This is a genomic window from Escherichia sp. TC-EC600-tetX4, assembly GCF_019356055.1.
Classification (GTDB): domain Bacteria; phylum Pseudomonadota; class Gammaproteobacteria; order Enterobacterales; family Enterobacteriaceae.
Window position 1 is genome coordinate 2241498 of the sequence record NZ_CP079924.1, and the last position, 230686, is coordinate 2472183.

The following is a 230686-nucleotide window of genomic DNA, read 5'->3' on the forward strand; positions in this document are numbered from 1 at the left end:
TCTTGAAAGCTATGATGTCAAGATTAATTTAATCTGATGTATTCAATAATAAAATTTATCCATAAACCTCGTTTTTACGGGGTTTTGTTATATTTGAATGGTTCCGAATATCTAAATCACAATTGTTGATGGTTTTTATTAAACCAATGCAGTCCGGCTCAGGAGTGAGAGAAGCCGGACGTTATGGTTTAGCGTGGTAAGATCTGTGTAGTTTTCTGGATGCTTTCAGTAAATAGTAATGAATTATCAAAGGTATAGTAATATCTTTTTTGTTCGTGGATATTTGTAACCCACCGAAAAACTCCTGCTTTAGCAAGGTTTCTTCTGTATTCCTGAAATGTGATCTCTCTGGATTTCAGCTTATTAGAGGTCGTTTCTATAAGATGCCTATCCTTTGAAAATTTGACAGACACAATGTTTTTTAGGCCCTTTAATAACACTGTATTATCATTTTTTAATACAATATGAACATTCTCTGTGGCTAAATAGTAAATGTAATGTGAGACATTGTGACGTTTTAGCTCAGAATAAAACCATTGATAGTTTAAATCGTTTCGAACTTTATCAAATATTTGTTTAAAAATGACTACCTGATCCATAGATAAACCTTCCATGTGATATGAGGGGGCGTAGTCTGCACGATTATCTAAATTGCTTCAATCTGGTCTGACCTGTTTTCTGAGCAATTCAGTAATGTCACTCTTTTCTTTGTTTGCTTCAGAAGAAACTCTTTTTTCTGAGCACAGTCTCCGGCGGCAGGCTTCAATGACCCAGGCTGAGAAATTCCCGGACCCTTTTTGCTCAAGAGCGATGTTAATTTGTTCAATCATTTGGTTAGGAAAGCGGATGTTGCGGGTTGTTGTTCTGCGGGTTCTGTTCTTCGTTGACATGAGGTTGCCCCGTATTCAGTGTCGCTGATTTGTATTGTCTGAAGTTGTTTTTACGTTAAGTTGATGCAGATCAATTAATACGATACCTGCGTCATAATTGATTATTTGACGTGGTTTGATGGCCTCCACGCACGTTGTGATATGTAGATGATAATCATTATCACTTTACGGGTCCTTTCCGGTGATCCGACAGGTTACGGGGCGGCGACCTCGCGGGTTTTCGCTATTTATGAAAATTTTCCGGTTTAAGGCATTTCCGTTCTTCTTCGTCGTAACTTAATGTTTTTATTTAAAATACCCCCTGAAAAGAAAGGAAACGACAGGTGCTGAAAACGAGCTTTTGGGCCTCTGTCGTTTCCTTTCTCTGTTTTTGGCCGTGGAATGAACAATGGAAGTCAACAAAAAGCAGCTGGCTGACATTTTCGGTGCGAGTATCCGTACCATTCAGAACTGGCAGGAACAGGGAATGCCCGTTCTGCGAGGCGGTGGCAAGGGTAATGAGGTGCTTTATGACTCTGCCGCCGTTATAAGATGGTATGCCGAAAGGGATGCTGAAATTGAGAACGAAAAGCTGCGCCGGGAAGTTGAAGAACTGCGGCAGGCCAGCGAGACAGATCTCCAGCCAGGGACTATTGAGTACGAACGCCATCGACTTACGCGTGCGCAGGCCGACGCACAGGAGCTGAAAAATGCCAGAGACTCCGCTGAAGTGGTGGAAACCGCATTCTGTACTTTCGTGCTGTCGCGGATCGCAGGTGAAATTGCCAGTATTCTCGACGGGATCCCCCTGTCGGTGCAGCGGCGTTTTCCGGAACTGGAAAACCGACATGTTGATTTCCTGAAACGGGATATCATCAAAGCCATGAACAAAGCAGCCGCGCTGGATGAACTGATACCGGGGTTGCTGAGTGAATATAACCGCGCTGACAGACAATACGCAGGGGGCAGCAGGTCTTGAGTTATACGAGGTGTATAACAACGGATATCCAACAGCGTATGGAAATATCATTCACCTGAAAGGGATGACAGCCGTTGGCGAAGGTGAGTTACTCATCGGCTGGAGTGGTACAAGCGGTGCTCATGCTCCGGCATTTATTCGTTCACGACGGGATACGACCGACGCAAACTGGTCGCCGTGGGCGCAGCTTTACACCTCGGCTCATCCTCCTGCAGAGTTTTATCCAGTCGGTGCACCAATCCCGTGGCCATCAGATACCGTTCCGTCTGGTTATGCCCTGATGCAGGGGCAGACTTTTGACAAATCTGCATACCCGAAACTTGCAGTTGCTTATCCGTCAGGCGTGATCCCTGATATGCGTGGCTGGACGATTAAGGGCAAGCCCGCCAGTGGTCGGGCCGTATTATCTCAGGAACAGGACGGCATTAAATCGCACACCCACAGCGCCAGCGCATCCAGTACGGATTTGGGGACGGAAACCACATCGTCGTTTGATTACGGAACCAAATCCACGAATAACACCGGGGCGCATACCCATAGTATTAGCGGGACCGCAAATAGTGCCGGTGCGCACCAACACAAGAGTTCCGGTGCATTTGGTGGCACGAACACGAGCATTTTCCCTAATGGTTATACCGCGATTTCAAATCTAAGCGCGGGGATTATGAGCACAACAAGCGGTAGTGGCCAGACTCGTAATGCAGGGAAGACATCATCAGATGGTGCTCATACCCACTCGCTGTCCGGCACTGCTGCAAGCGCAGGCGCGCATGCACATACTGTCGGTATTGGTGCTCATACGCACTCCGTTGCGATTGGTTCACATGGACACACCATCACCGTTAACGCTGCTGGTAACGCGGAAAACACCGTCAAAAACATCGCATTTAACTATATTGTGAGGCTTGCATAATGGCATTCAGAATGAGTGAACAACCACGGACCATAAAAATTTATAATCTGCTGGCCGGAACTAATGAATTTATTGGTGAAGGTGATGCATATATTCCGCCTCATACAGGTCTGCCAGCAAACAGTACCGATATTGCACCGCCAGATATTCCGGCTGGCTTCGTGGCTGTTTTCAACAGTGATGAGTCATCGTGGCATCTCGTTGAAGATCATCGGGGTAAAACGGTTTATGACGTGGCTTCCGGCAACGCGTTATTTATTTCTGAACTCGGTCCGTTACCGGAAAATGTTACCTGGTTATCGCCGGAAGGGGAGTTTCAGAAGTGGAACGGCACAGCCTGGGTGAAGGATACGGAAGCAGAAAAACTGTTCCGGATCCGGGAGGCGGAAGAAACAAAAAACAACCTGATGCAGGTAGCCAGTGAGCATATTGCGCCGCTTCAGGATGCTGCAGATCTGGAAATTGCAACGGAGGAAGAAATCTCGTTGCTGGAAGCATGGAAAAAGTATCGGGTATTGCTGAACCGTGTTGATACGTCAACTGCACAGGATATTGAATGGCCAGCACTGCCGTAGGGTAAAACATATAAATTCTATAATTAGATGTATCTTTCCATTTACGGCAAGGAAGGGGGCTTGGAAGACGTAAAGCATCTCACACCGAGATTATTTTTTATATGTCAGGTGTCTGAAGTTTTGCTTTGGCTCTTAAAATGGTTTGCCGCGAGGTTTTGAATTCCCGGGCAATGGCACTTATACTTACACCTGACTTAATTCGTTCGAATACCACCTGTTTCTGTTCTTCATTTAACACAGGAGGTCGACCAAAACGTTTCCCTGCGCCGCGGGCTCTTACTATCCCGGAATGAGTGCGTTCAAGTAAAAGGTCTCGTTCAAATTCAGCGACTGCTGAAATTACTTGCATCATCATTTTTCCTGTTGGACTGGTCAGGTCAATGCCCCCCAATGCTAAGCAATGCACTCTGATACCTGTTTCGGTCAGTTGTTCCACTGTTTTCCTGATATCCATTGCATTACAACCAAGGCGATCCAGTTTTGTCACAATCAATTGATCACCACATTTCAGGCGAGCAAGCAACCGGTTAAAACCAGGACGCTCACTGGTTGCTGCTGAGCCGCTAATGTGTTCTTCGATTATTTGCTGAGGTTTGATTTTAAAACCTGCACTTTCGATTTCCCGGCGTTGATTTTCGGTGGTCTGATCCAGCGTTGATATCCGACAGTAAGCAAAAATTTGAGACATAGTGAGACTCTATACGAAATTGGTGTTCATATCATAATGCATCTCAGAAAATAATTATGATTATTTTTGTGCATATTTGTATGTACACGTTCGAAAATAAACGAATGCGTATGCAACCCCGTAATTTTGGTGAGACCCAAAATCGATTTTGTGAAAAATGGCTTTAACTCGGTTTGTTTTTCGAGTTCCGGGCGGACTCAAGGAAGAAGAATAGTGTTGCGTGTTATTTTAACCAGATTTCAAGTTGTTTGGTCGTGGAAAAGTGGAGCAAAATGTTGTTAAAGTGGAAAAATGATAAAAAAGTAAGTTTATTATATTACATTTTACCATTTAAATTTTGGTTGTCTTTAAGAACTGATATCGCTGTTTGTAATAATTCTTTGTTATCCAGCCATGATGTTTTCTTTATGTTTCCTTCAATGTAATCAAGCAATGTTCTGGTATTGATAGGTCTTCCCTGTTTTGCTACTTCCACTACAGCATCCCCTAGGATAATTCTTACTTCAGGAAGCTGCGCAGGGAACCACTTTAGGGTGTCTTTTGATTTCATGAAGATATTCCTTAAAATATTATTGATTTTCATTGCGATATTGTATGTCTGATTCAGGATATGTTGACTTATACATCGGTTTTGTCTGGGTTATTGGATATGCCAATCCCTAATTTTATTAGGGCATGACTAAAAATGCTGAATATGATAAGGAGAGATGTGATTATCAGTATGCTGTTCATATAGCCTCGAATTAGTAATGTGTTATATATGATATAGTTGACAATTTTTATCTTGGGTGTTCTTAAAGTTCGTAGATAAACATTGTCGTTTCAGGTATACAGGAATGCTAACAGGTGGCAGCAAAAATCAGGCGGTTTATGGCGCAAGCTGAAGCGGCAACTGCAAACTATCTTATGTAGAGACTCTACACGGATTGGGTTTAAAAGTATACATAGATAACAGTTTTTATCTGAAAAAGAAAAATATCAAGGTGATATAGCCTATATGCCTTTGATGCGGAGGAATGAATGTGATGGGAGTGATGTATCTGAATAGTTGAAAAACCGCAGACACACCTTATGCAAGAACGTGCTGCGATTGGCTGGTAAATTTTTCGATAGTGTGAGTATTGAATGATTTCCAGCCGTTCTTGATTTTACGCATAAATCCATGAAAAAACTACTTATCTGTTGGGGAGTTTTTTTGGGGCATATATGGGACAGAAATAGGCCCCAGATAGACACTGAGATCGAACTTAGGATGCTTTTTAAAAAAATGCAACTATCTGAAAAAACCTAGAAAACGCCAAGGAAACCACAGGATGGGAAAAAACACCTGTGAATTATGGATTTCCAGTTATATTCGCTCGGCGCAGCGTTAGTGTTTCATGAAATATTTTTTCCTGAATCATCAACGGCAATGGCGTTAATTCTGGCAATGGGAACCTACGGTGCAGGTTATGTGGCGCGTATTGTCGGAGCATTTATTTTCGGCAAAATGGGCGACAGAATAGGGCGTAAAAAAGTGCTCTTTATTACCATCACCATGATGGGGATCTGTACCACCTTAATTGGTGTGTTACCGACCTATGCACAGATTGGTGTTTTTGCACCCATCTTGCTGGTGACGTTGCGTATTATTCAGGGGTTGGGTGCAGGTGCGGAAATTTCCGGTGCCGGTACGATGCTGGCGGAATATGCGCCAAAAGGTAAGCGCGGAATTATCTCCTCATTTGTGGCTATGGGAACTAACTGCGGAACCTTGAGCGCAACGGCAATCTGGGCCTTTATGTTCTTCATTCTCAGTAAAGAGGAACTGCTGGCGTGGGGATGGCGTATACCGTTCCTGGCGAGTGTTGTCGTGATGGTCTTTGCTATCTGGTTGCGTATGAATCTGAAAGAAAGCCCGGTCTTTGAGAAGGTTAACGACAGTAACCAACCGACAGCAAAACCTGCACCTGCTGGTAGCATGTTCCAGAGCAAATCCTTCTGGCTGGCAACAGGGCTGCGTTTTGGTCAGGCGGGTAACTCCGGGTTAATTCAGACTTTCCTTGCAGGCTATTTAGTGCAGACGTTATTGTTTAACAAAGCAATTCCAACAGATGCATTGATGATCAGTTCGATTCTCGGCTTTATGACCATTCCGTTCCTTGGTTGGTTATCCGATAAAATTGGTCGCCGGATCCCGTATATTATTATGAATACCTCCGCGATTGTGCTGGCATGGCCAATGCTTTCTATCATTGTAGATAAAAGCTATGCCCCGAGCACCATTATGGTTGCACTGATTGTGATTCATAACTGTGCGGTGCTGGGATTATTTGCTCTGGAAAACATTACCATGGCAGAAATGTTCGGCTGTAAAAACCGCTTTACCCGGATGGCTATTTCTAAAGAAATTGGTGGTCTTATCGCTTCCGGTTTTGGTCCTATCCTGGCGGGTATTTTCTGCACCATGACGGAATCCTGGTATCCGATCGTCATTATGATCATGGCATATTCAGTGATTGGTTTAATCTCTGCGCTGAAAATGCCAGAGGTGAAAGACCGTGATTTAAGTGCGCTGGAAGACGCTGCGGAAGATCAACCGCGTGTTGTAAGAGCTGCGCAACCTTCCAGAAGTCTGTAAACCCTTAATCCCTTCTCTTACCGGAGAGGGGATTTTTATTCATATAACAAAACATATAGCTTGCCATATTTATATTTAAGGAATTGTTATGGGAAATAATTTGTTATCAGCAAAAGCGACACTCCCTGTTTATGATCTTAATAACCTGGCTCCAAGAATTGTTCATTTAGGCTTTGGTGCATTTCACCGTGCGCATCAGGGTGTGTATGCCGATATTCTTGCTACGGAACATTTCAGTGACTGGGGATATTATGAGGTCAACTTAATCGGCGGCGAACAGCAAATTGCCGATTTACAACAGCAAGATAATCTTTATACCGTTGCGGAAATGTCGGCCGATGTGTGGACGGCTCGCGTCGTTGGCGTCGTTAAAAAAGCCTTGCACGTACAGATAGATGGCTTAGAAACCGTGTTGGCAGCGATGTGTGAACCGCAAATCGCGATTGTCTCTCTGACAATCACCGAAAAAGGGTATTTCCACTCTCCGGCGACCGGACAGTTAATGCTCGATCACCCGATGGTAGCTGCCGACGTGCAAAATCCCCACCAGCCGAAAACAGCAACAGGGGTGATTGTTGAGGCGCTGGCTCGCCGTAAAGCGGCAGGACTTCCCGCATTTACCGTCATGTCATGTGACAACATGCCAGAAAACGGTCATGTTATGCGTGACGTTGTCACTTCCTACGCACAAGCCGTTGATGTAAAACTGGCACAATGGATCGAAGATAACGTGACTTTCCCATCAACAATGGTGGACCGTATTGTGCCCGCAGTGACAGAGGATACGCTGGCGAAAATCGAACAACTTACCGGTGTGCGCGATCCTGCGGGCGTTGCCTGTGAACCTTTCCGCCAGTGGGTAATAGAAGATAACTTTGTTGCCGGACGTCCGGAATGGGAAAAAGCGGGAGCCGAACTGGTTAGCGATGTGCTGCCTTATGAAGAGATGAAGTTGCGCATGCTCAACGGCAGTCATTCATTCCTGGCGTATCTGGGGTATCTTGCAGGATATCAGCACATTAATGACTGTATGGAAGATGAACATTATCGTTATGCGGCGTATGGCTTGATGTTGCAGGAACAAGCGCCGACGTTGAAAGTGCAGGGCGTTGATTTGCAAGATTACGCTAACCGATTAATTGCACGCTATAGCAACCCGGCGTTACGTCATCGAACCTGGCAGATTGCGATGGATGGTAGCCAGAAATTGCCACAGCGGATGTTGGATTCTGTTCGCTGGCATCTGGCGCATGACAGCAAGTTCGATCTGCTGGCGCTGGGCGTCGCGGGTTGGATGCGTTATGTCGGTGGTGTTGATGAACAGGGAAATCCGATAGAAATCAGTGACCCACTGTTACCTGTTATTCAGAAGGCTGTACAAAGTAGTGCCGAAGGGAAAGCGCGCGTCCAGTCATTGCTGGCGATTAAGGCGATCTTTGGTGATGATTTGCCAGACAATAGTTTGTTTACTGCAAGAGTGACGGAAACGTACTTGTCTTTATTAGCGCATGGCGCGAAAGCGACCGTGGCAAAATATTCCGTGAAGTAAAAAAGCAATGCCGCCATCGGCGGCATTCACACGCTTAGTTCATGCCGAGACGAATCAGGTCCAGTGGTGCCAGTTTCTCTTCACAACCTTCAACAACTACGGTTTTTCCGCGGCGGATTTGCTCAGCGGTCAGACCTTCAGTATCAATCGACAGGATCTTGCCAGTGTGACCGGTGCCGCTAACCATAACACGGCTGCCAGTGGTGATTGCGTTACGGTTACGATCGTAGGTCGTCATAGGTGTTTTCTCCTTTCTGATTTACAGTCGAAGCCCACGTAACGGGCGCAATATAAATACTCCTGTCGAGTGAAATATTTTTTGTTTTTGATCAAGCTCACATCTTTTTTGATGCATGCATGAGCCATAAGGCGGGGGAAAAGACTCTCACCCCGGATGGGATGAGAGGAAATGAATTACTCTTCGCTAAACCAGTCGCTGTTTTCCTGGCGGATCTGGCGCACGGATTCGCTGATTTCCTGCAAATGTTGCGTCATTGCACGTTCTACCGCATCGCCATCACGTTTTTGCAGGGCAGAGAAAATATCAAGATGCTGGCGTAACAGCATTTCTGGTGGAGAAACGTGGTCGAAACTCATATAGCGCACGCGATCAACGGTCGCTTTCAGGTTCTCAATGGTATCCCACGCCAGTTGACAGTCGGCAATCTGCGTCAGGAGTTGATGGAAGTTGTCATCAAGTTCAAAAAAATCATCCAGTTGCTTGCGCTCAATGGCAATGCGTTGCTGGTGAAGATTTTGTTCCAGTTGATAGCACTGGCTTTCGGTAATCATGCTCGCCGCCCGACGCGCCACCGCGCACTCAATGGCCTGACGGATAAAACTGCCGTTGCGCACCTGGGCCATGGAAATTTTGTTGACGTAGCTGCCACGTTGCGGACGAATTTGAATCAGGCCGTTTTCCGCCAGTTTAATAAAGGCTTCACGAACCGGCTGGCGTGACACATTGAAACGAACAGAAACTTCTTTTTCCGACAACGGTGTGCCTGGAGCAATCAGGCAATGGACAATGTCGCGACGAAGAATACGATAAATCTGCTGATTGACAGGCTGTGTGGGATTAAGTTGCGTTTCGACGGTCATTCGTTCTTGCTTGTGAGTGAGTTAACTGCATGAGTCTACCACTTTTTTGTGACAAGCAATAACCCGGCAGTTACGCCGGGTATAAAAATTACTGACGGTGGACATTCAGTCCGGCATAGCTTTGGGTAACCGGCATCATTTCCAGGGTATTGATATTGACGTGAGCAGGCAGCGTTGACACCCACCAGACGGCTTCGCTGACATCTTCTGGCGTCAATGCAACGGTATTTTGATAGGTTTTTTCTGCTTTACCGTCATCGCCTTTAAAGCGGACATTGGAAAACTCGGTACCACCCACCAGACCCGGTTCGATGTCGGTGACGCGCACCGCCGTACCATGCAGATCCGTACGCAGATTCAGGCTAAACTGACGAACAAACGCTTTCGTCGCACCGTAAACGTTACCACCGGCATACGGCCAGCTACCTGCCGTTGAGCCAATGTTAATAATATGACCATGATTACGTTCAACCATACCCGGTAAGACGGCGCGCGTCATATATACCAGGCCTTTGTTGTTGGTATCAATCATCGTTTCCCAGTCTTCAACGCTGGCTTTATGCGCAGGCTCCATGCCCAACGCCAGGCCGGCATTATTTACCAGGATATCAATATTGCACCACTCGGCAGGAAGCGATGCCAGCATCTCTTCAATAGCGGCGCGGTTGCGAACGTCCAGTTGGGCGATATACAGATTATCTCCCAGTTCGTCTTTTAACTCCTGCAACCGTTCCTGGCGACGGCCAGTGGCGATAACTTTATGCCCTTGTTGAATAAAACGACGAGTAATGCATTCACCAAAACCTGCCGTTGCTCCAGTTACTAAAACGATCATCTCACTGTTCCTCAACGCTTTTGTGTGTCAATAACATAGCACGGGATGCTTAAGAGCGGGTAATACTGGATTGCAAGATTGCACTCCGTTATCAGTAAGCCTACGCTATGGAACACCTCGCGTTCAGGAGAAGAAAATGACAACAATGAATCCTTTCCTTGTGCAAAGCACACTGCCGTATCTGGCTCCCCATTTTGATCAAATTGCCAATCATCACTATCGCCCGGCATTCGATGAGGGAATGCAGCAAAAGCGGGCAGAAATTGCTGCCATCGCGCTTAACCCGCAAATGCCTGATTTCAACAATACTATTCTGGCACTGGAACAAAGCGGAGAATTACTTACCCGCGTTACCAGCGTCTTTTTTGCGATGACTGCGGCGCATACCAATGATGAATTACAGCGTCTTGACGAGCAGTTTTCCGCTGAACTGGCGGAACTGGCTAATGATATCTATCTGAACGGTGAATTATTCGCGCGGGTAGATGCTGTCTGGCAGCGCCGTGAATCCCTGGGGCTTGATAGTGAATCCATCCGCCTGGTGGAGGTGATTCATCAACGTTTTGTCCTTGCCGGAGCCAAACTTGCGCAAGCTGATAAAGCAAAATTAAAAGTACTGAATACAGAAGCTGCGACCCTGACCAGCCAGTTTAACCAGCGATTACTGGCAGCAAATAAATCCGGCGGTCTGGTTGTGAACGATATCGCGCAGCTGGCAGGAATGAGTGAGCAAGAGATTGCGCTGGCGGCAGAGGCGGCTCGCGAGAAAGGTCTGGATAACAAATGGCTGATTCCGCTGCTGAATACCACCCAACAACCGGCGCTTGCCGAAATGCGCGATCGTGCGACGCGTGAAAAACTGTTTATTGCGGGCTGGACGCGAGCGGAAAAAAATGATGCCAATGATACCCGCGCTATCATTCAACGTCTGGTGGAGATCCGTGCACAACAGGCAACACTACTTGGTTTTCCTCATTATGCCGCATGGAAAATCGCCGATCAGATGGCAAAAACACCTGAAGCAGCACTTAACTTTATGCGGGAAATTGTTCCAGCGGCGCGTCAACGTGCGAGCGATGAATTAGCCTCCATACAGGCGGTTATCGATAAGCAGCAGGGCGGGTTTAGCGCGCAGCCGTGGGACTGGGCATTTTATGCGGAACAGGTACGGCGGGAGAAATTTGATCTTGATGAGGCGCAGCTCAAGCCATATTTTGAATTAAACACGGTGTTAAATGAAGGTGTATTCTGGACCGCGAATCAGCTCTTCGGTATTAAGTTTGTCGAACGTTTTGATATTCCTGTCTACCATCCTGACGTTCGTGTGTGGGAAATTTTTGATCATAATGGCGTGGGGCTGGCGTTATTTTACGGTGATTTCTTCGCCCGTGATTCAAAAAGCGGCGGTGCATGGATGGGCAATTTTGTTGAGCAATCAACGCTTAATAAAACACATCCGGTAATTTATAACGTCTGCAATTATCAGAAACCCGCTGCCGGTGAGCCTGCGTTGTTACTCTGGGATGATGTCATAACCTTATTCCATGAATTTGGTCATACGCTGCACGGCCTTTTTGCCCGCCAGCGTTATGCCACGCTTTCCGGCACCAACACGCCGCGTGATTTTGTCGAATTTCCGTCGCAAATCAACGAACACTGGGCAACGCATCCGCAGGTATTCGCTCGCTACGCCCGGCATTATCAGAGCGGGGCAGCAATGCCTGACGAACTGCAACAGAAAATGCGTAATGCCAGCCTGTTCAACAAAGGGTATGAGATGAGCGAACTGCTTAGCGCCGCACTTCTCGATATGCGCTGGCATTGCCTGGAAGAAAACGAAGCAATGCAGGATGTCGATGATTTTGAATTGCGGGCGCTGGTGGCGGAAAATATGGATCTTCCTGCTATACCGCCACGCTATCGCAGCAGTTATTTCGCCCATATTTTTGGTGGCGGATATGCTGCAGGTTATTACGCTTATCTGTGGACGCAAATGTTGGCCGATGATGGTTATCAGTGGTTTGTTGAGCAGGGCGGATTAACGCGTGAAAATGGGCTGCGTTTTCGCGAGGCGATCCTTTCCAGAGGTAACAGCGAAGATCTGGAACGCCTGTATCGACAATGGCGCGGTAAGGCACCTAAGATTATGCCGATGCTGCAACATCGTGGCTTGAACATATAAACACCACCAATGGCTGGCCTGAGATATCGCCAGGCCAGCCTGGTTATAGCAGTAATTGCAGCAGCTGGGCGAGGGCAAACCTCACCGCTAAAGCTAATACCGTTTCGCAGTCGCCAGCAAAATGCATAACCGCAGTGTAGTTCTGGCCTTTAATATGCCACGCAAACCAGACGGTACCCGCTGGCGTACCATCTTCACCGCCCTCCGGTCCGCCGTAGCCGGTAATGGCAATACTGACATCAGCATCCGCACGCTCTATGGCACCGGTTGCCATTTCTGCTGCCACTTTCTCACTCACCGCAGAATATCGTTCAAGAGATTGCTGGCTTACGCTGAGGATTTTCATCTTTGCCTGATCGGTGAAAGTAACAAAGCCTGCACCGTAAAATTTGGGTGTATCTTCAGCTGCACACAGGGCGCTAGCCAACTTACCGCCGGTGCATGATTCGGCGGTAGTTAAGCGTAATTGATCCGCGATAAGTCTTTGACTCAACGCGGATGTCAGGTTTTCAATAGTATCGGTATCTACAAGTTGTACAATTTTATCTCTATTAATGTTCACTGTTTTTTGTCCACGCTTTTATATGTAAAGGTGATTTGCTTTTTCTGTATGCTCGTCCAATATAATAATTTTCAAACATATAAATCCGATTATTCTGAAAATATGTTTAAGACTTTTCAATCTTCTTAACTTTAGTGAGTTAAATTCTCTGTATATTTGACAGCTAGTTGGCTGATTTTAAATGCCTTATAACAATTGGCAATATTCTTATTTGGCAATTATAAAAATAGCAACCAGACTTAATAAGTCAAACCAAACGCAATTAAGGAGTTAGTATGAAATTTCAGGCCATTGTATTAGCAAGTTTTCTTGTCATGCCTTATGCGTTGGCAGATGACCAGGGCGGTTTAAAACAGGATGCAGCGCCACCGCCGCCTCATGCAATAGAAGATGGCTATCGCGGAACCGATGATGCAAAAAAAATGACCGTTGATTTCGCAAAAACCATGCACGATGGCGCTTCGGTTTCACTACGCGGTAATTTGATTTCTCACAAAGGAGAGGACCGTTACGTTTTTCGCGATAAGAGCGGTGAAATTAATGTCGTTATTCCTGCGGCCGTCTTTGATGGACGAGAAGTTCAGCCGGACCAGATGATCAACATTAGTGGCAGTCTGGATAAGAAAAGCGCGCCGGCCGTCGTTCGGGTCACTCATTTGCAGAAATAAAAATAAATTAGCCTGATGGCCTGAACTACTGGGCCATTAGGGTATTGGGTTATGCTATTTGTCATCCTTTTATTTACGATAATGCAGAGGTAATTTACAGAATTAAACACTTTTTTATCCGCTGATTTTGTTTTAAATCACAATGTTATCTCAGAGATGACTCATAACTTCGGATTTCTATGAAAATATTGACGTAATTTTGCTTTTCTCTCGTTAGAATAGCGCGCACAAGGAACTGTGAAAAAGGAGTGGCAATGATCAAGAAGACAACGGAAATTGATGCCATCTTGTTAAATCTCAATAAGGCTATCGATGCCCACTACCAGTGGCTGGTGAGTATGTTTCACAGCGTGGTCGCGAGAGATGCCAGTAAGCCAGAAATAACGGATAACCATTCTTATGGACTGTGCCAGTTTGGTCGGTGGATTGATCATCTGGGGCCACTCGATAACGATGAATTACCTTACGTTCGGCTAATGGATTCTGCCCATCAACATATGCATAACTGTGGTCGGGAATTAATGCTGGCTATTGTTGAAAATCACTGGCAGGACGCGCATTTCGACGCCTTTCAGGAGGGGTTGCTTTCTTTTACTGCGGCATTAACCGATTACAAAATTTATTTGCTGACGATCCGTAGCAATATGGATGTTTTGACGGGATTGCCGGGTCGTCGGGTTCTTGATGAATCCTTTGATCATCAGTTACGCAACGCTGAGCCTCTGAATCTTTATTTAATGTTGTTGGATATTGACCGATTTAAATTGGTTAATGATACCTACGGGCATTTAATCGGCGATGTAGTATTACGCACCCTGGCAACTTACTTAGCCAGTTGGACGCGTGATTACGAAACGGTTTATCGCTACGGGGGCGAAGAATTTATCATTATTGTCAAAGCGGCTAATGATGAAGAAGCATGTCGTGCAGGTGTCAGAATTTGCCAGTTAGTCGATAACCATGCCATCACACATTCTGAAGGGCATATCAACATTACCGTGACAGCAGGTGTGAGTCGCGCATTTCCTGAAGAGCCTCTGGATGTGGTCATTGGAAGAGCGGACCGGGCAATGTATGAGGGTAAGCAAACCGGAAGAAATCGCTGCATGTTTATTGACGAACAAAATGTGATTAACCGAGTTTAAGCTCCGTTTAACATTCATTGAGAAAACTGATGCTACTGTGTCAACGATTCGTTATCAGTGCAGGAAAATGCCTGTTAGCGTAAAAGCAAAACACAAATCTATCCATGCAAGCATTCACCGCCGGTTTACTGGCGGTTTTTTTTCGCCGTCATAAAAATCAGGCCCCTTGTACACAACTGTAACAAGGGGCCGGTTAGGTGAGGGATTATCTCCGTTCATTAGTCATCCCATTTGTGGCTGAAATACGCGGCCAGAAAACCAGAAAATAAAATTATTCCCAGTACGGCCATAAAAACATTCATATTACCCAGCATTATTTGCCTCCGTTTATGGTGTGGTGTGTTTCCTCGCTTACCTTAATTTTCATCTCAATGAGAAAGATATTAGCAGAGGTAACCTAAACGAAGGCTGAATTAAATCTTTATTGTGTTCGACTTAAATCAACAAAGCGCGGGCTGCCCCCACGGTCTTGCTCGAATCCCTTTTAACATCAGCACCCACGCAGCAATGATCACCAACGCTAAGATGACAAACAGCGAGGAAGGCGGCAGGCTGGTTAGCACTACGCCACTCACTAATGGGTTAATCGCGGCACCAAGCCAGCCTAAAGACTGGGCGGAAAAATAGCTGGCTTTCATTTCTGGCGGCGCAATATGGTCAATCAACATATACTCGCCCGGCGCATAAATGATTTCACCGACAGTAAATACCGCAGCTGACATACCCCACAATAGCAGGCTGTTGCCGGAAAAAATAAAACCGACCAGACCGATGACGAAACAGAGGGTGCCTGCTGTCATCAGCGCGCGGATGTTAGCCGGGTTAAGTCGGCGGCCCACGGAATATTGCAACGTAACCACCATGGCAGCATTCACCGGAAGAACAACCGCGACCACCTTTTCGGCAAAATCCCCATCAGCAATCACCATCACATATTGTGAAATGCATGAAGCAAATGCGCCGCTTACAAAAGAAGCCAGAAAACCAGAGCAGGTAAACCACAACAGTGCTTTATCTTGTAATAAAACTTTCGGCGACCAGACACTGCCTGTTTCCGTGGCGATGATTTTCTCGCTGCGCTTTACCCAAATTTGAATGAAAAGCATGGGAAACGCGGAACAGATAGCTGCCAGCCAGAAGGGCAGATTGATGCTCTGCATTACCAACAGCGTGCCGAGCGGCGGACCGATGGTCCAGCCAATGTTTAGCATGGTGTAGTTGATTGAGAAGATTTTCGTTTTGCTGGTGGACGAAAGATTGTCGGCAAACCAGGCTTTCAGCACGGTAGCAAAAACAGAATAGGCGCAGTTAATGAGGGCAAAAAAGAGCACAACCAGCGTCACGTTATTCACTAAAGTAATGGCAATAAAACCGCTGGCGAAGGCGGTAATTGCCAGTAACATATAGCGTTTCTTGTCGAACTTATCCGCCAGGATACCAAAACCGAGGCTAAAAACGACGCCAATAGTGAGCGCAATTGTCATCGCATAACCGATTAGATCGACACTCAGGCTGTACTGGCGACTCAAGTAAATGGTCATAAATGGCAGCGTAGCGCCGCGTCCGATGGTTAATAACAACGACGAGGCAAGAAGGGCGCTGGTAGAGCGTCGTAGGGATAAGTTCATTTGTCTGTCCGGCAGTGCGTTTCGTTATGTTTTGTTTTAGAGATGTAAAGAAATAGCATGGCAAAAATCCGAAGTATAGCGACTTATTTGCGCATTAATGCCGTCGTAACCGGCGACTAACGAATCAACTGTTAAAGAAAAGTAAATTCAGCTAAGTTGATTGCTTACAAAAGATGAAATTCAGAGGCGGTAGAATGTCGCGAAAAGATGGGGTGTTGGCGCTACTGGTAGTGGTCGTATGGGGGCTAAATTTTGTGGTCATCAAAGTGGGGCTTCATAACATGCCACCGCTGATGCTGGCCGGTTTGCGCTTTATGCTGGTCGCTTTTCCGGCTATCTTTTTTGTCGCACGACCGAAAGTACCACTGAATTTGCTGCTGGGGTATGGATTAACCATCAGTTTTGCGCAGTTTGCTTTTCTTTTTTGTGCCATTAACTTCGGTATGCCTGCTGGACTGGCTTCGCTGGTGTTACAGGCACAGGCGTTTTTTACTATCATGCTTGGCGCGTTTACTTTCGGGGAGCGACTGCATGGCAAACAATTGGCGGGGATCGCCTTAGCGATTTTTGGCGTACTGGTGTTAATCGAAGATAGTCTGAACGGTCAGCATGTGGCGATGCTCGGCTTTATGTTGACCCTGGCGGCAGCATTTAGTTGGGCGTGTGGCAACATCTTCAATAAAAAGATCATGTCGCACTCAACGCGTCCGGCGGTGATGTCGCTGGTAATCTGGAGCGCTTTAATCCCAATCATTCCCTTCTTTGTTGCCTCGCTGATTCTCGATGGTTCCGCAACCATGATTCACAGTCTGGTTACTATCGATATGACCACCATCTTGTCTCTGATGTATCTGGCGTTTGTGGCGACAATTGTTGGTTATGGGATCTGGGGGACGTTACTGGGACGCTATGAAACCTGGCGGGTTGCACCGTTATCGTTACTGGTGCCCGTAGTAGGACTGGCAAGTGCGGCACTATTGTTGGATGAACGCTTAACGGGTCTGCAATTTTTAGGTGCGGTGCTCATTATGACCGGGCTGTATATCAATGTATTTGGCTTGCGGTGGCGTAAAGCGGTAAAGGTGGGAAGTTAATAAGCCCCGAGATGTCGGGGCCAGAACAAACTACATAGCGTGTTGATTATAATAGGGCACGCCGAGCGCATCCGACTTATCACTGCCAGTACCCATGTGATTTAAATCAAACGGTGGGTGTTCCTGCGATGGGGGAACAACCACGACATTGGCACAAGAAGTAACAACTGGCTGCGTGGTTTGTTCCGCAACGCCCTGCGCGGAAAAGAGAATAAGCGCAGCTGCTATTGCGGATGAAAGTGGTTTCATGATTGCCTCAGTGACGTTGTCACGTTTTCAACTAGCTGTTGTAATGATTTAATGGATGTAAAAAGCGCGATTCGCCCTGCATATTGGTCATCCGGTATTTATGCGGCGGAACATCAAAGTAATTTTTGAAGGTTCGGGTCAGAGTTTGTTGCGACTCGAAGCCATATCGTTCTGCCAGATAGAGTATCGGCTCGTTACTTTCCTTCAGCTTTTGCGCGATTTCCGTCATCTTACGGCTGCGGATGTATTGGCCTAATGAATGACCGGTTTCTTTTTTAAACATCCGTTGCAGGTGCCATTTGGAGTAACCCGAACGCTCTGACACTTTCTCCAGTGACAGTGGCGATTCCAGGTTGTCCTCGATCCAGTCCAAAATGCTATGAATGGTAATAGCGTCAGTATTGCGTCTGGACATCGTCATACCTCTTTTTTGTTTACGGCAGGACTTTCTTAAGCAAATACTCAAGTGTTGCCACTTCGTCCGCCGTCAGGTTTTTTGTTAATTCTTGGTGCAGGTCCTGGCCAACTAATTGATGGCATTGTTCACATATTGCCGCGCCGCCGGTGGTAAGTTTTACCAGTACGCCGCGCTTGTCATTCGGGTTCGGCAACCTTTCCACCCAGCCTTTACAGACCAGGCGATCCAGCATACGGGTCAGTGCTCCCAGGTCGACCGACAATACCTTTTTCAGTTCAACCGGAGTAATACACGCCGCGCAGCGGATAGAGCAGAGCACCTTAAACTGTGCCGCGGTAATATCCAGCGGAGACAGATACTCGTTAAGCAGGCGATCTTTCTTCTGATTAACCATATGGATTAAGCGACCCAATGGAATAATTTCATTGAACAGATCGCTGGTACTTTTCACATTAGTTGCCCTGGCAAGTAATTAGTTGCAGGGGATAATATTGCCCAGGCAAGTATAAGTCAAATGAATGAATTGACCGATGCCACGTTTTGCTAAATCGGTTCAAGTTTTGTTCAATGCGATGCAAGGCTAGCTAAAGAGTGACACTTTATCCTTGTTTACCCCTTATACTTTTCGCTGATAACCCAGATACACAGGATAACAACCACCAATGTTAGATTTGTTTAAAGCAATTGGCCTGGGGCTGGTGGTGTTGCTGCCGTTAGCTAACCCATTAACAACTGTCGCGTTATTTCTTGGCCTGGCAGGCAACATGAACAGTGCCGAACGTAATCGTCAGTCGTTGATGGCCTCGGTGTACGTATTTGCCATCATGATGGTGGCGTATTACGCCGGGCAACTGGTGATGGATACATTTGGCATTTCGATTCCCGGTCTGCGAATTGCAGGCGGCTTAATCGTCGCGTTTATCGGTTTTCGGATGCTCTTTCCGCAACAGAAAGCGATTGATTCACCGGAGGCGAAAAGCAAGTCGGAAGAGCTGGAAGATGAACCCAGTGCCAATATTGCCTTTGTGCCGCTGGCAATGCCAAGTACTGCCGGTCCGGGAACCATAGCGATGATTATTAGCTCGGCGTCCACAGTGCGTCAGAGTTCAACCTTCGCTGATTGGGTACTGATGGTTGCGCCGCCGCTGATCTTTTTCCTGGTGGCGGTTATTTTGTGGGGAAGCCTACGCAGCTCCGGCGCAATTATGCGGCTGGTGGGCAAGGGTGGCATTGAAGCGATCTCCCGTCTGATGGGATTCCTGCTGGTATGTATGGGTGTGCAGTTTATTATTAACGGCATCCTGGAAATCATTAAAACGTACCATTAAAAAAGGCCCGAATGGGCCTTTCAACTATTGCGTCTGTTCTTCGAGTGTCACTGGCCAGCGGCGAAATATAATGATTGACCAAATTAACGCGGCAAAAGCAGGCACCGCGCCCACATAACCAATCATCGACATTGACCAGTGCAAACTCACCTGATTACCTACCAACGCACCCGCCCCGATTCCAATATTAAATATGCCGGAGAATAGCGCCATCGCGACGTCGGTAGCATCTGGTGCCAGCGCCAGCACTTTAACCTGCATACCAAGCCCGATGATCATCATCGCGATCCCCCAGAAAATACTCAGCACCCCGAGGTGTATTTCACTGTTCGCCGCAGGTAACAGCAATGCCAGGCACACCAGCAACAGCGCAATCGCCGTACTCACCAACGCAGACGCATACTGATTACCCAGTTTACCGAAAATCACGCTGCCAATAATGCCCGCACCACCGAGTAATAACAGTAATGCCGTGGCAAAGTTGGCGCTGAATCCCGCAATGTTTTGTACAAAAGGCTCGATATAGCTGTATGCCGTGTAATGGGCGGTGACAACCACCACAGTTAACAAATAAATGCTCATCAATGCCGGGCGGCGGAACAATAGCGGGAGGCTTTTCAGTGAACCGGAATGCTCACTGGGCAGTAAGGGAAGTAACTTAATCAGGCACAAAAGGGTGATAAGCGCCCCAATACCAATCGCGAAGAAGGTCATTCGCCAACCGAAATACTGGCCCACAATGCGCCCGAGAGGTAAACCTAAGACCATCGCCAGTGCTGTACCGGTGGCAATTAAACTCAATGCCTGTGCTCGCTTCCCGGCCGGAGCCATACGGATCGCCAGAGACGCCGTAATCGACCAGAAAATCGCATGTGCAAAAGCCACACCAATGCGACTGATCACCAGAACGGTAAAGCTCCACGACAAAAACGACAGTACGTGGCTGGCAATAAACACCACAAACAGGCAGATCAGTAATTTGCGCCGTTCAACCTGACTGGTCATTAACATAAAAGGCAATGACATTAGCGCTACTACCCATGCGTAAATGGTCAACATGATGCCGACCTGAGCGGTTTGCATGTGAAAACTTTGCGCAATGTCAGAGAGCAGGCCAACAGGGACAAATTCGGTGGTGTTGAAGATGAAGGCGGCGACTGCCAGCGTAACGACCCGTAGCCACGCCACTTTGCGGGAAACAGTGTTTGTTGTCATAACAGATTATCGGGTGAGTTGCGAAAAAGTGATGAAATGATCTTAAAACGGTTAATGATGTGAATACAATGCATTTGTGATCTGGATCGCGTTTTCCGTTTCTCTGACGCTGATTCTTTCACGCGTCAGAGAGTCGGTAACATCACGGTTTAATGACGTTCAGGGAGGTCTGGCGTTTTGGCGGTTGCGGGTATAGGTGGTCTGACAGGGGAGCGAGGCCTGTTTTTCACCAGGTCTTCGTGAGTAACTTTTGGCGGTGTTTCATTTTTTACAAACAGTTTGAGGGTCCTGCGCGCCATATGTTTGATAATTTTATCATCACTTAATGATGCTGGCATCAACACGTCATTCAAATCACTTTCATTGGGATTCATAAATTGGTGATAGTGCAATAACATATTGGCGAAAAATAAAAACAAGTTCTGAAAATGAGGAGATTCTTGTTCTGCTAAAAGGGATAAAAAGCAGATGCAGACTTCGGGTAGTACATGTTTGTTAGAACCTAATGAATCCATCAGGCTTTGCAACAAATCCTCTTTTAATTCGCTGTCCGTTATGTCGAGAATGGCGGTGATCAAGTTAGGATCTTTATTGACGAACCATCTGTGAACCTCAGAGTTATTCCATAATCGGGGGAGTATGACAAAATTACCGCGAGAGATAAAATTCAGGACAAGCAAATCAAACTGGCGTAAGTAATCTGCAGCGGTATGGTGATCCGAAGGCAGGGGTTCAATATGTGGTGTATGCGCTCTTTTGATGGGAACACCAGGGTTGATCATTGGAAATTGTTCAATAAAATCATTCAGAAACAGAAAGAGTACACGCTCGACGCCGGTCTGAAATACGCGCCCCATAGTGACAGGCTTTGGGTTGGGAGCGCAAAAAATATTAATTTCTCCATCATGGCGAAAATTATCTAAATAAATAGGGCTTAAATTTATTACTACCTGAAATTCAATATTTTCTTTGTGTCTTCCATTCCTGGCGGGATAAGTGAGTTTAAACTGAACCTTTTCATTGTATAGCGTGTCGTTACCCCGAAAAGAAGTCCTCTGAATATATGATAAGTTGTCAAGGTTATTAAATATCTTTTTTGTGGCTGAGTTGATGTTTAAAGACGTGCGCCACTCTTCATTACATATTATTGTACTAAGTGCATCAATAAAATCCTTTAAAACTTCTTTTACCTGCGGTGCAATATTACGTACGGGAAAATCATCAGGAAGAGATATGTAATTGCTGATGCTTACTGGCGTAACCATATTTGCCCCATATAGTCATAAGTCATCGGAACATCACTATATAGAGCATATTAACCGCAAGAACTATCAAAAATAGCTCATTGATATCCCTGTCTTGCCGAGTCAGGCACATCCAGCAGTTGAATAAATGCCTCGAGCGGACGTGTTTTCGCACCACGACGCCAGACCAGCCAGGTTGTTAACCAACGCCATTGCTCAGCTAACGGCCACGCTTCAACCTGGTGATGCCCCGGCATACTTTCCAGCATAGAGCGCGGAATAAGCGCAATGCCTGCTCCTGCGATCACACAGGCCAACATTCCGTGATAAGACTCCATCTCATGGATAGTTCCCGGAGCGGCACCGTCAGCATGAAACCAGCTCTCGAAGTGGCGACGATACGAACAATTGGCGCGGAAGGCATAAATGTTACTGCCATTAACCTGACTGGCACGGGTTACTGGCGCATATCCTTGTGGCGTGACGATCATCAGTTCCTCGCGGTATACCGGTATCCCGTCGATGGCAGTATGGTTAATGGGTCCATCAATAAACGCCGCATTCAGTTTTCCCTCCAGTACACCATCCAGCATAGTGCCGGAAGGGCCGGTGGAAAGTGAAAACTGAATTTTGGGATAACGACGGTTGAATTCCGCCAGCGTGGCTGGAATGCGCACTGCAGCGGTGCTTTCCAGCGAACCAAGAGAAAATAAACCTTGCGGCTCATCGCCAGCGACAACGCTCCGCGCTTCATCCACTAACGCGAGAATTTGTTGGCTATAGCGTAAAAAGTTATGCCCGGCAGGAGAGAGACGTAAACGCTGATTCTCGCGAATAAACAGATCAACCCCCAGTTCTGTTTCCAGCTGGCGCAGACGGGTAGTGAGATTCGACGGCACGCGATGCACTTTTGCTGCAGCCTGGGTTATGCTGCCAGCTTCGGCAACCGCGTTGAACATCTCCAGTTGGGTCAGATCCATAGCATTCTCGATTCGTGAATAAGTGGCTTAATATTATTCATTTTAAAGCAAGAGTAAATCTGCGTATCTTCATACCATGACTCATAAAGGAGATACCCCGATGACCATTACTCCGGCAACTCATGCAATTTCGATAAATCCTGCCACGGGTGAACAACTTTCTGTGCTGCCGTGGGCTGGCGCTGACGATATCGAAAACGCACTTCAGCTGGCGGCAGCAGGCTTTCGCGACTGGCGCGAGACAAATATAGATTATCGTGCTGAAAAACTGCGTGATATCGGTAAGGCTCTGCGCGCTCGTAGCGAAGAAATGGCGCAAATGATCACCCGCGAAATGGGCAAACCAATCAACCAGGCGCGCGCTGAAGTGGCGAAATCGGCGAATTTGTGTGACTGGTATGCAGAACATGGTCCGGCAATGCTGAAGGCGGAACCTACGCTGGTGGAAAATCAGCAGGCGGTTATTGAGTATCGACCGTTGGGGACGATTCTGGCGATTATGCCGTGGAATTTTCCGTTATGGCAGGTGATGCGTGGCGCTGTTCCCATCATTCTTGCAGGTAACGGCTACTTACTTAAACATGCGCCGAATGTGATGGGCTGTGCACAGCTCATTGCCCAGGTGTTTAAAGATGCGGGTATCCCACAAGGCGTATATGGCTGGCTGAATGCCGACAACGACGGTGTCAGTCAGATGATTAAAGACTCGCGCATTGCTGCTGTCACGGTGACCGGAAGTGTTCGTGCGGGAGCGGCTATTGGCGCACAGGCTGGAGCGGCACTGAAAAAATGCGTACTGGAACTGGGCGGTTCGGATCCGTTTATTGTGCTTAACGATGCCGATCTGGAACTGGCGGTGAAAGCGGCGGTAGCCGGACGTTATCAGAATACCGGACAGGTATGTGCAGCGGCAAAACGCTTTATTATCGAAGAGGGAATTGCTTCGGCATTTACCGAACGTTTTGTGGCAGCTGCGGCAGCCTTGAAAATGGGCGATCCCCGTGACGAAGAGAACGCTCTCGGACCAATGGCTCGTTTTGATTTACGTGATGAGCTGCATCATCAGGTGGAGAAAACCCTGGCGCAGGGTGCGCGTTTGTTACTGGGCGGGGAAAAGATGGCTGGGGCAGGTAACTACTATCCGCCAACGGTTCTGGCGAATGTTACCCCAGAAATGACCGCGTTTCGGGAAGAAATGTTTGGCCCCGTTGCGGCAATCACCATTGCGAAAGATGCAGAACATGCACTGGAACTGGCTAATGATAGTGAGTTCGGCCTTTCAGCGACCATTTTTACCACTGACGAAACACAGGCCAGACAGATGGCGGCACGTCTGGAATGCGGTGGGGTGTTTATCAATGGTTATTGTGCCAGCGACGCGCGAGTGGCCTTTGGTGGCGTGAAAAAGAGTGGCTTTGGTCGTGAGCTTTCCCATTTCGGCTTACACGAATTCTGTAATATCCAGACGGTGTGGAAAGACCGGATCTGACGCGACATATTCAGCTCTGATATACTCGCAGGTCTTTTCAGACCTGCGGTCCAGGAGTAGAAAGTGGCAGTCGCCATGGATAATGCAATTTTAGAAAACATCTTGCGGCAAGTGCGGCCGCTCATTGGTCAGGGTAAAGTCGCGGATTATATTCCGGCGCTGGCTACAGTAGACGGTTCCCGATTGGGGATTGCTATCTGTACCGTTGACGGACAGCTTTTTCAGGCCGGAGACGCGCAAGAACGTTTTTCCATTCAGTCTATTTCCAAAGTGCTGAGTCTCGTTGTCGCCATGCGTCATTACTCCGAAGAGGAAATCTGGCAACGCGTCGGCAAAGATCCGTCTGGATCACCGTTCAATTCCTTAGTGCAACTGGAAATGGAGCAGGGTATACCGCGTAATCCGTTCATTAATGCCGGTGCGCTGGTGGTCTGCGATATGTTGCAAGGGCGATTAAGCGCACCACGGCAACGTATGCTGGAAGTCGTGCGCGGCTTAAGCGGTGTGTCTGATATTTCCTACGATACGGTGGTAGCGCGTTCCGAATTTGAACATTCCGCGCGAAATGCGGCTATCGCCTGGCTGATGAAGTCGTTTGGCAATTTCCATCATGACGTGACAACCGTTCTGCAAAACTACTTTCATTACTGCGCTCTGAAAATGAGCTGTGTAGAGCTGGCCCGGACGTTTGTCTTTCTGGCTAATCAGGGGAAAGCTATTCATATTGATGAACCAGTGGTGACGCCAATGCAGGCGCGGCAAATTAACGCGCTGATGGCGACCAGTGGTATGTACCAGAACGCGGGGGAGTTTGCCTGGCGGGTGGGGCTACCGGCGAAATCTGGCGTTGGTGGCGGTATTGTGGCGATTGTTCCGCATGAAATGGCCATCGCTGTCTGGAGTCCGGAACTGGATGATGCAGGTAACTCGCTTGCGGGTATTGCCGTTCTTGAACAATTGACGAAACAGTTAGGGCGTTCGGTTTATTAATGCAGTCTCTCGATCCACTCTTCGCGCGTTTATCCCGTTCAAAATTTCGCTCTCGCTTTCGTCTGGGCATGAAAGAGCGTCAGTATTGCCTGGAGAAAGGCGCGCCAGTCATCGAACAACATGCGGCGGATTTTGTCGCTAAACGTCTTGCTCCGGCATTACCGGCTAATGACGGTAAGCAAACCCCCATGCGCGGGCATCCGGTGTTTATCGCTCAGCACGCCACCGCGACCTGCTGTCGCGGTTGTCTGGCTAAGTGGCATAACATTCCGCAGGGTGTTTCGTTAAGCGAAGAACAACAACGTTATATCGTGGCGGTAATCTATCACTGGCTGGTTGTACAGATGAATCAGCCATGAGAATTGCGGAAAACGACAAAATAGCATTCCCAGGGTACCTTTATTTGCCGCCGCTGTCAGCGAACATGCTATCTTGGTTCGGTCAGTATTGATAGTCTGGATTTCTGGCCTTTGCTTGCGGACTGGTTCAGTGAGCAATTCTCAACGGGCGTGTTGATCGTGCCTTGTATGCTGACGTTGGCTATTCCTGGAGTGCTGCCGCGCTTTAAAGCAGAACAGATGATGCCCGCCATCGCGCTTATTGTGTCGGTTATTGCCTCGGTAGTCATTGGCGGAGCGGGGAGTCTGGCGTTCCCGCTGCCTGCATTAATCTGGTGTGCAGTGCGCTATACGCCGCAGGTAACATGTCTGTTGACCTTTGTCACCGGTGCGGTGGAAATCGTACTGGTGGCAAATTCGGTGATTGATATCTCGGTCGGTTCGCCGTTCTCCATTCCGCAAATGTTCTCCGCACGTCTCGGTATTGCCACGATGGCGATATGCCCAATTATGGTTTCTTTTAGCGTGGCAGCGATCAATTCGCTAATGAAGCAAGTTGCGCTGCGAGCCGACTTTGATTTTCTGACTCAGGTTTACTCACGGTCCGGTCTTTATGAGGCGCTGAAAAGTCCATCGCTGAAACAGACACAACATCTGACTGTCATGCTGCTTGATATCGACTATTTCAAAAGCATTAACGATAACTATGGACATGAATGTGGCGATAAAGTGTTAAGCGTGTTTGCCCGGCATATTCAGAAGATTGTCGGTGATAAGGGGCTGGTGGCGCGAATGGGCGGCGAAGAATTTGCTGTTGCAGTGCCGTCGGTGAATCCTGTCGATGGTCTGCTAATGGCGGAAAAAATCCGTAAAGGCGTTGAACTGCAACCATTCACCTGGCAACAAAAAACGCTTTATCTCACGGTAAGTATTGGCGTCGGTAGTGGTCGCGCATCGTACCTAACGCTGACCGATGACTTTAATAAATTGATGGTCGAAGCCGATACGTGTCTGTATCGCTCGAAGAAAGATGGGCGCAACCGTACCAGCACTATGCGTTACGGTGAGGAAGTTGTCTGACATCTTTATTCATTACGCGCGATTTGAATGCAATGTGTTCTACCACTTTATGATCCAGGAAAAGGCGTTTTTCCTCGATTAAACCATGATCCGCGCCACACTTTTCTCATAAAACTGCTCATTAATCATCAGGAGTTGATCAAAACAGGGGTTCGGCGTATTAAAGTTTGCTAACCTGTCGTACCAATTCAAACAGGTTGTATGACTAATCAGAAGGGAACCCATTGTGAAAACACTAAATCGTCGCGATTTTCCCGGTGCACAGTATCCAGAACGTATCATTCAGTTTGGTGAAGGTAACTTCCTGCGCGCCTTTGTTGACTGGCAAATCGATCTCCTGAATGAGCACACCGATCTGAATTCTGGCGTGGTCGTTGTTCGTCCGATTGAAACTTCATTCCCGCCGTCACTGAGCACGCAGGATGGTCTGTACACCACCATTATCCGTGGCCTGAATGAGAAGGGGGAAGCGGTCAGCGACGCGCGTCTGATTCGCTCGGTTAATCGTGAAATCAGCGTCTACAGTGAATACGATGAATTCCTGAAACTGGCGCACAACCCGGAAATGCGCTTTGTTTTCTCTAACACCACCGAAGCGGGTATCAGCTACCATGCGGGCGATAAATTCGATGACGCGCCAGCGGTAAGCTATCCGGCAAAACTGACCCGTCTGCTGTTCGAACGCTTTAGCCATTTCAACGGTGCGCTGGATAAAGGTTGGATCATCATTCCGTGTGAGTTGATTGACTACAATGGCGACGCGTTGCGTGAACTGGTGCTGCGCTATGCGCAAGAGTGGGCACTGCCAGAAGCATTTATTCAATGGCTGGATCAGGCTAACAGCTTCTGTTCTACGCTGGTGGACCGTATCGTTACCGGTTATCCGCGCGATGAAGTGGCTAAACTGGAAGAAGAACTGGGTTATCACGATGGTTTTCTCGACACCGCTGAACACTTTTACCTGTTTGTGATTCAGGGACCGAAATCCTTAGCGACTGAACTGCGTCTGGACAAATATCCGCTCAACGTGCTGATTGTTGACGATATTAAACCGTACAAAGAACGCAAAGTGGCAATCCTCAACGGTGCGCACACCGCGCTGGTGCCGGTGGCGTTCCAGGCAGGGCTGGATACCGTAGGTGAAGCGATGAACGATGCTGAAATTTGCGCATTCGTTGAAAAAGCTATCTACGAAGAAATTATTCCGGTACTGGATTTGCCTCGTGATGAACTGGAATCTTTCGCCAGTGCAGTCACCGGGCGTTTCCGTAACCCGTACATTAAGCATCAGCTGCTGTCTATCGCGCTCAACGGTATGACCAAGTTCCGCACCCGCATCCTGCCACAGCTGCTGGCAGGGCAGAAGGCAAACGGCACACTTCCGGCGCGCCTTACTTTCGCATTAGCGGCATTGATTGCGTTCTATCGTGGTGAGCGTAACGGCGAAACATATCCGGTACAGGACGATGCACACTGGCTGGAACGTTATCAGCAACTCTGGAGCCAGCATCGTGACCGTGTTATCGGCACCCAGGAACTGGTAGCGATTGTTTTGGCAGAAAAAGACCACTGGGAGCAGGACCTGACGCAAGTGCCTGGTCTGGTCGAGCAGGTTGCTAATGACCTGGATGCGATTCTCGAAAAAGGGATGCGCGAAGCTGTACGTCCGTTGTGCTAATAACACCGTTACTTCTGAACCCGGTTTCGACCGGGTTTCTTATTTCACCATATTAGTTACAACATCCTATATGCCTTTATCATTAACAGGTGCCACATGCAGCGCCTGCTAATGTTGTAAGCTTGTAGGTAATTTGTAAGTAGCGTCTTGAGAATGTGATCGTAATCACGTTTAATAGGGCGACTTTTCCACGCCTGAAGATAACCATGATTGTTCGTCCACAACAACACTGGCTGCGCCGTATTTTTGTCTGGCACGGCTCAGTATTATCCAAGATATCCTCGCGCTTACTACTCAATTTTCTCTTTTCTATCGCTGTTATTTTCATGCTGCCCTGGTACACGCATCTGGGCATCAAATTCACCCTCGCACCGTTCAGCATTCTCGGTGTCGCCATCGCCATTTTTCTTGGTTTTCGTAATAATGCCGGGTACGCCCGTTACGTTGAAGCGCGAAAACTTTGGGGGCAGTTGATGATTGCCTCACGGTCGTTACTGCGCGAGGTAAAAACGACATTGCCGGATTCGGCAAGTGTAAGGGAGTTTGCCCGGCTGCAAATCGCTTTCGCCCACTGTTTACGCATGACATTACGCAAACAGCCACAGGCGGAAGTGCTGGCTCATTATCTCAAGACTGAAGATCTTCAGCGTGTACTGGCTTCGAACTCTCCAGCTAACCGTATCTTGTTAATAATGGGAGAATGGTTGGCGGTTCAGCGCCGCAATGGACAGCTTTCAGATATCCTGTTTATTAGCCTCAACGATCGGCTTAATGATATTTCAGCGGTCCTGGCAGGATGCGAGCGCATTGCCTATACGCCAATTCCCTTTGCCTACACCCTGATTTTGCATCGTACCGTTTATCTGTTTTGTATCATGCTGCCGTTCGCGCTGGTCGTGGACCTGCATTACATGACGCCTTTTATCTCTGTGCTGATTTCCTACACTTTTATTTCGCTGGATTGTCTGGCGGAAGAACTGGAAGATCCGTTCGGTACTGAAAACAATGATTTACCACTGGATGCCATCTGCAACGCTATTGAAATTGACCTGTTACAGATGAACGATGAAGCCGAAATTCCAGCAAAAATTCTTCCCGATCGTCATTACCAGCTGACGTGATATTTACTCCATACGCCGGGCAACAATAAACAGACGCGGAAATGCCAGCAGTATCTGTCCGTTCTCTTGCAGTGGATACTGCTCTTCCAGCATCTGATGGTAGCGCTTAAGAAAAAGCTGCTGTTCGCTCTCGGTCAGATCCTGTAACCACGGACGTAATCCAGTGGCAGTCACCCAATCGATAATCGCCTGGTGTGACGGCATCTGGTGATAGTAGGTGGTTCGCCAGATATCGACCTCACATCCGGCTTCGCTCAAAATATCGTAGTAAGCATGAACGCCAGCCAACGGCTCACGCCCGCGATCCGGGTAGTTTTGTTCCCAGGCAACTTCGCGCATGAGCACATGGGTCGGCTCCAGCCAGTTATCTGGCATCTGTACTGCCAGCACGCCCTGCGGATTAAGTAAAGAAACCAGATGAGGAAACAATTCGTAGTGGTCGGGCAGCCATTGCAGTGAGGCATTAGCAAAAATCAGATCGAGTGCCTGTACCGGTTGCCAGTTGCGGATGTCTGCTTCCACGAACTGGCAGTCTGGCAAAGCACTGCGCGCTTCAGCAATCATCGCCGGAGACGAGTCGATGCCTGTTATCCTGGCCGCAGGCCAACGTTGTTGTAGAAGGGCGGTGCTGTTACCTGGGCCACAGCCAAGATCGGCAACATATTCGACATTTTCCAGCGGCACTCTGGCAAGCAGCTCCACCGCCGGACGCGATCGTTCAGCGGAAAAGTGTAGATATAAAGAGGGGTTCCAGTCAGACATTTTTTTACTCCCGTCAGCGCGTTACCCCAATTGTAGATAAAATTGATAAATTCGCCTCACGGCATCAAACCATTGAACAGACGTTTTTTACGCGGCCCGGTCATTAAAGATTCCAGTTTCGCGACACAGGTTTTGTAGTGGGGCGTGGTTTTATGGAACGCCACTGCGTCTTCATCTTTATAGGCTTCGTAGATATAAAAGCGCGAATTCACTTCCGGGTCCTGTAAGACATCGAAGCGCAAATTGCCTTCTTCCTGTACAGAGCCCAGGTGGTTCTGGCGAAAAACTTCGATAAACTCGTCAACCTTGTCTTCATGAACGTTAATTTCAACCAGTGTGACGTGCATAATTCTTCTCCTTAGATCCGCAGTTACTGTTTTTCACTCAGATAGAGTTCATATGCCCGATCAGCCGTTTCGTTATGGTGAACCACCGCCTGTACGGCTTTCATCATCGCCACCGGATGGTCAGACTGGAAAATATTACGCCCCATATCCACACCAGAAGCGCCCTGATCGATAGCCTGCCAGCACATTTCCAGCGCCTCGCGCTCCGGTAATTTTTTACCGCCAGCAATAACAATGGGTACCGGACATCCGGCAACAATCCGTTCAAAACCTTTTTCGACATAATAGGTTTTGATAATTTGCGCCCCCATTTCAGCGGCGATTCGAGTCGCGAGCGAGAAATAACGCTGATCGCGCACCATATCTTTGCCCACGCCAGTCACGGCCATGGTCGGCATTCCCACTTTCATTCCGGCATCAACCAGCTGAATAATATTTTTGATCGACTGATGTTCATATTCGCTGCCGATATAAACCTGCGCCGCCACCGCGCAACTGTTCAGGCGCACGGCGTCATCCATCGATAACGCCACGGCTTCATTACTTAATTCCGCCAGAATAGAGTTCGCACCTGACGCCCGCAGTACCACCGGCCTATTGGTCGCAGGGGGAACTACGCTGCGCAAAATGCCGCGCGTACACATTAATACATCGGCATGTTCAAACAGCGGGGCGATATTTATATCAATGCGTTCAAGTCCGGTAGTCGGTCCCTGAAAATAACCATGGTCAAAAGCCAGCATCACGGTTTTACCCGTTTTCGGATTAAATATCCGCGATAAGCGTGACTGCATTCCCCAATCCAGCGCACCGCAACCTTTCAGGGTAAAAGGGATATTTTTTTGCGGTTGATCGGTACGAAAATCTTTACCATCTTTAATATCGTCTAAATCTGCCATAACTTACTCCGGTTAAGTAATGCACATCAGAAATCGTATTTGCCGATATTCTCTTTGTTGAATATCACGCGCTCCGGTAACAGTACGATGCCATTACCATCCGCTTCGTAGTCATAGCCCTGAACGCTGTTTGGCGAGACTTCAACCTGACCTACGCCCTTGATATCCAGCTTGTCGCCCGTTTTCATTGATCCTTTTTTCAATAATGCATCCGCGACATACACTGAAATTTTGCCTTGCTGAACCACATCCCACAGGCCAAATTCTTTCACCGTGCCGCGCTCTACATACGGGCGCATCACATTTGGCGTACTGAATCCGACAATCGCTACTTTGTCATTTTTCAAGTTTTCTGCGGCTTGTGCGGCAGCGGGCAGGGCGTTGGCATCGGGGGCGATAATGGCGTCGAGATCGCTATACGCTTTTAATATTCCTTCTGCGGTTTGTAACGATTTAGTGGCATCGTTATAGCCAAACTGCGTAGTGACAATTTCCCAGCCTGGATGCTCTTTGGCGATTTTCGCTTTCGCTTCTTTCACCCACTGGTTTTGGTCCGTAACGGTGGGGCTTGAGTAGAAAAACGCGACTTTGGCTTTGTCTTTATTCACCTGACGCGCCGCCATATCCACCAACATACCTCCTAACTGGGCGGGCGTTCCCTGATTAATGTAGTAAGAGCGGCACTCCGGTTTAGTATCAGAGTCCCAGGTCAGCACTCTCACACCACGTTGCATGGCGCGTTTCAGTGCCGGACACAAGCCATCAGGCGAAACCGCAGAAACGATAATGGCGTTATAACCTTGATTGACGAAGTTATTAATCAACTGTACCTGACCAGAAACACTGGGTTCTGTCGGCCCGTCGTAGGTCACATCAACGCCCAGCTCTTTACCCGCTTGTTGTGCGCCGTTGCCACCGCTGGTAAAAAATCCCACGCCAACCAGTTTGGGAATAAATGCAATACGCTCTGCGGCCTGCACATTCATAGAGATTGCGGCAATGCCAAGAGCGCTAAGTAAGGCGATTTTCTTAAAGCGATGAAGTGTCATGAAGATATCCTTTATGGCAATGGGTTATTGGCCCGACGCGCCAGCCACTCTTTAATTTGCTGGCGATGCAGGCTAACGGAACGACCTACGACAACGACGATAAGTAGCGCACCGGAAAGGGCGCTGGACACCTGATTTGGCACTCCTGCCATTTGCAAACCTTGTTGCAAATATCCCACTAATAAAACCGCAATGGCGGTGCCGATAATGGAACCGGAACCACCATAAATATTGGCCCCGCCAAGCACCACGGCGGTGATGGCGGGCATCAGAAACGACGCACCGAGATCGGAACGTGCTGAACCAAAATACGATACCAGCAGCACAGCGGCGACCGCAGACGCCAGCCCCGTCATGGCATAGAGCGCACATAAGGTACGGTTAACTGGAATCGCGCTATAAAGCGCCACGCGCGGGCTTTGCCCAATCAAAAACACATTACGTCCGGCATGGGTTTTATGCAGCCAGAGCCAGAAAACGAGGAGACATATCAGGAAGATAATCAGCGGAACGGGGAGTCCCAGCACATCCAGGTTAGCGAAATCTGTAAACGCCATCGGGAATCCACCAATACCTTCGTACCCCGTCGCTCCGGCCATACCGGAAAGCAGCAGAGCGCTTCCGGCAAACAGATACAGCGTGCCAAGCGTAATCACCAGCGGGTTAACTTTGGTATAGATAATTAATCCGGCGTTGATCAGCCCGCACAATGCGCCGAGCAGTAAGGTCAGGAGTATCGCCAGCGGCATCGGCACACCACTTTGAAACAGTACGCCCAATGCAATGGCGCAGAGGCCGATGGTCGAACCAAACGAAATATCGATCCCGCCACTGACAATCACCATCGTTAGCGGTAGGGCGACAATGCCAATGCAGATAAAGTCACTGGTGCTGAACAGCAACATATTGAGATCTAACATTCGCGGGTTAATTGCACCAAATGCGACAATCTCAATAACGAGCAGTGCGGCAAGAGCCAGTTCCCAACCGTAGCGAATACGCATTATGCGGCCTCCCGTTTTTTACCTGACGAAGCGGGTTTAACGGATGGCGGTGGCGTCATAAAGCGGGCATATTTTTGCCGCCGTAGATTACGTTCCAGCGCACAACGCAGGCGTCCATCAAACACCAGCACCGCCAGCAGAACCAGACCCGCGATAAAATCATTCCACCATGCCGGAATGCGCAACAGCACCAGTACGCTATCGATCTGCGTCAGGAACCATGCGCCGAGTACCGCACCAATGATCGCACCGGAACCACCGAGCAAACTAATGCCGCCCAGCACGCAGGCTGCAATTGCTTTCATCTCCAGCCCGGTACCGGTCTGGTTGGGGATAAAACCAATCTGCGAAGCAAACACAATTCCCGCCAGTGCCGCCATGCAGCCGTTCAACGAAAATGCCACAATGCGAATGGCTTCAGTACGAACGCCCAGTTGACGAGCGCCCTGTAAATTATCGCCCGTGGCATAAAAACTGCGTCCAAACGCCGTCTTTGCCAGCAGCCAGGCCATAAATGCCACCAGAATTATCGTCAACCAACCAATTGCTGAAACGCCAAGCAGCAGCGGGGCGGAGAGCTGTTTCAGTTCGGCGGGTAACCCTTCAATCCATTTGCCGCCAGTCCACAGCAACATGATGCCTCTGTACAACCCTAACGTGCCAAGGGTGGCAACAATGGCAGGGATCTTTAGCCACGCGACCAGGACACCGTTGAAAAATCCCGCGAGCAAACCAAGCAGTAAAGTCGCGACACAAGCAACAGGTAGTGAATATCCTGCGTTCAGTAACATCCCCAACAGCACCGCGCACATTCCGGTAATCGAACCCACTGAAACATCAATATTGCGCGTAAGCATTACCAGCGTCGCGCCCATTGCCAGCAGGATCAGGATTTGCGCGCTGCTATAAACCATGGTCAGCGTTTGCACACTTAAATACTGGCGGTCGAGAAAACCGGGTAATACAAACAGCAGCACCACCGCCAGCAGTGCCGTGATTTCACGGTTGTTCTGAATAAACTTCAGCATGACGCCTCCTGACGCTGACTATCGCCGAAGGCAACGCGCATAATAGTCTCGACATTAATATCGCGCTCGGTCAGTGCAGAGTGGGTAATTTCGCCCTGATGCATCACATACACACGATCTGCCATCAGTTCGATCTCTTCCAGGTCGGAGGAGATAAGCAGCACAGCCACATTTTGTGCGGCGATGCTGCGCAACAGCTGGTAGATATCATTACGGGCCGAGACATCCACGCCGCGCGTCGGCTCATCGACAATCAATACTTGCGGCGAAGCTTCCAAGCATTTGGCAATGAGGATTTTTTGCTGGTTGCCACCGGATAATGTCCGTGCAGCTTGTTCCGGTTGGTTGAATTTAATATTCAGCGCCCGACGATAACGTTCCAGGGTGGCATTATCTTTCGCGGTTTTCGCCCAGAATCCACGAAGGTTATGAGTAAGGGCGCAGACGTTCCAGGCCAGCGAAGCATCGAGATTCAGTCCGGATGACTGGCGATCTTCCGGCAGATAAACCAGACCGCGCAGTAAACGTTCTCCAGTGGATAATTTATTGATCTCTTTACCATTCAGCATAATGCGTCCGCCACGCAAAGTACGCAGACCATAGAGCGTCTCGGCCAGTTCTGTGCGTCCGGCCCCCACCAGCCCAGCCAGGCCCAGAATTTCTCCGGCATTGAGCGTCAGGCTGACATTCCTGAAACCTTCGCCGGTCAGATTTTCCAGTGTCAGCACCGGCGTTCCGGCGGCATGTTGTGGGCGGTTACCAGGTAACTCCAGCCATAATTTTTGGCTGGCAGAGAGCGATTTTTCCCGTACCGCTGGGGTGATGGCCTGAATAATGTCGTCGGTAGACAGTTCGCTGGTTTTGCCGCTTAAGGCGATGGTTCCGTCGCGCATCACGCTAATTCGATCGGCAATCTGGCGAATTTCCGGCAGCTTATGCGAGATAAAAACAATACCCACGCCAGTAGCAAGCAGCTCTTGCAAGCGACTAAACAAGCGTTCGGTTTCCGCAGGGGTAAGCGAGGCGGTAGGTTCATCGAGGATCAGAATCCGCGAGTCGCGCATCAGCCCGCGGAGGATTTCCACCATTTGGCGATCGGCGACATCCAGCGATCCTGCCAGACTATGCAGATCAAACTGGCAGCCCAGCGCCGCCAGCAAGTTCTTCATTTTCTGCATGGAGAGCTGTTTTTTTGCCAGCCCAAACAGGATGTTTTCTTTTATCGACAGGCTTGGGAAAAGCAGCGGTTCCTGGGGAACGAGATAAATACCCAGCTGATGAGCATGAACTGGCGTTAATCTGACGTAGTTGTTGCCCTCAATCTCCAGCGTACCGCTATCAGCAGGGGTAATACCGGCAATAATCTTCATTAACGTCGATTTACCGGCACCATTGCCGCCGAGCAGGGCGTGGACCTCCCCCTGATGCAACGTAAAATCGATGCCTTTCAGGACATTGACCCCTGAATACTGTTTATAAACCGAGCGGGCGCAAAGTAGCGGTAACGCGCGGGTATCACTCGTTTGCATATTTCCCCCGTTCAGTTTTGCAGGTGAGTTTTGAACAAATGTATTTCTGCTTTTAATTTGTTCATAACCTTAGGTGGACATTGCACATATTTCCGACGAATAGATCACAATTTATGCTATTTTGATTTTCACGGTTGCGTTTGTTCATGCTCGTAGAGTCAAACTGTGGTTGCCATCACAGATATAAATGAGCAAGAACTGAACAATTGCATTAAAGATTTAAATATGTTCAAAGTGAAGAATGAATTATGACAATCAACGATTCGGCAATTTCAGAACAGGGAATGTGTGAAGAAGAACAGGTCGCGCGGATCGCGTGGTTTTACTATCACGACGGGCTGACCCAGAGCGAGATCAGCGATCGTCTCGGCCTGACACGTTTGAAAGTGTCGCGATTGCTGGAGAAAGGGCATCAGTCCGGCATTATTCGCGTACAGATTAATTCTCGCTTTGAAGGCTGTCTGGAATATGAAACTCAATTACGTCGTCAGTTTTCGCTGCAACATGTCCGGGTGATCCCTGGGCTTGCGGATGCTGATGTCGGTGGGCGACTGGGGATAGGCGCGGCGCATATGTTGATGAGTTTACTTCAACCACAACAGATGCTGGCGATTGGTTTTGGCGAGGCAACCATGAATACGCTGCAACGCTTAAGTGGTTTTATTTCGTCACAGCAAATTCGCCTGGTCACGCTCTCCGGTGGCGTCGGTTCTTATATGACGGGAATCGGGCAGCTTAACGCGGCGTGCAGTGTGAATATTATTCCGGCTCCGTTGCGGGCATCCTCCGCTGACATTGCCCGTACGCTAAAAAATGAAAATTGCGTCAAAGATGTTCTGTTAGCCGCGCAAGCAGCGGATGTGGCGATTGTCGGCATTGGTGCTGTGAGTCAACAGGACGATGCGACAATCATTCGCTCCGGTTATATCAGCCAGGGCGAACAGTTAATGATTGGCCGAAAAGGGGCGGTTGGCGACATTTTAGGCTACTTTTTTGATTCAAAAGGTGACGTTGTCACGAATATCAAAATACATAACGAACTGATTGGCTTACCTTTAAGCGCGCTGAAGACCATACCCGTCCGGGTTGGCGTGGCAGGGGGAGAAAATAAAGCCGAAGCAATTGCCGCTGCAATGAAAGGCGGTTATATCAACGCACTGGTTACCGATCAGGACACAGCAGCGGCGATTTTACGTAGTTAAATTTGCATGACCTTATTACCGGGAATGATGGAGAACGTATAGAGGAACAGACAGAACGCATAAGCCGAGGATAATCTAATGGCTCGACTCTTTACCCTTTCAGAATCAAAGTACTACCTGATGGCGCTGGATGCAGGCACCGGAAGTATTCGGGCTGTGATATTCGACCTGGAAGGCAATCAAATAGCAGTGGGACAGGCGGAGTGGCGGCATCTGGCAGTACCGGACGTTCCTGGTTCTATGGAATTTGATCTCAACAAAAACTGGCAACTGGCGTGTGAGTGTATGCGCCAGGCGCTGCACAACGCCGGCATAGCCCCGGAGTATATCGCTGCCGTTTCGGCATGTTCGATGCGTGAAGGCATTGTTTTATATAATAATGAAGGAGCCCCGATCTGGGCCTGCGCCAATGTGGATGCCAGAGCGGCACGCGAAGTTAGCGAACTTAAAGAACTGCACAACAATACCTTTGAAAACGAAGTTTATCGCGCGACCGGACAAACACTGGCTTTAAGTGCCATCCCCAGATTACTTTGGCTGGCGCACCATCGTTCCGATATTTACCGTCAGGCATCAACCATCACCATGATCAGCGACTGGCTGGCCTATATGCTCAGCGGCGAACTGGCGGTGGATCCCTCTAACGCTGGCACCACGGGACTTCTTGATCTAACCACCCGTGACTGGAAACCTGCATTGCTGGATATGGCTGGCCTACGTGCCGATATTCTTTCTCCTGTCAAAGAAACCGGCACATTGCTGGGCGTGGTAAGTTCACAAGCGGCGGAACTCTGCGGTCTGAAGGCGGGCACTCCGGTGGTCGTTGGAGGAGGCGACGTGCAGCTTGGTTGCCTTGGGTTAGGCGTTGTGCGTCCGGCACAAACCGCGGTTCTTGGCGGCACATTCTGGCAGCAAGTTGTAAATTTAGCCGCGCCGGTGACAGACCCAGAAATGAACGTGCGCGTTAATCCTCATGTTATTCCTGGCATGGTACAAGCTGAATCTATAAGCTTTTTTACCGGACTCACCATGCGCTGGTTCCGCGATGCTTTCTGTGCCGAAGAAAAACTGATTGCCGAACGTTTAGGCATCGACACCTATACGCTGCTGGAAGAGATGGCCAGTCGGGTGCCGCCTGGGTCGTGGGGCGTAATGCCGATCTTCTCCGACAGAATGCGCTTTAAAACCTGGTATCACGCTGCGCCTTCCTTTATTAACTTGTCCATTGACCCGGATAAATGTAACAAAGCGACATTGTTCCGTGCGCTGGAAGAAAATGCGGCGATTGTATCAGCGTGTAACTTGCAGCAAATTGCTGATTTCTCGAATATTCATCCTTCATCGTTAGTCTTTGCAGGCGGAGGTTCAAAAGGGAAATTATGGAGTCAAATTCTCGCTGATGTCTCGGGATTACCCGTCAATATTCCGGTGGTCAAAGAAGCCACTGCATTAGGATGTGCCATTGCAGCTGGCGTCGGTGCCGGAATTTTTTCATCAATGGCAGAAACCGGAGAACGCCTGGTTCGCTGGGAACGGACGCACACACCAGACCCGGAAAAGCATGAACTTTATCAGGATTCACGCGATAAGTGGCAGGCAGTTTATCAGGATCAGCTGGGGCTGGTTGATCATGGACTGACGACGTCGTTATGGAAAGCGCCTGGGTTATAGTTTCATTGACAGCCACATCATGATGACCGTGGCTGTTAGTTTTTGAGTATAGTTATTCTTATTTCCCTTCTTTTAGAGCTGGCTTGTTAAAAGCCAGCTTGCAGATTCATCGTTCCATCACCAGTACGATATTCAAGGGAAAATTGCTATTTTTCTTAAAGCATTAAGCACAACCCTTATTTTATAGCGAATATTCCTAAAGACACTAATGGATGCAAAAGGGGTTTAATAAACTTCGATTTTTAGCAATTAGTGCTATTCTTTGTTAAATATGATGATGATAATTTTCCTATTGAAAGAAACAGTTTTCTTATTAAGCAACAATAACTCATAGTTCATATTTAAATAAAATAAGAACTATGCAATTTTTAATCTATCAATTCGAAAGCATTAGCAAATTAGCCAAATTGACACCTTCCCACCTCCAACTAACACTCAATACAGACCTCTGACAATTTAATAAGTTTCATTTTTAATGTCTGACGACTCATCTCTTTCGTGGCTGTATTGTTTGTATATGGAGCGTTTATATGAATAGAATCTATCGCGTGATATGGAATTGCACTCTACAGGTATTTCAGGCCTGCTCGGAATTAACTCGCAGGGCAGGTAAAACATCGACGGTTAATTTGCGTAAATCCTCTGGACTGACAACGAAATTCAGTAGATTGACGCTGGGTGTTTTGCTGGCACTAAGCGGTTCAGCGTCTGGTGCAAGTCTGGAAGTTGATAATGATCAGATTACCAATATTGATACTGATGTTGCTTATGATGCCTACCTGGTTGGCTGGTATGGCACTGGAGTGCTTAATATTTTGGCTGGCGGTAATGCCTCCTTAACCACTATTACTACCAGCGTCATTGGCGCTAATGAGGACTCAGAGGGCACCGTTAATGTTTTGGGTGGCACCTGGCGATTGTATGATAGCGGAAATAATGCAAGGCCTTTAAATGTGGGTCAATCCGGAACGGGGACGCTGAATATTAAACAGAAGGGTCACGTCGATGGAGGCTATTTAAGATTAGGTTCTTCGACAGGAGGCGTCGGGACGGTCAATGTTGAGGGAGAGGACTCTGTTCTGACGACCGAATTATTCGAAATAGGTAGCTATGGCACAGGTTCATTAAATATTACGGATAAGGGTTACGTCACGAGTTCAATCGTCGCCATTTTAGGCTATCAGGCGGGCAGTAATGGCCAGGTTGTCGTTGAAAAGGGTGGCGAGTGGCTAATAAAAAATAATGATTCCTCAATTGAATTTCAAATTGGTAATCAAGGAACTGGGGAGGCGACTATTCGCGAGGGGGGGTTGGTTACGGCTGAAAATACGATTATCGGTGGCAATGCCACCGGTATCGGAACCCTGAATGTGCAGGATCAAGACTCTGTCATCACGGTACGCAGACTCTATAATGGATATTTCGGTAATGGCACAGTCAATATTTCCAATAATGGACTGATTAATAACAAAGAATATTCATTGGTGGGCGTTCAGGACGGTTCCCACGGTGTCGTCAACGTGACCGATAAAGGGCATTGGAATTTCCTCGGAACGGGCGAAGCTTTCCGCTATATCTATATCGGTGATGCTGGCGACGGTGAACTTAATGTCTCGAGTGAAGGCAAAGTAGATTCGGGAATTATCACTGCGGGGATGAAAGAAACAGGCACAGGCAACATTACTGTTAAGGATAAGAACTCCGTTATCACTAATCTCGGAACTAATCTTGGTTATGACGGCCACGGCGAAATGAATATCAGTAATCAGGGGCTTGTTGTCAGCAACGGAGGAAGTTCACTCGGTTATGGAGAAACCGGCGTCGGGAATGTCAGCATCACCACGGGGGGAATGTGGGAGGTCAATAAGAATGTCTATACCACCATTGGTGTTGCGGGCGTCGGAAACCTCAATATTAGCGATGGCGGTAAGTTCGTATCGCAAAATATTACTTTTTTGGGCGATAAAGCAAGCGGTATCGGCACACTGAACCTGATGGATGCGACATCATCGTTCGATACTGTGGGTATCAATGTCGGTAATTTTGGTAGCGGTATCGTAAATGTCAGTAATGGTGCCACCCTTAATTCAACGGGCTATGGATTTATCGGAGGAAATGCCTCCGGTAAGGGGATAGTTAATATTTCAACGGACAGTCTCTGGAATTTAAAGACATCATCTACTAACGCACAATTGCTACAGGTCGGTGTATTAGGCACGGGTGAACTGAATATTACCACCGGAGGTATAGTTAAAGCGCGTGATACACAGATAGCTCTCAATGACAAAAGTAAGGGCGACGTGAGGGTGGATGGGCAGAACTCTCTTCTTGAAACATTCAATATGTACGTAGGGACATCTGGTACGGGTACGTTAACCCTGACGAATAACGGTACGCTGAATGTCGAAGGTGGAGAAGTTTACTTAGGTGTTTTTGAGCCTGCTGTAGGAACGCTAAACATTGGTGCTGCTCACGGTGAGGCGGCGGCAGATGCCGGATTTATCACCAATGCGACGAAAGTGGAGTTTGGTCTTGGCGAAGGCGTTTTTGTCTTTAATCATACCAATAACAGTGATGCCGGCTACCAGGTCGATATGCTGATTACAGGTGACGATAAAGACGGAAAAGTGATCCATGATGCAGGCCATACGGTGTTCAATGCAGGGAATACTTATAGCGGTAAAACGCTGGTCAATGACGGCCTCCTGACCATTGCGTCTCATACGGCAGATGGGGTAACGGGCATGGGGTCGAGTGAAGTAACCATTGCAAACCCCGGTACGCTCGACATTCTCGCATCAACGAACAGTGCAGGAGATTACACGCTGACCAATGCGCTCAAAGGCGATGGCTTGATGCGAGTGCAGCTGTCATCCTCCGACAAGATGTTTGGCTTTACCCATGCAACAGGGACTGAATTCGCCGGTGTTGCCCAACTGAAAGACAGTACCTTCACTCTGGAACGCGACAACACCGCTGCGCTTACTCACGCGATGTTGCAGTCTGACAGTGAAAATACCACATCGGTAAAAGTTGGAGAGCAATCCATTGGTGGACTGGCCATGAATGGAGGTACCATCATTTTCGATACGGATATTCCTGCTGCGACGCTCGCGGAGGGATATATCAGCGTCGATACGCTGGTTGTCGGCGCGGGTGACTACACCTGGAAAGGCCGTAACTATCAGGTAAACGGGACGGGCGACGTGCTTATCGACGTGCCTAAACCGTGGAATGATCCCATGGCGAATAACCCTCTGACGACGCTCAATTTGCTGGAACACGACGATAGCCATGTCGGCGTTCAACTGGTGAAGGCGCAAACGGTTATTGGGTCGGGTGGCTCATTAACGTTACGTGATTTACAGGGCGACGAGGTGGAAGCGGACAAAACGTTACACATTGCGCAAAACGGAACGGTGGTCGCCGAGGGTGATTATGGATTCCGCCTCACGACCGCACCAGGTAATGGTTTGTACGTTAACTATGGGCTGAAAGCGCTGAACATCCATGGTGGGCAAAAGCTGACGTTAGCCGAACATGGCGGAGCCTATGGCGCAACGGCCGATATGTCGGCAAAAATCGGTGGTGAAGGGGATCTGGCAATCAATACGGTGCGACAGGTTTCGCTTTCCAACGGTCAGAACGACTATCAGGGGGCAACCTACGTTCAGATGGGGACATTACGTACCGATGCGGATGGTGCACTTGGCAACACCCGGGAACTGAACATCAGCAACGCGGCCATCGTCGATCTTAATGGATCGACGCAGACGGTAGAGACATTCACCGGGCAGATGGGTTCGACTGTTTTGTTCAAAGAGGGGGCGCTGACGGTAAATAAAGGTGGGATCAGTCAGGGTGAACTGACAGGTGGCGGAAACCTGAATGTTACAGGGGGAACGCTGGCTATCGAGGGGCTTAATGCACGCTACAATGCGTTAACCAGCATTAGCCCAAATGCGGAAGTCAGCCTCGATAATACTCAGGGGTTAGGCAGAGGAAATATTGCCAATGACGGTCTGTTAACGCTAAAAAACGTGACTGGCGAACTGCGTAATAGCATAAGCGGGAAGGGTATCGTGAGCGCAACCGCCAGGACAGATGTAGAGTTGGATGGCGATAATAGCCGCTTTGTGGGGCAATTCAACATTGATACAGGCAGCGCGCTCAGCGTCAACGAGCAGAAAAACCTGGGTGATGCTTCCGTTATCAATAATGGCCTGCTCACCATCTCCACTGAGCGTAGCTGGGCGATGACGCACAGTATCAGCGGTAGCGGTGATGTGACAAAACTGGGTACCGGGATCCTGACTCTTAACAACGATTCCGCGGCGTATCAGGGTACGACGGATATCGTGGGGGGGGAAATTGCTTTCGGTTCCGACTCTGCCATTAATATGGCAAGTCAACACATTAATATCCATAACAGCGGTGTGATGTCGGGAAATGTCACCACTGCAGGTGATATGAACGTTATGCCTGGGGGGGGCACTGCGTGTCGCTAAAACCACTATCGGCGGCAACCTGGAGAATGGCGGCACGGTTCAAATGAATAGCGAAGGGGGGAAACCGGGGAATGTACTGACCGTTAACGGCAACTATACCGGAAACAATGGCCTGATGACGTTCAACGCGACGCTGGGCGGCGATAATTCGCCCACCGATAAGATGAACGTGAAAGGCGATACCCAAGGGAACACTCGCGTTCGGGTTGATAACATTGGCGGCGTCGGTGCACAAACGGTCAACGGTATTGAACTCATTGAGGTTGGCGGTAATTCTGCAGGTAACTTCGCGCTGACCACCGGAACTGTCGAAGCTGGGGCTTACGTCTACACGCTGGCTAAAGGGAAGGGGAATGACGAGAAAAACTGGTATCTGACCAGTAAATGGGACGGCGTAACGCCAGCGGATACACCCGATCCCATCAATAATCCCCCTGTTGTGGATCCGGAAGGCCCATCAGTTTATCGCCCGGAGGCCGGAAGCTATATCAGCAACATTGCCGCAGCCAACTCGCTGTTTAGCCATCGTTTACACGACCGTCTGGGTGAGCCGCAGTATACAGATTCACTGCATTCTCAGGGGTCGGCAAGCAGTATGTGGATGCGTCATGTCGGAGGGCACGAACGTTCAAGGGCCGGTGACGGTCAGCTAAATACTCAGGCTAACCGCTATGTATTGCAGCTAGGCGGCGATTTGGCGCAGTGGAGTAGCAACGCGCAGGATCGCTGGCATCTTGGCGTGATGGCAGGCTACGCCAATCAGCACAGTAATACTCAGAGTAATCGTGTGGGTTATAAATCGGATGGGCGCATCAGCGGTTACAGCGCTGGGCTGTACGCGACCTGGTATCAGAACGATGCGAATAAGACCGGCGCTTATGTTGACAGCTGGGCGCTGTATAACTGGTTTGATAACAGCGTCAGTTCCGATAACCGTTCTGCTGACGACTATGATTCTCGCGGTGTGACGGCCTCTGTTGAGGGTGGGTATACCTTTGAAGCGGGAACATTTAGCGGCAGCGAAGGGACGCTGAATACCTGGTACGTCCAGCCACAGGCGCAAATCACCTGGATGGGTGTGAAAGATTCCGACCATACCCGGAAAGACGGAACGCGCATTGAAACGGAAGGCGACGGAAATGTGCAAACGCGACTTGGGGTGAAAACCTACCTGAACAGCCATCACCAGCGTGACGATGGTAAACAGCGTGAGTTCCAGCCTTACATTGAAGCGAACTGGATCAACAATAGCAAAGTCTACGCCGTGAAGATGAATGGTCAAACCGTAGGCCGTGAAGGTGCGCGTAATCTCGGTGAAGTACGTACCGGGGTTGAGGCGAAAGTAAATAACAACCTTAGCCTGTGGGGGAATGTCGGTGTGCAACTAGGTGATAAAGGCTATAGCGATACTCAGGGCATGCTGGGAGTGAAATATAGCTGGTAAACCGTATAAGCCGCATGTCGAGATGGCATGCGGCTTAATATTGCCGACTTCAAACGGCGCATCAACGCCTTATTTAAATCCTCCTTTTTATCCGCGATCGCGGATATCGCAGCGTTTATCCCGTAGAGCGGATAAGATGTGTTTCCAGATTGACTTATCCTCACTAAAGGATAAAACTTATAATATCCCCTTAAGCGGATAAACTTGCTGTGGACGTATGACATGATGAGCTTTCAGAAGATCTATAGCCCAACGCAATTGGCGAATGCAATGAAACTGGTTCGCCAGCAAAATGGCTGGACGCAGAGCGAGCTGGCGAAAAAAATTGGTATTAAGCAGGCGACGATTTCCAATTTCGAAAACAACCCTGACAATACCACGCTCACGACATTTTTTAAGATTTTACAGTCGCTTGAACTCTCAATGACGCTATGCGACGCGAAAAATGCCTCGCCAGAATCAACAGAACAGCAAAATCTGGAGTGGTAATGCCTAAACTTGTCACTTGGATGAACAACCAGCGGGTAGGCGAGTTAACGAAGTTAGCCAACGGCGCGCACACCTTTAAGTATGCACCGGAGTGGTTAGCAAGCCGTTATGCCAGACCGTTGTCACTTTCGCTGCCATTGCAGAGGGGGAATATCACCTCTGATGCCGTATTTAACTTCTTCGATAACCTGTTACCCGATAGCCCGATTGTACGTGACCGGATCGTTAAACGTTATCATGCCAAATCCAGACAACCGTTTGATTTATTGTCAGAAATAGGGCGAGACAGCGTTGGTGCCGTGACGTTAATACCCGAAGACGAAACCGTAACGCATCCGATAATGGCATGGGAAAAGCTTACTGAAGCCAGACTTGAAGAAGTATTAACGGCTTATAAAGCAGATATCCCGCTAGGCATGATTAGAGAAGAAAATGACTTTCGCATCTCGGTTGCTGGCGCACAGGAGAAGACAGCACTGCTCAGAATAGGCAATGACTGGTGCATTCCGAAAGGAATAACGCCGACGACGCACATCATTAAATTACCGATTGGCGAAATCAGGCAGCCCAATGCGACGCTCGATCTCAGCCAAAGCGTTGATAATGAGTATTACTGTCTGCTGCTGGCGAAAGAACTTGGGTTGAATGTTCCGGACGCAGAAATCATTAAAGCGGGAAATGTGCGCGCGTTAGCGGTCGAACGTTTTGACAGGCGTTGGAATGCTGAGCGAACGGTTTTACTTCGCTTGCCACAGGAGGATATGTGTCAGACATTCGGTTTACCTTCATCGGTGAAATATGAATCAGATGGAGGCCCAGGCATCGCGCGGATCATGGCTTTTTTGATGGGGTCCAGCGAGGCGCTGAAAGATCGCTATGATTTTATGAAATTCCAGGTCTTCCAGTGGTTGATTGGCGCAACGGACGGTCATGCAAAAAACTTCTCCGTATTTATTCAGGCTGGCGGCAGTTATCGACTCACGCCATTTTACGACATCATTTCAGCATTTCCGGTCCTTGGCGGTACGGGAATACACATCAGCGATCTCAAACTGGCAATGGGGCTTAACGCATCCAAAGGCAAAAAAACGGCAATCGATAAAATTTATCCGCGACATTTTTTGGCGACAGCAAAGGTGCTGAGATTCCCGGAAGTGCAGATGCATGAAATCCTGAGTGACTTTGCCAGAATGATTCCAGCAGCACTGGATAACGTGAAGACTTCATTACCGACAGATTTTCCGGAGAACGTGGTGACGGCAGTTGAAAGCAATGTGTTGAGGTTGCATGGACGGTTAAGCCGAGAATACGGTAGTAAGTGAGATATGGGGTTTGGTCATTGTTAATGAGCATGACAATCATGACCGCCAACGACTGGATTCTTCCTTGGTTTATATTGGTGCGCATAATGTATATTATGTTAAATCATGTCTGAGTGATGCGAAGTGCTTTTCTGGTAGTCGTTATTCGTTCAGGGTTCAAGAACTTAAGCCTCTCCTCTTTCATAATTGGCCTGTGCATGGAGAAATAGCCTGGTTATTCCCTGCCCCATGCTAAGAGCGCAGTGTCTGTCGCATAGACACTGCATACGAAAACACCAGAGGGTGCTGTTACTTATTTAAGGACGGATCAAGCGGGAATGAGTCCACTCCGGTATCAGAAATGGCTACGTCTCAATGAAGTCAGGCGACAGATGCTGAATGAACATTACGATGTCACCACAGCAGCCTATGCTGTCGGTTACGAAAGCTATCCCATTTCAGTCGGGAATATTCGCGGATGTTTGGAGAGTCACCCAAGAGAGATATTACCAGGTTAAGAAAGTCTGTCGGACAGCTTTAATAAACCCTGCACTTATCTGTTTAGAGCAATTCGGTGTTAGTTTCAGCAAGCAAACATTAACCATAGCTAATGATTTATAGCCATATTAACCATTGGTAGCTCTTGACCTTTCCTGACACTTCCCTTGTTCGCAATAATATTCTGTTTAGTCACGGTTTATAAATAACATGCATAATGAAATCGTCATGTTATTTAGCGACATAAAATGTTTTTGCAAATACTCTCTTCAACAAGTGCAGCAATAAACTTGTTGTGGAACCAATATCCAGGTCGCAGGATATCGCTATTCTACGCAAGGTTTTTATAACTTATCCGACAGTGCCTACAGTCGAATGAGTGGTTACACCGTCAAGCCTCCTACCGGAGACACCAATGAGCAGACACAATTTATTGATTATTTTAATCTGTTCTACAGTAAGCGTGGTCAGGAACAAATAAGCATCTCTCAGCAGCTTGGAAATTACGGTACGACATTTTTCAGTGCCAGTCGCCAAAGTTACTGGAACACGTCACGCAGCGACCAGCAAATATCATTTGGATTAAATGTGCCGTTTGGTGATATTACGACTTCGCTGAATTACAGCTATTCCAATAATATATGGCAAAACGATCGGGATCATTTACTCGCTTTTACGCTTAATGTTCCCTTCAGTCATTGGATGCGTACAGACAGTCAGTCGGCATTTCGTAATTCAAACGCCAGTTACAGTATGTCAAACGATTTGAAAGGCGGCATGACCAATCTATCGGGGGTTTATGGCACTCTGCTGCCGGATAATAACCTGAATTATAGCGTTCAGGTCGGTAACACCCACGGAGGTAATACATCGTCTGGCACCAGTGGTTACAGTTCTCTTAATTATCGTGGAGCTTATGGTAATACTAATGTCGGTTACAGTCGGAGTGGTGACAGCAGCCAGATTTATTACGGAATGAGTGGTGGGATTATTGCTCATGCTGATGGCATCACCTTTGGACAGCCGCTGGGCGACACAATGGTTCTGGTTAAGGCTCCTGGTGCTGATAATGTCAAAATAGAGAACCAGACCGGAATTCATACCGACTGGCGTGGCTATGCCATATTACCATTTGCGACAGAATATAGAGAAAACCGTGTTGCTCTTAACGCGAATTCCCTTGCAGATAATGTTGAACTGGATGAAACCGTGGTCACTGTCATCCCAACTCACGGTGCTATTGCCAGAGCAACATTTAATGCACAAATCGGCGGGAAAGTATTAATGACGTTGAAGTACGGTAATAAGAGCGTTCCATTCGGTGCAATTGTCACACACGGAGAGAATAAAAATGGCAGCATTGTCGCGGAAAATGGTCAGGTTTATCTGACTGGACTTCCACAGTCAGGGCAATTACAGGTTTCATGGGGCAAAGATAAAAACTCAAACTGTATTGTCGAGTACAAGCTTCCTGAAGTTTCTCCTGGTACCTTACTGAACCAGCAGACAGCAATCTGTCGCTAAGGAACAATAGATTATGAAATACAATAACATTATTTTCCTCGGTTTATGTCTGGGGTTAACCACCTATTCTGCTTTATCCGCAGATAGCGTTATTAAAATTAGCGGGCGCGTCCTCGATTATGGCTGCACAGTCTCATCGGATTCGCTTAATTTTACCGTAGATCTCCAAAAAAACAGTGCCAGACAATTTCCAACGACCGGTAGCACAAGTCCAGCCGTCCCTTTTCAGATTACGTTAAGTGAATGCAGCAAAGGGACAACGGGGGTTCGGGTTGCATTTAACGGTATTGAGGATGCAGAAAATAATACTTTGTTGAAACTGGATGAAGGAAGCAATACGGCCTCCGGTTTGGGTATAGAAATATTGGACGCAAATATGCGTCCGGTGAAACTGAATGATCTTCATGCCGGGATGCAGTGGATCCCACTGGTACCAGAACAGAACAATATTTTGCCTTACTCCGCTCGTCTGAAGTCAACTCAGAAGTCCGTCAATCCGGGACTGGTGAGGGCTTCGGCAACCTTTACCCTTGAATTTCAATAATCAGAGTCAGATATGAAAAGACTTCACAAGAGGTTCCTGTTAGCTACGTTTTGCGCGTTATTCACAGCAACTCTCCAGGCCGCCGATGTCACTATCACTGTTAATGGTCGGGTAGTCGCTAAACCCTGCACTATTCAAACCAAAGAAGCTAACGTTAATCTCGGGGATCTTTATACGCGCAATCTGCAACAACCTGGTTCTGCATCTGGCTGGCACAATATTACTTTGTCATTAACCGATTGTCCGGTTGAAACAAGTGCAGTGACGGCAATCGTGACAGGTTCAACTGACAATACGGGTTATTACAAAAATGAAGGTACTGCCGAAAATATTCAGATAGAGCTGAGGGATGACCAGGATGCTGCGTTAAAAAATGGCGATAGCAAAACGGTTATTGTTGATGAGATCACTCGTAATGCACAGTTTCCACTTAAGGCAAGAGCTATCACGGTGAATGGAAACGCAAGCCAGGGAACGATCGAGGCGCTAATCAATGTGATCTACACCTGGCAATAACGTCGATTCGATTTTCTTAGCCTTCTTTTTAAATCAATTTTTAACCTTAGGATATATCATGGGTAAAACAATCAGTATAAAGGTCCTGTTCGGTATTTATCTTCTATTAATGGCAGGCAAAGTTTTTGCCTTCAGTTGTAATGTCGATGGCGGGTCAAGTATTGGAGCAGGTACAACCTCTGTTTATGTTAATCTCGACCCTGTAATACAGCCGGGCCAGAATCTGGTTGTAGACTTGTCTCAGCATATAAGTTGCTGGAATGATTACGGCGGCTGGTACGACACTGATCATATAAACCTGGTACAAGGCTCAGCTTTCGCAGGCTCCCTACAGTCATATAAAGGATCGCTGTACTGGAATAATGTGACCTACCCCTTCCCGTTGACGACAAATACCAACGTATTGGATATTGGTGATAAGACACCGATGCCATTACCGTTAAAACTCTATATTACCCCAGTTGGGGCGGCCGGTGGAGTTGTCATAAAAGCGGGGGAAGTCATTGCCCGTATTCATATGTATAAAATTGCAACATTAGGAAGCGGAAATCCGCGTAATTTTACGTGGAATATTATTTCAAATAACAATGTTGTTATGCCAACAGGCGGCTGCACCGTTGATAGTCGAAATGTCACCGTGGATCTCCCGGACTTTCCTGGAAGCGCAGAAATACCCCTTGGCGTATATTGCTCAAGCGAACAAAAGCTCTCATTTTATCTTTCGGGTGCCACCACTGACAGTAGCCGACAAGTGTTTGCTAACACAGCACCTGATGCAACAAAAGCATCGGGAGTGGGTGTCACTCTAATGCGTAATGGAAAAATACTGGCTACGGGAGAAAATGTCTCCCTGGGGACAGTAAATAAAAGCAAAGTACCTCTGGGTTTAAGCGCAACCTATGGACAAACAGGAAACAAGGTTTCAGCCGGAACCGTCCAGTCAGTCATTGGTGTCACTTTTATCTATGAATAATTGTGATTTTGACCTTAGTCTATGCGCTCCATTCACGAAAATTGCGCGGATAATTATTTTGTGAAGGCTATTAGCCTACACCTGTAAGAAAATCCGCGCACAATTGAAGCCAGAGTCTTATTTTTTATATTGAAAAATATGTTAATTTAAACACTATGAGAGATGATGCTTAACTTATCGTATTTAATCTATTGTTTAACGATAATAGATTAAAAATAGAAAGAGAGTAGTCCCCTACTCTTATATATCCATGTTGGCGATAATCCCTTTGTATGTACTGTGCATCATCGCTATTACAAATCCTAATAATTCATTTCCACACAGGATAAGTAGATGAAGAAAAAAATTGAATCCTACCAGGGTGCTGCAGGTGGTTGGGGTGCTGTTAAATCCGTAGCGAATGCAGTACGTAAGCAGATGGATATACGCCAGGATGTTATTGCCATGTTTGACATGAATAAGCCAGAGGGCTTTGACTGTCCGGGTTGTGCATGGCCAGATCCTAAGCACAGTGCGTCATTCGACATTTGTGAAAACGGCGCAAAAGCAATCGCCTGGGAAGTCACGGATAAGCAGGTAAACGCCTCTTTCTTTGCTGAGAATACGGTTCAATCATTACTTACCTGGGGAGACCACGAGCTTGAGGCTGCGGGGCGACTCACTCAGCCTTTGAAATATGATGCCGTCAGCGACTGTTACAAGCCATTAAGCTGGCAACAAGCTTTCGACGAAATTGGCGCACGCCTTCAAAGCTATAGTGATCCCAATCAGGTTGAATTCTATACTTCGGGCCGCACTTCCAATGAAGCTGCCTTTCTTTATCAGCTTTTTGCCCGTGAATACGGGAGCAATAACTTTCCCGACTGCTCCAACATGTGCCATGAACCGACAAGCGTGGGTTTGGCAGCGAGTATCGGTGTAGGTAAAGGGACCGTGTTGCTGGAAGACTTTGAGAAGTGCGATTTAGTCATTTGCATTGGGCATAACCCTGGTACAAACCACCCTCGCATGCTGACTTCGTTGCGCGCTTTAGTGAAACGGGGAGCGAAAATGATCGCCATCAATCCTCTACAGGAACGTGGCCTGGAGCGATTTACCGCACCGCAAAACCCGTTTGAAATGCTGACGAACTCTGAGACTCAGTTGGCCAGTGCCTACTATAACGTGCGCATTGGTGGCGATATGGCGTTGCTCAAGGGGATGATGCGCCTGTTAATTGAGCGCGATGATGCTGCAAGCGCCGCAGGTCGGCCTTCATTGCTTGATGACGAGTTTATTCAAACGCATACCGTCGGCTTTGACGAGCTACGCCGTGACGTTCTCAATTCCGAGTGGAAAGATATCGAACGTATTTCTGGACTAAGTCAGACACAAATCGCCGAACTGGCTGACGCATATGCCGCTGCCGAACGCACCATTATCTGTTACGGAATGGGGATCACTCAGCACGAACATGGTACCCAGAACGTACAGCAACTGGTCAATCTGCTGTTGATGAAAGGTAACATTGGCAAGCCTGGTGCGGGTATCTGCCCACTACGTGGACACTCTAATGTACAGGGCGACCGAACCGTCGGTATCACCGAGAAACCGTCTGCAGAGTTTCTGGCTCGTCTGGGTGAGCGCTATGGCTTCACCCCACCTCATGCACCTGGACATGCTGCAATTGCCAGCATGCAAGCAATATGTACGGGGCAGGCTCGAGCATTGATCTGCATGGGGGGCAATTTTGCGCTGGCAATGCCAGATCGGGAAGCGAGCGCTGTACCGTTAACGCAATTAGATTTGGCGGTACACGTAGCCACTAAGCTTAACCGCTCTCATCTGTTGACCGCACGGCATAGCTATATTCTGCCGGTCCTGGGACGTAGCGAGATTGACATGCAAAAAAACGGTGCGCAGGCGGTAACCGTTGAGGATTCAATGTCGATGATTCATGCCTCGCGTGGCGTGTTAAAACCCGCCGGTGTAATGCTGAAATCAGAGTGTGCAGTGGTCGCGGGAATCGCGCAGGCAGCACTACCCCAGAGCGTGGTAGCCTGGGAGTATCTGGTGGAAGATTATGATCGCATTCGCAATGACATTGAAGCTGTGCTGCCAGAGTTCGCCGACTATAACCAGCGCATCCGTCATCCCGGTGGTTTTCACCTGATAAATGCAGCTGCTGAAAGGCGCTGGATGACGCCGTCAGGTAAGGCTAATTTCATTACCAGCAAAGGGCTGTTAGAAGATCCCTCTTCAGCGTTTAACAGTAAGCTGGTCATGGCGACAGTACGCAGCCACGATCAGTACAACACGACGATTTATGGTATGGATGATCGCTATCGAGGGGTATTCGGTCAACGAGATGTGGTCTTTATGAGTGCTAAACAAGCTAAAATTTGCCGTGTAAAAAACGGCGAAAGAGTTAATCTTATTGCGCTTACGCCAGACGGTAAGCGCAGCTCACGCCGCATGGATAGATTAAAAGTGGTCATTTACCCTATGGCTGACCGCTCACTGGTGACCTATTTTCCAGAATCGAATCACATGCTAACACTTGATAACCACGATCCATTAAGTGGCATTCCTGGCTATAAAAGTATTCCGGTTGAATTAGAACCATCAAATTAATGCCTCTTCTCATTTCTTCTGCTGTCATCCGCACAGCAGAAGAATTCCTCATTGACTATTATTTCGCAATTTGCTCACATGGATTAAATTAAACTACATACTATAAGATATAAACTTCTGCCTACAGCTGTAAGAAACTCCGCTCAGTACTGAAGCACCAGTCCTATTTCCTCTTTTCTCCAGCCTGTTATATTAAGCATACTGATTAACGATTTTTAACGTTATCCGCTAAATAAACATATTTGAAATGCATGCGACCACAGTGAAAAACAAAATCACGCAAAGAGACAACTATAAAGAAATCATGTCTGCAATTGTGGTTGTCTTATTACTGACACTTACGTTGATAGCCATTTTTTCGGCAATTGATCAGCTGAGTATTTCAGAAATGGGTCGCATTGCAAGAGATCTTACACATTTCATTATCAATAGTTTGCAAGGCTGAAAACAAACAGCAAATTATAAATATGAAATGTTAAAAAAGTATCGATAAAAACTTTATTGTTTTAAGGAGATAAAATGTCGCTCGTTTGTTCTGTTATATTTATTCATCATGCCTTCAACGCTAACATTTTAGATAAAGATTACGCCTTCTCTGACGGCGAGATCCTGATGGTAGATAACGCTGTTCGTACGCATTTTGAACCTTATGAGCGGCATTTTAAAGAGATCGGATTTACTGAAAATACCATTAAAAAATATCTACAATGCACTAACATCCAGACAGTGACGGTGCCTGTTCCTGCGAAGTTTTTACGTGCTTCAAATGTACCGACTGGATTGCTTAATGAAATGATTGCTTATCTCAACTCGGAAGAACGCAATCATCATAATTTTTCAGAACTTTTGCTTTTTTCTTGCCTGTCTATTTTTGCCGCATGCAAAGGTTTCATTACACTATTAACTAACGGTGTGCTATCCGTTTCTGGGAAAGTGAGAAATATTGTCAACATGAAGCCGGCGCACCCATGGAAGCTGAAAGATATTTGTGACTGCCTGTACATCAGTGAAAGCCTGTTGAAGAAAAAACTTAAGCAAGAGCAAACGACATTCTCACAGATTCTTTTAGATGCAAGAATGCAGCACGCAAAAAATTTGATACGCGTAGAAGGTTCAGTCAATAAAATTGCCGAACAATGTGGTTATGCCAGTACATCTTATTTTATTTATGCGTTCCGCAAACATTTCGGCAACAGTCCGAAGAGAGTTTCTAAGGAGTACCGTTGTCAAAGTCACACGGGTATGAATACGGGCAACACGATGAATGCTTTAGCTATTTGATTATTTGCTAACGAGTAGTCAACCACACACGCTGCGTAAGAATTAAATGGGGCAGCCATTCCCTGCCCCGCGTTGTTTTTAGGCGATATATTTATTGAAATAAATAAGTGACATCCATCACATATTTATGCACTTGCATAACCTGTTGCATGATTATTTATGATCTCAATTCTGCATTTTGTCAGTAAAATGCAATAATTTATTAAATATCAATAAATTAGTTGTTTATCGGCGAGAAATTACTTAATAGAACAGAAAGTAATGTCAACGCTTTATGGACTGTTTTTTCCCTTTTTTTAGCTAAATCTGCTATCTCTTTATGTGACTAACTTCACTTACATCCACTTATTTCTCTTCGTAAAATTACTTTGGAATTAAGTACAATAAGAAGAGGAACATTTATGAAGTCTGCATTAAAGAAAAGTGTCGTAAGTACCTCGATATCTTTGATACTGGCATCTGGTATGGCTGCATTTGCTGCTCATGCGGCAGATGATGTAAAGCTGAAAGCAACCAAAACAAACGTTGCTTTCTCAGACTTTACGCCGACAGAATACAGTACCAAAGGAAAGCCAAATATTATCGTACTGACCATGGATGATCTTGGTTATGGACAACTTCCTTTTGATAAGGGATCTTTTGACCCAAAAACAATGGAAAATCGTGAAGTTGTCGATACCTACAAAATAGGGATAGATAAAGCCATTGAAGCTGCACAAAAATCAACGCCGACGCTCCTTTCATTAATGGATGAAGGCGTACGTTTTACTAACGGCTATGTGGCACACGGTGTTTCCGGCCCCTCCCGCGCCGCAATAATGACCGGTCGAGCTCCCGCCCGCTTTGGTGTCTATTCCAATACCGATGCTCAGGATGGTATTCCGCTAACAGAAACTTTCTTGCCTGAATTATTCCAGAATCATGGTTATTACACTGCAGCAGTAGGTAAATGGCACTTGTCAAAAATCAGTAATGTGCCGGTACCGGAAGATAAACAAACGCGTGACTATCATGACAACTTCACCACATTTTCTGCGGAAGAATGGCAACCTCAAAACCGTGGCTTTGATTACTTTATGGGATTCCACGCTGCAGGAACGGCATATTACAACTCCCCTTCACTGTTCAAAAATCGTGAACGTGTCCCCGCAAAAGGTTATATCAGCGATCAGTTAACCGATGAGGCAATTGGCGTTGTTGATCGTGCCAAAACACTTGACCAGCCTTTTATGCTTTACCTGGCTTATAATGCTCCGCACCTGCCAAATGATAATCCTGCACCGGATCAATATCAGAAGCAATTTAATACCGGTAGTCAAACAGCAGATAACTACTACGCTTCCGTTTATTCTGTTGATCAGGGTGTAAAACGCATTCTCGAACAACTGAAGAAAAACGGACAGTATGACAATACAATTATTCTCTTTACCTCCGATAATGGTGCGGTTATCGATGGTCCTCTGCCGCTGAACGGGGCGCAAAAAGGCTATAAGAGTCAGACCTATCCTGGCGGTACTCACACCCCAATGTTTATGTGGTGGAAAGGAAAACTTCAACCCGGTAATTATGACAAGCTGATTTCCGCAATGGATTTCTACCCGACAGCTCTTGATGCAGCCGATATCAGCATTCCAAAAGACCTTAAGCTGGATGGCGTTTCCTTGCTGCCCTGGTTGCAAGATAAGAAACAAGGCGAGCCACATAAAAATCTGACCTGGATAACCTCTTATTCTCACTGGTTTGACGAGGAAAATATTCCATTCTGGGATAATTACCACAAATTTGTTCGCCATCAGTCAGACGATTACCCGCATAACCCCAACACTGAGGACTTAAGCCAATTCTCTTATACGGTGAGAAATAACGATTATTCGCTTGTCTATACAGTAGAAAACAATCAGTTAGGTCTCTACAAACTGACGGATCTACAGCAAAAAGATAACCTTGCCGCCGCCAATCCGCAGGTCGTTAAAGAGATGCAAGGCGTGGTAAGAGAGTTTATCGACAGCAGCCAGCCACCGCTTAGCGAGGTAAATCAGGAGAAGTTTAACAATATCAAGAAAGCACTAAGCGAAGCGAAATAACTAAACCTTCATGCGGCGGATTTTTCCGCCGCCTTATTGAGCGAGATAGCGATGCACGTTACAGCCAAGCCCTCCAGTTTTCAATGTAATCTCAAATGTGATTACTGTTTTTACCTTGAAAAAGAGTCGCAGTTTACTCATGAAAAATGGATGGATGACAGCACTCTGAAAGAGTTCATCAAACAATATATCGCAGCGTCTGGCAATCAGGTCTATTTTACCTGGCAAGGCGGTGAACCCACTCTGGCTGGCCTGGATTTTTTCCGTAAAGTTATTCACTATCAACAACGCTATGCAGGCCAAAAACGTATTTTTAATGCATTACAAACGAATGGCATTTTATTGAATAATGAATGGTGTGCCTTTCTCAAAGAACATGAATTTCTGGTTGGTATCTCGATCGATGGCCCCCAGGAGTTACATGACCGTTACAGACGCAGTAATTCAGGTAACGGTACTTTTGCAAAAGTGATAGCAGCCATCGAGCGTCTGAAATCATATCAAGTAGAGTTTAATACGTTAACCGTCATTAATAACGTTAATGTCCATTACCCTCTTGAGGTTTATCATTTTTTAAAATCTATCGGCAGTAAACATATGCAATTTATCGAATTGCTAGAAACCGGGACGCCGAATATTGATTTCAGTGGTCATAGTGAGAACACATTCCGTATCATTGATTTTTCTGTGCCTCCCACGGCTTATGGCAAGTTTATGTCAACCATTTTTATGCAATGGGTTAAAAACGATGTGGGTGAAATTTTCATCCGTCAGTTTGAAAGCTTTGTCAGCCGTTTTTTGGGGAATGGGCATACCAGTTGTATTTTCCAGGAGTCCTGCAAGGATAATCTGGTTGTTGAAAGTAATGGAGACATTTACGAATGCGACCATTTTGTCTATCCACAGTACAAAATTGGAAACATTAATAAATCTGAACTCAAAACGATGAACAGTGTACAACTGACAGCGCAAAAAAAACGGATTCCAGCGAAATGTCAGCAATGTGCATATAAACCTATCTGCAATGGCGGTTGTCCTAAGCATCGTATTACTAAAGTAAACAATGAGACTGTTTCTTATTTTTGCGAAGGTTATAAAATCCTTTTTTCAACCATGGTACCTTATATGAACGCCATGGTAGAGTTAGCTAAGAACAGAGTACCGCTTTACCACATTATGGATGTTGCAAAACAAATGGAGAATAATTAATAACGCTCTCTTTTAACTCCATTCTTAGCCTCCTTCTTATGACCTTAACAAGGCACCCGACATAAATTCCTGTCGGGTGTTTCGTCATCATCATCTTCCCTTGCGAAAATCCTGGCTTACGTGGTATGCATCAGGGCATTAGCAATATCCTTGATTATCAATAGCATAACCATAACCACTGAAAATGAAATATTCCTTTATATTTCATATTGTTAAATGATACTTAAATAAATTTCATCAGTAAATCATTGCCATAGATAATCATTGGATGGCACAATCAATTTTCGCTAATGATAACCATTCCCATTACGCTTCGTATGTTGATAGCAAAGTATCTCTGTCTGTTGAAGCCCTTTTGGCTGCGTAAGAATAATAAAACTTCAGTGTTGTTAATCATTATTATCCTCGCCATGATCCTTGGCGTGGTTAAAATTCAGGTCTGGTTAAACGACTGGAATAATGATTTTTTCAATGCGCTAAGCCAGAAAGAAACCGATAAGCTTTGGCAGCTTGTCCTTTGGTTCCCTGCCCTGCTGGGGATCTTTGTATTAATATCCGTAAACAAAACATGGTTAATTAAACTACTGACTATTCGCTGGCGCGAATGGTTAACAGATTACTACCTTAATCGGTGGTTTGCAGATAAAAACTACTACTTCACGCAGATCTACGGCGAGCATAAAAATACAGATAACCCTGACCAACGTATCGCTGAAGACATTCTCTTACTGATCAGCAAAACGCTCAGTCTTTCATTTGGCTTCATCCAGTCACTTAGCATGCTGATCACCTTTACCGTTATTCTTTGGGAAAGCGCGGGTACGCTCTCATTCACTGTTGGTGGAACAGAATGGAATATCCAGGGGTATATGGTCTATACCGTCGTGCTCATTGTGATCGGTGGAACTTTATTTACCCATAAGGTGGGTAAACGTATTCGTCCGCTTAATGTGGAAAAACAACGTAGCGAAGCGACATTTCGAACAAATCTTGTGCAGCATAATAAGCAGGCAGAACTGATTGCGCTAAGCAATGCTGAGTCTCTACAACGCCAGGAGTTGAGCGACAATTTTCATACCATTAAAGAGAACTGGCATCGTTTAATGAATCGTCAGCGGTGGCTTGATTACTGGCAGAATATTTATTCGCGCTCGCTTAGCGTTCTTCCCTACTTTCTGTTATTGCCGCAGTTTATTAGCGGGCAGATCAATCTGGGCGGACTGATGAAATCGCGCCAGGCATTTATGCTGGTATCGAACAATTTAAGCTGGTTTATTTATAAATATGACGAACTTGCTGAACTGGCTGCGGTTATCGATCGCTTGTATGAGTTCCATCAACTCACTGAACAGCGCCCTACGAATAAGCCTAAAAATTGCCAACATGCGGTACAAGTGGCTGATGCGAGTATTCGTACGCCTGATAATAAGATCATATTAGAGAACCTGAACTTTCATGTTTCGCCAGGCAAATGGCTATTACTGAAAGGCTACTCTGGCGCGGGAAAAACCACACTGCTTAAAACATTATCCCACTGCTGGCCGTGGTTTAAAGGTGATATTTCTTCTCCTGCTGACAGTTGGTATGTGTCACAAACACCGTTAATCAAAACCGGCTTACTGAAAGAGATTATTTGTAAAGCACTTCCCCTGCCCGTAGACGATAAATCGTTGAGCGAAGTACTGCATCAGGTTGGTCTTGGGAAATTGGTTGCGCGTATTCATGACCACGATCGCTGGGGAGATATTCTTTCCAGCGGCGAAAAACAACGTATCGCCCTGGCACGATTAATTTTACGACGTCCGAAATGGATATTTCTTGACGAAACTACCTCTCATCTTGAGGAACAAGAGGCTATCCGCTTACTGCGTTTAGTGCGTGAAAAACTACCCACAAGCGGCGTCATTATGGTTACACATCAACCCGGTGTCTGGAACCTGGCCGATGATATTTGTGACATTAGCGCGGTTTTATAAAAACAATAAAAGCCCTGCTGTACGGAGATATAAATAAATGAAGCGAGTTCTTATTCCTGGCGTCATTTTATGTGGCGCTGATGTGGCGCAGGCCGTCGATGACAAAAACATGTACATGCATTTTTTTGAAGAGATGACGGTCTATGCTCCTGTCCCTGTACCCGTAAACGGCAACACGCATTACACCAGTGAAAGCATCGAGCGTTTACCGACCGGGAATGGCAATATCAGCGATCTGCTGAGAACCAACCCTGCGGTACGCATGGATTCAACGCAAAGTACCTCGTTGAACCAGGGAGATATTCGCCCTGAGAAAATCTCTATTCACGGTGCGTCGCCCTACCAGAATGCCTATTTGATTGACGGTATTAGTGCAACTAATAACCTGAACCCAGCGAATGAGTCCGATGCCAGTAGTGCAACCAATATTAGCGGGATGTCACAGGGGTATTATCTTGATGTCAGCTTACTGGACAATGTGACGCTTTATGACAGTTTTGTGCCGGTTGAATTTGGTCGCTTCAATGGCGGGGTAATTGATGCAAAGATCAAACGCTTCAACGCTGATGATAGCAAGGTGAAATTGGGTTATCGCACTACGCGTTCGGACTGGTTAACATCGCATATCGATGAGAATAACAAGAGCGCATTTAATCAAGGCTCTTCAGGAAGTACTTATTACTCCCCAGATTTTAAAAAGAACTTTTATACCTTGTCGTTTAATCAGGAACTCGCTGATAACTTCGGCGTTACCGCCGGTTTATCGCGCCGCCAGTCTGATATCACCCGCGCGGATTATGTTTCGAATGACGGCATTGTCGCCGGTCGGGCACAGTATAAAAACGTTATCGATACTGCATTAAGCAAATTTACCTGGTTTGCCAGCGACCGCTTTACCCACGATTTAACCTTAAAATATACCGGCTCCAGCCGTGATTATAATACCAGCACCTTCCCGCAGTCTGATCGCGAAATGGGTAATAAATCCTATGGTCTGGCATGGGATATGGATACGCAGCTCGCATGGGCCAAACTGCGTACCACCGTTGGTTGGGATCATATTAGTGATTATACCCGTCACGATCATGACATCTGGTACACCGAACTTTCATGTACATATGGTGATATTACAGGGCGTTGCACCCGTGGCGGATTAGGACACATTTCCCAGGCTGTAGATAATTACACCTTCAAAACACGCCTGGACTGGCAAAAATTCGCCGTGGGTAATGTTTCGCATCAACCCTACTTCGGCGCGGAATACATCTATTCCGATGCGTGGACTGAACGCCATAACCAGTCTGAATCCTATGTGATTAATGCTGCCGGAAAGAAAACTAACCATACCATTTACCATAAAGGTAAAGGCCGCCTGGGAATTGACAACTACACGCTGTATATGGCGGATCGCATTAGCTGGCGTAATGTGTCATTAATGCCCGGCGTGCGGTATGACTATGACAACTATCTGTCAAACCACAATATCTCCCCGCGCTTTATGACGGAATGGGATATTTTTGCTAATCAAACCTCAATGATTACAGCAGGTTATAACCGTTACTATGGCGGGAATATTCTTGATATGGGATTACGTGATATCCGCAATAGCTGGACGGAATCGGTATCAGGTAATAAAACTCTGACGCGTTATCAGGATTTGAAAACGCCTTATAACGATGAACTGGCAATGGGATTGCAGCAGAAAATCGGTAAGAACGTTATTGCGCGTGCAAACTATGTTTACCGTGAAGCGCATGATCAAATCAGCAAAAGCAGTCGTACCGACAGCGCGACTAAAACCACCATTACTGAATATAACAACGATGGCAAAACCAAAACGCATTCGTTCAGCCTCAGTTTTGAACTGGCCGAACCCCTGCATATCCGCCAGGTAGATATTAACCCACAAATTGTCTTTAGCTATATCAAGAGCAAGGGCAACTTGTCGTTAAACAATGGTTATGAGGAGAGCAATACCGGTGATAACCAGGTGGTTTATAACGGTAATCTGGTCTCTTACGATAGCGTTCCAGTGGCAGATTTTAATAACCCATTAAAGATCTCCTTAAACATGGATTTCACGCATCAACCGAGCGGGTTAGTGTGGGCGAATACGCTGGCCTGGCAAGAAGCGCGTAAAGCTCGCATTATCCTTGGTAAGACAAATGCGCAATACATCAGCGAATATTCAGATTACAAGCAGTATGTTGACGAAAAACTGGATAGCAGCCTGACCTGGGACACCCGCTTGTCCTGGACGCCACAATTTCTGCAACAACAAAACCTGACGATCAGTGCCGATATTCTCAATGTACTGGATAGCAAAACCGCTGTTGATACAACGAACACCGGTGTGGCGACCTACGCCAGTGGCCGTACTTTCTGGCTTGATGTCAGCATGAAATTTTAATAGTTCGGATTTTACTTAACCGGGTAAATTCGCCCGGTTTTCGCATGGAGATAATTATGAGAAACCTCTGTTTCTTACTGACGTTAGTGGCAACTCTGTTGCTCCCCGGGCGGCTGATTGCCGCCGCCTTACCGCAGGATGAAAAGTTAATTACCGGGCAACTGGACAATGGCTTGCGATATATGATTTATCCGCATGCTCATCCAAAGGATCAGGTAAATTTATGGCTGCAAATTCATACCGGTTCATTGCAGGAAGAAGACAATGAGCTCGGCGTGGCTCATTTTGTAGAACATATGATGTTTAACGGCACAAAAACATGGCCGGGTAATAAAGTCATCGAAACATTTGAGTCAATGGGCCTGCGTTTTGGTCGCGATGTTAATGCCTATACCAGCTATGACGAAACGGTGTATCAGGTGAGTTTGCCGACTACGCAGAAACAAAATCTGCAACAAGTGATGGCAATCTTCAGTGAATGGAGTAATGCCGCAACCTTTGAAAAACTCGAAGTAGACGCTGAACGTGGCGTAATTACTGAGGAATGGCGTGCCCATCAGGATGCGAAATGGCGCACCTCTCAGGCGCGCCGCCCTTTCCTGCTGGCAAATACCCGTAATTTAGACCGTGAACCTATCGGCCTGATGGATACTGTCGCCACGGTCACACCGGCACAATTGCGCCAATTTTATCAACGCTGGTATCAACCAAATAATATGACCTTTATCGTGGTCGGCGATATCGACAGTAAAGAAGCGCTGGCGCTGATAAAGGATAATTTAAGTAAGCTTCCGGCTAACAAAGCAGCTGAAAATCGCGTCTGGCCGACAAAAGCCGAAAACCACCTGCGCTTTAATATCATTAATGATAAAGAAAACCGGGTGAACGGCATCGCACTCTATTATCGCCTGCCAATGGTACAAGTGAACGATGAGCAAAGCTTTATCGAACAAGCTGAATGGAGCATGTTAGTTCAGCTGTTCAATCAACGTCTGCAGGAACGCATACAGTCGGGCGAGTTGAAGACTATTTCTGGCGGCACTGCGCGCAGCGTTAAAATTGCACCCGATTATCAGTCGCTGTTTTTCCGTGTAAATGCACGAGACGATAATATGCAGGATGCTGCGAATGCATTAATGGCAGAGTTGGCAACCATTGATCAGCATGGTTTTTCTGCTGAAGAACTCGATGATGTCAAATCTACCCGCCTCACCTGGCTGAAAAATGCGGTTGATCAGCAAGCTGAACGTGATTTACGTATGCTGACCAGTCGCCTGGCATCCAGCTCATTAAATAATACGCCGTTCTTGTCGCCGGAAGAGACATATCAACTTTCGAAACGTCTGTGGCAGCAAATTACCGTGCAAAGTCTGGCGGAAAAATGGCAGCAGTTAAGAAAGAACCAGGACGCATTTTGGGAGCAAATGGTAAACAATGAGGTTGCCGCCAAAAAAGCATTGTCTCCTGCGGCTATCCTGGCGCTGGAAAAGGAGTACGCCAACAAAAAGCTGGCGGCTTACGTCTTCCCAGGCAGAAATTTATCGTTAACAGTAGACGCAGACCCACAGGCGGAAATTAGCAGCAAAGAAACGCTGGCGGAGAATCTGACATCATTAACACTTTCCAATGGTGCCAGGGTTATTCTGGCAAAATCCGCGGGTGAAGAGCAAAAGCTACAAATTATTGCCGTATCGAATAAAGGCGATTTAAGTTTCCCTGCGCAGCAAAAATCACTTATCGCGCTGGCAAATAAAGCAGTTAGCGGAAGCGGCGTTGGCGAACTCTCCTCTTCCAGCCTGAAACGCTGGAGTGCGGAAAATTCGGTAACCATGAGCAGTAAAGTCAGTGGCATGAATACGTTGCTCTCCGTTAGCGCGCGGACTAATAACCCTGAACCTGGTTTTCAGTTGATTAACCAGCGAATCACCCACAGCACGATTAACGATAATATTTGGGCATCGCTACAAAATGCTCAAATTCAGGCGTTGAAAACGCTCGACCAGCGTCCAGCGGAGAAATTCGCCCAGCAGATGTATGAGACGCGCTATGCTGATGACCGCACGAAATTACTGCAAGAAAATCAGATTGCACAGTTTACTGCCGCAGATGCGCTGGCTGCCGATCGCCAATTGTTTTCATCTCCAGCGGATATCACGTTTGTCATTGTCGGTAATGTCGCAGAAGACAAACTCGTGGCGTTAATTACGCGTTACTTAGGATCAATCAAACACTCTGATTCGCCATTAGCCGCAGGTAAACCATTAACTCGCGCGACGGACAACGCATCGGTTACTGTAAAAGAACAAAATGAACCTGTGGCACAGGTTTCACAGTGGAAGCGTTATGATTCCCGGACACCTGTTAATCTGCCGACGCGTATGGCGCTCGATGCTTTTAACGTCGCACTGGCAAAAGATCTACGTGTTAATATTCGTGAACAGGCATCTGGAGCATACAGCGTTTCTTCTCGCCTCTCGGTTGATCCTCAGGCCAAAGATATCAGTCATTTGCTGGCTTTTACTTGTCAACCAGAACGACATGATGAACTGTTAACGTTAGCGAATGAAGTGATGGTTAAGCGTCTGGCTAAAGGGATCAGTGAGCAAGAACTGAATGAATACCAGCAAAACGTTCAGCGCAGCCTCGATATCCAACAGCGTAGCGTTCAACAATTAGCGAACACTATTGTAAATAGTCTTATTCAATATGACGATCCTGCAGCATGGACTGAGCAGGAGCAATTGTTGAAACAAATGACGGTAGAGAATGTTAACACTGCCGTTAAACAATATCTTTCTCATCCGGTAAATACTTATACCGGAGTATTATTGCCAAAATAATAACAGCCCCGTCAACACATCGTTGGCGGGGATTTTAGCAATATTCGCTATTTTTATGTAATAATTTTATAAATGCGTTCAAAATAATAATCAAGTACTAATAGTGATATTTTAAGGTCTGATTTTTACGTGATAATTCAGGAGACACAGAATGCGCATAAAAATAACAGCATAAAACACCTTACCACCACCCAAGAATTTCATATTGTATTGTTTTTCAATGAAAAAATATTATTCGCGTAATATCTCACGATAAATAACATTAGGATTTTGTTATTTAAACACGAGTCCTTTGCACTTGCTTACTTTATCGATAAATCCTACTTTTTTAATGCGATCCAATCATTTTAAGGAGTTTAAAATGGATAAGAAGCAAGTAACGGATTTAAGGTCGGAACTACTCGATTCACGTTTTGGTGCGAAGTCTATTTCCACTATCGCAGAATCAAAACGTTTTCCGCTGCACGAAATGCGCGACGATGTCGCATTCCAGATTATCAATGACGAATTATATCTTGATGGCAACGCTCGTCAGAACCTGGCCACTTTCTGCCAGACCTGGGACGACGAAAATGTCCACAAATTGATGGATTTATCCATTAACAAAAACTGGATCGACAAAGAAGAATATCCGCAATCCGCAGCCATCGACCTGCGTTGCGTAAATATGGTTGCCGATCTGTGGCATGCGCCTGCGCCGAAAAATGGTCAGGCCGTTGGCACCAACACCATTGGTTCTTCCGAGGCCTGTATGCTCGGCGGGATGGCGATGAAATGGCGTTGGCGCAAGCGTATGGAAGCTGCAGGCAAACCAACGGATAAACCAAACCTGGTGTGCGGTCCGGTACAAATCTGCTGGCATAAATTCGCCCGCTACTGGGATGTGGAGCTGCGTGAGATCCCTATGCGCCCCGGTCAGTTGTTTATGGACCCGAAACGCATGATTGAAGCCTGTGACGAAAACACCATCGGCGTGGTGCCGACTTTCGGCGTGACCTACACCGGTAACTATGAGTTCCCACAACCGCTGCACGATGCGCTGGATAAATTCCAGGCCGACACCGGTATCGACATCGACATGCACATCGACGCTGCCAGCGGTGGCTTCCTGGCACCGTTCGTCGCCCCGGATATCGTCTGGGACTTCCGCCTGCCGCGTGTGAAATCGATCAGTGCTTCAGGCCATAAATTCGGTCTGGCTCCGCTGGGCTGCGGCTGGGTTATCTGGCGTGACGAAGAAGCGCTGCCGCAGGAACTGGTGTTCAACGTTGACTACCTGGGTGGTCAAATTGGTACTTTTGCCATCAACTTCTCCCGCCCGGCGGGTCAGGTAATTGCACAGTACTATGAATTCCTGCGCCTCGGTCGTGAAGGCTATACCAAAGTACAGAACGCCTCTTACCAGGTTGCCGCTTATCTGGCGGATGAAATCGCCAAACTGGGGCCGTATGAGTTCATCTGTACGGGTCGCCCGGACGAAGGCATCCCGGCGGTTTGCTTCAAACTGAAAGATGGTGAAGATCCGGGATACACCCTGTATGACCTCTCTGAACGTCTGCGTCTGCGCGGCTGGCAGGTTCCGGCCTTCACTCTCGGCGGTGAAGCCACCGACATCGTGGTGATGCGCATTATGTGTCGTCGCGGCTTCGAAATGGACTTTGCTGAACTGTTGCTGGAAGACTACAAAGCCTCCCTGAAATATCTCAGCGATCACCCGAAACTGCAGGGTATTGCCCAACAGAACAGCTTTAAACATACCTGATAACGTTTAACGGTAACGGTGTCCCGAAACGAACCCGTTTCGGGACAATTTCCAAAGTCTGTTCACTGGCATTAGCAACGGAAAATATTGTTCTGAATACGCTTCAGAACAAAACAGGTGCGGTTCCGACAGGAATACCGTTTTAGGGGGATAATATGGCTACATCAGTACAGACAGGTAAAGCTAAGCAGCTCACATTACTTGGATTCTTTGCCATAACGGCATCGATGGTAATGGCTGTTTATGAATACCCTACCTTCGCAACATCGGGCTTTTCATTAGTCTTCTTCCTGCTATTAGGCGGGATTTTATGGTTTATTCCCGTGGGACTTTGTGCTGCGGAAATGGCCACCGTCGACGGCTGGGAAGAAGGTGGTGTCTTCGCCTGGGTATCAAATACTCTGGGGCCGAGATGGGGATTTGCAGCGATCTCATTTGGCTATCTGCAAATCGCCATTGGTTTTATTCCGATGCTCTATTTCGTGTTAGGGGCACTCTCCTACATCCTGAAATGGCCAGCGCTGAATGAAGACCCCATTACCAAAACTATTGCAGCACTCATCATTCTTTGGGCGCTGGCATTAACGCAGTTTGGTGGCACGAAATACACGGCGCGAATTGCTAAAGTTGGCTTCTTCGCCGGTATCCTGTTACCTGCATTTATTTTGATCGCATTAGCGGCTATTTATCTGCACTCCGGTGCCCCCGTTGCTATCGAAATGGATTCGAAGACCTTCTTCCCTGACTTCTCTAAAGTGGGCACCCTGGTAGTATTTGTTGCCTTCATTTTGAGTTATATGGGCGTAGAAGCATCCGCAACCCACGTCAATGAAATGAGCAACCCAGGGCGCGACTATCCGTTGGCTATGTTACTGCTGATGGTGGCGGCAATCTGCTTAAGCTCTGTTGGTGGTTTGTCTATTGCGATGGTCATTCCGGGTAATGAAATCAACCTCTCCGCAGGGGTAATGCAAACCTTTACCGTTCTGATGTCCCATGTGGCACCAGAAATTGAGTGGACGGTTCGCGTGATCTCCGCACTGCTGTTGCTGGGTGTTCTGGCGGAAATCGCCTCCTGGATTGTTGGTCCTTCTCGCGGGATGTATGTAACAGCGCAGAAAAACCTGCTGCCAGCGGCATTCGCTAAAATGAACAAAAATGGCGTACCGGTAACGCTGGTCATTTCGCAGCTGGTGATTACGTCTATCGCGTTGATCATCCTCACCAATACCGGTGGCGGTAACAACATGTCCTTCCTGATCGCACTGGCGCTGACGGTGGTGATTTATCTGTGTGCTTATTTCATGCTGTTTATTGGCTACATTGTGTTGGTTCTTAAACATCCTGACTTAAAACGCACATTTAATATCCCTGGTGGTAAAGGGGTGAAACTGGTCGTGGCAATTGTCGGTCTGCTGACTTCAATTATGGCGTTTATTGTTTCCTTCCTGCCGCCGGATAACATCCAGGGTGATTCTACCGATATGTATGTTGAATTACTGGTTGTTAGTTTCCTGGTGGTACTTGCCCTGCCCTTTATTCTCTATGCTGTTCATGATCGTAAAGGCAAAGCAAATACCGGCGTCACTCTGGAGCCAATCAACAGTCAGAACGCACCAAAAGGTCACTTCTTCCTGCACCCGCGTGCACGTTCACCACACTATATTGTGATGAATGACAAGAAACACTAACCATGTCTGAATGGTTATAAGACAAGGGAGCGATAATTCATCGCTCCCTTTTTCGTGCTTGCTGTCGTATTGACTTAACGGGGATAAGTACGAGAATGAGCGCACATCTGTTTACCGGAAACCAGCACATATGGATATCTGCTCCCGAAACAAGAAATTAACGATTAGAAGACCAGCGATACTAGTTGCACTGGCACTTTTACTGTGTAGTTGTAAAAGCACGCCTCCAGAGTCCATGGTGACACCACCAGCAGGTTCAAAGCCACCAGCCACGACGCAACAATCGTCACAACCGATGCGTGGCATCTGGCTGGCCACGGTTTCTCGGCTCGACTGGCCACCGGTTTCCTCGGTTAACATTAGTAACCCCACCAGCCGGGCCCGTGTACAACAACAGGCGATGATCGACAAACTGGATCATCTGCAACGTCTCGGCATAAACACGGTCTTTTTCCAGGTCAAGCCGGACGGTACCGCCCTGTGGCCATCGAAAATTTTGCCGTGGTCCGATCTTATGACCGGTAAGATTGGTGAAAATCCGGGTTACGATCCGCTGCAATTTATGCTCGACGAAGCCCACAAGCGTGGGATGAAAGTACACGCCTGGTTTAACCCCTATCGCGTATCGGTTAATACGAAGCCCGGTACTATCAGGGAACTGAATAGCACTCTGTCTCAACAACCGGCGAGCGTCTATGTGCAACACCGCGACTGGATCAGAACGTCTGGCGATCGCTTTGTCCTCGACCCGGGCATCCCTGAGGTTCAGGACTGGATCACATCAATAGTCGCAGAAGTGGTTTCCCGCTATCCCGTAGATGGCGTGCAGTTTGACGACTATTTCTATACGGAGTCACCGGGTTCACGGCTAAATGATAACGAAACGTACCGTAAATACGGAGGCGCATTTGCGTCAAAAGCAGACTGGCGGCGCAACAATACTCAGCAGTTAATTGCAAAGGTATCGCACACCATTAAAAGCATTAAGCCGGGAGTCGAATTTGGTGTTAGCCCGGCAGGCGTGTGGCGTAACCGATCACACGATCCGCTCGGTTCCGATACCCGAGGCGCGGCAGCCTATGACGAATCCTACGCTGACACCCGTCGATGGGTGGAACAAGGATTGCTGGATTACATTGCTCCCCAAATTTACTGGCCGTTCTCACGGAGTGCCGCGCGTTATGACGTGTTGGCAAAATGGTGGGCGGATGTCGTTAAACCGACCAGGACCCGCCTGTATATCGGTATCGCCTTCTATAAAGTGGGTGAACCTTCAAAGATAGAGCCAGACTGGATGATTAACGGCGGCGTACCGGAACTGAAAAAGCAGCTCGATCTTAACGATGCTGTGCCCGAAATTAGCGGCACCATCTTGTTCCGTGAGGACTATCTGAATAAACCGCAGACTCAACAAGCGGTCAGCTATCTGCAAAGTCGCTGGGGCAGTTAAACTCCCATTCTTACTTTGTAACAAGCCGGTGCTTTACCCACCGGCTTGTTACCCTCTTAAACTATCCCACTAATAATCATGCTTACTTAAGTCAAATTAACCACACTTAGTTAAACAGCCATAAATCCCTAATAAAAATGTATGAATATGAAAAACCATACGATATTCGCTGTCACCGAAAAATAATTACGATGGGCTATACTCTTCTGAAGAACAGTAGCGTAGATTGAAACTGTCCTAAATCGCTTATTTCTTTTCAGTATATCTTCATATTTCAGGAGAATATGGTGCAGTTAGTCGATCTCGCACGTTGCGTTTCATTTTGATTCCGTCTGATTTCCCAGCCTTATAAGGGTGTGAATTATGGAGATGTATTTTAAAAGAATGAAAGATGAGTGGACCGGACTTGTCGAACAGGCAGATCCGCCCATTCGTGCTAAAGCCGCGGAAATTGCCGTTGCGCATGCTCATTATCTGAGTATCGAGTTTTATCGAATTGTCCGCATCGACCCGCATGCCGAAGAATTCTTGAGTAATGAACAAGTTGAGCGGCAGTTGAAGAGTGCGATGGAACGCTGGATTATTAACGTGCTTTCTGCCCAGGTTGACGATGTCGAAAGGCTAATACAAATCCAGCATACCGTCGCGGAAGTGCATGCCCGCATAGGAATTCCGGTAGAAATTGTCGAGATGGGGTTTCGGGTGCTGAAAAAAATCCTCTATCCGGTGATCTTCTCTTCGGATTATTCCGCCGCAGAAAAACTTCAGGTCTACCATTTCTCGATTAACAGTATTGATATCGCGATGGAAGTGATGACTCGCGCGTTTACCTTTAGTGACAGTAGTGCCTCAAAGGAAGATGAAAACTATCGTATCTTCTCGTTACTGGAAAACGCCGAAGAAGAAAAAGAACGGCAAATAGCCTCAATACTTTCATGGGAAATAGATATTATCTATAAAATCCTGCTGGATTCTGATTTAGGCAGTAGTTTGCCTTTAAGCCAGGCTGATTTTGGCCTGTGGTTTAACCATAAAGGTCGACATTATTTTAGTGGTATTGCCGAAGTAGGCCATATCTCCCGTCTGATTCAGGATTTCGACGGTATTTTCAATCAAACCATGCGTAACACCAGAAATTTGAATAACAGAAGTCTGCGGGTGAAATTTTTATTACAGATAAGAAATACCGTATCGCAAATTATTACCTTGCTGCGTGAATTGTTTGAAGAAGTATCGCGCCACGAAGTCGGTATGGATGTACTGACGAAATTACTTAACCGCCGTTTCCTACCGACTATCTTCAAACGCGAAATTGCCCATGCCAACCGGACCGGTACACCGCTGTCAGTGCTGATTATTGACGTTGATAAATTCAAAGAGATCAACGATACGTGGGGCCATAACACTGGTGATGAAATTCTGCGTAAAGTCTCTCAGGCCTTTTATGACAACGTCCGCAGTAGTGATTATGTTTTCCGCTACGGGGGCGATGAATTTATCATTGTTTTGACTGAAGCTTCTGAAAACGAAACGTTACGTACCGCAGAACGTATTCGCAGTCGGGTGGAGAAAACCAAACTGAAAGCCGCAAACGGCGAAGATATTGCCCTCTCACTTTCCATCGGTGCCGCCATGTTTAATGGTCATCCTGACTATGAGCGCCTCATTCAAATAGCCGATGAAGCTCTGTATATCGCCAAAAGACGAGGTAGAAACCGTGTTGAACTCTGGAAAGCCAGTCTTTAGATGCGCCAGGATGCAGAGGTAATCATGAAGCTAACCGATGCGGATAATGCCGCCGATGGCATTTTTTTCCCCGCCCTTGAGCAAAATATGATGGGTGCGGTGTTAATTAACGAAAATGATGAAGTGATGTTTTTCAACCCCGCCGCAGAGAAGCTCTGGGGATACAAACGTGAAGAAGTCATTGGCAATAACATTGATATGCTGATTCCGCGGGATTTGCGTCCTGCGCATCCTGAATACATTCGTCACAACCGTGAAGGCGGTAAAGCGCGTGTTGAGGGGATGAGTCGGGAGCTGCAGCTGGAGAAAAAAGACGGCAGTAAAATCTGGACCCGTTTTGCGCTATCGAAAGTGAGCGCCGAGGGGAAAGTTTATTACCTGGCGCTGGTACGGGATGCCAGCGTAGAAATGGCGCAAAAAGAACAGACCCGACAATTGATTATTGCCGTTGACCATCTCGACCGACCGGTGATTGTCCTCGATCCGGAACGCCATATTGTGCAGTGCAATCGCGCATTTACCGAAATGTTTGGTTACTGCATTAGCGAAGCCAGCGGTATGCAGCCCGATACACTCCTGAACATTCCTGAATTCCCTGCCGATAACCGCATTCGTTTACAACAGTTGCTATGGAAAACCGCCCGCGATCAGGACGAATTTCTGCTGTTGACGCGCACCGGTGAAAAAATCTGGATTAAAGCCTCTATCAGCCCGGTTTATGACGTGCTCGCGCATCTGCAGAACCTGGTAATGACTTTCTCGGATATCACCGAAGAACGGCAGATTCGCCAGCTTGAAGGCAATATTCTCGCCGCCATGTGCAGCAGCCCGCCATTTCATGAAATGGGGGAAATCATTTGTCGTAACATCGAATCTGTACTCAACGAATCGCATGTTTCGCTGTTCGCACTGCGCAACGGGATGCCGATACACTGGGCGTCATCTTCCCACGGTGCAGAAATTCAAAATGCGCAAAGCTGGTCAGCGACCATTCGTCAGCGTGATGGCGCGCCTGCGGGGATCCTGCAAATTAAAACCTCGTCAGGAGCAGAAACCAGCGCCTTTATCGAACGCGTGGCAGATATCAGCCAGCATATGGCCGCGCTGGCGCTGGAACAGGAAAAAAGCCGTCAGCATATTGAACAACTCATCCAATTTGATCCGATGACCGGTCTGCCAAATCGCAATAACCTGCACAATTACCTCGATGACCTGGTCGACAAAGCCGTCTCTCCCGTGGTGTATCTCATCGGTGTTGACCATATTCAGGATGTGATTGATAGCCTTGGCTATGCGTGGGCCGATCAGGCATTGCTGGAAGTGGTCAATCGCTTTCGTGAAAAACTCAAACCGGATCAGTATCTCTGTCGTATCGAAGGTACGCAGTTTGTCCTCGTGAGCCTCGAAAACGACGTCAGTAACATTACCCAAATCGCCGATGAGCTACGGAATGTGGTCAGCAAGCCGATAATGATTGACGATAAACCCTTCCCGCTTACCTTGAGTATTGGCATCAGCTACGACCTGGGTAAAAACCGCGATTACTTGCTCTCCACTGCTCACAATGCAATGGATTATATTCGCAAGAATGGCGGTAACGGCTGGCAGTTCTTCAGCCCGGCGATGAACGAAATGGTAAAAGAGCGTTTGGTTTTAGGCGCAGCGCTGAAAGAAGCGATTAGCAATAACCAACTGAAACTGGTTTACCAGCCGCAAATCTTCGCAGAAACGGGTGAACTGTACGGCATCGAAGCCCTTGCTCGCTGGCACGATCCCCTGCATGGTCATGTGCCCCCTTCACGGTTTATTCCTCTCGCAGAAGAGATTGGTGAAATCGAAAATATTGGGCGCTGGGTCATCGCGGAAGCTTGCCGTCAGTTAGCAGAATGGCGTAGCCAGAATATTCATATCCCGGCGTTATCCGTGAACTTGTCGGCGCTGCACTTTCGCAGTAATCAACTGCCTAATCAGGTGTCTGATGCAATGCACGCCTGGGGTATTGACGGCCACCAGCTGACGGTAGAAATCACGGAAAGCATGATGATGGAACACGATACCGAAATCTTTAAGCGCATTCAGATCCTGCGTGATATGGGCGTGGGCTTATCGGTAGATGATTTTGGTACGGGCTTTTCCGGATTATCCCGCTTAGTCAGTCTTCCGGTAACGGAAATCAAAATTGACAAAAGTTTTGTCGATCGTTGTCTGACCGAAAAACGCATCCTTGCCTTACTTGAAGCCATTACCAGCATTGGGCAAAGCCTCAATTTAACCGTCGTGGCGGAAGGCGTCGAAACCAAAGAGCAATTTGAGATGCTACGCAAGATCCACTGTCGCGTTATTCAGGGATATTTCTTTTCCCGCCCCCTACCCGCCGAAGAAATTCCAGGCTGGATGAGCAGCGTGTTACCGCTGAAAATCTGACAAATTCCTCTCGCCCGCACTCGCGGGTTTTCATTTAACGTGACACTGTCACTTAAATACTGTGATTTCAGCTACGATTCCGGGAGATTCCTTCCTTAACTTCCCCTCTTGCACCAAAACTGCACTACGCTGCACAAATGTTGATCAAAAGTTAAAAAATATAACTTTAAGCCAGCATTCTGGCGCTTATCCCGGCATGGCATGAGATCTGCATAAGCGGAAAGCGCAGCAATTTTTGTCTTATACAGGAACCGTTTATGTCGGATACCACCGAACTGGTTGATTTAGCCGTAATCTTCCCTGATCTGGAGATCGAATTGAAATACGCCTGCGCTGATAACATCACAGGTAAAGCTATTTATCAGCAAGCGCGTTGTCTGTTACACAAGGATGCGATTACCGCGCTGGCGAAAAGTATCAGCATCGCCCAGCTGTCAGGGTTACAACTGGTGATTTACGATGCGTATCGCCCACAACAAGCACAGGCGATGTTGTGGCAAGCCTGCCCAGACCCGCAATATGTTGTTGATGTGACGGTCGGTTCTAATCACAGCCGTGGCACGGCGATCGACCTGACGCTTCGTGATGAGCACGGGAACATCCTCGATATGGGCGCAGGGTTCGATGAAATGCACGAGCGCTCCCATGCCTATCACCCTTCCGTCCCGCCCGCCGCTCAGCGCAATCGGCTGTTGCTGAATGCGATAATGACTGGTGGCGGTTTTGTCGGTATCTCCAGCGAATGGTGGCACTTCGAATTACCCCAGGCAGCGAGTTACCCTCTGCTCGCTGATCAATTCTCTTGTTTTATATCCCCTGGCACACAGCACGTCAGTTAATCAGGAAACTGTCATGAAGAGATCGATATCGTTTCGTCCCACATTGCTCGCGCTCGTCCTTGCCACAAATTTCCCGGTTGCGCACGCCGCCGTACCAAAAGATATGCTGGTGATTGGTAAGGCCGCCGATCCACAAACCCTCGACCCGGCGGTAACAATAGATAATAACGACTGGACAGTGACCTACCCGTCTTATCAGCGGCTGGTTCAGTACAAAACGGACGGTGATAAAGGCTCAACCGACGTTGAAGGCGATCTGGCAAGTAGCTGGAAAGCGTCTGACGATCAAAAAGAGTGGACGTTCACCCTGAAAGATAATGCTAAATTTGCCGATGGCACACCTGTCACTGCCGAAGCAGTAAAACTTTCTTTTGAGCGGCTACTAAAAATCGGCCAGGGGCCAGCAGAAGCATTTCCCAAAGATTTAAAGATTGATGCTCCCGACGAACATACGGTGAAGTTTACCCTTAGCCAACCATTCGCACCGTTCCTCTACACGCTGGCGAATGACGGTGCATCCATTATCAATCCGGCGGTCTTAAAGGAACATGCAGCGGATGATGCTCGCGGCTTCCTCGCGCAAAATACCGCCGGTTCCGGACCATTTATGCTGAAAAGCTGGCAAAAAGGTCAGCAATTAGTTCTGGTGCCAAATCCGCATTACCCAGGCAATAAACCGAACTTCAAACGGGTATCGGTAAAAATTATTGGTGAAAGTGCCTCCCGTCGCCTGCAGCTCTCCCGTGGCGACATTGACATTGCCGATGCGCTGCCGGTGGATCAACTCAACGCCCTGAAGCAGGAAAATAAAGTCAATGTGGCAGAGTATCCGTCACTGCGCGTTACCTATCTGTATCTGAATAACAGCAAAGCGCCTCTTAATCAGGCGGATCTGCGTCGGGCCATTTCCTGGTCTACCGATTATCAGGGCATGGTTAACGGCATTCTGAGTGGTAACGGAAAACAGATGCGCGGCCCGATTCCGGAAGGCATGTGGGGCTACGATGCGACGGCAATGCAATACAACCATGACGAAACGAAAGCCAAAGCCGAATGGGATAAAGTGACGAGCAAACCCACCAGCCTGACGTTTCTCTACTCCGATAACGATCCGAACTGGGAGCCTATTGCTCTGGCGACACAATCCAGTCTCAACAAGCTGGGCATCATTGTGAAGCTGGAAAAGCTGGCGAACGCCACCATGCGCGACAGAGTGGGTAAAGGTGATTACGACATTGCGATTGGCAACTGGAGTCCGGATTTTGCCGACCCGTATATGTTTATGAATTACTGGTTTGAGTCAGACAAAAAAGGTCTGCCGGGTAACCGCTCGTTCTATGAAAACAGTGAGGTCGATAAGTTACTGCGCAATGCGCTTGCGACCACCGACCAGACGCAGCGTACCCGGGACTACCAGCAGGCACAGAAAATCGTCATTGATGACGCTGCTTATGTGTACCTGTTCCAGAAAAACTACCAACTGGCGATGAACAAAGAGGTGAAAGGCTTTGTGTTCAATCCCATGCTGGAACAGGTCTTCAATATCAATACCATGAGTAAATAACGTGACCTTCTGGAGTATTTTACGCCAACGCTGCTGGGGGCTGGTGCTCGTGGTGGCGGGCGTCTGCGTGATTACGTTTATTATCTCGCATCTGATCCCTGGTGATCCGGCGCGGTTACTGGCGGGTGACCGCGCCAGCGATGCTATCGTGGAAAATATTCGCCAGCAACTGGGACTGGACCAGCCACTGTATGTACAGTTTTACCGCTACGTCAGCGACCTGTTTCATGGTGACCTGGGAACATCCATTCGTACCGGGCGTCCGGTGCTGGAAGAGTTGCGTATATTTTTCCCGGCGACGCTGGAGCTGGCTTTTGGTGCCCTGCTGCTGGCACTCCTGATTGGCATCCCGCTGGGCATACTCTCTGCAGTCTGGCGAAATCGCTGGCTGGATCATCTGGTGCGAATAATGGCCATTACCGGAATCTCCACACCTGCGTTCTGGCTTGGGCTGGGCGTCATTGTGCTGTTTTATGGTCATCTGCAAATTCTTCCCGGCGGCGGAAGGCTTGATGACTGGCTGGATCCACCAACGCACGTTACCGGCTTTTATCTGCTCGATGCGCTGCTTGAAGGCAACGGTGAAGTCTTCTTCAATGCGTTGCAACATCTCATCTTACCGGCATTAACGCTGGCGTTCGTTCACCTGGGAATTGTCGCTCGCCAGATCCGCTCAGCGATGCTGGAACAATTGAGTGAAGACTACATTCGTACCGCCCGGGCCAGCGGCTTGCCCGGCTGGTATATCGTTTTATGTTATGCGCTACCCAATGCGTTGATCCCATCGATTACCGTATTGGGTTTGGCGCTGGGCGATTTGTTGTATGGCGCAGTGCTCACCGAAACCGTTTTTGCCTGGCCCGGAATGGGTGCATGGGTAGTAACATCAATACAGGCGCTCGACTTCCCGGCAGTGATGGGCTTTGCCGTCGTGGTTTCATTTGCTTATGTGCTGGTCAACCTGGTGGTGGATTTGCTCTATTTGTGGATTGATCCGCGTATCGGACGTGGAGGTGGTGAATGATGCTAAGCGAGGAAACGTCCGCCGTACGCCCACAAAAACAAACGCGATTTAACGGTGCAAAACTGGTATGGATGCTGAAAGGCAGTCCGCTCACCGTGACCAGCGCAGTCATCATTGTATTAATGCTATTGATGATGATTTTTTCACCGTGGCTGGCGACGCATGATCCCAACGCCATTGATTTAACCGCCCGCCTTTTGCCGCCTTCTGCGGCGCACTGGTTTGGCACCGATGAAGTGGGACGCGATCTGTTTAGCCGCGTACTGGTCGGCAGTCAGCAATCAATTCTCGCCGGATTAGTCGTGGTTGCCATTGCGGGTATGATTGGTTCGCTACTCGGATGTCTATCCGGTGTGCTTGGTGGACGCGCAGACGCCATCATCATGCGCATCATGGACATTATGCTGTCGATTCCTTCGTTGGTACTGACAATGGCACTGGCTGCCGCTCTCGGGCCGAGTTTGTTTAACGCCATGCTGGCTATTGCTATTGTGCGAATTCCCTTTTATGTGCGCCTGGCGCGGGGGCAAGCATTAGTTGTACGCCAGTATACCTATGTTCAGGCGGCGAAAACCTTTGGCGCGTCTCGTTGGCATCTGATCAACTGGCATATTTTACGTAACTCCCTACCGCCGCTGATCGTGCAGGCATCGCTGGATATCGGTAGCGCGATTTTAATGGCCGCCACGTTGGGATTTATTGGCCTGGGTGCTCAACAACCGAGTGCTGAATGGGGCGCGATGGTAGCAAATGGTCGCAACTATGTACTCGATCAGTGGTGGTATTGCGCATTTCCGGGGGCAGCGATTTTGCTTACCGCCGTCGGGTTTAATCTCTTTGGTGATGGTATTCGCGATCTGCTTGACCCGAAAGCAGGAGGAAAGCAGTCATGACCCAACCCGTTCTGGACATTCAACAACTGCATTTGAGTTTCCCCGGTTTTAACGGTGATGTTCACGCGCTCAACAATGTGTCCTTGCAGATTAACCGCGGTGAAATTGTCGGTCTGGTGGGAGAATCCGGCTCAGGTAAATCAGTCACCGCAATGCTGATTATGCGTCTGCTACCGACGGGCAGTTATTGCGTACATCGGGGGCAGATTTCCCTGCTGGGAGAAGATGTTCTTAACGCGCGGGAAAAACAGCTTCGTCAGTGGCGCGGCGCACGAGTGGCGATGATCTTTCAGGAACCGATGACCGCCCTCAATCCGACACGTCGAATAGGTCTTCAGATGATGGACGTGATCCGCCATCATCAACCAATAAGTCGTCGGGAAGCCAGAGCTAAAGCGATTGACCTGCTGGAAGAGATGCAAATCCCGGATGCCGTGGAAGTTATGTCGCGCTATCCGTTTGAGCTTTCAGGTGGTATGCGCCAGCGGGTAATGATTGCGCTGGCATTCTCCTGCGAGCCGCAATTGATTATTGCCGACGAACCGACTACGGCGCTGGACGTCACGGTGCAGTTGCAGGTACTGCGTTTGCTTAAACATAAAGCCCGCGCCAGTGGAACTGCGGTTCTGTTCATCAGCCATGATATGGCCGTGGTGTCGCAACTGTGCGATAGCGTTTACGTGATGTATGCCGGAAGCGTAATTGAAAGCGGCGTGACGGCAGACGTTATCCATCATCCCCGGCATCCGTATACCATTGGTTTGCTGCAATGCGCACCAGAACATGGAGTACCACGCCAGCTATTACCCGCCATTCCAGGGACGGTACCAAACCTCACCCATTTGCCTGACGGCTGCGCTTTTCGCGATCGTTGCTATGCGGCAGGTGCACAGTGTGAAAACGTCCCGGCGCTGACAGCGTGTGGTGACAACAACCAGCGCTGTGCCTGTTGGTATCCGCAGCAGGAGGTTATAAGTGTCTGACACGTTATTAACGTTACGCGACGTCCATATCAATTTCCCGGCCCGTAAAAACTGGCTTGGTAAAACTACGGAACATGTTCATGCCATTAATGGTATTGATTTACAGATCCGCCGTGGTGAAACCTTAGGGATCGTCGGCGAGTCAGGCTGCGGCAAAAGCACCCTCGCACAGCTTTTAATGGGTATGCTGCAACCGAGCCACGGGCAGTACATCCGTTCTGGCTCACAACGCATTATGCAGATGGTGTTTCAGGACCCGCTCTCTTCGCTTAATCCGCGCTTACCGGTGTGGCGCATCATCACAGAACCGCTCTGGATAGCTAAGCGTAGTAGTGAACAACAGCGGCGAGCGTTGGCAGAGGAGTTGGCTGTGCAGGTGGGTATTCGTCCGGAGTATCTCGACCGCCTGCCTCATGCGTTCTCCGGCGGGCAGCGGCAACGTATCGCCATTGCCAGAGCACTCTCTTCGCAGCCTGACGTGATTGTGCTTGATGAGCCAACCTCTGCGCTGGATATCTCCGTTCAGGCGCAGATCCTCAATTTACTGGTAACGCTACAGGAAAATCACGGGCTGACCTATGTGCTGATTTCACACAATGTCTCGGTGATACGTCATATGAGCGATCGGGTGGCGGTGATGTATCTCGGGCAGATTGTAGAACTGGGCGACGCGCAGCAGGTGCTGACGGCACCTGCACATCCATACACCCGATTATTGCTGGATTCCCTCCCCGCCATTGATAAACCGCTGGAGGAAGAATGGGCATTACGTAAAACGGATCTGCCGGGAAACCGCACGTTGCCGCAAGGCTGTTTTTTCTACGAACGTTGCCCGCTGGCAACCCACGGATGTGAAGTCCGGCAATCATTAGCAATAAGGGAGGACGGACGTGAGCTCCGGTGCTGGCGGGCGCTGTAGAGATGCTAACAACGCATCAGGCATTCACGCGCCTGACGCGTCATCCGGCAATGCTTTACGATTTCAACTGGTAATCCAGCGTAATTTCCGCTTTCAGTACCTGAGAGACCGGGCATCCTGCTTTTGCTTTCTGGATTATGCCGTCAAAGGTAGAGGCATCAATACCCGGCACCGCAACTTCACTCTTCAGTGCGATTTTCGTAATCGCAAAACCGGCATCCACTTTATCCAGCGACACATCGGCGGTGGTATCAATCGATGTTGGCGTGAATCCCGCTTCCCCCAGCATTAATGAAAGCGCCATTGAGAAACATGCGGCATGCGCTGCGCCAATCAGTTCTTCAGGGTTGGTTCCTTTTTCGCCTTCAAAACGCGTGTTAAATCCATACGGCTGTTGGTTCAGCACGCCACTCTCGGTGGATACTGTTCCCTTCCCGCGTTTGATATCGCCTTCCCAGTGTGCCTGACCTTTCTTATGGATTGTCATTGTTGCTCTCCTGTGGGCTTAAAAAGGAAATTATAGACTACGTGAGAAACAGCACGAGGATAAGCAGGATATTCCGAATAAAATCCGGCGAAAATATTACTTCTGCACTTAAATTAAATTCCCACAATAGATTACCGGGAATATATAACCCAAAAGATATTGTATCAATATTAATCGGATCATACCAATCACAATCCCTATGAATATCATGGTGTTAAAATATAAAAATCATCAACCAGGACTAATCTTAACAACGAAGCGGCAAATATTTGCCATGCTGAATGTGCTTTATAAATCTGCGATCCGTAGCAGACACCATAAATACACAGACACGGAGAATCACTATGTTTACTTATTATCAGGCAGAAAATTCAACAGCAGAACCCGCTCTGGTTAATGCCATTGAGCAAGGCCTTCGGGCACAGCATGGTGTTGTCACTGAAGATGACATTCTCATGGAGCTGACCAAATGGGTTGAAGCTTCTGATAACGACATCCTCAGTGATATCTACCAGCAAACGATCAATTATGTGGTCAGTGGCCAGCACCCTACGCTTTAAGGTGCTATGCTTGATCGGCAACCTAATTTAGGGGTTTAGCACGTGTTTCTTCGCTACGGCGATGTTGTCCTTAAAACTAGCTACAGGATTGAGGAGTTAAAATGAAATCGAACCGTCAGGCACGTCATATTCTTGGACTGGACCATAAAATTTCTAACCAGCGCAAAATAGTTACCGAAGGTGACAAATCCAGCGTAGTAAATAACCCAACCGGCAGAAAACGCCCCGCTGAAAAGTAATTCATAACCATCAGTCCTCAATGACGATTAAACACCATTGCCTGCGCAATGGTGTTTTTGTTTTTATCTGCTTTATACTTGAGGCCGACGCCCTGGCGGTAAAGCAAAGACGATAAAAGCCCCCCAGGGATGGATATTCAAAAAAGAGTGAGTGACATGGAACCAAAAACAAAAAAACAGCGTTCGCTTTATATCCCTTACGCTGGCCCTGTACTGCTGGAATTTCCGTTGTTGAATAAAGGCAGTGCCTTCAGCATGGAAGAACGCCGTAACTTCAACCTGCTGGGGTTACTGCCGGAAGTGGTCGAAACCATCGAAGAACAAGCGGAACGAGCATGGATCCAGTATCAGGGATTCAAAACCGAAATCGACAAACACATCTACCTGCGTAACATCCAGGACACTAACGAAACCCTCTTCTACCGTCTGGTAAACAATCATCTTGATGAGATGATGCCTGTTATTTATACCCCAACCGTCGGCGCAGCCTGTGAGCGTTTTTCTGAGATCTACCGCCGTTCACGCGGCGTGTTTATCTCTTACCAGAACCGGCACAATATGGACGATATTCTGCAAAACGTGCCGAACCATAATATTAAAGTGATTGTGGTGACTGACGGTGAACGCATTCTGGGGCTTGGTGACCAGGGCATCGGCGGGATGGGCATTCCGATCGGTAAACTGTCGCTCTATACCGCCTGTGGCGGCATCAGCCCGGCGTATACCCTTCCGGTGGTGCTGGATGTCGGAACGAACAACCAACAGCTGCTTAACGATCCGCTGTATATGGGCTGGCGTAATCCGCGTATCACTGACGACGAATACTATGAATTCGTTGATGAATTTATCCAGGCTGTGAAACAACGCTGGCCAGACGTGCTGTTGCAGTTTGAAGACTTTGCTCAAAAAAATGCGATGCCGTTACTTAACCGCTATCGCAATGAAATTTGTTCTTTTAACGATGACATTCAGGGCACTGCGGCGGTAACAGTCGGCACACTGATCGCAGCAAGCCGCGCGGCAGGTGGTCAGTTAAGCGAGAAAAAAATCGTCTTCCTTGGCGCAGGTTCAGCGGGATGCGGCATTGCCGAAATGATCATCTCCCAGACCCAGCGCGAAGGATTAAGCGAGGAAGCGGCGCGGCAGAAAGTCTTTATGGTCGATCGCTTTGGCTTGCTGACTGACAAGATGCCGAACCTGCTGCCTTTCCAGACCAAACTGGTGCAGAAGCGCGAAAACCTCAGTGACTGGGATACCGACAGCGATGTGCTGTCACTGCTGGATGTGGTGCGCAATGTAAAACCAGATATTCTGATTGGCGTCTCAGGACAGACCGGGCTGTTTACGGAAGAGATCATCCGTGAGATGCATAAACACTGTCCGCGTCCGATCGTGATGCCGCTGTCTAACCCGACGTCACGCGTGGAAGCCACACCGCAGGACATTATCGCCTGGACCGAAGGTAACGCGCTGGTCGCCACGGGCAGCCCGTTTAATCCAGTGGTATGGAAAGATAAAATCTACCCTATCGCCCAGTGTAACAACGCCTTTATTTTCCCGGGCATCGGCCTGGGTGTTATTGCTTCCGGCGCGTCACGTATCACCGATGAGATGCTGATGTCGGCAAGTGAAACGCTGGCGCAGTATTCACCATTGGTGCTGAACGGCGAAGGTATGGTACTGCCGGAACTGAAAGATATTCAGAAAGTCTCCCGCGCAATTGCGTTTGCGGTTGGCAAAATGGCGCAGCAGCAAGGCGTGGCGGTGAAAACCTCTGCCGAAGCCCTGCAACAGGCCATTGACGATAATTTCTGGCAAGCCGAATACCGCGACTACCGCCGTACCTCCATCTAAGCCTGCGCCCGGTAGTGAAGGCTACCGGGCTATTTCCCTCTCCCTTTTTCAGATCTCATCCATACTGGGTAGTGGCGAATAAATCTCATTTGCCTCACCTGCTATGCAGAACATCATCCGAAAAGGAGGAACTATGAAGGCTGCAGTTGTTACGAAGGATCATCATGTTGACGTTACGTATAAAACACTGCGCTCACTGAAACATGGCGAAGCCCTGCTGAAAATGGAGTGTTGTGGTGTATGTCATACCGATCTTCATGTTAAGAATGGCGATTTTGGTGACAAAACCGGCGTAATTCTGGGCCATGAAGGCATCGGTGTGGTGGCAGAAGTGGGTCCAGGTGTCACCTCATTAAAACCAGGCGATCGTGCCAGCGTGGCGTGGTTCTACGAAGGATGCGGTCATTGCGAATACTGTAACAGTGGTAACGAAACGCTCTGCCGTTCAGTTAAAAATGCCGGATACAGCGTTGATGGCGGGATGGCGGAAGAGTGCATCGTGGTCGCCGATTACGCGGTAAAAGTGCCAGATGGTCTGGACTCGGCGGCGGCCAGCAGCATTACCTGTGCGGGAGTCACCACCTACAAAGCCGTTAAGCTGTCAAAAATTCGTCCAGGGCAGTGGATTGCTATCTACGGTCTTGGCGGTCTGGGTAACCTCGCCCTGCAATACGCGAAGAATGTCTTTAACGCCAAAGTGATCGCCATTGATGTCAATGATGAGCAGTTAAAACTGGCAACCGAAATGGGCGCAGATTTAGCGATTAACTCACACACCGAAGACGCCGCCAAAATTGTGCAGGAGAAAACTGGTGGCGCTCACGCTGCGGTGGTAACAGCGGTAGCTAAAGCTGCGTTTAACTCGGCAGTTGATGCTGTCCGTGCAGGCGGTCGTGTTGTGGCTGTCGGTCTACCGCCGGAGTCTATGAGCCTGGATATCCCACGTCTTGTGCTGGATGGTATTGAAGTGGTCGGTTCGCTGGTCGGCACGCGCCAGGATTTAACTGAAGCCTTCCAGTTTGCCGCCGAAGGTAAAGTGGTGCCGAAAGTCGCCCTGCGTCCGTTAGCGGACATCAACACCATCTTTACTGAGATGGAAGAAGGCAAAATCCGTGGCCGCATGGTGATTGATTTCCGTCACTAAGAGGCCTTTGCTGCGACTGCCATGTTCGGGTCGCAGCATCGCACACTCTCCAACATGAAATGGCTAAATGGATTATTGTTGCGTAGGAAGGAACAATAATGATAGTGTTCCCAGTGAAGGAACGCTACTGAGAGTAAAGACACTAATGAAAATGGCCAATCATCCCCGCCCGGGGGACATTATTCAGGAATCACTGGACGAACTTAATGTCAGCCTGCGCGAGTTTGCCAGAGCAATGGAAATTGCTCCCTCAACGGCAAGCCGATTGCTGACAGGAAAAGCAGCTTTGACGCCAGAAATGGCGATTAAACTTTCCGTGGTGATCGGCAGTTCGCCGCAAATGTGGCTGAATCTGCAAAACGCCTGGAGTCTGGCAGAGGCAGAAAAAACAGTGGATGTGTCGCGATTACGCCGTCTGGTTACGCAATAAAAAAATGGCACTTTATAAAGCGCCATTTAGAACTGATGACAAACGCAACATTGCCTGATGCGCTACGCTTATCAGGCCTACACGTTCACTGCAATCTATTGGATTTGAAGGGTTTTCATGCCGGATAAGGCGTTCACGCCGCATCCGGCATGAACAAAGCCTACGTTGTCTACAATATGAAAATGACGCCTTTTACAGCGCCATTTGAAACTGATGACAAACGCAACATTGCCTGATGCGCTACGCTTATCAGGCCTACACGTTCACTGCAATCTATTGGATTTGAAGGGTTTTCATGCCGGATAAGGCGTTCACGCCGCATCCGGCATGAACAAAGCCTACGTTGTCTACAATATGAAAATGGCGCCTTTTACAGCGCCATTTTCAGCTTAAAGTTCAAAAGAGATTATATCCCTTCTTCACTCTCTTTTTTCGCTTCTGCCTTCTCGATTTCACGATACCAGCGCGGATGGTGTTTCTTCGCCCAGCGACGACTTACCTTCCCTTCGATCATCCCTTTAATCGATCCTTTCACCCAAAATGCCATATACATATGGATCAGGATGGCGTGGATCAGGATGATACCCGCAGCCGCGTGGATCAGCAGGCTGTAGCGAACAACCTGCATCGGGAAGTACTGCGCAAAGTACGGACGCCAGATAATCACCCCGGTCACCAGCAGCACGAAAATCATGCTCATGATCGACCAGAACATCATCTTTTGCCCGGCGTTGTACTTACCGACATCCGCCACTTTATGCTCATTGCCTTTCAATACTTCGACAATGTTCAACAGCCACGGAATATCTTTCTTATCCGGGATGTTGTGATGCACAAAACGCACAAACATAAACATCAGTGCGACGAAAATCGCAATGCCGAAGAACGGGTGCAAAATGCGTCCCATCTGCGGCGTACCGAAGGTTTGCGTCAGCCATTGCAGCGTCGGGAAGAAGAACGAAATCCCGGACAGCGCCACCAGGAAGAAGCAAATCACCACGGTCCAGTGACAGGCGCGATCAATAAATTTGGTGCGCACAATCATTTTCGACTTACTCATGATGATCCTCCTCGTCATCGTCCACTTCCTTATTCGGGCCAATACCGATGTAGTGGAAAATCAACCCGGCAAAAGTGGCAATAAAGCCAGCCGCTGCCAGCGGTTTCAACGCGCCTTTCCACAGGCTTACCGAGGTGTCGATCTTCGGATCTTTCGGCAGACCGTGATACAGCTCCGGCTGATCGGCGTGATGCAGCACGTACATAACGTGCGTACCACCGACCCCTTCCGGGTTGTAGACGCCAGCATGTTCGTAACCACGCGCTTTCAGTTTCGCCACGCGCTGTTCCGCCAGCTCCAGCATCTCCTTCTTGGTGCCGAAGTGGATAGCCCCGGTCGGACAGGTTTTCACACAAGCCGGTTCCTGGCCGACGCTGACGCGATCGACGCAGAGCGTGCATTTATATACCCGGTTATCCTCTTTGTTGAGGCGCGGAATATTAAACGGACACCCGGCAATGCAGTAACCACAGCCGATGCAGTTTTCCGACTGGAAATCGACAATCCCGTTAGCGTACTGAATGATTGCACCAGCAGACGGGCACGCCTTCAGGCAGCCGGGATCTTCACAGTGCATACAGCCGTCTTTACGGATCAGCCACTCCAGCTTGCCGTTCTGTTCGGTTTCGCTAAAGCGCATCACCGTCCAGGACTTGGCGCTCAGATCGGCGGGGTTATCGTAAACCCCGACGCAGTGCCCCACTTCATCACGGATGTCGTTCCACTCCGAACACGCCACCTGACAGGCTTTACAGCCGATACAGGTGGAAACGTCGATAAGTTTTGCGACTTCTGCTTTGTAATCACGCACCTGAGAAGGCGGCGTGATGGAGTTAGTTGCGGACCTTTTGATAATGTCCTGCGTTTCCATAGCCATCTGTTCGCCCCCTTACGCCTTCTCGATGTTGACTAAGAACGCTTTATATTCCGGCGTTTGCGAGTTTGCATCACCGACATTCGGCGTCAGAGTGTTAGCGATATAACCTTTACGCGCGACACCCTCAAAGCCCCAGTGGATTGGAATACCCACCGTTTCAACCTGCTGACCATTTACATTCAGCGGTTTCAGACGACGCGTTACCACAGCCACCGCGCGGATAAAGCCACGCTTGCTGGAGACAGTGACACGATCGCCATTATTAATGCCTTTCGCCGCCGCCAGCGTTTCGCTGATTTCCACAAACTGTTCCGGCTGAGCAATTGCGTTGAGCAATGCGTGCTTGGTCCAGGTGTGGAAGTGCTCGGTCAGACGATAGGTCGTACCCACATACGGGAACTGCTCTTTTTTACCCATCCGCAGCGCGTCTTGTTCATACAGACGAACAACCGGGTTAGACACCACGTTCGGATGCAGCGGGTTAGTGCCCAGCGGCGTTTCAATCGGCTCGTAGTGTTCCGGGAACGGACCTTCCGCCATTTTGTTGATGGCAAACAGGCGTCCCATCCCTTCCGGCTGCATGATAAACGGCCCGGTTGGCGTACCCGGTGCGGCATTGCCGAAGTCAGGAATATCGTTACCCGTCCACTTGCTGCCGTTCCACTGGATCAGCATCCGTTTCGGATCCCACGGTTTACCGTTGATATCCGCCGAAGCACGGTTGTACAGCACGCGACGGTTGAGCGGCCACGCCCAGGCCCATCCCAGCGTATTCCCCAGACCGGACGGGTCGGAGTTATCGCGGTTAGCCATCTGGTTGCCCTGCTCTGTCCAGCTACCGGTGTAGATCCAGCAAGAAGATGCGGTTGTACCGTCATCACGCAGATGCGCAAAGCTACTCAGCAACTGACCTTTCTTCGCAATAAGCACGCCATTAGCGTCATAGAGATCTTCCAGCGCGTAGCCGTTGTTCTCTTTAGCCACTTCGTCAGATTGCGGTTCGTGCGGCTGCTTGTAGTTCCAGCTCATCTTCATCAGCGGTTCTACGCCTTTACCACCTTCGGACTGGTACAGCTCGCGCAGATGATGGTAGATACCCGCCAGAATTTCACCGTCGTTACGCGCTTCGCCCGGCGCGTCCTGACCTTTCCAGTGCCACTGCAACCAGCGACCGGAGTTAGCGATAGAACCATCTTCTTCAGCAAAGCAGGTCGAAGGCAGACGGAATACTTCAGTCTGAATAGACGCCGGATCGACATCGTTCGACTCACCGTGGTTCTGCCAGAAGGTAGAGGTTTCAGTCACCAGCGGATCGATAACCACCATGTACTTCAGCTTGCTCAGGCAGCTCACCACTTTGTTTTTGTCCGGGAAGGACGCAACCGGGTTAAAGCCCTGGCAGAAATAACCGGTGACTTTGCCTTCATCCATCATGTTGAAATACTTGATGACGTCGTAGGTCTGGTCCCACTTCGGCAGCCAGTCATAGCCCCAGTTGTTCTCTTTCTGCGCGGCATCGCCATAGAAAGATTTCATCAGGCTAACGAAGAACTTCGGATAGTTGCTCCAGTAGTTCACCTGATCAGCCAGCGTCGCTTTCGGCGTGTTCGCTTCCAGATACGACTGCAAATCAACCTGTTTTTCTGACGGCAGCGTCAGATAACCTGGCAGGCTGGTAGAGAGCAGGCCTAAGTCAGTCAAGCCCTGAATGTTGGAGTGACCACGCAATGCGTTCACGCCGCCACCGGCCATACCCATGTTACCGAGCAGCAACTGGATCATCGCCATAGTACGGATGTTCTGCGCACCCACAGTGTGCTGCGTCCAGCCCAGCGCGTACAGGAAGGTGGTTGTGCGATCCGGTGCGCTGGTGGAGGCCAGCACTTCACACACTTTCAGGAAGTCGGCTTTTGGCGTACCGCAGATGTTTTCAACGACGTCCGGCGTGTAGCGGGAAACGTGCTCTTTCAGCAGGTTCCACACACAGCGCGGATGAGTCAGTGTTTCATCGCGTTTCGCATAGCCGTTTTCATCGAGCTGATAGTTCCAGGACGATTTATCGTATTGACGTTTTTCAGCGTCGTAGCCGCTGAACAGACCGTCTTCGAAAGCAAAATCATCACGCACCAGCAGGCTGGCGTTGGTGTAATGCTTAACGTATTCGGCGTTGATTTTGTTGTTTTCGATCAGGTAGCGCAAAACGCCAGACAGGAACGTAATGTCCGTACCGGAACGAATAGGCGCGTAAATATCCGCCACAGAAGCGGTACGCGTAAAACGGGGATCGACAACGATCAAGGTTGCGTCGTTGTTGTTTTTCGCTTCCATCGCCCAGCGGAAACCGACGGGATGCGCTTCAGCAGCGTTACCGCCCATCACCATCACGACGTTAGCGTTTTTGATATCCACCCAGTGGTTGGTCATCGCACCGCGACCAAATGTTGGAGCAAGACTTGCTACCGTTGGTCCGTGTCAGACGCGCGCCTGGTTGTCTACCGCCAGCATCCCGAGGGAGCGGGCAAATTTCTGGGTCAGCATCCCGGTTTCGTTGCTGGCACCGGAGGCACACAGCATACCGGTAGAAAGCCAACGGTTTACCGTTACGCCCTGCTCGTTCTTTTCAATAAAGTTAGCGTCACGGTCAGCTTTCATCAGCTTCGCAATACGGGAGAATGCTTCTTCCCAGCTAATGCGCTGCCATTTGTCAGAACCTGGCGCACGATATTCCGGGTAGCGCAGACGGTTTTCACTGTTGACGTAATCCAGCAAACCGGCCCCTTTCGGGCACAGCGCACCACGGCTTACCGGATGATCCGGGTCACCTTCAATGTGATAAATCGCTTCTCTGGCGTTTTTTGCGCCATCACCCAGGCTATACATCAATAGCCCGCAACCTACGGAACAGTATGTGCAGGTGTTACGGATCTCTTTAGCGCGTAATAATTTGTAGTTTCGCGCCTGAGCCAGTGCTTGCTTCGGGGCAAAGCCCAATGCCGCTACTGTTGTTCCAGCCATACCGCCCGCGCAGATTTTAAAAAATTGTCTGCGACTGACGTCCATTGCTTTCCTCTTTTTTCAGGGGTATTACTGCGCGAGGAAACTAACAGTAAAATTCTGAATCTTTTTGCGCGAAATCAAAAAGAACATCTGTTTGCCACAAAATAATCCGCCTTCGCAAATTGACCTACCTCAATAGCGGTAGAAAAACGCACCACTGCCTGACAGGCCAGTTAAAAAAATGCTATAAAATTCAGCTTAATTTTTAACGGCAAGAGAGACAAAACAGCGAGCATGACACGACAAAAAGCAACGCTCATAGGGCTGATAGCGATCGTCCTGTGGAGCACGATGGTAGGATTGATTCGCGGTGTCAGTGAGGGGCTCGGCCCGGTCGGCGGCGCAGCTGCTATCTATTCATTAAGCGGGCTGCTGTTAATCTTCACGGTTGGATTTCCGCGTATTCGGCAAATCCCGAAAGGCTATTTACTCGCCGGGAGTCTGTTATTCGTCAGCTATGAAATCTGTCTGGCGCTTTCCTTAGGGTATGCGGCGACCCATCATCAGGCGATTGAAGTGGGTATGGTGAACTATCTGTGGCCCAGCCTGACAATTCTCTTTGCCATTCTGTTTAATGGTCAGAAAACCAACTGGTTGATTGTACCTGGATTATTATTAGCCCTCGTCGGCGTCTGTTGGGTGTTAGGCGGTGACAATGGGTTACATTATGATGAAATCATCAATAATATCACCACCAGCCCATTGAGTTATTTCCTGGCGTTCATTGGTGCGTTTATCTGGGCAGCCTATTGCACAGTAACGAATAAATACGCACGCGGATTTAATGGAATTACCGTTTTTGTCCTGCTAACGGGAGCAAGTCTGTGGGTTTACTATTTTCTTACGCCACAACCAGAAATGATATTTAGCACGCCCGTCATGATTAAACTCATCTCTGCGGCATTTACCTTAGGATTTGCTTATGCTGCATGGAATGTCGGTATATTGCATGGCAATGTCACCATTATGGCGGTAGGTTCGTATTTTACGCCTGTACTTTCCTCAGCGCTTGCAGCCGTGCTGCTCAGCGCCCCGCTGTCGTTCTCGTTCTGGCAAGGCGCGCTGATGGTCTGCGGCGGTTCCCTGCTCTGCTGGCTGGCGACACGTCGTGGTTAAAATAACTGCCGGGTCTACGGCCCGGTAGTTAATCAGATAAATTCCGACAATATTAAAAAAATAAATTTCAAATACCAGTAATTCACCTTATATCTCATTTCGACTTCGATCACATATCGATAAATAATATTATTTCATCTATTTTTCTCATTGTTTTTAATCACCATTCTATTTTAAAAACAGTATGTCATTTATAAATGACGCCGTTTAAAATTCGTTTAGAAAATACGTTTAACGATAATTAAAAGGATTCTGTTAAATGAAATTAAAAATAGTTGCGGTGGTTGTAACTGGTTTGTTAGCTGCGAACGTAGCACACGCTGCCGAAGTCTATAACAAGGATGGTAATAAACTCGACCTTTATGGCAAGGTTACCGCTCTACGTTATTTTACTGATGATAAGCGTGACGATGGTGATAAAACTTATGCCCGTCTCGGCTTTAAAGGAGAAACGCAAATCAATGATCAAATGATTGGTTTTGGTCACTGGGAATATGATTTTAAAGGCTATAACGATGAAGCCAACGGCTCGCGCGGCAAGAATCTCTGATTGAGTTAAGTGCCCATCACAATATGATCACTGACCTTATATTACACAATCATCCCAGGATGAAAACAATCACTTTAAACGACAACCATATTGCACATTTAAACGCCAAAAACACTACAAAACTGGAATATTTAAACTTAAGCAATAACAATTTACTGCCAACCAATGACATTGATCAACTAATATCATCAAAACATCTTTGGCATGTATTAGTTAACGGCATCAACAATGATCCACTTGCACAAATGCAGTACTGGACTGCAGTAAGAAATATAATTGATGACACTAATGAAGTGACCATTGATTTATCAGGACTTAATTTAACCACTCAACCACCAGGGCTGCAAAACTTCACATCTATCAATCTTGATAATAACCAATTCACACATTTTGATGCAACCAACTACGATAGACTCGTAAAGCTAAGTCTGAATAGTAATGCTCTTGAGTCAATAAATTTTCCTCAAGGCAGAAATGTAAGTATTACACATATATCTATGAATAATAATGCTCTCAGAAATATTGATATAGATAGGCTTTCATCAGTTACTTATTTTAGTGCGGCACATAATCAACTAGAGTTTGTGCAATTAGAATCTTGCGAATGGCTGCAATACCTGAATCTCAGCCATAATCAATTAACTGATATTGTTGCAGGTAATAAAAATGAACTCTTACTGCTGGATCTATCCCATAATAAACTAACAAGTTTACACAATGACTTATTTCCCAACTTGAATACGTTACTTATTAACAACAATTTGCTTTCTGAAATTAAAATATTCTATAGCAACTTCTGCAATGTTCAGACATTAAACGCTGCTAACAACCAGTTGAAATATATAAATCTTGATTTCCTGACTTATCTTCCATCTATCAAAAGTTTAAGACTGGACAATAATAAAATAACCCACATTGATACTAATAATACATCCGATATTGGAACTTTATTCCCCATAATAAAACAGAGCAAAACTTAAATTTTTTAAATGTTTCTGGGAAGAACAATTGCCCTACTATGCAGCTCATGTTATTTAATTTGTTTTCCCCAGCACTTAAGCTTAATACTGGCCTGGCAATTCTTTCGCCTGGTGCATTTGAAGTTCACTCTGACGGAATAGATGTGGATAACGAATTGTTTCACTATCCTATTAAAAAAGCATATACCCCATATAATATACACACTTACAAGACAGAGGAAGTTGTAAACCAGATGAATATAAAAGTTAAAAACATGACCTTAGATGAAATAAACAATACTTACTGTAATAACGATTATTACAATCAGGCAATAAGAGAGGAACCGATAGACCTTCTGGACAGATCGTTTTCCTCCAGTTCATGGCCTTTTTAGTGAATAAATCATCACTAATTCTATAAGTGTCTGGTCTTGTTGATAATATAGTTAATATGTAACCCTTTAGATTCACGATCTGAAGGGTTGAAACATGACATACGTTCAAAGATTAACCCCGTTTGAAGGTTAGCTTGTTAGTTACATTTAGTAACACATATCTGGCTACTTAATCCCCATTCTGCCCCCGCGGTTACGCTTTCTTATCTATTCTTTCAATCAGCACTTCACCCAATTCATCCTTAATTCTAATAACTGGCTATTGCGCCTTACCTCGTGTTTTGTCTTTTTTTCATTACCAATGTGTGCATGTGAGGAACAATATGGCACTGCAAAATGAGAAAAATAGTCGTTATCTTTTGCGCGACTGGAAACCAGAAAATCCGGCCTTCTGGGAAAATAAAGGAAAACATATTGCTCGAAGAAATCTCTGGATATCAGTCAGTTGTCTACTTCTTGCCTTCTGTGTCTGGATGCTATTTAGCGCAGTTACCGTTAATCTCAATAAAATCGGTTTTAATTTTACTACCGATCAACTCTTTTTATTAACCGCATTACCCTCCGTTTCTGGCGCATTATTGCGTGTTCCCTACTCCTTTATGGTGCCTATATTCGGTGGACGCCGATGGACGGTTTTTAGTACTGCAATCCTGATTATTCCTTGCGTCTGGCTCGGAATTGCCGTGCAAAATCCGAATACTCCTTTTGGGATATTTATCGTTATCGCTTTGCTATGCGGTTTTGCAGGTGCAAACTTTGCTTCGAGCATGGGCAATATCAGTTTCTTCTTTCCAAAAGCCAAACAAGGGAGCGCTCTTGGGATTAATGGCGGATTAGGAAACTTAGGTGTAAGTGTAATGCAGCTGGTTGCACCGCTGGTCATTTTTGTACCTGTATTTGCCTTTCTCGGCGTCAATGGCGTACCGCAGGCCGACGGTTCGGTGATGTCGCTGGCGAATGCCGCATGGATTTGGGTACCGCTACTGGCGATTGCCACGATCGCCGCATGGTCAGGGATGAATGATATCGCCAGTTCACGCGCCTCAATTGCCGACCAGCTCCCTGTCTTACAACGCCTGCATCTCTGGCTGCTGAGCCTGCTTTACCTTGCCACCTTCGGTTCGTTTATCGGTTTTTCTGCGGGTTTTGCCATGCTGGCAAAAACCCAGTTCCCGGATGTGAATATTCTGCGCCTGGCGTTCTTTGGCCCATTTATCGGTGCCATCGCGCGGTCGGTTGGTGGTGCTATTTCCGATAAGTTCGGCGGCGTGCGGGTGACGTTGATCAACTTTATTTTTATGGCGATTTTCAGTGCCCTGCTGTTCCTTACCTTACCGGGCACAGGCTCCGGTAATTTCATCGCCTTTTACGCCGTATTTATGGGGCTGTTTCTGACTGCGGGTCTGGGAAGTGGTTCTACTTTCCAGATGATCGCCGTCATCTTTCGCCAGATAACCATTTATCGGGTAAAGATGAAAGGCGGTAGTGATGAGCAAGCTCATAAAGAAGCCGTCACCGAAACGGCGGCGGCTCTGGGCTTTATCTCAGCCATTGGCGCAGTGGGCGGCTTTTTTATTCCGCAGGCGTTTGGCATGTCGCTCAATATGACCGGCTCTCCGGTCGGCGCGATGAAAGTGTTTTTAATCTTCTACATCGTTTGTGTGCTGCTGACCTGGCTGGTTTATGGTCGGCGGAAGTTCAGCCAAAAATAAGAGATCGATGCCTGATGTACAACCGTGTCGCATCCGACAAGGCATCAGATCCCAATTCATTCCTGGAGCAGGAGTCATGTCATGAGTAAACTTTTGGATCGCTTTCGCTACTTCAAACAAAAGGGCGAAACCTTTGCCGATGGTCACGGACAGGTGATGCATAGCAACCGCGACTGGGAGGACAGCTATCGCCAGCGTTGGCAGTTCGACAAAATCGTGCGTTCCACCCACGGTGTTAACTGTACAGGCTCCTGTAGCTGGAAAATCTACGTTAAAAATGGTCTGGTGACCTGGGAAATCCAACAGACCGACTACCCGCGCACTCGCCCTGACCTGCCCAATCATGAACCTCGCGGCTGCCCGCGTGGCGCAAGTTACTCCTGGTATCTTTACAGCGCTAACCGCCTGAAATACCCGCTCATTCGTAAACGACTGATTGAACTGTGGCGCGAAGCCCTCAAGCAACACAGCGATCCGGTACTGGCGTGGGCATCGATTATGAACGATCCGCAAAAGTGCCTGAGCTACAAACAAGTGCGTGGGCGCGGCGGGTTTATCCGCTCCAACTGGCAGGAACTAAACCAGCTGATTGCCGCCGCTAACGTCTGGACCATCAAAACCTACGGCCCGGATCGCGTTGCCGGTTTCTCGCCGATCCCGGCGATGTCGATGGTTTCTTACGCCGCCGGAACGCGTTATCTGTCGCTGCTTGGCGGCACCTGTTTAAGTTTCTACGACTGGTATTGCGACCTGCCGCCCGCCTCGCCGATGACCTGGGGCGAGCAAACCGACGTACCGGAATCTGCCGACTGGTATAACTCCAGCTACATCATCGCCTGGGGGTCTAACGTACCGCAGACACGTACGCCGGACGCCCACTTCTTTACCGAAGTACGCTACAAAGGCACTAAAACCATCGCCATTACCCCTGACTACTCTGAAGTGGCCAAATTGTGCGACCAGTGGCTGGCACCGAAACAAGGCACTGATAGCGCCCTGGCGATGGCAATGGGCCATGTGATTTTAAAAGAGTTTCATCTCGATAATCCCAGCGACTACTTTATCAACTACTGCCGCCGCTACAGCGACATGCCGATGCTGGTAATGCTGGAGCCTCGCGACGATGGTAGCTACGTTCCCGGGCGCATGATCCGCGCATCTGACCTGGTGGATGGACTGGGCGAAAGCAACAATCCGCAGTGGAAAACCGTAGCAGTTAATACCGCAGGTGAATTGGTAGTGCCGAACGGTTCGATTGGTTTCCGCTGGGGAGAAAAAGGCAAATGGAATCTGGAATCCATTGCCGCCGGTACGGAAACCGAATTGTCGTTAACCCTGCTCGGTCAACATGACGCTGTTGCAGGCGTGGCCTTCCCCTACTTTGGCGGCATTGAAAATCCGCATTTTCGCAGCGTAAAACACAATCCGGTGCTGGTGCGCCAATTGCCCGTTAAAAACCTGACGTTAGTCGATGGCAACACCTGTCCGGTGGTCAGCGTTTATGATTTGGTACTGGCGAATTACGGCCTCGATCGCGGGCTGGAAGATGAAAACAGTGCGAAAGATTACGCTGAAATCAAACCGTACACCCCAGCCTGGGGTGAGCAAATTACCGGCGTGCCGCGCCAGTATATTGAAACCATCGCCCGTGAATTTGCCGATACCGCCCATAAAACGCATGGGCGCTCGATGATTATCCTCGGCGCAGGTGTTAACCACTGGTATCACATGGACATGAACTACCGCGGGATGATCAATATGCTGATCTTCTGCGGTTGTGTCGGGCAAAGCGGTGGCGGCTGGGCACACTATGTCGGCCAGGAAAAACTGCGCCCACAAACCGGCTGGTTGCCACTGGCCTTTGCGCTCGACTGGAACCGACCACCGCGCCAAATGAACAGCACCTCGTTTTTCTACAATCATTCCAGCCAATGGCGCTATGAAAAAGTCTCTGCTCAGGAGTTACTTTCACCGCTCGCCGATGCCAGTAAGTACAGCGGTCATCTGATTGATTTCAACGTTCGCGCCGAACGTATGGGCTGGCTACCTTCTGCGCCGCAGCTGGGGCGTAACCCGCTCGGGATTAAAGCTGAAGCCGACAAGGCCGGATTATCCCCCACAGAATTTACCGCCCAGGCGCTGAAATCGGGCGATTTACGTATGGCCTGCGAACAACCAGATAGCAGCAGCAATCATCCGCGTAATTTGTTTGTCTGGCGCTCTAACCTGCTTGGCTCCTCCGGCAAAGGCCACGAGTATATGCAGAAGTATCTGCTGGGGACCGAAAGCGGGATTCAGGGCGAGGAACTCGGTGCCAGCGACGGGATCAAACCGGAAGAAGTCGAGTGGCAAACTGCAGCGATTGAAGGCAAGCTCGACCTGCTGGTGACGCTCGACTTCCGCATGTCCAGTACCTGCCTGTTCTCCGATATCGTTCTGCCCACCGCCACCTGGTACGAAAAAGACGATATGAACACCTCGGATATGCATCCGTTTATTCATCCGCTTTCTGCGGCGGTCGATCCGGCGTGGGAATCACGCAGCGACTGGGAAATCTACAAAGGTATCGCCAAAGCATTTTCGCAAGTGTGCGTGGGTCATCTTGGCAAAGAAACCGACGTGGTATTACAACCCCTACTGCATGACTCTCCGGCAGAGCTCTCACAGCCGTGTGAAGTGCTCGACTGGCGCAAAGGCGAATGCGATCTGATTCCAGGCAAAACCGCGCCGAATATTGTGGCGGTGGAGCGCGACTACCCTGCTACGTATGAACGCTTTACCTCGCTCGGGCCATTGATGGACAAACTTGGCAATGGCGGTAAAGGGATTTCGTGGAATACCCAGGATGAAATCGATTTCCTCGGCAAACTCAATTACACCAAGCGTGATGGCCCGGCACAGGGGCGTCCGCTGATTGACACCGCCATTGACGCTTCAGAAGTGATTCTGGCACTGGCACCGGAAACCAACGGTCATGTTGCAGTCAAAGCGTGGCAGGCGCTGGGCGAGATCACCGGGCGCGAACATACCCATCTGGCGCTGCACAAAGAGGACGAGAAGATTCGCTTTCGCGATATTCAGGCGCAGCCGCGTAAAATTATCTCCAGCCCCACCTGGTCCGGTCTGGAAAGCGATCACGTCTCCTATAACGCGGGATACACCAACGTTCATGAGTTAATTCCGTGGCGCACGCTGTCGGGACGCCAGCAGCTCTATCAGGATCATCCGTGGATGCGTGCTTTTGGTGAAAGCCTGGTGGCTTATCGCCCGCCTATCGACACCCGTAGCGTCAGTGAGATGCGCCAGATACCGCCAAACGGCTTCCCGGAAAAAGCACTTAACTTCCTGACGCCGCACCAGAAATGGGGCATTCACTCAACCTACAGTGAAAACCTGCTAATGCTGACGCTCTCTCGCGGTGGACCGATTGTCTGGATCAGCGAAACAGATGCCCGAGAACTGACCATTGTCGATAACGACTGGGTGGAAGTATTCAACGCCAACGGCGCGCTGACTGCCCGCGCGGTGGTCAGCCAACGTGTACCGCCGGGCATGACCATGATGTATCACGCCCAGGAACGCATTATGAATATTCCTGGTTCGGAAGTAACTGGCATGCGCGGCGGCATTCATAACTCGGTTACCCGCGTTTGCCCGAAACCAACGCATATGATTGGCGGTTACGCGCAGCTGGCCTGGGGCTTTAACTACTACGGCACCGTCGGATCGAACCGCGATGAGTTCATCATGATCCGCAAGATGAAGAACGTTAACTGGCTGGATGATGAAGGTCGCGATCAGGTACAGGAGGCGAAAAAATGAAAATCCGTTCACAAGTCGGCATGGTGCTTAACCTCGACAAATGTATCGGCTGCCATACCTGTTCGGTGACCTGTAAAAACGTCTGGACCGGGCGCGAAGGCATGGAGTACGCATGGTTTAACAACGTCGAAACCAAACCGGGCATTGGTTATCCGAAAAACTGGGAAGATCAGGAAGAGTGGCAAGGCGGCTGGGTGCGTGATGTGAATGGCAAGATACGCCCGCGTCTGGGCAACAAGATGGGCGTAATAACCAAAATCTTCGCCAACCCGGTGGTGCCGCAGATTGATGATTACTACGAACCTTTCACCTTCGACTACGAACATTTGCATAGCGCACCGGAAGGCAAACATATTCCTACTGCTCGCCCGCGTTCACTGATTGACGGCAAACGGATGGACAAAGTGATCTGGGGGCCAAACTGGGAAGAACTGCTGGGCGGTGAGTTCGAAAAACGTGCCCGCGACCGCAACTTCGAGGCCATGCAAAAGGAGATGTACGGGCAGTTTGAAAACACCTTCATGATGTACCTGCCGCGCCTGTGCGAACACTGCCTCAATCCCAGCTGCGTGGCGACCTGCCCAAGCGGCGCTATCTACAAACGCGAAGAAGACGGCATTGTGCTGATTGATCAGGATAAATGCCGTGGCTGGCGTTTGTGCATAAGCGGTTGTCCGTACAAAAAAATCTACTTCAACTGGAAAAGCGGCAAGTCAGAAAAATGCATCTTCTGTTACCCACGAATTGAGTCCGGTCAACCGACCGTGTGCTCAGAAACCTGCGTGGGTCGCATCCGGTATCTGGGCGTGCTGCTTTACGACGCCGACCGCATCGAGGAAGCGGCGAGCACCGAGCGCGAAGTTGACCTCTATGAACGCCAGTGCGAAGTGTTCCTCGATCCACACGATCCCTCAGTGATCGAGGAAGCCCTGAAACAAGGTATTCCACAAAATGTGATTGACGCTGCCCAGCGTTCGCCAGTCTACAAAATGGCGATGGACTGGAAACTGGCACTACCGTTGCACCCTGAATACCGCACCCTGCCGATGGTCTGGTACGTTCCTCCGCTGTCACCGATTCAGTCCTACGCAGATGCGGGCGGTTTGCCGAAAAGCGAAGGCGTGCTGCCCGCCATCGAAAGCCTGCGTATTCCGGTGCAATATCTCGCCAATATGTTGAGTGCCGGCGATACCGGTCCGGTACTGCGGGCGCTGAAACGGATGATGGCGATGCGCCACTATATGCGTTCACAAACCGTGGAAGGCGTTACTGATACTCGTGCCATCGACGAAGTAGGCCTGAGCGTCGCCCAGGTCGAAGAGATGTATCGCTATCTCGCCATTGCCAACTATGAAGATCGTTTTGTTATCCCGACCAGCCATCGGGAAATGGCGGGCGATGCCTTCGCAGAACGCAACGGCTGCGGTTTTACCTTTGGCGACGGTTGCCACGGTTCGGACAGTAAATTCAACCTGTTCAACAGTAGCCGTATCGATGCCATCAACATCACCGAAGTGCGCGACAAAGCGGAGGGCGAATAATGCAGATCCTCAAAGTGATCGGCCTGTTGATGGAGTATCCGGACGAGCTGTTGTGGGAATGCAAGGAGGACGCGCTGGCGTTGATCCGCCGCGACGCGCCGATGCTTACGGATTTCACCCACAACCTGCTTAACGCGCCGCTGCTGGATAAACAGGCCGAATGGTGCGAAGTGTTTGACCGCGGGCGCACCACGTCGCTGCTGCTGTTCGAACATGTTCATGCCGAGTCCCGCGATCGCGGCCAGGCAATGGTGGACCTGCTGGCGGAGTATGAAAAGGTCGGCCTGCAGCTGGATTGTCGGGAACTGCCCGATTATCTACCGCTGTATCTGGAGTATTTAAGCGTACTGCCTGACGATCAGGCGAAAGAAGGATTGCTCAATGTTGCGCCGATCCTCGCCCTGCTTGGCGGTCGCTTAAAACAACGCGAGGCACCGTGGTACGCGTTGTTTGATGCTCTGCTGCAACTGGCGGGAAGCTCCCTTTCAAGTGACAGTGTCACAAAACAAGTAAACAGCGAAGAGCGCGATGACACCCGCCAGGCGCTTGATGCAGTGTGGGAAGAGGAACAGGTGAAGTTTATTGAAGATAACGCCACGGCGTGTGACAGCTCGCCGCTTAATCAATATCAGCGACGCTTTAGCCAGGATGTCGCGCCGCAATATGTCGACATCAGTGCGGGAGGTGGGAAATGATTCAGTATCTGAACGTCTTTTTTTACGATATCTACCCGTACATTTGTGCGACGGTGTTTTTCCTCGGCAGCTGGCTGCGCTACGACTACGGGCAGTACACCTGGCGCGCCTCCTCAAGTCAAATGCTCGATAAACGCGGGATGGTGATATGGTCGAATCTGTTCCATATCGGCATTTTGGGGATTTTCTTCGGGCACTTGTTCGGCATGTTAACGCCGCACTGGATGTACGCGTGGTTTTTGCCAGTGGCAGCGAAACAACTCATGGCGATGGTGCTCGGCGGTATTTGCGGTGTGTTGACGTTGATTGGCGGCGCAGGACTGCTGTGGCGCAGGCTGACAAATCAGCGCGTGCGTGCCACTTCCACTACGCCGGATATCATCATCATGAGCATTTTGCTGATCCAGTGTCTGTTGGGGCTAAGTACCATACCGTTTTCAGCACAGTATCCTGATGGTAGCGAAATGATGAAGCTGGTGGGTTGGGCGCAAAGCATTGTCACTTTCCGTGGTGGATCGTCAGAGATGCTCAACGGCGTAGCGTTCGTCTTCCGCCTGCATCTGGTGTTGGGAATGACCATCTTCCTGCTCTTCCCGTTCACCCGACTGGTGCATGTGTGGAGCGCGCCGTTTGAGTACTTTACTCGTCGATATCAAATTGTGCGTTCGCGGCGATAATTTCACCCTGGCCGGATAGCCCTTCGCTCTCCGGCCACTTGCAGGCTATGATAGTTCTCCAGTCACAGGAGAACGTTAATGAAACCGCAGGTGTACCACGTCGATGCTTTTACCTCACAACCGTTTCGCGGCAATTCTGCCGGTGTTGTTTTCCCCGCCGATAATCTTAGCGAAGCGCAAATGCAGCTTATCGCCCGCGAGTTAGGCCATTCGGAAACTGCTTTTCTGCTGCACAGCGACGACAGCGATGTGCGCATCCGCTACTTTACGCCAACGGTTGAAGTGCCGATTTGCGGTCACGCGACAGTAGCTGCGCACTATGTACGTGCGAAGGTGTTAGGTTTAGGAAATTGCACGATCTGGCAAACATCGCTGGCAGGAAAACATCGCGTGACTATCGAAAAGCACAACGATGATTATCGTATTTCGCTGGAACAAGGTACGCCGGGCTTTGAGCCACCGCTGGAAGGTGAAACACGTGCGGCGATTATCAACGCGCTTCATCTCACTGAGGACGATATTCTGCCAGGCTTGCCAATTCAGGTGGCAACAACAGGACACTCAAAAGTGATGATCCCACTGAAACCGGAAGTGGATATCGACGCCCTTTCGCCTGACCTTAATGCGCTGACCGCTATCAGCAAAAAGATTGGCTGCAATGGTTTCTTCCCGTTCCAGATCCGCCCAGGCAAAAACGAAACCGATGGTCGCATGTTCTCGCCTGCGATTGGTATTGTGGAAGATCCGGTGACTGGCAATGCCAATGGCCCGATGGGTGCATGGTTGGTACATCACAACGTATTGCCCCACGATGGCAACGTGTTGCGTGTTAAAGGCCATCAGGGGCGCGCATTGGGGCGTGACGGTATGATTGAAGTGACGGTGACAATTCGTGATAACCAACCGGAAAAAGTCACCATTTCAGGCACAGCGGTGATTTTGTTTCATGCCGAATGGGCAATTGAACTCTGAAACCGTTGTCTGATGCGCTTCGCCTGTCAGGTCTACAACCGGGCTAATGTATGCCGGATAAGGCGTTTACGCCGCATCCGGCAACCTGACATAAATTATTTTCCCGCCTCCGGGTGCGTATCAAACGCCGCCATCACCAGCGCTAACTCATCCACGGTAAAGCCATGTTTCGCATCATCCACGCCCAGACCAAACTGTTCTTGCATCACAGCATATAATGACGCCACATCCGGTAGATTTCGCTGCTCCACCGCGTGCCCATTTTCATAATGGGTAAAATGAAAATTGGTCAGTGTCAGCTTGCCGCCGTCCGGCAAATGGCGGCACATCAGCAAATGATGGCGAAAATGCGACTGCGGCCAGTGCGCCGACCAGAAATTGCCCATCACATAATCGCTTTGTTGCTGCTCGCAGAGATCAAAACGGTACATCGACTGCCAATGCTGATGATGATTAAACTGCAACACCCAATCATCACCCTCCTGCAACAACCGATACTCTCCGTGTGGCGTGGTCTGCACGAGATCGGAAACTAAACGAATCGGCGCGGTTAGCGTCTGCCCACCGAAACCGACATCAGCAATCCATTTTTCCTCTTCCAGTTCCACCAACAGCAAACGATGGGTGCGCGGCGGTAATGCTGGCGGATTTGATAACACTACGCGCCCTAACAAGCTGCGAACGTTAAACCCCAGCTCGCGTAACACCCGCTCAAACACGCCATTCTGCTCAAAACAGTAACCGCCACGACGGGCTATCACCAGTTTCTCTTCCGGCGATTGATTATCAAGCTGTATTTCCCTCGGCAGCAAAACGTCGAGGTTTTCAAACGGAATGGTGCAATTGTGTTTCAGGTGCAATGCACGAAGCGTATCAATATTGACCGCAGCAGCTCCCGACCAGTTAATACGGGCAAAATAGTGATTCAGAATGGGCGTCATCAGGCGTTTCCCTTAGTGGTTTTCTCAACTTATAACCTGGAATAGACGCCGCACCGGCTATTTTGTGCGATCGCGGACATGCATCACGTTCGCAAATCGCCAATCCCGTTAATTTCGTTACTTATTGCGTTACGGACTACGCTTAAAAAAACCTTCTTCGCGAGGCGATACCATGAGCCGATTCATCCCCATAGAATTACACCATGCCAGCCGTCTGTTAAATCATGGCCCAACGGTCTTGATCACCAGTTTCGATGAGCAATCCCAGCGGCGTAACATTATGGCTGCAGCCTGGTCAATGCCGGTGGAGTTTGAACCTCCACGCGTGGCGATTGTGGTAGATAAATCGACATGGACCAGGGAGTTGATTGAACATAACGGTAAATTTGGCATCGTTATCCCGGGCGTTGCAGCAACTAACTGGACGTGGGCGGTGGGAAGTGTGTCGGGGCGTGATGAAGATAAATTTAATTGCTATGGCATTCCGGTTGTGAGAGGCCCGGTATTTGGTTTGCCTCTGGTCGAGGAAAAATGTCTGGCGTGGATGGAGTGTCGATTGCTACCTGCGACTTCTGCGCAAGAAGAATACGACACGCTGTTTGGCGAAGTAGTATCAGCAGCGGCAGACGCACGGGTATTTGTCGAAGGCCGCTGGCAGTTTGATGATGATAAGCTCAATACGTTGCATCATTTAGGTGCTGGGACGTTTGTTACCAGCGGCAAGCGTGTTACGGCGGGTTAAGCATTCATGCTATAACCAGGTTTCTTTATCAAAGCCTCCATTTGGGGCGCGATTTCGGCATCCCAGATAGCTTGCCAAGATTCTGGTTGAATCTGCTGTAGAGCAATGCTTATCGAACTGTCTTTACTGTTCAGATGACGAATAATAACGTCGGTAATATCTGCAGCAAGTGCTGCTTTTTGTTGTTCGTCCAGTTCACGCGGAAAACATTTAATGTCGATGTGCGGCATGATTACGCTCCTTTTGAAAGATGTCAGTAAAATTAACACACATTGTGAATGTCATGTGTCCGGTAAAGCGTTTATACGACAATAATGCCCAGGGCAAGATTACGAAAGCCCGCTCCCCGTAAGGACTGACGCCAGGTAGTTTCTGTCCATGGCTGCTTTTCGCATCTTACGTCTTAACCCTGCCTTGAATACCTTATCATTCGTCAAAATATTAATAGCAATGTGCCGTATCCCTGAAAATAATTCTGCTGCATTTCCTCTTCTTATTTTGCAGTCGTCTTCATTCATTACCACGTCCAGACGCCAGTGCAGCTTATTCTCCACATGCCAGTGGTTTCGGATTGCTGTGGCGAACTTCTCTGCGGTTAAATCAGCAGAACTGATATAATATCTGACCGTCATTTCGAGCTCTTTCTTTTGTTCTGCTATTATGGACCGAAAGGAGACTGCCACGCATAATTTCTTCAGCCCTTTCCATTCAAACGTGAAATCAATAAGTTCATCAGGGACATCGCAAACAATATGAAGACGGATTTCTTCTCTGCCGTGACTCTTTTCACTCATTGCGTAACTGTCATGCGCTGGATTATTTAATTCTTTCAGCGGAAATTTTTCCTCAAAGGCTTTATTTAGCCGCCCCTGGTTTCCTTTTACCGCGAATAAATAATCACCTCCCTGTTTTTGTATCTTCTCTGCAATATCTTTCTGGCAACCCATCGCATCAGTTGTGATGATTTTTCCTTTAATATCCAGCATGTTAAGAAGTTCTGGGATAGCTGTAATCTCATTAGATTTCTCATCCGTCTTGATCTGTCCGATGACCAGACTGTGCATTGTTGAGAACGCACTAATGACATGAATCGCTCCCCTGCGGCGACTCTTATCATAAGAATGCCGGAGCGTTTTTCCATCAATTGCAATGACGTCTTTATCATCTGAAGAATGGCAGTCACGCATCCAGTTAATAAAGCACTCGTGAAATTTTGCAGGACTGATACAGGATACAACTCTGGCAATGGTGTCGTGAACAGGAATACCATTTTCAAAATCACCATATTGCTTCAAAAAATCGGGATGTGTTTCCCCAAAATCCTCTATATCTTCCCAGCCTTCTGCACCAGAAATAACGGCACAAATAGTCAACAGTAGAATATCCGATAACTTATGTTCCATTTTCCAGGCTTGTCTGTAATCGGGGATAATAGAAATATGTCCCATCAATTTTTTAAGTTCCATTTTGTTCTCCTTAATTATGTAAGGAGTATTTGATCATGTGTAAGCAATAAAAAACAGCTTTAGGTAATAAGGAATATCTCAATTTTTAAACATAAAATGCGAATTGTTTAGTACAAAAAGTGAACTTCTGATGATCTTTCCCTGTGTTTAACGCAGCCTTCTTTCTTTTCCTCTTCACCCTTAATGTCTTTGCAATCTCTTAATAAATTCAGTGCCATCTTCTTTATTCCAGATATTATTTAGGCTGCGTTTCCTCTTCTTATCCGGCTGGCATCTTCATTCATTTTTACATCTAACACCCAATGAAGACTGTGCTCGATCAGCCAGTGCGCTCTGATAGCATGTGCAAATTCTTTAGCATCCATATCCTTTGATGAAATATAATATCGGATGCTTACACCTTCTGCTGATTTATCTTCTTTCTTCTGCCTGAATGACAATGCTACACAAAGCTTTTTTAATCCCTTCCATTCGAATTCAAAATCACAAAAGTTCAGGCGTTACGTTACTGACAATATGCAAACGTGTTTCTTTTCTTCCATGACTTATCTCCTGCGTACTAAACGAATCGCCTTTATAATTAGAAAACACATTTACAGGAAATTTTTCCTCGAATGCATGATGTAATTTCCCCTGATTGCCTTTTACTGCCAGAAGATAATCTGCTTTTTTATCTTTGATCTTCGAAGCGATATCTTTCTGACAGCCCATAGCATCAATGGTTATCAAATTTTTCTTTAAATACAGTAGGTTAAGCAACTCTGGAATGGCTGTAATCTCATTACTTTTGGCTTCCGTTTTCACCTGCCCCAGTACAACACCATTTTCGTTCGAGAATGCACTCACCATATGGATTGCTCCTTTTCTTTTTCCCTTATCAAAGGAGCCTCTTATGGTCTTTCCATCTATTGCTATAATTTCACCATCAGTGATTTCATGGCACTCCTGCATCCATTCAATAAACATCTTTTCAAAGGCCAAACTGTCAATGTTACTCACAACGCGTGCAATGGTGTCATCGACCGGAATGCCATTATCAAAATCACCATATTTCTTTAGCCATTCAAGTCTTTCATGTCCAAAATCTTCAATTTCCTGCCACTCATCGGCACCTGCAATTACTGCACATACGGTGAGAAACAAAATAGCAGATAATTTATGTTTAACCTTTCCTTGTTGTCGTATATCAGGGGTCACTGAAATATAATCAAGCAAACTTTGAATACTCACCTGGCGTCCTTTTTTATCTTTTTAGTTATTCCAAAGGTTAAATTTTGATCACCTGTAGGCGTTAAAGCAAAGATGAAAATCGTGATTTACATCACAATTTTCATGATCTTGCCCTGCCCCGTCCCTTGCTCTCATGTCTTTCTGTATGTATTTTATATTTTTCTCTTTCTGGTGTTGTTCATTATGACCATTTACCAATCCAGTCAAAAACTTCATTTTTCAAATTGTTATCATAATAATCAACATCATAATAGTCTCCATAATTAATTATTTTATAACTAGCCTTCTTGTTTTTATCACTAAAATACACCCGTTGTTTTGTAGCGCAGAACTCCATATTCTCCAGTTTACTAATGTTTTTTAATCGCACGCTATAAAGAATATCATTGAAAAAATTAAGATTTATATCAACCACTCCACAGTGCGTCCTGTAATTATTAACCATTATACTTATAAAATGACCATTCCCTCTACTAATTTTTTGGTCATTAATTATTTTATAAATAATATTTTTTTCAGAAAGATATATCTCAACGCTCTTTGGTGTTTTATGTCCATAAAATACGATGTCAGAATTTGAATTGTTATCAAACCCAAGGTAAACAACAAATAAACAAAGGGTAATTAAAAAAATGACAAGTTTGCCTCTAATAATTTGAAGCATCTGAACTCCCTTGCTTTGCTTTTATTGGATTATCTGCTTTTATACCATCTAACCCGAAGAGTTGCCCAGTGTTATATTTTTCAATACATGCATCGCTACATTTGGCAGAAAAATCGCCACAAGCAATACCGACAGTGTTATTTTTAAGATCCATGATTCTTTCTTTAGCTGGCTGACCTTGTCTATCCCCTGCCGCCTCATGATTTTTACCTATCACGTCAGCTATTGTTGATCCAAATGTCTTAGTCATTCGACACATCAAGTAACAATGTCTCATTGCATCGGCGGCCCCATTATGAGCTCCGCCAACAATAGCATCCATATCATAACCGAACTGGTAAGCACTGTTAGTAATGCTGTTTGCAGCAATCAATCCAGGTACACCAGATACGGCATAAATTAGTCCACCTGATGTCATATTCTCAATCGCATCTAACCCCATTGGGTCTATCACTTGTATGGGATTCAACGGATACTGATACATATTCCATCCACCTCTCAACCCAATCGGGTCCGGGGTGATATACCGCCCCTGCAACGGATCGTAGTGCCGGTGACGGTTATAGTACAGCCCCGACTCCTCATCATGCTGCTGCCCTGGCAGACGGTACGGCTGGTGCAGGTGATGCGGGTTCTCCTCATTAAGCTGGTTGCCCCATTCATCATACTCCCCGCGCCACGCCGTATTGCCGTCTTCGCTGATGAGCGCCAGCGGCAGGCCCCGGTGGTCGCAGTGGTAAAAATGAACTTTTCGCGCCGGTGTGTATTCCGGCTCCACCTGTCTGGCCAGTTGCTCCACCGTCAGCCCGCACTGCGCAAGCCACGCCCGGCTTTCACTGCTCACGCGGTCTGCCCGGATTTCTTCCTCCAGCCTGTCCAGCAGCCGCACCAGTTCAGCCGGGAACACCACGCCGTGGCCGTTCTCACTCCCTTCCTGCTGGAGCGTCTCTGCCAGGCTGCGCCGCTGCGCTTTTTCCCGCTCGCCGTTCTCTGTCTCGACCCGGATGAGCGGCGTGAAGCTTCCCGGCTCGTATACCGTCTGGATACGTGTGGTGTCAGTCTGCACCGTCGTCAGCCTGTCTCCGTCCCAGCCATACCACGTCACCTCCGGTTTACGCGACAGCGACATCCACCCCGTCAGGTCACGCTCCCGCCGCCAGACCCGTTTTGCCATTCGCCGTCCCAGCGGGTCGTAGAGGTAGCGGCTCTCGACCAGTGGCTCGCCATGCTGTATCCGCGTGTAGAACACCAGGCGGTGCTGGCTGTCGTAGTGGTAGTGGTGGGTCCGCTCGTCGTCCGTCCGTATCACACCCGCCGGGATGCGGTCCGTCTTCTCCGTCAGCCTGCCGTATTCATCGTGGCGGTAGACATAGTGCGCATCCTCCGCGATGCGGTTATCCGGCCACACTGTGAGTGTACTGTCCGGGTGCAGCTCCGGGTCCGGCAGCCGGTTGCCCGCCGGGTCCGTGGCATACGGGATGCGGATGTCCAGGTCTGGTGCGAGGGTGCGCACACTCTCCAGCCTGCCCGTGGCGCTGTAGCCGTATTCCCGCGTCTGTCGCGGGCCGCTGATGCGCACCAGGTCGCCGTTGTCATTCCACCCGTAGTCACGGTCATACACCAGGCTGTTCAGGTGCTGGCTCTGTAACTGGCCTGCGGGGGTGTATGTGCTGGTCAGTTTATATGCGGCATTACTGCCTGCCATGCTGCCGAAGCTGCGCACCGTCTCACGGTGCAGGCGGTCGCGCGTGAACTCCAGCAGCGGCGTCCCGCCCAGCTTCATGCCCGCAAGATAGCCGCTGCCGTAGGTCAGCCACTCCACCGGCGGCAGACTGTCCGGCGTGACGCGGTTTGCCAGCCCCTGTTCGTTGTACGCATGTCCGGTCTCATGGTGCCACAGCAGTTCCCCCGTCTCCGGGTTCTCCACCGTCTGGCGTTCGCCGGTCAGGCGGCCTTTATCGTCATAGCCGTAGTGGACCGACACGCGGTGGCCTTCACTGGTATGGCTGAGGGTGGTTAAGCGAGTCGACATCTGGCGTTACCGGGGAATATCAGAAAAATGTCATGGTTATGTGATGATTTAGTCTGGGATTTTACTTCAGAGAAACGGGTGTCTGTTTAGTCAACAAAATAATCACAAACGCAACGGATGGGTTCTCGACGTTATTCACGACAGGCTCGTACATTACAGCGAGTAATAAAAAACCTGATATGCAAAGTCAAACCAATATTCATAATGTCTTTTTATTCACAACAATAAATAATTCAATAACAATCATTGAAATGAATGATGGTTTGTATAAGGAATATACGCTACCGCCCCACCCTGATAACATGATCTGCACATTGCCATCTTAACGTCGTTAAACACTAGCTTAATAGTGGATATTTCAAATTAGGAATTTATTAAATTCACCTGATGAATATAATAAGCAAATAGCATAGAAAATAATGACAACTCCCCCGAGGGGACCATTTCCAAAGCACTGCACCACCACCTGGTGCCGGATGATCTTGCTTCAGTGGTAAGAGTACCTGATGCATTGTTCCCAAAATGGTGTTTTCCCCTGCCCCTCCAATAATGTGTAGCTCTCACTTGATAATCTATTGATTAGGTTATATTAAGAATCAACATTTAAAATACATCCATTTTCTTGAATAAATCAACATGTTTATTAATCAATTGCTGTTTTAGCTCTGACTCATCAAGCTCTCCATATTTGTCCTACAGATAATTGCGAATAAATACAGAGAACGCCATTTATCCTTTTAGCATACCTGCCGGATATTTTTATTTGTATTAATATTAATTGCATCTCCAACTCCGAGCATATCCATCATTAAAAACATTTTGAGATTATAGAATGCCTGTGATAACAACTGAAACATCTGCACGATGTGAATAGTTAGTTTCTTTTCAGAGGAAATGAAATAGACACGCTGAATGAAAAGGAGAGTGATATAAATTAAAAAACATACCATGAATTTAATTAATTACGCCCATCATTGTGGATAAAGTTACTGAATAATAAATAACATAATCTTCTGGTATCCCACTCAAATAATTTCATTCCTTTTTAATACTTCTTGTAATTTCGGTAACTGACATACAGCATCAGCAATCGCACTGATATTCGTGGCATTATCCTGAAACCATTCATGCCCAGGCCCCCATGTGCGCATAGTGCAAAGATAACAGTCCACCAGCGTTAGTTGCTCACCAAACGCATAAGGTTCAGCAGTGAGCTGCGAATTCAACCAGATATAAAGCGATTTTCGATATTCAATAACATTCTTCTTTAACTGTTCAGGTGCGTCAGGAGCCCAACGCTCAGGGTAATCGGCGAAAGTGAATGTTGGATAGACATTAGCAACCAGCCAGACCAATAGCCGTTGAAACAGCTGACGTTCGGCGCGCCCAACCGGTGGCGCAAGGTCCGGGCGACGATCGAGAACCATCAATGCAATCGCCGCTGTCTCCGTCATAATCTCGTCATTTTCCAATGCCAGTGTCGGAACCTGACACAACGGGTTCAGGGTTTTCAATAACTCGCGTGAAGCTCCCTCGTGGTCAAAACCACTGACATCAACGAACTGATAAGGAATATCAGCCAGTGTTAGCATCAGCTCACTGATTGTAGAGCCCCATCCGGGTACGCCATACACCTTAATCATATGCCCCTCACAATCTTTTAAAGATTAAGTGTAGGACAGTACACAGGTTAACCAGCAAAAGGATTTGTCATTTTTTCGTCAGTTGTATTAATCCCCTTCAGGATTGTAAGGGGATGTTTTGCATCGTTTATCGATAACGGGTAGGATGCTGCGCCGATAGTTTTATACCCATAAAGAATAATGGTGATAACTATCATCGCCAGGATGAATAAACATTGTTCATGGCAACTTATATGACTTTTTCATTAAAGCAATCAGGGAGAGCAATGAGTAAACACGACACCGACACTTCAGATCAACACGCCGCGAAACGCCGCTGGCTTAATGCCCACGAAGAGGGGTATCACAAAGCGATGGGCAATCGCCAGGTGCAGATGATCGCCATTGGCGGCGCGATTGGCACCGGCTTGTTTTTAGGTGCAGGAGCCCGACTGCAAATGGCGGGGCCCGCACTGGCACTGGTTTATTTAATTTGTGGCTTGTTTTCGTTTTTTATTCTGCGTGCATTGGGTGAGCTGGTGCTACACCGCCCTTCCAGTGGCAGTTTTGTTTCTTATGCCCGTGAGTTTTTGGGTGAGAAAGCCGCTTATGTTGCTGGCTGGATGTACTTCATCAACTGGGCGATGACGGGGATTGTTGATATTACCGCCGTCGCTCTGTATATGCATTACTGGGGTGCGTTTGGCGGCGTGCCGCAGTGGGTCTTTGCGCTCGCTGCACTTACCATCGTTGGCACCATGAATATGATCGGTGTGAAATGGTTTGCGGAGATGGAGTTCTGGTTTGCGCTTATTAAAGTGCTCGCCATTGTGACCTTTTTGGTCGTGGGTACAGTGTTCCTCGGTAGTGGTCAGCCGCTGGATGGCAACACCACTGGCTTTCATTTAATCACCGATAATGGCGGCTTCTTCCCCCACGGTTTGCTGCCTGCGCTGGTGTTGATTCAGGGCGTAGTGTTTGCTTTTGCCTCCATTGAAATGGTGGGTACAGCTGCCGGAGAATGTAAAGATCCGCAGACCATGGTGCCTAAAGCCATTAACAGTGTGATTTGGCGTATTGGCCTGTTTTACGTCGGCTCCGTGGTGTTGCTGGTTATGTTATTGCCGTGGAGCGCGTATCAGGCGGGGCAAAGTCCGTTCGTGACGTTTTTCTCTAAACTGGGTGTGCCATATATCGGCAGCATTATGAACATTGTGGTGCTGACCGCTGCCCTCTCCAGCCTGAATTCAGGTCTGTACTGCACCGGACGTATTCTGCGCTCAATGGCGATGGGCGGTTCCGCACCGAGTTTTATGGCGAAAATGAGTCGTCAGCATGTGCCGTATGCCGGGATTCTGGCGACACTAGTTGTGTATGTCGTCGGCGTATTCCTCAACTATCTGGTGCCGTCGCGCGTATTTGAGATTGTGTTGAACTTCGCGTCGCTGGGAATCATCGCTTCATGGGCGTTTATCATCGTGTGCCAGATGCGCCTGCGTAAAGCGATTAAAGAAGGCAAAGCAGCGGATGTCAGTTTTAAACTGCCTGGCGCGCCCTTCACTTCCTGGCTGACATTACTGTTTTTACTGAGTGTCCTTGTGCTGATGGCGTTCGATTACCCGAACGGGACTTATACTATCGCGGCGCTGCCGATTATCGGTATTTTGCTGGTTATAGGCTGGTTTGGTGTGCGCAAACGCGTTGCTGAAATTCACAGCACTGCGCCAGTCGTCGAGGAAGATGAAGAAAAACAGGAAATTGTGTTTAAGCCTGAAACGGCGAGTTAATTGCAAAATTGCCCGGCTACGTGCCGGGCAAATTCAGATTACTGACGAAAGTGCCGGATACGCCGTGATAAAAGGCAGGCAAGTCTCACCGTTTTCACCCTCGCCATATCTATTACAGCGCAATACGAATCACATCGTCTGGCTGGGTAGCTTCCTGCTGTTTAGTGGATTTTTGTTTCACACTGACATACAGCGTTTTGCCATCGGCAGACAGCGCCAGGCTGTTTGGATGAGTCGGCGTATCGAACGTTTTCACCACTTTATAGCTTTTCGCGTCAATCACACTGACTTTACCTGCCTGACGATGCGTTACGTAGGCTTCATTACGCGCGGGGTTAAACAGCACAGCCAGTGATTCCGGTGCCGCAACCTTCGCCAGAATATTGCCATTACGGGTATCGACCACTAACACTTCTGCGGCTTTAGAATCGGTGATAAATGCACGCTGCCTGGCGGTATCAAGGCTAATGTTGATAAAGAAGTGCTCTTTGCCGTCATCCAGCAGCTTTTTACGGCTGAGGATTTTATTGTCGGCGGTGTCGATGGTAATCAATTCGCCGTCAGCGTTAGTGGTGTAAAGACGTTTGCCTTCGCTATCCAGCGCCAGACCGGTACTCATTTTACCGGTGTTCTGGATGGCGGTTTTCAGTTTGATATTCCCGCCATCAACGACCCAAATCACGCTCTCTTTACCAATACCACTGATGTAAACGGTGTTCGTGGCATCGTCAGCTACCAGCTCACGCGGTTGCAGCGGGCGCACCTCTTCCGTGCGCTTACGATCATCCAGCACCAGACGGCCTTTCACTTCGCCCGTTTTGGCATCTATCGCCGTGACCGCGCTGTTTACGGTGTTACCAAACCACAACGTCTGAGTCGTGTTATTGATGGTGGCACCAAACGGCTTGAGATCGTTATGGATCGCCTGCGTCACTTCCAGAGTGACCGGATCAAGACGATAAACCACGCCACCTTTATCCAGTTTGCGGCTTTGCGAAGTGGCGAGCCACAGCGCGTTTTCTTGCTGGCTATAAGCCATTTCGTAGGCACCTTTACCTACCGCTTTACGCAGCATTTCTTCTGCGGCCTGCGTACTGAATGATGAAACAACAAGCAATGAACCTAACAGTAATGAACCACGCAGGCGCGATGAAAACAGATGACGTAAATGCATGACGACTCCCTTTGATGAACCGATATTTTTGCTGCTTCACAATGCTTCGCTAAGCGTAATCATCGTTACGCTCTTGTTATAAATGGGAATGGTAATCATTATTTTCTCAAATGTGGAGCATTTCTTGCCGTTACGACTACAATTTTCTCAATTACTTAACGTATTGTGCCGTTTCATTTTCCATAAATTTACAATTTCATTACCATGACGGCGTTTTCCCATTCTTAACCTGGCTTTTTTCATGAAGATTTTTTCCGTCCGACAGACCGTTTTGCCCGCACTGCTTGTCCTTTCCCCCGTTGTTTTTGCCGCTGATGAACAGACTATGATTGTCAGTGCCGCACCGCAGGTGGTTTCAGAACTGGATACCCCAGCAGCAGTAAGCGTGGTGGATGGCGAGGAGATGCGCCTGGCAACACCGCGCATTAACTTGTCCGAATCACTGACCGGCGTGCCTGGTTTGCAGGTACAAAACCGGCAGAACTATGCGCAAGATTTACAGCTGTCGATTCGCGGATTTGGCTCCCGCTCCACTTACGGTATTCGCGGTATTCGCCTGTATGTGGACGGTATTCCCGCCACCATGCCCGACGGGCAAGGGCAAACATCCAACATCGATTTAAGCAGTGTGCAAAATGTGGAAGTGCTGCGTGGCCCCTTCTCTGCCCTGTATGGCAACGCGTCTGGTGGGGTAATGAATGTCACCACCCAGACCGGACAACAGCCACCAACCATTGAAGCCAGTAGTTACTACGGCAGTTTTGGCAGCTGGCGCTATGGGCTGAAAGCAACGGGCGCAACGGGAGACGGCACACAGCCTGGCGATGTCGATTACACCGTCTCAACCACGCGTTTTACGACCCACGGCTATCGTGACCATAGTGGCGCACAGAAAAATTTAGCCAATGCCAAACTGGGCGTACGCATTGATGAAGCCAGCAAATTAAGTCTGATTTTCAATAGTGTGGATATCAAAGCAGATGACCCAGGTGGGCTAACCAAAGCAGAATGGAAGGCTAATCCACAACAAGCGCCTCGTGCAGAACAGTACGACACGCGAAAAACCATCAAGCAAACTCAGGCTGGGTTGCGCTATGAGCGTAGCCTGAGTTCGCGGGATGATATGAGTGTGATGATGTATGCCGGAGAGCGAGAAACGACCCAGTACCAGTCAATACCCATGGCACCACAACTTAACCCGTCACATGCGGGCGGCGTGATTACCCTGCAACGCCATTACCAGGGAATAGACAGCCGCTGGACACACCGTGGTGAACTGGGCGTTCCGGTCACGTTCACTACCGGCCTGAACTACGAAAACATGAGTGAAAACCGCAAGGGCTACAATAACTTCCGCCTGAATAGCGGCATGCCGGAGTACGGGCAAAAAGGTGAGTTGCGTCGCGACGAACGCAATCTGATGTGGAACATCGATCCCTATTTACAGACGCAGTGGCAGCTGAGCGAAAAACTGTCGCTGGATGCTGGCGTGCGCTACAGCTCCGTGTGGTTTGATTCCAACGACCATTACGTTACTCCGGGTAACGGCGATGACAGCGGTGATGCCAGTTATCATAAATGGCTACCTGCCGGTTCGTTAAAATATGCAATGACCGATGCCTGGAATATCTATCTGGCAGCCGGGCGAGGTTTTGAAACGCCGACGATTAATGAGCTGTCTTATCGTGCTGATGGGCAAAGCGGTATGAACTTAGGTTTAAAACCATCCACCAACGATACAATTGAGATCGGCAGTAAAACGCGTATTGGTGATGGGCTGCTTAGTCTCGCATTGTTTCAGACCGACACTGATGATGAAATTGTTGTCGATAGCAGTAGCGGTGGGCGTACGACTTACAAAAATGCCGGAAAGACCCGTCGTCAAGGCGCTGAACTGGCATGGGATCAACGTTTCGCAGGAGATTTTCGCGTAAACGCGTCCTGGACCTGGCTTGATGCGACCTATCGCAGCAATGTTTGCAATGAACAGGATTGTAACGGTAATCGGATGCCAGGGATCGCCCGTAATATGGGCTTTGCGTCGATAGGTTATGTACCGGAAGATGGTTGGTATGCAGGCACGGAAGCGCGTTATATGGGCGATATTATGGCAGATGATGAAAATACGGCAAAAGCGCCGTCTTATACTCTCGTCGGCTTATTCACCGGGTATAAATACAATTACCACAATTTAACTGTGGATTTATTTGGTCGTGTCGATAATTTATTCGATAAAGAATACGTTGGTTCTGTCATTGTCAATGAGTCAAACGGGCGATATTACGAACCTTCGCCCGGACGAAATTATGGTGTCGGCATGAATATTGCGTGGAGATTTGAGTAATTACCTTGATGCCCGGTATTTGCCGGGCATTTACTTTAACGATTGTATTGCTGGTATAAAATAGCAATATTTTGTTGCATAATTTCAGCAAGACAATGTCTGCATCCCTCTTTGTCTTTTGCTTTTAACGCAGCGAGTAACAGATGATAGTTTTCTATATGCTCCCGTAATTCCGCTGGATTAATCGCTTCATAGAGATAATGTAAACCAGGCCCCATCCTGACCCACAGTTGCTCAATCATCTCACACAGGATGGGCATATTTGAGCGATGATAAATCGCTAAGCGAAATAGCCTGTTTACATTAATGATTTGTTCCATGTCGCCCTTTTCTTGCGCCTGCTGTAATTTCTCGAGCAATTCCTGGAGTTCCGCAAGGTCTTGCGGGGTGAGGTTTTCAACAGCCAGAGCAACTGCCATTAATTCCAGTTCGTAGCGGATCCGATTGATTTCGTCTAATTGACGTTTCCCCACTTCCGGAACTGTAAATGCTTGTGCAGGTGCGACAGAAAGCGCATTCACCGAAACCAGACGTAATAATGCTTCACGCACAGGTGTAATACTCATACCTAATTGCTCCGCCAGATTTTTAGTAATCAGGCGTGCGCCAGGTTTTAATGCGCCAATACTAAGCTGATGTTTCAGGTCGTTCTCAACCTGCAGAGTCAAACTGACATGTTTCATTTTTCCCGTTCCAGGCATTTTAATTCCTTCGCGTGTTTTCTGTCCAACCCTGCCTGCATGGCAGAAGGAATTCACCTGGTGTATTAAAGTGAATAATCATAAACCACTCACCTTTGTTGTTATTAGCAGCAGAACAATGATGTGGTTAGTTAATTAAAGCTGAAAATAAGCTTTTTGCCTGGATTTTTATGGCGGCTTACGCCGCCGTTGAAACTTTAATCATCACCCGCCACGCGGATCACCACTTTGCCGAAGTTTTTACCCTTCAGCAGGCCGATAAACGTCTGTGGCGCATTCTCTAAACCGTCAGTAATTTCTTCGCGGTAGTGGATTTTATCCTCTTTCACCCATTGCCCCATCTCCCTCTGAAACTCATGGATGCGGTGACCATAATCCTGAGCGATAATAAAACCTTGCAAGCGAATACGTTTTTTCAGCACTGTAGCCATCAACAGAGGTAAACGATCCGGACCGGGTGGTAGCTCTGTAGCGTTATAGCTGCTCACTAATCCGCAGACGGGAATGCGCGCAGATGTATTAAGTAACGGTAGCACCGCATCGAATACCTTACCGCCCACGTTTTCATAATAGATATCAATACCTTTTGGGCACGCTTTCGCCAGTTGTTCGGCAAAATCATCCGCGTGGTGATCAAGACAAACATCGAAGCCTAACACCTCGGTAGCATGGCGGCATTTTTCCGCGCCACCGGCTACCCCCACCACTCTGCAACCTTTAAGTTTGCCGATTTGCCCCACCGTCGCCCCCACTGGTCCTGTCGCCGCAGCTACCACCAACGTTTCGCCCTCTTTAGGCTGACCGATATCCAGTAGGCCCATATAAGCGGTAAAGCCTGGCATCCCTAGCACACCCAGCGACCACGATGGATTTTGCGGATGATCGCCAAGTTTCACCAGATCATCACCACTGGATATGTCATAGTCTTGCCATCCACTGTAGCCCAGCACCCAGTCGCCAGACTGATAATCAGGATGATTCGACTCCACGACACGGCTCACCGTACCGCCGACCATCACGCCGCCAATATCAACAGGCGGTGAATAAGATGGCTCATCGCTCATACGTCCACGCATATACGGGTCCAGGGACAAATAAACTGTGCGCAGTAACACCTGTCCTTCACCCGGTGTGGCGACATCATCTTCTTCAAGACGGAAATTCTCCGGAACAGGTGCGCCATGTGGACGCGAGGCCAGAACCCAACGTCGATTACGCTGCTTTTGTTGCCCCATAATGCTCTCCTGTGCTTTTGGCATGAATCCATCAATAGTAGCAGGCTCACGGGATTGGTTTTGTTTGCAGCCGTCACATCCCCTCTGCAACACGCAATAATTTCATCGAGGAATCCGTTGCTTCGGGCTGTTTTCGATAGTATTGATAACATCATCATCATTATTTTATTGAGGCCAGACATGTCCATCCGTTTTGCCCGCAAAGCCGACTGTGCTGCCATTGCGGAAATTTATAACCACGCCGTGTTGTATACGGCGGCTATCTGGAATGACCAAACGGTGGATGCTGATAACCGCATTGCCTGGTTTGAAGCGCGGACTTTAGCAGGTTATCCAGTGCTGGTGAGCGAGGAAAACGGCGTAGTGACGGGATATGCCTCGTTTGGCGACTGGCGTAGTTTCGATGGTTTTCGCCATACCGTGGAACATTCGGTTTATGTCCATCCCGATCATCAGGGCAAAGGTCTGGGGCGTAAATTGTTAAGCCGATTGATTGATGAAGCGCGGGATTGCGGGAAGCATGTCATGGTCGCCGGGATCGAATCGCAAAATCAGGCCTCGCTGCATCTCCACCAGTCGCTGGGATTTGTCGTCACCGCGCAAATGCCGCAGGTAGGCACTAAATTTGGTCGTTGGCTGGATCTGACATTTATGCAGTTGCAACTCGACGAGCGCACTGAACCGGACGCGATTGGATGAATCAGTCGCTCACCCTTGCTTTTTTGATTGCCGCCGGAATTGGTCTGGTTGTCCAGAACACGCTGATGGTGCGCATCACCCAGACCTCCTCTACCATTCTCATCGCCATGTTGCTGAACTCACTGGTGGGGATTGTGCTCTTTGTTTCTATTTTATGGTTTAAACAAGGCATGGCGGGGTTTGGCGAACTGGTGTCCAGCGTGCGCTGGTGGACACTTATACCTGGCTTGCTGGGATCGTTTTTTGTCTTCGCCAGTATCAGCGGATATCAGAATGTGGGAGCGGCGACAACTATTGCTGTACTGGTCGCCAGTCAGCTGATTGGCGGTCTGATGCTGGATATCTTCCGCAGTCATGGCGTACCACTACGGGCGTTGTTCGGCCCAATTTGTGGCGCAATTTTACTTGTGGTTGGCGCCTGGTTGGTAGCCAGACGCTCATTTTAATCAGAGGATGGTGCCGCCTTTGGTTAACTGTTCGTGGCGCGCTTCCATATCTTCTTTATGCTTGCGACCGTGATGGGCGATCGCTGTGCGCAGACGTTGCTGCTGGGTGTAGCGATCTTCCCGACTTAACTCCGCGTCATCGCTCAGGGCGATTAATAATTCGTTCATATGGGCAATGACGCTCTCTTCAATCGCGGCATCCACGCGCGCGATGACTTCATCCAGATGCGACATACTTTCTCCTTAGCCACTTGTGAAATTTATCGATTCATCCAAATGATATAAGTCTGCGTGGTGCCGTCAAGCCAGTGAGTAAGATTTAAAACAGTGAAAACAACAGCGCCACCGGGAAACTCATCGGCCATGTTGCCCCCACCAGAAAGGCGCTTAAGAAACGGATGCGTTTCTTATCGTGAGAAAGAAACCAGGTGATAAGAAATGCGATTGCTGCCATAACCGCATAAAAAACAAGCATGTGTTGATAGAGAGACATGTACGGGCGTCCAGCCAGATGAATAAAACGCGCGCAAATATGCGTCATTTTTTGACGTGCATCAAGTTTTTTCACCAGTTTGAGAAAAAATCATCAAACAGCAACTTGCCCTTATCCATCTTCAGAATGAGTATTATTGCGGATTTTCTTAACCCGTACTATACACATAGGGGCAATGATAAAAGGTGGCAAAAATGAATGTTTCCAGTAGAACTGTAGTACTGATAAATTTCTTTGCTGCTGTTGGTTTGTTTACTCTTATCTCTATGAGATTTGGCTGGTTTATTTGATGTAGTGATTTTGCACGCAGCACGTACTGTCAGAGAAATCAGTGCTCTGACAGTACGCAAGATCATCTCATACTCTTACGATCTGCAATATTATCCTTAATGTTTAACCATGACGTGGCGGACGACGGTGTAATCCTCCAGCCCATAAAGTGACATATCCTTGCCGTAACCAGAAAGTTTCTGCCCACCGTGCGGCATTTCACTTACCAGCATGAAATGGGTATTGACCCAGGTACAACCATATTGCAGCCGTGCGCTGACGCGATGCGCCCTGCCCACATCTTTCGTCCATACCGAAGATGCAAGTCCGTACTGGCTGTCATTCGCCCAGTTCACCACCTGTTCTTCGTTGTCGAAGGGCGTAACACTCACTACTGGACCAAATACCTCTTTTTGCACGATGGCATCGTCCTGTAATGCGCCAGCCAGCAGCGTCGGCGCATAGTAATAGCCATTACCCTTGCGCTTTTCACCGCCAGTGATCACTTTGATGTGCCCTGTCGCTTTCGCCTCTTCTACTGCCTTGCCGACGCGTTCGAGATGCGCCAGCGAGCTTAAAGGTCCAAGCTCCGTAGACTCGTCATCTGGCGCACCAGATTTTAACGTTGCCACCGCAGCACCCAGTTTTTCCACCAGCGTATCGTAAATGCCTTTTTGCGCGTAGATCCGACAAGCCGCAGTACAATCCTGTCCAGCATTGTAATAGCCAAATGTACGTACACCTTCGACCACTGCTTCAATATCCGCATCATCAAAAACAATCACTGGCGCTTTGCCACCAAGTTCCATATGAGTACGCTTAATGGACGACGCGGTATGGCTGATGATGTGCTCGCCGGTGGCGATAGAGCCCGTCAGCGACACCATCCGCACTTTGGGATGACCGGTCAGCGGATCACCCACCGTTTTGCCTCTGCCAAACAGTATGTTAATCACGCCTGCCGGGAAGATATCTTTCGCCAGCTCTGCCAACTTCAACGCGGTCAGCGGGGTAATTTCTGATGGTTTAAGCACTACGCAGTTCCCTGCCGCCAGCGCCGGAGCAAGTTTCCACGCGGCCATCATCAGCGGATAATTCCACGGTGCGATAGAAGCCACGACCCCCAACGGATCGCGACGGATCATCGAAGTATGACCTTCAAGATATTCACCTGCCGCCAGACCATTCAGACAGCGCGCCGCACCCGCGAAAAAGCGAAAAACATCGACAATCGCCGGGATTTCATCATTGAACGCACTATGCAGCGGTTTGCCACAATTACGGGACTCCAGTTCGGCAAAAACCTGACCATTTTCTTCGATAACATCAGCCAGTTTCAGCAGACATTCCGCACGCACTTTCGGCGTGGTTTGCCCCCATTCGGCAAATGCTGCATCTGCCGCGCGCACAGCAGCATCGACCTGCTCTGCGGATGCCTCGGCAATTTCCAGTAAAACGTCCCCCGTTGCCGGATTATAGACAGGCTGTTTTTCCCCTTCGCCGCTAACCAGTTCTCCGTTAATCAGTAACTTATGTTGCATAGCATATTCCTGTATCAGTGGTTATTGACCATTGTCGCCTTCGCGGGTTAGCCACCAGGCCCCCAGGATCGGCAAGGTTGTTACCAACATAACCAGCAGTGCCACCACGTTAGTTACCGGTACATCACGCGGTCGCCCAAGCTGATTGAGCAACCACAACGGTAACGTTCGTTCATGACCTGCCGTAAAGGTCGTAACGATGATTTCATCGAACGACAAGGCAAACGCCAGCATTCCTCCTGCCAGTAACGCCGAACTGAGATTCGGCAACACTACGTAGCGGAAGGTTTGCCAGCCATTGGCCCCAAGATCCATTGACGCCTCAACCAGACTCCAGGAGGTGCGGCGAAAACGGGCGATGACATTGTTAAACACCACAACTACACAAAAAGTCGCATGACCGACCACGATGGTGAAAAATCCCGGCTCCAGATTGATGGTTTTAAAGGCGGTTAATAACGCCAGACCAGTGACAATGCCCGGCAGCGCAATGGGCAGCAGCAGTAACAGCGAAATGGCGTTTTTGCCGAAAAAGTCTCGTCGCCACAGCGCGGCAGCTGCCAGCGTCCCTAACACCAGCGCAATTAATGTCGCCAGCGCCGCCACTTTAAGTGACAGTGTCACGGCATCAAGAATATCACTACGCTGTGCTGCCACGCTAAACCAGCGCAGCGTCAGGCCCTGCGGTGGAAAACTAAACGCCGCATCTTCAGTGTTAAACGCATAGGCGGCGATTATCAGGATGGGAAAATGTAGGAAAACAACGCCGCCCCAGGCCGCCAGTTTGAGGAAAAACGGTGCGCGTTCAGAGTGCATCGAACGCTCCCAGACGTTTCACGAACGCCAGGTACAGTGCGATGAGAATAATCGGCACCAGGGTGAATGCCGCCGCCATCGGCATATTGCCAATCGCCCCCTGCTGGGAATAAACCATATTGCCGATAAAATATCCTGGAGGACCAACCAGCTGCGGGACGATAAAATCGCCCAGTGTGAGTGAGAAGGTAAAGATAGAGCCAGCGGCAATACCCGGGATTGCCAGCGGCAGCACCACATAGCGAAAGGTTTGTCGTGGACGTGCGCCGAGATCAGCCGACGCCTGCAACAATGACGGCGGCAAACGCTCAAGCGCCGCCTGAACGGGCAGGATCATGAACGGCAACCAGATATAGAGAAACACCAGAAAGCGCCCCAGCCCGGAAGTTGACAGCGTATTTCCGCCCACCGCAGGTAATGTAAGGAACGCAGTCAGCAGTGGTTCCAGCCCAAGATGTTGTAAAAACCACTGAGCCACGCCATCTTTTGCCAGCAATAACGTCCAGGCATAGGCTTTAACAATGTAGCTCGCCCACATCGGCAACATTACCGCAATATAAAAAAACGCTTTCATTTTCCCGCTGGTATAGCGCGCCATATACCACGCCATTGGAAAAGCCAGAATGGCGCTGGCGATAGTGACTGCCACAGCCATAGTCAGCGTGCGGAGAATGATGTCGTAATTCGCCGGATTAAACAGCGCACGGATATTCGCCAGCGTCAGTTCCGGCGTTACCGACATGGTGAAATCGTCAAAAGTATAAAATCCCTGCCATAACAGTGTCAGCAGCGAGCCGAAATAGACAATGCCAAACCACATTAGCGGGCCAAGCAGCAGTAAAAACAGCCCCAGCCCCGGATTATGCCAGAAGAAACCGGACACCTTACCCAGACCTGGACGTGAAGGTGATTGCAATACATTCATCGCCATTCACCTCTCCTCAACCAGCGGCACCATCACATCACGCGACCAGGAAACCATCACCTGTTGTCCGGGCGTGAGCGTGGCAGGCAGTTCTTCGCCTGTCATATTGGCCTGACTCACAAGCAGTTTTTCACCGCCGTTCAATTTCAGTTCAAAACGAGTTGCCGCGCCCTGATATTGCACCGCCTGGATCGTGCCATTGGCCTGCAGTTCACCAGGGGTGTTGAGGCGGATATGTTCCGGTCGCAGGGCGAAGCTTCCCGTCATGCCACAAAGTTTCTCTGCCATCAGTCCATCAAAAACATTCGATGTACCAACGAACCCGGCAACAAACGGCGTGCGCGGGCGCATATAGAGATCGCGCGGGGAATCGACCTGCTCAATGCGTCCATTATTGAAAACCGCCACACGATCGGACATCGATAACGCTTCGCCCTGATCGTGGGTAACGAAGATAAAAGTGATACCGAGAGACTGTTGCAGTTTTTTCAGTTCCAGCTGCATCTGCTCACGCAATTTGAGATCCAGTGCGCCGAGCGGTTCATCCAACAGCAATACGCGCGGTTCATTCACCAATGCTCTGGCGATAGCAACCCGCTGGCGCTGACCACCAGAAAGTTGTGACGGTTTACGTTGATGTACAAACCCCAACGCCACTTTCTCCAGCGCCTCTTGCGCCATTGCGTGCCGCTGCTTTTTATTCACGCCTTTGACCATCAGCCCATAGGCGACATTGTCAAGAATCGACATATGCGGAAATAGCGCGTAGTCCTGAAAGACAGTATTCACGTCCCGCTCCCACGGTGGCAGATTGCTGGCGGGTTTACCAAAGATAGAGATAGCCCCGCCGGAAAGCTGTTCGAAGCCAGCAATCAGGCGCAGGCAGGTGGTTTTGCCGGAGCCGGACGGCCCCAGCATAGAGAAGAACTCACCATCTTTTATCGCAATACTGACGCCATCTACTGCGCGCACGTCACCGTACAACCGCGAGACGTTGTCAAACTCCACTGCGTACGTCATAAAGCACCCCAGCGAAGTTAGCGACCGCCCATAATGGCAATGTAATCCTGCGTCCAGCGACTGTAGGGAACAAACTTGCCCCCTTCTGCTATAGGCGTTTTCCAGAAGGCGATTTTGTCGAAATAGTTAAAACCGTTGGTTTCACAACCTTTTTCGCCTAATAACGGACTGGCTTTACACCCTTCCGGCACTACCGGTAACGAGCCAAACCAGGCCGCCACATCGCCCTGCACTTTTGGCGTTAATGACCAGTTCATCCATTTGTAGGCGCAAACCGGATGTTTCGCTTCGCTATGCAGCATGGTGGTATCAGCCCAACCGGTAACACCCTCCTTCGGGAAAACGGTAGCAACAGGCTGGCCTTCGGCTTTCAGGGCGTTGGCCTGATAGGGCCAGGCACTGGAAGCAACCACACCCTCGTTTTTGAAATCGCTCATTTGCACGGTAGTGTCATGCCAGTAGCGATGGATCAAACTGTGTTGAGCGCGCAGCACTTTCAGCACCGCCTGGTACTGTTCTTCGGTGAGTTGATACGGATCGCTGATGCCCAACTGCGGCTGAGTGGCTTTAACGAACAACGCAGCGTCCGCAATATAGATAGGGCCATCATAAGCCTGAACGCGGCCTTTATTGCTCTTGCCGTCCGGCAGATTTTGCTCAACAAAAACCACTTGCCAGCTATCCGGCGGCGTCGGGAAGGTTTTAGTGTTGTACATCAGCAGGTTCGGCCCCCATTGGTAAGGTGTGCCGTAAACTTTGCCGCCAACATTAAACCAGTCGCCTTTAACCACGCGCGGATCGAGCGTTTTCCAGTTGGGAATCAATGCGGTATTAATCGGCTGCACGCGTTTACCCATAATCAAACGCAGCGAGGCATCGCCGGATGCCGTAACCAGATCGTAACCCCCTTTGGTCATCAGACTGACCATTTCATCGGAAGTCGCGGCGGTTTTCACATTCACCGCGCAGCCTGTCTCTTTTTCGAACTGCGTTACCCAGTCGTATTGTTTATCAGTTTGTCCGCGTTCGATGTATCCCGGCCAGGCGATAATATCCAGTCGCCCTTCCGGTTTATCTAAATTGGTAGGCGGTTCGGCGGCGTGAGCGGTCATTATTGTCATGCTGAGCGCACACAGGCTGCTGCGGGCAAATGTCTTGCTCATAAGGTCTTACTCCTGTCGTAATTAATTGTTCAGCCGCCGTGCCGTAAAAATATCTCCTTGTTTAACCATAGACGGCGGCTTGCAGGCACACCTTCGCCCCTGAGAAAATTTATTCAGGTTGTGAGCTACCGCGCATTATGCCGTCTGTAAGGTTATCTTCTGGAGTATAGTCAAGGAGTTAGGAAATATGACTGCTATTCGAAATTCATATTACCCAATCTAAGAGGAATTAAATTAAACGCTATTACAGCCGTTCTTGAATAAGTTTGCCTAATTGTTTTACCGCCTGTTCTTCACGCTCTCCCCACTGCCACGCGGTATTAAAACGGAAAAAACGTGACCAGTTTTCACCGGTAGAAAACATTTTACCCGGCGCAATACTGATATGATGCGTCAGTGCCGCCAGGCTTAATTCGCCGGCATCTAACGGCTCGGGGAGCTCCAACCAGAGAAAGTAACCACTGTCATTATGATGAATTTTCACTTCCGCAGGCAGATAACGCAGCAGTGCCTGCCAGGCACGTTGTTTACGTTCCGCAAGCTGGCGACGCAGGCGACGAAGATGGGCGTCGTATCGGCGCGTGGAAAGGTAATCCACCAGCGCAAGTTGCATCGGTGAGCTGGTGGAAAGCGTACTCATCAACTGCAAGCGTTGAATTTTACGTGCATGTTTTCCGGCGGCGACCCAACCAATACGAAAACCAGGCACCAGACATTTCGAAAACGAAGAGCAATGCAAAACGCCATCGTGGCGATCCCACGCTTTCGCAGGCAGCGGTTTTTCCCGTCCAAAATAAAGTTCGCTGTAAACGTCATCTTCAATCAGCGTTACGTTGTACTGATTGAGCAACGCCACCAGTTGTGCTTTTTTTTGCGGCGTTAAGGTAAATCCGAGTGGATTCTGGCTATTAGTCATCAGCCAGCACGCTTTCACCGGATACTCCTGCAACGCCAGTTCCAGCGCCTGAAGATCTATCCCTTCTTTAACATCCGTCGCCACCGATAACGCCTTCAGCCGTAGCCGCTCCAGCGCCTGCAACGCACCGTAGAAACAAGGATTCTCTACTATCACCCAATCGCCCGGTTCAGTTACCGCTTGCAAACTGAGGTTTAATGCCTCTAACGCCCCGGCAGTAATGACAATTTCATCAGGAGAAATGGTGATGCCCTGTAAGGCATAGCGACGAGCAATAGCCTGACGCAGTTCTGCGTTTCCTGGCGGTAAGTTTTCAATCACGCTCATCGCTGTGGCGGTTTTGCTTACCTGCGCCAGCGAGCGGTTTAGTTGTTGGAGGGGGAAAAGTCGCGGGTCGGGAAAGGCCGAGGCAAACGGAACGACCGACGGATCGCGACTGGCCTGCAACATATCAAAAATATAAGTGTTGATATCGACTGCTTCATCTCGAGTGACTGGAATGACTGGCGCTTTCGGCATTTTTATTGCCTGTGGCGCAACGTAATAACCCGACTGCGGTCGTGCGATAATATATCCCTGACTTTCGAGCAACTGATAGGCATGGCTGACAGTCATAAAGCTCATGCCTGAAAGCGCCACCTGGTCACGCAACGAAGGCAAACGATCGCCGGGTTGCCAGATACCCGACGCAATCTGCTCGCGTAATTGTTCTGCAAGCTGCTGGTATTTTTTCATTATCGAATCGTAATTATGTGCAGATGATTCGGCAGTCTATATCAGTTGTTAAAAATGACAACTTTTCGTTAACTGTAATTAAACCATCACCAGCGATAACTCTTTGCCAAGCGCCTTTGCCGCGAGCTGGACGGCGTCGATTTTTGTCGCATGATGCAAGTTAAATAGGCGAGTAATCTCCTGTTTAGGTTTGCCAATTCGCCTGGCTAACTCTTGCTGAGTGATTTCTGACTGTAAAAAAGCATTTAACAGCAATACCTTAGAGGCGACGCTCAAAGGTACTTCAATAAAGTGATCGTGACTATTTAATGGCGAAGGTAAAGGGATAAGCTCGTTATCTTCAAAATAAAAATCAAATGCGGTCAGTAAAGCATCTTTTGCCGCTTCCATCGCTTCAGCGACAGTTTCGCCCTGGGTCAACGCTTCAGGGATATCCACAAAAGAAACCATATAACCGCCTTCCGGCGCGGGTGTAAGAGTGACGGGATAACGCATAATTTCGACTGTCTCTCGCATGTCATTAACCTTTTTAATTGGCGATTAACTCAAACCGAGTTGTTTCAGGATTGCTTTACGCAATGGTTCTTTAATCTCATCGCAGGGGTGACGCGGCATGACACTGCGCCTCCCATGAAACCTGAGTTTCAAATGGTTGCTGCCATTCGCTACATCGACGCCCTGAGATTCGAGCCAACGTCTGAACTCGCTTTGTTTCACATCGCCTCCCTGCCGCTGAGTATATCAACAAAGTAAACATTAGTGTTTACCTCCGTGTGTAATTTGCTCGAAAATAGCACTAAATCGCCGCAACGGCAGAATGCAATGCAAAATCAGGAAGGAAGATTCCAGAATTTCTTTGCGCTAATTTGCAAAACTGAATAATAACCTCAAGAAACGATCGGCATCATAGCGGCAAAAGGTAAGAAAAAGGTGGCAGGATGTTTACGAAGGCGTTATCGGTTGTCTTATTAACGTGTGCTCTGTTTTCAGGACAACTCATGGCAGGGCACAAAGGACATGAATTTGTGTGGGTAAAGAATGTGGATCATCAGCTGCGTCATGAAGCGGACAGCGATGAATTGCGTGCTGTGGCGGAAGAGTCGGCGGAAGGTTTGCGCGAGCATTTTTACTGGCAAAAATCGCGCAAACCAGAAGCGGGACAACGTTGAGTCATTTGATGCCGGATGCGGCGTAACGCCTTACCCGGCAGGCAATATCATGCAGATTCAATAAGTTGTGAGTAACCAGAAAACTGGCGTTTTACCCTTTTCGCTTCGGCAATGTTTTCAGCAGCTCATCCGGACTTACGGATGCCACTACGCTTCCCGGTAACGGCATTTTCAGTATGTGATTTTTGATTTTGCCAATGACGTGCATCTCGCATGGGCGGCAATCAAACTTTAGCGTTAATACTTCATCGCCGTTAACCAGTTGCATTGGCGTCGCCTTCCAGCTTTTGATATTGCCTTTCGCCTGTTTCGGGCACAGATTAAAGGCAAAGCGCAGACAATGCTTGGTGATCATCACCGGGACTTCGCCCTTCTCTTCATGTGCTTCATACGCCGCGTCAATCAGCTGCACACCATAGCGATGATAAAATTCACGCGCTTTCTGGTTGTATACGTTCGCGAGGAAACTCAGATGCGTTTGCGGATAAACCGGCGCAGGATCAGCAACCGGTTTACGGCTGCCGCGCTGGTAACTGGCAAGACGCGCAGCATCCAGCATGTCAGCAGCTTCACGGCGGAACTGGTTTAACAGACTGTTTGGTACAAACAGCGCCCCCGGCAAATTAATTTGCACATCGCGGGCGTAATAGAGGGTTTGCCCCAGTTTTGCCAGACCATCCTTCAGATTGTTCATTGCTTTTTCGGCGTTATTGGCTTCGTCGAACTGCCCGTCCAGCGTATGCGTGATGCTGACACCCTCTTCACTGGTGAGGGTCAGAATCAGTTGTTCCTGCCAGCCGCCCAGTTCAATGTCTACCGCCACCCGACGTTCGCTGGAGGTTTTTGTCAGTGCCTGCTGCCAGTTATGATCAAGATTACGGTTTAGTGGGTGATGTGGACGAATTTTGTGCAAATCTGCTGGCATTTCATTGGGCCAGACGCGGTACTGATTTTCTCCGGTTTTCTCGACCGTATTGGCACGAAAACCGACGACTTCACGTTTAATCAACACGTTCAGGCCATCGCCATTTGCCAGTGGCTCGGTAACGGCAACATCGAGATGATCTTTCGCCACTTTCACTACTTCGCCTACCGGCAGGCCGATAAATTTCGGCGAATCGAACGCGCCAATATCGCCTTTACGGGCATTCACAAAATAATCTGTGCTACCACGGTGGAAAGTCTTTTCCGTCGATGGAACAAAGAAATGTTCAGTACGACCTGATGAAGCGCGCGCCAGATCGCCACGTTCTTCAATAATGGCATCAAGCATCTGGCGATAATGGGCGGTGATATTCTTCACGTAGCTCATATCTTTGTAACGCCCTTCAATCTTGAAGGAGCGTACACCAGCATCAATCAGCGCGCCGAGGTTGGCAGTCTGATCGTTATCTTTCATCGACAGCAGATGTTTTTCATAGGAAACCACCCGCCCCTGATCGTCTTTCAATGTGTATGGCAAACGGCACGCCTGCGAGCAATCGCCACGGTTGGCGCTACGCCCTGTTTGCGCATGAGAAATGTAGCACTGACCCGAATAGGCCACGCACAGTGCCCCATGAATAAAGAATTCAATGGTCGCGTCCGTAGCCTGGTGAATCGCGCGGATCTGATCAAGATTCAGCTCTCGCGCCAGCACAATCTGCGTGAAGCCAACATCAGAGAGGAACTTCGCTTTTTCAACTGTACGAATGTCGCACTGCGTACTGGCGTGCAGTTCAATCGGCGGAATATCAAGTTCCAGAATCCCCATATCCTGAACAATCAGCGCATCGACACCGGTCTGGTAGAGGTCAGTAATCAGCCGTTGCGCGGGTTCCAGCTCATCATCATGCAAAATGGTGTTAAGCGTGACGAAAATTTTTGCACCATAACGATGGGCAAACGGCACCAGCTCGGCAATATCTTTCAAGCTATTACTGGCATTATGACGGGCACCAAAACCAGGGCCGCCGATATAAACAGCATCGGCACCGTGCAAAATAGCTTCGCGGGCAATGGCGGCATCGCGTGCCGGGCTTAACAGTTCAAGTCGATGAGAAGATACGGTCACATTCTTATCCAGTAGCTGAAAAATGGCGGCTATTTTAGCCACAAGCGCGACGTTGCGAAATAGTTTTCCCGCTTAACTGCGCGGGTAATGGATGAGGGAATGAAAATGTACGGTTTGCTCCCCACCATTACGATAGATATGCGTGACGTCTGCAGCAAATCGAACGCCTTCCCCACAATTAAGGGTCTGCCATTCCCCATCAACGCACAGATCAAGTTGTCCATCAATGACGACGACATGTTCGATTACCCCCTTCTCATGGGGCGTCGATTCGCTTATTGCACCAGATGCCATCTGAATCGAGAAGTGTTCAAAGCAGAGTTGTGGATCATAAGGAAACAGCGAAGTGATCACCATCGCCTGCTGTTGTGGATCATAAACTGAAGGCGTAGCGGACTGCGGCGGAGAAATAAATGTTGAAAATGGTACGTTCAACCCGGTGGCAATTTTCCATAATGTCGCGACCGTCGGACTGGACTCATTACGCTCAATCTGCCCTAACATTGCTTTAGAAACGCCCGTCGCTTCTGCCAGTCGCGAAAGACTCCAGCCGCGCTGCTGGCGTAGTTGTTTAAGTGTGGTGGATAAAAAGCGAGCGAGATTTTCCATGCGACTCCTCCGGCAAAACGGAAGTTTATCACTTGTGCGTTATAACGGACAAATGCTACGGTGCCTGTACGCTATAACGCACGAGGTGACTATGCGTCTGTTTTCTATTCCTCCACCCACGCTACTGGCGGGGTTTCTGGCGGTATTAATTGGCTACGCCAGTTCAGCGGCAATAATCTGGCAAGCAGCGATTGTCGCCGGAGCCACCACTGCACAAATCTCTGGCTGGATGACGGCGCTGGGGCTGGCAATGGGCGTCAGTACGCTGACTCTGACATTATGGTATCGCGTACCTGTTCTCACCGCATGGTCAACGCCTGGCGCGGCTTTGTTGGTCACCGGATTGCAGGGACTAACACTTAACGAAGCCATCGGCGTTTTTATTGTCACCAACGCGCTAATAGTCCTCTGCGGCATAACGGGACTCTTTGCTCGTCTGATGCGCATTATTCCGCACTCGCTTGCGGCGGCAATGCTTGCCGGGATTTTATTACGCTTTGGTTTACAGGCGTTTGCCAGTCTGGACGGTCAATTTACGTTGTGTGGAAGTATGTTGCTGGTATGGCTGGCAACCAAGGCCGTTGCGCCGCGCTATGCGGTAATTGCCGCGATGATTATTGGGATCGTGATCGTCATCGCGCAAGGTGACGTTGTCACAACTGATGTTGTCTTTAAACCCGTTCTCCCCACTTATATTACCCCTGATTTTTCGTTTGCTCACAGCCTGAGCGTTGCACTCCCCCTTTTTCTGGTGACGATGGCATCGCAAAACGCACCGGGTATCGCAGCAATGAAAGCAGCTGGATATTCGGCTCCTGTTTCGCCATTAATTGTATTTACTGGATTGCTGGCACTGGTTTTTTCCCCTTTCGGCGTTTATTCCGTCGGTATTGCGGCAATCACCGCGGCTATTTGCCAAAGCCCGGAAGCGCATCCGGATAAAGATCAACGTTGGCTGGCCGCTGCCGTTGCAGGCATTTTCTATTTGCTCGCAGGTCTGTTTGGTAGTGCCATTACCGGGATGATGGCTGCCCTGCCCGTAAGTTGGATCCAGATGCTGGCAGGTCTGGCGCTGTTAAGTACCATCGGCGGCAGTTTGTATCAGGCGCTGCATAATGAGCGTGAGCGAGACGCGGCGGTGGTGGCATTTCTGGTAACGGCAAGTGGATTGACGCTGGTCGGGATTGGTTCTGCGTTTTGGGGATTAATTGCCGGAGGCGTTTGTTACGTGGTGTTGAATTTAATCGCTGACAGAAACCGATATTGACATCCTCCACGCCCTGAAGGACGTGGATCCCTGCTACGTTCAGGCTGTCGCCTGAATCATTTCGGTGGGTTCCTGCTTCAACGGGCGGCCTGACTGCACCATCTCTCCACAGGCAAGAACGGCGTGCCCCGCCGCTAAAATGTTGCGAGCGCCATTTACATCGGCGTTCGCTGTATATCCACATACCTGGCATCTGAATTTACTTTGTGACAGGCGGTTCTCTTTCGCTGTATGACCACAGTACGCGCAACGCTGGCTTGTATACGCTGGCGGAACAGCAAGCACCTGACCGCCACGCCAGAGCTGCTTATACGCAAGCTGGCGGCGCATTTCATACCAGCCCTGATCCAGTATCGAACGGTTTAAACCTGATTTTGCCCGGACATTGCGCCCCGGCTGGCTGACCGTACCCGCTGCTGACTTTGACATGTTGCTGACCTTCAAATCCTCAATGACTATCATTGCGTGGTTTTTGCTGACGGCCGTTGTGACTTTGTGAAGGTAGTCCCTGCGGATATTTGCGATACAGGAATGCAGTCGCTGTATTTTGCGTTTCTGCTTTTGCCAGTTGTTGCTGAATTTGACCTTGCGGCTTAACTGTCGCTGAAGTCTCGCCAGCTTCTTCTGGTTTTTCTGAAAACTGTTTACAGGCTCAAAGACTGTGCCATCTGACAGCGTGGCGAGTTTAGCCACGCCAGCATCCAGCCCGACCATTGATGCTGAAGGGTGAACCGGAGTTGATACTTCACTTTCTGTCTGAATACTGATGTACCACTTACCGCAGGACTGGCTGACAGTGACATTTTTCACAACACCCGTGACCTGACGGCTGTTCCGGTAGCGCATCCAGCCCAGTTTCGGCAGAAAAATACGGCTGTTTTCCTGATCGAGCTTAACGCCCTGCGGGTAGCGGAATGCATCATTCTGTCCCCGCTTTTTGAATCGGGGAAAAGCAGCCCGCTTCCGGAAGAAGTTTTTGTAAGCCCGCTCAAGGTCTTTCAGTGACTGTTGCAATGGCTGTGAGGGAGAATCTTTAAGCCATTGCGTTTCAGTGGCATTTTTCCACTCAACCAGCCAGGAAGCCATTTTCCCGTAAGGGATGTATTTATTACCGGCCTCATGATTCTCATTCTGACGTGCCAGAGCACGATTGAAAACGAAACGACATGCGCCTGCGAAGCGCCTCATTTCACACTCCTGTTGACCACCGGGTCTTAACTGGAATTTAAATGCCTGTAATCGTTTCACAGGTCAAATGATACTTTGGTCTGTGAAAAAAGAAACCGATATCCGGCGTGGAAGGCATTGTGTTTTCCTGATGCATGTTCACCTGCTCTTTGTCACCAGATACCGACGCCAGATTTTTGACCATGACGCGACAGAAAAACTACGCACTTACTTTTCAAATGTATGTGCTGATTTTGAAGCTGAACTGGTTGAAATGGATGGCGAACCAGATCACGTCCATTTGTTAATTAACTATCCTCCCAAACTGGCGATATCCAGTCTGGTAAACAGCCTCAAAGGCGTATCGGGTAGGTGACTGCGACGAGATCGACCAGATATTGCATTCAGGTATTACTACAAAGGCGTTTTGTGGAGTCCTGGCTATTTTGCCAGTAGCTGCGGAGGTGCGCCAATATCCGTCATCCGCCAATACATTGAACAACAGCAAACACCTGGTCAGGTGGAAAACCGCGCCTTATATCCCCGCCCTGAAGGATGGGGTTTTACGGCGCACCGGATAAAAAGCGCCATCTAACGATGGCGCGTCTGGAACTACTTTTTGTTAACGTCAAACATGGTGGCATCGGTCGCCATGTCATCAATAACTTGTTTAATATTTTCGAAAGCCATTGGCGTACTTTCGTTATTCAGGTCTTTACCTTCGCCCTGACGAACGACTTTGATAACCGGTTTATTAGTCGCTGCATCAATCAGCTCACCTTCAAAATAGAGGCGAGTATCCATGGTACGGTGGCCTGTAGCCATTTGCGTCCCCGCAACCACTAATGCAACAGGAACCACTTCATAGAATTGCAGCCCTTCTTTGCTGGTATCTACACCGGTAATGGCCCCACGGAAAATCAGACTACGCGGCCCAGCGGTGGTAACCAGTGGTTTACGCTGCGCTATCGCTTCTTTCATTTCGGTGTTGGTATAGTTCAAAATTTTATCCAGAACTTTCTGCCCTACCTGGGTCGACGGTTTCGGTACCGGATAATAAGTGATTGGGTTCCAGACGATGCTGTCATATTTGCTTTGATCAAAACTCGGGTCTACCCAACGTAAAACAGGTTTACCTGTAGCCGAGGTTGTTTCTTTTAAATCAGAGTAATTGTTTAAAAAACCAGAATATTTATCTGGCTGGGTGATTTTAGATGCACAACCAGACAGAGCCAATAAGCCGCATAAAGCTGCAACTTTCGCAAATGATGTGGTACGCATGAATAGTTTCCTGAGATGATTATATTACTTTCTAAGTTATAGCAAAAAGCGCCGCTTCGTGTTGTGGCAAAAAAAGTGTTGGTGAAAATAAATTTTTCAGCCCCTTTTCAGACGACATAGTCAATGCCGAAAAAGGGGCTAAGTCAATCATCAGTACTTAAATTTCAGTAAGTTAAGCTGCTAAAAACTTCGACTACTGTGATTAATTTCACATCCCTTCGATAAAAAATATGCTTACCGAAAAGAAGAACAGTAAATCATCTCAGCGTGGGGAATTTTCACGCGTTTTGTGCTTACCGGGTCATTTTTTACGTGCCAGCATCGTGGCGAAACGCAGTTTAATACGATTACCGTTGGCGTCGGTGCGGTGCAGCTCGCCGACGTCTTCATTGTATTTCACCCTCTCCCAGCCTTCGTAATATCGACGTAATTCTCCCTCTTTGAAGGCAAACGGGAAGCCGACGGTACATGGATAATCAGCGGTATCCATCGCCGCCACAATCAGGTTGTAACCACCAGGTTTAGTGCAACGTTGCATATTGGCAATCAACCCGGGGATGGTTTTAGCCTCAAGGAACATCAGCACCACAGTCGAAAGAATAAAATCGTACTGTCTATCAAATGTGAGGTTATTCAGATCAACGACTCGGGTGTGTAAATTATCCAGATTTTCAATGGATTTAATGCGCTCGACGTTGGCGATACTCATGGCATTTTTATCCCATGCGTCAACATCATAACCATTGGCTGCCAGGTAAAGACTGTTACGACCATTGCCACAGCCCAGATCCAGCGTTTTACCCGGTTTAACCACTTTCACCGCTTCCAGTACTTCAGAGTGTGTGCGGGTTAATTCATATTTATCAGTAAAATAGTTTTCGTCACGAATGATCATTCTTTGTCCTCTGCTTTCATTAAAACGGCGCGCTCGGTTCTGACTAACAATTTTCCCTGCATCAGAAGCGCAAAAGTACGGATGAGCAGTATTGCAATAATAAAATTGGTAAAGATAAACAGCGGCACCGCCAGCGTATGGAAAAATCCATTATCGCTGCCACTCCCCAGATGCAAACCGGTGGTTGCCAGTGCAGATACGCCGAACGAGAAACTCCAGAATGAAGCATTAAATGGCTGGGAGAGATACCATGGCATCAGACGTAGCATAAACAGCAGTTGCAGCAGTCCATAACCGAAAAGCATTTTCGCCAGCGTGTCACCCTCGCCGCCGTTGACGCTCAGCCAGGCACTACAAGCCACCAGCGCAGGAGCGAGCTGAATGCCGAGTGATGTCCGCAGTGCCGTGGGTAATTCTCCCGAACTGCGCAGACGCTGCAAGATCACCGGTTCAAGGCTTAGCCATGAGAAAACGCCTGCGCCTAAAAACACCAGACCGGCGTCGGTGTAGCCCAACGCACCACAGGCCATTGCGCTGATAAAGTTGTTGGCAACTGTCGGCAGATACAGTCCAGGCGTGGTAGCTTCTTCAGGGTGAGATCCGCGCCATAATCCCGCAGTTTGCCAGGCGGCATAAGCCAACTGAACCACGACACCAAAACTGAACAGGCACACCGCCAGTGGGCGAAACCACGGAACAAAACCAATCGCCACCAGCATCGTCGTTGCCGGAAACAAACTCACAAAACTGCTCAGCACTGGATGGCGAACTTCCGCCAGCACGCTATGCGGAAAGCGTATGAGTCGGGCAATAAATGCGCTAGTCAATAATCCCCAGATGATCATCGCCAGAATCACCAGCCCATCCCCTAACCAGTGGCTGACCTGCCAAACCTGGCTGGCATAGCGCCAGGCAAATCCCATCCCTATCGTCCCCAACACAATACCAAAGTAGCCTGCCGGCAAATTGAGCACTTTATCGCTCTGCATCTTCTTACTCATTTTGTTTAATTTATAAAGTATATTTGAAATGCATTTTATGGAATTTTCTCGAGCATAGCCAGAGCCGCAGAATTTGCTACGGTTATAGTAAGTCACCTGTGGGAAAACGCTATGCGCAAATATCGTCTAAGTGAAGAACAGCGAGCCTTTAGTTATCAGGAAGATGGCACTAAAAAAAATGTGTTATTACGGCAGATTATCGCCATTAGCGATTTTAACGATGTGATAGCAGGAACCGCTGGCGGCTGGATCGATCGCGAAACGGTGTTAGCACAAGAAGGAAATTGCTGGATTTACGACCAGAATGCTATTGCGTTCGGCGGAGCGGTGATTTCCGGTAATACGCGTATCACCGGCACCAGCGTGCTGTGGGGAGAGGTTTACGCAACGGATAACGTCTGGATCGATAATAGTGAAATCAGCCAGGGTGCATATATAAGTGACAGCGTCACCATTCATGACTCATTAGTTTACGGGCAATGTAGAATATTTGGTCACGCCTTAATTGATCAACATTCTATGATCGTCGCCGCACAAGGCTTAACGCCCGACCATCAACTCCTGCTCCAAATTTATGATCGCGCAAGGGTTAGCGCCTCGCGTATTGTCCACCAGGCACAAATTTATGGCGATGCCGTCGTCCGGTATGCTTTTATTGAACATCGCGCCGAAGTTTTTGATTTTGCCAGTATTGAAGGTAATGAAGAGAACAATGTCTGGCTATGCGATTGCGCTAAAGTCTACGGTCACGCGCAGGTGAAAGCTGGCATAGAAGAAGATGCCATTCCGACGATTCATTACAGTTCGCAGGTGGCGGAATATGCCATTGTGGAAGGTAATTGTGTGTTAAAACATCATGTCTTGGTTGGCGGAAATGCCGTGGTACGTGGCGGACCGATTCTGCTCGACGAGCACGTTGTCATACAAGGTGAGAGCCGTATTACAGGTGCGGTGATAATTGAAAACCATGTGGAGTTAACCGACCACGCCGTCGTTGAAGCCTTTGATGGCGACACGGTTCATGTCCGTGGTCCAAAAGTCATTAACGGCGAGGAGCGCATTACGCGAACGCCGCTGGCAGGGTTATTGTGAATCGATAATACGCGCGTATAAGTTCACATCATCATAGGCATCATTCAGGAACTCAGCCTGTTTCAGGCAACCTTCAAGGATAAAACCATTGCGCAAAGCGACCTGGTTGCTTTGCGGATTGTCCACCCGACATTTGATCACGAAGCGTCTAAGTTCACCAGACTGGGCGTAATGATGAATCAATGCCTGCAGCGCCTGAGAAATGATCCCCTGCCCCTGATGAGATTCGTCCAGCCAGTAGCCTATTTCAGCGGTTTTATTCAGTGGTTCAATACGATTAAACGAGATAACGCCGATAAGTTCATCTTCTTTGAAAATCATGAACATTTTGGCATAGCCGCGTTGATGCAACATCACATTACCCTGCACCGTTTTTCGCGTGTCCTCTTCACTTTGAACAAACTGCGGCCAGTTTAGCGACTGCTGTAACCAGGTTTTATTTTTACAGATTAACTGATAAAGAGGTTTGACGTGATTTTCTGCAACAGCATGTAATTCAAGTGATTCGCTTACTTTTATCGTTTCAGTCATCTTATCTCCAGTCAATCCATGCAGTTGTTAAAAAAGCCGCCTGGCTGGCGGCTTAGGAAAGTTTACACCTCTTTGACGCTCTCCTGCTGCAGGATTTTGAGCATCTCATCTTTTAACTGTAGCTTTTGTTTTTTCATGCGGACCACTTCCGCATTGTACCCTCGACCGTCGGAACCTTCCTTTCTGGCAATTTCATGATCAAGTTTATTGTGTTTATCGAACAAGGACATAAAGCGAGGATTTTCGTTTTTCAGACGGGATATTAAATCTCGGTATTCTGGAAACATACGCACTCCCTGTTAGTGGCTGACAAGGTGTATCTGAAATACACACCATCAGATTACTCATTTAACTTAGGGAAAAATGCGAGCGGGATCGTGTTTAACCAGACGGCACCTCCCGAAGAAGGTGCCGAAGAAAAAACGATTAACTCATCACGCGGTCGTCAACATACTGACGTTTATCCGGCGCTGGCGGGAAATACTGATACAGCCATGTTTCACTGATAGCGTCCCCCTGACAACGTAGATACATCCGCATATCGACCGGATCAGTGGAGTCCGAAGTCGGATACCAGTCAAACTGAATACGATAACCATCGATGGGTTCAATATAGAGAATTTCGATTTGCTTCGCTTCCCCACTGGAAAGCGTAATCACCGGCTCAATGCCTTTTGGCGCGGCAGCTTTCAGATCACCACCAACGAAATCGACGGCAAAACGACGCGCCCATTTTTCGGGATAGTGTTCACCTGGCGCCCAACCTTCCGAGAAACCGCCCATGCCGGTACGCGTCGCCATAACGCGCGCTAATGGGCAATGAACAGGCGGTTGCGCACTCCAGTACAGACGATACTGGAATGCAAACTCATCACCTGCTTTTACAGCTTTTTCTGGCTGCCAGAAGCAGACAATGTTATCCAGCGTTTCGCCCGTTGTTGGGATTTCCATCAGGCCGATGGTGCCCTTACCCCACTTGTTACGCGGTTCCACCCACAGACTTGGGCGTTTGTTATACCAGCCCATAATGTCCTGATAATGGGAGAAGTCACGATCCAGTTGCAATAAACCAAACCCTTTCGGGTTGTTGTCGGTGTAAGCATTGAACTGCAATTTTTGCGGATTATTCAGCGGACGGCAAATCCACTCGCCGTTGCCCCGCCACATGGACAGACGATCAGAGTCATGAATTTGCGGATGAATTGTATCGCACATCCGACGTTCATTAGTACCGCAGCTGAACATACTGGTCATCGGCGCAATGCCCAGCTGTTTAATGTCTTTGCGCGCATACAGGTGATTTTCCACATCCATAATCACCTGACTTTTCTCACAATGGATAGTGAACTTATAGGCACCAGTAATGCTGGCGCTATCGAGCAACGCATAAACGGTAAAGGTAGTTGCCCCCGGTTTTACCGTATCAAACCAGAAGGCGGTAAAGTCGGGGAACTCTTCTTTACTGTCGGTGTAAGTGTCGATCGCCAGGCCGCGGGCCGACAAACCGTATTGATATGTATCATCAACGGCGCGGAAATAACTCGCGCCGAGAAATGATACTACATCACGGCGCGCCAGTTCGGGGGCTTTAAACACGCGAAAACCGGCAAAGCCGAGATCGCTTTGCCCTTCTAATTGTTTTGTATCAACACCTGCATCGTTGTATTTGAACAACTCCGGGCGAAAGTGAATTTCACGCGCCAGATGTGTTGCTGGATCTACAGAAAACATACGAACGCGGCGACGGAATCCCATTCCCATATGGAAGAACTGAGCGTCCAGTTGACGGTTCTCAACGTTATGCCAGAGCGATTTTTCGGCGTCGTATTGAATACTGTTATAAGCCTGCGGCGTCATTGTCGCCAGCGTGTCAGGTAACGGACGAGGCGCACCACGCCACGCTGTTTGCGCTAAGTCGTGCGCCATTGACTGTAGAATGGAGAAGTCAAAACGCTGGGTTTGCCCGTCGGCAATATCAGAATCTGCCGCGAATGCCGCCTGAGAAAAAAGAGAAGCAATGCCGCTGGTACCGCACACGGCGGCCATAGCCATTGAACCTTTAATAAATCGTCTACGATCCATACCTGAAAGTGAGTCCTTCTGGTGTTGTGAATGGTCCCGCGCTGGTCGTTTTCAGCGGCAAGAAAGTGCTTATTTATGACCGCTCACTCTAGACAATATTTATTAATAATCCAATTGTTGAACTGAGAGAATATGCATAAATCGGCATTTTTTTTATGTCGATGGGATGAGCCTGATTCGTTTGTAAAATCAGGCAAATTTTTGCAAAGGCGGATGGTCAGATTTTAAAGCAAACCACAGCGACGTTTACTGCGTTCTTCCGCTTCCTGGTAAAGCTGGAACTCATCCAAAACCGGACAACCCAACGCCTGCTCAAATGCTTCGCGACTGGCATTACCGTGACTGCGTGTCTGCGTTTCATTACCCAGATTTGACTGGAAGATCCCCGCCGCGCTAACGGGCAAGAAATCTTCATAGGTGATGGGTTGCGCCACTACCCAACCACGTTCAATTAAGGGCTGTGGATCGTCTCCAGGATGAATCGCCTGACGATGCGCCTCACCCGAAGGCGTCAGACGGTACCGGAACCATGCCAACCCTTGCTGACGCATTAAAAACTCACTGTCAGGAAAAGTGCGGAAGGTTTCCTGTAAATGCATTTGGTGAGTGAGATTATCCTGCCCGGTTCCAGCGTTACGCAGAAGATCATCATACAGTTGTCGCCCTTTCGGCGTTAATGCCACGCCACGCTGCTCAATTTCACCAAAGCGCGCGGTATGCGTGCCCTGTTTCTGCCCCGCAAACAACACCGTCTCTTCCAGTGCTTTAAAGCTGGTCTGGCGTAGTAAAATCGGTACCTCGCGGCGCGGCGGCCCCTCGATGAGAATTTTGGGTTCAATTCCGCATTCAGGCATCATCGACTGCACCCGGTCAATATCCAGCGTACGTGGCGTCAGGTGGTTGATATGGCATCCAGGAAAACAGACCACATCAGCAATCAACCGATGTTCGTTGTGCAATGCGCGATAGGTTTCTTCATCTACCGTTGCTGACTGGTGCCAGCGAAACGTTTCCAGGGCTTCCTGCACAAACTCCTGTGCCTGTGTTTCGTTAAAACCGCCCTGCTGCTCATATTCCTCTAACAGTTGTCGACAACGTGGGGTGAAGATATCGCGCTGACGCAGAATCTCCGCCGCTTTCTGGCGCAAAATTTCGTTCTCGATAAGCTCAAGGCGGAGTAAGGAGGTAAAAACGCGGAAGGGATTACGCGCCAGAGAAGCATCATCAATGGGCCGAAATGCTGTCGAATGTACCGGCACCCCTGCCTGCGAGAGATCGTAATAGCTCACCGGGTACATCCCCATAATGGCAAACATCCGCCGAAGAGTAGCAAGCTCTTGTGCAGTCCCAACGCGAATCGCCCCATGACGTTCAACATTCAGTCGCGCCAGCTCGTCTGCATTTACCATTTTTTCGTGCAGTTGAGGATTGTTTTCCAGCACAGCCAGATTCACATCAGCTACCAGTTCCAGCAGCGTGCCATATTGCGGAACTTCTTGCTGGTACATGGCTGACATTGCCTGCGAAAACTGTTCCCGAATCTCATCCGCCGTGATGCTGTTCGCCATAGTGTCTGCCTCCAGTGGTCAGTAATCTGGAGTGTAGGTAACCGCATTCACTCTTGCGGGAAGAATTTACAAACTGTGATCTCGCCGCGAAAACATCAATATTATCCATTTTGCTGTAACATAATTGCTTTAATTGTTAATAATATTTTGCAATCAAGTTATCATAATCAAACAACTTCACTTGTCAGCGACACCGCTTCGTTTTTAACATCGCTTATGGAAAAAAATAGTCTGTTTAGTCAGCGCATCCGTTTGCGCCACCTTCATACATTCGTAGCTGTCGCACAACAAGGAACTTTGGGGCGCGCGGCTGAAACCCTTAATTTGAGTCAACCTGCGCTCTCTAAGACATTGAATGAACTGGAGCAGCTGACTGGCGCTCGCTTGTTTGAGCGTGGTCGTCAGGGGGCGCAACTTACCTTACCCGGCGAACAATTTTTAACGCATGCAGTCAGAGTTCTTGACGCCATCAACACTGCCGGACGGTCGCTTCATCGTAAAGAAGGTCTTAATAATGATGTCGTCAGGGTTGGTGCACTACCTACTGCGGCACTGGGGATATTACCTTCGGTTATAGGTCAGTTTCATCAGCAACAAAAAGAGACGACCTTGCAAGTTGCGACAATGAGTAACCCTATGATTCTGGCGGGTTTAAAAACCGGGGAAATCGATATCGGCATTGGTCGGATGTCAGATCCTGAACTGATGACCGGGCTTAATTACGAACTGCTGTTTCTTGAATCGTTGAAGCTGGTTGTCCGCCCTAATCACCCGCTACTTCAGGAGAACGTAACGCTAAGCCGGGTGCTGGAATGGCCGGTCGTTGTATCACCAGAAGGCACTGCGCCACGCCAGCATTCAGATGCATTAGTGCAGAGCCAGGGCTGTAAAATTCCTTCGGGTTGTATCGAAACGCTGTCTGCTTCGCTATCTCGTCAACTTACGGTTGAATACGATTACGTGTGGTTTGTCCCTTCTGGCGCTGTAAAAGACGACCTGCGTCATGCCACGCTGGTGGCCCTGCCTGTTCCGGGACATGGTGCAGGCGAACCGATTGGAATACTGACCCGCGTAGATGCGACGTTCTCTTCTGGTTGCCAGTTGATGATTAACGCTATTCGAAAATCAATGCCGTTCTGAAAGGTGAAGGGATCTGTCGATCCCTCCTTGAACATTTTCACACCGTAGCGAAACTAACTGGTTCACCCGCTCCGCGAGGTTCTGCCGACACAGAATGTTTGTGCAGACGGAATACATCCACCGCCTCAGTTAATCGTGCCGCCTGTTCTTCAAGGGACACCGCCGCCGCTGAGGCCTCTTCTACCAGAGAAGCATTCTGTTGCGTCACCTTATCCATTTCAGAAATCGCCTGGCTAACCTGCGTTATGCCTCTACTTTGTTCATCCGAGGCGGCGGCGATTTCCTGCATGATATGTGTGACACTCGCGACGGCATCAACAATAGTGCTCATGGTTTTCCCGGCCGTTGCCACCTCATCCGACCCCAGGTCAATTAACCTGACTGATTCACTGATCAAGCCTTCAATCTCTTTCGCCGCCTGAGCGCTGCGACTTGCGAGTGTCCGTACTTCGCTGGCGACAACGGCAAATCCACGCCCTTGCTCACCCGCTCGCGCGGCTTCAACGGCAGCATTCAGTGCCAGAATATTCGTCTGGAAAGCAATACTGTTGATGACGGCGGTGATCTCAGAAATTTTCTTCGAACTCGTGGAGATAGCGCCCATCGTTTTTACTACACCGGAAACCGTCTGCCCGCCATCGCTGGCTTTAATAGAAGCCTCTTGCGCCAGTTTGCTGGCATGATGCGCGTTATCCGCATTCTGTTTCACCGTCGCAGTGAGTTGCTCCATGCTGGCGGCAGTTTGTTCGATAGCCGCCGCTTGTTCTTCGGTGCGAGATGACAGGTCCGCATTGCCAGCTGAAATTTCGCTGGTGCCACGATAAATCTCTTCCGCGCCCTGTCGAACAGTCCCTACTGTCATCCCCAGTGAATGCTGCATTTGCTGTAAATGACGACTTAAGCGACCGATTTCATTACGACCCGCCGGTTCATCATTCATCGTCAGATCGCCACTGGCGATTTTTTCAATCCGTTGTGCGGCATGTTGCAGTGGACGAATGACGATCCGACGTAGCACCATAAATGTTATCAGCGTCATGACCAGGGCAAGCACAAACGCGCCAATCATGAACATCCCACCCAGGCGGGTGCGCTGATGGGCCAGTTCCGCCAGTTGGTTGGCTCTGGTGCTACGTATCTTAACGGCTTTGTTCAAAATATCGGTATAAGCATTATCCAGCGGTCGGATCTGCTCACTTTCATGATTGATAATCGCTTCAAACATGCCATTTTTGGCATATTTCAACATAGGTTGCATACCCGTGATATAAGCCTGAAAGCGTTGATTTAATTCAGTGTCGAGGGCTTCATCAGCAGGTGTTTTCACCGGTCGATTCTGATAAGCACGATAACCTTGCTGCGACTGTTTAATCTCCGATTCGGCTTGCGCAATATTTCGCTTCATTGCTTCCATTTCCGCAATACGACTCGCAGCCCCGGCCTGAATCATATTGATCCGGGCTGAACGCAAAAAATCTGAACTGTTCGCTAACCCGGTCCGAATCTCAATCTCCGCAGTAACATCACGCTGATCGCGATCGGCCTGCCAGAGGAAATAGCCAGCCAGGGCTGAACTTAATGCGAATAGAACTAAGATACCGCCTAGAATGCAGGCAAATAACGGAACCAACCTGATGTGATGCAAAAAACCTAATCGCTGTGAGGGAGTTGTATTCATTACCGTTGTCTCTCGTCCAGGTTTACTCCTGATAGAAAGTCATCGGCACTTGACGGTAATTACTTATGACCAAAAACCTCTTTGCGTCACATTTTTACAACAATTATTGCATAGAAAATTAATGCTATTGGAATGAAGAGAGTAACGAATGGCTAAACTGGCTAACCCGAATGACGAAAAATTCTGGAAAACAGCACGCAATTTCGTGAAGTGATTATTTTCGTCCCTAAGGAAACCTCATAGGATGCCTGCGGGTGCCTGAGACTTTCTGTTTTCAGGCTAACCGGGAATCAGAAAGACGAAGGCCCCGACCGATATTTCTATCAACCGAGGCCAACGAATGAACCTAGCAATTCAGATCTTAGCCTCTTACCCGCCATCCGGCAAGGAGAAAGGCTATGAAGCACAACCCTCTGGTGGTGTGTCTGCTCATTATCTGCATTACGATTCTGACATTCACACTCCTGACCCGACAAACGCTCTACGAACTGCGGTTCCGGGACGGTGATAAGGAGGTTGCTGCGCTCATGGCCTGCACGTCCAGGTAAGGGCAAGCGCGGGGATTTTCCCCGCGCATTTGACTAGCAGATTCATTTTCTCATGGCACCCCTTTTACACTTCAGTTAGTGCATGTTTTTTTCGATGCACTAATAGAACCATCATTACAGACAAATTTGCCGCCTGCCGTACAGTGTGAGATCCCCCCTTTCGAACCAGAACAGGGTTTGCGCCCGGCATCGGCATAAAAGGAAACAAGCGTTCCCATAAACAAAATAAGTGCCAGTTTTTTCATATAACCTCCATGGTTTATCGAATCTTATGTTCGATTTGAACGTTATACGCTGGTTTATTTTGATACCGTTGATGAGATCAAAGATCGGGTGAATTGATTAAAAATAAGCCAGATGGACGTATGGGCAAGGATTATGGTTTTATTTATCATACAAATAAATATAATAGGCGCTTCCGATGTAGACCCGTATTCTTCGCCTGTACCACGGGTCGGTTTTAGTACAGGCGTTTTCTTTAAATATCCTTCAGGAACGTTTACGCGGCATCATGCGTAGAAGTGTGTTGTCCTTCCAGAAATAGTGGTGTGCCAGTGCAGCCGCAGCGTGCAACCCGATGACAAAATATCCCAGATTCGCCAGCGTTTCATGCCACGACTTTAAGCTATCTACCCGTTCGAAATTGGCCTCTGAAGCGTAAGGCATCGTCAAACCAAACGCAAACCACGGGTTGCCCCGGTTATACATCATCACCAAACCAATCACTGGCAGCGCAATAAACAGGAGATAAATCACCAAATGTCCCAAATGCGCCAGTCCCGTCATCATCGGTTTTGGCTTAGGTATAATCGGCGGGGTTGGGTATTTCAGCCTTAACAAAAGACGAACGACCATCAGCACGAGAATTGAGATGCCACAGGAAACATGAATCATGTTGATGAGTGGCCGATCGCTACGTGGGAAGAAACCACGAAACTCCATTGCGCAATACGCTGCGATAACCAGTAAAAAGACCAGCCAGTGAATGCTGATTTGTAACCTTGAATATTTATTTTCCATAACATTTCCTGCTTTAACATAATTTTCCGTTAACATAACGGGCTTTTCTCAAAATTTCATTAAATATTGTTCACCCGTTTTCAGTACGTTACGTTTCACTGTGAGAATGGAGATTGCCCATCCCGCCATCCTGGTCTAAGCTTGGAAAGGATCAATTTTCATCCGAACGTTCCTGACAGGAGAAAACCATGAGTAAAGTTGGTATTAACGGTTTTGGTCGTATCGGTCGACTGGTGTTGGGTCGATTACTTGAAGTCAAAAGCAACATAGACGTTGTCGCTATTAATGATCTCACTTCCCCATAAATTCTCGCCTACCTGCTGAAACATGATTCAAACTACGGACCATTCCCCTGGAGCGTTGATTTTACGGAAGATTCACTTATCGTTGATGGGAAAAGTATCGCGGTTTACGCCGAAAAAGAGGCTAAAAATATTCCGTGGAAAGCGAAAGGTGCAGAAATCATTGTCGAATGTACTGGCTTTTATACCTCCGCCGAGAAATCGCAGGCGCATCTTGATGCTGGTGCGAAGAAGGTGTTGATTTCCGCCCCTGCCGGTGAAATGAAAACTATCGTTTATAACGTCAATGACGACACTCTGGATGGCAACGACACCATTGTTTCCGTGGCGTCATGCACCACTAACTGTCTTGCGCCGATGGCCAAAGCCTTGCATGACAGTTTCGGGATAGAAGTCGGCACGATGACGACCATTCATGCCTATACTGGCACCCAGTCACTGGTGGATGGCCCGCGTGGTAAAGATTTACGTGCTTCACGCGCAGCGGCAGAAAATATCATTCCCCACACTACGGGGGCGGCAAAAGCCATTGGTCTGGTGATCCCGGAACTGAGCGGCAAACTGAAAGGTCATGCGCAACGCGTGCCGGTGAAAACAGGTTCGGTCACTGAACTGGTATCGATTCTCGGAAAAAAGTGACTGCCGAAGAGGTGAATAACGCACTTAAACAAGCAACCACCAATAACGAGTCATTTGGTTATACCGATGAAGAAATAGTCTCTTCCGATATCATTGGCAGCCATTTCGGTTCGGTGTTTGATGCCACGCAAACGGAAATTACCGCCGTGGGCGATTTACAACTGGTGAAAACGGTCGCCTGGTACGATAACGAATATGGCTTCGTCACACAGCTTATTCGCACCCTCGAAAAATTCGCTAAACTCTGACGCGCACAGGCGGAGGAAAAAACCTCCGCCTCTTTCACTCATTAAGACTGTAAATAAACCACCTGGGTCTGCAGATATTCATGCAAGCCATGTTTACCATCTGCGCCGCCAATACCGGATTTACGCCATCCGGCGTGGAAGCCTTGCATAGCTTCGAAGTTTTCACGGTTGATGTAAGTTTCACCAAACTTCAGCCCTTTAATGGCTTTCATCGCGACGTTCAGATTTTGGGTATAGATTGATGAGGTCAGGCCGTAATCACTGTCATTAGCCATTGAGATAGCATCTTCCAGCGTGTCAAATGCGACAACTGGCAGCACCGGGCCAAAGGTTTCCTCATGCATAATCGACATTTCCTGGCGAACATCCAGCAGCAATGTCGGCGGATAATAATATCCTTTCCCCTCTACCGCTTTGCCACCGAACGCCACTCTCGCCCCTTCTTCTACTGCGCGCGCCACTTTTTGCTCGACCCTTTCCAGCGCCGCGGCGTTAATCAACGGCCCCATCGCAATGTCGTTGCGTTCAGCGGGGTTACCAAATTGAACCGCCTGCATCGCTTCACCCAGCCGATTGACGAACTGATCATAAATGCCTTTCTGTACATAAACACGTTCTGCACAGTTACACACTTGCCCACTATTAATGACGCGTGAATCAACGATGGCTTTGACTGCCAGTTCAAGATCGGCATCGTCCATTACGATAGCTGGTGCTTTACCCCCCAATTCCAGACACACTTTGGTGATGTTTTTCGCCGCAGTCGCCATGATCTTCTCACCTGCAGAGACGCTGCCTGTCATACTGACCATTGCGACCTTTGGGTTACCCGCCAGTTCTTGCCCAACGGTTTCACCACGCCCCAGTACAAGGTTAAACACGCCGCGCGGAAGGCCTATTTCATCGACGATTTTGGCGAATGCAATCGCATTGTTTGGCGTAAATTCACTAGGTTTAATGACGATGGTATTACCGGTCAAAAGAGCGGGAGCCATTTTGCGGGCAATGAGGAAGAACGGGAAGTTCCACGGCAGAATGCCGGTAGTCACACCAAGCGCACGTTTAAACAAAAGAATATTTTCTCCTGGACGATCGCTTTGAATAATCTCGCCCTCGTAACGCCGTGCCCACTCCGCCATGTAATCGATATAGTCGGCAGTAAAAGCCACTTCGACTTCAGCCAGCTGCTGGATCTTGCCCCCTTCTTCAACAATCAGCGCACTGATTTCACTGGCGCGTTCGCGGATCCCGGCGGAGATTTTGCGCAACCAACTGGCGCGTTCAATAGCAGGCAACGCTTCCCATTCTGGTTGTGCACGTTCTGCTGCATCGATTGCCTTACGGGCATCCTCGGCCTGACCATCGGGTATGCGGGAAATGACAGCCTCTGTAGCAGGGTTTACCACATCAATCCATGCGTCTCCACGCCAGGTAACAAACTGTCCATCGATATACATAGGATGTTGAACGGGTACTGACATGGGCGACTCCTGTGATTTATATGTTTGTTTTCGGTGAATACATTGTTAATTAACATCAATCATCAGAGAGACGGAATCGTGAAAGGACAATTCTGTGAAGGGCTTCATAAAAACAAGTGTAAAAGGAATAAAAGGCAGAAATAAAAGTCAGGAGTCATGCCCGTTTGCAAACAAGTGGTTCACAAACGGGCAATTTTTAACGTAACGAGCGACTTTTCATCGCCTCGATGAGCACCGCATCATGTTTCAGCGTTTGCCATGCATGGATGACTTCTGCCGGAAAATCAACGTGAACGATAAAATCTCGCCCGCGGGGACCGTAGCCATCGCTATCATCGCGTAAACGCGGCAGCTCGCCAGTGAGTAGTGAGAGATAACGCTCAACTGGCCATAATCCTTGTAACTGATTAATAAAGATTACACTGTCTGCGTTATTTCCTAACTGAGGAACGAATCCGGGATAACTTAACCAGCGTGGTGCATCGGGATTGTCCCCAGTCATACGGCGGAACGTCGCCATCGTGCGCCGCTGCATGGTGGGGTCCTGAACAACGATAGCCGTATGAACTCGTTCTACGGCCTGATTCAATAGCGCGATGCTAAAGCGTGCGTTTTCACCGCAGTTTGTTGACTGGTCTTCAATCCAGATTTTTTCATGCGGAATGTGCCAGAACTGATGAGCGATATCCGCCAGGATGGTCGCTTCTGCTCTGCCAGTGGTGCGGATAGTGTTGTAGTGCGGATGCTGTGCGATGGCGCTATACAAAAAAGTTGTCGAGTGACCGATACCACCACTAATCAGTAAAGGAATTTGCTGATCGCGGGCAATCTTACATGCCGCATCGATAGTCGGCATAACCGCATTGCCTGCAAGGATCACGCAATCGGCCTGATACGGCACCTCACCGGAGAAATCATCCTGCGCCAGCCACTGTCCGATAACATTTATGGCATCTATAGTTGCCGGCGAAAGCGTCGGAAACGGGGTAATGTTCATGGTTCCTCCTTATCGTTCCCTTAAGAATACTGCGTGAGATAATAGTGAGAAGCGGAGCACTCTGAAAGGAGGAAATCGTATGTCCTTAACCGCCACTCCGCAAGCCTGACATATCTTTTAAGGAAATGCTGTAGATAAACATTATTCATCTTGCAGCAGAGAATTGTATTTTTCTGAATTCCTGAATTTTTACCCTTACCGTTTTAGAATTAATAAAAAACCCGGCGCTAAATGCTTACCGGGTTTTTTCTTTATCAGGCAAATAGCAGGGTTAACCGCTAATCTGCTCCATCGCCTGCAAAATACGCTTATCTGAAATCGGATAAGGCGTACCAAGTTGTTGAGCGAAGTAACTAACGCGCAACTCTTCTATCATCCAACGGATCTCTTTCACGTCTTCATCCTCACGACGTGCGGGCGGCAGTTTGTTGATCCATTGCTGCCACGCCTGCTGGACGTTTTCGACTTTCAGCATCTGCGCACGGTCGCGATGTGGATCAACCGCCAGTTTTTCCAGCCGTTTTTCAATCGCCTGCAAATATCGCAGCGTGTCGCCCAGCCGTTTGAAGCCGTTACCAGTGACAAAACCGCGATATACCAACCCGCCCATCTGCGCTTTAATGTCAGAAAGCCCCAGCGCCATGGTCATATCCACCCGCCCTTTCAGACGTTTGTTGATATTGAACACTGCCGTAAGGATTTGCTCGACCTGCTTCGCAATATCCACCACCGTGTCGTTCAGTTCGGCACGCACTTTTTCATGCAGCGCAGCAAAGCCTTCTTCCGTCCAGACCGGGCCACCATTGGCGTCGATCAATTTATCCACACCGCAGGAGATACAGTCGTCGATCAGCTCCAGCACTTTGCCATACGGGTTAAAGTACAGTCCCAGCTTGGCTTTGTTCGGTAACTTTTCATGTAAATATTTGATTGGCGATGGAATATTCAGCAGCAGTAGACGGCGAAGACCGTTCCACATTGCCTGCTTTTGCTCCAGCGGGTTATCAAACAGTTTGATCGCCACACTGTCGCGCTCATCCACCAGCGCCGGCCACGCCTTCACTTTGTAGTTGCCACGCTTCTGTTCGTAGCTTTCCGGCAGCTGACCAAAACTCCAGATATGTAAGCCGCTCTGCTCGATACCGTCATCCGCCACCGCAGATAGCGTTTCCTGCACTTTGCCTTTCAGCGCATCTTTCAGATCTTGTAGCGAGCGCCCTTCTTTTAGCTTCTTGTTTTTGTCATCCACCACGCGGAAGGTAATTTTCAGGTGATCGGGCACCTGATCCCAGTGCCAGTCTTCGCGGTCAACGGTAACGCCGGTCATCCGCCGTAACTCGCGCTCAAGGCTGTCGAGCAACGGTAACTCCAGCGGTTTGACGCGGCCTAAAAACGCTTCGGCATAGTTTGGCGCGGGTACAAAATTACGGCGTACCGGTTTCGGCAACGATTTAATCAGAGCAATCACCAGTTCGCGGCGCAGACCGGGGATCTGCCATTCAAACCCGCTTTCCTCAACCTGGTTAAGTAACGGCAGCGGAATATGTACGGTCACACCGTCAGCATCCGCGCCGGGCTCAAACTGATAGCTCAAACGCAGCTTGAGATTGCCCTGATGCCAGAAGTTCGGGTAATCCAGCTTGCTGATTTTTTCTGCGCCCTCTTTGATCAACATGCTTTTTTCAAAGTTGAGCAAATCAGGCGTTTCGCGGCTGACTTTTTTCCACCAGCTGTCGAAGTGGCGAGCGGAGATTACATCGTGGCTGATGCGCTGGTCGTAGAACTCAAACAACGTTTCGTCATCAACCAGAATATCGCGGCGACGTGATTTGTGTTCCAGCTCTTCTACTTCCGCCCGTAGTTTCAGGTTTTCACGGAAGAATGCGTGACGCGTCTGCCAGTCACCTTCCACCAGCGCGTGGCGAATAAAGAGTTCACGACATAACGCCGGATCGATCTGGCTGTAGTTGACCTTGCGCGCGGCAACAATCGGCAAACCATAAACAGTGACTTTTTCCGTTGCCATCACCGCGCCCTGCGCCCGTTCCCAGTGCGGTTCGCTGTAGGTGCGTTTAATCAAATGCTGAGCAACTGGCTCCACCCATTCCGGGTCGATACGCGCAGCAATGCGCCCCCACAGGCGGCTGGTTTCTACCAGTTCCGCCACCATTACCCATTTAGGCGGTTTTTTGAATAAACCAGAACCGGGGAAGATGGAGAAACGCGCGTTACGTGCGCCGGTATATTCTTGTTTATCGGCATCTTTCATGCCGATATGGGAAAGTAAACCGGTCAGCAACGCAATGTGAATTTCGCGATACTCCGCCGGTTCGCTGTTAACCGGAATGCCAAGTTCTTTCACCACCTGACGCAACTGGGTGTAGATATCCTGCCATTCGCGCACGCGCAGATAGTTGAGATAATCGGTACGACACAGGCGACGGAAGGCGTTGGAAGAAAGCGCCTTTTGCTGCTCGCCAAGATAATTCCACAGATTCACAAACGCGAGAAAGTCAGACTCTTTGTCGTGGAAGCGACGATGTTTTTCGTCCGATGCCTGCTGTTTGTCCATCGGACGTTCGCGCGGATCCTGAATGGAGAGCGCGGACGTGATAATCATCGCCTCACGCACGCAGCCATGTTTTTGCGCTTCCAGCACCATACGCGCCAGACGTGGGTCGACAGGCAACTGCGAGAGCTGGCGACCGAGCGGCGTCAGTTTATAGGCGCTGGCCTGTTCATCAGTGGTGATCGCGCCCAGCTCTTCGAGCAGACGCACGCCATCCTGGATATTGCGTTTATCCGGTGCTTCGACAAACGGGAACGCAGCGATATCGCCCAGCCCCAGCGCGGTCATCTGCAAAATAACCGAGGCCAGGTTGGTACGCAGAATCTCCGGATCGGTAAACTCCGGGCGCGAGAGGAAATCGTCTTCGGAATAGAGACGAATACAGATCCCTTCGGACACACGACCACAGCGGCCTTTACGCTGATTGGCAGACGCCTGGGAAATCGGCTCAATCGGCAAACGCTGCACTTTGGTGCGATAGCTGTAGCGGCTGATACGCGCTGTACCGGGGTCGATAACGTATTTAATCCCCGGTACGGTCAGCGACGTTTCCGCGACGTTGGTCGCCAGCACAATGCGCCGTCCGCTGTGCGACTGGAATACCCTATTTTGTTCGCTGTTCGAAAGCCGCGCATAAAGCGGCAAGATTTCGGTATGGCGTAAGTTCAGCTTGTTCAGCGCATCGGCGGTATCGCGGATTTCCCGCTCGCCGCTCATAAAGATCAGAATGTCGCCATGGCTTTCCTGACTCAGTTCGTCTACGGCGTCAAAAATCGCCTGCAACTGATCGCGCTCGGTGTCATCGGCTTCTTCAACAATCGGGCGATAGCGCACTTCCACCGGATAGGTCCGACCGGAGACTTCAATAATCGGCGCATTATTAAAGTGGCGCGAAAAGCGTTCCGGGTCGATAGTCGCGGAAGTGATAATGATTTTTAGGTCAGGACGCCGCGGCAGCAACTCTTTCAAATAGCCGAGCAAAAAATCGATATTCAGGCTGCGTTCGTGCGCTTCGTCAATAATGATAGTGTCGTACTGCATCAGCAGGCGGTCTTGCTGGATCTCCGCCAGCAGGATACCGTCGGTCATCAGCTTGACCATCGTGTTATCACTTACGTGATCGCTGAAACGCACTTTGTAACCGATGCAACCGCCCGGCTCCGTTTTCAGCTCTTCCGCAATACGGTTCGCCACTGTTCTTGCCGCCAGACGACGCGGCTGGGTATGGCCGATCAGTCCTTTAATCCCGCGCCCCAGCTCCATACAGATTTTCGGTAACTGAGTCGTTTTACCAGAACCCGTTTCCCCGGCGACGATCACCACCTGGTGATCACGAATCGCTTCGAGAATGTCCTGTTTTTTCTGACTAACCGGTAAATTGTCAGGATAAGTAATTTCCGGTCGTGCCGCTTCACGCAGCAGGACTTTCCCTGCCGCCTGGTCAATCTCTTTCGCCATCTCCTGGAAAATGGCCTGTTGTGCATCAGGATTTTTAACCTTCTTCACGCCGTGCAGACGGCGAGAAAAACGCAGTCTGTCACGCAGCATCAGCGAATCCAGCCGCTGCTGCAAGGCCGTAAAGGTCAATTTTTGTTGTTCTGTCATAACGTTAGTGGGCAGTAGTCTGCCTGATTAATTTTCTTTTAAATGATAGATATAGAGTACCACATCGCGGCTTTCTATGCGTTGTTCAATAAATTCGAACATAGGCTTCGATTTATTGCGCTATCTCTGTGGCAGGATTGTGAATAAAGTGTCAACAAGCAACGGGGCATCGCCCATTCAAACATCTATAAGGAAACACCATGAGCAAGGTATTAGTTCTTAAATCCAGCATCCTGGCAGGGTACTCTCAGTCTAATCAGTTGTCCGATTATTTTGTTGAACAATGGCGCGAAAAGCACTCCGCTGATGAAATCACCGTTCGCGACCTGGCTGCAAATCCGATTCCGGTACTGGATGGCGAACTGGTTGGCGCTCTGCGTCCGAGCGATGCGCCGCTGACTCCGCGTCAGCAGGAAGCTCTGGCACTTTCCGATGAGTTGATTGCCGAGCTGAAAGCCCACGACGTTATCGTTATTGCGGCACCGATGTATAACTTCAACATCTCGACTCAGTTGAAAAACTATTTTGACCTGGTTGCCCGCGCAGGCGTTACTTTCCGCTATACCGAGAACGGTCCGGAAGGTCTGGTAACGGGTAAAAAAGCCATCGTTATTACCAGCCGCGGCGGGATCCACAAAGATGGACCAACGGACCTGGTGACGCCGTATCTGTCCACGTTCCTCGGCTTTATCGGCATTACCGATGTGAAATTTGTCTTCGCCGAAGGGATCGCATACGGTCCGGAAATGGCAGCGAAAGCACAGTCTGACGCAAAAGCAGCCATCGACAGCATTGTTTCTGCATAACCGGACACGGTCTTGATGTGGACTGTAGATATTCAGTCCACATCTCAATCCACTTACCTGTTTTCCCATAATCTCAGCATCGCTTTGTGCTCGTCTGTCAGCACAATCTGCGGGCGTCTGGCTCGAATATAGCTAATCGCTTCATTAACGGTTTTACAGTGTCCGTAACATAACAACCATGCCGCCACCACCAGCGCACTGCGCGATAATCCCAATGCACAATGGACCAGAACGCTGCCTTGCTCTTCGCGTAATGTTTCCAGCATCGCCACGGCCTGTCGGAGCTCCCCCTCTTCCGGAACCACCAGATCCAGCATCGGTACACAAAAATAGAGTCGATCTTTTGTGGCTCGTCCGCGAGGGAATTCAAAGGTGACGTCCAGAACCGCATTCTGTGCCGGAATATGTCGTGGAAACGCCCCTAAATAAACACCAGCAGTCATTTTGCTCACCGGCTCCAGGCGACGACAAAACCAACGCATAGACAGCCACATCCCGATGCGGCAGGGCAATGTCAGCCAGTAAACGGCGGGCGGTAGTTTCCCCTGACTATCTTTCCCTGTTGTTATCGCGCCAAGCCCACCGTACCCACGGCCAATTATGAGTAGCGATAATACTGGCCAACATAACCAGACTGACCACCATAACTGAATCATCATCATTAGCTCCATCAATACAATGCACGAGCCCGCGCCTACGACATAGGGCAGTGCTATTTTGATTCGACGTTGATCAGGTTTCTGATAATTCCAACGACGGTCGACGGGCACCATCCAGTCAATCAACATACCTACCGCCAGCCCTGTGATGACATCAATAAAATGATGCTGCCAGGTCGTCAGCGTCGAAATGGCGATGAGTAAAAACCATCCGCCGCAGACTTTACGCCACCTCTCAGCCAGATGCTGACGAAAGTGACGCCAAAGTAGCCAGCAGAGAATAATATGCAGCGAAGGAGACTGGTTATAAGGCAGATCAAACAGTTCAAGTTGCGAAAATAGCCATCCCGTCACCCCACTCACTTCAGGACGGATAAAACTAAACTTCAGCGGATAGAGCAAAAAACCGCAGCAGGCCATTACCGTTGCCAGAATAAGCCGGTGGACAAGTCGGCGCTGTTCGAATGTCGTGCTACAAACGAACAGCGAAAATCCATATAAAAGATCCAGACTCCAGTAAGGAACAATAGTCCAGGGAAGAAAAGGGATCGCCGTTTCCCAACCGAATACCTGACTGGGGATATCATGGCTGTTAAGGTCCTGAACCGCGGTGAACTGATTAAGAGATCCATAGGTGAAGAAGAAAAACGGGGCCAGCAACAATAACCAGCCAGCGCCTTGTAGCAATACGTTCCGACGTTCAGTTATCACGACGCACCGCCATCGAAACCGTAAAAATACCCCACTCATCAATCCGTTGTGTGCATTTATCAAATCCGGCATCACGCACGAGTGAATCCATCTCCCCTTGCGAACGCACGCGCATTACCCACGGTTTACCATCTTTATGACTGGTTAACACCCCGGCAATCATCTCCAGTTGAGGGTGCCACGGCTGCCCGGTGTAGATGAGAATGCCGCCCGGTTCGATGGCATTGGCAAGACCTGCGAGTGAGTTTTTTACCTGCTCATTTTCGGGAAAAAGCTCATACAGGCCAGAGACAATCGCCAGCGTAGGCCGCGGAGTTAACGCGCTGAGTTCCTCCGGGTTAAACGCATCGCCCTGTTCAAAACGCACCCGCCCAGACATTCCCCGTTGAGCAATCATCTCTTGCCCCTGTGCAACATTTAACTCGCTGTAATCACGTAACAAAATATCGCTTACGGCAGGCTCGTTTGCCAGCGCATCCAGTACATAGCGCCCATGCCCTGCGGCAATGTCAACCACGCGGACGGCTAAACCTTTGGCGTGGAGATCGGCAACGGCTTGTTTAATCAGTATTTGTAAATGGGTTTTGCGCTGGCGAATACCGCGCCAGCCAACACTGTTCAGGTAGATTTTGTCGACTAAACGCCCGAATGCGTTACTACCTTGCGGTTGATTTTGATAGACATAATCCAGCGAACTGCCTGAATCAAAGCCGGTGCTCATTCCGAGATGCAGGCCCGAAGAGTGCGTCCCGAACAATTTCATCGCCTTTCGCATAAAGCGATACGCTAAATCAACCGGCGATAATGGCACGGGTCCACCAGAAAGTAGCCGCCATCGATCCGCTGATGGTCCTGTGCAGTCTTCATGCTGATAATCAAATTTTTGCGATTTGTTAGCATATAAACGACTAATAAAGCTTTGCATTTTTTCAAATGCCAGCGCCCTGTTCTCTTCACCCAACGTGTCGTGATAAAAGCCTGGCAGCAGATGCAGCTCTTTCAGAGGGCTACGTAATCTCTGATAAAAATCAATCTGCGGTTGGCGATGCACCACATAGTCATCGCCTGATATCAGAAGTTGCGTGGGGAGCGTAATCGCCGCCGCATCTCTAATAATACGTTCAGACGTTTTGTAGAGATCGAGCAAGATATTAACGGCAATCGCCCGTGTGATCAGCGGATCATTATTGAAACTCGCCCCCCGTTGCCGATCGTGGGTCAAATAGCGTCCTTTCACATAGGAATTAATAAAAAACAGACCACGCAGACGATGCCATAACGCCAGCGCAGGACGTGCCAGCGGCACATACAATTTAACCTTAAAGGCCGGAGAAGCCAGCACCAGCCCGCGAATTGCAGGTGCATAATCATGAATCCATGTGGCAACCAGCACTGCGCCGACGCTTTGCGCGATCACTACCACCTCTTCCAGTCCAACCTGGCTGTCGCTGGCAGCAAAACGGACAAATTCATCGACATCCCGCACTGAACGCGCAAGAGATGGGCTATAACCACGCGGCCCCGAACTTTTTCCATGCCCTCGGGCATCCCAGGCATAAAAAGCAGTATCTGGCATCGCCAGTTCATCAACGAGATGTTGTAGACGACCAGAATGTTCATGCCCGCGATGAAATAAGACGATGACCTTTTTCGCCCCGGGCTGTAAAGCGGGCCAGTGCCGATAAAACAACGCTGTATTATCACTGGTGGTAAAAAAATGTTCCCCAGGGATGCGTGAATTTTCCATTTTCTCTATTTTCCTTCAGTAACAGCAGTAGCGTATAAAATAAAAAAATACCGGAGCGGTGAAAATTAATGAGTCAATCCTGTCAAGGAGTCCGCCATGTCCTGGCAATAGTTTTCCGCTATCTTTAACACCAATATCTCGTTTGATGGCTGACATCACGACATCGCCGCAAAAACCACTAATACCAATTAACAAACCCGCTAATAATGCCTGTAATGTATTTAGCGGTGTCAGTAACGGTCCGATAATCAGTGACGCAATCATGATGGTGATGACGCCGCCCATCAGACCTTCCAATGTTTTTCCCGGGCTGACTTTAGGGACCACTTTTCTTCTGCCGCAGGATTTTCCCCATAAATACTGTGCAATATCGTTTGACTCGGTTAATGCCAAAAGAAATAACACCAGTAACGCCCCGCCCTGGATATTTGTGGTTGGCAACATTAATAACCAGGCGGCATGACTCAAGGCGAAAACGGTCATTATCCAGCCCCAAAAAATGGCGCTCACGGTATGCAGAAAACCAGAGGGGTCACCCACTAAAACTTGCCCGGTGGCTAATATCAGAAACCCAGCCAAAGGTATAAATAACAGAAACAGCTCAAAGCAATTAAAACCGATAAGCAAATAGTTAAGAGGAATACCCCAATATAACCAACGCGGAAAATGTACAGATATAAGCGTACAATATTCTTTCAATGCCAGAAAACTTATCAGCGCAAAAAACGTCAACGTCATCCAGCGTGGACCTGAAATCACCATTGAAAAACAAATGACGATGCCCCACCAGGTACGAATACGTAATGTAACCTCACCCCCTTTTCTCTCCGGTAACCGCCATAGCAGAAAACGGTTTATCAGCGTTGCTAAAATTAACAACGCGAAAAGTGTTGCCAGAGATTTTTCCAGCATTATATTTCAGCGCTCATAAGAAGCACACTCCGACAACGATTAATCGCAGTCCAGAGAAGCAGAATTGAAGCAATGCTCCATAAAAGATTATTCCACTGCATCCACTGTGGATAAATGGCAACGGCCAGACCCCACAGACCAAATATTAACGCGCGATCGCTTTTGCCAAATGGACCGGCATAACTGCGAACACCGTTAATCGTCTGCGCGAGTAAACCGCAAAACTCGGTCAATATGGTGCAAAATAACATGAGTATCACGAGTGATGCGTTACTTTCCGGTAAAAATAAAAATGGTAAATAGAGCGCAATATCGGAAATAACATCGCCAGTCTCATTCAAAATCGCCCCCAGACGTGTTTGCTGGTTGCACTCACGCGCCAACATGCCATCCAGCGCATTGAGCGCCATACGGATAAAAAGCACGATGGGCAATAGCAAAAAGAGGATGGGTTGTGCCGCCAACATCAACAGCAATCCGGTAAGAAGAGAAAGCGCCAGTGCAGCAAGAGTGATGTGATTCGCTGTAACGTGGTGCTTATAAAGCCAAAACATCGTCGGCCTTAACAGCGACTGAAAGAGCGGTTTTATCTGGTAGAGCGTCATTATCAATCCTTGATAATTCGGTTTGCGCTATGGTGCATCAATTCCCCTGACGGAGATATCGCAACACGCCGTTTCATTAAAAATTCAGAATATATCAAGGTATTGGGGACTCACTGTCAGGAATGATTATCCCCAATTAATCAGATAGTTAAAAAACATTACGTTGTGGATCAATACAACTCATCAAGTTTTCTCATCGCTTGTTCCCGTATTGCGCGCGTCTTACCGTTAAGCGCCAGCTGGCGGACTAAATCCAGTTCAGGGTTAACAAGCTCTAACGCCAGCAAAGGATCACGTTTCAGCCTCGCCTTTAATACATCAACTGGAAAACGGGGATTATTCATCGCCACAATCCACCACTCGGGATCAATTTCTGCCGCCAGTACTGCAGGCGGTGTGTGGCGGTTGTTAAGTGCGCCGAACTTGAAAAATGTGAGATTGCTTTTCGCCAGTGTACTCCACCATATACGATCCGGTTGTTTTGCCAGTACATCCAGTTGTGCTAACGCATCGGGGTCTAGTGCATAATAAACACGTAACGCTTCGTCAACCTGCGCACGGGAACTGTTTTCCTGCCTCAGAAAAAACTTCGCCCAAATATCATTGCGTGGCGTGTTTTGCTGTAATTCCTTGAGAACAACAGCGGGTAAATTATCCCAACTAATTAATGCACTCTCTAAAAAGTCCCAGTCGTCCGAACGTATCAGGGCGGTGGCATTTAATAGCATCTGGTCATCAACTTCGCCGTGGCTAATCAGCTCAGACAAAATCATATCAGCGCTGGTTTCATATGCATCTGAATCTGCTTTCGGATTATTTTTCCGATGCGATAAAGCACGTTGCCAAATTTTTTGTTTCATCGACGTGCTCAGATACTGATTTTTCGCCAGATTACTCCACCCTTCAGGATCGTTGAAACGTGTCAATAACCGTTGTAAAGCAGCGTCAGAGTGAATTACCTGCATATCCCGACAGCAAAAGTAGGCCGGGGATTTTTTCTCCATCCTTTTAACAAAATTAAACTGTAAGTTATCTGGCAATGCTAAAAATAACACACGTATTAGATCATCGTCATTCTCGAATTTTTGGTATAAATAGCCTGCAACTTTGTCACTCTCTTGTGGCGTCATCCGCAACAATTGACCATGGTGTTTCATCTCTGCCAGCTTGAACGCTAAGCTTGTGACAACATTGTTTGATGAATCGTTCGCCAACTGCATTGCCTGATTGTAGGTGAGTTGTCCTCCAGCACCGACCTGACGAATAGAGGAATCATCACTGCGGATATAGCCATCAATAATGGATTCAGGCAATAACCACGCATCTTTATAAAGCTCCTGAATGATCATATCCCAATCTCTTTTCGCCAGAGTCATGACGATATCCAGAGGGAGATTTTCACGTAGCGCAAGATTCAACGGACCGACACCATCAGGTAGACGACTCATTCGCGTCATTATTTCGACAGAGAGCGGTTCACGGTCGAGCAACCCCAGAACAACAGGCTGGTAACCCAATTGCTGATCGGTCAACTCCAGAATCTCATTGTCAGGCATATATCTCGCCATACTTTCAATCGTTTGTTCATCATTGCTATTAATAAGTTGTTTGCGTAGGTTAGCTGAAATTCCTTTAAGCCTTGGGAGAGTTCGCATTACGGCAAGATCAAATGTCGCAATGTCTCGTCCTTCAAATGCAGCAACTTTGCCTTCATCCAGCATTTGCAATTCTTGCACTAACTCAGGAGAAGGCTTAGGGCGAAACAGCGCTTCTTTTTTCATCTGATTACAGACATTCCCTGCCATGCGAATATTGCTTCGCTTAAAAATTTCTTTCAGAGCATCTTCATCATTAATTAGCCCCCAATAATATGCATCAGGATTTATTATCATCAGCGCTTTTTTGACATTTTCAGTGTCATGTTTGTCACTCGCACGGACCATGAATTCACTATTTGTCGAAGACGCAACAACAGGTGCAATTATGTCATTGATAAATATCCCACGCGCATTAATACTCCCCTTAATCGTAGACGGATTATCGTAATATGAGTCGATAAATACCAGTCCACTTGCATTTATCGAACCGGTAATTAACAGTGGTGAATCCGCAACTATATTCGTTGCCGTCACGTTACCGAGAATAACCCATGGATTAGAAAGAGAGAAAGTGGAAATATTACCTTTGACTGTCAAATTCCCAAGAACAATCAATTTTTGATTACTCTCTATATTACCTTCTACCACTAAATCGCCACGATGCACTTTCCAGTTCGATGCAGATAAACCGAAGGGGACAAGATTCACGCTACTGTTGATAGCTTGTTCAACTTGTTGTTTATCTTCAGCGGTAGCCGCAGAAAAAAATGATTCAATATCAACTGCATTTGCAACACATCGAAGTTCCGCCTGTACTGGTAGACTCAGCATAAACAGGGGCAGTAAACGTATCCAGCCGCAATTCCTGGCCTTCAACATATGCACTCCATGCCATTAAAAAAGAAAAAAAGGGAAATGCATCTTTCCCTTTTGTATATTCGTTATTCTCGCGAAATACCATCCAACGTAGACAACACTTCCTCAGAAAGATGCAATTTTTCAGCAGCCATATTCTCCCGTAAATGCGCAACCGAAGACGTCCCTGGGATCAGCAAAATATTCGGTGAACGCTGTAACAGCCACGCCAGCGCCACCTGCATTGGTGTTGCACCCAGGCTCGCAGCAACATCGGAAAGTGTGGACGATTGCAGCGGTGTAAAGCCCCCGAGCGGGAAGAACGGCACGTAGGCAATGCCATCGTGGGCCAAAGCATCAATCATTGCATCATCAGCACGGTGCGCGATGTTGTATTCGTTTTGCACACAGACAATTTCGGCAATCTTGCGCGCCTCTGCAACCTGCGTCGGTGTGACGTTGCTCAGGCCAATATGTTTTACCAGGCCTTGTTGTTGCATCTCTGCCAGCACGGTCAGGCTGGCCTCAATCGATCCTTCCGCTGGGCCATGACCATCCCCCATCATAACGCGCAGGTTAACCACATCCAGCACGTCCAGCCCGAGATTACGTAGATTATCGTGCACCGCTTTTTGCAGCTCTGCCGGAGAAAATGCGGGCAACCAGGATGCGTCCTCTCCACGCCGCGCACCAATTTTAGTGACAATTGTCAGGTCGTCAGAGTAAGGATAAAGCGCTTCGCGGATAATCTGATTGGTGACGTGCGGACCATAAAAGTCGCTGGTATCAATATGATTGACGCCCAATGCCAGCGCCTCACGCAGCACGGTTATAGCGACGTGGCGATCTCGTGGGGGGCCAAAAACTCCAGGACCTGCCAGTTGCATCGCGCCATAACCAAGACGGTTAACGGATTTTGTACCGAGAGTAAATGTATTGCTGCTCATCGCACCCTGCCCTGTAATAAAACGGATTAAGAAAAATCAGTATAGAAACGAAAAGAGATAAATAATGCGAAGGTGTAAACAAGATTACTGGATGAGTTGCTCTATTGTCCTGAAAGACACAAAACAAAACGCGTCACGTACCACATCCGGCAATAAAAAAACCGCAACCTGTATCAGCGTTGCGGTTTAGGGATCACATGCTAAAAATTAGAACGTTTTCTTGAAGTTCAGCATCACGCCTTTATCGCTGATGCCATCCTCTTTCCAGTTGTACGCATCCAGATTCAGCGAACTTTCTTTGCTGCTGTACTTCACGCCGACGCTTGTCAGGCTATTGATGCCGCCGCCCTTCTGACCGTCATCGACGTTAAAGTGCTGACTGCCTGCGCCTGCCAGGCTTGCCGTACGCTGGCTCTTCGCGTAGCTCAGGTTCGGCCCGCCTTCCAGCGTAGCGCTAGCGCTCCAGCCGTCTTTACCTGCGTAGTCCAGTTTCAGCCCGACGATGCTGTCCACCGCCGTTTCGCTGCCACTGTTCATATTCAGGTTAAAGTCTCCGGCATTGCGCTCCTGATAGCCACCTTCCAGTGTGTGACGCAGTTTTACACCCGCATATGGCGTAACCTTCAGTCCTTCGCTCGGTTCGAAAGTCTTCGCCCCTTCGCTGCGGAACTCCAGGTACTGCTGTTTCACGTCGGTATCAGCCGTTTTGTTCGTGTTGCCAAATGCAATCGAGCGGCTGCTGTCAAGGTTGTGAACGTCGTAACGCAAGGCGTTATTCCAGTTCATGCCGTTATCGAACGACATCTGATGTTTCAGGCCAAAAAACTGGCTATAACCGCCTGTAACGCCATTATCACCCGCTTTCTGCGCACCATCACCATCGAGACGAGCGATACCGTACTCCAGACTCATCGTCTGGCTTTCGCTCAGGTCGATAGTTTTACGCAATGCCAGCATGTCGTATTCGGTATTATTACCTAACTCGGCACGCGGATCGCCTTTCGCGACAACGTTGAACGCCAGACCGTTACCCACTTTCGGCGCGGCATCTGCCAGCATACTAAAGCGGTTGCTTAACACGCGCGCTTCGCGGAATACCGTGGTCGCCTGGCTACCGCTGACCTGTTTCAGAGCACTGTTCAGTTCAGCAGTCGTGCCGACGTTCAGGCTGGTAAACAGTTCGTTGTTGGTGTAACCCGCATCCAGTGCTTTCGCGATGTCATTCACCGAGGCATCTGTTGCCACATCGGTGTAGGCATTTTTGCTCATGGTGACGTCAACGTTACCGCTGGCATCGGTGCTGCCTTTGGCAGTCCATACCACGGACGTTGAGGTGATGGCGTCAGCGTCGGTCAGGTTGCTACCTTCCACTACGTTATCAAAACTCACAGTGGTGTCTGCCGTACCAGCGGTAAAGCCCGTGTTAATCTCCACGCCGTTCATGCTGGCATTGTTAACCTTCAGCTTCCCGGCGCTGCCGTTAACGTTGGTACCGACGACATAGCCGTTGAGGTTGTTCATGCTGCCACCAGCCTCATCACTTCCCGACGTTACACTAACCGTATTGGGCTTCGGCACATCCGGCAACGTATAGTCGCCATAATGCACTTCGCTGCTATTACCGTTGTTACCGTTCATACCTTCAACATTGATGCTGTCGCCCTGCTTGATCAGTCCAGAACCCGTAACCCCATCGGCAATCACCACCGTGCCGTTGTTAACCACATGACCTACTGTACCCAGTACGCTAAATGCAAACGAGTCATTGGCGAAGATATTGATGGTGCCGTTGTTTTCGATTACCGCATCCGCCGTGGCGTTGGCATCGAGTTGCATACCGATCATACCCGTGTCAGTAGTGCCTGCGGTACCGAGGTTGATGGTGCCATTGTTAACCAGCTGCGCGTTCTTATCACCTTCCATAGCCACAGCACCGGTGCCGCTGATGTTCATGATGCCGTCATTCTGGGCAATAAAGTTGCTGTGGGTGACTTTCACGGCACTGGCGCTGTCGTGATCGAAGTTGATGACCCCGTTATCCTGGTTCCAGAAGAAGGCATTCTGATCGCCGGCATTATTAGCGCTGACTACCAGTGACTTCGCAGAAACATCAATCGTTCCGTCATTGATAAAACGACCATTTCCGCCCCACATATTAACGGCTCCGTTGTGGGAAGAATTACTGATGTTCATGTGACCGGTATTATAAAGCGTACCGGACTGGTTGATGTGCACAGCATTCTTGTCGTTATCAAGAATAAACTCGCCGCGGTTATTGAAAGCTGAATTATTATTAACTTCCAGCATCCCGGTGTTGTTACCCTCACTACTACTTCCGAGGTTCCAGGTTCCTTCGTTATTTGCCACTGCAGTACCTGTCAGCGCAGCACCTCTCATAATCGCCCCGTCAGTTTGATTATTAAAGACCCCGCCAGCCGACATCATCCGCCCTGTTACACTGCCACTATTATTGAATACCCCCGCGTTCTGCACGATTTTATTGATGGTTCCGGTGTTGTTCACTAACGAACTATCAGCACCAGCATTCATGGTAATTTGCGCAGTCATTTCTCCGGCATTATTGAGGATTACACCGCTAACATCGACGTTATTCGTCATCACCCCGGCATTTTTAATGACGGCACCCTTGTCAAGTTTTACTAAGTTATTGATGATGCCACCGCTGGTATTTTCCAGAAGACCGCTTGATACCGTAATTTGATCACCGGAAAGCGTTCCGCTATTAACAACATTCCCAGCCAGCTTATCAGTCACAGCAGCAGATTTATTTAGCGTTACAGTTTCTCCGCTTCGTGTAATCGTATCGCCACCGGTATAGATCAGTGAGGTGAAATCATCTGTATTATTGTACTCATTCCCCGATTGGCACACGCCGAAAGTGCAGATTGTACCATAGTTAACAATTGTTCCTGTGCCATCGTTATAAAACGCCTGACCAGTACCAACATTGATATTGATAACACCCGTCTGGTCGTTGATAGCAGTACCATGCTCATAAACAGCCATCCCTACCAGAGTATTTGCTGCCAGACTATCGTCATAATTACCATTTTTTTCGAGGTTAATCGTCCCCTGGTTAATAACTGTATTGCTGGCGCCATAGGCCGCCATACCTGCGCCGGCGTTATAAATAGTTATAACACCGCCCAATTGGTTAATTGCTGTTGCATTTTTCCCTGCACCACTATAACTATCAGTACCAACTCCCACACCTGTACCGAAGTCAATGGCGCTGTTGCTAGCTATATCTCGCATTGCGGTAGTGTCATTTGCATCTACCCACATAGAATCCAGTGTAATTTTACCCTGATTTTCTGCTGTTGAATCTGCTATAGCAAGCATGCCGACACTACCACGACCATACAAATCAATGATGCCGCTGTCAGTATTGATAATTGTGCTATTCGATTGAGCGACTAACCCTGTTATGCTACTGACATCGTTATTAAAAATAAATGAATTCGATGTGCCCGTTGAATACTTGTTAAATACGCTATGTTGTTCCGTCACTTTACCTGTGATCGTACCTGCATTAGTGGCGCTCCCTCCGTTAGTAGCCAGTAAAACAATGGGAGACGGTGCCGGATCTTTACCATTTTGTAATAACGAGATCGTGCCACTATTTATACCTGTTGTATTTTCACCAGTAACAAAAGCAAAACCTAAATTCTGAATTTCAACAGTGTAGATTCAATCTGTCAATGCAACACCCCTTTCAATTATCTCTTTCGGTGTTTTGAACTTCAGTGTCTTTCTCGGTCTGTTGTTTAGCTGAGCAGCAACCAGATCTAGTTCATGTTGAGTATATTGGGCAAGACATGTCTTTTTAGGAAAGTACTGCCGAATTAGCCCATTTGTGTTCTCATTTGTTCCCCGCTGCCAAGGACTCTGAGGATCGCAGAAGTAAACTTTAACGCCGGTGCTGACAGTAAATTCTAGATGTCTGGCCAGTTCCATTCCTCTGTCCCATGTCAGTGATTTTCTGAGTTCTGACGGTAAACTCAGGAATTTGTCGGTAAGAGCCTGATTTACTGAGACAGAATCTTTGCCCCTGAGTCTAAGGATGATCGTATAACGTGATTTTCGGTCTACAAGTGTGGCTATATGAGAGTTTTTTGTACCTGAGACTAAATCGCCCTCCCAATGCCCTAGAGAGCGTCTGTTATCGATATTTCGGGAACGTTCGTGAATTGGTGTTCCGTTCACTATGTTAATCGTACCTCTTTCGCCTTTGCGGGTATGACGCCTGCCATGGCGAAGGCTATGCGACCGTCGCAGATGCTGTATATTCAGGTGGTGTAGCGCTTCACGGCTACGAAAGTACAGCGTTTTATAAATTGTCTCAGGTGATATTCGCAGCGTTTTTTGACGTGGTTTTGTTCGCCTTAACCATCCTGATATTTGCTCTGGAGACCATTTCATCTCCAGCTTTTCCAGAACAAGCTTTCGCAATGGTAAATTTTGATCCAGTAAGCACGGTTTTGGCCTTTTCGCCATTCTGTTGGCTCGGTTATTAGCATCAACAGCTTTGTAATAGCGTCTGCCCCGATTACGCTGAACTTCACGTGAGATCGTCGAAGGACTGCGATTCAGCGCAGTAGCTATCGCACGAATGCTCATTTTGGCTGACAAACCAGCTCGTATCTCCTCGCGCTCAGACAGTGTCAGGTGAGCTACAGCCCGCTTACGCTCATGGGGTTTTATGCCGCCAGTATCCCTTAACATAGTGAAGATCGTTCCGGGTTTTGAACCCAGGATATTCGCTATTTCACTGAAGCCTGTTCCGTTCTTCCATAGTTCAAAAACAGAGGCTTTTTCCTCTGCTGTAAATGTTCGTCTCATTCAAAAAACCTCCGCAACCCCATGTTTTCACATAACTGTTGCGTTGACCAATTGAATCTACAAGTACCTTTATTAACAATTTTCGCACCGGAATCAGCATAAGTAAGTTCTGGGGTTTAGACTGGCCCCCTGAATCTCCAGACAACCAATATCACTTAAATAAGTGATAGTCTTAATACTAGTTTTTAGACTAGTCATTGGAGAACAGATGATTGATGTCTTAGGGCCGGAGAAACGCAGACGGCGTACCACACAGGAAAAGATCGCAATTGTTCAGCAGAGCTTTGAACCGGGGATGACGGTCTCCCTCGTTGCCCGGCAACATGGTGTAGCAGCCAGCCAGTTATTTCTCTGGCGTAAGCAATACCAGGAAGGAAGTCTTACTGCTGTCGCCGCCGGAGAACAGGTTGTTCCTGCCTCTGAACTTGCTGCCGCCATGAAGCAGATTAAAGAACTCCAGCGCCTGCTCGGCAAGAAAACGATGGAAAATGAACTCCTCAAAGAAGCCGTTGAATATGGACGGGCAAAAAAGTGGATAGCGCACGCGCCCTTATTGCCCGGGGATGGGGAGTAAGCTTAGTCAGCCGTTGTCTCCGGGTGTCGCGTGCGCAGTTGCACGTCATTCTCAGACGAACCGATGACTGGATGGATGGCCGCCGCAGTCGTCACACTGATGATACGGATGTGCTTCTCCGTATACACCATGTTATCGGAGAGCTGCCAACGTATGGTTATCGTCGGGTATGGGCGCTGCTTCGCAGACAGGCAGAACTTGATGGTATGCCTGCGATCAATGCCAAACGTGTTTACCGGATCATGCGCCAGAATGCGCTGTTGCTTGAGCGAAAACCTGCTGTACCGCCATCGAAACGGGCACATACAGGCAGAGTGGCCGTGAAAGAAAGCAATCAGCGATGGTGCTCTGACGGGTTCGAGTTCTGCTGTGATAACGGAGAGAGACTGCGTGTCACGTTCGCGCTGGACTGCTGTGATCGTGAGGCACTGCACTGGGCGGTCACTACCGGCGGCTTCAACAGTGAAACAGTACAGGACGTCATGCTGGGAGCGGTGGAACGCCGCTTCGGCAACGATCTTCCGTCGTCTCCAGTGGAGTGGCTGACGGATAATGGTTCATGCTACCGGGCTAATGAAACACGCCAGTTCGCCCGGATGTTGGGACTTGAACCGAAGAACACGGCGGTGCGGAGTCCGGAGAGTAACGGAATAGCAGAGAGCTTCGTGAAAACGATAAAGCGTGACTACATCAGTATCATGCCCAAACCAGACGGGTTAACGGCAGCAAAGAACCTTGCAGAGGCGTTCGAGCATTATAACGAATGGCATCCGCATAGTGCGCTGGGTTATCGCTCGCCACGGGAATATCTGCGGCAGCGGGCTTGTAATGGGTTAAGTGATAACAGATGTCTGGAAATATAGGGGCAAATCCAGGGTTCTTGTCCCATGATGTTCAAAACTGTCAATATCCTGCATTGTTAGCGTAGCGCCACTGCCAATTTCCAGCAAAGCTTTATCCTGTACCCGAATAACCCCGGCAAACCCCAGAGGGAATTCTCCGCTGATTGTCGTATCTCCATTCAGATATACCGACGACTCACCACTAACGACAATAACGCTGGTATAACTATATCCTGTGCGCAAGGAAGTAACCTGCGACCCATCTGCAAGCGCGTTTTTCTCTCCAATCAGTTCAAGTCCACCATTCATATTAACGGTATTGCCATCGCCAATCACAACCAGACCTGACGTTTTCTCTGCGCTGCCATCAAATAAATTACTCTGACGAGAAGTAACCTCACTGTCTGATACAACAGTTAACTTTCCATCCAGCGTCACGTTATTATCACTGCCGTAAACGTTGATACCCACGGATGGATCGAAGAAATATTCCGCCGCATTGTCTGCGGTTTTATCCTTATCAACCAGAACGTTACCAGTGATATTCACTGTATTCGCATCGCCAGAAACGTTTATGCCCGTCGCTTTCTGCCCGACCACTTTTAGATCTTTTGCCGCCAGCGTCACGCTGTTATTGTTGCCATTAAGATCTACCCCGGTCGAGAAATCGCCAACCTGCATACTGCCTGCCAGCGAAACCTTCCCACTGTTGGTTGTGATGCTGAACCCTGTCGCTTCATTGCTAACGTTAACATCACCCGTATTGGATACTGTTGCCCCCTCACCGTTGATGAGCACGCCAATCGATCCAGTATCGGAAACAACAATATCTCCTTTGTTGTTAACCGTGCCGTTGTCACCAATGTTCTCAACACCATGCGCACCGCCTGTAACAGTCAGGCTACCATCCAGATTTACAATGCCGATATTGCCCGCGATTTTGGTACCCGTGGAATCTTTTCCATCAACAGTGGTTTTTCCACTGTTATTCGCGGTGGCGTCGTTACCGTTGATCTGAGTGCCGGTGCCGCCATTGGTGATAGTGCTCTCGCCTTCGTTATTGACGATGGCCTGGTCGCCGTCAATCTGGATACCGATGGACTCCGGATCGGTGACGGTCATGGTGCCCTTGTTATCCACCGTTGCGCTGTCGCCGGTGATATCAATACCGTGACCGCCGCCGCTGACATCCAGATCGCCGTCCTGAATCACCTTCCCGTTATTGCCAGCAATTTCCGTACCGGTGGAATCCTTGCCGTCAACGGTGGTTTTGCCGTTGTTGTTTGCCGTGGCGTCATCACCGTTAATCTGCGTGCCGGTGCCACCGTTGGTGATGGCGCTCTCGCCTTCGTTGTTAACAACCGCCTGGTCGCCGTCAACCTGGATACCGATGGACTCCGGATCGGTGACGGTCATGGTGCCCTTGTTATCCACCGTTGCGCTGTCGCCGGTGATATCAATACCGTGACCGCCGCCGCTGACATCCAGATCGCCGTCCTGAATAACTTTTCCGTTATTACCGTTGATTTCCGTACCGGTGGAATCCTTGCCGTCAACGGTGGTTTTGCCGTTGTTGTTTGCCGTGGCGTCATCACCATTAATCTGGGTGCCGGTGCCACCGTTGGTGATGGTGCTCTCGCCTTCGTTATTGACGATGGCCTTGTCACCGTCGATCTGGATACCCATGGACTCCGGATCGGTGACGGTCATGGTGCCCTTGTTATCCACCGTCGCGCTGTCACCGGTGATATCAATACCGTGACCGCCGCCGCTGACATCCAGATCGCCGTCCTGAATCACTTTCCCGTTATTACCGTTGATTTCCGTACCGGTGGAATCTTTACCGTCAACGGTGGTTTTGCCATTGTTGTTTACTGTGGCATTATCACCCGTAATAACAAGCTCACCGTTGTGATTATATTGCCACTTCGTTGCGCCATCTGCGCTCACCCCTTCAAGGGCAACAGTGTTATTCGCTTCATCAATCTGCCAAAGATTAATCGTTGCCTTACGACCATTGCTATCTTGCAGAGATATAGTCCCGTCAGCATTCTCGGTATAAGTAAAAACTGAATCGCGAATAGTTAACGTTTTTTCTGTTTTATCGAGAATAACGTCATTATTAAACGAAACCGGTTTGGGAGGTGTAGGCGTATCATCCGGATCGTCCGGTATTATCTCATCTCCGCCAGGAGTTGGGGGAACTGGAGTGTCGTCTGATTCATCATCAGGGGGTGTCGGTGGGAGTGGAGAATTGTTGCGATGATGATGATCATCATCGTCGTTTAGTTCCACTACGGCTAAGGCCGTGATTAACGCAGCAGCGCCTGTGGAAAGCCATGGCATCAGGTTTTGTTCGACTAAAGGAGAGCATTCAGAGGGTAAGCGTTTAAGCTCTTCCGGACTGAGTTTTCCTGGGTCTGCCGGACAAGTCACATTGGTATTTTTCTTTTCACCTGTGGTGGTTTCTACCTCTGTGATATCTGCCGCCCAACCCTGACCACTCAGAGCTAATGCAATACAGGCCGACAATAGAGTTTTCCTTTGCATAATAAATCCTTCTGGCGAATATAAAGAAAGCCGGATGCACTAACCCGACCAATTAGTTATTTAAAACATAGAAGACATCCAATATTGCCAGTAGATTATTATCTAATCAAACATACTTTCCTATAATTCACAATTATAATTCAGGTGAATAAAAAAAGACCATGAAATATATAAATTGTGTATATAATATAAATTACAAATTAAAACCACATTCTCATTATAAATAATTATATGATGAAAAAACGGTATGAATTAATACTCAAATAAATAAAGCAGAGCTTAAACATAACTCTGCTTTATAATTAAAGGGACAAAATAATTTTACATCTGTTACTGTTTCGGTCGCAGATTCTCATCAAATACCAGGCGTTTCCTGCCAGGTTCAATTTCCCGCAATGGCTCGACTTGATGTAACGTCTGCTTACAGCGTGTCACCAGCACCTGGTACTCATGCGTACCCTGCTTTTTCCATGCCAACTCCTGCTCACTGAGTTCACGAATCGCTTTCGCCGGGCTGCCGACAATCAGGTAATTAGCTGGCATTTCTGCTTTGGCTTTCACAAATGCGGATGCACCAACAATGCTGTTCTCGCCAATCACCGCACCGTCCATCACTACCGCGTTCATTCCCACTAATGCATTGCGGCGGATAATGCAGCCGTGAAGGATAGCGCTATGACCAATATGTCCATCTTCTCCTACAACAGTATCCTGCTCGGGAAAACCGTGCATAACGCAATTATCCTGAATGTTCGCGCCATCTTTCACCACGATACGACCAAAATCGCCACGCAGGCTGGCATTTGGCCCAACGTAAACGCCCTTGCCGAGAATAACATCGCCGATCAATACCGCTGTCGGATGGACAAAACTCTCTTCTGGCACAACCGGAGTCAGACCGTCTATCTGATAAATTGGCATAACGCCTCCTGTTCAATATTCAAGCCGCCAAAACGTTGAAAATACAGGCTTCCCGGCGCAGGCAGTTCACCGACCGAGGTTTCACCTTTTTCACTAACGAACGCTAAAGCAGCAGGCGCTACGCGCTGATAAATGTTGATACACAGCTGACGCGCCGTATGCCCTGCCCAGTGTGCCGGAAGCAACTCCTCCGGCAACAATGGGTCTTTAAGGACGACACGGCGATAAAAATGGATCAGTAAAAGCTGAATATGAAATGCCCGCTCCGGGGTTAACTCGTCTGCCGCCTCTTTTAAAAGCGGCACCAGCGGGCGGAATGACTGAATAAAGGTTTCGTACATGGCATTTTGTTCAGTTAAATGCCAGCACTCTTCTACTCTGGCACGCAGTGCTGCGCGAGAAAGCGCCAGTGGTATTTGCGCTTCAAAACAAATCACGTTATCCGCCACACCCGCTTCATGCAAAAGTGTCTGTACATCGGCCAGTTTTTGCGACGGCGATGCCATCAGGCTGGGTGCCAGTGCGCAAAAACCTTGCCAGATCAACTGCTTTTTGACATCAGCCAGCGTTGATTTATCTAAACCTTCCGAGAGCAACAGGAGCCATTTACCATCCCATGCAGGTTGCTCTGCGCGATAAATTTTACTTTCTGCCCGTCGCGTCAGGCGCAAGCCTTTATCACTGAGGCTATAGAAACTGCGTCGCCCGATGCGGGAAACATCCAGCCAGCCTTCTTTATTAAGACGAAACAAAGCGGTGCGCACGAAACGCTCACCAAATCCCAGCCCTTCCAGCAAAGCAGCCAGACTACCCAACCAGATTTCACCACCACGATGGGAAAGCGAATCACCATACAGAGAGGAGATCAAAGATGTGCCACTGACCGGAACAGCGTTTACAGCATGTTGGATAAAAGTATCAAGTTTACTCATTCGCTTCAGTCTGTTGTTATTGTTGTGATTTATGAATCATAGCACAGGTCGTATCGACTTCTGGCCCTGGCGCTTTACCCCACCAGGGCCAGACGATACGTCAGGCACCAACAATATTGCGCAGATCAAACACCCGACACGCCTTGCCTTCTGAACGCGGGATACTGCCACAGTTAACGATCATCACATCGGTAGAGATCCCCACCATCGACTTAATCCGATGGCGCAGCTGGTGGCATACCTGGCAACGCTGCTCATGCGTCAATGTCAGGCTACTTTCTTTCAACTCCACTTTCACAGAAAGTGAATCAAGATGCCCCCGGCGGTTCACCTCCAGTTGGTAATGCGGCGATAAATGTTCGAATTTGACAATCTCTTCTTCCAGTTGTGACGGAAAGACATTTACACCGCGAATAATCAACATGTCATCGCTGCGTCCGCTGATGCGATCCATGCGGCGCATAGTCCGCGCCGTTCCTGGTAACAGTCGGGTTAAATCACGCGTGCGGTAACGAATGACCGGCAATGCTTCTTTGGTCAGCGTGGTGAATAACAGTTCGCCATGTTCACCATCGGCAAGCGGTGTGCCGTCATGAGGATTAACAATTTCAGGATAGAAATGATCTTCCCAAATGGTTGGGCCGTCGGTAGTTTCCAGACACTCCATCGCCACCCCCGGCCCCATCACTTCTGACAGGCCATAAATATCCAGTGCGGTGATCCCCAGGCGACGCTCAATCTCTTTACGCATGGCCTGTGTCCACGGCTCAGCACCAAATACTCCAACCCGCAGCGAGCAACCGCTGGCATCACCGCCCAACTGCCGCTCCAGCTCTTCAATCAGGTTAAGGCAATAAGATGGCGTAACCATGATCATATCTGGTTGAAAATCACGGATCAGTTGCGCTTGTTTTTCCGTCTGCCCGCCAGACATCGGGATCACCGTAGCGCCCAGACGTTCGGCACCATAGTGCGCACCCAGCCCACCAGTAAACAGGCCGTAACCATAGGCAACATGAATTTTGTCTTTGGGCGAGCCCCCTGCCGCACGCAAAGAACGCGCTACAATATTGGCCCAGTTATCAATATCGTTTTGCGTATAGCCGACAACTGTCGGTTTACCTGTGGTTCCCGAAGAAGCATGAATGCGCACCACTTGTTCCATTGGCACGGCAAAGGTGTCAAAGGGATAGTTGTCGCGCAGATCCTGTTTGGTGGTACAGGGAAATTTACGCAGGTCTGAAAGTTCCCTGAAATCATCAGGATGTACGCCTGCTGCGTCGAATTTGCGCCGATACATCGGCACATTTTCATACGCGTGTTTGAGCGTCCATTTCAGACGCTGTGTTTGCAACGCCTGTAACTCATCAACAGACGCGGTTTCAATCGGGTCAAGCTTTGTATTGGTTATCATTGTAGGGTACTCGCAGGTTGATATGCTCAAACACGCTCCAGAATCATGGCGATGCCCTGACCGACACCGATGCACATGGTGCACAATGCGTAACGACCGTTACGCCGATGCAGCTCATGGCTGGCAGCCAGTGCCAGGCGGGCACCACTCATTCCCAACGGATGGCCTAAGGCGATAGCGCCTCCGTTGGGGTTAACATGTGGGGCATCATCAGGCAGCCCCAATTCGCGTAGTACACCCAACGCCTGGGCCGCGAACGCTTCGTTCAGTTCAATCACGTCCATATCGTGAATACTCAGCCCTGCGCGTTCCAGCACCCGGCGAGTTGCAGGCACCGGACCAAGCCCCATCAGGCGCGGTTCCACCCCGGCGGTTGCCATGGCTACGATACGCGCCCGCGGTGTCAGTCCTTGCGCTGCTGCCATCTGTTCACTGGCAATAATCAACGCAGCGGCTCCGTCATTCACCCCGGAAGCATTGCCTGCGGTAATCACCCCATTGGCACGAAATGGTGCTTTTAACCCACGTAACTGTTCCAGCGTCGTTTCCGGGCGCAGATGCTCATCATGTTGTATTTCTGTTACAACACCTTTCTTGTTTTTCAACACAACCGGAACAATCTCCTCAGCCAGAATGCCTGAGGATTGCGCTTTTGCCGTACGTTGCTGACTGCGTAGCGCAAAACTATCTTGATCTTCTCGTGAGATTTTTAACAGTTCAGCTACATTCTCTGCCGTTTCCGGCATGCTGTCAGTTCCAAATTGCTGAGCCATGAGCGGGTTCACAAATCGCCAGCCAATAGTGGTATCGAACATCTCAGCCTGACGAGAAAATGCACTGGCTGCCTTGCCCATAACAAACGGTGCCCGTGACATTGACTCCACGCCACCGGCGATCAGCAAATCGCCATCGCCCGCTTTAATCGCCCGTGCGGCAAACCCCAGTGCGTCCAGCCCGGAACCACACAAGCGGTTAATGGTTGTGCCGGAAACACTCTGCGGCAGCCCCGCCAGTAAAGTCGCCATCCGGGCTACGTTACGGTTATCTTCTCCCGCCTGATTAGCACAGCCGAGGATCACATCATCGATACACTCCGCATCGAGACGCGGGTTTCGCACCAGCAGTTCCCGCAAAGGGATAGCAGCCAGATCATCAGCCCGAACACTTGATAATGCCCCGCCGTAGCGACCAATTGGCGTACGAATTCCGTCACAAATAAAGGCTTCACGCATCAGGCTTCTCCTGTAATGGTGCCGCCGATGCGGTGAGATTTACCGCGAAACAGCGCAACCGTTTTTTGTTGTTGGTTAACAATTTCGATGTCGTAAACACCGGTTTGCTTGCCCTGATGACGTACCTGCGCAGTAGCAGTTAAGGTGTCTCCGGCAAAGCCTGGACGCAAAAAATCAATCGTGCAGGCAGAAGCGACGGCTGCCAGCCCCTGGCTATTGCAGGCGTAGGCAAAGGCAGTATCAGCCAGTGAAAATAGCTGCCCGCCGTGGCAACTTTGATGACCGTTAAGCATTTGTGCAGTGACGGTCATGGTCACTACAGCAAAGCCTTCATCCATTGAGATAATGTCGATGCCAAGCGCTTTGGCGCAGGCATCGTTCTCATACATTGCATGGGCATTTTGCCAGGCCTTATGACTCATAACCGCTCTCCAGAAGCGCCCGTTGGCGCAGCAATGAACATGGGCGATAGCGTTCTTCGCCATAGTGATGCTGTAGATTTTCAAGGAGCCTTAATATTCGCTGCCAGCCAAGTTGCGCTCCCCAGGCAAGTGGGCCATATGGATAATTCACCCCAAGACGCATGGCGGTATCGATATCCTGTTCAGAGGCCACGCCTTTTTGAAGCGCATCAAGGGCTTCATTGATGATCATTGCTACCGTTCGCCAAATCAGCATTCCTGGGTAATCTGCAATTTGCAGCACTGTTTTGCCCTGCTGTTGCAGGTAATAAATGGCCTTGCGGGTCGCTGAGTCCGGGTTCACCGCTGCAGCAGCAATGGTCACCACCTTGCCCGCCATTTTATCGATCACTACCACCGGGCGTGCCAGTCGTATTGCCAGCGCCTGTGCCGTCTCGCCTTGTGTCTCAATCAATAAAACATCGTCAATTTCCGTGACACCGTCACTTTTCTTTTCTACTTTCATTGGGCTAAAACTGTCGCTTACCGCTTCCAGGCCAACAACTGCCTCACGTTCCGCGCGCCAGTCGTACACGCCCAGCCCACTTTTCTTGCCCAACCGTCCACCAATCACCAGTTCCTGTTGCACCAGCGAAGGTAAAAAACGACGCTCCTGCCAGAAAGCGTTAAACACCGAACAGGTGACAGCAAAATTGACGTCCTGACCAATCAGATCGGTTAATTCCAGCGGCCCCATCGGGAAACCAGCGCCATCGCGAAGTGCAGCGTCAATCACTTCTGGTGCAGCAACCTGCTCTTCCAGTGCCCGCCAGGCCTCGGAATAATAAGGACGCGCAACACGGTTAACGATAAATCCAGGAGTCGAATGACAGCGCACAGGCTGCTTACCCCAACTCAACGTTAGTTCACACAACTGCTCAACAACTTCCGCCGCCGTTGCCAGCCCACTGACCACCTCCACCAACTTCATCACCGGTGCCGGGTTAAAAAAATGCAGCCCCGCAACACGTTCAGGATTTTTTATCTCCGCAGCAATCGCGGTTATAGAGATTGACGAAGTGTTAGTGGTCAATAGCGTTTGTGGCGGGCAAACTTCCGCCAGCTGTGCAAAGAGCGCTTTTTTGACTTCCAGACGTTCAGACGCCGCTTCAATGACCAGGTCCGCAGCTGCCAGCGCGTGAATATCGGTCACCGGGATCAGGCGTTTCAATGTGCGTTCACAGGTTTCAGCAGTCAGTTTTCCCCGCGTCACGCGTGAATTTAGCCGCGCGTGTATCCCGTCGATTGCGCGGGTCAGCGCTTCAGCAGAAATGTCATACAGTAAAACCTGGTGTCCATGACTGGCAGCAACTTCAGCAATGCCTGCCCCCATGGTGCCGCTCCCAATCACTGCCACAGTTTGCACATTTATCATCATGCTATTTCCCCGTGAACTGCGGTGAGCGTTTAGCCAGGAACGCACTGACACCTTCACGATAATCTGCGCTCCGTCCGGCAAGTCGCTGATAGTCACGTTCCAGATCCAGTTGCGTATCGAGCGTATTGGTTTCAGCGCTATTTATCGCTTGCTTGATAAGTCCAAGACCAAATGTCGGTTGTGTCGCCAGATGCCGTGCCAGCTGTTGCGCGGTATCTGCCAGCGTTTCATCATCAACAACCTGCCAGATCATCCCCCATTCGTGCGCCTGTTCAGCACTCAGTTGATTCCCCAGCAGTGCCAGCCCCATGGCGCGCGCTCGTCCGGCAACGCGTGGCAGTAACCAGGTTCCACCGCAATCGGGTATTAAGCCTAACTTACTAAACGCCATGACGAATTTTGCTGAACGGGCAGCAATAACGATGTCGCCCCCCAGTGCCAGTGTTGCGCCTGCCCCTGCCGCCACGCCATTGACTGCACAGATCACCGGTTTTGGCAGTTTTGCCAGGCGACGTACCAGTGGGTTATAGAAACGTTCAACTGACATCCCTAAATCCGGTGCGGGGCCTGTGGGATCAACGTTACGATCGTTAAGATCCTGACCAGCACAAAATCCGCGCCCGGCACCTGTAAGTAACAGGCAACGGATAGTGTCGTCGCGCTCGACCTGTTTCAGGCACTCTGCCAGTTGTGCGTGCATCTCATCATTAAAACTGTTCAGGCGTTCCGGGCGGTTGAGCGTTAGTGTCATCACGCCCTTTTCTACATGACTGAGGATGAATTCCATCATTAGCGTCCTTTAAAGTCGGGCGTGCGTTTTTGTAAGAAAGCGGAGATGCCTTCATGACGATCTTCTGTTGCCGCCAGCAAGGTGAATAACTGTCGCTCCTGGGCAAGTCCGGCTTGCAAAGCCACTTCCTGCGACTGGCGCAGCGCTTGCTTTGCCGCTTGTAAGGCCAGCGGCGAGTGACGTGCCATTTTCGATGCCAGCTGTAAGGCGTATTCGAGGGTTAAATCGCTGGGGAAGACGTCGCTAACCAGCCCGGCCTGCTGTGCTTGCTGAGCGGTGATACTTTCTCCGCTCAGCACCATTTTGCTGGCTAACGATTTACCGACACTACGGATTAAACGTTGCGTTCCGCCTGCGCCAGGCATGATGCCGAGAGTGATTTCCGGCAACCCAAAACGCGCGTTCTCTCCGGCAACCACCACATCGCACAACAATGCCAGTTCGCAACCCGCCCCAAGCGCGTAACCATTGACGGCTGCGATAAGTGGTTTATTAAAGGCCTGCAATCGCGCCCATAGCTGCGGACGTGTATCGTTTAAGGTGGCCGCGAGATCTTTTTCTGCCATTTCGTTGAGATCGGCCCCAGCGGCAAAAAAGCGTGCATTACCGGTAATCACACAGACCGAAATGCTGGTATCGGTAGCCGCAGCTTCCAGTTCATTTACCAGTTGCATCAGCAGGGCATTATTTAGCGCATTACGTGCGGCGGGACGGTTAAGGGTCAGCAACAATACTCGTTGCTGACGGCTGACGATCAGTTCGCTCATGCCATCCCCTTCGCGTCAAAGTCAACCACCACATCGCTGGTCAGCGGCAGTGCCTGGCAACTCAACACATAACCTGCGGCCAGTTCATCCGGTTCCAGACTGTAATTGGTTTCCATCGCCACTTTGCCACGCAGCACTTTGCATTTGCAGGTCGCACAGACGCCGCCTTTGCAGGCATAGGGCAGATCCGCCCCCTGGCGCAATGCCGCATCGAGAATGCTTTCATCGTCGGCATTAAGCACGATTTCCCGATCCCGCCCATCCTGACGTACAGTCACTTTTTGTCCGTCACTTTGCACGTTAACGCTACGTTTGACGCGCGTGCCAGGCGTATTAAACCGCTCCAGATGAATGGTTTTATCTGGCATTCCCAGTGCTTTTAAGGCGGTTTCCGCGTCATCCATCATCGCCGCCGGACCACAAATAAATGCCTCATCATAAAGACGAAAATTAATGAGCGAGGCCCCAAGTGACTGTAATTTTTCACCGTCAATACGCCCGTGAAGCAGATCGCTGTCGAGGGTTTCCTGACTGAAAATGCACAACAACTGTAAACGCTGAGGATATTTGTCTTTCAGGTCTGCCAGTGCCTGGCGAAACATCATGCTCTGGCTGGTACGGTTACCGTAGATCAGGGTGAACTGACTTTCAGGCTCGGTTTGTAAAGTGGTGGCGATAATCGCCAGCATTGGCGTAATACCTGATCCTGCTGCAATTGCCAGATAGCGCCCCTGGCGTTCGGCCTGCGGCTGATAGCCGAAATGCCCCTGCGGCACCATGACCTCCAGCGTCATACCCTGGCGGATGTGTTCGCGGGCATAGCGGGAGAAACGTCCGCCTTCAATGGCTTTCACCGCCACACTAATTTCGCCAGGCAGATAGCTGCGGCAAATGGAGTAACAACGGCGTAATTCTTCACCATCAAAGCTGGCTTTTAAGGTCAAATGTTGACCGGGGCGAAAGCGATACGCCTCCTGCAAAGGCTGGGGCACCGCAAAGGTAATGGTCACCGCATCACGGGTTTCCGACTCGACTTTTGCCACTGTTAAGGAATGAAACGTTGTCATGGCATCCTCAAATACATTTGAAATAATCGAAAGGTTCGCGGCAACTATCGCAGCGGTACAATGCTTTGCAGGCCGTGGAACCAAATTCACTGATAAGTGTGGTATGGACGCTGGCGCAGCGCGGGCAACGTACTTCTGGCGGCAAATGGGCATGGCAACTGTGTCCGGCGGGCGGGCTAATGCCATACTCTCGCAGACGCTCACGGGCATCGGGGGTCATCCAGTCGGTGGTCCATGCCGGGTCGAGTTGCAGCACAACCTGAACGGGGGTAAACCCGTTGGTTGTCATTGCCTCACGTATCGCGCCAATCAAATGTTCCGTTGCCGGACAACCGGAATATGTCGGCGTAAAGCCGATCACCCATCCTTCTCCCATCTGTGTCACATTACGCACCATGCCTAAATCAGTAATGGTCAGCACCGGGATCTCCGGGTCCGGGATCTGGCTGAGTAGCGCCCATATCTCATGAACCTGTGGCGGTGCAATGGTGGCCAGACGTTGCATACCCATCTCCTCTGTTACCATTGCTGACCGGGCAAGACACGCTGGAGATACTGCATTTCTGCCAGCATGGGTCCAAGGTGTTCGGTATGCAGTCCTTTTTTACCGCCAGTGCGATACGCCTGCTCTTGCGGTACGTTCAATGTGGCTTCGTTGATCCCGGCAAAAACTTCGGCTTCCCACGCTGCGCGTAAAGTGCGTGGATCAACCGCAATACCCTCTTCACTCAGTGCAATATCAATCTCGTCGGCATCGAACAGTTCGGCGGTAAAACGCCACAACTTGTTGATGGCCTGCTGCATCTTTTGCCCTGATACGTCAGTACCATTGCCCAGTCGCTCCAGCCAGCCACGACTAAAACGCAGGTGATAGCGCGCTTCTTTAATTGCTTTGGCAGAAATCGCCGCCAGTTGCGGATCACGGCTTTCCATCAGACGGGTAAAGAGCGCCACATGCCATGCATCGATGAAATACTGGCGTGCAATGGTGTCGGCAAAATTGCCGTTTGGTTGTTCAACCAACAATAAGTTGCTGAACTGGCGCTCGTCTCGGGTGAAGGCCAGGGTATCTTCATCGCCTTCTCCCGCTAATTCAGCGGCATACGATAAGAAGTTGCGTGCCTGACCTAATAAATCGAGGCCAATGTTTGCCAGTGCGAGATCGATTTCCAGTTCCGGTGCGTGACCGCACCATTCACCCAACCGCTGGGAGAGCACCAGGCAGTTATCGCCCAGGCGCAAGGTGTAAGCCGTTAACTGATTCATTTCCGACCTCACATGTGCTCAATGCCATCAGGGATGGTGTAAAACGTTGGATGGCGATAGACCTTGCTTTCAGCCGGATCAAAAAATTCACCGCGTTCTTCCGGTTGCGAGGCAACAATTTCACTCGCCTTCACCACCCAAATTGAACATCCTTCGCTACGACGGGTGTAAGCATCACGGGCATTTTCCAGTGCCATCCGCTCATCGGCAGCATGTAAACTGCCAACATGGCGGTGTGATAAGCCCTGTTTGCCACGCACGAAAACTTCGTATAACGGCCAGTAAACATTACTCATTTTGAATCTCCTTATGCGACCTTACGGGCATGTTGTTTTTGTGCATGGGCCAGCGCTGCTTCCCGTACCCAGGTACCTTCTTCCCAGGCTTTACGTTTGGCGTCGAGCCTCTCCTGATTACAAATTCCGCGACCGTTAATTACTTCGTTAAACTCCTGCCAGTCGATCTCACCAAAGCGGTAGTGACCGCTTTCAGTGTCAAAATGCAGATCCGGGTCAGGAACGGTCATACCGAGCATTTCAACCTGTGGAACGGTGTTATCCACGAAACGCTGGCGGAGTTCGTCGTTGGTGAAACGTTTGATTTTCCAGGTGAGACTTCTGGCGCTGTTTGGCGAGTTATCATCGTTTGGCCCGAACATCATTAAGGCTGGCCACCAGAAACGGTTAATGGCGTCTTGCAACATCTGCTTTTGAGCTTCGCTGCCCTGCGCCAGTGCCATGCAGGCTTCAAACCCCTGACGCTGGTGAAAACTCTCTTCTTTGCAGATTTTCACCATTGCTCTGGCATACGGGCCATAAGAAGTGCGGCATAACGCCACCTGATTGACGATCGCTGCGCCATCCACCAGCCAGCCGATAACACCGATATCAGCCCAACTCAATGTCGGATAATTAAAGATGGAGGAATATTTCATCCGTCCGTCGAGCATTTTTTGGTAGATGTCTTCTCTGGCGCAGCCCAGTGTTTCGGCGGCGCTATAGAGATACAGACCATGACCGGCTTCATCCTGCACTTTGGCCAACAGAATGGCTTTACGCCGCAAGGTTGGTGCGCGAGTGATCCAGTTACCTTCAGGCAACATACCAACAATCTCGGAGTGCGCATGCTGCCCAATCTGGCGGATCAATGTCTTTCGGTAAGCATCGGGCATCCAGTCCTGTGGCTCGATAGCCGTTTCCTGGGCTATCCGTTGCTCAAAGCGTTCTTCTTGGGTCACGTCATCACCTTTACGATTCCAGTTTTCGTGAATTAATTAAAAACACGAATCACATTGTTTTATGAAAGTTACACAATAGTTAAGTAAAATCACAAATTTTGTATGTTTGAACTGTGACGGATTTCGCACCCTATTTTTATAAATCATTATTTATCAGTGCATTAATGTTTTCCGCAGTTGCTATACAGATCGCATAGTTAACATTTCGTTAAAAGATCCTTTGCTTTTTATGATTCGCGATTTAACTATTAGCAACAGAAATGTGAAACATCTGGAGAGTAGCGATGCAGCAGTTAGCCAGTTTCTTATCCGGTACCTGGCAGTCTGGCCGGGGCCGTAGCCGTTTGATTCACCACGCTATTAGCGGCGAGGCGTTATGGGAAGTGACCAGTGAAGGTCTTGATATGGCGGCTGCCCGCCAGTTTGCCATTGAAAAAGGTGCCCCCGCCCTTCGCGCTATGACCTTTATCGAACGTGCGGCGATGCTTAAAGCGGTCGCTAAACATCTGCTGAGTGAAAAAGAGCGTTTCTATGCTCTTTCTGCGCAAACAGGCGCAACGCGGGCAGACAGTTGGGTTGATATTGAAGGTGGCATTGGGACGTTATTTACTTACGCCAGCCTCGGTAGCCGGGAGCTGCCTGACGATACGCTGTGGCCGGAAGATGAATTGATCCCCTTATCGAAAGAAGGTGGATTTGCCGCGCGCCATTTACTGACCTCAAAGTCAGGCGTGGCAGTGCATATTAACGCCTTTAACTTCCCCTGCTGGGGAATGCTGGAAAAGCTGGCACCAACGTGGCTGGGCGGAATGCCAGCCATCATCAAACCAGCTACCGCGACGGCCCAACTGACTCAGGCGATGGTGAAATCAATTGTCGATAGTGGTCTTGTTCCCGAAGGCGCAATTAGTCTGATCTGCGGTAGTGCTGGCGACTTGTTGGATCATCTGGACAGCCAGGATGTGGTGACTTTCACGGGGTCAGCGGCGACCGGACAGATGCTGCGAGTTCAGCCAAATATCGTCGCCAAATCTATCCCCTTCACTATGGAAGCTGATTCCCTGAACTGCTGCGTACTGGGCGAAGATGTCACCCCGGATCAACCGGAGTTTGCGCTGTTTATTCGTGAAGTTGTGCGTGAGATGACCACAAAAGCCGGGCAAAAATGTACGGCAATCCGGCGGATTATTGTGCCGCAGGCATTGGTTAATGCTGTCAGTGATGCTCTGGTTGCGCGATTACAGAAAGTCGTGGTCGGTGATCCTGCTCAGGAAGGCGTGAAAATGGGCGCACTGGTAAATGCTGAGCAGCGTGCCGATGTGCAGGAAAAAGTGAACATATTGCTGGCTGCAGGATGCGAGATTCGCCTCGGTGGTCAGGCGGATTTATCTGCTGCGGGTGCCTTCTTCCCGCCAACCTTATTGTACTGTCCGCAGCCGGATGAAACACCGGCGGTACATGCAACAGAAGCCTTTGGCCCTGTCGCAACGCTGATGCCAGCACAAAACCAGCGACATGCTCTGCAACTGGCTTGTGCAGGCGGCGGTAGCCTTGCGGGAACGCTGGTGACGGCTGATCCGCAAATTGCGCGTCAGTTTATTGCCGACGCGGCACGTACGCATGGGCGAATTCAGATCCTCAATGAAGAGTCGGCAAAAGAATCCACCGGGCATGGCTCCCCACTGCCACAACTGGTACATGGTGGGCCTGGTCGCGCAGGAGGCGGTGAAGAATTAGGCGGTTTACGAGCGGTGAAACATTACATGCAGCGAACCGCTGTTCAGGGTAGTCCGACGATGCTTGCCGCTATCAGTAAACAGTGGGTGCGCGGTGCGAAAGTCGAAGAAGATCGTATTCATCCGTTCCGCAAATATTTTGAGGAGCTACAACCAGGCGACAGCCTGTTGACTCCCCGCCGCACAATGACAGAGGCCGATATTGTTAACTTTGCTTGCCTCAGCGGCGATCATTTCTATGCACATATGGATAAGATTGCTGCTGCCGAATCTATTTTCGGTGAGCGGGTGGTGCATGGGTATTTTGTGCTTTCTGCGGCTGCGGGTCTGTTTGTCGATGCCGGTGTCGGTCCGGTCATTGCTAACTACGGGCTGGAAAGCTTGCGTTTTATCGAACCCGTAAAGCCAGGCGATACCATCCAGGTGCGTCTCACCTGTAAGCGCAAGACGCTGAAAAAACAGCGTAGCGCAGAAGAAAAACCAACAGGTGTGGTGGAATGGGCTGTAGAGGTATTCAATCAGCATCAAACCCCGGTGGCGCTGTATTCAATTCTGACGCTGGTGGCCAGGCAGCACGGTGATTTTGTCGATTAATCGGTGAATGAAGGGCAACGGCGAATAGTTGCCCTTTTATTTCACTAAGTTTTGTGACGTTGTCACATTATGCATGATGTGTACATCTATTTTCAGGGCATCCACTGTATGAAAAGCTGGCACACCTGCCAAACAACCTGGCAGGTGCAGGCAATCCCCTTTGCATCAGTACTGATAATGTGAACCTGACTAAACCGCCCACAGAGCGCGGTTGCTAACAAGAACACAACATCTGACGAGGTTAATAATGGGAAGCCCCTCTCTGTATTCTGCCCGTAAAACAACCCTGGCGTTGGCAGTCGCCTTAAGTTTCGCCTGGCAAGCGCCGGTATTTGCCCACGGTGGTGAAGCGCATATGGTGCCAATGGATAAAACGCTTAAAGAATTTGGTGCCGATGTGCAGTGGGACGACTACGCCCAGCTCTTTACCCTGATTAAAGATGGCGCGTACGTGAAAGTGAAGCCTGGTGCGCAAACAGCAATTGTTAATGGTCAGCCTCTGGCACTGCAAGTACCGGTAGTGATGAAAGACAATAAAGCCTGGGTTTCTGACACCTTTATTAACGATGTTTTCCAGTCCGGGCTGGATCAAACCTTTCAGGTAGAAAAGCGCCCTCACCCACTTAATGCGCTAACTGCGGACGAAATTAAACAGGCCGTTGAAATTGTTAAAGCTTCCGCGGACTTCAAACCCAATACCCGTTTTACTGAGATCTCCCTGCTACCGCCAGATAAAGAAGCTGTCTGGGCGTTTGCGCTGGAAAACAAACCGGTTGACCAGCCGCGCAAAGCCGACGTCATTATGCTCGACGGCAAACATATCATCGAAGCGGTGGTGGATCTGCAAAACAACAAACTGCTCTCCTGGCAACCCATTAAAGACGCCCACGGTATGGTGTTGCTGGATGATTTCGCCAGTGTGCAGAACATTATTAACAACAGTGAAGAATTTGCCGCTGCCGTGAAGAAACGCGGTATTACTGATGCGAAAAAAGTGATTACCACGCCGCTGACCGTAGGTTATTTCGATGGTAAAGATGGCCTGAAACAAGATGCCCGGTTGCTCAAAGTCATCAGCTATCTTGATGTCGGTGATGGCAACTACTGGGCACATCCCATCGAAAACCTGGTGGCGGTCGTTGATTTAGAACAGAAAAAAATCGTTAAGATTGAAGAAGGTCCGGTAGTTCCGGTGCCAATGACCGCACGCCCATTTGATGGCCGTGACCGCGTTGCTCCGGCAGTTAAGCCTATGCAAATCATTGAGCCTGAAGGTAAAAATTACACCATTACTGGCGATATGATTCACTGGCGGAACTGGGATTTTCACCTCAGCATGAACTCTCGCGTCGGGCCGATGATCTCCACCGTGACTTATAACGACAATGGCACCAAACGCAAAGTCATGTACGAAGGTTCTCTCGGCGGCATGATTGTGCCTTACGGTGATCCTGATATTGGCTGGTACTTTAAAGCGTATCTGGACTCTGGTGACTACGGTATGGGCACGCTAACCTCACCAATTGCTCGTGGTAAAGATGCCCCGTCTAACGCAGTGCTCCTTAATGAAACCATCGCCGACTACACTGGCGTGCCGATGGAGATCCCTCGCGCTATCGCGGTATTTGAACGTTATGCCGGGCCGGAGTATAAGCATCAGGAAATGGGCCAGCCCAACGTCAGTACCGAACGCCGGGAGTTAGTGGTGCGCTGGATCAGTACAGTGGGTAACTATGACTACATTTTTGACTGGATCTTCCATGAAAACGGCACTATTGGCATCGATGCCGGTGCTACGGGCATCGAAGCGGTGAAAGGTGTTAAAGCGAAAACCATGCACGATGAGACGGCGAAAGATGACACGCGCTACGGCACGCTTATCGATCACAATATCGTGGGTACTACACACCAACATATTTATAATTTCCGCCTCGATCTGGATGTAGATGGCGAGAATAACAGCCTGGTGGCGATGGACCCAGTGGTAAAACCGAATACTGCCGGTGGCCCACGCACCAGTACCATGCAAGTTAATCAGTACAACATCGGCAATGAACAGGATGCCGCACAGAAATTTGATCCGGGCACGATTCGTCTGTTGAGTAACCCGAACAAAGAGAACCGCATGGGCAATCCGGTTTCCTATCAAATTATTCCTTATGCAGGTGGTACTCACCCGGTAGCAAAAGGTGCCCAGTTCGCGCCGGACGAGTGGATCTATCATCGTTTAAGCTTTATGGACAAGCAGCTCTGGGTAACGCGTTATCATCCTGGCGAGCGTTTCCCGGAAGGCAAATATCCGAACCGTTCTACTCATGACACCGGTCTTGGACAATACAGTAAGGATAACGAGTCGCTGGACAACACCGACGCCGTTGTCTGGATGACCACCGGCACCACACATGTGGCCCGCGCCGAAGAGTGGCCGATTATGCCGACCGAATGGGTACATACTCTGCTGAAACCATGGAACTTCTTTGACGAAACGCCAACGCTAGGGGCGCTGAAGAAAGATAAGTGATTGTTTCAGACAAAAAAACGGCACCAGGTGCCGTTTTTTACTTATGAGCGAACCAGATTAATACCGTACACACACCGACTTAGTTTCACACCAACCGTCCAGCCAGTCGGGGCCAAAATCACGGCCCGTTCCTGACTGCTTCATCCCACCAAACGGTAAGTTAGCGTCAATTAAGGTATGGCTGTTTACCCACACCGTCCCTGCCTGTAAGCGATCGCTATATTCCAGAGCCTGGGAGAGATTTTGCGTCCAGACACTGGCAGTTAAGCCATATTCCGTGTCGTTTGCCAGTTGTAACGCCTCTTCTCCATCCGCTACTCGCACCAGGTTTACCACCGGACCAAACACCTCTTCACGAGTTAAGCGCAATTTAGCATCGGGATTTACCACCAGCGTTGGCGCAACATAATACCCCTCTCCGGCTGGTCCATTCGACCCGCGAATCAGCTCTGCTTGCTGTGCCTGCGCATCGTCGAGGAATGAACACACTTTGTCGCAGTGCGCACGAGAAACCAAAGGGTTAATCTGTGCAACAGGTGACATCCCCGGTCCCACTTGCAACGATTTTACCGCCTGCTCAAATCCACTAACCAGCGTGTCAAACAACGGCGCTTCAATATAAATTCGCGAACTGGCGGCGCATACTTGCCCTTGATTCAGGAAGCTTCCGGTCATCAAGCCTTCAATAACCCATTGCGGATCAGCATCTTTTAATACAATTGCCGGGTTTTTACCGCCCAGTTCCAGCGTTACACGCGTTAAGTGATCAGCAGCAGTTCTGGCAATACCTTTTCCCGTCGCGGTTGAACCGGTAAAACTGATTTTCGCAACATGAGGATGTGACGTCAGGGCCGCGCCGCATACAGCACCTGACCCGGTGACGACATTAAAAACGCCATCAGGGATACCAGCCTCGCTGGCCAGTTCCGCCACGCGCAACATCGTCAGTGGCGTGGTTTCCGAAGGCTTAATCACGATTGAACAGCCTGCTGCCAGTGCTGGCATCACCTTCCACATACCAATCATCAACGGAAAGTTCCATGGCACAATTCCCGCCACTACGCCAACCGGCTCTTTACGCGTCCAGGCCTGATAACGCGCCCCCTGGGGTAAGGGAATCGACAAGTCCAGCGTTTTACCCGCGATTTTGGTCGTTAACCCGGCGGTATAACGCATCCAGTTCAGCGTACAGCCCACTTCAAAAGCACGGGAAATGGCAATTGACTTGCCTTGCTCCAGGGTTTCCAGTTGCGCCAGCTCCTCACTGTGCTGCTCCACCAGATCAGCAAAACGTAGCAGAATACGTTCACGCTCTGCGGGTAATCGCCCGGCCCAGCGACGCGAGACAAAGGCCCGCCAGGCAGACATGACTGCGTTATCTACATCCGCTTCGTTGGCATCAGCAGTAGACGCAATTTCTTGCCCGGTGGCCGGATCAAAGATCGCCAACCGTTTTTCACTTTGTGCGGGGCCAGGACGACCATCAATATAAAGACCGTGTTGACGATCGAGAAACTGTTGGACCTGGCTTAATACTGCTACATGCGGCTCTGTCATCACTTTTCCTTATTATTTACCCAGTGTGATTTCAGTGTACGCAGCGACAAGAAAAGTCACTTTTTTCGCTGTGACATTCGCTTTGTCAGCTGTGACAAGCTCCGCAAATCGTGACAATAACCGCTTATGTCTCTATGCCTGACAAGACTTATTTCCTATAGTCAGGCTCATTAGCTTCGTTTATTGCAACACAAATGCAACAATAAAAATACATTTCACAGAGCGAAAACGTGCCATGAACCCCGCAGTGGATAATGAGTTTCAGCAATGGCTTTCCCAAATCAATCAGGTATGCGGAAATTTTACCGGACGCCTGCTGACTGAGCGTTACACGGGTGTACTGGACACGCATTTTGCCAAAGGACTAAAGCTGAGTACCGTGACAACCAGCGGGGTGAATTTATCCCGCACCTGGCAGGAAGTAAAAGGCAGCGACGATGCCTGGTTTTACACCGTTTTTCAGCTTAGTGGTCAGGCAATAATGGAGCAGGATGAGCGTCAGGTGCAGATTGGCGCTGGCGATATTACGTTACTCGATGCCTCACGCCCCTGTTCGCTTTACTGGCAGGAGTCTTCTAAACAGATTTCATTACTTTTGCCACGCACTCTGCTGGAACAATATTTTCCCCATCAAAAACCTATCTGCGCAGAAAGACTGGACGCTGACTTACCCATGGTGCAACTCAGTCATCGCCTGTTACAGGAGAGCATGAATAATCCGGCACTTTCTGAAACAGAAAGTGAAGCTGCGCTACAGGCGATGGTGTGTCTGCTGCGCCCGGTACTTCATCAGCGGGAATCTGTTCAACCTCGTCGTGAACGTCAGTTTCAAAAAGTGGTTACGTTGATAGACGATAATATTCGCGAAGAGATATTACGCCCGGAGTGGATAGCCGGAGAGACAGGTATGTCAGTACGTAGTTTGTACCGAATGTTTGCCGATAAAGGTTTGGTAGTCGCGCAATATATTCGTAACCGTCGTCTCGATTTTTGTGCAGATGCGATTCGCCATGCCGCAGATGATGAAAAACTGGCAGGCATCGGCTTTCATTGGGGATTTTCTGACCAGAGTCATTTTTCAACGGTATTTAAGCAACGCTTTGGGATGACGCCAGGCGAGTATCGACGTAAATTCCGCTAACTAATTGGCGTTGCATGTACTGCAACGCCAATTAGTTAAAACAGATATTTGACTATGCATTTTTCAGGGCAAAAGGCAATTTGACAGGAGTTTTTGAATATTCACCTTGTTTCAGGAAAATAGATCAATCGCCTTCTCCTGTAGCGTTATCCCGATATTGCGGTTTTGCTATTAAAATTTTCGCACCCATTTACCGTTTATCCCTTGTACATATTCCCCCGGTTTGGCCCGAGCTACGAGCTTTTGCCCGGCGAGTTTCGCGATATCATCTACCGACACATTATTTTGCTTTGCCAGTTGTTGGTAACTCGCTTTACGTTCGGCATTAATGTCGGCTACTAATTTCTCTGTTTCAGCATCCGTTTTCAGCGCAACCAGATAACCGTAAAATGTTTCACCTACCCGCCCCTGAGTTCTGGCTTCATCCAGAGTCAATGCCATTACATTGCTGCTTACCAGCCCAACAAGAAACGCACAAAGAAGTAATGTTTTCTTCATCATCACCTCAGAAAAGATCGCTACGAGTTTCAAGCAGCTCTTCGACATCTTTGTCTGCCTTGATGATGATCTCATGCTCAATTTTAACGTTCATATTGATAGTGATCGGTTCCTTAGGTGCAGCGACTTCAATGCGAGGCGTACAGCCAACCAGCATAAAAGATGACGTCAACGCAGCCAGTAAAATTTTCATTGTTTTTCCTCACACTCTTTTCCTTGCGGACAGTCATTTCCCGGCAGACGTGCGTTCTGCTCCAGCCATGCCTGGAGATTATCGCCAAAGCGTAAACTGCGCCACAGCGTAAAAATATTCTCTTCATGATGGTAATTAAGGTTTACCGTACCGCTTTTACCATCAACGCGACTGGTACCTGTAATGTTGGCCTGCATGGTTAATAAACCGAGATTATCTAAATTAATTTTTGTCGATGAACGGCTAATTTCCATATAGCGCAACCAGTTAATTGCTGAACCCGCAGTCATATTGTCTTTTACCACCGCATCCGCAGTGTCTTTATCCAGTCGCAATGTCATCGGCCCGCTATTCGCCAGCCAGCCATCTTTCACAATCCATTTTTCATTGTTCAGCCATAACGGCAGTGCACCACTAAATGCCCCGGACATGGCGAATTGTTTCGGATTGACGGCGCTAACCAGTTCGCTGGATGAGAGATTATTCAGCCGCAACAGCGCCGGGTCATGTTGCGGCATACGTAATTGTTTCATCAGTACGTTACCGCCTAACACATCGACGCTAACATCAGTCAACAGCAAGGGTTCTTCTTCAGTCCACGGATAACGCCCTTGCAAATCAGCCGTAATATTTTTCGCTGTCACCAGATTAATCACTTCGGCAATTCGCAACGTAACGGGGCCGCGAGTCCCCAGATGCCAGGCTCCATCGGCAAAACGGAAAGGCAGGACAAAATCGACACCGTTAACCTGATTATCTGGCATCCAGGCACTACCGCCTTTCAACACGCCGTGTCCTCCCGCGCGGAATCCTTGTTCAGGCGCAGCAGAAAATGCAACCTGAGCATACAGTTCACCATCGCGTAAGTTCATCTTCCAGTCGGGTGGCACCAGCGGCTGGAATACGGTCAGTGATTGTTTAGGCCACCAGGCGTTACCGCGCAGACGAATACCGTCCCAGCGACCATTTACCCGAACCGGGCCAATCTCACCAGCATGTAAATCGCCTTTAAAGAGGAAATAGGTAGGATCGCGCCCATCGACGCTAAATTTTAAGGTTGATGGCGGTAACACACTGCCGCCAGTGAACAGCGTTTGCCCGGCGTCCAGTGACAGCGCGCCGCTAAAGGAGGGATGCTGTGCGTCACGTACCCAGACGATGGGCTTGTCGAGAATTAATCGCGGCTTTTCTACCGTCATCGTACCGTATTGTAACTGGTCGAAACCGGTGGAGAGATCGGTCAGCGTAATCGTGCTGTCATGCCACTCACCTTTTCCTGCGACATCCCAGGTGGCATTCATCGGTGTAAAACTCCCTTTTCCCCAGTAGCGCCACTGCCAGCGGCCAGCGTCAGGGAGAAAATCATTCGCCAGCCCATCCATATGCAGCACGAAATCGCCCAGTTCATTTTCATGCGCCTGCAAGATGGCCTGCAAACGTCCGTCAACACCACGTTGGGTGACTTTTACACCCGCTAAAGGCCAGCGGATTTCATCGATGTCCAGCGAATCGATGACTCTTCCCTTTGAACGAAGTAACGCGCCTGGCTCAAAGGTCAGCGTTGGGTCAGACAGACTTCCACTTAGCTGCGCAGGTAAACGGGCATATAAAATGAGGTCCGCCTGTTTCGCTTCACCGGTCAGCTGCAGAGGCAGCTGACTGTTATCCATGCTTAATTTTCCTGGGCCAAAATTAAGCACCGCGTTGCCCTTACCCGCTTGCCCCTGGGTCAGCACACTCAGTCGTCCGCTGACCAGAGCGTTCTCAAGCCCTGCCTGCCAGTTGTCGACTTTGACACCCAGTCGGCCACTCAAAGGAAAACCTGCATACGGCCAGCTCCAGCGACCATCGCTTACGGTCAATTGTTGACGAGTAATTTGCCACGGCAAATCGAGCAACGGATCGCCGTTATCCCGTGCCAGCACGATCAATTGCCCGCTATTTTCCTGCCAGTCCAGCTCGGCATCCACCAGTGACGGTTCCTGCGGCAAGTTTAACGTCGCAGTAGCATGCCCACTTACAGGAAGTCCATCCGGCACGAGCGGCATAGCAAATTCCCCCACCAGTTTTACCGGCGGCTGATTTTCAAACGCGACGACATCCAGTTCGCTGACTGTAAGTTGTTGCCCTTTCAGCTGGCCTTGAAATTTAACTTTTTCGCCCTGATAACGCAGTTGCTGGATATCAGAGGTTAATGCGAGAGAGAGTTTTCCCTGCCATTCCTGCCAGGGAGAAAAAATCAGTTTATCGATATTGATCCAGGTGTTAGGCAGCATGGCCTGCCACTGCGCGAGTGTTTTTGGAGCGGCTGGCGATTGCTCCGTCTGCGGCAATTTCGCCAGACAAGCAGAATCAAGTTCTACCGTGCCGACGTTCAATAACCAGCGGCTGGGATGTGAAAGGCTGGCGTTGGTGATATGCGCAAGCTGACAATCTCCCACCAGATAACGGAGATCGGGAATGATTAAACCTTTACGCGTAATGCGTGGGCTTTCATCTAATGCAATACGTGTCCCGAGCGGTAGCCAGATGCCCGCCAGCGTGGGAACCCACAGCCCGAGCGTCATCAGCAGCGTCAACGGCACAAGAATAATCAGTAATAACAGCGCGAGAACGGCTTTATATTTACCCAGCATGGGTAGTTAATATCCTGATTTAGCGAAAAATTAAGCATTCAATACGGGTATTGTGGCATGTTTAACCGTTCAGTTGAAGGTTGCGCCTACACTAAGCATAGTTGTTGATGAATTTTTCAATATCGCCATAGCTTTCAATTAAATTTGAAATTTTGTAAAATATTTTTAGTAGCTTAAATGTGATTCAACATCACTGGAGAAAGTCTTATGAAACTCGCCGTTTATAGCACAAAACAGTACGACAAGAAGTACCTGCAACAGGTGAACGAGTCCTTTGGCTTTGAGCTGGAATTTTTTGACTTTCTGCTGACGGAAAAAACCGCTAAAACTGCCAATGGCTGCGAAGCGGTATGTATTTTCGTAAACGATGACGGCAGCCGCCCGGTGCTGGAAGAGCTGAAAAAGCACGGCGTTAAATATATCGCCCTGCGCTGTGCCGGTTTCAATAACGTCGACCTTGACGCGGCAAAAGAACTGGGGCTGAAAGTAGTCCGTGTTCCAGCCTATGATCCAGAGGCCGTTGCTGAACACGCCATCGGTATGATGATGACGCTGAACCGCCGTATTCACCGCGCGTATCAGCGTACCCGTGATGCTAACTTCTCTCTGGAAGGTCTGACCGGCTTTACTATGTATGGCAAAACGGCAGGCGTTATCGGTACCGGTAAAATCGGTGTGGCGATGCTGCGCATTCTGAAAGGTTTTGGTATGCGTCTGCTGGCGTTCGATCCGTATCCAAGTGCAGCGGCGCTGGAACTCGGTGTGGAGTATGTCGATCTGCCAACCCTGTTCTCTGAATCAGACGTTATCTCTCTGCACTGCCCGCTGACACCGGAAAACTATCATCTGTTGAACGAAGCCGCCTTCGAACAGATGAAAAATGGCGTGATGATCGTCAATACCAGTCGCGGTGCATTGATTGATTCTCAGGCAGCAATTGAAGCGCTGAAAAATCAGAAAATTGGTTCGTTGGGTATGGACGTGTATGAGAACGAACGCGATCTATTCTTTGAAGATAAATCCAACGACGTGATCCAGGATGACGTATTCCGTCGCCTGTCTGCCTGCCACAACGTGCTGTTTACCGGGCACCAGGCATTCCTGACAGCAGAAGCTCTGACCAGTATTTCTCAGACTACGCTGCAAAACTTAAGCAATCTGGAAAAAGGCGAAACCTGCCCGAACGAACTGGTTTAATCTTGCCGCTCCCCTGCATTCCAGGGGAGCTGATTCAGATAATCCCCAATGACCTTTCATCCTCTATTCTTAAAATAGTCCTGAGTCAGAAACTGTAATTGAGAACCACAATGAAGAAAGTAGCCGCGTTTGTTGCGCTAAGCCTGCTGATGGCGGGATGTGTAAGTAATGACAAAATTGCTGTTACGCCAGAACAGCTACAGCATCATCGCTTTGTGCTGGAAAGCGTAAACGGTAAGCCCGTGACCAGCGATAAAAATCCGCCAGAAATCAGCTTTGGTGAAAAAATGATGATTTCCGGCAGCATGTGTAACCGCTTTAGCGGTGAAGGCAAACTGTCTAATGGTGAACTGACAGCCAAAGGGCTGGCAATGACCCGTATGATGTGCGCTAACCCGCAGCTTAATGAACTCGATAACACCATTAGCGAAATGCTGAAAGAAGGTGCACAAGTGGATCTGACCGCGAACCAGTTAACGCTGGCGACCGCAAAACAGACATTAACTTATAAGCTGGCGGATTTAATGAATTAATAGCTGCCACAGCTCCCGGCGGCAAGTGACTGTTCGCTACAGCGTTTGCCGTTGGGTAATGCACACATCCCAATCGCCGTACCATCCAGTTGACGGGCAACAGAAAGCGAACCGCCGATCATTGCACAATTTGCTTCTCCACTACTGGACATCGACGCTTTTAAACCTGGCGCTACGTGCGCGGCAGTCGCCTGCTGAACAGGTTCACTACTACACGCCGACAACAATAAAGCGGCACACCCTACCCAAAACGCTGCTCGCATCTTTTCTTCCTCTGATCTTCAAGCCAAACGACACCGCCATAAATAATAGGCAGCACAGAGGGCGGCGTCGAGAGCTGTCCTGCGCGTTGCCCCGCATTTTTACTTTTTTATGGCTATTTTTTTGCCCTCTGTTTGATCAAAACATTCATTACGCTGATGTGGGGGACACAAAAGCGAAAATGCAGAAGAAAGCCATTTGCTAAAATTGAAAGATTACTACTGGGCGCGCAGCAATTTCGTGCGCCCCTCATTTGCGCAATGTAAGGGTGTCATATGATTACTATTGACGGTAATGGCGCGGTTGCTTCGGTCGCATTTCGCACCAGTGAAGTTATCGCCATCTACCCTATTACCCCCAGTTCCACGATGGCAGAACAGGCTGATGCCTGGGCCGGAAACGGCTTAAAGAACGTTTGGGGAGACACACCACGCGTGGTTGAAATGCAGTCGGAAGCGGGTGCTATCGCTACCGTGCATGGCGCTTTGCAGACGGGTGCCCTTTCAACATCGTTTACGTCATCGCAGGGTTTGCTGCTGATGATCCCGACGCTGTACAAACTGGCAGGCGAACTAACACCGTTTGTCCTGCATGTAGCGGCACGTACCGTTGCCACACATGCACTCTCTATTTTTGGCGATCATTCCGACGTTATGGCGGTGCGCCAGACGGGTTGCGCGATGTTGTGTGCAGCAAACGTCCAGGAAGCGCAAGACTTTGCTCTCATTTCGCAAATCGCGACGCTGAAAAGCCGCGTGCCATTTATTCATTTCTTTGATGGTTTCCGCACGTCCCACGAAATCAATAAAATTGTCCCGCTGGCCGATGACACGATTCTTGATCTCATGCCGCAGGTCGAAATTGATGCTCATCGCGCCCGGGCACTCAACCCGGAACATCCGGTGATCCGCGGTACGTCCGCCAATCCTGACACTTATTTCCAGTCTCGCGAAGCCACCAACCCATGGTACAACGCGGTCTATGACCATGTTGAACAGGCGATGAATGATTTCTCTGCCGCGACAGGTCGTCAGTATCAGCCGTTTGAATATTACGGGCATCCGCAAGCGGAACGGGTGATTATCCTGATGGGCTCTGCCATTGGCACCTGTGAAGAAGTGGTTGATGAATTGCTAACCCGTGGCGAAAAAGTTGGCGTGCTGAAAGTTCGCCTGTACCGCCCCTTCTCCGCTAAACATTTACTGCAAGCTCTGCCGGGATCCGTACGCAGCGTGGCGGTACTGGACAGAACCAAAGAACCCGGTGCCCAGGCAGAACCGCTCTATCTGGATGTAATGACCGCACTGGCAGAAGCCTTTAATAATGGCGAGCGCGAAACTCTGCCCCGTGTCATTGGTGGGCGCTATGGTCTTTCATCCAAAGAATTTGGCCCAGACTGTGTACTGGCGGTATTTGCCGAGCTCAACGCGGCTAAACCGAAAGCGCGCTTTACGGTTGGTATTTACGATGATGTGACCAATCTGTCACTGCCGTTGCCGGAAAACACCCTGCCAAACTCGGCGAAACTGGAAGCCTTGTTTTATGGCCTTGGTAGTGATGGCAGCGTTTCCGCGACCAAAAACAATATCAAGATTATCGGTAATTCCACGCCGTGGTACGCACAGGGCTATTTTGTTTACGACTCCAAAAAGGCGGGCGGCCTGACGGTTTCTCACCTTCGAGTGAGCGAACAGCCGATTCGTTCCGCTTATCTCATTTCCCAGGCTGATTTTGTTGGCTGCCACCAGTTGCAGTTTATCGATAAATATCAGATGGCTGAGCGTTTAAAACCTGGCGGCATTTTCCTGCTCAACACGCCGTACAGCGCAGATGAAGTGTGGTCGCGCTTGCCGCAAGAAGTTCAGGCCGTGTTAAACCAGAAAAAAGCGCGCTTCTATGTGATTAACGCGGCGAAAATCGCCCGCGAATGTGGCCTGGCGGCCCGTATTAATACCGTCATGCAGATGGCTTTTTTCCATCTGACGCAAATTCTGCCTGGCGATAGCGCCCTCGCAGAATTGCAGGGTGCGATTGCCAAAAGTTACAGTAGCAAAGGCCAGGATCTGGTGGAACGCAACTGGCAGGCTCTGGCGCTGGCGCGTGAATCCGTAGAAGAAGTTCCGTTGCAACCGGTAAATCCGCACAGCGCCAATCGACCGCCAGTGGTTTCCGATGCCGCCCCTGATTTCGTGAAAACCGTAACCGCTGCGATGCTCGCCGGGCTTGGTGACGCCCTCCCCGTTTCGGCGCTGCCGCCAGACGGCACCTGGCCGATGGGCACTACGCGCTGGGAAAAACGCAATATCGCCGAAGAGATCCCCATCTGGAAAGAGGAACTCTGTACCCAATGTAACCACTGCGTTGCCGCTTGCCCACACTCAGCTATTCGCGCAAAAGTGGTGCCGCCTGAAGCGATGGAAAACGCCCCTGCCAGCCTGCATTCGCTGGATGTGAAATCGCGTGATATGCGCGGGCAGAAATATGTCTTGCAGGTGGCACCGGAAGATTGCACCGGTTGTAACCTGTGCGTCGAAGTTTGCCCGGCGAAAGACCGTCAGAATCCAGAGATTAAAGCCATCAATATGATGTCTCGCCTGGAACATGTCGAAGAAGAGAAAATCAATTACGATTTCTTCCTCAACCTGCCAGAAATCGACCGTAGCAAACTGGAACGTATTGATATTCGTACATCGCAGCTGATTACACCGCTGTTTGAATATTCAGGTGCTTGCTCCGGTTGTGGCGAGACGCCGTATATTAAATTACTGACTCAGCTCTATGGCGACCGGATGTTGATCGCTAACGCCACTGGCTGTTCTTCAATTTATGGCGGTAACCTGCCCTCTACACCGTATACCACCGATGCCAACGGTCGTGGGCCGGCATGGGCGAACTCTCTATTTGAAGATAATGCCGAATTTGGCCTTGGTTTCCGCCTGACGGTCGATCAACACCGTGTCCGCGTGCTGCGTCTGCTGGATCAATTTGCCGATAAAATCCCGGCGGAATTACTGACGGCGTTGAAATCAGACGCCACGCCAGAGGTTCGTCGTGAACAGGTTGCAGCTTTACGCCAGCAACTCAACGATGTTGCCGAAGCACATGAACTGCTACGTGATGCAGATGCACTGGTGGAAAAATCAATCTGGCTGATTGGTGGTGATGGCTGGGCTTACGATATCGGCTTTGGCGGTCTGGATCATGTATTGAGTTTGACGGAAAACGTCAACATTCTGGTGCTGGATACGCAATGCTATTCCAACACCGGTGGTCAGGCGTCGAAAGCGACACCGCTGGGTGCAGTAACTAAATTTGGCGAGCACGGCAAACGTAAAGCGCGTAAAGATCTTGGCGTCAGTATGATGATGTACGGTCATGTTTATGTGGCGCAGATTTCTCTCGGCGCGCAGCTGAACCAGACGGTGAAAGCGATTCAGGAAGCGGAAGCGTATCCGGGGCCATCGCTGATCATTGCTTATAGCCCGTGTGAAGAGCATGGTTACGATCTGGCACTCAGCCACGACCAGATGCGCCAACTCACAGCTACCGGCTTCTGGCCGCTATATCGCTTTGATCCGCGTCGTGCCGATGAAGGCAAACTGCCGCTGGCCTTGGATTCACGCCCGCCGTCAGAAGCACCGGAAGAAACGTTACTTCACGAGCAACGTTTCCGTCGGCTGAATTCGCAGCAGCCAGAAGTGGCAGAACAGTTATGGAAAGATGCTGCAGCTGATTTGCAAAAACGCTATGACTTCCTGGCACAAATGGCCGGAAAAGCGGAAAAAAGCAACACCGATTAAATGCTCTGGATAAGGATTATCCAATTCTAAAAAAAAAGCCCGGACGACTGTTCGGGCTTGTCTTTTTATATGTTGGAAAATCAGTGGCAATGCAATGGCCCAACAGAAAATAAAATCTGTGACAATAAAGGCATATAACCCGCGCAGAATAACGTATAGCAAATTAAAAGTATAATTTTTATTTTGTATGTATTATCTTCGATACATTCACCAGACTTATTATCATTTCAGAGGAATTATTTGATTAAGGTTTTACTTAAGGCGTAACAAATGATATTTATCGGCTAACTGAACTTCTCCTTTAGGATGTTTTCACTCCCCGAAATGGGGATAAAAGGCAAATAAAATAACTAAAGGATTTATTCAATGAAAAGCAAAGTACTGGCACTTTTAATTCCTGCCCTGCTCGCCGCAGGTGCTGCACATGCAGCCGAAGTTTATAATAAAGACGGCAACAAATTAGATCTGTATGGCAAAGTTGATGGCCTGCATTATTTTTCTGATAATTCAGCGAAAGATGGCGACCAGAGCTATGCGCGTCTGGGTTTTAAAGGCGAAACCCAAATTAACGATCAACTCACTGGCTACGGTCAATGGGAATACAATATTCAGGCAAACAACACTGAATCTTCAAAAAACCAGTCATGGACCCGTCTGGCATTTGCCGGGCTGAAATTTGCAGATTACGGTTCTTTCGATTACGGACGTAATTATGGCGTAATGTACGACATCGAAGGCTGGACCGATATGCTGCCTGAATTTGGCGGTGACTCTTATACCAATGCAGACAACTTTATGACTGGTCGAGCCAATGGCGTCGCGACTTATCGTAATACTGATTTCTTCGGTCTGGTAAATGGTCTGAACTTCGCGGTGCAGTATCAAGGTAACAACGAAGGAGCCAGTAATGGTCAGGAAGGCACCAACAACGGACGTGATGTTCGCCATGAAAACGGTGACGGCTGGGGTCTTTCCACAACATATGATTTAGGCATGGGCTTTAGCGCTGGTGCGGCATACACCTCTTCTGACCGCACCAATGACCAGGTTAACCATACTGCGGCGGGTGGTGATAAAGCAGACGCGTGGACTGCTGGGCTAAAATACGATGCTAACAATATTTACCTGGCAACCATGTATTCAGAAACGCGTAATATGACCCCGTTTGGCGACAGCGATTATGCTGTGGCAAACAAAACCCAGAATTTTGAAGTCACTGCACAGTACCAGTTTGATTTTGGTCTGCGTCCGGCAGTCTCTTTCCTGATGTCTAAAGGCCGTGACCTGCACGCTGCGGGTGGTGCAGACAACCCGGCAGGTGTTGATGATAAAGATCTGGTTAAATACGCCGATATTGGCGCGACTTACTATTTCAATAAAAACATGTCCACCTACGTTGACTATAAAATCAACCTGTTGGATGAAGATGACAGCTTCTACGCTGCCAATGGCATCTCTACCGATGATATTGTCGCTTTAGGTCTGGTTTATCAGTTCTAAATCCTCCTGCCCGCTGTTATGGCGGGCTTTTTCTGCTTATTCTTCCTCCTTTGATCTAAATTAAAAATGTGAACTCCGTCATTACACAAAAAGTGTCATCTGGCGTTACACTTTATGCGGATACTAAAACAGGAGGTTTTATGAACAGAACGATTCTTGTCCCTATCGATATTTCCGATTCAGAATTAACTCAACGCGTGATTAGCCACGTTGAGGAAGAGGCAAAGATTGATGATGCAGAGGTTCATTTCCTGACGGTAATACCTTCACTGCCCTACTATGCCTCTCTGGGTTTAGCGTATTCCGCAGAATTACCGGCAATGGATGACCTGAAAGCGGAAGCCAAATCGCAACTGGAAGAGATCATTAAAAAATTTAAACTGCCAACCGACAGAGTGCATGTCCATGTTGAGGAAGGCTCGCCCAAAGACCGCATTCTGGAATTGGCGAAGAAGATCCCCGCTCATATGATCATCATTGCTTCCCATCGACCGGATATCACCACTTATCTGCTCGGTTCCAACGCCGCAGCTGTAGTGCGTCACGCAGAGTGCTCCGTGCTGGTTGTGCGCTGACACTAACGCCCGCACATTGCTGCGGGCTTTTTGATTCATTTCGCAAATGTGCTGACATTTTCCCCTCTAATCCGTACCATACACGCCACAGTTTTTTATATCAGATTTCTTATGCTGGGCGTTCCGGCATGACGCATACTCTTCTGATGCCATATAACGAATTGAGTCGCTTTTAAATGTCGCAAAATCAAGAAATTAGTAAGAAAGAACAATACAACCTGAACAAGTAAGGGCAAAAATCACAACTCTCTGACTCATAAGTATTTTACTTATTTTTCAATGTGTTAAATATCATCAGCGACAACAATAAGCTACGATAATCCACTCTTTTTTTGCCCCTTTTTTGCCCCTTTTGCAGCGTTTTGCCCCATTTTTGCCACCGAAAAAAATTCCAAAACGTCTCAATCAAAGTCAAACCAACCGCAGCACGTTCTTGCATACGACGTGACTGCGGTTTTTCAACTATTCAGATACATCACTCCCATCACATTCATTCCTCCGCATCAAAGGCATATAGGCTATATCACCTTGATATTTTTCTTCTTCAGATAAAAACTGTTATCTATGTATACTTTTAAACCCAATCCGTGTAGAGTCTCTGCATAAGATAGTTTGCAGTTGCCACTTCAGCTTGCGCCATAAACCGCCTGATTTTTGCCGCCACCTGTTAGCATTCCTGTATACCTGAAACGACAATGTTTATCTACGAACTTTAAGAACACCCAGGATAAAAATTGTCAACTATATCATATATAACACATTACTAATTCGAGGCTATATGAACAGCATACTGATAATCACTTCGCTCCTTATCATATTCAGCATTTTTAGTCATGCTCTAATAAAATTAGGGATTGGCATATCCAATAACCCAGACAAAACCGATGTATAAGTCAACATATCCTGAATCAGACATACAATATCGCAATGAAAATCAATAATATTTTAAGGAATATCTTCATGAAATCAAAAGACACCCTAAAGTGGTTCCCTGCGCAGCTTCCTGAAGTAAGAATTATCCTAGGGGATGCTGTAGTGGAAGTAGCAAAACAGGGAAGACCTATCAATACCAGAACATTGCTTGATTACATTGAAGGAAACATAAAGAAAACATCATGGCTGGATAACAAAGAATTATTACAAACAGCGATATCAGTTCTTAAAGACAACCAAAATTTAAATGGTAAAATGTAATATAATAAACTTACTTTTTTATCATTTTTCCACTTTAACAACATTTTGCTCCACTTTTCCACGACCAAACAACTTGAAATCTGGTTAAAATAACACGCAACACTATTCTTCTTCCTTGAGTCCGCCCGGAACTCGAAAAACAAACCGAGTTAAAGCCATTTTTCACAAAATCGATTTTGGGTCTCACCAAAATTACGGGGTTGCATACGCATTCGTTTATTTTCGAACGTGTACATACAAATATGCACAAAAATAATCATAATTATTTTCTGAGATGCATTATGATATGAACACCAATTTCGTATAGAGTCTCACTATGTCTCAAATTTTTGCTTACTGTCGGATATCAACGCTGGATCAGACCACCGAAAATCAACGCCGGGAAATCGAAAGTGCAGGTTTTAAAATCAAACCTCAGCAAATAATCGAAGAACACATTAGCGGCTCAGCAGCAACCAGTGAGCGTCCTGGTTTTAACCGGTTGCTTGCTCGCCTGAAATGTGGTGATCAATTGATTGTGACAAAACTGGATCGCCTTGGTTGTAATGCAATGGATATCAGGAAAACAGTGGAACAACTGACCGAAACAGGTATCAGAGTGCATTGCTTAGCATTGGGGGGCATTGACCTGACCAGTCCAACAGGAAAAATGATGATGCAAGTAATTTCAGCAGTCGCTGAATTTGAACGAGACCTTTTACTTGAACGCACTCATTCCGGGATAGTAAGAGCCCGCGGCGCAGGGAAACGTTTTGGTCGACCTCCTGTGTTAAATGAAGAACAGAAACAGGTGGTATTCGAACGAATTAAGTCAGGTGTAAGTATAAGTGCCATTGCCCGGGAATTCAAAACCTCGCGGCAAACCATTTTAAGAGCCAAAGCAAAACTTCAGACACCTGACATATAAAAAATAATCTCGGTGTGAGATGCTTTACGTCTTCCAAGCCCCCTTCCTTGCCGTAAATGGAAAGATACATCTAATTATAGAATTTATATGTTTTACCCTACGGCAGTGCTGGCCATTCAATATCCTGTGCAGTTGACGTATCAACACGGTTCAGCAATACCCGATACTTTTTCCATGCTTCCAGCAACGAGATTTCTTCCTCCGTTGCAATTTCCAGATCTGCAGCATCCTGAAGCGGCGCAATATGCTCACTGGCTACCTGCATCAGGTTGTTTTTTGTTTCTTCCGCCTCCCGGATCCGGAACAGTTTTTCTGCTTCCGTATCCTTCACCCAGGCTGTGCCGTTCCACTTCTGAAACTCCCCTTCCGGCGATAACCAGGTAACATTTTCCGGTAACGGACCGAGTTCAGAAATAAATAACGCGTTGCCGGAAGCCACGTCATAAACCGTTTTACCCCGATGATCTTCAACGAGATGCCACGATGACTCATCACTGTTGAAAACAGCCACGAAGCCAGCCGGAATATCTGGCGGTGCAATATCGGTACTGTTTGCTGGCAGACCTGTATGAGGCGGAATATATGCATCACCTTCACCAATAAATTCATTAGTTCCGGCCAGCAGATTATAAATTTTTATGGTCCGTGGTTGTTCACTCATTCTGAATGCCATTATGCAAGCCTCACAATATAGTTAAATGCGATGTTTTTGACGGTGTTTTCCGCGTTACCAGCAGCGTTAACGGTGATGGTGTGTCCATGTGAACCAATCGCAACGGAGTGCGTATGAGCACCAATACCGACAGTATGCGCGTGTGCACCTGCGCTTGCAGCAGTGCCGGACAGTGAGTGGGTATGTGCGCCAGCAGATGATGTTGCATAGTTTTGATTATGCACAACAGACAATCTTGTTGATGCACTACCAGCACCGGAGTTAGCACTAGCCGTGTTCACGTTGGCTAGTGAGTGTGTGTGTGCTCCAGCCGAGTTTGTAGAGCCGCTCACACTGTGTGTATGTGCCCCGGTGTTATTCGTGGATTTAGTGCCGTAATCAAACGACGATGTGGTTTTCGTCCCCAAATCTGTACTGGATGCGCTGGCGCTGTGGGTATGCGATTTAATGCCGTCCTGTTCCTGAGACAATACGGCCCGACCACTGGCAGGTTTGCCCTTAATCGTCCAGCCACGCATATCAGGGATCACGCCTGACGGATAAGCGGCTGCAAGTTTCGGGTAAGCAGATTTGTCAAAAGCCTGCCCCTGCATCAGGGCATAACCAGACGGAACGGTATCTGATGGCCACGGGATTGGTGCGCCGACTGGGTAGCTTTCTGGTGGAAGATTTTTCGAGGTATAAACTTCTGCCCAGTCTTCCTCAAAACCATAACCGTCTCTTGAAGAACGGTAGAACAGACCACCATTTCTGTAATGCGCCTTCATCTGCAGGGTCCGGCAACTTCCGACTCCGGTATAGAAGTTAACCAGAATATAGCTGTCGCCAGAGCGGGTGACATTGTAAGCGCCAGATTCGGCATTCCATGGAACGCCACCATCCGCATCGGCATATGTATCCGTTGCCCTTCTGGCAAAAGCAGCCACATGCGCGGCGGTTAAAGTAATATCTTTGGAACCATCAAACTCAACACCAGAAACCCGTCTTGGCGTTTGCAGCTTTGTTGCTGTTAATGCATTACCGTTCAGACTTGCGGACAGTTTGGTTCCAATAACCAGTTCGCCGGTTGCGTTATCAATAGCAAACGGTCTTAATGTATTCCAGCCACCATAAACATCACCTTGATTGGTAAGCAGCAGGTAAGTTTTAGCGCCATCATTACGCCATAATGCACCATACTCCCCACCTATCATTCGAATCTGATTACCACCACGCGCTACAATTTCGTCTGTGGCAAAAAGTTTTTTGCACGACAAGTTATCGTTAACGATTAACGAATGAGACTCATAAAAACCACGCCCACTCTTAAAATCAAGGATAACGTCCGCCGCGATACATTCAGTCGCCGGATTTGTTGCCCCAAACTTATAGGTCGTATCATTAACAACGAGATCAGCACCAGGTGCGGATATTGACAGGCCATCTTCAATAAACGCAAAAACAGGGAAAGCAGCGCCATCAACATAGAACACAGAGCGCAAATCATCGCCCTTATTACTCATCATTATTGAGTGAATGGCTCGTTCATTGTTTTGATATTGCCAGAACATGCCATAAGCATAACGCCCCCTGTCAGTCCAGCCACCAGGCATAACAAATCCGTTAAACTCGCAGTTATTCATCGGATCGCCTGCGGTTCGCGTTGCCGTGGTGATAATGACTCTTGATGCCAGTTCGCTTACTGAGCCAGCAGAACGCATAACAACAACAGGGTAATATTTTCCAGATGTTGCACCTGCAGGAGCGTTAACCCGCACATAACGCATACCACGCTTATCAGCAAAGTCTGTTTTACTGACCGCGTTAATGTTGTTCAGGAAGCATCCCTTATCGGGTATATCAGCGCCGTTCTGGTCTTTCTGCAGACGTTTCTCTGCATTGTCATAGGCTGATTTTACTGCCTTTGGCGTTGCCGCCAGCGTTTCAGACGTACTGTTGGTCGCACTGCTGAGCTGTACTATCCCCTTTTTCGTCGTACTTGCATCCTCAAGCGCCACGGCGGATGCAATATCCTCTGCCCGTTTAGCTGCTGTCTCGGCGCGCGTTGCCGCGGATTCCGCCGTACTTTTGCTCTGAGCTGCCGCCGTCGCACTGCCAGCAGCCTCTGTCGCCTTCGTGGATGCCGTCGTGGCGCTGCTCTTCGCTGCTGACGCTTGTCTGGTCGCCTCATCTTTTGAAGCAGACGCCGATGATGCCGATGACGCCGCCGAACTGGCTGACGATGCGGCAGCCGTTTTTGAGGATTCTGCGCTTGTTTCCGACGCTTTCGCGTTCGTTTCGGATGTCTTCGCTGCGGAAGCAGACCTCGCTGCTGCGCTGGCCTGTTCAGTGGCTTCGCCAGCCTTCGTTGTGGCTGTTGAAGCAGACGATGCGGCGCTTTCTGCCGATTTTCCGGCGGCGGTGGCACTGGCTGAGGCCTGCCCGGCACTTGTTGACGCTGCACTGGCAGACGACGCAGCCGCTGTTTTTGAGCCTGCCGCAGCCGAGGCGCTCTGTCCCGCTGCCGTTTCAGAAGACCTGGCGTTCGTCTCGGACGTTTTTGCCGCCTTCGCGGAATTTCCTGCCGCCGTTGCCGAGGAAGCTGCACTACTGGCGCTTGATGATGCGTTCGTTTCTGATGATTTTGCCGCTTCTTTTGAGGCCGCCGCATCCCGGGCCGAGGTCGCAGCTTCTGATGCCTTCGTGGTCGCGGTGGATGCAGATGTGGCTGCTGATTGTAGTGACGCTGAAGCATTCGTTTCTGACGTTTTCGCCGCACCGGCACTGGTGGCCGCCGCGCTTTTTGAGGACTCTGCAGCGGCAGCACTTTTTGATGCTTCAGTGGCCTTTGTTGATGCCGTTCCTGCGCTGGAAGACGCTGACTGAGCCGACGACGCGGCCTGTCCGGCTGACGTGCTGGCTGCGCGTGCTGAGTCCGCAGCATCAGCCGCATGGGTTGCCGCCTCACGGGCTGATGTGCTGGCATCACTGGCTGACTTCTTCGCGGCTGCCGTGTTCTGTGCCACCGCGGACGCGTTACGCGCCACCTCTTCCACCATCAGTTCAAAACGGCGCAGTGCCTCCGGACGGGCATCATCCTCCGTCATGGCACCGAGAAAATCATTCAGCGTACCGGGTTGAGAATCTTCATACACGGTAATGGTCCCGGCATGTGACGGCGGGAATCCTTCCACCAACAGAATAACGCTGTACTGACCGTACTCAACGTCCATGCTGTAACGCCCGGCTTCATCCGGATTTTCTGAGGCCAGCGTGTTCACCACCACCGTGGTGCTGTTACGTTTTGCTTTCAGCTGGATTGTGCAGTTCTGTACCGGTTTTCCTGTGCCGTCTTTCAGTACACCTGAAATCTTTACTGCCATATTCACCCCACAAAAAAGCCCGCCTGAACCGGCGGGCTGTCATAACACTGTGTTACCTGGCTAATCAGAACTTATAACCGACACCCACGATGAAACCGTCAGTGCGCCAGTCGCCACTGCCGGGGCCTTCATAAGCAATATCAATGGCCACGGATTCGGTCGGGTTAAACTGCACGCCAGCTCCCCACGCCAGAGACGTGTTGCTGTGGCGACCGTCATCACTTCCGGTCAGCACGTCGTGCGTTTTCCCCTTGGGAAGGTGCGAACAAGTTCCTGATATGAGATCATCATATTCATCCGGAGCGCATCCCAGAGGGACATCATGAGCCATCAACTCACCTTCGCCGATAGTGAATTCAGCACTAAGCGCCGTCAGACCCGAAAAGAGATTTTCCTCTCCCGCATGGAGCAGATTCTGCCATGGCAGAATATGACCGCTGTCATCGAGCCGTTTTATCCCAAGGCGGGCAATGGCCGACGGCCCTATCCGCTGGAGACCATGCTGCGTATTCACTGCATGCAGCATTGGTACAACCTGAGCGACGGTGCCATGGAAGATGCCCTGTACGAAATCGCCTCCATGCGCCTGTTTGCCCGATTATCCCTGGATAGCGCCCTGCCGGATCGCACCACCATCATGAATTTCCGCCACCTGCTCGAGCAGCATCAACTGGCCCGTCAATTGTTCAAGACCATCAATCGCTGGCTGGCCGAAGCAGGCGTCATGATGACCCAAGGCACTTTGGTGGATGCCACCATCATTGAGGCACCCAGCTCTACCAAGAACAAAGAGCAGCAACGCGATCCGGAGATGCATCAGACCAAGAAAGGCAATCAGTGGCACTTTGGCATGAAGGCCCACATTGGTGTCGATGCCAAGAGTGGCCTGACCCACAGCCTGGTCACCACCGCGGCCAACGAGCATGACCTCAATCAGCTGGGTAATCTGCTTCATGGAGAGGAGCAATTTGTCTCAGCCGATGCCGGCTACCAAGGAGCGCCACAGCGCGAGGAGCTGGCCGAGGTGGATGTGGACTGGCTGATCGCCGAGCGTCCCGGCAAGGTAAAAACCTTGAAGCAGAATCCGCGCAAGAACAAAACGGCCATCAACATCGAATACATGAAAGCCAGCATCCGTGCCAGGGTGGAGCACCCGTTTCGCATCATCAAGCGGCAGTTCGGCTTCGTGAAAGCCAGATACAAGGGGCTGCTGAAAAACGATAACCAACTGGCGATGTTATTCACCCTGGCCAACCTGTTTCGGGTGGACCAAATGATACGTCAGTGGGAGAGATCTCAGTAAAAACCGGAAATAACGCCAGAAATGGTGGAAAAAATAGCCTAAATAGGCTGATTCGATGTGTTTGCGGGAAAAAAATCGGCCCAGATCCGCGAAATTTTAATCAGCGAGTCAGCTTGGGAAGAAATGACCTGCTTATTCGCACCTTCCCTTGTTGTCAGTTACGCGGAGATAATCCCCGGAGAAAGTCGACACACGGCTGTAAGCCATACCCGCCATCGCATACGCGCTGAACCATTCATTCACGCGCACAGACGGCCCCACCATCACGCTGAACCAGCGGTTACGCACGGAATCTTCATGCCAGCGGGTATCGCTGTAACGGGTAAGCTGGCGATTCTTGTCTCCTGCATAGCTGAATGGCCGCCCTGCTGCATTAACACCATAAATGGCGACTGACCAGTGGACAACCCAACAACAATATCCGTCATTTGTGCAGGCAACATGCGCATAGCAAAAGCCGTTTGTTTTGCCGACATTCCGGTTTTGCTTAATTGTGATTGAGTAACCTCAAGCTCACTCCGCATAGCACGAAGTTTTCCAGAAAGCTCCTCATACATTTCAGGAGAAAGCATCCCCTTAGCTTTTGCTTCATTGAGCTGTTTCTGTTGTTCTACCAGACGATTAAAAGCAGTTCCGACAGGATCAAGTTGAGCAATCAGACGTTGCAAAGCAACAACCTGTTCATCATGCGCTTTTGCTGCTTCTCGCTCTGCCTGAGCCTCTCCGGTAAGCTCTCGCCGTGTTTCCTGTATTTTTCGGCTATAATTCTCAAACTGAGAACCATTTATTTTCCCGGATGCAAACGCAGCATTAAGTTCATCATGCTGTTGTTCAAGATTTCTTAGCGCCGCAGCCAGAGGGTCGATCTTGTCCAGCATTCTTTGAAAGGCCTGAGCCTGCGCTTCCTGCTGAGCGGCAGCAAGTTTTCCGGCCTTCTCGGCTTCTCTCTGCGCTTGCGCAACCCCGCTCAATTCCTCTGTGGTTTCATTAAGTTTACGGACAAGAAATTCATATTCTTCTTTATCAATAAGCCCTTTATCGAAAAATTTCTTTAATTCAGAATAGCGTCGACCGACAGTATCAATTGCGGCACCAACTGGATCAATAGCTGCTTTTAATTTTGCGAGCGCGTTCTTCTCATCTTCTGTTGCCTTAGTCACTTTCCCTGCGCTATTTGCAGCAGTTTCCCCAGCCTGCGTCATTTTGACTAATGAGGAGGTCAGATTGTCAGCATTATTTTTCGCTCCAGTGCTATCAATAATTATTGCGAGACGCGAGGTTTGCTCTGCCATTTATTAAAACTCCTGACAACAAAAAACCCACCGCGAAGTGGGTTTCAGGCGACATAATAGTAGATATAGCGATTACGAGGCCACGCAATGCTTTTCTCCAGGAGCATCATCGATTTAATTAAAGACACCATCACATCTCTGTAACAGAGTGTACGTAATTAACAACTACACACACTGCTCCTGAAAATACTGGTCATCCAGTGCAAAGATCACTGCTTCAAATTCATCGCGCTCAATCAATACCGGATGAGTGGCTAAATATTCATTTATCTCTGTCAGAGATAAAGGCAAAGGCACCCCAGCCATTCCAGCATAACGTCGGGCACGGGATATTACCGAATAGGCGTACAACAACTCCTTAAGCACCGGGTCTATTTCTGGTTCCGGTATCGGTGGCAACCTGAGTTTTTCTCGCTTCCATCTTGCCTTTTCCCCCCTTTCTCCCCCGAACTCCGATAACCACCGCTGGGCAGCTATGGCTTTTTTATCGTATCCTGCTTCTGCTGCTCTTTACCCTGGGCGATGCTGGCTGCTTCTGCAAGGATCTGCCAGTACAACTCTGGATTCTGCTTAAGCAGCGCGATCCCTCGTTCTGCCGTATATTCCAGTGCAACCTCAACACCATTAACCAGTTCACCAACCCCTTTCCAGTCTTTCAGCAGATAACGAGCGGCATTATCAATGAGTAAATCATCAACAGAATCCACCTCGGAAACCTTTGAAATATCAAACTCCTTCGTTCCGACGTGCAAACTGGCATCCATTTTCTCAATGTGGCGACGGATTAATGCATTACGGGAGCGATACTGATCGTTATCGCTGCTTCTGCTCATCCGTCAGGCCAGACAGAACAATGACCGGAACAGAATCCATTTTGAGCATTTCAGCCGCCATAACACGACCGTGACCCGCAATAATTTCGCCCTTTTCGTCAATCAGCACCGGATTAGTCCAGCCGAATTGCTTAATACTTTCTACCAGTTGTGCCACCTGCTCAGTACTGTGCGTCCTGGCGTTGTGCGCATACGGTGACAATTCTTGTAATGGGCGATAGACTATCTTTAATTTCTCGCTCATACAGCCTTGCTTTATGAATAAAACGCACCCCAGCAGCCAGTGCTACTGGGGACGGAGGTGTTGCTGGTAAAGTTAGGTATTGGATCAATGAGTGAGTCAACATAATATTAAACTCACAATTATAAATCAGCCATATATTAGGAGCGCCAAAAAAAACCTGAAAACAATATAATAACAGGATAAATTTCAAGGCGACCAAGAATCATAGCTATGCACATTAAGCATTTTGCAATGTCATTAAGCACTCCGAATGACGATGCAGTAGCCCCAAAACCTAATCCCATATTATTAATACATGCAGCCACTGTTGCAAATGATGTAAGAAAATCATATCCCATACCATTTAACACCAGTATAAAAAACACCGTGAAGAGAGTATAAAGAAAAAAGAAACTCCATACAGACCTCATTACACGATCTGTAACTATCTTCCCTCCTACATTTACACTCAACAACGCTCTGGGATGAGAAAGCTGATTTATCTCGTGTTTGCTTTGTTTGAAAAGTATAAGAAATCGAAGTGACTTAATTCCACCACAAGTTGAACCTATACATCCCCCAAAGAAACTTGACAACAGCAAAAACACTATCGTGTGCGTGGGCCAACTTGCATAATCCTGCGTAGCTAAACCATTATCAGTGAGCATGGAGCTGGCAAGAAAAAACGAATGAATAAAACTTCCATGCAAGTCATACATACCTATATGCCAGACCTGGAAAGAGGTAACAATGATCACCCCTAAGGCTATTAACAGAAAGAAACGAAGTTCAATATCTCTGATTAAAGGTTTTATCGTTTTCCTGCTAATAACAATATACCAAAGAGTGAAGTTGAAAGCCGATAGCAGGGAAAAAGAACCAGCCACCAGCTCAACCAAATAGTTATTAAAATATCCGATACTCTCGCTATGAGTTGAGAAACCACCAAGCGAAACTGTGGAAATCCCGTGACAAATAGCATCAAACAAAGGCATTCCTGCAAGTCTATAACAGACAATACAAGCAATACCTAATAAAGAATAAGTTATCCACAGTGTCCGTGACGTATCGGCCAGGCGGGGAGTGAGTTTGTCATCCTTAAATGGCCCCGGCATTTCTGACTGATAAAGCTTTGCACCACCAATACCCAATAATGGCAATACAGCAACCGCCAGAACAATAACTCCTAAACCACCTATAAAATTTAACTGTGACCGATAGTACAAATATGCCCGAGGTAATGAACTAACATCATCAATTACAGTTGCTCCTGTTGTTGTTATTCCAGAAACCCCTTCAAACAGAGCATCAATGAACGTTAAATTAAGTTCTGAGTCAATCCATAAAGGGAATGCACTAATAACAGAAAACAAAATCCAAAACATTACAATTATAATAAACCCATCACGGGTACGTAATTGAATGCCAGATTTCTTAGTTGTATACCACGCTCCGCCACCAATGCAAAAAAATATAACGAAAGTTATAAAGAAAACAAACAGGCTTTTTTCTTTATAAAACAATGCTACAACCATTGGTGGCAACATTGAAAGACTATAGAGCCAAACCAGGAACCCACACATATGAGTAACAACTCTTACATGAGATGTATTCATATCTAAATATTCTTTCAATTATAACCACCTTGCTGCAATATTATGATTATACTGTATAAAATTTAACTCCTCTTAGATCTTACTTCACTGTTCCTTATGAAACAATCATCAAAATGAATCATATTGTAGTTAAGATTTTACTTTAAACACTGCTCGGTTATGTATTGCTGAGCACCTTCAAGTTGGGCCTGCATCATTACCAGTCGTTCCCGGAGGGTGAAATAATCCCGTTCAGCGGTGTCTGCCAGTCGGGGGGAGGCTGCATTATCCACGCCGGAGGCGGTGGTGGCTTCACGCACTGACTGACAGACTGCTTTGATGTGCAACCGACGACGACCAGCGGCAACATCATCACGCAGAGCATCATTTTCAGCTTTCGCATCAGCTAACTCCTTCGTGTATTTTGCATCGAGCGCAGCAACATCACGCTGACGCATCTGCATCTCAGTAATTGCCGCGTTCGCCAGCTTCAGTTCTCTGGCATTTTTGTCGCGCTGTTCTTTGTAGGCGATGGCGTTATCACGGTAATGATTAACACCCCATGACAGGCAGACGACGATGCAGATAACCAGAGCGGAGATACCGATGCTGCTTTCGGCTCTGCTGGTAAATTATCGCCCGGTATGCAGTAACGAAATTTACCGCCCTGATTTACGCGAATCAGACGACCTTTGCTGATTGCCATTGCCAGCGTTGAAGCCACTTTGCGTGATGTGGTACCAAACAATGTAGCCAGCTCATCAGCCGTTTGTGGTCCTCGTTGTTCAATCGTCGCGGTTAAATCGCACTCTGAGATTTTCGCTACTGTTGCTGTGGTGATTTCTTCCGGCAGTTCTGCCTGCGCTGGCTGTTCCTGCTGAACATTGTTATCAGCCACACGCCAGGTGTACGCGCTTTTATCAACAAAACCAGCCTTTTTCAGTTCCCATAGTTCGTTCAGCACTTCTTCACGACTGATATCAAGTCGCGCAGCAAGTTCTATGGATGTGGCTTTTCCCATTGCTTTCAGTGCGTCAAAAACAGTCTCCATTAAATTTTTCTCCCGGTAAAAATTACTTCGCAATTCCTGGCTGGACGACATTCGGACGCCAGCTCTCCCAGTTAAAATTCACCCATCGCCCGCCGTTCATGGTCATGCGATCCATAATCCGCTCGCCGAGCAATGTTTTCATGGCCTCATAGTTCAGGTTTGTCAGCATCCCCACGCTGCGCATCGACGCTGTCCGGCGATCAACAATCTGGTGCAGTACCACCTGCTCGTTTTTCGTCTCGCGCTGAATGCCAATTTCATCAAGAACCAGCAGATCCACTTCGCACAGTTCCCGCAAAAATTTTTCGCCTGACTGCCCATCGTCATAGCTGGCGTGCAGGGCACTCATAACATCAGCCACGGTAACCACAATCACTGTCTGACCGTCTTTCAGCAGGCGATTCCCTATAGCTGCCGCTAAGTGGTTCTTCCCGGTACCAGGTTTTCCGCTGAACGCAAAATTTGTACACCCGGTCATCAGTTCATCAGCGATGGATTTCGCCTGACTCAACGCGTATCGCTGCCCTTCGTTCTGCACCTGGTAATTCGAAAACGAGCATTTGCGGTGCAATGGCTGGATGCCAGAGCGATTCAGAATTTTTTCCACCCGCAACTGACGATTCTGACGGTTGATCTCCTCACAACGTTTCTGGCCTTCGGAAAGTTGCCACTCGCGCCACTCCGCTACCGTCTTGAATGGCGCGGTTACATGTGACGGGGCCAGTCTGCGGATACGTTCAAGAACATCGCCTGTCGCAATATTTTTCATGGTCAGTTACCCCCTGAAGCCTGGCGGGATCGCACTATCCGGTAACGAGACGGTGTTAACCTGTCGGAGTAACGTCTCAGGTCGAACACCTTTCGGCGCGAACAAGCCCTGGTATTCATTGGCGATGCTGTGTCGAATCACCTGCTCAGGTGAAAAACCCTGCTGGCGGAATTTTTCCAGCTCCCGTATCGCCCCGTTAGCGCCCTGCTCCGTTCGAATCGGTTTTCGCAATGCCTGGCGAAATTCAACCCACTCACGCCAAAGCGAGACAGAAATCCAGTTCGGCAAAGTAATATCCAGAGGGTCAAACTTTTTGACACCTCGATTCCCCCGGGGGGGATTTAGGGGGGGATCTGTTTTTAGATCTTTATCTGTATCTTTATTAGTTGCCTTTGTGTTGACATCATGTTCAAACACCACTTCAACATCTGTTTGAACACCTGTTAAATTTCTCTCTTGTTTTGTTTGAACATCTGCTTCCTTTCTGCTTCTTCTGGCCTGAACAGATGCTTTTCCTGCGGCTGATTTTTTGGTTAATTTTTCCCTGACTGATGCCAGATCTTCCTCAATCCGAAGATGCACCCATTCCTCGCCGTTATCGCAAAAAAACTCCTGCAAGGATGGTTCAACATCAGCCCATCGCTCGTTAGTCAGACGGGCAATTTTTGCCAGCCTGTTTTTAGGTATTGGCTTTCCTGTTTGCCAGTAATTGAACATCAGCAACAAATACGCACCATGCTCCTCTGCTGACAAATGCATGGTGTCAGCCAGGTAATCAGCTATGTACAGTTGCATGTATGGTAATGCGGCCATAATTGCCCCGTATGATGCTGCCCGGTGGCTTAGAATAAGCACAAACAGCATGGAAACTTTTGCTTAATGAACAATGACAGAATCGTCGGAAGAACCGCCGCCGCTGAAATGCGCTTTCCGGTAAACGGCTTGGACTGCATCATCATGCGCATCAATTGCCGTACTTAACGCTTCCTGCGCCGCCAGTAATGCACGGCGTTCCAGGGTATCGAAGATGCAGAGTCGGTGACGCAGCTCGCGCGGAAGGATTGCCAGAATTGCTGGGATCAGCTTCTGAATTTTTTCTCTTTGCGTTTTCGTTTCACCTTTCAACCAACGGTGATAGATATTCTGCTGATTGTTCCAGTCCTTGCCTGGAACCAGGGGCAATTCGCCGCCCCCCTGGCGCAGATATTCTTCAGTAATTGCATTGGCTACCCATGCCTGCCCTTTTTCGGCTGCTAGGGCAAACAACACTGATTCGATGTGCTCATGCTTGATTTTCATGAATCATTTGCCTCTTGATGTTTCAGGTATGATCAAATGAGGATTTGTTACTGTCATTTAGTTGCTTCACTGACATATTCTGCGAACAACATGCCGAACGTCGTAAATATGACCAGTCAATATCAGGACGAAGTTCTTCGCACAGAACCTCACCTCTTGTTGCACGTTCAATTGCTGGACATCTCTCGGCAGGCAATTGACGTACCCCTTTGATCCATTGATTTACGCTTGGAGGTGATACACCTAAAAGCCTAGCCATTGCTGATTGCCCACCGACAACAGCACAAGCTTGCTTGAATGAATAGTTCTCTTTTTTCATCGAATGAACTCCAAAAACACACAGAAATATTAGGCGACGCCTAACGCAATTGTCAATAGGCTGTGCCTAATGCAGTAAGGGTAGGGATTGCCTAATGTAATGCGCATAGGAGAATATTAAGCAATGCTTAGTGGTAAAGACTTAGGCCGAGCGATAGAGCAGGCCATTAACAAAAAAATCGCATCGGGATCCGTCAAATCAAAGGCGGAGGTCGCACGCCACTTTAAAGTCCAACCACCATCAATTTATGACTGGATTAAGAAAGGCTCTATAAGTAAAGATAAACTTCCAGAATTATGGCGTTTCTTTTCTGATGTTGTTGGTCCAGAGCATTGGGGGCTTAACGAATACCCCATACCAACCCCCACCAATTCAGATACAAAAAGTGAACTTTTAGATATAAACAACCTTTATCAAGCAGCCTCTGATGAAATAAGAGCGATTGTAGCTTTCCTGTTATCTGGAAATGCTACAGAACCAGATTGGGTTGACCACGATGTTCGCGCCTACATAGCAGCGATGGAAATGAAAGTGGGTAAGTATCTGAAAGCTCTTGAATCTGAACGGAAAAGCCAGAACATCACAAAAACTGGAACTTAAACTTATATGGTCTGACGGAAAACTCCTGGATTCCGTTATTTAACCCCCCCATCACTTTCTGCTGTCGCCATCACCTATTAGGTTACGCTCAAAACATTAGGCATAGCCTATTGACAATCAATTAGGCATTACCTATAGTTCCAGCATACCACCCACCCCGCCCCACAGAACGCCGGGCAATACTTCGAGTTACCAGGCAGTGGTAAGGGGTTAAGTAGCCAGCCCGAGGCGTATGAACATGACGGCGGGATTCAAATTTTGCAGTGCAGCAGTTAGTTCCGCCACCCGGCGTTAAGGGGAGAGATAAGATGGTGCATTACGAAGTAGTTCAGTATTTGATGGATTGTTGCGGTATCACTTACAACCAGGCTGTGCAGGCTTTACGCAGCAACGACTGGGATCTCTGGCAGGCAGAAGTCGCTATACGTAGCAACAAGATGTGAGATTCGCAAAATGCAAAAAATCGACCTCGGCAACAACGAATCCCTGGTGTGCGGCGTGTTCCCCAACCAGGATGGAACGTTCACTGCCATGACGTATACCAAAAGCAAAACATTTAAAACCGAAACTGGTGCGCGCCGATGGTTGGAGAAGCACACAGTAAGCTAACGATTAAAACGTCTACTCCTGCTGTTCCAGAATAACTTCATAAAATGGGAGTATTTTTCGGTGACGAGATAATAAGAACAGTTTGCGCTATCACTCTGATGTTGAATGATGCCCTTCCGTTCTAATTTTTTCATAACCGGGTTACGGCAAGGAGAAGTGATAATAAGATTTCCTGTTTTAAGGAAATCTTTAAATACAGCGATTTCTTTCTCAGATAAACGAAGCAATACTCGTTGCTCTGGTAGTAATGAATAATGCTTTTGAATATGTGCTCGCAATCTTGAGAAGGAAATGGCGACCACGAAAGAAAAGGCAAAAACGATAATCTGAAAGAGCCAAGGTATTTCAGTATAAGCATTGAATGCGACAGTAAACTCTTTCGGTATCAGCCAGAGAGTGAGACCAAAAATGATAATCGTATACATAAGTCTTTCGAGTGGCTCGTTAGCAAAAAGTTTCAACAATGGAGTAAATACATCCAACATATCAATAACTCTCAACTGTAAGGGTATTGAAATGTTAACACAAGCTCTCGCTGTAGGGGTATAGCCGAGACCACCGAAGCCCGGAGGTGGTGAAATAAAACCGGGCACAACACGAAGGCGCATTTCCGATATCCATAAAGAGTCGGTCTTGTCTGTTAAATTTAAATGGTGGGAGTGCGCCTCCGGTTGTAAATAACGACATTGCTGTGTGTAGTCCTGGCGGCATCAGTTTTTTTCTTGAAGTTCGGCTGATGTCCGCCCTTTTTAAAGTGAATTTTGTGATGCGGTGAATGCGGCTAAGCGCACGTGGCACAGTTAAAAGTCATGTTAGTCCTTATTGGTTTGGGTGGGAAAGCCGACTGTAATTGTTAACTGGTTGCAGTCACCTGGAGGCACCAGACACCGCATCAACAAAGTTCATTTGTAAAAATGGAGATAATTATGATTGCACATCACTTCGGAACTGATGAAATACCACGTCAGTGTGTGACTCCTGGCGATTATGTTCTTCATGAAGGCCGGACATATATTGCCTCGGCAAACAATATTAAAAAGCGAAAACTATATATTCGTAACCTGACCACAAAAACATTCATTACTGACCGCATGATTAAAGTCTTCCTCGGTCGTGATGGTTTACCTGTAAAGGCGGAGTCATGGTGATGACTAAGAAAATAAAATGTGCTTACCACCTTTGCAAAAAAGACGTTGAAGAAAGCAAAGCTATTGAAAGAATGCTTCACTTCATGCACGGGATTTTATCAAAAGACGAACCGAGAAAATATTGCAGTGAAGCTTGTGCCGAAAAAGACCAGATGGCACATGAACTTTAATTAATTGACTATTCGAAACTGAATTTATGCCAGAAATGGCAGGTATTCGCTCAACCTTAATTAAGGAGAAAAACATGATTACCAATTATGAAGCCACTGTTGTAACTACCGATGACATTGTTCACGAGGTGAATCTGGAAGGAAAGCGCATTGGCTACGTAATTAAAACAGAAAATAAAGAAACCCCATTCACTGTGGTTGATATCGATGGTCCATCAGGCAACGTAAAAACACTTGATGAAGGTGTCAAAAAAATGTGCCTGGTGCATATCGGAAAGAATCTGCCCGCAGAAAAAAAAGCCGAATTTCTGGCAACTCTAATTGCAATGAAATTAAAAGGTGAAATCTGAAAGAAATAGCCTGCGTATGGCGCAGGCTATGAACAGTGTGTATCCGGCAAGATCATTCACTGAACAAAACGAATTTTAATCTGAGTTGAGGTTAAAAAACAATGAGCACAAAACCACTCTTCCTGTTACGGAAAGCGAAAAAATCATCCGGTGAACCTGACGTCGTCCTGTGGGCAAGCAACGATTTTGAATCGACCTGTGCCACTCTGGACTACCTGATCGTTAAGTCAGGTAAAAAACTGAGCAGCTATTTTAAAGCTGTTGCCACGAATTTTCCTGTCGTTAATGACCTGCCCGCTGAAGGTGAGATCGATTTTACCTGGAGTGAACGCTATCAACTCAGCAAAGACTCCATGACATGGGAACTAAAACCGGGAGCAGCACCAGACAACGCTCACTATCAAGGCAATACCAACGTCAACGGCGAAGACATGACTGAGATTGAGGAGAATATGCTACTCCCAATTTCTGGCCAGGAACTGCCCATTCGTTGGCTTGCTCAACACGGCAGCGAAAAACCGGTAACGCACGTTTCACGCGACGGACTCCAGGCATTACACATTGCTCGGGCTGAAGAACTACCGGCTGTTACTGCCCTGGCTGTTTCCCACAAAACCAGCCTGCTCGACCCGCTGGAAATTCGCGAACTCCACAAACTGGTTCGTGACACTGACAAAGTTTTCCCTAATCCTGGTAATTCAAACCTGGGACTGATAACTGCTTTTTTCGAAGCATACCTGAACGCTGACTACACCGATCGAGGACTGCTGACAAAAGAGTGGATGAAGGGTAATCGTGTTTCACACATCACTCGCACGGCTTCCGGTGCTAATGCTGGCGGCGGAAACCTCACCGATCGCGGCGAAGGTTTCGTACACGATCTGACGTCACTGGCGCGCGACGTAGCCACTGGCGTACTGGCCCGTTCAATGGATCTGGACATCTATAACCTTCATCCGGCACACGCTAAACGCATTGAGGAAATTATCGCTGAAAATAAACCGCCCTTTTCTGTTTTCCGCGACAAATTCATCACCATGCCTGGCGGGCTGGATTATTCCCGCGCCATCGTGGTTGCGTCCGTAAAAGAAGCACCAATTGGGATCGAGGTCATCCCCGCGCACGTCACTGAATATCTGAACAAAGTACTGACTGAAACCGATCATGCCAACCCTGATCCGGAAATCGTGGATATTGCCTGCGGTCGCTCCTCTGCCCCGATGCCGCAGCGAGTAACAGAAGAAGGAAAACAGGATGATGAAGAAAAACCGCAACCATCTGGAACAACGGCAGTTGAACAGGGAGAGGCTGAAACAATGGAACCGGACGCAACTGAACATCATCAGGACACGCAGCCGCTGGATGCTCAGTCACAGGTAAATTCTGTTGATGCGAAATATCAGGAACTGCGGGCAGAACTCCATGAAGCCCGGAAAAACATTCCATCAAAAAATCCTGTCGATGACGATAAATTGCTTGCTGCATCACGTGGTGAATTTGTTGACGGAATTAGCGACCCGAACGATCCGAAATGGGTAAAGGGGATCCAGACTCGCGATTGTGTGTACCAGAACCAGCCAGAAACGGAAAAAACCAGCCCAGATATGAATCAACCTGAGCCAGTAGTGCAACAGGAACCGGAAATAGCCTGCAATGCCTGCGGCCAGACTGGCGGGGATAACTGCCCTGACTGTGGTGCGGTGATGGGCGACGCAACATACCAGGAAACATTCGATGAAGAGAGTCAGGTTGAAGCTAAGGAAAATGATCCGGAGGAAATGGAAGGCGCTGAACATCCGCACAATGAGAATGCTGGCAGCGATCCGCATCGCGATTGCAGTGATGAAACTGGCGAAGTCGCAGATCCCGTAATCGTAGAAGACATAGAGCCAGGTATTTATTACGGAATTTCGAATGAGAATTACCACGCGGGTCCCGGTATCAGTAAGTCTCAGCTCGATGACATTGCTGATACTCCGGCACTATATTTGTGGCGTAAAAATGCCCCCGTGGACACCACAAAGACAAAAACGCTCGATTTAGGAACTGCTTTCCACTGCCGGGTACTTGAACCGGAAGAATTCAGTAACCGCTTTATCGTAGCACCTGAATTTAACCGCCGTACAAACGCCGGAAAAGAAGAAGAGAAAGCGTTTCTGATGGAATGCGCAAGCACAGGAAAAACGGTTATCACTGCGGAAGAAGGCCGGAAAATTGAACTCATGTATCAAAGCGTTATGGCTTTGCCGCTGGGGCAATGGCTTGTTGAAAGCGCCGGACACGCTGAATCATCAATTTACTGGGAAGATCCTGAAACAGGAATTTTGTGTCGGTGCCGTCCGGACAAAATTATCCCTGAATTTCACTGGATCATGGACGTGAAAACTACGGCGGATATTCAACGATTCAAAACCGCTTATTACGACTACCGCTATCACGTTCAGGATGCATTCTACAGTGACGGTTATGAAGCACAGTTTGGAGTGCAGCCAACTTTCGTTTTTCTGGTTGCCAGCACAACTATTGAATGCGGACGTTATCCGGTTGAAATTTTCATGATGGGCGAAGAAGCAAAACTGGCAGGTCAACAGGAATATCACCGCAATCTGCGAACCCTGTCTGACTGCCTGAATACCGATGAATGGCCAGCTATTAAGACATTATCACTGCCCCGCTGGGCTAAGGAATATGCAAATGACTAAGCAACCACCAATCGCAAAAGCCGATCTGCAAAAAACTCAGGGAAACCGTGCACCAGCAGCAGTTAAAAATAGCGACGTGATTAGTTTTATTAACCAGCCATCAATGAAAGAGCAACTGGCAGCAGCTCTTCCACGCCATATGACGGCTGAACGTATGATCCGTATCGCCACCACAGAAATTCGTAAAGTTCCGGCGTTAGGAAACTGTGACACTATGAGTTTTGTCAGTGCGATCGTACAGTGTTCACAGCTCGGACTTGAGCCAGGTAGCGCCCTCGGTCATGCATATTTACTGCCTTTTGGTAATAAAAACGAAAAGAGCGGTAAAAAGAACGTTCAGCTAATCATTGGCTATCGCGGCATGATTGATCTGGCTCGCCGTTCTGGTCAAATCGCCAGCCTGTCAGCCCGTGTTGTCCGTGAAGGTGACGAGTTTAGCTTCGAATTTGGCCTTGATGAAAAGTTAATACACCGCCCGGGAGAAAACGAAGATGCCCCGGTTACCCACGTCTATGCTGTCGCAAGACTGAAAGACGGAGGTACTCAGTTTGAAGTTATGACGCGCAAACAGATTGAGCTGGTGCGCAGCCTGAGTAAAGCTGGTAATAACGGGCCGTGGGTAACTCACTGGGAAGAAATGGCAAAGAAAACGGCTATTCGTCGCCTGTTCAAATATTTGCCCGTATCAATTGAGATCCAGCGTGCAGTATCAATGGATGAAAAGGAACCACTGACAATCGATCCTGCAGATTCCTCTGTATTAACCGGGGAATACAGTGTAATCGATAATTCAGAGGAATAATTCAGCCTGGCGGTGTAATGCACCGCCAACTTGAAATATTTTTTATGAGAAAAATTATGAGATATGACAATGTTAAACCATGTCCATTTTGTGGTTGTCCATCAGTAACGGTGAAAGCCATTTCAGGATATTACCGAGCGAAGTGTAACGGATGCGAATCCCGAACCGGTTATGGTGGAAGTGAAAAAGAAGCACTCGAAAGATGGAATAAACGAACCACTGGAAATAATAATGGAGGTGTTCATGTATAAAATTACCGCCACTATTGAAAAGGAAGGTGGCACTCCTACTAACTGGACAAGATATTCAAAATCTAAACTAACGAAATCAGAATGCGAAAAAATGCTCTCAGGTAAAAAAGAAGCAGGCGTTTCCAGAGAGCAGAAAGTAAAACTGATAAATTTTAATTGCGAGAAACTTCAGTCCTCGAGAATTGCATTGTATTCAAATTAAAACTTCATAGCTGATTATTAATAATCAACATCGGGCGTCAATTTCAGTCTAACATTGGCGCCTGCCAGAGGTGATGCGATGGCACAAGTAATCTTTAATGAAGAGTGGATGGTTGAATACGGCCTGATGCTTCGCACTGGTCTGGGGGCCAGACAAATTGAAGCATACCGCCAGAACTGTTGGGTGGAGGGCTTCCACTTCAAACGAGTATCTCCTTTAGGTAAGCCAGACAGCAAACGAGGGATTATCTGGTACAACTATCCAAAGATAAATCAGTTTATCAAAGACTCATGATATGTCTAAATTACCAACAGGTGTCGAGATTAGAGGTAGATACATTCGCATCTGGTTCATGTTTCGAGGAAAACGATGTCGGGAAACATTAAAAGGCTGGGAGATTACAAACAGTAATATTAAAAAGGCCGGAAATTTAAGAGCGCTGATAGTTCATGAAATAAACTCCGGTGAATTTGAGTATTTAAGACGTTTTCCCCAGTCCAGCACTGGGGCAAAAATGGTGACAACGAGAGTCATAAAAACGTTCGGAGAGCTTTGTGATATCTGGACAAAAATTAAAGAGACAGAGTTAACAACAAACACAATGAAGAAAACGAAATCACAATTAAAAACACTCAGAATAATAATTTGTGAAAGTACCCCGATATCACATATTCGTTATAGCGATATCTTAAACTACCGGAATGAACTGCTGCATGGAGAAACGCTTTACCTGGATAATCCAAGATCCAACAAAAAAGGAAGAACCGTGCGCACAGTTGATAACTATATCGCCCTGCTCTGTTCGCTGTTGCGTTTTGCGTATCAGTCGGGATTTATATCAACCAAACCATTTGAAGGAGTAAAAAAATTACAGCGAAACAGAATAAAGCCTGATCCGTTATCTAAAACAGAATTCAATGCATTAATGGAAAGTGAAAAAGGACAGAGCCAGAACTTGTGGAAATTTGCCGTTTACTCAGGACTTCGTCACGGGGAACTGGCAGCTCTGGCGTGGGAGGATGTGGATCTCGAAAAGGGAATAGTGAATGTCAGAAGAAACCTGACGATACTTGATATGTTCGGTCCCCCAAAAACAAATGCCGGGATCCGAACAGTAACACTACTGCAGCCTGCTCTTGAAGCACTGAAGGAGCAATACAAACTGACCGGGCATCATCGCAAAAGCGAAATCACCTTTTATCATCGGGAGTACGGCAGAACCGAAAAGCAAAAACTGCATTTTGTTTTCATGCCCAGGGTGTGTAACGGAAAACAAAAACCTTATTACTCGGTAAGCAGTTTGGGGGCAAGGTGGAATGCAGCAGTAAAACGTGCTGGTATTCGCCGCCGTAATCCGTACCATACGCGGCATACTTTTGCCTGCTGGCTGTTGACGGCAGGAGCGAACCCGGCATTTATAGCCAGCCAAATGGGGCATGAAACTGCGCAGATGGTGTATGAAATTTACGGTATGTGGATTGATGACATGAACGACGAACAGATAGCCATGTTGAATGCGCGGTTATCGTAGTTGCAAAGTTTGCCCCCAATTTGCCCCATTTAGTACCAGAGAACTGAAATAATGCAAGAAAATCAACAAATTACAAAGAAAGAACAATACAACCTGAACAAATTACAAAAACGTCTGCGTCGTAACGTGGGCGAAGCCATTGCTGACTTCAATATGATTGAAGAAGGCGATCGCATCATGGTTTGCCTCTCCGGGGGTAAAGACAGCTATACCATGCTGGAGATTCTGCGCAATTTGCAGCAAAGCGCGCCAATCAATTTTTCGCTGGTGGCTGTTAACCTCGATCAAAAGCAACCGGGCTTCCCGGAACACGTTCTGCCCGAGTATCTTGAAAAGCTGGGCGTTGAGTACAAGATTGTTGAAGAGAATACTTACGGTATCGTGAAAGAGAAGATTCCAGAGGGCAAAACCACTTGCTCACTGTGTTCTCGCCTTCGTCGCGGTATCCTTTATCGTACCGCAACGGAACTGGGGGCGACGAAGATCGCGTTGGGTCACCATCGTGACGATATCCTGCAAACGTTGTTCTTAAATATGTTCTACGGCGGTAAGATGAAAGGTATGCCTCCGAAACTGATGAGCGATGATGGCAAACATATCGTTATTCGTCCGCTGGCCTACTGCCGCGAGAAAGATATTCAGCGATTTGCCGATGCAAAAGCGTTCCCGATTATTCCGTGCAACCTGTGCGGTTCACAGCCTAACCTGCAACGTCAGGTGATTGCTGACATGTTGCGTGACTGGGATAAACGTTATCCAGGGCGTATCGAGACGATGTTCAGCGCGATGCAGAATGTGGTGCCGTCGCATCTGTGCGATACCAACCTGTTCGATTTCAAAGGCATCACCCACGGTTCTGAAGTGGTTAACGGGGGTGATCTGGCGTTTGATCGCGAAGAGATCCCACTACAACCGGCGTGCTGGCAGCCAGAAGAAGATGAAAATCAGTTGGATGAGTTACGGCTGAATGTGGTTGAAGTGAAATAACCAGGATAGCGCCCGATGCGCAAGCGTATCGGGCTACTCTTATGGAGGCCGGATAAGACGCGGCCAGCGTCGCATCCGGCAATCCCGAATAAGATGTTTACTCTTGCACCCGGCAATTCAACATTTCATTATTTTAATAACCGCACCCGGCACGTTTTTCCTTTAATCTTCCCGCCCTGTAACTGTTTCCATGCTTTATGAGCAACAGCCTGACGGACCGCGACATAGACATGCGCCGGATGCACGGCGATTTTGCCAATATCTGCGCCATCAAGCCCGATATCTCCTGTCAGTGCACCTAATACATCACCCGGGCGCATTTTGGCTTTTTTCCCGCCATCGATACACAACGTTGCCATTTCTGCTTCCAGCGTCGCAATGGAACTATTAGCTGGCGGCGTTTGCCAGTTAAGTTTTATCTGCAACATGTCAGAAATGATATTGGCCCGCTGTGCTTCTTCCGGAGCACAGAAACTGATCGCCAGACCGCTATTTCCTGCACGAGCTGTACGACCGATGCGATGTACATGAACTTCAGGGTCCCACGCCAGCTCAAAGTTCACCACCAGCTCAAGCGATTTAATATCCAGACCACGCGCAGCAACATCAGTCGCGACCAGTACACGGGCGCTACCGTTAGCAAAACGTACCAGGGTCTGATCGCGATCGCGTTGCTCCAAATCGCCGTGTAATGACAATGCACTTTGCCCTACTTCATTCAGCGCGTCGCAGACAGCCTGGCAATCTTTTTTGGTATTGCAAAACACCACGCAAGAGGATGGCTGATGCAAGCTTAATAACCGTTGCAACAGAGGAATTTTGCCTTTGCTGGATGTCTCATAAAATTGTTGTTCAATGGGTGGCAAAGCATCTGTTGAGTCAATTTCAATCGCCAAAGGATCGCGTTGCACTCGTCCGCTGATTGCAGCGATGGCTTCCGGCCAGGTTGCCGAAAACAGAAGCGTCTGTCGAGATGCAGGCGCAAAACGGATGACATCATCAATGGCATCGCTAAATCCCATATCCAGCATGCGGTCGGCCTCATCCATCACCAGCGTATTCAACGCATCCAGTGATACCGTGCCTTTTTGCAGGTGATCCAGCAAACGCCCCGGCGTTGCCACGATAATATGCGGCGCATGTTGCAACGAATCACGCTGCATACCGAACGGTTGACCACCGCACAACGTCAAAATTTTGGTATTTGGCAGAAAACGCGCCAGCCGACGCAATTCACCTGCCACCTGATCCGCCAGTTCACGCGTAGGACACAGCACTAAAGCCTGGGTTTGAAATAGCGACGCATCAATTTGCTGTAACAAGCCGAGGCCAAAAGCCGCCGTTTTGCCGCTGCCGGTTTTCGCCTGCACGCGAACATCTTTTCCGGCAAGGATCGCCGGAAGCGCGGCGGCCTGCACCGGCGTCATGGTTAAATAACCCAACTCATTAAGGTTCGTGAGTTGGGCGGGAGGCAAAACATTCAGGGTAGAAAAAGCGGTCACAATCTATTCTCGTGGTCATCGACGCAAAGTTAGCAGGCGCGTATCCTCGCAGATCTACGCTCACGATGCGACAATTTAATCGGTTCTTCATCGGGTGGTGGGTCAGGCATGGGTTGCGGGCGAGGGATCGGATCGGGCACTGGAACAGGATCGCCAGGAATCGGTTCAGGGACAGGAATTTGCAAATAAATAAGTGTCGTCATATTTCCCTCTGGTCATTGGGTGGACTCTTAAAGGGTAGACGCTGATAAATAACAGGCAAAAAAAAGCCGACTCATCAAAGTCGGCGTCGTACGAATCAATTGTGCTATGCAGTAATTCAAAAAAGGAAGTAAGACAATATGGAGCGCAACGCCCATCGCTTGACGTTGCATTCACCTGCAAGAGAGATATTGCCCTGAATGGGTAGAGAGTTTATTGACTTCGCTCAAACTTTGCGGCGTTTTTGTATACAGACAGCCGGAAAAATTGCTTTTGTTACAACCATTTACTACGATGCAACCATAAAGCAACACCACCAATAAGAACAACTAACAGAATACAAAAAATTGAAAATCCGAATTGCCACCCGCCGCCAGGGATCCCACCAAGGTTGACGCCAAATAACCCGGTCAGAAAGGTACTGGGTAAAAAGACCATTGCCATCAACGACATTGTATAGGTACGACGAGCTAAATTTTCCTGCATCACCTGAGCGATTTCATCCGCCATCACGCCAGTCCGTGCTATACAGGCGTCGATTTCGTCAAGGCCGCGCCCAAGGCGATCGGCAATATCCTGCATCCGACGGCGTTGGTCATCGCTCATCCACGGCAAACGTTCACTGGCAAGACGAGCATAAACATCACGTTGCGGTGCCATATAGCGACGCATCACAATTAATTGTTTGCGCAGCAGAGCCAGGAATCCACGCGGTGGAATTTGCTGATCAAGGAGATTATCTTCAAGGTCGATAATTTTATCGTGCAGCTGCTCGATAAATTCACTGGAATGATCGGTCAACGCATCGCACACATCCACCAGCCATCCCCCGCAATCGGTCGGACCCGTGCCCTCTTCCAGATCGCTCACCACATCGTCCAGCGCCAGCACTTTGCGTTGTCGGGTCGAAACAATTAACCGCCCGTCCATATATACACGCATGGCGACCAGTTGATCGGGGCGTTCATCGGTGCTGCCGTTTATACAGCGCAATGTAATCAGCGTGCCTTCACCGAGACGGCTGACTCGGGGACGCGTGCTCTCGCCCGCCAGCGCATCACGTACGTTATTGGGAAGCAGCGGTGTTGTCGCCAGCCATTGGGCGCTATCATGGTGTACATAATTAAGGTGGAGCCAACAGGGATGCGCTTCATCAATCACATCTGTATTTTCCAGCGGTTTAACGCCGCCTCTACCATCCAGCATCCAGGCAAATACTGCATCCGGGACATTAACGTCCGATCCCTTAATCGCTTCCACAGTGCCTCCATCATCAACGCATTATTTTGTAGTCTAGCCTTCTGGCCCTGTTACGCAACATCTCATCACCCCATTACCCTGAAATGATTAATAAAATTCTGTCTAAATTGAATACAAAAAGCAAAATGCTTTTCCGTATACAAACCGTGTGAAGTGTTAAATAGCGTCTATCATTATCAGAATTATCTGATCATATGACGTGGCTTTTTTGCGATCGGATAGCAACAAAAATTGATAAAAATAACGGGATCTCAATGATTACGCACAACTTCAATACCCTGGACTTACTCACCAGTCCTGTCTGGATCGTTTCGCCCTTTGAGGAACAGTTAATTTATGCCAATAGCGCGGCGAAACTGTTGATGCAAGACCTCACGTTTAGTCAGCTACGAACCGGACCCTATTCCGTCTCCTCACAAAAAGAACTGCCGAAATACCTCTCCGATCTGCAAAACCAACACGATATTATCGAAATCCTCACTGTTCAGCGTAAAGAAGAGGAAACAGCATTGAGCTGTCGGCTTGTTTTGCGAAAGCTGACAGAAACAGAACCGGTGATTATTTTCGAAGGTATCGAAGCGCCGGCAACGCTGGGTTTAAAAGCCAGTCGCTCGGCAAATTATCAGCGCAAAAAACAAGGTTTTTATGCGCGCTTTTTTCTGACTAACTCTGCACCAATGTTGTTGATTGACCCGTCACGAGATGGACAAATCGTCGATGCTAACCTCGCCGCGCTCAATTTCTATGGTTATAACCATGAAACGATGTGCCAGAAACATACCTGGGAAATAAATATGCTCGGGCGTCGCGTCATGCCTATCATGCATGAAATCTCGCATTTACCCGGTGGTCATAAACCTTTGAATTTTGTTCATAAACTGGCGGATGGTTCGACTCGTCATGTGCAGACCTATGCCGGACCGATTGAAATTTATGGCGACAAGCTCATGTTATGTATTGTGCATGATATTACTGAGCAAAAACGGCTGGAGGAGCAGCTGGAACATGCTGCTCACCATGACGCGATGACCGGATTACTGAATCGGCGACAGTTTTATCACATTACGGAACCAGGCCAAATGCAGCATCT

The 230686-nt window shown here is 48.7% G+C and carries 200 protein-coding genes and 18 pseudogenes (2 of these 218 only partly in view); 104 read left to right on the plus strand and 114 right to left on the minus strand.

Going from position 1 to position 230686, the window contains the following annotated elements; genetic code table 11:
• On the plus strand, positions 1-37 hold the end of the coding sequence (locus tag KXD89_RS10870) for a GnsA/GnsB family addiction module toxin (RefSeq protein WP_001019606.1). The gene continues 137 nt to the left of window position 1, outside the view; the window shows 37 of its 174 coding nt (coding positions 138-174); the start codon falls outside the window, past its left edge; its stop codon occupies positions 35-37.
• Between the two features lie 151 nt (positions 38-188).
• On the opposite strand, the gene KXD89_RS10875 is transcribed toward KXD89_RS10870, so the two are convergent.
• Positions 189-599 (minus strand): DUF1398 domain-containing protein, encoded by a 411-nt coding sequence (locus KXD89_RS10875; protein WP_000373090.1) that lies wholly within the window; start codon positions 597-599, stop codon positions 189-191.
• Between the two features lie 57 nt (positions 600-656).
• Entirely contained in the window at positions 657-890 is a 234-nt protein-coding gene (locus KXD89_RS10880) for a YlcI/YnfO family protein (RefSeq protein ID WP_001368374.1), read from the minus strand.
• A 388-nt stretch (positions 891-1278) separates the two neighbouring features.
• Here KXD89_RS10880 and KXD89_RS10885 point away from each other — a divergent pair, with 388 nt between their 5' ends.
• From KXD89_RS10885 to KXD89_RS10895, 3 genes and pseudogenes are all read left to right on the plus strand, one after another.
• Complete coding sequence (locus tag KXD89_RS10885) at positions 1279-1848, plus strand: DNA-packaging protein (protein ID WP_000453612.1); 570 nt, start codon at positions 1279-1281, stop codon at positions 1846-1848.
• Positions 1849-2059: 211 nt separating this feature from the next.
• Positions 2060-2761 (plus strand): annotated as a pseudogene (locus tag KXD89_RS10890) (phage tail protein); the annotation flags it as partial.
• Positions 2761-3336: a tail fiber assembly protein gene (locus KXD89_RS10895; RefSeq protein ID WP_001698950.1), complete on the plus strand. Its 576-nt coding sequence runs from the start codon at positions 2761-2763 to the stop codon at positions 3334-3336. The pseudogene KXD89_RS10890 and the gene KXD89_RS10895, both read left to right, overlap by 1 nt.
• Positions 3337-3433: 97 nt before the next feature.
• On the opposite strand, the gene KXD89_RS10900 is transcribed toward KXD89_RS10895, so the two are convergent.
• The 3 genes from KXD89_RS10900 to KXD89_RS10910 all read right to left on the minus strand — a co-directional run bounded on the left by KXD89_RS10900 (position 3434) and on the right by KXD89_RS10910 (position 4756).
• Positions 3434-4024, minus strand: coding sequence for a recombinase family protein (locus KXD89_RS10900; RefSeq protein ID WP_000078178.1), 591 nt, complete (start codon positions 4022-4024; stop codon positions 3434-3436).
• Positions 4025-4340: 316 nt separating this feature from the next.
• Positions 4341-4574, minus strand: a complete 234-nt coding sequence (gene ydfK, locus KXD89_RS10905) for a cold shock protein YdfK (RefSeq protein ID WP_000836770.1) — start codon at positions 4572-4574, stop codon at positions 4341-4343.
• Between the two features lie 68 nt (positions 4575-4642).
• On the minus strand, positions 4643-4756 hold the full coding sequence (locus KXD89_RS10910; RefSeq protein WP_120795384.1) for a YnaM/YnfT family protein: 114 nt from the start codon (positions 4754-4756) through the stop codon (positions 4643-4645).
• Between the two features lie 604 nt (positions 4757-5360).
• On the opposite strand from KXD89_RS10910, the pseudogene ydfJ reads away from it, so the two are divergent.
• A pseudogene (gene ydfJ / locus KXD89_RS10915) lies at positions 5361-6644 on the plus strand (MHS family MFS transporter YdfJ); the annotation flags it as partial.
• A gap of 88 nt (positions 6645-6732) precedes the next feature.
• Positions 6733-8193 (plus strand): mannitol dehydrogenase family protein, encoded by a 1461-nt coding sequence (locus tag KXD89_RS10920; protein WP_000527743.1) that lies wholly within the window; start codon positions 6733-6735, stop codon positions 8191-8193.
• 34 nt (positions 8194-8227) lie between these two features.
• On the opposite strand, the gene ydfZ is transcribed toward KXD89_RS10920, so the two are convergent.
• The 3 genes from ydfZ to ydfG form a co-directional block, all read right to left on the minus strand.
• Complete coding sequence (gene ydfZ, locus KXD89_RS10925; protein WP_000214712.1) at positions 8228-8431, minus strand: putative selenium delivery protein YdfZ; 204 nt, start codon at positions 8429-8431, stop codon at positions 8228-8230.
• 176 nt (positions 8432-8607) lie between these two features.
• Entirely contained in the window at positions 8608-9294 is a 687-nt protein-coding gene (rspR, locus tag KXD89_RS10930; protein WP_000215549.1) for a DNA-binding transcriptional regulator rspR, read from the minus strand.
• 88 nt (positions 9295-9382) lie between these two features.
• On the minus strand, positions 9383-10129 hold the full coding sequence (ydfG, locus tag KXD89_RS10935; RefSeq protein WP_000636571.1) for a bifunctional NADP-dependent 3-hydroxy acid dehydrogenase/3-hydroxypropionate dehydrogenase YdfG: 747 nt from the start codon (positions 10127-10129) through the stop codon (positions 9383-9385).
• Positions 10130-10265: 136 nt separating this feature from the next.
• Between ydfG and dcp the strand changes: the two genes are divergently transcribed.
• Positions 10266-12311, plus strand: a complete 2046-nt coding sequence (gene dcp, locus KXD89_RS10940) for a peptidyl-dipeptidase Dcp (RefSeq protein WP_000210373.1) — start codon at positions 10266-10268, stop codon at positions 12309-12311.
• A 43-nt stretch (positions 12312-12354) separates the two neighbouring features.
• On the opposite strand, the gene KXD89_RS10945 is transcribed toward dcp, so the two are convergent.
• Positions 12355-12873: a 2-oxo-tetronate isomerase gene (locus tag KXD89_RS10945; RefSeq protein ID WP_001024746.1), complete on the minus strand. Its 519-nt coding sequence runs from the start codon at positions 12871-12873 to the stop codon at positions 12355-12357.
• A gap of 275 nt (positions 12874-13148) precedes the next feature.
• Between KXD89_RS10945 and ydeI the strand changes: the two genes are divergently transcribed.
• Together ydeI and dgcZ are read left to right on the plus strand one after the other, a co-directional pair.
• Positions 13149-13541: a YdeI family stress tolerance OB fold protein gene (gene ydeI, locus KXD89_RS10950; RefSeq protein WP_000671737.1), complete on the plus strand. Its 393-nt coding sequence runs from the start codon at positions 13149-13151 to the stop codon at positions 13539-13541.
• 254 nt (positions 13542-13795) lie between these two features.
• On the plus strand, positions 13796-14686 hold the full coding sequence (gene dgcZ, locus KXD89_RS10955; RefSeq protein WP_000592814.1) for a diguanylate cyclase DgcZ: 891 nt from the start codon (positions 13796-13798) through the stop codon (positions 14684-14686).
• 114 nt (positions 14687-14800) lie between these two features.
• Here dgcZ and mgtT read toward each other — a convergent pair whose 3' ends face one another.
• From mgtT to ydeE, 3 genes are all read right to left on the minus strand, one after another.
• Entirely contained in the window at positions 14801-14905 is a 105-nt protein-coding gene (mgtT, locus tag KXD89_RS10960; protein WP_211180496.1) for a protein MgtT, read from the minus strand.
• On the minus strand, positions 14905-15000 hold the full coding sequence (gene mgtS, locus KXD89_RS10965; protein WP_000901367.1) for a protein MgtS: 96 nt from the start codon (positions 14998-15000) through the stop codon (positions 14905-14907). Before mgtS ends, mgtT begins: the two co-directional genes overlap by 1 nt.
• 126 nt (positions 15001-15126) lie before the next feature.
• Entirely contained in the window at positions 15127-16314 is a 1188-nt protein-coding gene (gene ydeE, locus KXD89_RS10970; protein ID WP_001054204.1) for an efflux MFS transporter YdeE, read from the minus strand.
• A 194-nt stretch (positions 16315-16508) separates the two neighbouring features.
• Between ydeE and eamA the strand changes: the two genes are divergently transcribed.
• Positions 16509-17408, plus strand: coding sequence for an O-acetylserine/cysteine exporter (gene eamA, locus KXD89_RS10975; RefSeq protein WP_000087187.1), 900 nt, complete (start codon positions 16509-16511; stop codon positions 17406-17408).
• A gap of 30 nt (positions 17409-17438) precedes the next feature.
• On the opposite strand, the gene marB is transcribed toward eamA, so the two are convergent.
• Genes marB through marR form a run of 3 tightly spaced genes read right to left on the minus strand, consistent with a single transcriptional unit; the run spans position 17439 to position 18526 of the window.
• Positions 17439-17657: a multiple antibiotic resistance protein MarB gene (marB, locus tag KXD89_RS10980; protein WP_000803657.1), complete on the minus strand. Its 219-nt coding sequence runs from the start codon at positions 17655-17657 to the stop codon at positions 17439-17441.
• Between the two features lie 31 nt (positions 17658-17688).
• Entirely contained in the window at positions 17689-18072 is a 384-nt protein-coding gene (gene marA, locus KXD89_RS10985) for an MDR efflux pump AcrAB transcriptional activator MarA (protein ID WP_000091199.1), read from the minus strand.
• Between the two features lie 19 nt (positions 18073-18091).
• Positions 18092-18526 (minus strand): multiple antibiotic resistance transcriptional regulator MarR, encoded by a 435-nt coding sequence (marR, locus tag KXD89_RS10990; RefSeq protein WP_000843414.1) that lies wholly within the window; start codon positions 18524-18526, stop codon positions 18092-18094.
• Positions 18527-18737: 211 nt separating this feature from the next.
• On the opposite strand from marR, the gene marC reads away from it, so the two are divergent.
• Positions 18738-19403, plus strand: a complete 666-nt coding sequence (gene marC, locus KXD89_RS10995) for an NAAT family transporter MarC (protein WP_000885033.1) — start codon at positions 18738-18740, stop codon at positions 19401-19403.
• Between the two features lie 24 nt (positions 19404-19427).
• Here marC and ydeA read toward each other — a convergent pair whose 3' ends face one another.
• The 3 genes from ydeA to KXD89_RS11010 form a co-directional block, all read right to left on the minus strand.
• Entirely contained in the window at positions 19428-20618 is a 1191-nt protein-coding gene (gene ydeA / locus KXD89_RS11000; protein WP_000210799.1) for an L-arabinose MFS transporter, read from the minus strand.
• A 149-nt stretch (positions 20619-20767) separates the two neighbouring features.
• On the minus strand, positions 20768-21883 hold the full coding sequence (yneK, locus tag KXD89_RS11005) for a putative protein YneK (protein ID WP_000258599.1): 1116 nt from the start codon (positions 21881-21883) through the stop codon (positions 20768-20770).
• A 77-nt stretch (positions 21884-21960) separates the two neighbouring features.
• Positions 21961-22842, minus strand: a complete 882-nt coding sequence (locus tag KXD89_RS11010; RefSeq protein WP_000366501.1) for a LysR family transcriptional regulator — start codon at positions 22840-22842, stop codon at positions 21961-21963.
• 100 nt (positions 22843-22942) lie between these two features.
• Here KXD89_RS11010 and sad point away from each other — a divergent pair, with 100 nt between their 5' ends.
• From sad to KXD89_RS11040, 6 genes and pseudogenes are all read left to right on the plus strand, one after another.
• Positions 22943-24331, plus strand: coding sequence for a succinate-semialdehyde dehydrogenase (gene sad, locus KXD89_RS11015; RefSeq protein WP_000156615.1), 1389 nt, complete (start codon positions 22943-22945; stop codon positions 24329-24331).
• A 63-nt stretch (positions 24332-24394) separates the two neighbouring features.
• Positions 24395-25321, plus strand: a complete 927-nt coding sequence (glsB, locus tag KXD89_RS11020; protein WP_000257409.1) for a glutaminase B — start codon at positions 24395-24397, stop codon at positions 25319-25321.
• Positions 25321-25680 (plus strand): DUF4186 domain-containing protein, encoded by a 360-nt coding sequence (locus tag KXD89_RS11025; RefSeq protein WP_001191027.1) that lies wholly within the window; start codon positions 25321-25323, stop codon positions 25678-25680. Before glsB ends, KXD89_RS11025 begins: the two co-directional genes overlap by 1 nt.
• A gap of 72 nt (positions 25681-25752) precedes the next feature.
• Positions 25753-26739, plus strand: a pseudogene (locus KXD89_RS11030) (diguanylate cyclase); the annotation flags it as partial.
• A gap of 226 nt (positions 26740-26965) precedes the next feature.
• Complete coding sequence (gene uxaB / locus KXD89_RS11035; RefSeq protein ID WP_000854633.1) at positions 26966-28417, plus strand: tagaturonate reductase; 1452 nt, start codon at positions 26966-26968, stop codon at positions 28415-28417.
• A 206-nt stretch (positions 28418-28623) separates the two neighbouring features.
• On the plus strand, positions 28624-29538 hold the full coding sequence (locus tag KXD89_RS11040) for a bestrophin family protein (RefSeq protein ID WP_001313828.1): 915 nt from the start codon (positions 28624-28626) through the stop codon (positions 29536-29538).
• 3 nt (positions 29539-29541) lie between these two features.
• Here KXD89_RS11040 and tam read toward each other — a convergent pair whose 3' ends face one another.
• From tam to lsrA, 7 genes are read right to left on the minus strand one after another with little or no spacing between them, the layout of a single operon-like run.
• Positions 29542-30300, minus strand: coding sequence for a trans-aconitate 2-methyltransferase (gene tam / locus KXD89_RS11045; RefSeq protein WP_001286597.1), 759 nt, complete (start codon positions 30298-30300; stop codon positions 29542-29544).
• Positions 30301-30356: 56 nt separating this feature from the next.
• Complete coding sequence (gene lsrG, locus KXD89_RS11050) at positions 30357-30647, minus strand: (4S)-4-hydroxy-5-phosphonooxypentane-2,3-dione isomerase (RefSeq protein ID WP_000558527.1); 291 nt, start codon at positions 30645-30647, stop codon at positions 30357-30359.
• A 23-nt stretch (positions 30648-30670) separates the two neighbouring features.
• A complete protein-coding gene (lsrF, locus tag KXD89_RS11055; RefSeq protein ID WP_000774165.1) occupies positions 30671-31546 on the minus strand; it encodes a 3-hydroxy-5-phosphonooxypentane-2,4-dione thiolase in 876 nt (291 codons plus the stop codon).
• 26 nt (positions 31547-31572) lie between these two features.
• Positions 31573-32595, minus strand: coding sequence for an autoinducer 2 ABC transporter substrate-binding protein LsrB (lsrB, locus tag KXD89_RS11060; protein ID WP_000172465.1), 1023 nt, complete (start codon positions 32593-32595; stop codon positions 31573-31575).
• A gap of 11 nt (positions 32596-32606) precedes the next feature.
• Positions 32607-33599 (minus strand): autoinducer 2 ABC transporter permease LsrD, encoded by a 993-nt coding sequence (lsrD, locus tag KXD89_RS11065; RefSeq protein ID WP_001222721.1) that lies wholly within the window; start codon positions 33597-33599, stop codon positions 32607-32609.
• Entirely contained in the window at positions 33599-34627 is a 1029-nt protein-coding gene (gene lsrC, locus KXD89_RS11070; RefSeq protein ID WP_000911184.1) for an autoinducer 2 ABC transporter permease LsrC, read from the minus strand. Before lsrC ends, lsrD begins: the two co-directional genes overlap by 1 nt.
• Positions 34621-36156, minus strand: coding sequence for an autoinducer 2 ABC transporter ATP-binding protein LsrA (gene lsrA / locus KXD89_RS11075; protein ID WP_001194860.1), 1536 nt, complete (start codon positions 36154-36156; stop codon positions 34621-34623). Before lsrA ends, lsrC begins: the two co-directional genes overlap by 7 nt.
• Before the next feature lie 248 nt (positions 36157-36404).
• Between lsrA and lsrR the strand changes: the two genes are divergently transcribed.
• From lsrR to KXD89_RS11150, 15 genes and pseudogenes are all read left to right on the plus strand, one after another.
• Entirely contained in the window at positions 36405-37358 is a 954-nt protein-coding gene (gene lsrR, locus KXD89_RS11080; RefSeq protein WP_072647340.1) for a transcriptional regulator LsrR, read from the plus strand.
• A gap of 78 nt (positions 37359-37436) precedes the next feature.
• A complete protein-coding gene (gene lsrK / locus KXD89_RS11085) occupies positions 37437-39029 on the plus strand; it encodes an autoinducer-2 kinase (protein ID WP_000113108.1) in 1593 nt (530 codons plus the stop codon).
• A gap of 530 nt (positions 39030-39559) precedes the next feature.
• Positions 39560-44981: pseudogene (locus tag KXD89_RS11090) on the plus strand (ECSE_1600 family autotransporter).
• Positions 44982-45203: 222 nt separating this feature from the next.
• Positions 45204-45470 (plus strand): type II toxin-antitoxin system antitoxin HipB, encoded by a 267-nt coding sequence (gene hipB, locus KXD89_RS11095; protein ID WP_001301023.1) that lies wholly within the window; start codon positions 45204-45206, stop codon positions 45468-45470.
• Entirely contained in the window at positions 45470-46792 is a 1323-nt protein-coding gene (gene hipA / locus KXD89_RS11100; protein ID WP_001125439.1) for a type II toxin-antitoxin system serine/threonine protein kinase toxin HipA, read from the plus strand. Before hipB ends, hipA begins: the two co-directional genes overlap by 1 nt.
• A 311-nt stretch (positions 46793-47103) precedes the next feature.
• Positions 47104-47312, plus strand: a pseudogene (locus KXD89_RS11105) (helix-turn-helix domain-containing protein); the annotation flags it as partial.
• Positions 47313-47566: 254 nt separating this feature from the next.
• Positions 47567-48793 (plus strand): annotated as a pseudogene (locus KXD89_RS11110) (fimbria/pilus outer membrane usher protein); the annotation flags it as partial.
• Between the two features lie 13 nt (positions 48794-48806).
• Positions 48807-49337 (plus strand): fimbrial protein, encoded by a 531-nt coding sequence (locus KXD89_RS11115; RefSeq protein ID WP_000876763.1) that lies wholly within the window; start codon positions 48807-48809, stop codon positions 49335-49337.
• A 12-nt stretch (positions 49338-49349) separates the two neighbouring features.
• Complete coding sequence (locus tag KXD89_RS11120) at positions 49350-49853, plus strand: fimbrial protein (RefSeq protein WP_000825452.1); 504 nt, start codon at positions 49350-49352, stop codon at positions 49851-49853.
• Between the two features lie 58 nt (positions 49854-49911).
• A complete protein-coding gene (locus KXD89_RS11125) occupies positions 49912-50826 on the plus strand; it encodes a fimbrial protein (RefSeq protein WP_000520676.1) in 915 nt (304 codons plus the stop codon).
• Between the two features lie 333 nt (positions 50827-51159).
• On the plus strand, positions 51160-53439 hold the full coding sequence (gene ydeP / locus KXD89_RS11130) for an acid resistance putative oxidoreductase YdeP (protein WP_000726691.1): 2280 nt from the start codon (positions 51160-51162) through the stop codon (positions 53437-53439).
• 247 nt (positions 53440-53686) lie between these two features.
• On the plus strand, positions 53687-53884 hold the full coding sequence (gene safA, locus KXD89_RS11135; protein WP_000543384.1) for a two-component system connector SafA: 198 nt from the start codon (positions 53687-53689) through the stop codon (positions 53882-53884).
• A gap of 74 nt (positions 53885-53958) precedes the next feature.
• Positions 53959-54720 carry an acid stress response transcriptional regulator YdeO gene (gene ydeO / locus KXD89_RS11140; RefSeq protein ID WP_000060495.1) on the plus strand — a complete coding sequence of 254 codons (762 nt, stop codon included), beginning with the start codon at positions 53959-53961 and terminating at the stop codon, positions 54718-54720.
• 401 nt (positions 54721-55121) lie between these two features.
• Complete coding sequence (locus KXD89_RS11145; protein WP_001295684.1) at positions 55122-56804, plus strand: sulfatase-like hydrolase/transferase; 1683 nt, start codon at positions 55122-55124, stop codon at positions 56802-56804.
• 51 nt (positions 56805-56855) lie between these two features.
• On the plus strand, positions 56856-58013 hold the full coding sequence (locus KXD89_RS11150) for an anaerobic sulfatase maturase (protein ID WP_001301030.1): 1158 nt from the start codon (positions 56856-56858) through the stop codon (positions 58011-58013).
• On the opposite strand, the gene KXD89_RS11155 is transcribed toward KXD89_RS11150, so the two are convergent.
• Positions 57979-58101: a protein YneP gene (locus tag KXD89_RS11155; RefSeq protein WP_120795387.1), complete on the minus strand. Its 123-nt coding sequence runs from the start codon at positions 58099-58101 to the stop codon at positions 57979-57981. The two genes, KXD89_RS11150 and KXD89_RS11155, sit on opposite strands and share 35 nt — an antisense overlap.
• Before the next feature lie 202 nt (positions 58102-58303).
• Here KXD89_RS11155 and KXD89_RS11160 point away from each other — a divergent pair, with 202 nt between their 5' ends.
• The 14 genes from KXD89_RS11160 to KXD89_RS11230 all read left to right on the plus strand — a co-directional run bounded on the left by KXD89_RS11160 (position 58304) and on the right by KXD89_RS11230 (position 80534).
• Positions 58304-59989 carry an ABC transporter ATP-binding protein/permease gene (locus KXD89_RS11160; protein WP_072647341.1) on the plus strand — a complete coding sequence of 562 codons (1686 nt, stop codon included), beginning with the start codon at positions 58304-58306 and terminating at the stop codon, positions 59987-59989.
• Between the two features lie 37 nt (positions 59990-60026).
• Positions 60027-62399: a TonB-dependent siderophore receptor gene (locus KXD89_RS11165; protein WP_000832437.1), complete on the plus strand. Its 2373-nt coding sequence runs from the start codon at positions 60027-60029 to the stop codon at positions 62397-62399.
• 56 nt (positions 62400-62455) lie between these two features.
• Entirely contained in the window at positions 62456-65239 is a 2784-nt protein-coding gene (locus KXD89_RS11170; protein ID WP_001244968.1) for a pitrilysin family protein, read from the plus strand.
• Between the two features lie 361 nt (positions 65240-65600).
• Positions 65601-67001 carry a glutamate decarboxylase gene (locus tag KXD89_RS11175; protein WP_000358930.1) on the plus strand — a complete coding sequence of 467 codons (1401 nt, stop codon included), beginning with the start codon at positions 65601-65603 and terminating at the stop codon, positions 66999-67001.
• Between the two features lie 155 nt (positions 67002-67156).
• Positions 67157-68692, plus strand: coding sequence for an acid resistance gamma-aminobutyrate antiporter GadC (gene gadC / locus KXD89_RS11180; RefSeq protein ID WP_000246019.1), 1536 nt, complete (start codon positions 67157-67159; stop codon positions 68690-68692).
• A gap of 130 nt (positions 68693-68822) precedes the next feature.
• Positions 68823-70142: a family 10 glycosylhydrolase gene (locus KXD89_RS11185; protein WP_000350395.1), complete on the plus strand. Its 1320-nt coding sequence runs from the start codon at positions 68823-68825 to the stop codon at positions 70140-70142.
• Between the two features lie 363 nt (positions 70143-70505).
• Positions 70506-71888 carry a diguanylate cyclase DosC gene (dosC, locus tag KXD89_RS11195; protein WP_000426292.1) on the plus strand — a complete coding sequence of 461 codons (1383 nt, stop codon included), beginning with the start codon at positions 70506-70508 and terminating at the stop codon, positions 71886-71888.
• 24 nt (positions 71889-71912) lie between these two features.
• On the plus strand, positions 71913-74312 hold the full coding sequence (dosP, locus tag KXD89_RS11200; RefSeq protein ID WP_001360132.1) for an oxygen-sensing cyclic-di-GMP phosphodiesterase DosP: 2400 nt from the start codon (positions 71913-71915) through the stop codon (positions 74310-74312).
• Between the two features lie 257 nt (positions 74313-74569).
• The gene (gene ddpX / locus KXD89_RS11205; RefSeq protein ID WP_001285833.1) at positions 74570-75151 is read left to right on the plus strand and encodes a D-alanyl-D-alanine dipeptidase; all 582 of its coding nucleotides are present in this window, start codon (positions 74570-74572) and stop codon (positions 75149-75151) included.
• Between the two features lie 13 nt (positions 75152-75164).
• Complete coding sequence (locus KXD89_RS11210; RefSeq protein WP_000830550.1) at positions 75165-76715, plus strand: ABC transporter substrate-binding protein; 1551 nt, start codon at positions 75165-75167, stop codon at positions 76713-76715.
• A gap of 1 nt (position 76716) precedes the next feature.
• On the plus strand, positions 76717-77739 hold the full coding sequence (locus tag KXD89_RS11215; RefSeq protein WP_000145123.1) for an ABC transporter permease: 1023 nt from the start codon (positions 76717-76719) through the stop codon (positions 77737-77739).
• Positions 77736-78632, plus strand: coding sequence for a D,D-dipeptide ABC transporter permease (gene ddpC, locus KXD89_RS11220; protein ID WP_000979626.1), 897 nt, complete (start codon positions 77736-77738; stop codon positions 78630-78632). The genes KXD89_RS11215 and ddpC overlap by 4 nt, the downstream gene beginning before the upstream one ends.
• A complete protein-coding gene (locus KXD89_RS11225) occupies positions 78629-79615 on the plus strand; it encodes an ABC transporter ATP-binding protein (protein WP_000193547.1) in 987 nt (328 codons plus the stop codon). The genes ddpC and KXD89_RS11225 overlap by 4 nt, the downstream gene beginning before the upstream one ends.
• Positions 79608-80534 carry an ABC transporter ATP-binding protein gene (locus tag KXD89_RS11230; RefSeq protein WP_001285536.1) on the plus strand — a complete coding sequence of 309 codons (927 nt, stop codon included), beginning with the start codon at positions 79608-79610 and terminating at the stop codon, positions 80532-80534. Before KXD89_RS11225 ends, KXD89_RS11230 begins: the two co-directional genes overlap by 8 nt.
• Before the next feature lie 55 nt (positions 80535-80589).
• On the opposite strand, the gene osmC is transcribed toward KXD89_RS11230, so the two are convergent.
• Positions 80590-81021 (minus strand): peroxiredoxin OsmC, encoded by a 432-nt coding sequence (gene osmC, locus KXD89_RS11235; RefSeq protein ID WP_000152305.1) that lies wholly within the window; start codon positions 81019-81021, stop codon positions 80590-80592.
• A 344-nt stretch (positions 81022-81365) separates the two neighbouring features.
• On the opposite strand from osmC, the gene bdm reads away from it, so the two are divergent.
• The 5 genes from bdm (at position 81366) to KXD89_RS11260 (ending at position 85248) form a co-directional block, all read left to right on the plus strand.
• Positions 81366-81581, plus strand: a complete 216-nt coding sequence (bdm, locus tag KXD89_RS11240; protein WP_000495771.1) for a biofilm-dependent modulation protein — start codon at positions 81366-81368, stop codon at positions 81579-81581.
• Positions 81582-81682: 101 nt separating this feature from the next.
• Positions 81683-81820 (plus strand): stationary-phase-induced ribosome-associated protein, encoded by a 138-nt coding sequence (gene sra / locus KXD89_RS11245; protein WP_000841554.1) that lies wholly within the window; start codon positions 81683-81685, stop codon positions 81818-81820.
• A 156-nt stretch (positions 81821-81976) separates the two neighbouring features.
• The gene (gene maeA / locus KXD89_RS11250) at positions 81977-83674 is read left to right on the plus strand and encodes a malate dehydrogenase (protein WP_000433476.1); all 1698 of its coding nucleotides are present in this window, start codon (positions 81977-81979) and stop codon (positions 83672-83674) included.
• Positions 83675-83807: 133 nt separating this feature from the next.
• Positions 83808-84818 carry an alcohol dehydrogenase AdhP gene (adhP, locus tag KXD89_RS11255; protein WP_000642433.1) on the plus strand — a complete coding sequence of 337 codons (1011 nt, stop codon included), beginning with the start codon at positions 83808-83810 and terminating at the stop codon, positions 84816-84818.
• A 145-nt stretch (positions 84819-84963) separates the two neighbouring features.
• Positions 84964-85248: a HigA family addiction module antitoxin gene (locus tag KXD89_RS11260; protein WP_000781370.1), complete on the plus strand. Its 285-nt coding sequence runs from the start codon at positions 84964-84966 to the stop codon at positions 85246-85248.
• A gap of 406 nt (positions 85249-85654) precedes the next feature.
• On the opposite strand, the gene fdnI is transcribed toward KXD89_RS11260, so the two are convergent.
• Genes fdnI through fdnG form a run of 3 tightly spaced genes read right to left on the minus strand, consistent with a single transcriptional unit; the run spans position 85655 to position 90245 of the window.
• The gene (gene fdnI / locus KXD89_RS11265) at positions 85655-86308 is read right to left on the minus strand and encodes a formate dehydrogenase-N subunit gamma (protein WP_000045648.1); all 654 of its coding nucleotides are present in this window, start codon (positions 86306-86308) and stop codon (positions 85655-85657) included.
• Positions 86301-87185: a formate dehydrogenase N subunit beta gene (gene fdnH, locus KXD89_RS11270; protein ID WP_001240582.1), complete on the minus strand. Its 885-nt coding sequence runs from the start codon at positions 87183-87185 to the stop codon at positions 86301-86303. The genes fdnI and fdnH overlap by 8 nt, the downstream gene beginning before the upstream one ends.
• Before the next feature lie 12 nt (positions 87186-87197).
• Positions 87198-90245 (minus strand): formate dehydrogenase-N subunit alpha, encoded by a 3048-nt coding sequence (gene fdnG, locus KXD89_RS11275; RefSeq protein ID WP_010723100.1) that lies wholly within the window; start codon positions 90243-90245, stop codon positions 87198-87200.
• 231 nt (positions 90246-90476) lie between these two features.
• Here fdnG and yddG point away from each other — a divergent pair, with 231 nt between their 5' ends.
• The 9 genes and pseudogenes from yddG to KXD89_RS11320 all read left to right on the plus strand — a co-directional run bounded on the left by yddG (position 90477) and on the right by KXD89_RS11320 (position 102681).
• Positions 90477-91358 carry an aromatic amino acid efflux DMT transporter YddG gene (gene yddG / locus KXD89_RS11280; protein ID WP_000198205.1) on the plus strand — a complete coding sequence of 294 codons (882 nt, stop codon included), beginning with the start codon at positions 90477-90479 and terminating at the stop codon, positions 91356-91358.
• Between the two features lie 259 nt (positions 91359-91617).
• Positions 91618-91893, plus strand: a pseudogene (locus KXD89_RS11285) (porin); the annotation flags it as partial.
• Between the two features lie 38 nt (positions 91894-91931).
• Positions 91932-93262: pseudogene (locus KXD89_RS11290) on the plus strand (leucine-rich repeat domain-containing protein).
• A gap of 323 nt (positions 93263-93585) precedes the next feature.
• Positions 93586-94974: a nitrate/nitrite transporter NarU gene (gene narU, locus KXD89_RS11295; RefSeq protein WP_001207901.1), complete on the plus strand. Its 1389-nt coding sequence runs from the start codon at positions 93586-93588 to the stop codon at positions 94972-94974.
• An 81-nt stretch (positions 94975-95055) separates the two neighbouring features.
• Entirely contained in the window at positions 95056-98796 is a 3741-nt protein-coding gene (gene narZ / locus KXD89_RS11300) for a nitrate reductase Z subunit alpha (protein ID WP_000040458.1), read from the plus strand.
• Positions 98793-100337 (plus strand): nitrate reductase subunit beta, encoded by a 1545-nt coding sequence (gene narH / locus KXD89_RS11305; protein ID WP_000702535.1) that lies wholly within the window; start codon positions 98793-98795, stop codon positions 100335-100337. Before narZ ends, narH begins: the two co-directional genes overlap by 4 nt.
• Positions 100337-101032: a nitrate reductase molybdenum cofactor assembly chaperone gene (gene narW / locus KXD89_RS11310; RefSeq protein ID WP_001166353.1), complete on the plus strand. Its 696-nt coding sequence runs from the start codon at positions 100337-100339 to the stop codon at positions 101030-101032. The genes narH and narW overlap by 1 nt, the downstream gene beginning before the upstream one ends.
• Positions 101029-101709, plus strand: coding sequence for a respiratory nitrate reductase subunit gamma (narI, locus tag KXD89_RS11315; RefSeq protein ID WP_000617115.1), 681 nt, complete (start codon positions 101029-101031; stop codon positions 101707-101709). Before narW ends, narI begins: the two co-directional genes overlap by 4 nt.
• 78 nt (positions 101710-101787) lie before the next feature.
• On the plus strand, positions 101788-102681 hold the full coding sequence (locus tag KXD89_RS11320; RefSeq protein WP_000804385.1) for a PhzF family isomerase: 894 nt from the start codon (positions 101788-101790) through the stop codon (positions 102679-102681).
• A 95-nt stretch (positions 102682-102776) separates the two neighbouring features.
• Here the strand turns inward: KXD89_RS11320 and nhoA are convergent, their stop codons facing one another.
• A complete protein-coding gene (gene nhoA, locus KXD89_RS11325) occupies positions 102777-103622 on the minus strand; it encodes an N-hydroxyarylamine O-acetyltransferase (protein WP_000187925.1) in 846 nt (281 codons plus the stop codon).
• A gap of 172 nt (positions 103623-103794) precedes the next feature.
• Between nhoA and KXD89_RS11330 the strand changes: the two genes are divergently transcribed.
• Positions 103795-104364 carry a flavin reductase family protein gene (locus KXD89_RS11330; RefSeq protein WP_000085899.1) on the plus strand — a complete coding sequence of 190 codons (570 nt, stop codon included), beginning with the start codon at positions 103795-103797 and terminating at the stop codon, positions 104362-104364.
• On the opposite strand, the gene pptA is transcribed toward KXD89_RS11330, so the two are convergent.
• From pptA to KXD89_RS11345, 3 genes and pseudogenes are all read right to left on the minus strand, one after another.
• A complete protein-coding gene (gene pptA / locus KXD89_RS11335; protein WP_001120143.1) occupies positions 104361-104594 on the minus strand; it encodes a tautomerase PptA in 234 nt (77 codons plus the stop codon). The two genes, KXD89_RS11330 and pptA, sit on opposite strands and share 4 nt — an antisense overlap.
• A gap of 99 nt (positions 104595-104693) precedes the next feature.
• Positions 104694-105830 (minus strand): ISAs1-like element ISEc5 family transposase, encoded by a 1137-nt coding sequence (locus KXD89_RS11340; RefSeq protein WP_000421020.1) that lies wholly within the window; start codon positions 105828-105830, stop codon positions 104694-104696.
• Positions 105831-105915: 85 nt separating this feature from the next.
• Positions 105916-107060: pseudogene (locus KXD89_RS11345) on the minus strand (ISAs1 family transposase).
• A gap of 81 nt (positions 107061-107141) precedes the next feature.
• On the opposite strand from KXD89_RS11345, the gene KXD89_RS11350 reads away from it, so the two are divergent.
• A complete protein-coding gene (locus tag KXD89_RS11350) occupies positions 107142-107327 on the plus strand; it encodes a protein YncO (RefSeq protein ID WP_120795385.1) in 186 nt (61 codons plus the stop codon).
• Here the strand turns inward: KXD89_RS11350 and ydcD are convergent.
• From ydcD to KXD89_RS11370, 4 genes and pseudogenes are all read right to left on the minus strand, one after another.
• A complete protein-coding gene (gene ydcD, locus KXD89_RS22440; RefSeq protein ID WP_000939263.1) occupies positions 107242-107724 on the minus strand; it encodes a protein YdcD in 483 nt (160 codons plus the stop codon). The genes KXD89_RS11350 and ydcD overlap by 86 nt on opposite strands.
• Positions 107708-109744: pseudogene (locus KXD89_RS11360) on the minus strand (RHS repeat-associated core domain-containing protein); the annotation flags it as partial. The gene ydcD and the pseudogene KXD89_RS11360, both read right to left, overlap by 17 nt.
• A 749-nt stretch (positions 109745-110493) precedes the next feature.
• Complete coding sequence (locus KXD89_RS11365) at positions 110494-110706, minus strand: YncH family protein (protein ID WP_000226995.1); 213 nt, start codon at positions 110704-110706, stop codon at positions 110494-110496.
• Between the two features lie 75 nt (positions 110707-110781).
• The gene (locus KXD89_RS11370) at positions 110782-111399 is read right to left on the minus strand and encodes a glutathione S-transferase family protein (RefSeq protein WP_000598857.1); all 618 of its coding nucleotides are present in this window, start codon (positions 111397-111399) and stop codon (positions 110782-110784) included.
• A gap of 266 nt (positions 111400-111665) precedes the next feature.
• Here KXD89_RS11370 and ansP point away from each other — a divergent pair, with 266 nt between their 5' ends.
• Positions 111666-113165 carry an L-asparagine permease gene (gene ansP, locus KXD89_RS11375; protein WP_001300590.1) on the plus strand — a complete coding sequence of 500 codons (1500 nt, stop codon included), beginning with the start codon at positions 111666-111668 and terminating at the stop codon, positions 113163-113165.
• A gap of 112 nt (positions 113166-113277) precedes the next feature.
• On the opposite strand, the gene KXD89_RS11380 is transcribed toward ansP, so the two are convergent.
• The gene (locus tag KXD89_RS11380) at positions 113278-114339 is read right to left on the minus strand and encodes a YncE family protein (RefSeq protein ID WP_000550695.1); all 1062 of its coding nucleotides are present in this window, start codon (positions 114337-114339) and stop codon (positions 113278-113280) included.
• Positions 114340-114580: 241 nt separating this feature from the next.
• Between KXD89_RS11380 and pqqU the strand changes: the two genes are divergently transcribed.
• The gene (pqqU, locus tag KXD89_RS11385; RefSeq protein WP_000689363.1) at positions 114581-116683 is read left to right on the plus strand and encodes a TonB-dependent receptor PqqU; all 2103 of its coding nucleotides are present in this window, start codon (positions 114581-114583) and stop codon (positions 116681-116683) included.
• 35 nt (positions 116684-116718) lie between these two features.
• Here the strand turns inward: pqqU and mcbR are convergent, their stop codons facing one another.
• A complete protein-coding gene (gene mcbR / locus KXD89_RS11390; RefSeq protein ID WP_001300742.1) occupies positions 116719-117384 on the minus strand; it encodes a colanic acid/biofilm transcriptional regulator McbR in 666 nt (221 codons plus the stop codon).
• 197 nt (positions 117385-117581) lie between these two features.
• Positions 117582-118619 (minus strand): NADPH-dependent curcumin/dihydrocurcumin reductase, encoded by a 1038-nt coding sequence (gene curA / locus KXD89_RS11395; protein ID WP_000531462.1) that lies wholly within the window; start codon positions 118617-118619, stop codon positions 117582-117584.
• Positions 118620-118799: 180 nt separating this feature from the next.
• Between curA and mddA the strand changes: the two genes are divergently transcribed.
• Positions 118800-119318, plus strand: a complete 519-nt coding sequence (gene mddA, locus KXD89_RS11400; RefSeq protein WP_001310799.1) for an L-methionine sulfoximine/L-methionine sulfone acetyltransferase — start codon at positions 118800-118802, stop codon at positions 119316-119318.
• Positions 119315-119764: a DMT family transporter gene (locus tag KXD89_RS11405; RefSeq protein WP_001076535.1), complete on the plus strand. Its 450-nt coding sequence runs from the start codon at positions 119315-119317 to the stop codon at positions 119762-119764. The genes mddA and KXD89_RS11405 overlap by 4 nt, the downstream gene beginning before the upstream one ends.
• On the opposite strand, the gene ydcY is transcribed toward KXD89_RS11405, so the two are convergent.
• Both ydcY and ortT read right to left on the minus strand, forming a co-directional pair.
• Positions 119765-119998 carry a DUF2526 family protein YdcY gene (gene ydcY / locus KXD89_RS11410; protein ID WP_000018633.1) on the minus strand — a complete coding sequence of 78 codons (234 nt, stop codon included), beginning with the start codon at positions 119996-119998 and terminating at the stop codon, positions 119765-119767.
• An 85-nt stretch (positions 119999-120083) separates the two neighbouring features.
• Complete coding sequence (gene ortT / locus KXD89_RS11415; protein ID WP_000061178.1) at positions 120084-120257, minus strand: orphan toxin OrtT; 174 nt, start codon at positions 120255-120257, stop codon at positions 120084-120086.
• 194 nt (positions 120258-120451) lie between these two features.
• Here ortT and yncL point away from each other — a divergent pair, with 194 nt between their 5' ends.
• Positions 120452-120547: a stress response membrane protein YncL gene (gene yncL / locus KXD89_RS11420; protein ID WP_001310798.1), complete on the plus strand. Its 96-nt coding sequence runs from the start codon at positions 120452-120454 to the stop codon at positions 120545-120547.
• 96 nt (positions 120548-120643) lie between these two features.
• Here the strand turns inward: yncL and patD are convergent, their stop codons facing one another.
• The 8 genes from patD to hicA all read right to left on the minus strand — a co-directional run bounded on the left by patD (position 120644) and on the right by hicA (position 128360).
• Positions 120644-122068 carry an aminobutyraldehyde dehydrogenase gene (gene patD / locus KXD89_RS11425; RefSeq protein ID WP_001163872.1) on the minus strand — a complete coding sequence of 475 codons (1425 nt, stop codon included), beginning with the start codon at positions 122066-122068 and terminating at the stop codon, positions 120644-120646.
• A gap of 21 nt (positions 122069-122089) precedes the next feature.
• Positions 122090-122884 (minus strand): ABC transporter permease, encoded by a 795-nt coding sequence (locus KXD89_RS11430; protein WP_000555458.1) that lies wholly within the window; start codon positions 122882-122884, stop codon positions 122090-122092.
• Complete coding sequence (locus KXD89_RS11435) at positions 122874-123815, minus strand: ABC transporter permease (RefSeq protein WP_001251304.1); 942 nt, start codon at positions 123813-123815, stop codon at positions 122874-122876. The genes KXD89_RS11430 and KXD89_RS11435 overlap by 11 nt, the downstream gene beginning before the upstream one ends.
• Positions 123816-124829, minus strand: a complete 1014-nt coding sequence (locus KXD89_RS11440; protein ID WP_000220396.1) for an ABC transporter ATP-binding protein — start codon at positions 124827-124829, stop codon at positions 123816-123818. It lies immediately after the preceding gene.
• Between the two features lie 17 nt (positions 124830-124846).
• The gene (ydcS, locus tag KXD89_RS11445; RefSeq protein ID WP_000047424.1) at positions 124847-125992 is read right to left on the minus strand and encodes a putative ABC transporter substrate-binding protein YdcS; all 1146 of its coding nucleotides are present in this window, start codon (positions 125990-125992) and stop codon (positions 124847-124849) included.
• Between the two features lie 244 nt (positions 125993-126236).
• The gene (locus KXD89_RS11450) at positions 126237-127643 is read right to left on the minus strand and encodes a PLP-dependent aminotransferase family protein (protein WP_000760626.1); all 1407 of its coding nucleotides are present in this window, start codon (positions 127641-127643) and stop codon (positions 126237-126239) included.
• Positions 127644-127721: 78 nt separating this feature from the next.
• Positions 127722-128138, minus strand: coding sequence for a type II toxin-antitoxin system antitoxin HicB (gene hicB / locus KXD89_RS11455; RefSeq protein WP_001270286.1), 417 nt, complete (start codon positions 128136-128138; stop codon positions 127722-127724).
• A gap of 45 nt (positions 128139-128183) precedes the next feature.
• Positions 128184-128360 (minus strand): type II toxin-antitoxin system mRNA interferase toxin HicA, encoded by a 177-nt coding sequence (gene hicA, locus KXD89_RS11460; protein ID WP_000813794.1) that lies wholly within the window; start codon positions 128358-128360, stop codon positions 128184-128186.
• Between the two features lie 221 nt (positions 128361-128581).
• On the opposite strand from hicA, the gene KXD89_RS11465 reads away from it, so the two are divergent.
• Complete coding sequence (locus KXD89_RS11465; protein ID WP_000494244.1) at positions 128582-128812, plus strand: YncJ family protein; 231 nt, start codon at positions 128582-128584, stop codon at positions 128810-128812.
• Between the two features lie 91 nt (positions 128813-128903).
• On the opposite strand, the gene rlhA is transcribed toward KXD89_RS11465, so the two are convergent.
• Both rlhA and sutR read right to left on the minus strand, forming a co-directional pair.
• A complete protein-coding gene (gene rlhA / locus KXD89_RS11470) occupies positions 128904-130865 on the minus strand; it encodes a 23S rRNA 5-hydroxycytidine C2501 synthase (RefSeq protein ID WP_001303492.1) in 1962 nt (653 codons plus the stop codon).
• A gap of 72 nt (positions 130866-130937) precedes the next feature.
• Positions 130938-131474, minus strand: coding sequence for a DNA-binding transcriptional regulator SutR (sutR, locus tag KXD89_RS11475; RefSeq protein WP_000429155.1), 537 nt, complete (start codon positions 131472-131474; stop codon positions 130938-130940).
• A gap of 91 nt (positions 131475-131565) precedes the next feature.
• Here sutR and ydcO point away from each other — a divergent pair, with 91 nt between their 5' ends.
• Entirely contained in the window at positions 131566-132741 is a 1176-nt protein-coding gene (ydcO, locus tag KXD89_RS11480; protein WP_001236265.1) for a BenE family transporter YdcO, read from the plus strand.
• A gap of 39 nt (positions 132742-132780) precedes the next feature.
• Here the strand turns inward: ydcO and KXD89_RS11485 are convergent, their stop codons facing one another.
• Positions 132781-133989, minus strand: a complete 1209-nt coding sequence (locus KXD89_RS11485) for an RNA-guided endonuclease TnpB family protein (RefSeq protein WP_000826416.1) — start codon at positions 133987-133989, stop codon at positions 132781-132783.
• A gap of 7 nt (positions 133990-133996) precedes the next feature.
• On the opposite strand from KXD89_RS11485, the pseudogene tnpA reads away from it, so the two are divergent.
• Positions 133997-134422 (plus strand): annotated as a pseudogene (gene tnpA, locus KXD89_RS11490) (IS200/IS605 family transposase); the annotation flags it as partial.
• A gap of 98 nt (positions 134423-134520) precedes the next feature.
• On the opposite strand, the gene KXD89_RS11495 reads toward tnpA, so the two are convergent.
• The 3 genes from KXD89_RS11495 to tehA all read right to left on the minus strand — a co-directional run bounded on the left by KXD89_RS11495 (position 134521) and on the right by tehA (position 137073).
• Positions 134521-135189 carry a DUF3313 domain-containing protein gene (locus KXD89_RS11495; protein ID WP_001261013.1) on the minus strand — a complete coding sequence of 223 codons (669 nt, stop codon included), beginning with the start codon at positions 135187-135189 and terminating at the stop codon, positions 134521-134523.
• 301 nt (positions 135190-135490) lie between these two features.
• Complete coding sequence (tehB, locus tag KXD89_RS11500) at positions 135491-136084, minus strand: tellurite resistance methyltransferase TehB (RefSeq protein ID WP_000586732.1); 594 nt, start codon at positions 136082-136084, stop codon at positions 135491-135493.
• A complete protein-coding gene (gene tehA / locus KXD89_RS11505) occupies positions 136081-137073 on the minus strand; it encodes a dicarboxylate transporter/tellurite-resistance protein TehA (RefSeq protein WP_001301046.1) in 993 nt (330 codons plus the stop codon). Before tehA ends, tehB begins: the two co-directional genes overlap by 4 nt.
• Positions 137074-137196: 123 nt before the next feature.
• Here tehA and ydcK point away from each other — a divergent pair, with 123 nt between their 5' ends.
• Positions 137197-138177 carry a YdcK family protein gene (gene ydcK, locus KXD89_RS11510; protein ID WP_001234042.1) on the plus strand — a complete coding sequence of 327 codons (981 nt, stop codon included), beginning with the start codon at positions 137197-137199 and terminating at the stop codon, positions 138175-138177.
• Here the strand turns inward: ydcK and rimL are convergent.
• The 4 genes from rimL to KXD89_RS11530 form a co-directional block, all read right to left on the minus strand.
• Positions 138169-138708, minus strand: coding sequence for a 50S ribosomal protein L7/L12-serine acetyltransferase (rimL, locus tag KXD89_RS11515; RefSeq protein WP_000140873.1), 540 nt, complete (start codon positions 138706-138708; stop codon positions 138169-138171). The genes ydcK and rimL overlap by 9 nt on opposite strands.
• Positions 138709-138770: 62 nt before the next feature.
• Positions 138771-138995 (minus strand): YdcH family protein, encoded by a 225-nt coding sequence (locus tag KXD89_RS11520; protein ID WP_001296778.1) that lies wholly within the window; start codon positions 138993-138995, stop codon positions 138771-138773.
• Positions 138996-139134: 139 nt separating this feature from the next.
• Positions 139135-140790 (minus strand): glucan biosynthesis protein OpgD, encoded by a 1656-nt coding sequence (gene opgD / locus KXD89_RS11525; protein ID WP_000375961.1) that lies wholly within the window; start codon positions 140788-140790, stop codon positions 139135-139137.
• A gap of 224 nt (positions 140791-141014) precedes the next feature.
• The gene (locus tag KXD89_RS11530; RefSeq protein WP_000013789.1) at positions 141015-142358 is read right to left on the minus strand and encodes a VOC family protein; all 1344 of its coding nucleotides are present in this window, start codon (positions 142356-142358) and stop codon (positions 141015-141017) included.
• 216 nt (positions 142359-142574) lie between these two features.
• On the opposite strand from KXD89_RS11530, the gene KXD89_RS11535 reads away from it, so the two are divergent.
• Positions 142575-143498 carry a LysR substrate-binding domain-containing protein gene (locus tag KXD89_RS11535; RefSeq protein WP_000414567.1) on the plus strand — a complete coding sequence of 308 codons (924 nt, stop codon included), beginning with the start codon at positions 142575-142577 and terminating at the stop codon, positions 143496-143498.
• Between the two features lie 37 nt (positions 143499-143535).
• Here the strand turns inward: KXD89_RS11535 and trg are convergent, their stop codons facing one another.
• Positions 143536-145176, minus strand: coding sequence for a methyl-accepting chemotaxis protein Trg (trg, locus tag KXD89_RS11540; protein WP_001098559.1), 1641 nt, complete (start codon positions 145174-145176; stop codon positions 143536-143538).
• 398 nt (positions 145177-145574) lie between these two features.
• Between trg and hokB the strand changes: the two genes are divergently transcribed.
• Positions 145575-145724, plus strand: a complete 150-nt coding sequence (gene hokB / locus KXD89_RS11545) for a type I toxin-antitoxin system toxin HokB (protein ID WP_001320773.1) — start codon at positions 145575-145577, stop codon at positions 145722-145724.
• Here the strand turns inward: hokB and yncP are convergent.
• The 3 genes from yncP to cybB all read right to left on the minus strand — a co-directional run bounded on the left by yncP (position 145702) and on the right by cybB (position 146744).
• The gene (yncP, locus tag KXD89_RS11550; RefSeq protein WP_211180495.1) at positions 145702-145770 is read right to left on the minus strand and encodes a protein YncP; all 69 of its coding nucleotides are present in this window, start codon (positions 145768-145770) and stop codon (positions 145702-145704) included. The two genes, hokB and yncP, sit on opposite strands and share 23 nt — an antisense overlap.
• A gap of 25 nt (positions 145771-145795) precedes the next feature.
• A complete protein-coding gene (locus KXD89_RS11555) occupies positions 145796-145969 on the minus strand; it encodes a periplasmic protein (protein ID WP_000731833.1) in 174 nt (57 codons plus the stop codon).
• A gap of 244 nt (positions 145970-146213) precedes the next feature.
• Complete coding sequence (gene cybB, locus KXD89_RS11560; protein ID WP_000428998.1) at positions 146214-146744, minus strand: cytochrome b561; 531 nt, start codon at positions 146742-146744, stop codon at positions 146214-146216.
• 188 nt (positions 146745-146932) lie between these two features.
• Between cybB and gap the strand changes: the two are divergent.
• Positions 146933-147933, plus strand: a pseudogene (gap, locus tag KXD89_RS11565) (type I glyceraldehyde-3-phosphate dehydrogenase).
• Between the two features lie 41 nt (positions 147934-147974).
• Here gap and aldA read toward each other — a convergent pair.
• From aldA to hrpA, 3 genes are all read right to left on the minus strand, one after another.
• Positions 147975-149414 carry an aldehyde dehydrogenase gene (aldA, locus tag KXD89_RS11570; protein WP_000115943.1) on the minus strand — a complete coding sequence of 480 codons (1440 nt, stop codon included), beginning with the start codon at positions 149412-149414 and terminating at the stop codon, positions 147975-147977.
• A gap of 196 nt (positions 149415-149610) precedes the next feature.
• Positions 149611-150411 carry a DUF218 domain-containing protein YdcF gene (ydcF, locus tag KXD89_RS11575; RefSeq protein WP_072647373.1) on the minus strand — a complete coding sequence of 267 codons (801 nt, stop codon included), beginning with the start codon at positions 150409-150411 and terminating at the stop codon, positions 149611-149613.
• 271 nt (positions 150412-150682) lie between these two features.
• Positions 150683-154585, minus strand: a complete 3903-nt coding sequence (gene hrpA, locus KXD89_RS11580) for an ATP-dependent RNA helicase HrpA (protein ID WP_000139543.1) — start codon at positions 154583-154585, stop codon at positions 150683-150685.
• Positions 154586-154785: 200 nt separating this feature from the next.
• Between hrpA and azoR the strand changes: the two genes are divergently transcribed.
• The gene (azoR, locus tag KXD89_RS11585) at positions 154786-155391 is read left to right on the plus strand and encodes an FMN-dependent NADH-azoreductase (protein ID WP_000048950.1); all 606 of its coding nucleotides are present in this window, start codon (positions 154786-154788) and stop codon (positions 155389-155391) included.
• A 53-nt stretch (positions 155392-155444) separates the two neighbouring features.
• On the opposite strand, the gene KXD89_RS11590 is transcribed toward azoR, so the two are convergent.
• The 8 genes and pseudogenes from KXD89_RS11590 to KXD89_RS11625 form a co-directional block, all read right to left on the minus strand.
• Positions 155445-156761: a phosphatase PAP2/dual specificity phosphatase family protein gene (locus KXD89_RS11590; RefSeq protein ID WP_000627368.1), complete on the minus strand. Its 1317-nt coding sequence runs from the start codon at positions 156759-156761 to the stop codon at positions 155445-155447.
• A complete protein-coding gene (locus KXD89_RS11595; RefSeq protein WP_000431845.1) occupies positions 156751-158508 on the minus strand; it encodes a bifunctional alpha/beta hydrolase/class I SAM-dependent methyltransferase in 1758 nt (585 codons plus the stop codon). Before KXD89_RS11595 ends, KXD89_RS11590 begins: the two co-directional genes overlap by 11 nt.
• 15 nt (positions 158509-158523) lie before the next feature.
• The gene (locus KXD89_RS11600; protein WP_000890941.1) at positions 158524-159420 is read right to left on the minus strand and encodes a phosphatidate cytidylyltransferase; all 897 of its coding nucleotides are present in this window, start codon (positions 159418-159420) and stop codon (positions 158524-158526) included.
• Positions 159420-160025, minus strand: a complete 606-nt coding sequence (locus KXD89_RS11605; RefSeq protein ID WP_000177515.1) for a CDP-alcohol phosphatidyltransferase family protein — start codon at positions 160023-160025, stop codon at positions 159420-159422. The genes KXD89_RS11600 and KXD89_RS11605 overlap by 1 nt, the downstream gene beginning before the upstream one ends.
• A 170-nt stretch (positions 160026-160195) precedes the next feature.
• Positions 160196-162502: a DUF2773 domain-containing bactofilin gene (locus KXD89_RS11610; RefSeq protein WP_000910026.1), complete on the minus strand. Its 2307-nt coding sequence runs from the start codon at positions 162500-162502 to the stop codon at positions 160196-160198.
• Positions 162503-162564: 62 nt separating this feature from the next.
• Positions 162565-163425, minus strand: a complete 861-nt coding sequence (pdxI, locus tag KXD89_RS11615; RefSeq protein ID WP_000097801.1) for a pyridoxine 4-dehydrogenase — start codon at positions 163423-163425, stop codon at positions 162565-162567.
• Between the two features lie 207 nt (positions 163426-163632).
• A pseudogene (locus KXD89_RS11620) lies at positions 163633-167130 on the minus strand (autotransporter domain-containing protein); the annotation flags it as partial.
• 6 nt (positions 167131-167136) lie between these two features.
• Positions 167137-168288 (minus strand): IS30-like element IS30 family transposase, encoded by a 1152-nt coding sequence (locus tag KXD89_RS11625; protein WP_001254932.1) that lies wholly within the window; start codon positions 168286-168288, stop codon positions 167137-167139.
• A gap of 208 nt (positions 168289-168496) precedes the next feature.
• Between KXD89_RS11625 and KXD89_RS11630 the strand changes: the two genes are divergently transcribed.
• Positions 168497-169725 (plus strand): IS3-like element IS2 family transposase gene (locus KXD89_RS11630; RefSeq protein ID WP_088895425.1). Its coding sequence is split into 2 segments (ribosomal slippage): positions 168497-168812 and positions 168812-169725, totalling 1230 coding nucleotides; the frame shifts between segments, so codons are not numbered across the junction.
• A gap of 3 nt (positions 169726-169728) precedes the next feature.
• Here the strand turns inward: KXD89_RS11630 and KXD89_RS11635 are convergent.
• Positions 169729-172254, minus strand: a pseudogene (locus tag KXD89_RS11635) (beta strand repeat-containing protein); the annotation flags it as partial.
• A gap of 161 nt (positions 172255-172415) precedes the next feature.
• Between KXD89_RS11635 and KXD89_RS11640 the strand changes: the two are divergent.
• The gene (locus KXD89_RS11640; protein WP_010723099.1) at positions 172416-172481 is read left to right on the plus strand and encodes a hypothetical protein; all 66 of its coding nucleotides are present in this window, start codon (positions 172416-172418) and stop codon (positions 172479-172481) included.
• Positions 172482-172584: 103 nt separating this feature from the next.
• On the opposite strand, the gene paaY is transcribed toward KXD89_RS11640, so the two are convergent.
• From paaY to paaA, 13 genes are all read right to left on the minus strand, one after another.
• On the minus strand, positions 172585-173175 hold the full coding sequence (gene paaY / locus KXD89_RS11645; RefSeq protein ID WP_001123464.1) for a phenylacetic acid degradation protein PaaY: 591 nt from the start codon (positions 173173-173175) through the stop codon (positions 172585-172587).
• On the minus strand, positions 173157-174107 hold the full coding sequence (gene paaX / locus KXD89_RS11650) for a phenylacetic acid degradation operon negative regulatory protein PaaX (RefSeq protein ID WP_072647375.1): 951 nt from the start codon (positions 174105-174107) through the stop codon (positions 173157-173159). The genes paaY and paaX overlap by 19 nt, the downstream gene beginning before the upstream one ends.
• A 100-nt stretch (positions 174108-174207) precedes the next feature.
• Positions 174208-175521 (minus strand): phenylacetate--CoA ligase PaaK, encoded by a 1314-nt coding sequence (gene paaK, locus KXD89_RS11655; protein WP_000632280.1) that lies wholly within the window; start codon positions 175519-175521, stop codon positions 174208-174210.
• A 26-nt stretch (positions 175522-175547) separates the two neighbouring features.
• A complete protein-coding gene (gene paaJ, locus KXD89_RS11660) occupies positions 175548-176753 on the minus strand; it encodes a bifunctional 3-oxoadipyl-CoA/3-oxo-5,6-dehydrosuberyl-CoA thiolase (protein ID WP_001206197.1) in 1206 nt (401 codons plus the stop codon).
• Positions 176753-177175, minus strand: a complete 423-nt coding sequence (paaI, locus tag KXD89_RS11665; protein ID WP_000018413.1) for a hydroxyphenylacetyl-CoA thioesterase PaaI — start codon at positions 177173-177175, stop codon at positions 176753-176755. Before paaI ends, paaJ begins: the two co-directional genes overlap by 1 nt.
• Positions 177165-178592 (minus strand): 3-hydroxyacyl-CoA dehydrogenase PaaH, encoded by a 1428-nt coding sequence (paaH, locus tag KXD89_RS11670; RefSeq protein WP_000973360.1) that lies wholly within the window; start codon positions 178590-178592, stop codon positions 177165-177167. The genes paaI and paaH overlap by 11 nt, the downstream gene beginning before the upstream one ends.
• 1 nt (position 178593) lies before the next feature.
• A complete protein-coding gene (paaG, locus tag KXD89_RS11675; protein WP_000969784.1) occupies positions 178594-179382 on the minus strand; it encodes a 2-(1,2-epoxy-1,2-dihydrophenyl)acetyl-CoA isomerase PaaG in 789 nt (262 codons plus the stop codon).
• The gene (gene paaF, locus KXD89_RS11680; protein ID WP_001292353.1) at positions 179382-180149 is read right to left on the minus strand and encodes a 2,3-dehydroadipyl-CoA hydratase PaaF; all 768 of its coding nucleotides are present in this window, start codon (positions 180147-180149) and stop codon (positions 179382-179384) included. Before paaF ends, paaG begins: the two co-directional genes overlap by 1 nt.
• Positions 180146-181216 (minus strand): 1,2-phenylacetyl-CoA epoxidase subunit PaaE, encoded by a 1071-nt coding sequence (paaE, locus tag KXD89_RS11685; RefSeq protein WP_000206388.1) that lies wholly within the window; start codon positions 181214-181216, stop codon positions 180146-180148. Before paaE ends, paaF begins: the two co-directional genes overlap by 4 nt.
• Before the next feature lie 7 nt (positions 181217-181223).
• Positions 181224-181721, minus strand: a complete 498-nt coding sequence (gene paaD / locus KXD89_RS11690) for a 1,2-phenylacetyl-CoA epoxidase subunit PaaD (RefSeq protein ID WP_001189201.1) — start codon at positions 181719-181721, stop codon at positions 181224-181226.
• A 14-nt stretch (positions 181722-181735) separates the two neighbouring features.
• Positions 181736-182482: a 1,2-phenylacetyl-CoA epoxidase subunit PaaC gene (gene paaC / locus KXD89_RS11695; protein WP_001072837.1), complete on the minus strand. Its 747-nt coding sequence runs from the start codon at positions 182480-182482 to the stop codon at positions 181736-181738.
• An 8-nt stretch (positions 182483-182490) separates the two neighbouring features.
• A complete protein-coding gene (paaB, locus tag KXD89_RS11700; protein WP_000073393.1) occupies positions 182491-182778 on the minus strand; it encodes a 1,2-phenylacetyl-CoA epoxidase subunit PaaB in 288 nt (95 codons plus the stop codon).
• Positions 182779-182789: 11 nt separating this feature from the next.
• Complete coding sequence (paaA, locus tag KXD89_RS11705) at positions 182790-183719, minus strand: 1,2-phenylacetyl-CoA epoxidase subunit PaaA (protein ID WP_000191077.1); 930 nt, start codon at positions 183717-183719, stop codon at positions 182790-182792.
• Between the two features lie 284 nt (positions 183720-184003).
• Between paaA and paaZ the strand changes: the two genes are divergently transcribed.
• A complete protein-coding gene (gene paaZ, locus KXD89_RS11710; protein WP_001186469.1) occupies positions 184004-186049 on the plus strand; it encodes a phenylacetic acid degradation bifunctional protein PaaZ in 2046 nt (681 codons plus the stop codon).
• Between the two features lie 247 nt (positions 186050-186296).
• Positions 186297-188570 (plus strand): primary-amine oxidase, encoded by a 2274-nt coding sequence (tynA, locus tag KXD89_RS11715; protein ID WP_000535469.1) that lies wholly within the window; start codon positions 186297-186299, stop codon positions 188568-188570.
• A 57-nt stretch (positions 188571-188627) separates the two neighbouring features.
• On the opposite strand, the gene feaB is transcribed toward tynA, so the two are convergent.
• The gene (feaB, locus tag KXD89_RS11720; protein ID WP_000138615.1) at positions 188628-190127 is read right to left on the minus strand and encodes a phenylacetaldehyde dehydrogenase; all 1500 of its coding nucleotides are present in this window, start codon (positions 190125-190127) and stop codon (positions 188628-188630) included.
• 235 nt (positions 190128-190362) lie between these two features.
• On the opposite strand from feaB, the gene feaR reads away from it, so the two are divergent.
• Complete coding sequence (gene feaR / locus KXD89_RS11725) at positions 190363-191268, plus strand: transcriptional regulator FeaR (protein ID WP_001067514.1); 906 nt, start codon at positions 190363-190365, stop codon at positions 191266-191268.
• Positions 191269-191439: 171 nt separating this feature from the next.
• On the opposite strand, the gene KXD89_RS11730 is transcribed toward feaR, so the two are convergent.
• From KXD89_RS11730 to KXD89_RS11740, 3 genes are read right to left on the minus strand one after another with little or no spacing between them, the layout of a single operon-like run.
• Complete coding sequence (locus KXD89_RS11730) at positions 191440-191766, minus strand: YdbL family protein (RefSeq protein ID WP_001300734.1); 327 nt, start codon at positions 191764-191766, stop codon at positions 191440-191442.
• Between the two features lie 7 nt (positions 191767-191773).
• Positions 191774-191959, minus strand: a complete 186-nt coding sequence (locus tag KXD89_RS11735) for a YnbE family lipoprotein (protein WP_000698145.1) — start codon at positions 191957-191959, stop codon at positions 191774-191776.
• On the minus strand, positions 191956-194595 hold the full coding sequence (locus KXD89_RS11740) for a YdbH family protein (protein ID WP_000900941.1): 2640 nt from the start codon (positions 194593-194595) through the stop codon (positions 191956-191958). The genes KXD89_RS11735 and KXD89_RS11740 overlap by 4 nt, the downstream gene beginning before the upstream one ends.
• A 207-nt stretch (positions 194596-194802) precedes the next feature.
• Between KXD89_RS11740 and ldhA the strand changes: the two genes are divergently transcribed.
• Both ldhA and hslJ read left to right on the plus strand, forming a co-directional pair.
• Complete coding sequence (gene ldhA / locus KXD89_RS11745) at positions 194803-195792, plus strand: D-lactate dehydrogenase (protein ID WP_000762236.1); 990 nt, start codon at positions 194803-194805, stop codon at positions 195790-195792.
• A gap of 110 nt (positions 195793-195902) precedes the next feature.
• Positions 195903-196325 (plus strand): heat shock protein HslJ, encoded by a 423-nt coding sequence (gene hslJ / locus KXD89_RS11750; RefSeq protein WP_001298828.1) that lies wholly within the window; start codon positions 195903-195905, stop codon positions 196323-196325.
• Here the strand turns inward: hslJ and KXD89_RS11755 are convergent.
• A complete protein-coding gene (locus tag KXD89_RS11755; protein ID WP_001295715.1) occupies positions 196322-196588 on the minus strand; it encodes a DUF333 domain-containing protein in 267 nt (88 codons plus the stop codon). The two genes, hslJ and KXD89_RS11755, sit on opposite strands and share 4 nt — an antisense overlap.
• A 273-nt stretch (positions 196589-196861) precedes the next feature.
• On the opposite strand from KXD89_RS11755, the gene nifJ reads away from it, so the two are divergent.
• From nifJ to KXD89_RS11785, 6 genes are all read left to right on the plus strand, one after another.
• The gene (gene nifJ, locus KXD89_RS11760; protein WP_000628244.1) at positions 196862-200386 is read left to right on the plus strand and encodes a pyruvate:ferredoxin (flavodoxin) oxidoreductase; all 3525 of its coding nucleotides are present in this window, start codon (positions 196862-196864) and stop codon (positions 200384-200386) included.
• A gap of 366 nt (positions 200387-200752) precedes the next feature.
• Entirely contained in the window at positions 200753-201886 is a 1134-nt protein-coding gene (gene ompN, locus KXD89_RS11765) for a porin OmpN (protein WP_000837921.1), read from the plus strand.
• A gap of 140 nt (positions 201887-202026) precedes the next feature.
• Complete coding sequence (gene uspF / locus KXD89_RS11770) at positions 202027-202461, plus strand: universal stress protein UspF (RefSeq protein WP_001300461.1); 435 nt, start codon at positions 202027-202029, stop codon at positions 202459-202461.
• Between the two features lie 778 nt (positions 202462-203239).
• Positions 203240-203353 (plus strand): YnaM/YnfT family protein, encoded by a 114-nt coding sequence (locus tag KXD89_RS11775; RefSeq protein WP_120795384.1) that lies wholly within the window; start codon positions 203240-203242, stop codon positions 203351-203353.
• 68 nt (positions 203354-203421) lie between these two features.
• Positions 203422-203655, plus strand: a complete 234-nt coding sequence (gene ydfK, locus KXD89_RS11780) for a cold shock protein YdfK (protein WP_000836770.1) — start codon at positions 203422-203424, stop codon at positions 203653-203655.
• A gap of 316 nt (positions 203656-203971) precedes the next feature.
• On the plus strand, positions 203972-204562 hold the full coding sequence (locus KXD89_RS11785; protein WP_000078178.1) for a recombinase family protein: 591 nt from the start codon (positions 203972-203974) through the stop codon (positions 204560-204562).
• Positions 204563-204659: 97 nt separating this feature from the next.
• On the opposite strand, the gene KXD89_RS11790 is transcribed toward KXD89_RS11785, so the two are convergent.
• The 3 genes and pseudogenes from KXD89_RS11790 to KXD89_RS11800 all read right to left on the minus strand — a co-directional run.
• Positions 204660-205235 carry a tail fiber assembly protein gene (locus KXD89_RS11790; protein WP_001698950.1) on the minus strand — a complete coding sequence of 192 codons (576 nt, stop codon included), beginning with the start codon at positions 205233-205235 and terminating at the stop codon, positions 204660-204662.
• Complete coding sequence (locus tag KXD89_RS11795) at positions 205235-208597, minus strand: prophage tail fiber N-terminal domain-containing protein (protein ID WP_000279097.1); 3363 nt, start codon at positions 208595-208597, stop codon at positions 205235-205237. Before KXD89_RS11795 ends, KXD89_RS11790 begins: the two co-directional genes overlap by 1 nt.
• A 64-nt stretch (positions 208598-208661) precedes the next feature.
• A pseudogene (locus KXD89_RS11800) lies at positions 208662-208850 on the minus strand (Ail/Lom family outer membrane beta-barrel protein); the annotation flags it as partial.
• A gap of 69 nt (positions 208851-208919) precedes the next feature.
• On the opposite strand from KXD89_RS11800, the gene KXD89_RS11805 reads away from it, so the two are divergent.
• Positions 208920-209900 (plus strand): IS5-like element ISKpn26 family transposase, encoded by a 981-nt coding sequence (locus KXD89_RS11805; RefSeq protein WP_000019448.1) that lies wholly within the window; start codon positions 208920-208922, stop codon positions 209898-209900.
• On the plus strand, positions 209882-210130 hold the full coding sequence (locus KXD89_RS22445; protein ID WP_306304598.1) for a hypothetical protein: 249 nt from the start codon (positions 209882-209884) through the stop codon (positions 210128-210130). The genes KXD89_RS11805 and KXD89_RS22445 overlap by 19 nt, the downstream gene beginning before the upstream one ends.
• On the opposite strand, the pseudogene KXD89_RS11810 reads toward KXD89_RS22445, so the two are convergent.
• The 11 genes and pseudogenes from KXD89_RS11810 to ydaS form a co-directional block, all read right to left on the minus strand.
• A pseudogene (locus KXD89_RS11810) lies at positions 210042-210257 on the minus strand (Ail/Lom family outer membrane beta-barrel protein); the annotation flags it as partial. The gene KXD89_RS22445 and the pseudogene KXD89_RS11810 overlap by 89 nt on opposite strands.
• Before the next feature lie 2 nt (positions 210258-210259).
• Positions 210260-211192 (minus strand): annotated as a pseudogene (locus tag KXD89_RS11815) (phage tail length tape measure family protein); the annotation flags it as partial.
• Between the two features lie 473 nt (positions 211193-211665).
• Positions 211666-212025 (minus strand): protein YdaY, encoded by a 360-nt coding sequence (gene ydaY, locus KXD89_RS11820; RefSeq protein ID WP_000091628.1) that lies wholly within the window; start codon positions 212023-212025, stop codon positions 211666-211668.
• Positions 212006-212269 carry a ParB/Srx family N-terminal domain-containing protein gene (locus tag KXD89_RS11825; protein WP_001350510.1) on the minus strand — a complete coding sequence of 88 codons (264 nt, stop codon included), beginning with the start codon at positions 212267-212269 and terminating at the stop codon, positions 212006-212008. Before KXD89_RS11825 ends, ydaY begins: the two co-directional genes overlap by 20 nt.
• 137 nt (positions 212270-212406) lie before the next feature.
• On the minus strand, positions 212407-213864 hold the full coding sequence (gene trkG, locus KXD89_RS11830; protein ID WP_001097895.1) for a Trk system potassium transporter TrkG: 1458 nt from the start codon (positions 213862-213864) through the stop codon (positions 212407-212409).
• A gap of 196 nt (positions 213865-214060) precedes the next feature.
• On the minus strand, positions 214061-214246 hold the full coding sequence (gene rzoD, locus KXD89_RS11835; RefSeq protein WP_001228696.1) for a prophage lysis lipoprotein RzoD: 186 nt from the start codon (positions 214244-214246) through the stop codon (positions 214061-214063).
• A 195-nt stretch (positions 214247-214441) separates the two neighbouring features.
• Positions 214442-214894, minus strand: a pseudogene (locus tag KXD89_RS11840) (DUF1627 domain-containing protein); the annotation flags it as partial.
• Between the two features lie 22 nt (positions 214895-214916).
• Positions 214917-215663, minus strand: a complete 747-nt coding sequence (locus KXD89_RS11845) for an ATP-binding protein (RefSeq protein ID WP_000788970.1) — start codon at positions 215661-215663, stop codon at positions 214917-214919.
• Positions 215664-215669: 6 nt separating this feature from the next.
• A complete protein-coding gene (locus KXD89_RS11850) occupies positions 215670-216527 on the minus strand; it encodes a YdaU family protein (RefSeq protein WP_000899748.1) in 858 nt (285 codons plus the stop codon).
• Between the two features lie 12 nt (positions 216528-216539).
• Entirely contained in the window at positions 216540-216962 is a 423-nt protein-coding gene (locus tag KXD89_RS11855) for a toxin YdaT family protein (protein ID WP_000693797.1), read from the minus strand.
• A 22-nt stretch (positions 216963-216984) separates the two neighbouring features.
• Positions 216985-217281 (minus strand): toxin YdaS, encoded by a 297-nt coding sequence (gene ydaS / locus KXD89_RS11860; RefSeq protein WP_000712069.1) that lies wholly within the window; start codon positions 217279-217281, stop codon positions 216985-216987.
• Between the two features lie 123 nt (positions 217282-217404).
• On the opposite strand from ydaS, the gene racR reads away from it, so the two are divergent.
• From racR to KXD89_RS11870, 3 genes are all read left to right on the plus strand, one after another.
• Positions 217405-217881, plus strand: coding sequence for a DNA-binding transcriptional repressor RacR (gene racR / locus KXD89_RS11865; protein WP_000948459.1), 477 nt, complete (start codon positions 217405-217407; stop codon positions 217879-217881).
• A 308-nt stretch (positions 217882-218189) separates the two neighbouring features.
• On the plus strand, positions 218190-218324 hold the full coding sequence (locus KXD89_RS22315) for a phage protein (RefSeq protein ID WP_000233809.1): 135 nt from the start codon (positions 218190-218192) through the stop codon (positions 218322-218324).
• A 10-nt stretch (positions 218325-218334) separates the two neighbouring features.
• The gene (locus KXD89_RS11870) at positions 218335-218490 is read left to right on the plus strand and encodes a YdaF family protein (RefSeq protein WP_001169151.1); all 156 of its coding nucleotides are present in this window, start codon (positions 218335-218337) and stop codon (positions 218488-218490) included.
• Here the strand turns inward: KXD89_RS11870 and KXD89_RS11875 are convergent.
• Entirely contained in the window at positions 218487-218975 is a 489-nt protein-coding gene (locus tag KXD89_RS11875) for a superinfection exclusion B family protein (RefSeq protein ID WP_001312793.1), read from the minus strand. The genes KXD89_RS11870 and KXD89_RS11875 overlap by 4 nt on opposite strands.
• A gap of 441 nt (positions 218976-219416) precedes the next feature.
• On the opposite strand from KXD89_RS11875, the gene kilR reads away from it, so the two are divergent.
• From kilR to ttcA, 10 genes are all read left to right on the plus strand, one after another.
• Positions 219417-219638 (plus strand): killing protein KilR, encoded by a 222-nt coding sequence (gene kilR / locus KXD89_RS11880; protein WP_000560225.1) that lies wholly within the window; start codon positions 219417-219419, stop codon positions 219636-219638.
• Positions 219638-219808, plus strand: coding sequence for a YdaE family protein (locus tag KXD89_RS11885; RefSeq protein WP_001352098.1), 171 nt, complete (start codon positions 219638-219640; stop codon positions 219806-219808). The genes kilR and KXD89_RS11885 overlap by 1 nt, the downstream gene beginning before the upstream one ends.
• Positions 219809-219882: 74 nt before the next feature.
• The gene (locus KXD89_RS11890) at positions 219883-220158 is read left to right on the plus strand and encodes a protein RacC (protein ID WP_000632297.1); all 276 of its coding nucleotides are present in this window, start codon (positions 219883-219885) and stop codon (positions 220156-220158) included.
• A 101-nt stretch (positions 220159-220259) separates the two neighbouring features.
• Complete coding sequence (gene recE / locus KXD89_RS11895) at positions 220260-222860, plus strand: exodeoxyribonuclease VIII (protein WP_000105143.1); 2601 nt, start codon at positions 220260-220262, stop codon at positions 222858-222860.
• On the plus strand, positions 222853-223662 hold the full coding sequence (gene recT / locus KXD89_RS11900) for a recombination protein RecT (protein WP_000166319.1): 810 nt from the start codon (positions 222853-222855) through the stop codon (positions 223660-223662). Before recE ends, recT begins: the two co-directional genes overlap by 8 nt.
• 56 nt (positions 223663-223718) lie before the next feature.
• Positions 223719-223913, plus strand: a complete 195-nt coding sequence (gene ralR / locus KXD89_RS11905) for a type I toxin-antitoxin system endodeoxyribonuclease toxin RalR (RefSeq protein WP_001317028.1) — start codon at positions 223719-223721, stop codon at positions 223911-223913.
• Positions 223906-224115 carry a double-strand break reduction protein RcbA gene (gene rcbA / locus KXD89_RS11910; RefSeq protein WP_000276809.1) on the plus strand — a complete coding sequence of 70 codons (210 nt, stop codon included), beginning with the start codon at positions 223906-223908 and terminating at the stop codon, positions 224113-224115. Before ralR ends, rcbA begins: the two co-directional genes overlap by 8 nt.
• A 78-nt stretch (positions 224116-224193) precedes the next feature.
• Positions 224194-224409: an excisionase XisR gene (gene xisR, locus KXD89_RS11915; protein ID WP_000079604.1), complete on the plus strand. Its 216-nt coding sequence runs from the start codon at positions 224194-224196 to the stop codon at positions 224407-224409.
• A gap of 1 nt (position 224410) precedes the next feature.
• Positions 224411-225646 (plus strand): site-specific integrase, encoded by a 1236-nt coding sequence (locus KXD89_RS11920; protein ID WP_000040852.1) that lies wholly within the window; start codon positions 224411-224413, stop codon positions 225644-225646.
• Positions 225647-225697: 51 nt separating this feature from the next.
• On the plus strand, positions 225698-226633 hold the full coding sequence (gene ttcA / locus KXD89_RS11925) for a tRNA 2-thiocytidine(32) synthetase TtcA (RefSeq protein WP_001157406.1): 936 nt from the start codon (positions 225698-225700) through the stop codon (positions 226631-226633).
• A gap of 128 nt (positions 226634-226761) precedes the next feature.
• Here the strand turns inward: ttcA and dbpA are convergent, their stop codons facing one another.
• The 4 genes from dbpA to ydaN form a co-directional block, all read right to left on the minus strand.
• The gene (dbpA, locus tag KXD89_RS11930) at positions 226762-228135 is read right to left on the minus strand and encodes an ATP-dependent RNA helicase DbpA (protein WP_000123737.1); all 1374 of its coding nucleotides are present in this window, start codon (positions 228133-228135) and stop codon (positions 226762-226764) included.
• A gap of 29 nt (positions 228136-228164) precedes the next feature.
• Positions 228165-228338 (minus strand): protein YnaL, encoded by a 174-nt coding sequence (ynaL, locus tag KXD89_RS22455; RefSeq protein WP_001296046.1) that lies wholly within the window; start codon positions 228336-228338, stop codon positions 228165-228167.
• Positions 228339-228612: 274 nt separating this feature from the next.
• Positions 228613-229596 (minus strand): zinc transporter ZntB, encoded by a 984-nt coding sequence (gene zntB, locus KXD89_RS11935; protein WP_000387388.1) that lies wholly within the window; start codon positions 229594-229596, stop codon positions 228613-228615.
• Positions 229597-229609: 13 nt separating this feature from the next.
• A complete protein-coding gene (ydaN, locus tag KXD89_RS11940; protein ID WP_211180494.1) occupies positions 229610-229657 on the minus strand; it encodes a protein YnaN in 48 nt (15 codons plus the stop codon).
• A 193-nt stretch (positions 229658-229850) separates the two neighbouring features.
• Between ydaN and dgcM the strand changes: the two genes are divergently transcribed.
• A protein-coding gene (dgcM, locus tag KXD89_RS11945) for a diguanylate cyclase DgcM (protein ID WP_000628058.1) crosses the window boundary here: on the plus strand, positions 229851-230686 show its 5' portion. 397 nt of this gene lie beyond the right edge of the window; the window shows 836 of its 1233 coding nt (coding positions 1-836); it begins with the start codon at positions 229851-229853; its stop codon lies off the right edge, out of view.

Excerpts from the sequence above, each read along its gene's own strand:
- KXD89_RS11010 (WP_000366501.1), bottom strand. The coding sequence starts at position 22,842 with ATGGATCTGACCCAACTGGAGATGTTCAACGCGGTTGCCGAAGCTGGC.
- narW (WP_001166353.1), top strand. The coding sequence starts at position 100,337 with ATGCAGATCCTCAAAGTGATCGGCCTGTTGATGGAGTATCCGGACGAG.
- ompN (WP_000837921.1), top strand. The coding sequence starts at position 200,753 with ATGAAAAGCAAAGTACTGGCACTTTTAATTCCTGCCCTGCTCGCCGCA.
- safA (WP_000543384.1), top strand. The coding sequence starts at position 53,687 with ATGCATGCGACCACAGTGAAAAACAAAATCACGCAAAGAGACAACTAT.
- fdnI (WP_000045648.1), bottom strand. The coding sequence starts at position 86,308 with ATGAGTAAGTCGAAAATGATTGTGCGCACCAAATTTATTGATCGCGCC.
- fdnH (WP_001240582.1), bottom strand. The coding sequence starts at position 87,185 with ATGGCTATGGAAACGCAGGACATTATCAAAAGGTCCGCAACTAACTCC.
- KXD89_RS11440 (WP_000220396.1), bottom strand. The coding sequence starts at position 124,829 with ATGACGTACGCAGTGGAGTTTGACAACGTCTCGCGGTTGTACGGTGAC.
- paaE (WP_000206388.1), bottom strand. The coding sequence starts at position 181,216 with ATGACAACGTTTCATTCCTTAACAGTGGCAAAAGTCGAGTCGGAAACC.
- paaB (WP_000073393.1), bottom strand. The coding sequence starts at position 182,778 with ATGAGTAATGTTTACTGGCCGTTATACGAAGTTTTCGTGCGTGGCAAA.
- paaZ (WP_001186469.1), top strand. The coding sequence starts at position 184,004 with ATGCAGCAGTTAGCCAGTTTCTTATCCGGTACCTGGCAGTCTGGCCGG.
- adhP (WP_000642433.1), top strand. The coding sequence starts at position 83,808 with ATGAAGGCTGCAGTTGTTACGAAGGATCATCATGTTGACGTTACGTAT.
- mcbR (WP_001300742.1), bottom strand. The coding sequence starts at position 117,384 with ATGCCTGGAACGGGAAAAATGAAACATGTCAGTTTGACTCTGCAGGTT.
- mgtS (WP_000901367.1), bottom strand. The coding sequence starts at position 15,000 with ATGCTGGGTAATATGAATGTTTTTATGGCCGTACTGGGAATAATTTTA.
- narZ (WP_000040458.1), top strand. The coding sequence starts at position 95,056 with ATGAGTAAACTTTTGGATCGCTTTCGCTACTTCAAACAAAAGGGCGAA.
- paaY (WP_001123464.1), bottom strand. The coding sequence starts at position 173,175 with ATGCCAATTTATCAGATAGACGGTCTGACTCCGGTTGTGCCAGAAGAG.
- ydaY (WP_000091628.1), bottom strand. The coding sequence starts at position 212,025 with ATGAGCAGAAGCAGCGATAACGATCAGTATCGCTCCCGTAATGCATTA.
- KXD89_RS11380 (WP_000550695.1), bottom strand. The coding sequence starts at position 114,339 with ATGCATTTACGTCATCTGTTTTCATCGCGCCTGCGTGGTTCATTACTG.
- paaI (WP_000018413.1), bottom strand. The coding sequence starts at position 177,175 with ATGAGTCATAAGGCCTGGCAAAATGCCCATGCAATGTATGAGAACGAT.
- KXD89_RS10895 (WP_001698950.1), top strand. The coding sequence starts at position 2,761 with ATGGCATTCAGAATGAGTGAACAACCACGGACCATAAAAATTTATAAT.
- KXD89_RS11625 (WP_001254932.1), bottom strand. The coding sequence starts at position 168,288 with ATGAGACGAACATTTACAGCAGAGGAAAAAGCCTCTGTTTTTGAACTA.
- ydcY (WP_000018633.1), bottom strand. The coding sequence starts at position 119,998 with ATGTCGCATCTGGATGAAGTCATCGCGCGCGTGGATGCCGCGATTGAA.
- sra (WP_000841554.1), top strand. The coding sequence starts at position 81,683 with ATGAAATCGAACCGTCAGGCACGTCATATTCTTGGACTGGACCATAAA.
- KXD89_RS11920 (WP_000040852.1), top strand. The coding sequence starts at position 224,411 with ATGTCTAAATTACCAACAGGTGTCGAGATTAGAGGTAGATACATTCGC.
- ydeP (WP_000726691.1), top strand. The coding sequence starts at position 51,160 with ATGAAGAAAAAAATTGAATCCTACCAGGGTGCTGCAGGTGGTTGGGGT.
- lsrD (WP_001222721.1), bottom strand. The coding sequence starts at position 33,599 with ATGCGTATTCGCTACGGTTGGGAACTGGCTCTTGCCGCACTGCTCGTT.
- lsrF (WP_000774165.1), bottom strand. The coding sequence starts at position 31,546 with ATGGCAGATTTAGACGATATTAAAGATGGTAAAGATTTTCGTACCGAT.
- KXD89_RS11040 (WP_001313828.1), top strand. The coding sequence starts at position 28,624 with ATGATTGTTCGTCCACAACAACACTGGCTGCGCCGTATTTTTGTCTGG.
- pqqU (WP_000689363.1), top strand. The coding sequence starts at position 114,581 with ATGAAGATTTTTTCCGTCCGACAGACCGTTTTGCCCGCACTGCTTGTC.
- cybB (WP_000428998.1), bottom strand. The coding sequence starts at position 146,744 with ATGGAAAATAAATATTCAAGGTTACAAATCAGCATTCACTGGCTGGTC.
- KXD89_RS11225 (WP_000193547.1), top strand. The coding sequence starts at position 78,629 with ATGACCCAACCCGTTCTGGACATTCAACAACTGCATTTGAGTTTCCCC.
- KXD89_RS11120 (WP_000825452.1), top strand. The coding sequence starts at position 49,350 with ATGAAAAGACTTCACAAGAGGTTCCTGTTAGCTACGTTTTGCGCGTTA.
- ydcS (WP_000047424.1), bottom strand. The coding sequence starts at position 125,992 with ATGAGCAAGACATTTGCCCGCAGCAGCCTGTGTGCGCTCAGCATGACA.
- KXD89_RS11495 (WP_001261013.1), bottom strand. The coding sequence starts at position 135,189 with ATGCGTACCACATCATTTGCGAAAGTTGCAGCTTTATGCGGCTTATTG.
- KXD89_RS11755 (WP_001295715.1), bottom strand. The coding sequence starts at position 196,588 with ATGCGAGCAGCGTTTTGGGTAGGGTGTGCCGCTTTATTGTTGTCGGCG.
- lsrG (WP_000558527.1), bottom strand. The coding sequence starts at position 30,647 with ATGCACGTCACACTGGTTGAAATTAACGTTCATGAAGACAAGGTTGAC.
- ydcD (WP_000939263.1), bottom strand. The coding sequence starts at position 107,724 with ATGCTTCAAATTATTAGAGGCAAACTTGTCATTTTTTTAATTACCCTT.
- rzoD (WP_001228696.1), bottom strand. The coding sequence starts at position 214,246 with ATGCGAAAGCTGAAAATGATGCTCTGCGTGATGATGTTGCCGCTGGTC.
- dgcZ (WP_000592814.1), top strand. The coding sequence starts at position 13,796 with ATGATCAAGAAGACAACGGAAATTGATGCCATCTTGTTAAATCTCAAT.
- sad (WP_000156615.1), top strand. The coding sequence starts at position 22,943 with ATGACCATTACTCCGGCAACTCATGCAATTTCGATAAATCCTGCCACG.
- KXD89_RS22315 (WP_000233809.1), top strand. The coding sequence starts at position 218,190 with ATGGTGCATTACGAAGTAGTTCAGTATTTGATGGATTGTTGCGGTATC.
- ansP (WP_001300590.1), top strand. The coding sequence starts at position 111,666 with ATGAGTAAACACGACACCGACACTTCAGATCAACACGCCGCGAAACGC.
- hipA (WP_001125439.1), top strand. The coding sequence starts at position 45,470 with ATGCCTAAACTTGTCACTTGGATGAACAACCAGCGGGTAGGCGAGTTA.
- ydcK (WP_001234042.1), top strand. The coding sequence starts at position 137,197 with ATGCGCAAATATCGTCTAAGTGAAGAACAGCGAGCCTTTAGTTATCAG.
- ynaL (WP_001296046.1), bottom strand. The coding sequence starts at position 228,338 with ATGACGACACTTATTTATTTGCAAATTCCTGTCCCTGAACCGATTCCT.
- eamA (WP_000087187.1), top strand. The coding sequence starts at position 16,509 with ATGTCGCGAAAAGATGGGGTGTTGGCGCTACTGGTAGTGGTCGTATGG.
- paaF (WP_001292353.1), bottom strand. The coding sequence starts at position 180,149 with ATGAGCGAACTGATCGTCAGCCGTCAGCAACGAGTATTGTTGCTGACC.
- KXD89_RS11450 (WP_000760626.1), bottom strand. The coding sequence starts at position 127,643 with ATGAAAAAATACCAGCAGCTTGCAGAACAATTACGCGAGCAGATTGCG.
- dosC (WP_000426292.1), top strand. The coding sequence starts at position 70,506 with ATGGAGATGTATTTTAAAAGAATGAAAGATGAGTGGACCGGACTTGTC.
- marC (WP_000885033.1), top strand. The coding sequence starts at position 18,738 with ATGTTAGATTTGTTTAAAGCAATTGGCCTGGGGCTGGTGGTGTTGCTG.
- paaG (WP_000969784.1), bottom strand. The coding sequence starts at position 179,382 with ATGATGGAATTCATCCTCAGTCATGTAGAAAAGGGCGTGATGACACTA.
- KXD89_RS11790 (WP_001698950.1), bottom strand. The coding sequence starts at position 205,235 with ATGGCATTCAGAATGAGTGAACAACCACGGACCATAAAAATTTATAAT.
- KXD89_RS11330 (WP_000085899.1), top strand. The coding sequence starts at position 103,795 with ATGAGCCGATTCATCCCCATAGAATTACACCATGCCAGCCGTCTGTTA.
- KXD89_RS11610 (WP_000910026.1), bottom strand. The coding sequence starts at position 162,502 with ATGTTGAAGGCCAGGAATTGCGGCTGGATACGTTTACTGCCCCTGTTT.
- sutR (WP_000429155.1), bottom strand. The coding sequence starts at position 131,474 with ATGGAAAATCTCGCTCGCTTTTTATCCACCACACTTAAACAACTACGC.
- feaB (WP_000138615.1), bottom strand. The coding sequence starts at position 190,127 with ATGACAGAGCCGCATGTAGCAGTATTAAGCCAGGTCCAACAGTTTCTC.
- KXD89_RS11150 (WP_001301030.1), top strand. The coding sequence starts at position 56,856 with ATGCACGTTACAGCCAAGCCCTCCAGTTTTCAATGTAATCTCAAATGT.
- ortT (WP_000061178.1), bottom strand. The coding sequence starts at position 120,257 with ATGTCTCTCTATCAACACATGCTTGTTTTTTATGCGGTTATGGCAGCA.
- osmC (WP_000152305.1), bottom strand. The coding sequence starts at position 81,021 with ATGACAATCCATAAGAAAGGTCAGGCACACTGGGAAGGCGATATCAAA.
- hslJ (WP_001298828.1), top strand. The coding sequence starts at position 195,903 with ATGAAGAAAGTAGCCGCGTTTGTTGCGCTAAGCCTGCTGATGGCGGGA.
- KXD89_RS11260 (WP_000781370.1), top strand. The coding sequence starts at position 84,964 with ATGAAAATGGCCAATCATCCCCGCCCGGGGGACATTATTCAGGAATCA.
- bdm (WP_000495771.1), top strand. The coding sequence starts at position 81,366 with ATGTTTACTTATTATCAGGCAGAAAATTCAACAGCAGAACCCGCTCTG.
- KXD89_RS11160 (WP_072647341.1), top strand. The coding sequence starts at position 58,304 with ATGATAACCATTCCCATTACGCTTCGTATGTTGATAGCAAAGTATCTC.
- KXD89_RS11885 (WP_001352098.1), top strand. The coding sequence starts at position 219,638 with ATGACTAAGAAAATAAAATGTGCTTACCACCTTTGCAAAAAAGACGTT.
- narU (WP_001207901.1), top strand. The coding sequence starts at position 93,586 with ATGGCACTGCAAAATGAGAAAAATAGTCGTTATCTTTTGCGCGACTGG.
- tehA (WP_001301046.1), bottom strand. The coding sequence starts at position 137,073 with ATGCAGAGCGATAAAGTGCTCAATTTGCCGGCAGGCTACTTTGGTATT.
- KXD89_RS11320 (WP_000804385.1), top strand. The coding sequence starts at position 101,788 with ATGAAACCGCAGGTGTACCACGTCGATGCTTTTACCTCACAACCGTTT.
- paaJ (WP_001206197.1), bottom strand. The coding sequence starts at position 176,753 with ATGCGTGAAGCCTTTATTTGTGACGGAATTCGTACGCCAATTGGTCGC.
- KXD89_RS11775 (WP_120795384.1), top strand. The coding sequence starts at position 203,240 with ATGAACAGCATACTGATAATCACTTCGCTCCTTATCATATTCAGCATT.
- ttcA (WP_001157406.1), top strand. The coding sequence starts at position 225,698 with ATGCAAGAAAATCAACAAATTACAAAGAAAGAACAATACAACCTGAAC.
- dosP (WP_001360132.1), top strand. The coding sequence starts at position 71,913 with ATGAAGCTAACCGATGCGGATAATGCCGCCGATGGCATTTTTTTCCCC.
- KXD89_RS11125 (WP_000520676.1), top strand. The coding sequence starts at position 49,912 with ATGGGTAAAACAATCAGTATAAAGGTCCTGTTCGGTATTTATCTTCTA.
- mddA (WP_001310799.1), top strand. The coding sequence starts at position 118,800 with ATGTCCATCCGTTTTGCCCGCAAAGCCGACTGTGCTGCCATTGCGGAA.
- trg (WP_001098559.1), bottom strand. The coding sequence starts at position 145,176 with ATGAATACAACTCCCTCACAGCGATTAGGTTTTTTGCATCACATCAGG.
- lsrK (WP_000113108.1), top strand. The coding sequence starts at position 37,437 with ATGGCTCGACTCTTTACCCTTTCAGAATCAAAGTACTACCTGATGGCG.
- recE (WP_000105143.1), top strand. The coding sequence starts at position 220,260 with ATGAGCACAAAACCACTCTTCCTGTTACGGAAAGCGAAAAAATCATCC.
- KXD89_RS11730 (WP_001300734.1), bottom strand. The coding sequence starts at position 191,766 with ATGAAGAAAACATTACTTCTTTGTGCGTTTCTTGTTGGGCTGGTAAGC.
- KXD89_RS11465 (WP_000494244.1), top strand. The coding sequence starts at position 128,582 with ATGTTTACGAAGGCGTTATCGGTTGTCTTATTAACGTGTGCTCTGTTT.
- paaC (WP_001072837.1), bottom strand. The coding sequence starts at position 182,482 with ATGAATCAGTTAACGGCTTACACCTTGCGCCTGGGCGATAACTGCCTG.
- rspR (WP_000215549.1), bottom strand. The coding sequence starts at position 9,294 with ATGACCGTCGAAACGCAACTTAATCCCACACAGCCTGTCAATCAGCAG.
- KXD89_RS11605 (WP_000177515.1), bottom strand. The coding sequence starts at position 160,025 with ATGACGCTCTACCAGATAAAACCGCTCTTTCAGTCGCTGTTAAGGCCG.
- paaD (WP_001189201.1), bottom strand. The coding sequence starts at position 181,721 with ATGCAACGTCTGGCCACCATTGCACCGCCACAGGTTCATGAGATATGG.
- ydaS (WP_000712069.1), bottom strand. The coding sequence starts at position 217,281 with ATGAAAAAAGAGAACTATTCATTCAAGCAAGCTTGTGCTGTTGTCGGT.
- KXD89_RS11370 (WP_000598857.1), bottom strand. The coding sequence starts at position 111,399 with ATGATTAAGGTGTATGGCGTACCCGGATGGGGCTCTACAATCAGTGAG.
- KXD89_RS11165 (WP_000832437.1), top strand. The coding sequence starts at position 60,027 with ATGAAGCGAGTTCTTATTCCTGGCGTCATTTTATGTGGCGCTGATGTG.
- KXD89_RS11875 (WP_001312793.1), bottom strand. The coding sequence starts at position 218,975 with ATGTTGGATGTATTTACTCCATTGTTGAAACTTTTTGCTAACGAGCCA.
- yddG (WP_000198205.1), top strand. The coding sequence starts at position 90,477 with ATGACACGACAAAAAGCAACGCTCATAGGGCTGATAGCGATCGTCCTG.
- paaH (WP_000973360.1), bottom strand. The coding sequence starts at position 178,592 with ATGATGATAAATGTGCAAACTGTGGCAGTGATTGGGAGCGGCACCATG.
- lsrC (WP_000911184.1), bottom strand. The coding sequence starts at position 34,627 with ATGCTGAAGTTTATTCAGAACAACCGTGAAATCACGGCACTGCTGGCG.
- ydfK (WP_000836770.1), bottom strand. The coding sequence starts at position 4,574 with ATGAAATCAAAAGACACCCTAAAGTGGTTCCCTGCGCAGCTTCCTGAA.
- lsrR (WP_072647340.1), top strand. The coding sequence starts at position 36,405 with ATGACAATCAACGATTCGGCAATTTCAGAACAGGGAATGTGTGAAGAA.
- KXD89_RS11535 (WP_000414567.1), top strand. The coding sequence starts at position 142,575 with ATGGAAAAAAATAGTCTGTTTAGTCAGCGCATCCGTTTGCGCCACCTT.
- KXD89_RS11850 (WP_000899748.1), bottom strand. The coding sequence starts at position 216,527 with ATGCTGTTTGTGCTTATTCTAAGCCACCGGGCAGCATCATACGGGGCA.
- paaX (WP_072647375.1), bottom strand. The coding sequence starts at position 174,107 with ATGAGTAAACTTGATACTTTTATCCAACATGCTGTAAACGCTGTTCCG.
- ydeE (WP_001054204.1), bottom strand. The coding sequence starts at position 16,314 with ATGAACTTATCCCTACGACGCTCTACCAGCGCCCTTCTTGCCTCGTCG.
- nifJ (WP_000628244.1), top strand. The coding sequence starts at position 196,862 with ATGATTACTATTGACGGTAATGGCGCGGTTGCTTCGGTCGCATTTCGC.
- KXD89_RS10875 (WP_000373090.1), bottom strand. The coding sequence starts at position 599 with ATGGATCAGGTAGTCATTTTTAAACAAATATTTGATAAAGTTCGAAAC.
- rimL (WP_000140873.1), bottom strand. The coding sequence starts at position 138,708 with ATGACTGAAACGATAAAAGTAAGCGAATCACTTGAATTACATGCTGTT.
- ralR (WP_001317028.1), top strand. The coding sequence starts at position 223,719 with ATGAGATATGACAATGTTAAACCATGTCCATTTTGTGGTTGTCCATCA.
- KXD89_RS11890 (WP_000632297.1), top strand. The coding sequence starts at position 219,883 with ATGATTACCAATTATGAAGCCACTGTTGTAACTACCGATGACATTGTT.
- dcp (WP_000210373.1), top strand. The coding sequence starts at position 10,266 with ATGACAACAATGAATCCTTTCCTTGTGCAAAGCACACTGCCGTATCTG.
- KXD89_RS11170 (WP_001244968.1), top strand. The coding sequence starts at position 62,456 with ATGAGAAACCTCTGTTTCTTACTGACGTTAGTGGCAACTCTGTTGCTC.
- KXD89_RS11025 (WP_001191027.1), top strand. The coding sequence starts at position 25,321 with ATGCAGTCTCTCGATCCACTCTTCGCGCGTTTATCCCGTTCAAAATTT.
- KXD89_RS11340 (WP_000421020.1), bottom strand. The coding sequence starts at position 105,830 with ATGGAACTTAAAAAATTGATGGGACATATTTCTATTATCCCCGATTAC.
- ydeA (WP_000210799.1), bottom strand. The coding sequence starts at position 20,618 with ATGACAACAAACACTGTTTCCCGCAAAGTGGCGTGGCTACGGGTCGTT.
- ddpX (WP_001285833.1), top strand. The coding sequence starts at position 74,570 with ATGTCGGATACCACCGAACTGGTTGATTTAGCCGTAATCTTCCCTGAT.
- KXD89_RS11365 (WP_000226995.1), bottom strand. The coding sequence starts at position 110,706 with ATGGTATGTTTTTTAATTTATATCACTCTCCTTTTCATTCAGCGTGTC.
- KXD89_RS11115 (WP_000876763.1), top strand. The coding sequence starts at position 48,807 with ATGAAATACAATAACATTATTTTCCTCGGTTTATGTCTGGGGTTAACC.
- KXD89_RS11795 (WP_000279097.1), bottom strand. The coding sequence starts at position 208,597 with ATGGCAGTAAAGATTTCAGGTGTACTGAAAGACGGCACAGGAAAACCG.
- KXD89_RS11145 (WP_001295684.1), top strand. The coding sequence starts at position 55,122 with ATGAAGTCTGCATTAAAGAAAAGTGTCGTAAGTACCTCGATATCTTTG.
- marB (WP_000803657.1), bottom strand. The coding sequence starts at position 17,657 with ATGAAACCACTTTCATCCGCAATAGCAGCTGCGCTTATTCTCTTTTCC.
- hokB (WP_001320773.1), top strand. The coding sequence starts at position 145,575 with ATGAAGCACAACCCTCTGGTGGTGTGTCTGCTCATTATCTGCATTACG.
- ydfZ (WP_000214712.1), bottom strand. The coding sequence starts at position 8,431 with ATGACGACCTACGATCGTAACCGTAACGCAATCACCACTGGCAGCCGT.
- hipB (WP_001301023.1), top strand. The coding sequence starts at position 45,204 with ATGATGAGCTTTCAGAAGATCTATAGCCCAACGCAATTGGCGAATGCA.
- KXD89_RS10900 (WP_000078178.1), bottom strand. The coding sequence starts at position 4,024 with ATGTCTCAAATTTTTGCTTACTGTCGGATATCAACGCTGGATCAGACC.
- aldA (WP_000115943.1), bottom strand. The coding sequence starts at position 149,414 with ATGTCAGTACCCGTTCAACATCCTATGTATATCGATGGACAGTTTGTT.
- pptA (WP_001120143.1), bottom strand. The coding sequence starts at position 104,594 with ATGCCGCACATCGACATTAAATGTTTTCCGCGTGAACTGGACGAACAA.
- KXD89_RS10880 (WP_001368374.1), bottom strand. The coding sequence starts at position 890 with ATGTCAACGAAGAACAGAACCCGCAGAACAACAACCCGCAACATCCGC.
- KXD89_RS11530 (WP_000013789.1), bottom strand. The coding sequence starts at position 142,358 with ATGGCGAACAGCATCACGGCGGATGAGATTCGGGAACAGTTTTCGCAG.
- KXD89_RS11430 (WP_000555458.1), bottom strand. The coding sequence starts at position 122,884 with ATGCACTCTGAACGCGCACCGTTTTTCCTCAAACTGGCGGCCTGGGGC.
- uspF (WP_001300461.1), top strand. The coding sequence starts at position 202,027 with ATGAACAGAACGATTCTTGTCCCTATCGATATTTCCGATTCAGAATTA.
- KXD89_RS11555 (WP_000731833.1), bottom strand. The coding sequence starts at position 145,969 with ATGAAAAAACTGGCACTTATTTTGTTTATGGGAACGCTTGTTTCCTTT.
- KXD89_RS11845 (WP_000788970.1), bottom strand. The coding sequence starts at position 215,663 with ATGAAAAATATTGCGACAGGCGATGTTCTTGAACGTATCCGCAGACTG.
- KXD89_RS11600 (WP_000890941.1), bottom strand. The coding sequence starts at position 159,420 with ATGCTGGAAAAATCTCTGGCAACACTTTTCGCGTTGTTAATTTTAGCA.
- rcbA (WP_000276809.1), top strand. The coding sequence starts at position 223,906 with ATGTATAAAATTACCGCCACTATTGAAAAGGAAGGTGGCACTCCTACT.
- KXD89_RS11185 (WP_000350395.1), top strand. The coding sequence starts at position 68,823 with ATGGATATCTGCTCCCGAAACAAGAAATTAACGATTAGAAGACCAGCG.
- lsrB (WP_000172465.1), bottom strand. The coding sequence starts at position 32,595 with ATGACACTTCATCGCTTTAAGAAAATCGCCTTACTTAGCGCTCTTGGC.
- narH (WP_000702535.1), top strand. The coding sequence starts at position 98,793 with ATGAAAATCCGTTCACAAGTCGGCATGGTGCTTAACCTCGACAAATGT.
- curA (WP_000531462.1), bottom strand. The coding sequence starts at position 118,619 with ATGGGGCAACAAAAGCAGCGTAATCGACGTTGGGTTCTGGCCTCGCGT.
- feaR (WP_001067514.1), top strand. The coding sequence starts at position 190,363 with ATGAACCCCGCAGTGGATAATGAGTTTCAGCAATGGCTTTCCCAAATC.
- nhoA (WP_000187925.1), bottom strand. The coding sequence starts at position 103,622 with ATGACGCCCATTCTGAATCACTATTTTGCCCGTATTAACTGGTCGGGA.
- recT (WP_000166319.1), top strand. The coding sequence starts at position 222,853 with ATGACTAAGCAACCACCAATCGCAAAAGCCGATCTGCAAAAAACTCAG.
- KXD89_RS11740 (WP_000900941.1), bottom strand. The coding sequence starts at position 194,595 with ATGCTGGGTAAATATAAAGCCGTTCTCGCGCTGTTATTACTGATTATT.
- KXD89_RS10885 (WP_000453612.1), top strand. The coding sequence starts at position 1,279 with ATGGAAGTCAACAAAAAGCAGCTGGCTGACATTTTCGGTGCGAGTATC.
- ydfK (WP_000836770.1), top strand. The coding sequence starts at position 203,422 with ATGAAATCAAAAGACACCCTAAAGTGGTTCCCTGCGCAGCTTCCTGAA.
- hrpA (WP_000139543.1), bottom strand. The coding sequence starts at position 154,585 with ATGACAGAACAACAAAAATTGACCTTTACGGCCTTGCAGCAGCGGCTG.
- KXD89_RS11870 (WP_001169151.1), top strand. The coding sequence starts at position 218,335 with ATGCAAAAAATCGACCTCGGCAACAACGAATCCCTGGTGTGCGGCGTG.
- marA (WP_000091199.1), bottom strand. The coding sequence starts at position 18,072 with ATGTCCAGACGCAATACTGACGCTATTACCATTCATAGCATTTTGGAC.
- ddpC (WP_000979626.1), top strand. The coding sequence starts at position 77,736 with ATGATGCTAAGCGAGGAAACGTCCGCCGTACGCCCACAAAAACAAACG.
- pdxI (WP_000097801.1), bottom strand. The coding sequence starts at position 163,425 with ATGAGCAGCAATACATTTACTCTCGGTACAAAATCCGTTAACCGTCTT.
- KXD89_RS11175 (WP_000358930.1), top strand. The coding sequence starts at position 65,601 with ATGGATAAGAAGCAAGTAACGGATTTAAGGTCGGAACTACTCGATTCA.
- tam (WP_001286597.1), bottom strand. The coding sequence starts at position 30,300 with ATGTCTGACTGGAACCCCTCTTTATATCTACACTTTTCCGCTGAACGA.
- ydcO (WP_001236265.1), top strand. The coding sequence starts at position 131,566 with ATGCGTCTGTTTTCTATTCCTCCACCCACGCTACTGGCGGGGTTTCTG.
- KXD89_RS11210 (WP_000830550.1), top strand. The coding sequence starts at position 75,165 with ATGAAGAGATCGATATCGTTTCGTCCCACATTGCTCGCGCTCGTCCTT.
- yncL (WP_001310798.1), top strand. The coding sequence starts at position 120,452 with ATGAATGTTTCCAGTAGAACTGTAGTACTGATAAATTTCTTTGCTGCT.
- trkG (WP_001097895.1), bottom strand. The coding sequence starts at position 213,864 with ATGAATACATCTCATGTAAGAGTTGTTACTCATATGTGTGGGTTCCTG.
- narI (WP_000617115.1), top strand. The coding sequence starts at position 101,029 with ATGATTCAGTATCTGAACGTCTTTTTTTACGATATCTACCCGTACATT.
- tynA (WP_000535469.1), top strand. The coding sequence starts at position 186,297 with ATGGGAAGCCCCTCTCTGTATTCTGCCCGTAAAACAACCCTGGCGTTG.
- xisR (WP_000079604.1), top strand. The coding sequence starts at position 224,194 with ATGGCACAAGTAATCTTTAATGAAGAGTGGATGGTTGAATACGGCCTG.
- hicB (WP_001270286.1), bottom strand. The coding sequence starts at position 128,138 with ATGCGTTATCCCGTCACTCTTACACCCGCGCCGGAAGGCGGTTATATG.
- paaK (WP_000632280.1), bottom strand. The coding sequence starts at position 175,521 with ATGATAACCAATACAAAGCTTGACCCGATTGAAACCGCGTCTGTTGAT.
- ydcF (WP_072647373.1), bottom strand. The coding sequence starts at position 150,411 with ATGAACATTACCCCGTTTCCGACGCTTTCGCCGGCAACTATAGATGCC.
- azoR (WP_000048950.1), top strand. The coding sequence starts at position 154,786 with ATGAGCAAGGTATTAGTTCTTAAATCCAGCATCCTGGCAGGGTACTCT.
- KXD89_RS11735 (WP_000698145.1), bottom strand. The coding sequence starts at position 191,959 with ATGAAAATTTTACTGGCTGCGTTGACGTCATCTTTTATGCTGGTTGGC.
- ldhA (WP_000762236.1), top strand. The coding sequence starts at position 194,803 with ATGAAACTCGCCGTTTATAGCACAAAACAGTACGACAAGAAGTACCTG.
- KXD89_RS11805 (WP_000019448.1), top strand. The coding sequence starts at position 208,920 with ATGAGCCATCAACTCACCTTCGCCGATAGTGAATTCAGCACTAAGCGC.
- lsrA (WP_001194860.1), bottom strand. The coding sequence starts at position 36,156 with ATGCAAACGAGTGATACCCGCGCGTTACCGCTACTTTGCGCCCGCTCG.
- KXD89_RS10920 (WP_000527743.1), top strand. The coding sequence starts at position 6,733 with ATGGGAAATAATTTGTTATCAGCAAAAGCGACACTCCCTGTTTATGAT.
- KXD89_RS10910 (WP_120795384.1), bottom strand. The coding sequence starts at position 4,756 with ATGAACAGCATACTGATAATCACATCTCTCCTTATCATATTCAGCATT.
- KXD89_RS11825 (WP_001350510.1), bottom strand. The coding sequence starts at position 212,269 with ATGAGCGAGAAATTAAAGATAGTCTATCGCCCATTACAAGAATTGTCA.
- KXD89_RS11405 (WP_001076535.1), top strand. The coding sequence starts at position 119,315 with ATGAATCAGTCGCTCACCCTTGCTTTTTTGATTGCCGCCGGAATTGGT.
- KXD89_RS11435 (WP_001251304.1), bottom strand. The coding sequence starts at position 123,815 with ATGGCGATGAATGTATTGCAATCACCTTCACGTCCAGGTCTGGGTAAG.
- tehB (WP_000586732.1), bottom strand. The coding sequence starts at position 136,084 with ATGATCATTCGTGACGAAAACTATTTTACTGATAAATATGAATTAACC.
- KXD89_RS11155 (WP_120795387.1), bottom strand. The coding sequence starts at position 58,101 with ATGACGAAACACCCGACAGGAATTTATGTCGGGTGCCTTGTTAAGGTC.
- ydfG (WP_000636571.1), bottom strand. The coding sequence starts at position 10,129 with ATGATCGTTTTAGTAACTGGAGCAACGGCAGGTTTTGGTGAATGCATT.
- racR (WP_000948459.1), top strand. The coding sequence starts at position 217,405 with ATGCTTAGTGGTAAAGACTTAGGCCGAGCGATAGAGCAGGCCATTAAC.
- ydeO (WP_000060495.1), top strand. The coding sequence starts at position 53,959 with ATGTCGCTCGTTTGTTCTGTTATATTTATTCATCATGCCTTCAACGCT.
- ydeI (WP_000671737.1), top strand. The coding sequence starts at position 13,149 with ATGAAATTTCAGGCCATTGTATTAGCAAGTTTTCTTGTCATGCCTTAT.
- patD (WP_001163872.1), bottom strand. The coding sequence starts at position 122,068 with ATGCAACATAAGTTACTGATTAACGGAGAACTGGTTAGCGGCGAAGGG.
- opgD (WP_000375961.1), bottom strand. The coding sequence starts at position 140,790 with ATGGATCGTAGACGATTTATTAAAGGTTCAATGGCTATGGCCGCCGTG.
- maeA (WP_000433476.1), top strand. The coding sequence starts at position 81,977 with ATGGAACCAAAAACAAAAAAACAGCGTTCGCTTTATATCCCTTACGCT.
- kilR (WP_000560225.1), top strand. The coding sequence starts at position 219,417 with ATGATTGCACATCACTTCGGAACTGATGAAATACCACGTCAGTGTGTG.
- gadC (WP_000246019.1), top strand. The coding sequence starts at position 67,157 with ATGGCTACATCAGTACAGACAGGTAAAGCTAAGCAGCTCACATTACTT.
- KXD89_RS11785 (WP_000078178.1), top strand. The coding sequence starts at position 203,972 with ATGTCTCAAATTTTTGCTTACTGTCGGATATCAACGCTGGATCAGACC.
- yneK (WP_000258599.1), bottom strand. The coding sequence starts at position 21,883 with ATGGTTACGCCAGTAAGCATCAGCAATTACATATCTCTTCCTGATGAT.
- KXD89_RS11855 (WP_000693797.1), bottom strand. The coding sequence starts at position 216,962 with ATGAAAATCAAGCATGAGCACATCGAATCAGTGTTGTTTGCCCTAGCA.
- KXD89_RS11520 (WP_001296778.1), bottom strand. The coding sequence starts at position 138,995 with ATGTTTCCAGAATACCGAGATTTAATATCCCGTCTGAAAAACGAAAAT.
- mgtT (WP_211180496.1), bottom strand. The coding sequence starts at position 14,905 with ATGAACGGAGATAATCCCTCACCTAACCGGCCCCTTGTTACAGTTGTG.
- KXD89_RS11595 (WP_000431845.1), bottom strand. The coding sequence starts at position 158,508 with ATGGAAAATTCACGCATCCCTGGGGAACATTTTTTTACCACCAGTGAT.